Here is a 230,686-nt window from a genome sequence, read left to right on the forward strand (position 1 = left end):
TCCTGGTCCGAGCTGTTCGCCCAGCGGCTGATGCTGCGCCGCAGCCGGCTCTTGTCGGGCATCGGGTCCTCAGTCGTGGTCGTGGCCGAAGTGGGGGTGGTCGGTGGCCCGGCCGCGGTCGTCCTTGGTGCCCGGCGGCACGACCGGTCCGACGGGGCGCGCACCCTCCGGCAGGACGAGGTCGAGGGCCTCGCCGACGGGCATCGCGCCCTGACCGCGCTGGACACCGACCTGGGTCAGCGCCCCCAGCCACGGCTCCGGGACCTCGGTGCCGCGGGCGGGCGCGCCGATGAGCGTGGCGCGCAGCATCCAGCGGGGGCCGTTGATGCCGATGATGCGCGAGAGCTGCTTGCCGGTGCGACCGTCGGGCATCGTGCGGGTCAGCTCGCAGACCAGCTCGGGGCCGAAGAGCCCCTCCTGCTCGACCGCGGTGCCGCCGCGCTGGGCCATGTCGTCGGCGATCTGGGGGCGCACGTCGGCCCACAGGTCGCCGTTGCGCGGTGCCGCGAAGGCACGCAGCTCGAGGGCACCGTCGCCACCGGCCAGCATCACGGCCTGGATCTCCTGGGTGGCCTCGTCGACCTGCAGGCGCAGCTCGAGACCCTCGAGGGGCGCGACGAGCAGCGACCCGAGGTCGATGCGCTCGCCGCCGTCGGGCAGCTCGGGCAGGTCCGCGGCGTCGAAGGGTCCCTGCACACCGGTCTGGGCCTCGTCGACCGCGTCGGCCTCGACGGGCGCGGTGGCATCGGACTTGCGGCGGAACTTCACGTGCGGTGCTCCTCGTGGTTCGGACGGCTCTCGGGCGGGCGTGGCCTCAGGTCGAGGCGAACCCACCCGTAGAACCGTAGCCGCCGGAGCCTCGGACCGACGAAGGGAGAGCCTCCACCTCCACGAAGTGTGCGCGCTCCACACGCTGCAGGACCAGCTGGGCGATGCGGTCGCCGCGTCGGAGCTCGACCGGCTTGTGGGTGTCCAGGTTGACCAGCAGCACCTTCACCTCGCCGCGGTAGCCGGCGTCGACGGTGCCGGGCGCATTGACGATGGAGAGGCCGTGGCGGGCCGCGAGACCCGAGCGGGGGTGCACCAGGGCGACGTAGCCCGACGGGAGCGCGATGGAGATCCCGGTCGGGACCAGCGCCCGCTCCCCGGGCGCCAACCGGACGTCGACCGTCGTGAGCAGGTCGGCCCCGGCGTCGCCGGGGTGGGCGTAGCTCGGCAGCGGCAGGTCGGGATCGAGGCGGACCACCTGGACGGCGAGGTCGGCGGGGCCGCCGGGGCGGTCGTCGGGGTCGGTGTGGCTCACCCGCGGGACCCTAGGTCATCGGCGCTCCCGGCGGGGTGGGAGGATCCGTCGCGTGGACGCGACCTCGGACTACCGCGAGCGACTCTCGGTGCCGCTGCGCTGGTGGGTGCAGGGCACGATGCTGGTCGCCAGCCTCTGGCTGGCGGTCGTCGTGGCCGTCCCCGAGCCGCTCGCCTGGAGCGTCACCGCGGTCGCGGTCACGCTGATGACGGTGCTGCTCGTGCGCTTCGGCTCGCCGGTCATCAGCGTCTCCGGCGGCGTCCTGCGCGCCGGCCGGGCCCGCATCGACGTGGCGCACCTCGGCGCGGTCGAGGCGCTCGACGCCGACGCCGCCCGTCGGGCCGCGGGGGTCGACGCCGACGCCCGCGCCTACCTGCTGCTGCGGCCCTACCGCAAGCAGGCCGTGCGGGTGCAGATCGAGGACCCCGCCGACCCGACGCCGTACTGGCTGCTCAGCACCCGGCGCCCCACGGAGCTCGCGGCCGCGCTGAGCGCCGCCTCCCCACGGGTGTCTCCCCCGCGCCCGAGCAATGGGTAAGGTCGCGCCCATGTCATCTGGTGGGAGTTCGAAGGTCTGGTCCCTCATGTCGCTGGGCTCCTCGGTGGGCGCAGCGATCGCGGCCCGCAAGGCGCTCGAGGCGTCCTGGAAGACGGCGGCACGGCGCAAGCCGCCCGCCAACCCGGCCGACCCCGACATCGACGTCTGGGAGGCCGTGACCTGGGCGATCGCGACCGGCGCCATCGCCTCGGTGGCCCGGATGCTCGCCCAGCGCCGCGCAGCGGAGTACTACACCCGCTCGACCGGGCACCTGCCCCCGCCGTTGCAGAAGGACGGCCAGTAGCCGCCCCGGACCCGGACGACGAAGGCCCGGTCCCCCTCGGGGGGCCGGGCCTTCGCGTGCGTCTGCGGGTCGAGCGGTGCTGGCTCAGTCGCAGTCGCGGCAGATCATCTTCTTCTCGTTCGCCAGCTGTGAACGGTGGTGCACCAAGAAGCAGCTCATGCAGGTGAACTCGTCCTCCTGCTTGGGCTTGACCTCGACGGACAGCTCCTCGTGCGACAGGTCCGCACCGGGGAGCTCGAAGGATTCGGCCGCCTCGGTCTCGTCCTCGTCGACCTTGCCGGAGTTCTTGTCGTGGCGGCGAGCCTTGAGCTCCTCGATGCTCTCCTCGGACTGGTCTTCCTCGTTCTTGCGCGGTGCGTCGTAGTCGGTGGCCATCGTCGCCTCACTCCCCTCGTCGTCTCGTCTGCTCGAATGCTCGTGAGTGTCGTCGGCGCCAGATTGTGCACCATGGCGGTCAACGACGACACACCGGCTGGTGTACCGCCGCGTGAACGCCGGACCAGAGCCCGGTTATTCCCCGGTCGGTCCGCCGGCCGCGTAGCCGGCCGCCCGCACCAGGGCACGGAACTCCTCGAAGACGTGCGCGGGGGCGCACAGCAGCAGGTCGCGTCCGCTCGCGCCGGGTAGCACCTCGGTGCGGGCGCCCGCTGCACGGGCCACGAGGGCGCCGGCGGCGTGGTCCCACAGGTGCACGCCCTCCTCGACGTAGGCGTCGACGGTGCCCTCCGCGACCGCGCACAGGTCGAGCGCGCACGAGCCGAGCCGGCGCACGTCGCGCACCTGCGGCAGCAGCCGCACCAGCGAGCGGGCCTGCTGCTCGCGCACCTCGCTGTCGTAGGAGAACCCGGTGGCCACGAGCATCTGCGCCAACGGCGCCGGGCCGCGTACGCCGACGGGGCGGCCGTCGCGGGTCCCGACCGGGCCGTGGGGGCCCAGGTGCGCGGCGTACTCGGTGCCGGTGGCGACGTTGAGCACGACCCCGGCGACCGTGCGGCCCTCGACCTCGGCGGCGATCGACACGGCGTACTGCGGCAGCCCGTAGAGGAAGTTCACGGTGCCGTCGATGGGGTCGACGACCCACCGGACGCCCGAGGTGCCCGCGACGTCGTCGCCCTCCTCGCCGAGGACCGCGTCGTCGGGGCGGGCCTCGAGCAGCAGCCGCCGGATGAGCACCTCGCTGGCCCGGTCGGCCTCGGTGACGACGTCGACGTCGCTGGACTTGGTCGCGGCCACGGCGACGCCCCGCTCGCGGTGCTCGCGCACCAGGGCGGCAGCGGCGCGGGCGACCTCGAGCGCCAGGTCGCCCAGCTGCGCGGGCAGCTCCGGTGGCCGGCTCACGTGTCGCGGCCGCACAGCGCGGGCCGCTCGGCGCGAGGGTTGGCGCAGCAGCCGACCGGGCACACGTCCCACATCGGGCCGGTGTCGCCGACGCTGGCGCGCACCACGTCCTCGCCGCGCTCGACGGTGGCGCGCTCCACGAGCAGGTCGCGCACGGTGGCCACGAACCGGGCGTCGGTGCCGGCGGTCGCGGCCCGGCGCACCGGCAGCCCGATCCGCTCGGCGGTCTCCACCGCCTCGGTGTCGAGGTCGTAGATGACCTCCATGTGGTCGGACACGAACCCGACGGGCACCATCACCACCGCCGGCACGCCGCGGTCGCGCAGAGCCTCGAGGTGGTCGTTGATGTCGGGCTCGAGCCACGGGGTGTGCGGCGAGCCGCTGCGCGAGCAGAAGACGAGGTCGTGCTCGTGGAGGGTGCCGGTCTCGGCCGCGACCTTCTCGGTGATGACCCGCGCGACGTCGCGGTGCTGCGCGACGTAGGCGCCTGCGCCCTCGTACCTGGCGGTGGGGTCGCCGCTGGTCTCGTTCATCGAGTCCGGGATCGAGTGCGTGACGAAGACGAGGCGGGCGCCCGCGCGGACCCCGTGCGGCAGGTCGGCCAGCGCGGCGAGGGTCGCGTCGACGTTGGGCTCCACGAAGCCGGGGTGGTTGAAGTAGTGGCGCAGCTTGTCCAGGCGCACCGGCGATCCCTCGACGCCGCCGGGCAGCGCGTCGACGGCGTCCCACAGGTTCTCGCGGTACTGCCGGCACGACGACCACGACGAGTAGGCGCTGGTGACGAAGCAGGCCGCCCGGCTGATGCCGTCCTCGGCCATCTGCGCGAGCGTCTCGGTGAGGTAGGGGTCCCAGTTGCGGTTGCCCCAGTAGACCGGGAGGTCGATGCCGGCTCCGGCCAGGTCGGCCTCGATGGCGCTCTTGAGCGCCCGGCACTGGTCGTTGATCGGCGAGCGCCCGCCGAAGAGGTGGTAGTGCTTGCCGACCTCCTCGAGGCGCTCACGCGGGATCCCGCGGCCGCGGGTCACGTTCTCGAGGAAGGGCACCACGTCGTCGGGACCCTCGGGCCCGCCGAAGGAGACCAGCAGGAGCGCGTCGTAGGGCTGGACGTCGGGGCCGGTCACGGGAGTAGCCATGCCGCCATCGTAGGGAGCCCCCCCTTCACCCTCGAAGAAGGGATTCGCGGCCGCGCCCGGCGCAGGCATACGCTCCGACCGGATGCTGACGTCGTACAGCCGCGTCCTGGGTCGGCCCGGTGCCCTGCGGTTCAGCCTCACCGGGATGTTCGCGCGCCTGCCCATCAGCATGGTCGGGCTCGGCATCGTCCTGCTGGTCCAGTCCTCGACCGGGTCCTACGGCCTGGCCGGGGCGGTGTCCGCGGCGTACATGCTGGCCAACGCGCTGCTGGCGATCGCCCAGGGCCGCCTCGTCGACCGGCTCGGCCAGGGCCCGGTGCTGAGCACCGTCAGCGTGGTGTTCGGCGTGGCGCTGGTGCTGCTGATCTGGTCGGTGCGCGCCGACTGGCCCGTGGCTGCGACGTACGCCGCCGCCGCACTGGCCGGGGCGAGCCTGCCCCAGATCGGCTCCTGCGTGCGCGCCCGCTGGTCGCACGTGCTCGAGGCGCCGGCCGAGGTGCAGACCGCCTACGCGCTCGAGGCCGTGGTCGACGAGGTCTGCTTCATCCTCGGCCCCATCCTGGTCACCGTCCTGGCCACCAGCGTGCACCCCGTCGCCGGTCTCGGGTCGGCCCTGGTCTTCGGCGTGGTCGGCGGCCTGGCCTTCGCCGCCCAGCGCGGCACCGAGCCGCCGCCGCAGCGCCACGACCGCGCCACCGGGCGACGCCCGGGGCTCCCGTGGCGCACCGTGGTCCCCCTGGTGGCCGTCTCGTTCCTGCTCGGGGTGCTGTTCGGGGCCGCCGAGGTCACCACCATCGCGTTCGCCGACGAGCGGGGCAACCGCGCCTGGGCGGGCGCGCTGCTGGCCCTGTGGGCGTTGGGCAGCCTCGTCTCGGGCGTCATCACCGGCGCCGTCATCTGGCGCGCGGGCCCGGCCACCCGGCTCAAGTGGGGTGCGCTGGCGATGGCCGCCGCGATGGCCCCGCTCCCCTTCATCGGCTCGCTGCCGCTGATGGGCGTGGTGCTGCTCATCGGGGGCGCGGCGATCGCGCCGACCATGGTGGCGACCATGTCGCTCACCGAGGCGACGGTGCCGCGCAGCCGCCTGACCGAGGGCATGTCGGTGATGCAGACCGGCCTGATCGCCGGCGTCGCCCCCGGGGCCACCCTGTCCGGCATCGTCGTGGACGCCTCCGGGGCCTCCGCCGCCTACCTGGTCTCGGCCGCCGCCGGGCTGCTGGCCGTGCTCGCCGCCCAGACCCTGCCCCGCCGGCTGCCGGTGCCGGCGGACCCGGTCACTTCCGGTGCGGGTCCCGCAGCACCCTGATCCCCGCCCAGGCGGCGAGCGGGACGAGCACGAGCACGGCGATCACGGTCCACAGCATCCGCCCATCGTGCCAGGTCCGCGACCGCTACGGTGCTCGCCATGTGGGTGAACTGGTCGGGGACGGAGTCGGCGCGCCCGGTGCGTGTCGAGCAGCCCCAGGGCGTCGAGGACGTCGTGGCGGCGGTGCAGCGGGCGCGCGAGGAGCGCACGACGGTGAAGATGGTCGGCACCGGCCACAGCTTCACCGCCGTCGCCGCGCCCGAGCACACGATGCTCACCCCGGGCGGGATGAGCGGCGTCGTCGCCGTGGACCGCGAGGCGATGACGGTGACGGCCCTGGCCGGCACTCCCCTGCACTTGCTCAACAGCACCCTCGAGCGGTTGGGCCTGTCCCTGCACAACATGGGCGACATCGCCGAGCAGACCCTGGCCGGCGCGGTCTCCACCGGCACCCACGGCACCGGCGGCGTCACCTCCGGGCTCGCCGCCCAGGTGGTCGGGCTCGAGATGGTCACCGGCGCGGGCGAGGTGCTGCGCGCCGACGCCGCCCACCATCCCGACGTGCTCGCCGTGGCTCGGCTGGGGCTCGGCGCCCTGGGGGTGCTCACCACCCTGACCTTCGCCGTGGAGCCGCTGTTCGTCCTCGAGGCCCACGAGCAGCCGCTGGGCTGGGACGAGGCGCTCGACGGCTTCGACGACCTGGTCGCCGCGCACCACCACGTCGACCTCTACTGGTTCCCGCACACCGACCGGGTGCAGGCCAAGTGCAACGACCGCCTCGACGTGCCGCTCGCCGAGGCCCGTCCGCTGCCGCGCTGGCGCCACGTGCTCGACGACGACCTGCTGCAGAACACCGTCTTCGGCGCCCTGACCGCCGCTGCGGCCCGGGTGCCGGCCCTCGTCCCCCCGCTGAACCGGGCATGCTCGGCGCTGCTCTCCGAGCGCACCTACAGCGACGTGTCGCACCGCGTCTTCACCGCCCGGCGCTCGGTCGTCTTCCGCGAGATGGAGTACGCCGTCCCGCGTGCGGCCGGCGTCGAGGTGCTGCGCGAGGCGCGGGCCGCGATCGAGGCCTCGGGGCTGCGGATCAGCTTCCCCGTCGAGGTGCGCGTGGCGCCGGCCGACGACGTGGCGCTGTCGACCGCGCAGGGCCGCGACACGACGTACCTGGCCTTCCACACGCACCGCTCGACCCCGCACGCGGAGTACTTCGCGCTGCTGGAGCCGATCCTGCGCGCCCATGACGGACGGCCGCACTGGGGCAAGATGCACACCCGCTCCGCGACCGACCTGGCGCCGACCTACCCCCGCTTCGAGGAGTTCCTGGCGATGCGGGACCGGCTCGACCCCGACCGGGTGCTGACCAACGCGTACCTGCGTCGGGTGCTGGGCGACTGACCCCGACGTCTCAGACGCTGGCCGAGCCCCGTGGCAGGGGTGCCTGCCACCCGCGCCAGACGGCGAGCAGCCGCCAGACCAGGCAGACCGACGCTCCCGTGAGAGCCGCCACCACGACCGGCAGCCCGCCGCGCTCCATCAGCACCGCGACCATCGCCCCCGCGATGGCGGGCGTGGCGTAGAGCTCGCCGCGGAACACGATCGGCACCCGGCCGGCGAGGACGTCGCGCACCATCCCGCCACCGATGCCGGTGACCATGCCCAGCAGCGCCGCCGGCAGCGGACCGAGCCCGTAGTCGACGGCCTTGAGCGCTCCCGCGACGCAGAACAGGGCCAGGCCGAACGCGTCGAAGACCGTCACGAGCCGCTCCATCCGGCCCAGCGCCGGGTGGTAGACGAAAGCCAGCAGCCCCGCGGCGATCGGGACGAGCAGGTAGCGCCAGTCGGCCAGGGCGGCCGGTGGGGTGGCGTCGATCAGCACGTCGCGCAGGAACCCTCCGCCCAGGCCGGTCGTGCCGGCGAGCACCAGGACGGCGAAGAGGTCGAGGTCCTTGCGCACCGCGACCAGCGCACCGGAGATCGCGAACACGAAGATGCCGATGAGGTCGAGGACGATGAGGGTCGGGGCGGGCTCGACTGGTGGCACCCGTGGAGGCTACCCAGGATCCGGTCCGAGCAGGGCCCGGCGTCCACGTACTGCGGGTCCCGCTGGCGTAGGCTCAGCGCACCGGAGTGTCGAAGGCGCAGAGACCTGCGTGGCGGCGTTGGCAAGGAGGTGGCCCGGACATGGTGCACCTGACCCTCGCGGGGGTGAGCGAGGACGGGAAGCGCTTGCTCCTGGTCAGCGACGACGGGGTCGGGTTCAGCCTCGACAACGACGCCAGGCTCCGGGCCGCGCTGCGCGGCGAGACCTCACGACTCGGCCAGTTGGAGATACAGATGGACAGCGTCCTGCGCCCCCGCGACATCCAGGCCCGGATCCGGGCGGGCGAGAGCCCCGAGTCGGTGGCTGCCGCGGCCCAGACCAGCGTCGACCGCATCCTGACCTACGCCGGCCCCGTGCTCGCCGAGCGCGAGCACGTGGCCCAGCGCGCCCAGAAGAGCTCGGTACGCCGCACCGCCGGCGCCGACGGCGTGCGCACCCTGGGCGAGGCCGTCGAGGCGCACCTGCGCGTCGAGCAGGTCGGCGCCGACGTGGTCACCTGGGACGCCTGGCGGCGCGAGGACGGCCGCTGGTGCCTCACCGGCGAGTTCGACACCCGCTCGCGCAGCGGTCTCGCACACTTCACCTACGACATGCCCGGCAACTTCGTGCTGCTCGACGACGAGGACGCGCGCTGGCTGGTCGGTGAGGTGATCGCCACCGCGACCCTGCCCAGTCCCCTCGACGACCTGCAGCAGGCGCGGGCGCGCCGCCGCGTCGCCCTCGACGACGAGGAGCTGCCGCTCGGCGAGGACGCCATCGGGATGGTCTCCCCCGAGCCCGAGCCCGAGCCCGAGTCGCCCGAGTCGCCCGGGGAGCCGGTCGACGAGCCCGACGCGCCGGTCGCCCGGGCCGAGCCGGAGGTCCAGCCCGAGCCGGAGCCCGAGCCTGCGCCGGAGGCGCCGCCGAGGCGACCGGTGCGCAAGAGCCGTGGTCGCGCGTCCGTGCCGAGCTGGGACGAGATCATGTTCGGCGGCGGCAAGCAGGAGTAAAACCCGCCCGACTGCGGGGCCCGACTGCTCGACCCTCCCGCGCAGGGGTGACCTGGCACTAGTCTCCCGACATGTCCTACTTCGTCACCGGCGCCACCGGGTTCATCGGCCGCTTCCTCGTCGAGGAGCTGCTCGACCACCGTGACGGCGAGGTGTTCGTGCTCGTGCGCGCGGGCTCGCTGGCGCGCATGGAGGCGCTGATCCGCCGCTGGGGGTCCACCCGGGTCACGCCGGTCGTAGGTGACCTGTCGGCCGACGGCCTCGGGGTCGACCCGTCCTGGGTCGCCGAGCACCGGGGCGAGATCGAGCACTTCTTCCACCTCGCGGCGATCTACGACATGACCGCCGACGACGCCACGAACGAGACGATGAACGTCGGGGGCACGCGCCAGGCGCTCGCCCTGGCCGGGGCGCTGGAGGTCGGCTGCTTCCACCAGGTCAGCTCCGTGGCGGCGGCCGGGGAGTTCCAGGGGGCCTTCGACGAGACGATGTTCGACGAGGGCCAGCACCTGCCCTCGCCGTACCACCGCACGAAGTACGAGTCGGAGCGGATCGTGCGCGAGGAGGCGAGCGTCCCGTGGCGGATCTACCGGCCCTCGATCGTGGTCGGCGACTCGCAGACCGGTGCGATGGACAAGATCGACGGTCCCTACTACTTCTTCTCGCTGATGAAGACGATGCGCGACGCGCTGCCCGCCTGGCTGCCCCTGGGCTCCGTCGACATGGGCGACACCAACGTGGTGCCGGTCGACTACGTGGTCAAGGCGATGGACCACCTGGCCCACCTCCCCGGCCACGACGGCGAGGCCTTCCACCTGGTCAACCCCGAGCCGCAGCCGGTCGTCGACATGATCAACGCCTTCTGCGCCGCGGCCGGAGCGCCGACCTTCGCGCTGGGGCTCGACCGCGGGCTGGTCCGCCGGCTGCCGCGAGCGATCCAGCCCGCCGGTCTGCTCTCGGCCGTCGGCCGGCTCGGGCCGCTGCAGTCGGCGCTCGACCTCATCACCAGCCGGTTCGGCGTGCCGGCCGAGGTGCTGGCGCACACCAGCTTCAGCGCTGTCTTCGACTCCCGGCGCACCGAGCGGGCGCTGGCCGGCTCCGGCATCGCCGTGCCCGACCTGGAGTCCTACGCACGCACGCTCTACTGCTACTGGGAGGAGCACCTCGACGAGACCACGGCCCGCGACCCCCGGATCCGTGCGGCGCTCCAGGGCAAGTACGTCGTCATCACCGGCGCCTCGTCGGGCATCGGGCAGGTCACCGCGCACAAGGTCGCCCAGGCCGGCGGCATCCCGGTGCTGGTGGCGCGCGGCAAGGACAAGCTCGAGGACGTGCGGGCGATGATCGAGGTGCGCGGCGGGCAGGCCCTGGTCTACCCCTGCGACCTCTCCGACCTCGACGCGATCGACGCCCTGTGCGTGCAGCTGTGCGCCGAGCTGCCCTCGGTCGACTTCGTGATCAACAACGCCGGCCGCTCGATCCGCCGCTCGCTGCGGCTCTCCCACGACCGGTTCCACGACTTCGAGCGCACCATGGCGCTCAACTACTTCGGCGCGATCCGGTTGGTGATGGGCCTGCTGCAGACGATGCAGGAGCAGAAGCGCGGCCACGTGGTCAACGTCAGCTCGATCGGCGTGCAGACCAACCCGCCGCGGTTCTCCGCCTACGTCGCCTCGAAGTCGGCGCTGGACTCGTGGAGCAACGTGGTGGCCTCCGAGCTCGTGGGCGACGGCGTCACCTTCACCGGCATCCACATGCCGCTGGTGCGCACGCCGATGATCGCGCCGACCAAGATCTACGACAAGTTCCCCACGATCTCACCGGCGCAGGCCGCCGACCTGGTCATCGAGGCGATGGTCGAGCGTCCGCACGAGATCAACACGCTGCTCGGCAACGCCGGCGCGATCGCGCACACCGTGGCGCCCAAGCTGACCTTCCGGCTGCTCAACATGGCCTACCACGTCTTCCCCGACTCCGCCGCCGCCAAGGGCGAGGGCTCCTCCGGCACGCGGGAGACCGAGCAGATCATGCTCGCCAAGATCTTCAAGGGCATCCACTGGTAGGTCAGCCGCGCTCCACGGGGCGGTCGGGGTCGGCGCTCCACTCGCTCCAGGACCCGACGTACAACGCCGCCCGCACACCGGCGACCTCCATCGCCAGCACGTCGTGGCAAGCGGTGACGCCGGAGCCGCAGTACGCCGCCACGTCGGCGCCGGGGACCGCGCCCACGCTCGCGTAGGTCTCGCGCAGGGCGTCGGCGTCGCGGAACGTGCCGTCGTCGGACAGGTTGGCGCCGGTGGGCACGTTGACCGCGCCGGGCACGTGGCCCGCGACCGGGTCCATCGGCTCGACCTCGCCGCGGTAGCGCTCCGGGGCGCGGGCATCGACGAGCACGTCGACGTCGAGGACGCTCCCGAGCGGCACGACCGGCATCTCGCCGGGACTGGCGGTGAAGCCACCGGGCGTCGGCTCGACCGGCGCGGTGTCGACGGTGTCGGTGGTCTCGACGGGGCCGCCGGCGCGCAGCCACGCGGCCCAGCCGCCGTCAAGCACGCGCACGTCGCGGTGGCCGTGGTGGCGCAGCAGCCACCAGGCGCGCCCGGCCGCCAGCCCCGACCAGTCGTCGTACACGACCACGGGGCGGTCGTCGTCGACCCCGAGGCGGCGCATCGCCGCCTCGAAGTCGGCGGCCTCGGGCAGCGGGTGCCGTCCACCGCCGTCGGGGCTGGTCGCCGGCGGGGCCGCGAGGTCGCGGTCGAGGTCGACGTACGCCGCCCCCGGGACGTGCCCGGCCGCGTGCTCGTCGGGGCCCGCAGGGCCGCCGAGCCGGTAGCGCACGTCGAGCACCGTGACCCGCGGACCGGTCTGCTGGTCGAGGAGGTCGCGCAGCGCCGCAGCACTGATGAGGGGGCTGTTCCGGGGGTTGTCCTGGGGGCTGCTCATGACCGCCATCGTGCCGCACGGGCGTGGACGTGACAGGATCGCGCCCCGTGGCTGAACTGCACTTCTTCACCGGGACCATGGACTCGGGCAAGAGCACCCTGGCGCTCCAGACGAACCACAACCACGCCGCTCGCGGTCGGCAGGGACACATCTTCGTGACCCGCGACCGCGCCGGGCAGGGCCAGATCACCAGCCGGCTCGGGCTGACGCACGAGGCGCGCGAGATCGACGCCGACTTCGACTTCTGGCGCCACGTCGTCGACAGCCTGACCCGGGGCAGCCGCATCGACTACGTCATCTGCGACGAGGTGCAGTTCTACACCCGCCTGCAGGTCGACCAGCTCGCGAAGGTCGTCGACGAGCTGCAGATCGACGTCTTCGCCTTCGGCATCCTCACCGACTTCCGCACCGAGCTCTTCCCGGGGTCCGCGCGGATGGTCGAGCTCGCCGACCGGATGCACGTGCTCCAGGTCGAGGCGCTGTGCTGGTGCGGCAAGCGCGCCACGCACAACGCACGCACCGAGGACGGCGTCATGGTCACCGACGGCGAGGTCATCGTGGTCGGCGACGTCGACAGCCCTGCGCCCACCCCGGACGCCGACGCCGACGTCGCCTACGAGGTCCTCTGCCGCCAGCACCACCGCCGCCGCCTCACCGCCGCCCGCGCCAAGGCGGTCTCGCTGGCGCCGGAGCCGTTGCCGTTCGGCTGATCGTCATCGCTGCTCGAGCGTTGTCGAGACCCGGCGACCCCCATCGTTGGTCGAGCAGCGAGGGCCGAAGGCTCGAGCGTTGTCGAGACCCGGTGACCCCCAGACCACCCGCCGCGCGACCGACCGATGCTCACAGCTCGCGCAGGCGCTCCTCCATGCTGGCGGCGACCTTGTCGGCGAGCACCTTCAGCGCGGCCGGCATCAGCGGCGTCGCGAGCTTGGCGGCACCCTGCGGCGTGAACTCGGCGTGGTACGTCACCGAGGTGCCCCCGGTCCCGGTGTCGCTGAAGGTGATGGTGTCGAGCAGCTGGATCGAGCCTGCGTCCCCCTCCAGCTGGAAGGTCCGGTGCTCGTCGAACCGGGTCACCGTGTAGTCGACCTCCTGCTCGGAGCCGAGGAGCTTCGAGACGTTGTGGTAGGTCGTCCCGACTCCCCCGTCACCCCCGGTGCGCACGGTGCTGACCGTCGGCGGGTCCCACTCCTCGCTGTTGCGGAAGTCGGTCAGGTAGTCCCAGACCTTGCTGATCGGCTGGTCGACGGTGACGGTGCGCTCGACTGACGGCACGTGGCTCTCCTTGATCGGTGGATGGTTCCTCCCCCCACTACCCATCTCCCGCTCGCACCAGCCCCACCCCGCGGGTGACCCATGCACCGCCGGTCGAGCAGCGAGGGCCGAAGGCTCGAGCGACCGTCGAGACCCCGCAAGACAACCACCCACAGATCCCCCAGAACCCCTTGACCCGAACACCAGTTCGAGTAAAGTAGGGACATGGCCACCCAGGAGCTGGAGCACTGCGACACTGCCGACGCGGTCCTCGCCTACGCCCGCTCCTCACGCGCAGCCCGCGACCGGGCCGAGGTCGACCTGTACGAGGCCACCGTCGCCTGGGCCGTCATGCACTCCACCTACGACGACCGCCAGGCGGCCGTGCTGCCGGGCACCGACATGATGATCGAGCTCGCCGGCCTCGGGGCGCCGGAGGTCAGTGAGTTCGCGATCATCGAGTACGGCACCGCGCTCGGGATGTCGAGCGACGCCGCGGTGCGCTACATCGCCCACGTCGTCGAGATCCGCTACCGCCTCCCCCGCCTGCACGCCCAGGTCGTGGCCGGCCGGGTGCCGGTGTGGCGGGCCAGCCGTGTCGCCGAAGCCACCCTCGGACTCCCGCCGGAGGGTGCCGCGTTCGTCGACCAGCACCTCGCCCCCGTCGCCGCCACCCTCTCCTACGCCGGGATCGACCGCCTCGTCGAAGAAGCCCGCGCCCGGTTCGACCCCGAGGAAGCCGAGGAACGGCGCCTGATCGCGGCCGAGACCCGCAACCTCGCCATCCACCTCGCCTCCGCCACCGCCGGCGGCCAGCAGGTCGACGGCACCGTCGACATCACCGGCTGCCTCGACCTCGCCGACGCCCTCGACCTCGAGAACGCCCTCGCCCGCGAGGCCCGCAACCTCGCCCTCGCCGGCTCCGACCAGCCCCTCGACGTACGCCGCTCCCAAGCCGTCGGCGTCCTCGCCCGCGCCCAGACCACCCTCGACCTCACCGGCGACGACACCGCAGCCCGGGTGCCCGCACGGCAGGTGATCCTCAACGTCCACCTCACCGACCAAGCCCTGCGCGGCGTCGACCCCACCACCACCGGCGCCGGCATCCACCTCGCCCGCATCGAGCAGACCCGCAGCCTCACCACCCTCGACCAGGTCACCGAGTGGCTGCGCACCCCCGGCACCCAGGTCGCCTGGCGCACCATCACCGACCAGCCCAGCAATGTCCGTGGCGGCATCGACGCCGAGGCGTTCGAGCACCCCTTCCGCACCCAGCCGACCCCGACCGGACCGCGCAGACAGCCGGCGCCGATCATCAGCCAAGACATCCGCTGGTTCGCCGACCACCCCGGACTCCAGGCCTTCCAACGCCGCCCCGTCGACCTCACCACCACCGAGACCGTCGACACCTACGAGATCCCCGAACGCCTCGCCGAACAGACCCGCCAACGCCACCCCAGGTGCACCTTCCCGCACTGCACCCGACGGGCGCGACGCCGCAAGCCAGGTGAGACCCACCTCGACGTCGACCACATCAACGCCTACGACCCCGACGGCCCACCCGGCCAGACGAACACCCAGAACCTCGCGACCCTGTGCCGGCGCCACCACCGCGCCAAGACCCACACCGCCTGGCACTACCGAGCGACACCGACCGGGTTCCTGTGGACCAGCCCCCAGGGCTACCAGTACCTCGTCGAACCCCTCACCACCACCGACCTCGGCCGACAGCCACCAGACCCACCACCGACCCGGCCCGCATAGATCCAGCCGAGTTGCGACACCCCCGCCGCAGCAGCACCGCGACGGGGGCACCGGCACGCCCGGCAGCCAGGTCAGGCGACAAGAGTGTGGCGCTCCCGATCAACAGGGCTCACCCAGGACTCCACGCTCCAGCTGCCCGCCGACCTGACCTGCGAGTCCGGGGTCAGCGGGCCGGGTCTGGCCGCAGCATCCGCGCGTAGTACTCCAGGACCAGGGCGCTCACCAGCGCGAGGATCGACGGCACGGCCGGCAGGAACCGGTACGCCTGCACGTTGCTGGACCTGACCAGCCAGGCGAGCACGAGGATGGCGACCGCCCACCAGGCGACCGTCGCCAGCGGACGGACGACCGCCCACGCCACGCGGCGCTCACTCGCGCTCAGCATCGCCACGGGCGTGGGCACCGCTCGGTAGTCAGGTCCGCTTCCCGTCGGGACGTCACCGCTCACAGGTCCACCTCTCGAGTCGTGGAAGATCCCGGCCTCCACCTGAGGCCGCAGTCGCAGTCATCCTCCATCACCGACCGGACCTGCCCGGCCGGGCACGCAGGTAGGCGTCCATTTGGCTCAGGGTCGAGGCGAAGGCCGCGCGGTGCACCTCGCCGTCGATCCCCTCGGGGACGTCCGTGGCCGTGATCGTGACCAGCGTCCCGCTCGGCACGGCCTCGAGCGTCCAGGTCATCGTCATCGTCCCGGCGAACCTGGGGTCGTCCGAGACGAAGTCGACCTCCTCCACGACGCGCGTGGGCGCCTCGACCACGACGAACCTGGCCTCCACCACGTCCGTGTTGCCACCTGACTTGCCCGGGCCCGCCGGGTCGTCGTACGCGAGCACCATCCGGTAGCCGCCGCCCGCGCGGGCGTCGAACCAGTCGATGCGCCCCGTCATGCCCGCAGGCGGGAGCCAGGACGCGCGCGAGGCAGGATCGACCAGCGCAGCGAAGACCTCGGCGACCGCGGCGTGGACCGTCGCCGCACCGCTGTCCGTGCGCGTCACGTCCCCTCGATCCTGAGCCCGCACAGGGGCCACACGTCCGCCAGCACGAGCCCGAGCCTGCCAGGTCGACCGCCGCCCGGCCACGGGGTTTCAGTCGACGAGGACCGGGATCAGCATCTCGTCGGGCGTCAGCGAGCCGTGCATGCCCACGAGGCGGGCCTCGTAGGCCCAGTCGACGCTGGAGATCACCGCGGCGTCGCCCTGGCAGGCCACCACGACGTCTCCGATGCGGGGACGCACGGTCGGGTCGACCGCGCCGAACCAGCCGTGGGCGGTGGCCTCCTCGCGGGTGAGCACCTCGGCCTTGTCGCCGAGCACCGAGCGCCAGGTGGCGACCACGTCGTCCACAGCACCGCGCTGGCAGTAGAGCTGGCGGAAGCGGGCCTCCCCGCCGAAGAGCACGAGACCGTCGCGCAGCTCGTGCACGGTGTCGACGTCGACGCGCGACTCCAGCGGGGAGTCGACCATGCCGTGGTCGGCGACGACGACCAGACGGGTGGCGGGCGGCAGCGCCTCGCGCAGCTGCTCGGCCTCGTGGTCGATCATCGCCAGCTGCTGGAGCCACTCGCTCGACGCGACGCCGTACCGGTGACCGGTCCAGTCGAGGTCGCCGTCGTAGAGGTAGGTCAGCGACGGCTGGTGCGCCCCGGCGGCGACCGTCGCGGCGAGGCGCTCCCCCACCTTGTCCGCGCCGACGAAGTCGGCGCCGCGGTGCGCGACCATGGTCAGCCCGCTGCCCTCGAACTCGCGCTTGTTCACCACGCTCACCGCGACCCCGCGCTCGCGCAGCCGGGTGAAGGTGGTGGGGTGCGGCTGCCACTCGACGGGGTCGATGTCCTTCGGCCACATCAGCGCGTTGAGCAGCCTCTCGGTGCCCGGCACCCGCGAGGTGAACCCCACGACGCCGTGCGCACCCGGGGGCAGCCCGGTGCCCAGCGACGTCAGGCTGGTCGCGGTCGTCGAGGGCACGCCCGCGGTGGCCTCCGGCGCCGCGCTGCGCAAGGAGGACAGGTACGGCGCCACGTGGGCGTAGCGCTCCAGCAGCCGGGACCCGAGCCCGTCGACGAGGAACAGCACGTACGACGGTGCCTCGGGCAGCACCAGCCCGGCGTGCTCAGCGCCGTCGAGGCGCACCCCGAGGGCCGCACCGATCGCGGGCACCACGTCTGCCAGCGACCGGTCGCCGTAGCGGGGCGCCAGGAACGTCACGTCGCGGTCGGCGCCTGGTGGGTGCGCGCCGAGAGGGACTCGGCGAAGGACAGCAGCCCGGAGACGGCGTCCTTGCCGTCGGCGGCGGCCGAGACCCGCAGCGAGAAGTCGTCGGGCGCGAGGACGCCGGTGTAGCCGTGGTCGGCGTCGCAGGCCGGGTCGTTGCAGCCGGCCGGCTCGAGGTCCAGGCGGCTCACGCCGCCCCAGCCGATCGTCATCACGGCCTCGGCCGGGTGGCCGGGCCCGGAGGTCGGGTTGGCGACCATCCGGGTCACCACCACCGAGCGCACCGCGCTCAGGCGCACCGACTCGGTGGACGTGGAGGTGTAGGGCTCGGGCAGCAGGTCGTCGCCGGTGTGCTCGTCGGTGTGCGCCAGGACCAGCCGGCTCGGGGTCAGCACCACGACCGAGAGGTGGCGGCGCACCTCGTCGTGCTCGAAGGTCGGCTCGTGGTGGACGAAGAACGAGACCACCTGCTCCCCGGAGATGGCGGATTCGACCCCCTCGCCGACGACCTCGGGGTAGTAGCCGGTGCGGTCGATCGCGGCGCGCAGCTCGCGCAGCCGGTCGCCCTCGGTGCGGGAACGCATGCTCAGAACTCGTATCCGAAGGCGGTGACGTCGCGGGCGAACGCGGCCTCGACGCGACGCGCCATCTCGTCGGTGTACTCGCTGCGGTAGCGCGTGTCGCGCCCACCCAGCGTCGGACCCTCCTTGTAGTCAGGACGGGTCCGGTCGATGTTGACGCTCTGCAGCGGCTCCCACGGCAGCTCGAAGCGCGCCTGCACCGCGCGCAGGTCGGCCTCGAGGCTCTCCTGGCGACCGATCAGGTCGGCGCGACGGGTCTTGGTGGCCAGGTAGCGCCACTGCGGGGTCTGCAGCCGCGAGAACTCGTCGAGGCCCTTCATGATGAAGGACTCGAAGTCGGGGCAGGTCTCGGCCACCGAGCGGATGAACTGGTTCTTGCGGTCCAGCCGGCGCTCGCCGTCCTGGTCGGAGTCGCGGAAGCGCTCGACCATCCGGAACCACGAGAGCATCCGGGCCCACGGGTTGCGCACGATGCCGAACGTCCAGTACGACGTCAGGTCCGGCTCGGCGCGCAGGATCTGGCCCAGCGTGGCGTGCCGGTCGACGCCCTTGACCTGCCGCGCGTCGGGCAGGACCTCGGTCAGCCGGTTGTGGATGGTCGACCCACCGGTCTTCTGCACATGCACGAACAGCAGGCGCGCGCTGTCGGAGATCACCATGGTCACGGAGCATACGGGTAGCAGCGGCTCAGCCCGGCAGGGTGTCTCCCGGCTGCGAGGGCATCCGGCGCACGAACCAGTCCGAGCGCGAGTCGGCGGCCGGCTCGACCCGGGCCGCGGCCGTCAGCACCGTCGACCCGTCGGGTCCGGCGAGGACCAGCCCGAGCTCGAGCGCGGACAGCTGCGGCATGTCGTTCTGCAGCTGCGAGACCCGCCCGATCAGGCGCTCGACCTCCCCCACGTCGACCACGTCGCTGCCGCGGTAGCCGAAGAGCATCGGGCTCGCCTTGACCTCGCGCACCATGGCCGCGGCGTCGCGGGCACCCAGCGGCGGGATCCGGTAGGCCCGGTCCCCCAGCAGCTCGGTGAGCGGCCCGGAGATCCCGAAGGACACCACCGGACCGAACAGCGGGTCCTCGATGCTCGAGATCATCACCGGCACGCCGGGCGGCGCGGTGCGCTGGATGGAGAACCCGTCGACCAGGTCGTCCTCGCCGACCAGCGCCGAGAGGGAGGCCCAGGCATCGCGCATCTGGTGGTCCCCGTCGATGTTGCGCCACACGTGCGCCAGGTCGGGACGCTCGCGCAGGTGCTCGGCGGTGGCCTTGAGCACCACGTCCCAGCCCAGCTCGACCGCCGCGGCGTTGGCCTCGGCGAGGCTGCCGACCGTCCGGGCCGGCCACAGCTCGATGTCGTAGGCGCGCAGCAGGGCCGTCAGGTCGTCGCGCTCGAGGGCGGCGCCCGAGGGGTTCTCTGCGAGCACCCGGTTCACGATCCCCCGGGCGGTGTCCTCGTCGACGGAGTCGGAGTCCAGCGGCGCACCGTCCGGGGTGCGCAGCCACACGGCGTAGTCGACGACACGGGCCAGGGCGCGCACCGCGGCCTCGACCGCGGGGTACGACGGCACGGAGCCGCGCCCGGCCGTGGACCCGGCCACGTCGGGCACCCGCAGCAGCTCGGGGACGCCCTCGACGCCGAGGAAGGTGGAGACCAGGGGCTTGTCGGACTGCTCGCCGATGGCGGCCAGCACGTTGGCGACCTCCTCACCGCTCACGTTGAGCGGCGGGGTGTAGACCGCCACGACCGAGTCGACGTCGGGGTCGTCGATGGCGGCGTCGAGGGCGTCCTCGAAGTCCTCGGCGGTCGCGTCGGCGCCCAGCGGCACCGACTTGTTCACCACCAGGCCCACCGCGGCCGCCGGGTCGGCGGCCAGCAGGCCCAGGGCGTCGGAGTTGCCGACGATCGCGACGCTGCGCCCGCGGGGCAGCGGTTGGTGGGCCACGAGCTGGGCGACGTCGAACATCTCGTCGAGGGTGTCGACCTGGATGATCCCGGCCTGGCGGAACATCGCGTCGACGGCGGCCGGCGGGGCGGCGATCTTGCGCACCGCGTGCCCCATCGGGACACCCTGGGTGGTGCGTCCCGAGCGGACCGCGATGATCGGCTTGCGCAGCGAGACCCGCCGCGCGATCCGCGAGAACTTGCGCGGGTTGCCGATGGACTCCAGGTAGAGCAGCACGACCTCGGTCGTGTCGTCCTCCTCCCAGTACTGCAGCAGGTCGTTGCCCGACACGTCCGCACGGTTGCCGGCGCTGACGAAGGTCGACAGGCCCAGACCGCGGTTCTGCACCTTCTCCAGGATCGCCGAGCCGAGCGCTCCGGACTGGCAGAAGAACCCGGCGCGACCACGGGGCGGCATCACCGAGGACAGCGAGGCGTTGATCGAGACCGCGGGGTCGGTGTTGATGACGCCCAGGCAGTTCGGGCCGATCAGGCGCAGGCCGTAGGAGCGCGAGAGCCCCACGAGCCGGCGCTGGCGCTGGCGGCCCTCCTCACCGGTCTCCGCGAAGCCGCTCGAGATGACCACCAGGCCGTGCACGCCCTTGGCGGCGCAGTCGAGCACGACGTCCTGCACGGCGTCGGCCGGGACCGCCACGATCGCCACGTCGACGTCGTCGGGGATGTCGCCGACGCTCTTGTACGCCGGCAGCCCGGACACCGCGCCCGCCGTCGGGTTGACGGCGTACACCCGGCCGGTGAAGTCGCCCATCACCAGGTTGCGCACCAACGTCTGGCCGATCGTGTCCTGGCGGCGCGAGGCTCCGATGATCGCGACCGAGCGCGGGTTGAAGAACTTCTCGATGGAGGCGGACTCGGCGCGGTGCTCGCGGTCCTGCATCACCCCGATCGCGGTGTCGGTGGCGTCGATGGGGAAGTCGAGCTGGATGACCCCGTCCTCGAACTCGCTGGCCACGCGGTAGCCGGCGTCGCGGAAGGTCTGGATCATCCGGGCGTTGTCGGGCAGCACCTCGGCGGTGAACTTCTTCAGACCGCGCTCGCGCCCGGCCTGGGCGAGGTGCTCCAGGAGCAGCTGCGCGATGCCGCGGCCCTGGTGCTGGTCCTCGACGAGGAAGGCCACCTCCGCCTCCCCGGTGCGGACCCGGTCGTAGCGGCCCACCGCGATCATCCGGTCGGCCAGCACCAGCACCAGCGCCACCCGGTCGTGGTGGTCCACGCGGGTGAAGCGCTGGACGTCACGGTCGGACAGGCGCGGCATCGGCGAGAAGAACCGGTAGTACTTCGACCGGTCCGAGACCCGGCTGTAGAAGTCGACGAGCAGCTCGGCGTCGTCGGGGGTGATCGGCCGGATGTGCGCCGTGCGGCCGTCGCGCAGCAGCACATCGGCCTGCCAGTGCCGCGGCGCGCCCGGAGCCACGTCGGCCGTCGCCTCGGAGGTCACCCCGGACGCTGCCGGGGGCTCGCTGGGGTTCGGGGTCTGGTCCTGCGGGGGGCCTGCGCTCACGGTGCTGAACCTACCGAACTGTGCCCACCGGCGTGCCCGGGCGCGAGGACGCGGCACCGACCGGGAGAATGGTGGCCATGGCCAAAGGTTCCACCAAGCAACCGCTGCCCGACGACTTCGAGGAGCACATCCTCGACATCGACGTCGGTGACGAGATGCGCAGCTCGTTCCTCGAGTACGCCTACTCCGTCATCTACTCCCGCGCGCTGCCCGACGCCCGGGACGGGTTGAAGCCGGTCCAGCGGCGGATCCTCTACACGATGAACGAGATGCGCCTGCTGCCCGACCGCGGGCACGTCAAGAGCGCCCGCGTCGTCGGTGAGGTGATGGGTCGGCTGCACCCGCACGGCGACAGCGCGATCTACGACGCCCTGGTGCGCACCGCCCAGTCGTGGTCGATGCGGCTGCCGCTGGTCGACGGGCACGGCAACTTCGGCTCGCCGGACGACTCCCCCGCCGCCATGCGCTACACCGAGTGCCGGATGGCGCCGCCGGCCGTGGCGATGACCGCCTCGATCGACGAGGACACCGTCGACTTCAAGCCCAACTACGACTCGCGGGAGATGGAGCCGACGGTGCTGCCGGCGGCGATCCCCAACCTCGTCGTCAACGGCACCACCGGCATCGCGGTCGGCATGGCCACCAACTGCGCGCCCCACAACCTCGTCGAGGTGGTCCAGGCGCTGCGGCACATGGTCATCCACCCAGGCGCCACCATCGACGACCTGATGCGCTTCATCCCCGGCCCCGACCTGCCCACCGGCGGCAAGATCGTGGGCCTCGACGGCATCCGCGACGCCTACGAGACCGGCCGGGGCACCTTCAAGATGCGGGCGACCACCCGGATCGAGACGATCGGGCGACGCAAGGCCATCGTCGTCAACGAGCTGCCCTACGGGGTGGGCACCGAGCGGATCGTCGAGCGGATCAAGACCCTCGTCCAGGGCAAGAAGATCTCCGGCATCGCCGACATCAAGGACCTCACCGACCGCGAGCACGGCCTGCGGCTGGTGATCGAGGTCAAGAACGGCTTCGTCCCCGAGGCCCTGCTCGAGCAGCTCTACCGCCAGACCCCGCTCGAGGACTCCTTCGGCATCAACAACGTCGCCCTCGTCGACGGCCAGCCCCGCACCCTGGGCCTCAAGGAGATGCTCGAGGTCTTCCTGGGGCACCGCTACGACGTCGTGCGCCGACGCTCGCAGTTCCGGCGCACCAAGCGTGCCGACCGGCTGCACCTCGTCGACGGCCTGCTCATCGCGCTGCTCGACATCGACGAGATCATCCAGGTGATCCGCACCAGCGACGACGCGGGCGCGGCCCGGGAGCGGCTGACGACGGTCTTCGACCTCTCGGTGCTCCAGGCCGACTACATCCTCGAGATGCAGCTGCGCCGCCTGACCCGCTTCAGCCGCATCGAGCTGGAGAAGGAGCAGGAGCAGCTGCGGGCCGAGATCGAGGCGCTCGACGCCATCCTCGCCGACGACCAGCTGCTGCGCGAGGTCGTCTCCGACGAGCTCGCGGAGGTCGCCAAGACCTACGGCACCCCGCGCCGCACGGTGCTGCTGGAGTCGGCGGGCACGCCCGCCGCGGCCGCGGCGACGCCGCTCGAGGTCGCCGACGACCCCTGCTTCGCCTACCTGTCCTCCACCGGCCTGCTGGCCCGCTCCTCGAGCGCCGAGGCGCCGGGGGTCGGCGGCGGTCGCACGAACCACGACGTCGTGGTCTCCGCGGTCGCCACCACCGCCCGCGCCGAGGTCGGGGTGCTGACCAGCCAGGGCCGGGTGCTGCGCCTGGCCGTGCTCGACCTGCCCACGATCCCGGCCTCGGCCAACGACCCCAACCTGCAGGGCGGCGTACCGCTGAGCGAGCTGGTGTCCCTGGGCACCGGGGAGCGCGCCCTCGGGCTGTGCACGCTCGCCAGCGAGGGCCCGGGGCTCGCGCTCGGCACCAAGCAGGGCGTCGTCAAGAGGGTCAACCCCGAGGTGCTCAACCGCGACGACTGGGAGGTCATCGGGCTCAAGGACGGCGACGAGGTGGTCGGTGCCGTCGAGCTGGTCACCGGCCGCGAGTCGCTGTGCTTCGTGACCACCGACGCCCAGCTGCTGCACTTCGCCGCCGACCAGGTGCGGCCGCAGGGCCGCTCCGGCGGCGGCATCGCCGGCGTCCGGGTCACCGAGGGCCAGTCGGTGCTGTGGTTCGGGATGCTCGACCCCGACGCCCCCGAGGGGTCGGTGCTCGTCACGGCGTCGGGCTCCTCGACCGCGCTGCCCGGCACCGAGTCGGGTGCGGTCAAGGTCACCGCGTTCTCGGAGTACCCCGCCAAGGGGCGCGCCACCGGTGGTGTGCGCTGCCACCGGTTCCTCAAGAGCGAGGACGCCCTGGTGCTGGCCTGGGCCGGCACCGCACCGGCCCGGGCCGCCGCGGCCAGCGGGGCGCCGGTGGACCTGCCCGAGGCCACGGGTCGCCGCGACGGCTCCGGCGTCGTGGGCTCCCAGGCGATCGCCGCGTGCGCCGGACCGGTCGCGCTGCGGGTCCCGGCGACCGCCGCCCACGTGGCCGCTGCGGTGCCGGACGATGTGCAAGGCTGAGTGACATGCGTGCTCCCACTCTCGCGGCCCTGGCCGCAGCCGGTCTGCTGACCCTCGGCACCCTCTCCGCCTGCAGCGGCGACGACTCCTCGAGCGGCGAGGACGCCCCGACTGCCCAGGAGGTGCTCGCCGAGGCCAAGACGACCCTCGACGAGACCAGTGGCGTGCAGGTCACGCTCTCGACGAACGACCTCCCCGAGGGCGTCGAGGGCCTGCTGAGCGCCGACGGGGTCGGTGTGCCCGACCCGGCCGCCTTCGACGGCGTCATCCGGGTGCGCTTCGCGGGCTTCGAGCCCGAGGTGCCGGTGATCGCCGTCGACGGGGTCGTGCACGCCCAGGTCCCGCTGACCACCGGCTGGTCCCAGATCGATCCCGCCGAGTACGGCGCCCCCGACCCCGCTGCCCTGATGGCGGCCGACGGCGGCTTCTCCTCGCTGCTGACCAGCACCGAGGAGCTCGAGCAGGGCGAGCAGGTGCGCGGCGGCACCGACAACCGGGACGTGCTGACCACCTACACCGGCACCGTCGCCGAGGAGGTCGCGGCCACCATCATCCCCAGCGCCGAAGGTGACTTCGCGGCGTCGTACGCCGTCAGCGACGACGGCGAGGTGCGCTCCATCGAGCTCACCGGCAACTTCTACGGCGACGCCGGGTCGATGACGTACACGGTCGACTTCGACGGGTACGGCACCGCGCCCGACATCTCCGCGCCCGAGTGAGCGCTCGGAGCACCACCGACCGCGGCGCCCGGCTGCTGCTGGGCCTCGCCTCCGTGGCGGTCGCCTTCGCGGCCGCCGACACCTACGTGGTGGTCCTCGCCCTGGTCGACATGATGGCCGGCGTCGGGCTCTCCCCCGACCAGCTGCAGCGCGCCGCGCCGATCATCTCGGGCTTCCTGCTCGGCTACGTCGCCATGCTGCCCCTCATCGGCCGGATCGCCGACCTGCGCGGCCGGGTCCCTGTGCTGACGGCCTCCCTGGTGATCTTCGCGGTCGGCTCGATCGTCACCGCGGCCGCCTACGACATGCCCTCGATGGTCACCGGTCGCTTCCTCCAGGGTGTCGGGGGCGGCGGGCTGGTGCCGGCGACCCTGGCGCTGGTGGCCGACCTCTACCCACGCGAGCGGCGCGGGGTCCCGCTGGGGCTCGTCTCGGCGGTCCAGGAGATCGGCAGCGTCGTGGGACCGCTGTACGGCGCCGCGGTGCTGGCCTTCGCCGACTGGCGCGCGATCTTCCTGATCAACCTGGCCGTCGGGCTGGTGCTGGCCGCCGCCATCGCCACCCTCTCCGCGCGGGGCGGCGCGTCGAGCCGGCCACCCCGTGCTCGACGCGGCTGGCCCGACCTCGTCGGGATCCTCCTGCTCGTGCTGCTCCTGGTGGCCGGCGGGCTGGTCTTCCAGCCGCCGAACTCGCTGCGGGCCGACCTCGACTACGGCCGTCTCTTCATCCCCTTCGTCGACGGGGGCGGGCGTTGGCTGACCCCGGTCGGCGCGGCCACGGTGGTGCTGGCGCTGCTGCTCGTGGCCCGCACCCTCACCGCGCGACGACCGCTGGTCGACCTGCGCGCCTGGGGCCGGTCGCTGCGCGAGGCGGACGTGACCGGAGCGGCGTACCTGGCGGTGGCGCTGGGCGGGGTGATCCTCGCCTTCGCGACCGCCGACCCCAAGGTGCAGGTCTTCTCCGACCAGGGGCTCTGGTACCTCCTGGGCGCCGGGGTCGCGAGCATCGCCTTCGTCGTGCACCTGCGCCGGGCCAGCGACCCGCTGCTCCCCCGCGGTGCGCTGGCGGCACGGCCCGCCTGGGGCTCGGTCGTGGTCAGCTTCTTCATCGGGGCCGCCCTGATCGCCGCGCTCATCGACGTGCCGCTCTTCGCGCGCACCACGACGTACCAGGACTCCCAGCTGCTCGCGGCGCTGGTGCTCGTGCGCTTCCTGGTGGCCCTGCCCGTGGGCGCGGTCGTCGGTGGCTACCTGACCCGCACGGTGCCGGCCGGCGTCGTCACCGCGGTGGGGATGGCGATGGCCGCGGTGGCCTTCGTGATGATGTCGCGCTGGGACGTCACCGCGCTCGAGAGCTGGACGGCCACGGTGCCGCTGGTCGTGGGCGGGCTCGGCTTCGGCCTCGCGCTGGCCCCGGTCAACGCCGCGGTGCTGGCCAGCACCGCCGACGCCGTGCACGGGCTCGCGTCGGCCATGGTCGTGGTCGCCCGGATGGTCGGGATGCTCATCGGCATCTCGGCACTCACCACGATCGGCCTGCGCCGCTACTACGCCGAGCAGGCCGACATCCCCCCGATCCAGGACGTGTGCGCCGCCGGCACCACCCGCTGCGCGGAGTACTCCGACCTGTTGCGCACCGCGGGCATCGCCCAGGAGCAGACCGTCTTCCTCGGCGCCGCCGCCTGCGCGCTCGTGGCCGCGGTGCTCGCCCTGGTCCTCCTGCGGGGCGCCGACACACGTGCTGCAGGTCACGGCCGAGACGTGGGGTCCGGGGTGCCCGCGGTCGGCTAGGTTGCGGTTCATGGCAGCCAACGACCTGACCCCCGGCTTCGACGACCTCCTCGAGGCCAACCGCTCCTTCGCCGACACCTTCGACCTCGCCGGGTTCGACGGCGTCGCCAAGGCCGGTGTCGCGATCGTGACCTGCATGGACTCGCGCATCGACCCGCTGGGGATGATCGGGCTCAAGCCCGGCGACGCCAAGATCTTCCGCAACCCCGGTGGCCGCGTCACCCCGCAGGCGCTCGAGGCCCTGGTGCTCGGTGCGCACCTGCTCAACGTCCAGCGCATCCTCGTCATCCCGCACACCCGCTGCGCGATGGCCAGCGCCACCGAGGCCGAGCTGCACGAGCGGGTGACCGCCTCCGCCGGCTCCGACTCGACCTGGCAGAGCTTCAGCGTCGTCACCGACCAGGAGGCCACCCTCGCCGAGGACGTCGCCAAGGTCCGCTCGCACCCGCTCATCCCCGACACCCTCCAGGTCGGCGGCTTCATCTACGACGTCGACTCGGGCCTGCTGACCCAGCTCTGCTGAGACCCGCCTGCTGCGGTTTCCCCGGGTACCCGGGGAAACCGTAGGCGTTGGGGTGTTGCATCACCCGAACGCCTACGGGATCACCCCAACGCCTGCGGCCGGGAGCCCGGTACGCCGCTCAGCAGCCCTGCCGCGGCACCCCGGGCACGTCCACCGGCAGCCGGCCGGGGGCGCGCTCGCGCCCGAGGAGCACCTCGACCAGCGCCGCCATCGCGCCCGGGGTCTCGCCGTACGTCGCGATCCGCACCGGCGCGTCCGAGGCGCCCAGCAGGTAGGGCCGGTCGGTGGCGACCACGACCCCGCTGTCGGGTGCCGTGCCGCTGCTGAGCAGGTGCACCGGCGTCCCGCGGACCACGCGGGTCGCCTCGGTGCGCCGCCAGCGCTGCAGGGCCGCACGGTCCTTCTTGCGGCGACCGGTCAGCTCGGGGCGCGGCGGCTTCACGTAGCGCACGCTGCCCATCGCCAGACCCGCGGAGCGGGCGGCGGACCGGAACGCCGAGACCGCGGCCGAGCCGCCCAGCGGGACCACCGCCCCGGGGACGAGCGGGCCGCGGCAGGGACCCGCGACGACGGTGAGCGCCGCGGCCGAGAGCCGACGGGAGGCGGCGCGCCCGCTGCCCGGCGCCGCGGGGTCGCCCCGGCGCTGCTGCTCGAGCAGCGCGATCGTGCGCGCGGCGGCCTGGCGCAGGCGGGTCCGGCTCAGGCGCCCGTCCCGCACCGCGCGGACGATGGCGGCGCGGCTCGCGGCCGGGTCGGGAGGCATCAGCACGACGTCCCCACCGGCGCGCAGCACCTGCACCGCCGGCGTACGCCGCCCGCTCACCGCCGCCATGTCGAGCGCGTCGCTCATCACGACGCCGTCGAAGCCGAGCCGCTCGCGCAGCAGACCGGTCACCACGGGCCGGGACAGGCTGGCCGGGACGCCGGGGTCGAGCGCGGCGAGCGCGATGTGGCCGGTCATCACCGCCGGCAGCCCGGCGTCGACCGCGGCCCGGAAGGGTCGCAGGTCGGTGCGCGCCAGGGCCGCCATGCCGCGGCGCTGCACGGGCAGCGCGACGTGGCTGTCGGTGACCAGGGACCCGTGTCCCGGGAAGTGCTTGACCACCGGCACCACCCCGGCGTCGCGGAAGCCGCGCGCGGCGGCGACGGCCTGGCGGGCGACCGCCGCGGGCTCGGCTCCGGCGGAGCGGCTGCCGATGACCGGGTCGGCCGGGCCGGTGGTGACGTCGGCATCGGGGGCGAGGTCGACGTTGATCCCCAGGCCGCGCAGCTCGCGGCCGCTGGCGGCGTACGTGCGCCGGGTCAGGGCCGGGTCACCCGCCGCACCGGCGGACATGAAGGCCGGGAACGCGGTGGCCGCGCCCCGGATCCGCGCCACGGTGCCGCCCTCCTGGTCGACGGCCACCAGCAGCGGCCAGGGCCGGTCCACGTCGCGCTGCAGGGACCGGGTGGCGCTGCGCAGCTGGTCGGTGGAGGCGACGTTCTCGGCGAAGACGACCACCCCGCCCAGGTGCAGCCGACGCACCAGCGCGGTGGGTGCCCCGGAGCCGCTCCAGCGCGCGACGATGACCTGGCCGGCGAGCTCGGGCAGGCTCAGCCGTGCCGTACGCCGCGCCGCTGCGTCGAGCTCGGCGCGGTCCGGGCCCCACCCCGGGCGCAGTCCCAGGCGTTGTGAGGCGCTGCGGGACTCGGCGGCAGCCACACCCCCGTCGGGGGCGTCCTCGGGCCGCTGGGGGGCGGGATCGTCGGTGCAGCCGGCTCCCAGCAGCAGCGTGGCCGTCGCGAGCGCCACCAGGCGGGACGGTCGGCGGGAACGGGGCACCCGCCCATCGTCCCAGCCGCCCGGTGAGCGGGCGCCGTCAGGCGTCCAGCGCCTCCATGTCGACCTCGTAGGCGCCCTGGACGATGAACTCCTTGCGCGGCGCGACGTCGGAGCCCATCAGCAGCTCGAAGACCTGGCTGGCCACGTCGGCGTCGTCGACGGTGATCCGGCGCAGGGTGCGGCGGCGCGGGTCCATGGTGGTCTCGGCCAGCTGGTCGGCATCCATCTCGCCCAGCCCCTTGTAGCGCTGGATCGGGTCCTTCCACCGCACGTTCTTCTTCTTCAGCTCGGCGAGCCTGCGCTGCAGCTCGTCGTCGGAATAGGTGTAGATGTACTTCTCCATCCCCTTCTTGGGGTTGGACAGCTCGATGCGGTGCAGCGGCGGCACGGCGGAGTAGATGCGCCCCTCGGTGAGCAGCTCGGGCATGTACTTGAAGAAGAGCGTCGCGAGCAGGCAGCGGATGTGGGCGCCGTCGGAGTCCGCGTCGGCCATGAAGATGATCCGGCCGTAGCGTCGCGCGTCGAGCTCGAAGGTGCGCCCGGAGCCGGCGCCGACCACCTGGATGATCGAGGCGCACTCGGTGTTCTTGAGCATGTCGCCCACCGAGGCCTTCTGGACGTTGAGGATCTTGCCGCGGATCGGCAGCAGCGCCTGGAAGGAGGAGTCGCGGGCCAGCTTGGCGGTGCCCAGCGCCGAGTCACCCTCGACGATGAAGAGCTCGGTGCGCTCGTTGTCGTTGTCGCGGCAGTCGGCGAGCTTGGAGGGCAGCGCCGAGGACTCCAGGGCGTTCTTGCGGCGCTGGGTCTCCTTGTGCTGGCGTGCGGCCAGGCGGGTCCTGGCGGCACCGACGACCTTCTCCATCACGAGCTTGGCCTCGGCCTTCTGCTCCCGCTTGGCGGACGTCAGCCACTCCTTCAGCTCGCGCGCCACGACCTTGCGCACGACGGTGCGCGCGGCCGGCGTACCCAGGATCTCCTTGGTCTGGCCCTCGAACTGCGGCTCGGCCAGGCGCACCGTCACCACACCGGTCATGCCCTCGAGCACGTCGTCCTTGATCACGTCGGCGTCGTTGACCTTGAGCGCCTTGGTCTGGCGCATCACGTCGTTGAAGGTCTTGGTCAGCGCCTGCTCGAAGCCGCTCAGGTGGGTGCCGCCCTTGGGCGTGGCGATGACGTTGACGAAGGAGCGCAGCTCGGTGTCGTAGCCGGTCCCCCACCGCACCGCGACGTCGACGACGAGCTCGCGCTCGATCTCCTGCGGGGTCATGTGCCCCTTGTCGTCGAGCAGCGGGACGGTCTCGGTGAACGTGTCGCTGCCCTGCAGGCGCAGCACCGAGGTGACCGCCTCGTCGGGGGCCAGGAACTCGGTGAACTCGCTGATGCCGCCCTGGTGGAGGAAGTTCTCCTCCACCGGCTCGGCGCCGCGCAGGTCGCGCAGCACGAGCTCGAGCCCGGGGACGATGAAGGAGGTCTGGCGCGCCCGGGTGACCAGCTCGTCGTAGACGAAGGTGGCGTCCTTGGTGAAGATCTGCCGATCGGGCCAGAACCGGATCCGGGTGCCGGAGCGGCCCTTGGCCACGCGGCCGCCCTTGCGGGTCAGCCCCGAGCGGGCCTCGAAGCCGCCGGTGAGGGCCTCGGAGTCGAAGACGCCGGGCACGCCGCGCTGGAAGGACAGGCCCTGCGCCGCGGGAGAGCGCTCGACGTCGATGTCCATGCGCGAGGACAGCGCGTTGACCACCGAGAGGCCCACGCCGTGCAGACCGCCGGTGGCGACGTACGAGCCGCCGCCGAACTTGCCGCCGGCGTGCAGCTTGGTGGCCACCACCTCGACACCCGGGAGCCCGGTCTTGGGCTCCTTGTCGGTCGGGATGCCCCGGCCGTCGTCGTGGACCTCCGCGGAGCCGTCCGGGTGCAGCACGACCTCCACGCGGTGCGCGGCGCCGGCCAGGGCCTCGTCGACCCCGTTGTCGATGATCTCCCACAGGCAGTGCATGAGGCCGCGGGTGTCGGTGGAGCCGATGTACATGCCCGGGCGCTTGCGCACGGCCTCCAACCCCTCGAGGACGAGGAGGTGGGCGGCGTTGTAGGTGTTGTCAGCGATCGTGGGGCTCCTGCTCGAGACGTGCGTACGACGGTGGGCGGCAATCCGATCCGGTGCTCGGCACCGAATCTACCGACGACACGCCGGATGACCGAAGAGGCTCGCCCTCGAGGCCACCGGCTAGCGTGACGGGCAGCACGTCACGAAGTGGACACGATCAAGGCGAGAGCCGCGAGATCGGCCCCGGAACCTCCGCACCGGCAGTCACACTGGGAGGTACACCGGGACCCGGCCTCTCACCCGAAAGGTCGGGTTGAGATGGTCGCGACACGGGAACCAGCAAGACATGGGAATCTTGGGTCCCCTCGCTACGTTGAGCACAGCACCGAGTGATCGAAGAAATGAGGCCGATGTGACCACCACGATTGCCCCCAGCGCCCCGCTGACCGCGGCGGACCGCTGCGACCGTTGCGGAGCCCAGGCCTACCTCCGCGTGGAGCTGATGAGCGGCGGCGAGCTGCTCTTCTGCGCCCACCACGCGCGCGAGCACGGCGACAAGCTGAAGGAGATCGCCTCGAACGTCGTGGACGAGACCCACAAGCTGAACTCCGACGCACCCATGGCCGCCAAGGCCCCTGAGACCGAGTGATCCAGCACGACTGACGAACACCAGAACGGCCCCCGGACCTGGTCCGGGGGTCGTTCTGCGTCTCAGCCCGGGCCGGCGCCCGTGGCGCCCTGGGATGCCGAGAGCCGCCTGCGCGGGTGCGCAGGCGGCTCTCGGGGTGTGGTTCGGCTCAGTCCAGGTAGTCGCGCAGGACCTGCGAGCGCGACGGGTGGCGCAGCTTCGACATCGTCTTCGACTCGATCTGGCGGATCCGCTCACGGGTCACGCCGTAGACCTTGCCGATCTCGTCGAGGGTCTTCGGCTGGCCGTCGGTCAGGCCGAAGCGCATGCTCACGACACCGGCCTCGCGCTCGGAGAGCGTGTCGAGGACCGCGTGCAGCTGCTCCTGCAGGAGCGTGAACGAGACCGCGTCGGCAGGCACGATCGCCTCGGAGTCCTCGATGAGGTCGCCGAACTCCGAGTCGCCGTCCTCGCCGAGCGGGGTGTGCAGCGAGATGGGCTCGCGGCCGTACTTCTGGACCTCGATGACCTTCTCGGGGGTCATGTCGAGCTCCTTGGCGAGCTCCTCGGGAGTCGGCTCACGGCCGAGGTCCTGCAGCATCTGGCGCTGGACGCGGGCGAGCTTGTTGATGACCTCGACCATGTGCACCGGGATCCGGATCGTGCGGGCCTGGTCGGCCATCGCGCGGGTGATCGCCTGACGGATCCACCAGGTGGCGTACGTCGAGAACTTGTAGCCCTTGGTGTAGTCGAACTTCTCGACCGCGCGGATCAGGCCGAGGTTGCCCTCCTGGATCAGGTCCAGGAAGAGCATGCCGCGACCGGTGTAGCGCTTGGCCAGCGAGACGACCAGTCGGAGGTTGGCCTCGAGGAGGTGGTTCTTGGCCCGACGACCGTCCTCGGAGATCCATTCGAGCTCCTCGAGGAGCTTGGGGCCGATGCGGCCACCCTTGCCCATCTTCTCCTCCGAGAAGAGGCCGGCCTCGATGCGCTTGGCGAGCTCGACCTCCATCTCGGCGTTGAGGAGAGGGACCTTGCCGATCTGCTTGAGGTAGTCCTTGACCGGGTCGGCCGTCGCGCCGGCGACCATGACCTGCTGCTCCGGCTCACCGCTGTCATCGGCGTCCGAGACGACGAAGGAGGCGGACTTCTCGTCCTCCTTGATCGTCGGGTCGGCCTTGACGTCCTTCTCGAACTGCTCGTCCGGGACGTCCGGGAGGACCTTCTTGCCGTCGGCGTCCACCACGACGGCGGCGGCGACGATCGGCGAGACCGGCTCGGCGACGGCCTTCTTGGCGGCCGTCTTCTTCACCGTCGCCTTCTTCGCGGGGGCCTTCTTCGCCGGCTCCGCCGCGGCGTCCTTGGCGGGGGCGGCCTTCGCGGTGGTCGTCTTGCGCGTCGAGGTCGCTGCCACGGCCCGGGCGCTGGTCGCGGCGCCGATGTGCACCGAGATGCCCAGCCCACTCAGGTGGGCGAGCAGAGCCTTCAGGTGCTTGGGCTCGATCGCCGCGTCGTCGCTGGCCTGCCTCACTTCCTCAGGCGTCAGGCTCCCCGTCGGGGTGCCGTGCTCGATGAGGGCCGCCACGGCGGGATGGGCGAGCACCTCGGCTGGGATCTTGCGTGCGTTCGAGGACACGAACACCTCTCGTGTGCTGACGTGTGGGCGCGGCAAGGCCCGGAGTCGTCAAGAGCCGCAGTGCCCATTCTGCCACGGGGGTGGTGGGCTTCGCGCATCAGGGCGAGCCGATCGGCTCGCCCGAGGCTCAGCAGGGGCTCAGGTCCCGCTCAGGCGCACCTCAGGTAGCAGCCTGCTCCTTGGCGGCCGCCTTCTTCTGCTTCTTGAAGTCCCGCACCTTCTGCAGGGACGCCCCGTCGACGACGTCCGCGACCGAGCGGTGGCCCTCGAGGGAGTAGTCGCCGACCACCGCGTCCCAGCCGTCGGGACGTACGTCGAGCTGCTTGGCCAGCAGCGCCACGAAGATCTGCGCCTTCTGCTTGCCGAAGCCCGGCAGCGCCATCATCCGCTTGAGCAGGTCCTTGCCGTCCGCGGCCTCGAGCCACACCCGCTCCGCGTGCCCGTCGTACTCGTCGGTGACGATCCGGGCGAGCTCCTGCAGGCGCGCGGCCATCGATCCCGGGAAGCGGTGGATCGCCGGCGGGGTGGCGCACATCCCCGCGAACTCCTCGGGATCGGCGGCCGCGATGGTGGCCGGCTCCAGGGTGCCGAACCGCTCCAGGACCTTCGCCGGCCCACGGAACGCGTGCTCCATCGGGTACTGCTGGTCGAGCATCATGCCCACGAGCAGCGCGAACGGGGAGTCGGTCAGGACCTGGTCGGCGGTCTCGTCGCCGGTGATGTGGATGGCCATGACGTCATCCTCCCCCACCGGCACCGACCGCCTCGGCAGCAGCCATGAAGACGTTCCACTGGGCCAGCAGGTCTCGGTGCAGCGCGTGACCCGACTCGGTCAGCTGGTAGACCTTCCGGGCAGGACCGGACTCGCTCTGCTCCCACTGCGCCACGATGGCTCCTTCGTCCTCGAGACGCACCAGGGCCGGGTAGAGCTGGGCGCCCTTGATGGGCTGCAACCCCGCCGACACCAGAGCCTGCGAGATGCCGTAGCCGTGCCGCGGAGCGACCGCGAGCACACTGAGGACCAGCATGGGCAGCGAGGCCCGCTGCCACGCGGCGAGGCTCACCGAGTCCCCCACGGGCGACGACCCCACCCGACGACGGCCGCACTGACGCCCGCCAGCAGGAAGACCACGGCCACCGGCACCGTCAGCCTCCCCCAGCCCTGGTTGACGAGGACGAGCGCCGCGATGGTGAGCGGTGCCCCGACCGCTGCGACGGTGGACACCGCCCAGAGCCGCGTGCGTGCCGTGGCGTCGGCCGCGGCCAGCTCGTGCGCGAGGACCAGCGGGTGCCCGAACTCCGAGTACGCCGACATGCCCCCGACCGACAGCGCCTGCTCGATCTCGGCCACGTGACCGCGGGCGGTGGTCGCGGGCACGAGGCGACCACGCAGTCCGCCGCGGAAGCGGCGCAGCCACGTCGCGTCGTCCCACTCCGCTCCGAGCTCGCGACCAGACATCCGGTGGGCGACGACCAGCGCGGTGACACCCGGGGTCAGCAGGGCGAGCACCAGCAGCGGCACCGGCACCCCACGGACGGCGACCTCGCCGGCACCGAGGTCACCCGCATAGGCGAGGTCAGCGCCAGCGAGCGCCACGGCGCCGAGCCCTGCCCCCACCGCGGCAGCGGTGCGCCCGGACGCGAAGAGCGCCCGGACCACGACCCATCCGAGGAACACGACGAGCACGCTCGCCCCGACGGCAGCCAGCGCCAGGTCGATGTCGACGGCCCATCCGCTGCGGACGACGAGGACCAGCGACGTCACGAGGCCGACCCCCATCAGCACGTTGCCTGCCTCGTGGAGCGCCGGCTGCAGTCCCCCGCCCACGGACCTCCGGACGGCTTCGTCCACGGTGGCGAGCTCGGCCGCGTCCTCGGACGCCAGCTCGTCCGGGTCCCCGAGGAGTCGCGCCGCGGGCACGTCCGCCTCGCGGACCGCGCCGAGCAGCTCCCGCTCGCGCTCCTCGAGCGCAGCCGCGGGGACGTTCCTGCCCGCCATCGACCTCTGGTACCGCGCCGCCCACTCGCGGTCCCGGATCGGCCACTGGTTGCTGACCATCACGAGCTCCTACCTAGATACGATTACTACCTAGATACAACCAGTGTCGTTGCGTCCGGTCAACCCTCTGGCCTCGATCAGGACCTCATGGCGACGCCGCGGCGCCAGTAGCCCATGAACGCCACCTGACGACGACCCAGGCCGAGCTCCTTGACGAGGTGTCGCCGCAGTGCCGTCACCGTCGCGGCCTCACCCGCGATCCAGGCGTACAGCGCGCCGAGGTCCGGACGGACGGCACGGGGACCGCTCCCTGCGGGCACGGCCGCACCGGACGACGACCAGGTGGGGGTCTCCCACAGGTCGGGGTCGATCTCCTCCGGTTCGTCGAGGACGACGGTGGGGGCACCGAGGTGCTCGAGCACCGCTGTGTGCAGCGCCGCGCCGTGCGATCCGCCGGCCCTCGGCAGCCAGGTGACGGCGACGCCGGCCGGCGCGGAGACCGCCTGGACGTCGTCGTCGCACGGCACCTCGAGGAAGGCGGCACCGGCGGCGTCCTCCGGCAGGCCCTCCAGGATCGCGCAGACCGCCGGGACCGCGGTCTCGTCGCCGACCAGCAGCAGGTCGGACCCGGGCGGCGGCGCCCACTCGATGCCACCGAACTCGAAGCCGCGGCGCGGCATCAGGACCACCGCGCGGCTGCCGGGGGACGCCGTCGCGGCCCAGTCGGCACCGGGCCCGGGCTCGCCGCCCGCGTGCACGACGACGTCGACGACGACCCTCGTGCCCGGGCCCGTCCCCTCGATCGCCCGGATCGTGTACGTGCGCATGTGCCCGCCCACCCCGGCGGGCCGGTCGAGCCACGTCCTCAGCCAGGTCTCGTCCGCGCCCGCGACGGACGGGAGCCGGCCATGCACGTCGGGGACGATGAGCTTGAACCTCTGGTCGTGGAGCGGGCCGGCGACCCCCACCTCCCCGAGCACGCCGCCGCCGAGGACGAGCCTGACGAACGAGGGTGAGAGGCGTCGGGCCGAGAGGACCTCCACCTCGGTGAGGACCAGGGGCAGGTCGGTGCTGGTGGAGGTGGTCATGCAGGGGCTCCGATCGGGTCGGGGTGGTGGACGGAACGGCGGCCTCGACCGACGGGCACCACGAGCGGGGTGCCGGCGACCGGGTCGGTGACGACCCGGCACTCGAGACCGAACACCTCGTGGACCCGCTCGACGGTCACGACGTCGCGCGGGGCACCCGCGGCGACCACGCGGCCCCCGCGCATGGCGACCAGGTGGTCGGCGTACCGCGCCGCGAGGTTGAGGTCGTGGAGCACCATCGCCACGGTGGTGCCGCGGGAGGCGTTCAGGTGGTCGACCAGGTCGAGCATCTCGACCTGGTGGGCCAGGTCGAGGTAGGTCGTGGGCTCGTCCAGGAGCAGCAGGTCGGTCTCCTGGGCGAGGGCCATCGCGATCCAGACCCGTTGCCGCTGACCGCCCGAGAGCTGGTCGACCGGGCGGTCGGCCAGCTCGAGCACCCCGGTCTCCGTCATCGCCTCGGCGACCGCGCGCCGGTCGTCGGCGCCCCAGCGGCGGAGGAACGTCTGGTGGGGGTGCCTCCCCCGCGCGACCAGGTCGGCCACGCTGATCCCCTCGGGGGCCGTCGGGTGCTGGGGCAGCAGGCCCAGCACCCGGGCGACGTCACGGGTGGGCATCGAGTGGATCCGCTGCCCGTCGAGCAGCACGGCGCCACTGGTGGGGCGCATCAGCCGGGCCAGCCCTCGCAGCAGCGTCGACTTGCCGCAGGCGTTGGGGCCCACGACGACGGTGACCCGGCCGTCCGGCAGGTCCAGGTCGAGGCCGTCGACGACCACGCGGTCGTCGTAGGCCAGCACGAGGTGGTCGGTGCTGAGTCGAGCGGTCATGCCGCCCTCCTTCCGGTGCGGTCGCGGGCCAGGAGCCACAGCAGGAACGGGGCTCCCACCGCTCCCGTGACGACCCCGACGGGCAGGTTGACGTCGCCGACCAGGTAGTCGGCCGCGTAGTCGGCGCCGATGGTGAGGCAGGCGCCGACCAGGGCTGCGGCGACCAGGCTCGTGCGCCCGCCGTCGAGCGCCCGGGAGACGGGGCCGGAGACGAACGCGACGAAGGCGATCGGGCCGGCCGCGGCGACACCGACGGCGACGAGCACGACACCCAGGCCGAGGACGAGGTCGGTACGCCGCGGCGCGACGCCGAGCGCCGCGGCGGTGTCGGGTCCCAGCTCGGCCGCGCCCATGTCGCGCGAGACCCAGGCGACGGCGGGGAGGACGACCAGCAGCGCCGCGCCCAGCAGCCGCAGGGTGGCCCAGTCGGCCTGGGCGACGCTGCCGGTGAGCCAGCGCAGCACGAGGTGGGCGTCCCACTCGTCGGCACGGGTGAAGAAGTACTGGATCACCGACCCCAGCACGGTCGCGACCCCGACGCCCACCAGCACGAGCGACTGGCCGGTGCCGGTGCCCGCGACCCAGCGCGTGAGGGCTGCGACCGCGAGCGCACCGACGATCGCCGCCCCGGCGAGCGGGACGCCCTCGGCATCGAGCACCACGATGGCGAAGACCGCGCTGGCGCTGGCGCCCATGCTCACCCCGATGACGTCCGGGCTGGCCAGCGGGTTGCGCAGCGTGGACTGGAAGAGGGCTCCCGCCAGGCCGAAGGAGCCGCCGACGAGCAGCGCCAGCAGGGCTCGCGGGAGCTTGCTCTCCATCAGGATGAACGTGGCGCCCGGGATCTGTTCCCCGGACAGGATCCGGATGAAGTCGGGGACCGTGATGGTGAAGTCGCCCAGCAGCACCCGGGCCGAGAACGTGAGGACCAGCAGCACGGCCAGGCCGGCGACGACGGTCCGCCGTCGCCGTCGCGGCAGCCTCCGGGCCGCGTCGACGACCAGGCCCGCGTCCGGCCTCCGGCCGAGGTCGACGCCGGGCAGGTGCTCCGTCACCGCGCCGCCCCCCGGGGACCGCGCAGCAGCCAGACGAAGACCGGCAGGCCGACCAGGGAGGTCATGATGCCCACCTGGACCTCGGAGGGCGGCAGGACCACCCGGCCGAGGGTGTCGGCGACCAGGAGCAGCACCGCGCCCAGGGCGGCCGACAGGGGCAGCACCTTGGCGTGTGCCGGTCCGACCACGAGCCGAGCGGTGTGCGGGACGAGCAGGCCGACGAACCCGATCGGCCCGGCGAGAGCGGTGGCCCCTCCCGCCAGGAGCGTGGCGGCCAGTCCGATGGCCAGCCGCGAGCGCCGTACGGAGGCTCCGAGTCCTGCGGCCACGTCGTCGCCGAGGGCCAGGGCGTCGAGGCGGCGGCTGGCGGCGATCGCGAGAACCATGCCGAGCACCAGCACGGGCAGCGCGTCCAGCACGACCTGGAGCTGTCGTCCCCCGAGGGTCCCGACCTGCCAGTAGCGGAACGACTCCATGGTCCGGCGGTCGAGGAGGAGCACCGCGCTGACCAGGCTCGTGAGGACGGCTGTCACGGCGGCGCCCGCGATGGTGAGCCGGCCCGGTGTGGCGCCGTCGCGCCCGCAGGCAGCGATGCCGTGCACGACGACCATGGCCCCGGCGGCGCCGAGGAAGGCGACCCACACGAACGCGGTCACCGAGCCGAGGCCGAGGAGGGCCATGGCGACGACCATGGCCATGGCCGCCCCGGCGTTGATGCCGAGGATGCCGGGATCGGCGAGCGGGTTGCGGGTCAGGCCCTGCAAGCAGGCACCGGCGGCGCCCAGCGCGGCTCCGACGACGATCCCCAGGATCGTCCGGTCGAGCCGGGCCATGGCGATCGCGTGCTGGGCGTGGTCGCCGTCCAGCACCGCCGCGGGCGGGACGGGCAGCGAGCCGATCAGCACGGACCCGCACGCGGCCACGAGCAGCGCCACCACCACGCCGAGCGGGACCATCCGGGAGGGCGGCCGCCCCGGTACGGCCTCGCGGACCGGCTCGGTCGTGGCGATCTCGGCGACGGTGGTCACGAGGCGGGGACCACCTCGGCCACACCGGGCAGGTAGTGCTCGACGATGTAGGGCATCGACAGCGGCGAGGGGTTGGTGATCGAGACGCCCAGGTGCTTGTCGACCTCCGCGTAGACGTGGCCGCTGCGCAGCGCGGGGATGCGCCCGATCAGTGGGTCGTCCGCGAGGTCGGCCACGTCGTCCTCGGTCTCCGCGTACGAGAGGACCACGTCGGCGTCGACGTCCTCGGCCCGCTCGGCGGACATGGTGCCGTAGAACTGCCCTTCGTCGACGACCTCGTCGACGATCGAGGCGTTGACCATGCCGAAGTCGTTCATGGTGCGCACCCGGTTGTCCGCGGCGGCGTACAGCCCGATGGTCGAGAGGTCGGTGGGGGTGAGGTGGACGAAGGCCAGCGAGGTGCCCTCGAGGCCCGGGTACTCGTCCTTCCCGTCCTCGATGACCTGCTCCGTCTCGGCCCTGACCTCGACGGCCCGGTCGCTGAGCCCCAGGGCGTCGCCGATCATGTCGAGCGAGGTGCGCCACTCGGTGACCCACGGGAAGTCCGGGTAGGCGACGACCGGCGCGATCTTGGAGAGCTTGGCGTACTCCTTCTCGGTGATCCCGGAGTTGGTCGCCAGGATCACGTCCGGGGCGAGCTCCGCGATCGCGTCGACGGGAGCGCCGTCGGTGTCGTCGTAGCGCACCGGCTGCTCGGCGCCCTGCTCCTCGAGGGCGGCGTCGAACCAGTCGGTCGACCGGTTCTCGTTGCCGCCCCACGACTTCGCGACCGCACCGACCGGCGCGACTCCGAGTGAGAGGGCGATGTCGTCATCGACCCAGCCCAGCGTGGCCACCCGCTGCGGGGCCTCCTCGATGGTGGTCTCGCCGAGCGCGTGCTCGATCGTGACGGGGAAGGCGTCCGCGGCGGCCGGCGGGCGAGCGGCGGCGTCCGCCGCAGTGTCGGTCGATGCGGGGTCGGTCGCTCCGGTGGAGCAGGCCGACAGGATGAGGGCTGCGGCGGAGGTGAGGCCCGCGAGCGTGCGCGTGGTTCGGGTCATGGGTCGACTCTCTGACGTGGAAGTTAGGTAAGCCTAACCATACTCACGTCGGTCTTGTCGCGCGTCAGACCCCCCGGTCCGACCCCCCGTGGCGTTGCCGCACGTCGAGCCGCAGGAGTCGTGCGGCCAGGCCCGCGGCCGGGCCGAGGAGGAGGATCACCGCGATCGTGCCGGCGCCGACCGTGGCGCCGAGGAGCCAACCCACGAGGGCGCCACCGCCCTGCACGAGGCTGTAGCTCCACCGGAAGGGCAACGGCGGGTCCCAGGCCAGGGCCGCGGCTTCGGTCGGCCCGGCGCCCAGCTGGCTGCCGAGGTAGGCCGCGATCCCGACGGCGAGGACCGGGATGGCTGCCACCAGCAGCGCCAGCTGCCCCAGCAGCGAGCCGGGAGTGGTCAGGACGTCGAGCATCGCCGAGACGGTGGCCCCGACGACGACCACCTGGATGAGGGTTCCCGGTCCCGGGTAGACCCGCCGCCAGGCCGCGAGGAGGAGGAAGAGCACGCCGATCGCCAGGTTGGCGCTCCAGAACGACACCCCCAGGCGCTGGGCAACACCGTTGACCAGCGTGGAGTACCCGTCCGAACCGAGATCCGCGGACAGGAGCATCGCGACGCCGGCACCCAGGACGACGCACCCGCCCACGACCAGGGCGGTGCGACCAGGGTGCAGGACCATGCCTCGGGTCCTCATCTCGGGGCCGGCCGGATCTGCAGCAGGTCGGCGATCCACGCGTCGAGCCTGGTCCGCAGGGTCGGGGCGTCGAGCTGCGGGCGGCCGACCTGGTGGTAGTTGGGCGCCCACGTCTCGACTGCACTGTCCGCCTGCGCAGCCGCCTGCACGTCCCAGGCGTGGATGTCCGGGACCGCCACACCGGCGCAGCTCTCGTAGCGGCAAAGGAAGGCGTCCGCCGCCGTGGGTGACCCCAGCAGGACCAGGTCCTGTCGGCACCAGGCGACATCGACCCCGCGTGGCCCGCTGCGCGCGCCGGACCAGTCGACGATGCCGGTGAGGCGGTCCTCGACCCACAGTGCGTTGCCGCACCAGTAGTCGTAGTGGGTCAGCACCCGCTCGGAGCACTCCAGCGCGGGCCAGCCCGCCCTCGCCATGTCGCTCATGGGGCCCCGCCCGTCGGGAGGTCGCACCGGGACCTCGCGCAGTCCGTCACCTGACTCACGATGGATCCTCGCGAGTGCTGCCGCCATCTGCGCCGCGATGCTCATCAGCGACAGCGTCGGCGCGGGAGGGGCTCCACGGACCCTGCTCGTGACCATGATCGAACCCAGCATCGATCCCGGCATCGATCCCGGCGGTGGACGGTCCGTGTGCGCGACCACGCGAGGTGTCAGGTCTGCCAGCGGGGCCAGCCGGGCCAGGACCTCGACCTCGTGCTCGACCGCTGGGTCGCCCGGCGCGAAGCGGCGGAGCACGTACTCCCCCGATCGGCCGTCGGCGAGGATCGTCCGCGCGTGCTGCCCACCGCCCAGCAGCTCCACGAACCGCAGCTGCTCGCCCACCAGTGCGCTCGAAGCCTCGATGATCGCCCGGTCGATGGCTGTGCCCACGGCGCTGACCCTAGACGGGCCCCGGGGCGACCCGTCCGCTACAGCCGGTTCAGGACGAGACGTTGTCCCATCCCGCTCGGGGGCGGTGCGTGCCGAGCTCGGAGTCGCGGCTGCGGTAGACGATGTAGGGCCGGGTCAGGTAGCCGAGCGGGGCACTGAAGACGTGCACCAGACGCGTGAACGGCCACAGTGCGAACAGCCCGAAGGCCACCAGCGCGTGCAGCTGGAACCCGATGGGTGCATCGGCCATCAGGGCCGCGTCCGGCTGGAAGGCCAGGAACGAGCGGAACCACACCGAGACGCCCTCGCGGTAGTTGTACTCACCGCCGATCGTCAGGATCGAGCCGGCGATCGTGTTCCACATGCCCAGGAAGATCGCAGCGGCGAGGAAGGCGTACATCACCTTGTCCATGACGGTGGTGGCCGAGAAGACTGGCCCGACGGTGCGGCGTCGGTAGATCAGGATGGCCATCCCGACGACCGCCGCGATCCCGGCTGCGAGTCCGCCGGCCACCGCCACGACGTGGTACGTCTGGTGGCTGACGCCCAGCGCGTCGGTCCAGGCCTGCGGGATCAGGAGTCCGAGCACGTGCCCGCCGATCACACCGAGCATCCCGAAGTGGAACAGCGGTGAGCCGAGCCGCAGCAGCTTGTCCTCGTAGAGCTGCGAGGAGCGCGTGGTCCAGCCGAACTTGTCGTAGCGGTACCGCCAGAAGTGGCCCACGACGAAGGTCGCCAGGCAGAGGTAGGGAACGATCACCCACAGGAAGACGTCCATGTCAGCGTGCTCCTGGGAAGGTCGGCATCGGCAGGGCGGTGGGCCCGGCCTCGGGCGGTGGGACGGCGGTGGCCGGGTCGAAGGCCGGGGTGGCGTACGGGGTCAGCCCGACCTCCTCCTCCGGTGGCCCCTCGGCCGCCAGCCGGGCGATGGCGCCGCGCTCGTCGTCGCCGAGGGGAGGCAGGGTGGCCGTGACCGCAGCGACCGCGCCTGCCCAGGGCGAGCCCTTCTCGCCCAATGCCAAGCGCAGCAGCTCGAGCCCGGCCCGGTGGTCCAGGATCAGCGTCCGTCCCTCGTCGCGGTCGATGGTGGCCGCGAACTCCAGCACCACGCACAGGTGGTCGGGCAGCTCGTCGTCGCGCAGGTCGAAACCGGCACGCATGTAGGTCTGCTTGAAGCGCAGCAGCGCCACCCCGCGCTTGCGGGTGTCGCCGTGGGCGAAGTAGGTCAGGAACAGGTTGTGCCGCCGCCGGGTGTCGAAGGTCTCGACGTACTCCTCCTGGAGCAGCGTGAGCGGGGTGGCTGTGAGGTGCTCGAGCGTCCGGTTCAACGGCTCCCCCAGCGTCGACGGCAACGCCGCACACACCTGGCGCAGCAGGTCGACGCGCCCCAGGAGCTCCTCGTCGGGGTAGCCCAGCAGCAGGGAGGCCGTCTGCCAGGTCCAGGAGAGCTCCTCGTCGGTGATCTCGCGTCGACGTCGCAGCGTGGGCACTCTCATCGCGGGTCCTCGCTGTCCCGGTCGGCCCGCTGCGGGAACAGCCCTGCCGGCGAGCCCTTGCCGTCCCAGTTGAGCAGGTTCACCCGACGTCCCTTGTCCTCCGGACCGGCGAGGCTGTCAGCGCCCTGCCGCTGCTGGAGCATCTGGAAGTTCTCGACGGCGATCGGGGTCGGCACGCCCGACCCCTCGCCGAAGAGGTCCTGCCGCCCGCCGTCGTAGTCAGCGACCGCGCACTCGGTGGCGAGCTCCTCGAGGGAGTGGCCCTGCTCGGCGTGCGCCGGCGGGATGACGTAGCGCTCGTCGTACTTGGCGATGGCCAGGAGGCGGTACATGTCGTACATCTCCTCCTCGCTCATGTCGACGGCCGCCGGGATCGAGGCGTCCGGCTCGCGGCCCATGTTGATGTCGCGCATGTAGCAGCGCATGGCGGCGAGCTTCTTGAGCACCTTGTCGACGACGGCGACGTCACCGGCGGTGAAGAGCTCGGCGAGGTACTCGATCGGGATCCGGAGTGCGTCGATGGCCGCGAACAGGTTGGTCCGGTCCTCGGCGTCGTACCCGGTGTCCTTGACCACGTCGACCACCGGCGACAGCGGCGGGATGTACCAGACCATCGGCATGGTCCGGTACTCCGGGTGCAGTGGCAGGGCGACCTTGAAGACGTTGATCAGCGCGTGGATCGGCGAGCGCTGAGCGGCCTCGATCCAGTCGTGCGGGATGCCGTCGCGCTCGGCGGCACGCACGACCTCCGAGTCGTTGGGGTCCAGCAGGAGCGCACGCTGGGCCTCGTACAGGTCGTGGTCATCGGGCACCGACGCCGCCTCGAGCACCGCGTCGGCGTCGTACAGGATCAGCCCGATGTAGCGCAGCCGCCCGACGCAGGTCTCCGCACAGACCGTCGGCAGGCCCACCTCGATGCGCGGGAAGCAGAACGTGCACTTCTCGGCCTTGCCGGTCTTGTGGTTGAAGTAGACCTTCTTGTACGGGCAGCCCGACACGCACATCCGCCACCCGCGGCAGCGGTCCTGGTCGACCAGGACGATGCCGTCCTCGGAGCGCTTGTAGATCGCACCGCTGGGGCAGGAGGCCGCGCACGACGGGTTGAGGCAGTGCTCGCAGATGCGCGGGAGGTAGAACATGAAGGTCTCCTCGAACTCCATGCGCACCTTGTCGGCGATCTTGGCCAGCATCGGGTCGTGCTTGGCGGTGGCTGCCGAGCCGCCCAGGTTGTCGTCCCAGTTCGAGGACCACTCGACCTTCATGTTCTTGCCCGTGAGCAGCGACTGGGGCCGCGCCACCGGCGTGTGCTCCTGGGCGGGCGCGTCGGTCAGGGTCGAGTAGTCGTAGGTCCAGGGCTCGTAGTAGTCCTGGATCGAGGGCATCTTGGGGTTGGAGAAGATGGTGGCGAGCTTCTTGAACCGGCCGCCGGCCCTGAGCTTGAGCCGACCCCGCTTGTTCAGCTCCCAGCCGCCCTTCCACTGCTCCTGGTCCTCGTAGGTGCGCGGGTAGCCCTGCCCCGGCCGGGTCTCGACGTTGTTGAACCACACGTACTCCGTACCGGTGCGGTTGGTCCACGCCTGCTTGCAGGTCACCGAGCAGGTGTGGCAGCCGATGCACTTGTCGAGGTTCATGACCATCGCCATCTGGGCCATCACGCGCATGTCAGTACTCCACGTCCTGCGAGCGGCGACGGATGACCGTCACCTCGTCGCGCTGGTTGCCGGTGGGACCGATGTAGTTGAACGCCCAGGTCAGCTGGGCGTAGCCCCCGATCAGGTGGGTGGGCTTGACCAGCAGCCGGGTCAGCGAGTTGTGGATGCCGCCCCGCTTGCCCGAGGTTTCCGCCAGCGGTACGTCGATGAGCCGGTCCTGGGCGTGGTGCATGTAGACCGTGCCCTCGGGCATCCGGTGCGAGACGATCGCCCGGGCCACGACCACACCGTTGCGGTTCACCGCCTCGATCCAGTCGTTGTCCTGCACGCCCACCTTCGCGGCGTCGCGGTCGCTCATCCAGATGTTCTGCCCGCCGCGCGACAGCGACAGCATGAACAGGTTGTCCTGGTACTCGGAGTGGATCGACCACTTGTTGTGCGGGGTCAGGTAGCGCACCGTCAGCCCCTCGACGGCGTCACCGCCGGGTCCAGCCACGTCGCCGATCGCCGGCTCCGAGAAGAGCGCCGCCATGTTCAGCGGCGGCCGGAAGACCGGCAGCCCCTCCCCCAGCTCGGTCATCCAGTCGTGGTCGAGGTAGAAGTGCTGGCGACCGGTCAGGGTGTGCCAGGGCTTGAGGCGTTCGACGTTGATCGTGAACGGCGAGTAGCGCCGCCCGCCGGACTCCGAGCCCGACCACTCCGGCGAGGTGATCACCGAGACCGGCGCGGCCTGGGTGTCGGCGAAGGTCACCTGCTTGCCCTCGTGCTCGGCGGCGAGGTCGTGCATCAGGTGGCCGGTGCGCTTCTCCAGCTGCTTGAAGCCCTGGACCGCCAGGTGGCCGTTGGTGGTGCCCGACAGAGCGAGGATCGCCTCGCAGACGTGCACGTCGCGCACCAGGGAGGGGCGCCCGTCGGCCACCCCGCCGCGCACCGGACCGTTCTTGGCGCGCAGGTAGTCGATCTCCTTGCCGACCTCGAAGGTGACGCCCTTGGTGGTCGCGCCCAGCGTGTCGAGGAGCGGACCGAGCGCGTTCATCTTCTGGCTGACCGCTCCGTAGTCGCGCTCGACCTCCACCAGCTTGGGCATCGTCAGCCCGGGCACCGGCTCGCACTGCGGCTCCTGCCCGGGGCCGGGCTTCCAGTCCTTGACCGCTCCGTGGGGGGTGGCCATCGCGTCCGGGGTGTCGTGCATCAGCGGTACGGCGACCACGTCGCGGCGGGTGCCCAGGCGGGGGCCGGCGAGCTCGCTGAACTTCTCCGCGATCGCCCGCCAGGTGTCCCAGTCGGTGCGGGTCTGCCACGGCGGGGCGATCGCCGGGTTGAAGGAGTGCACGAACGGGTGCATGTCGGTGGTGTTCAGGTCGTGCTTCTCGTACCAGGTGGCGGCGGGGAACACGACGTCCGAGAAGATCGTGGTCGACGTCTGGCGGAAGTCCAGCGTCATCAGCAGGTCGAGCTTGCCCTCGGGCGCCTTCTCGTGCCAGGTGATGTCGCGTGGGCGCAGGCTCTCGGGGGTCTCCGTGGCCCGTACCGAGGAGTCGGTCCCGAGCAGGTGCTTGAGGAAGTACTCGTTGCCCTTCGAGGACGAACCCAGCAGGTTCGCGCGCCAGATCGACAGGATCCGGGGGAAGTTCTCGGGGGCGTCGGGGTCCTCGCAGGCGAAGCTCAACGAGCCGTCCTTGAGCCCCGACACGATGTGGTCGGAGACGCTTCGCCCGGCCGCTGCGGCGTCCTCGGTGATCTCGAGGGGGTTCTTGTCGAACGTCGGGTACGACGGCGACCAGCCCAGCCGGGCGCTCTGGGCGATCACGTCGGCGGTGCTCTTGCCGGCCAGCTGGCCCTCTCCGGTGCGCGCCGAGAGCGTGTCGGCACCGAACTGGTCGTAGCGGAACTGGTCGGTGTGCAGGTACCAGTAGGCCGTCTGGATCATGTTGCGCGGCGGCCGGCTCCAGTCCAGCGCGTTCGCGACCTGGTTGTAGCCGGTGATCGGGCGGACCTTCTCCTGCCCCACGTAGTGCGCCCAGCCGCCACCGTTGACGCCCTGGCAGCCGGTCAGCGTGGTCAGGGCGAGGAAGGTCCGGTAGATCGTGTCGGAGTGGAACCAGTGGTTGGTGCCGGCGCCCATGATGATCATCGAGCGCCCGCGCGACTCCTCGGCGTTCTGCGCGAACTCACGCCCGATCCGCGCCGCGGCCTCCCACGGGACGCCGGTGAAGCGCTGCTGCCAGGCAGGCGTGCCCGGGGACTCCGCGTCCTCGTAGCCGGTCGGCCACTGGCCCGGCAGGCCCGGGCGCCGCACGCCGTACTGCGCCAGCATCAGGTCCAGCACGGTGGTGACCAGGTGGCCCTCCACCCGGCGCACGGGGACGCCGCGGCGCAGGCTGCCGGCCGAGCCGTCGGGGTTGTCGAAGCGCGGGAGCTCCAGCTCCACCGTCTCCGCCCCGTCCCGGGCCAGGCTCAGCAGCGGGTCGACGTCGCCGAGGTCGAGGTTCCAAAGACCCTCGCCGCTGGCCCCGAAGCGGTGCCCGAGGGCACCGTTGGGCACGACCGGCGCGTCGGTGGTCGCGTCGACCAGCACCGTCTTGAAGGCGGCGTTCTCCTCGTCGCGGTGCGCCGCGAGGTCCTCGGCGGTCAGGAACTTGCCGGGCCGGTGCACCCCGTCGCCGTCGACGTCGACCTTCACCAGGAACGGCAGGTCGGTGTAGCGCTTGGTGTAGTCGGTGAAGTACGGCGTCTCGCGCTCCACGTAGAACTCGCGCAGGATCACGTGGCCCATCGCCATCGCCAGCGCCCCGTCGGTGCCGGGGTGCGCTGGCAGCCACTCGTCGGCGAACTTCACGTTGTCGGCGTAGTCGGGCGCCACGGCGACGACCTTCTGGCCCCGGTAGCGCGCCTCCGTCATCCAGTGCGCGTCGGGGGTGCGGGTCACCGGGACGTTGGAGCCCCACATGATGAGGTAGCCGGCGTCCCACCAGTCCCCGGACTCCGGGACGTCGGTCTGGTCGCCGAAGACCTGCGGCGAGGCGACCGGGAGGTCGGCGTACCAGTCGTAGAAGCTCAGCATCGAGCCGCCGATGAGGTTCATGAACCGCGCTCCGGAGGCGTGGGAGACCATCGACATCGCCGGGATCGGGGAGAAGCCGGCCACCCGGTCAGGGCCCCACTTCGCGATCGTGTGCACGTGGGCGGCGGAGACCATCTCGACCGTCTCGTCCCACGAGGCGCGCACCAGCCCGCCCTTGCCGCGCGCCGACTTGTACGCCTTGGCCCGCTGGGGGTTGTCCACGACGTGCGCCCAGGCCTTGACCGGGTCGCCGTCGTGCTGCCTCTTGGCCTCGCGGTACATCTCCAGGAGCACCCCGCGGACGTAGGGGTAGCGGACCCGGGTCGGGCTGTAGGTGTACCAGGAGAACGCGGCCCCACGCGGGCACCCGCGCGGCTCGTACTCAGGCGAGTCCGGACCGACCGACGGGTAGTCGGTCTGCTGGGTCTCCCAGGTGATGATCCCGTCCTTGACGTAGACCTTCCACGAGCACGACCCCGTGCAGTTCACCCCGTGCGTCGACCGGACGACCTTGTCGTGGCTCCACCGGTCGCGATAGAAGTCGTCGGCCTGGCGGCCCCCCTTCCTCGTCAGGGTGCGCAGGTCGTCGGAGACCACCGCCTTGGTGAAGTAGCGGCGGCTGGAGACCAGCGCGTCGGTGAACGAGCCGTCCATGCCAGGGCGCTTCCCGGACCTCGCCGACCGGTCGGCTCCGGACTCCACGTCGTTGCTCATCGCACGGTTCCTCTCGATCGGCTGGTCGTCGGCTCGTCCATCACCTGTGTCGTCAGCTGTGTCATCAGCTGGGCTTCGGGGCTCCGGGGCGCGCGTAGCGCTGCCACGTGATGGCGATGCACATCAGCGCCCAGGCGATGCCGATGGCGAAGAAGGCGGTCGGGCCCAAGGTGGTCACGCCGACGCCGAAGAAGAAGGGACCGAAGGCTGCGATCGCCGCGGTCCAGCCGATCACGCCACCGGCCTGGCGACGCTCGAAGATCATCGGCATCTGCTTGAAGGTGGAGGCGTTGCCGATGCCGCTGAACAGGAAGATCGCCAGCATCCCCCACAGGAACTGCCGGAAGTCCCCCTGCAGCGCCTCCGCCGAGCTGAGGTCGGGGGTCAACGCGGGCAGCGTGAATGCGATCGCGACCACCACGCCGATGCCGGAGACCAACGTCCAGACGGCGCCGCCCATCCGGTCGGTGAGCGGGGAGAACGCGACCCGGGCGGCGGCTCCGATCAGCGGGCCCAGGAACACGAACTTGACCGGGTCGGGCACGGAGTAGCCGTCGATCAGGAGGCGGGCCGACGCCCCCGCACCCGCGACGATCTCGTCGTTGCCGCCGCCGTACAGGTTGCTCATCAGCAGACCGAACTGCGCCGCGAGACCGGAGAAGGTGCCGAACGTCATGATGTAGAGCAGCGTCATCAGCCACGTGTCCCTGTTGGCGAAGATGTCGAACTGCTGACGGATGCCGGCCTGCACCGGCACCGACTTGAGCATCGTCCAGGCCAGGACCGCCCCGATGACCATCAACGGGATCCAGACGAAGGCGGCGTTCTGGTACCAGACCTCGGTGGGCTCGCCCCCGGCCACCTCGAGCTGCTGGCTGCCGCCGAAGACGGCGAGCGCCGAGAACCCGATCAGGAACGGGGTGAGCAGCTGGACCAGGGACACCCCGAAGTTGCCCAGCCCGGCCTGCAGCCCCAGGGCCGTGCCCTGCTTGGCCTTGGGGAAGAAGTAGGAGGTGCTGGGCATGAAGCCGGAGAACGCGCCCCCACCGATGCCGGCCAGGAGCGCCAGGACCATGAGCTCCCAGTACGGCGCGTCGGGTGTCTGCACCCGCACGCCCCAGCCGAGCGTCGAGGCGATCAGGAGCAGCGACGTCAGGGAGACCAGCTTGCGGGTGCCCACGATCGGCGGCAGCACCATCCAGACCAGCCGGAACAGACCGGCCGAGAGACCCGGCATCGCGGCCATCCAGTACAGCTGGTTCTGGGAGAAGGTGTAGCCCAGGGCGTTGAGCTTCGGGATGATCGCGCTCGGCAGGAACCACGCCACGAAGGCGAGGGTCAGGCAGAAGGTGGTGACCCACAGGGTGCGCCACGCCAGGTGGCTGTCCCAGGTCTCGGCGTTCTCGGGGTCCCAGTCCTCCAGCCACTCGCCGCCGCGTGCCGTGGATGCCTGGTTCGGCCTCGTGCTCATCGTGTCTCCCCTGCCAGGGTCGGGTGCTCGAAGTGGTCGGCCAGCTCCGGGGACTGCTGGTGCAGCATCTGCACGACGGTGAGGTGCATCCACACGGCGCAGACCAGGGTCAGGACGAAGAGGACGAAGAAGGTCGCCGAGGGGAGCCCGGTCCACGAGGTGGTGTAGGCGAACAGCGGGGGGAGGAAGAAGCCTCCGAGACCGCCGAGCATGCCGACGAGTCCGCCGACGGAGCCCACCTCCGTGGGGAAGTACTCCGGGATGTGCTTGTAGACCGCGGCCTTGCCGACGCCCATCGAGCACCCCAGCACGAAGACGAGCAGGGCGAACGGCACCAGCCCGATGGAGTAGGGCAGCACGTCGTTGGTGCCGCTGGCGTCGAACGACTCCGACACCTCCACCACGACATAGCCGTCGGGCATCATCAGGATGAAGGTGCAGACCAGCATCGTGGCGAAGGTCCAGTACATCACCCGCCGAGCGCCCAGCTTGTCGGAGAACCAGCCGCCCACGGGGCGCAGCAGGCTCGCGGGGAAGATGAACGAGGCGGTCAGGAGGGCGGCGGTGGACAGGGAGACCCCGAAGTTGTCCACGTAGTACTTCGGCAGCCAGGCCGCCAGCGCGACGTACGCGCCGAACACGGCGACGTAGTAGAGGCTGAACCGCCAGACCCGGACCTGCCTCAGGGGCAGCAGCTGCTCCCTGAGGGGCCGGCCCGCTCCCGGCTTGCGGTCCTGGCGCGGGGTCAGCGTCCACAGCGCGACGGCCGCCACCAGCAGCAGCACGGCATAGATCACCGGGACCAGTCGCCAGCCACCCTCGACGACGCCGAAGTAGGTCGCGCCGGCGGTGCTGGTGACCAGGACGGGGCCGATGAACTTGGTGACGGAGGCACCCACGTTGCCGGCCCCGAACACCCCGAGCGCGAAGCCCTGGTGCTGGCGCGGGAACCAGGCCGAGTTCCAGGCCACGCCCGCGGTGAAGGCGTTGCCTGCGAAGCCGACGAGGAAGGCCAGGACCAGGAGCACCGCGTAGCTGCCCGCCAGGGAGACCAGGTAGCAGAAGGCCGCTGTGGTCACGAGCATCACCGTGAACACGATGCGACCGCCGAGGCGGTCGGCCGCGATGCCGGCCGGGAGCCGCCACAGTGAGCCGTTGAGGATCGCCACGGCGGAGAGCCACGACAGCTGGACGTCGCTGAGCCCGAACTCGTCGCGGATCGGCAGTCCGAGGACGCCGAACATCAGCCAGGCCGCGAACATCAGCGTGAACGCGATCGTCGACAGTGCCAGCACCCGCCGCGCGCCCGGCGGCACGGTCTCGTGGGTGCTCGGGGCGTCGCCCGGGGGCCGGCCGTCGAGGAGTCGTGTGTCCATCGAGGCCACGTTCTCCCTCGCCCGGCGGGCCCAGGCAGGGTCGAAGGTCCCGACTCGGCCGCCACTGGACCCGCTCACCCCGGTGGCACGAGCGCGAGGACATCTAGGGTGCTGCCATGGACGACGAGGCAGCTCCAGCAGCCACCCGTGAGCGCGTGATCGGCCGCGGCGTGGACTGGTTGGCCCGGTGGACGCTGCGTTGGCTGCTGGTCGGGCTGGGCGCACTCGCCCTCGGCTGGCTGGTCGGCCAGGTGTGGAGCATCGTGCTGCCGGTCCTGCTGGCGCTCATCCTCACCACCGTCCTGCAACCGCCGACGCGGTGGTTGGAGCACCGGCTCCGGCTGCCCTCCGCGGTGGCCGCCCTCATCGTGATCCTGCTCAGCCTCGGCGTGGTCGGGGCCGTCGGCGTGACTATCGCGCCCTCGGTCGGTGACCAGTCGGTCGAGCTCGCCGAAGCGGCCTCCGAGGGCCTGACCACGGTCGAGCAGTGGGTCGAGGAGAGCTCGTTCGAGATCACCCAGGCCCAGGTCGAGTCCGTGGTCACCGCGGCCCAGGACCGGCTGGAGTCGAGTGCCAGCACCATCGCGTCCGGGGTCCTCGTCGGGGTGGGTGCGGTGACCTCCGCGCTGATCACCTTCGTGGTGACCCTCGTCCTCGCGTTCTTCTTCCTCAAGGACGGAGCCCGGTTCCTGCCCTGGGTCACGGACCTCGCCGGCGACCGGGCCGGCCCGCACCTCGCCGAGGTCGGCGTCCGTGCCTGGACCACCCTGGGCGGGTTCGTGCGCACCCAGGCCCTGGTGGGGCTCATCGACGCCGTGCTGATCGGCACCGGGCTGCTGCTGGTGGGCGTGCCGCTCGCCCTGCCGCTGGCAGTGCTCACCTTCGTGGCCGCCTTCGCCCCCATCGTGGGCGCGGTCAGCGTGGGTGCCCTCGCGGTGCTGGTCACGCTCGTCGCCAACGGCTGGGTCTCGGCGCTCATCGTGCTGGGCATCGTGCTGGGCGTGCAGCAGCTGGAGGGCAACGTGCTGCTGCCCTGGCTCCAGGGGCGCAGCCTGCGACTGCACGCCGGGGTGGTGCTGCTGACGATCATCCTGGGCTCGACGCTCTTCGGGGTCGCCGGCGCCTTCCTCGGCGTCCCGCTGGTCGCGGTCCTGGCCGTGGTGCTGCGCTACCTCGACGAGCTGGTGCGCGAACGCACCGCTCCCCCGGGGCCCGCACCGTCACCCGACGGGGACACAGGAGAGGTCGAGGACCAATCCTCCGATTCCCCTCCCGGGCGCACCGGCGCGCTCTAGGTTGTGGCTGGTCGCGCTGCGGGAGGCAGCCGACCACGCTCTTGGGAGGGAGCACTCACATGACCTCACGCACCATTGCCGCGCGCACCGCCGTCGTCGGCACCATCACCGCCCTGGCCTCGGCCGGGCTCGTCGCCGGCACCGCCGGCACCGCCGCCGCGGTCCCCGTCACCACGACGTACACCTGCACCGTGCCGCTCGTCGGCGACGTCCAGGTGCCTGTGTCGCTGGAGAAGCCCGAGCTGCCCACCGTGCCCGCCGGCTTCCCCGTCCCGGCCGGCATGGTGCCGCTCGAGGCCGCCGCCAGCGTTCCTGCCGCCGTCGCGGGCCTGCTGGGTCTCATCAGCGCCGACGGTGGCGCGCTGACCGGCTTCAGCGTGCTCGCCGGCGACACCGCGATCCCGGTCGAGGGGCTCGCCGGCAACGGCGTGGCACAGCCGGACGGTTCGCTGCTCATGAAGGCGTCGGGTCACAACGGAGCATTCACCTCGCCGCTGCCCGGCACGCACGAGCTGACCATGCCGGCCACCTTCGCGCTGGTGCCGACCTCGGGCGGTGTCCTGACGACGTACTCGATCCCGTGCGTGTCCGATGCACCCGCGTCCCTCGGGCAGCTGACCACGGTCAAGCAGGGTTCGGAGATGAGCGCCAAAAAGGTCACGAAGGTGAAGAAGGGCAAGAAGGCGAAGCTGCCCGTCTCGGTCACCAACATGGTGGGCGGGGCCAGCGGCGACGTCGTGGCCCAGGTCGGCGCCAAGAAGGTCACGAAGGCCCTCACCGACGGCAAGGCCAGGATCGCGCTGCCGAAGCTGAAGAAGCCCGGCACCTACAAGGTCACGCTCAGCTACCTCGGCGACGCGATCACCGAGGCGGCCACGAAGACGGTGAAGGTCAAGGTCACCAGGTGACCCCGGCACCCACCCGCTGACCCGTACGACGACGCCGCCCGCCCCGCGATCTGCGGGGCGGGCGTCGTGGTGCGTCGGGGCCGGGGTGGCTCAGGCGAGCGCGGCGGCCACCGCGTCGTAGTCGGGCTCCTGGGCGATCTCGGGAACCAGCTCGGTGTGCAGCACGGTGCCGTCGGTGTCGAGGACGACCACGGCGCGCGCGAGCAGACCCTCGAACTTGCCGTCGACCAGCGTGACCCCGAAGTCCTGGCCGAAGGAGGACCGGAAGGCCGAGGCCATCACGACGTTGTCGATGCCCTCGGCGCCGCAGAAGCGGGCCTGGGCGAACGGGAGGTCCTCGGAGACGCAGACGACGGTGGTGTTGTCGAGCGCGGCGGTCAGCTCGTTGAAGCGGCGCACGCTCGCGGCGCAGACGCCGGTGTCGACGCTGGGGAAGATGTTCAGCACGGTCCGCGTGTCGCGCGGGCGGGTGACCTCGGTGGTCAGGTCGGTGCCGGACAGGTGGAAGTCGGGAGCGGCGCTGCCGACGGCGGGGAGGTCACTGACGAGCGTGACGGGAGTGCCTCCGAGTGCGGTGGTGGTCATGCCGAGGTTCTACCACCCTCCACCACACCGCCGGACGAGGTGTCCGCGTCAGGCCTTGACGGCCAGCACCGGGCAGGGCGCGTCGAGCAGGATGCGCTGGGCGTTGCTGCCCAGGATCAGCTTCCCCACCGGGGAGCGTCGCCGCAGCCCGATGACCAGGAGCTCGGCGTCGTTGTCAGCGGTGATGCCGATGAGGTCCTCGGCCGGCTCGAAGCCTCGGACGAGCTGGCGCAGCTCGAACTCGACCTCGGCACCCTCGAGCTGCGAGCGGACGTCGTCGAGCTCGGTCTGGGCCTTGCCGGCCGCCTCGGTGTCGTACTCGGCGCCACCGCGGTGCGACGACACGACGACGAGGCGCAGCCCGCGCAACCTCGCCTCCTCGATCCCCCGCGCCAGCGCGGCGCGCCCCTCGGGCTTGTTGACGTACCCGACCACTACAGCGCCCATCGGTCCTCCTCGGCTCGACCACCGGTGTGCAGGACGCGGTGCGGCCCTGCCCCTGGCACGCTAACCGATCCCGGCTCACCCCACTGCCTGTGGAGGAGCCAGGTGCGTCTCCTCCGCGGCAGGCAGGCTGGGCCCATGACCACGGCCCCGTCCCCCGCGCCGCGCTCGCGGGACGCCGGGGAGGGCCTGCAGGAGCCGCTCCCCCGTGGCCTCGAGCTGCGGCTGCGCGGGCTCGTGCTGGCCCACGTGTCGTCGCGACCCGCCCGTCGCCACCCCACCGTGGTGCACGTCGGCGGCGACGACGGAGATGAGCTGGTCTTCGCCTGCTCCCCGGGCGACCCGGACGACCAAGGGGTGCGCACCGACGTCCTGCTCGCGCTGCTGGCCCGGGCGACCGGGTCCGACCCGTGGGTCTGGATCACCCGTCCCGGCGGCCTGGCGACCCAGGACGACGACGCACGGTGGCTGGCCGCCGCCCGCGCGGCGGCCGGTGAGCTGGGCCGGCCACTCGTGCTGGTGCTGGTGGACCGGCACGGCTGGCGCGACCCGCGCTCCGGGGTCGGGCGCGCCTGGCGGCGGCTGCGCCCGCGCCCCTGAGGTCCGCCGGTGCTGCTCAGTCCCAGGTGTGGACGGGCTCGTTGGTGTGCATCCGCTCGCGGTACTCCAGCGTGGTGGCGCGCAGCGCGTCGTAGCGGTCCTCCCCGGAGCGCTGGCGCATCCGCTTCACGAACCACTCGGCGCCGTTGACCCCGGTCAGGCAGCGCTGCTCGATGATGCCCAGCAGCCGGTCCCGCACGTCGGACTCGACGCCCCAGGACTCCAGACCCTCGTGGGCCAGGGGCAGCAGGCGTCGCAGCACCAGCTCGGTCGCCGGCACCTGGCCCACGCCGGGCCAGTAGACCTGTGCGTCGATGCCCTGCTGGGCCGCGACGTGGAAGTTCTCCTCCGCGGCGCTGAAGGACATCTGCGACCACAGCGGGCGCGGGGAGTCGACCAGCGCCCGCACCAGGCCGTAGTAGAAGGCGGCGTTGGCGACCGTGTCGACCACGGTCGGCCCCGCGGCCAGCAGCCGGTTCTCGACCCGCAGGTGCGGCACGTCGTCGACGACGTCGTACACGGGTCGGTTCCAGCGGTAGACGGTGCCGTTGTGCAGGCGCAGCTCCGAGAGCGCCGGGGTGCCGCCGGCGTCGAGGACCTCGAGGGGGTCCTCCTCGTCCGTCACCGGCAGCAGGGCCGGGAAGTAGCGCACGTTCTCCTCGAAGAGGTCGAAGACCGAGGTGATCCAGCGCTCGCCGAACCACACGCGCGGCCGCACGCCCTGGGCCTTGAGCTCCTCGCTGCGCGTCTCGGTGGCCTGCTCGAAGAGGGGGATCCGGGTCTCGCGCCACAGCTCGCGGCCCAGCAGGTACGGCGAGTTGGCGGCCACCGCCACCTGGGCGGCGGCGATGGCCTGCGAGGCGTTCCAGTACGCCGCGAACTGGTCGGGCGAGGTCTGCACGTGGAACTGGGTGCTGGTGCAGGCCGCCTCGGGGACGATGGAGTCGGCGGTGGTCTCCAGCGTCTCCGCGCCCGAGATCGAGATGGCGATGTCCTCACCGCGGGCATCGAGGATCTGGTCGCTGAGCAGCGCGTAGCGCGGGTTCGCGCTCAACGTCTGGCGGGTCATGTGCCCGTCGGCCAGGGTCGGCAGGATGCCGATCATCAGGAGGTGGGCGCCGACCTCCGAGGCCTTGGCCTCGGCGTCGTCGAGGTCGCGTCGCAGCTCCTCCTCGAAGGTCGTCAACCCACCTTCGCGCAGCCGTGCGGGAGGCACGTTGATCTCGATGTTGTACTGCCCCAGCTCGGTCTGGAAGTCGGGGTCGGCGATCCGCTCGAGCACGTCGGCGTTCTTCAGCGCCGGGTCGCCCCGCTCGTCGATCAGGTTCAGCTCGACCTCGAGGCCGGTCATCGGGTCGTCGGTGTCGAAGGCGGCCTCGCGCAGCATCCTCGCGAACACGTCCAGGCAGCGACGGACCTTCGCCCGGTGCCGCGTGCGGTCCGCACGGCTGAACTCCTGCGCCTCGACCTCTTCGCCCATGCCTCGACCCTAGGCCCCGTCGGGCTCGGCAGACACCCCCCGGACGCGGGGGTCGCCCGACCCGGTCCACTCGTGCGGCGGCACCGCCAGGTCGAGCAGCTGGGCCACGTAGCCGCCCAGCACGTGGTCGGGATCGAGGCCCAGGCACCGGTCGACGGCGCACCAGGCCAGGGCCCCACTGCCCGAGAGCCAGGCCGCGAAGCCGAGCACGGCCGCTGCCCCCGGCACCCAGGCGTCGGGGGTGCGTCGCACGACGTCGGACCAGAAGGCGACGTGGGCAGGTGCCTGCTCGCGGGTCATCATCAACCACGCCACGTCACGCACCGCCGGGTCGGCCACCGCCTGGACCAGCGCGGCGACGTCCTCGGCACCGGCGACCAGGCCGGCCGGGACGCAGCGCGCCAGCAGCGCGGCGACCTGGTCGGCGCTGAGCGCGGGCTCGTGGTCGAGCGCCTGCGCCACGTCGTCGCGACCGGCACGCTCAGGGTCCAGGGTGGCCGCCAGGTCGTCGCGGGAGCGGTGGGTGACCCGCCCGTCGAGGACCGCCTGCGCCCGGACCGGGTGCGCCGCGACGTCGTAGGCCGTCCCCGCGCCGGGGCCGAGTGCCGGCCAGTGCCGTCGCCCGTCGGTGCGGACGGTGTCGAGGACCGTGACGCCCGCGCCCGCGAAGGCGTCGACCAGGCTGCGCGCACAGCGGCGGCCGCGCTCGGCGTCGTCGGTGTAGACGACGAGCAGCACGCGGGGCACCCCGTGGCGCACGACGGGCGCGACGAGCAGCTGGGTGGCGGCCGCGACCTCGGCGTCGGAGGCGTCGACGGCCGGCAGGTCCAGCCGGGCGTGGAACTGGCGCGGGGAGCCGAACGTCAGCATCACCACCGACTGGTGCGGCTCGAAGCCGAGCACGACCGGCACCACGGCGAGGACGTCCACCGGGTCACGGGCCACGAAGGTGTGCGGAGCAGCGGGCAGCGCCGAGGGCAGCGGGGTGGCGGGCAGTGGCTCTGGTGTCGTCATGGCCCGAGGCTGTCCGGCTGGCCGGCCCGGCGGCTTCCGGGAGGGCGACCTTGGGGACGAGCAGCGCCACGGACGGCGGCTGTGCACCTCAGGTGGCCGGCCGGTGCCGGTGCGCAGGTAACGTGCCCAGGTGCGCGCCCAGGCCTCGGTCCTCCACCTGGACCTCGACGCCTTCTTCGCGGCCGTCGAGCAGCGCGACAAGCCCTCCCTGCGCGGCAAGCCCGTGGTGGTCGGTGGCGTCGGTGGCCGTGGCGTGGTCGCGACCGCGTCGTACGAGGCCCGGGTGCACGGGGTGCGCTCCGCGATGTCGACCCGGGAGGCGCGTGCCCGCTGTCCGCAGGCGGCCTTCCTCTCGGGGCGCTTCCACGCCTACCGCGAGGCGAGCCGGGTGGTGATGGGGCTGCTGCGCGAGGCCTCGCCCCTGGTCGAACCGCTGTCGCTCGACGAGGCCTTCGTCGACCTCGAGCAGGCCGGGCTCCCCGACCTGGAGGTCGCAACGGTCACCGAGTTCGCCCAGGAGCTGCGCCGTCGGGTGCACGAGGCCACCGACGGGCTCACCGCGTCGGTCGGCCTCGGCACCAGCAAGCTCGTCGCGAAGATCGCCAGCGACCTCGACAAGCCCGACGGGCTGGTCGTGGTCGCGCCCGGGACCGAGCAGGAGCTCCTGCGCCCGATGAAGGCAAGCATCATCCCCGGCGTCGGGCCGGCGAGCGCCGAGCGGCTGCGCAGGGCCGGCATCGTGACGGTCGCCGACCTCGAGCAGGCCGGCCTCGACGAGCTGGTCCGGCTCCTCGGGCGCGCCCACGGCGGCGGGCTGCACCTGCTCTCCCGGGCCCGTGACGACCGGCCTGTGGTGGCCGACCGCGAGGCCAAGTCGGTCAGCGTGGAGGGCACCTACGACACCGACCTGTCCGACCTGCGCCTCATCGAGGGGCTGCTGACCCGCCAGGCCGGCGAGGTCGCCGCCCGGCTGCGCGCCTCCGGGCTCTCGGGACGCACCGTGAGCATCAAGGTGCGCTTCCACGACTTCACCACCGTGAGCCGCTCCACCACCCTCGCCTCCCCCACCGACCACGCCCCCACCGTCGCCCGCAGCGCCCGGTCCCTGCTCGCCGACCTGCTCGCGGGCACCGACACCGGCCCCCAGGTGCGCGCCGGCGTCCGCCTGCTCGGGGTGGGGGTCTCCGGGCTGGCCGACTGGGTGCAGGAGGACCTCTTCGCCGATCCCGACGCCGAGGAGGAGCCGGTCGAGGAGCTGCCCGAGCCGCCGCGGGCCCGTCACCTCGGCGTCTGGGCGCCCGGGATGGACGTCGAGCACACCGACCTGGGCCGCGGATGGGTCTGGGGGGCCGGACGCGGGGTGGTGACGGTCCGCTTCGAGACCCGGGAGTCCCCCGCCGGGCCGGTGCGCTCGTTCCGCGACGACGACCCGGCGCTGCGGCCCTGGACCACACCGGAACCTGAGGAGCCCGACCCGCCCGGGGTCGCGCTCAGCGGGCCGGGGTGAAGCGCACCGGGTCGCCGGGACGCAGCTGGGCGCACTGCCACAGGTCGGCCGCGTCCACGACCGCCACGACCGGGTAGCCGCCGGTGGGCGGGTGGTCGGCCAGGAACACGACCGGCAGCCCGCTGGGCGGCACCTGCACCGCACCCAGCACCATCCCCTCGCTGGCCAGCTCGCCGGTCTCGGCGCGCGCCATCGGTGGCCCGACGAGCCGCAGCCCGACGCGGTTCGACTCCCCCGCCACGACGTACGCCGCCGCGCACAGCCGGGCGAGCGTGCGAGGGCCGAGTCGCTCGGCCCGGGGGCCGGGGTGCACGCGCAGCGTCCCGGTCGGGGTGCCCGCGGGCGAGGGGCCGAGCGCCTCGACGGTCGCCGGCGGGCCGCTGGGACGACCGAGCGGCAGCACCTGGCCGGGGGCCAGGGCCGGTGGACCGACCCCGGCGAGCGTGTCGGTCGCCCGGGAGCCGAGGACCGGCTCGACGTCGATGCCGCCGGCGAGCGCGACGTAGGTGCGCACGCCGCTGCGCGGGCTGCCCACGCGCAGCACCCCACCGGCCGGGACGAGCACGGCCCGCGCCAGCGCGCAGGGCCGGTCGTCGATGCTCACCGGTGCCGCGGCCCCCGTGACCGCGACCCAGGTCGCCGCGTCCAGGCGCAGTGCCAGTCCCCCGAGCGTCACCTCCAGGAGCGCCGCGGTCGGCGGGTTCCCGACCAGGCGGTGGGCCAGCGCCGCGGCCGGCCGGTCGAGCGGACCTGCCCGCGGGACGCCGAGGTGCGCGAACCCGGGGCGGCCGAGGTCCTGCACGGTGCTGAGCGGTCCGCCCGACAGCACCTCCGCGGTCCGGGCGTGCCTGCTCACCGGTGTGCCCCGGCCTCGACGAAGCGCACCCGGGTGCCCGGGGCGAGCAGCGCCGGCGGGTCGCGGTGCACGTCCCAGAGGGTGACGTCGGTGCGGCCCAGCAGCCGCCACCCGCCCGGGGAGGCCGTGGGGTAGACCCCGCACCAGGTGTCGGCGAGCGCGACGGACCCCGCGGGCACCCGCGGACGTGGAGCATCGAGGCGCGGCACGGCCCACTCCCGGGGCAGGCCGGAGAGGTAGGCGAAGCCGGGTGCGAAGCCGCAGAAGACGCTGACCAGCTCGAGCCGGGTGTGCCGGGCGACGACCTCGGCCGGCTCGACCCCCCACAGCGCGGCGACGGCCTCGAGGTCGGGTCCGTCGTAGACCACCGGCACCTCGACGACCGGCCCGGGACGCGTCGCGGCGTCTGCCGCGGTCGGCTCCCAGGCGTGCAGCAGTGCGGTGGCGCGAGCGACGGCAGCGCGGTCGGTGAGGCCGTCGAGCAGCACGGTGCACGCGGCCGGCACCACCTCGGCCGCCGGCACCCCCTGGTCCCGGACCCAGGTGGCCAGCGCCAGGGCGGTGGCGGCGTCGGCCACCTCGACCAGGAGCGCGGTCGGCCCGAACGCTCGCACGCTCACCGCCCGGGCGGCCCCGTCCGCGTCACCGTCCCCCACCACGGTCACAGGCCCCGCAGCGTCCACCCGGCGGACTCCAGCGCCGCCCGGACCGCCCGGGCGTGGGCGACCGCCCCCGGGCTGTCACCGTGCACGCACAGCGAGTCGTGGCGCTGGCCCCGCTCGAGCAGCGCGAGCGCGTGCCGGGCGATCGCGTCGGGGTCGTCGAGCAGCGCGCCCGGCTGGTCGCGCGGCACCAGGCGCCCCTGGGGCGTGTAGCCGCGGTCCGGGAACCCCTCGTGGCGCACGGTCCGTCCGCGCGCGGTCGCCAGGTCCAGCAGCTGCCCGGCCATCCCGAGCACCGGCAGGTCGCCGGACCCGGACAGCACCGCCGCGGCCTGCTCCGGGTCGTCCATCGTGCGGTGGTAGAGCGCCCCGTGCGGCTTCACGTAGCGCACCGAGGTGCCGGCCCGCTCCGCGATCTGCGTCAGGGTCCCGACCTGGTCGGCGACCTGCTCGCGCAGCACGTCGGGGTCGACGTCGAGGGCCCGTCTGCCGAAGTGCTCCCGGTCGGCGTAGGAGACCTGCGCGCCGATGGAGACGCCGCGGCGGACGGCCTCGTCGCAGACCGCGCGCATGATCGCGGGCGACCCGGCGTGGTAGCCGCACGCCAGGTTGGCCGAGCTCACCACGCGCAGCAGGGCCGCGTCGTCGGTGACCTCCTCGCCGAGGTCGGCGTTCAGGTCGACGTACCGCATGTGCGGCACGCTATCGGCCACGCCATAGGTTGGCGCCATGTCCTCCGCACCTCAGCACCCGTCCGTGACCCCTCCTGTCGCCGAGCGGCGCCCCACCGAGCGCGAGTTCCACGGCCGCACCCGGCACGACGACTACGAGTGGCTGCGCGAGAAGGACTCCCCCGAGGTCCGGGCCCACCTCGAGGCGGAGAACGCGTGGACCGAGGCCCGCACCGCGCACCTCTCCGACCTGCGCACGAGGATCTTCGAGGAGATCAAGGCCCGTACCCGCGAGACCGACCTGTCGGTGCCGGTGCGCAACCGGGACCACTGGTACTACGGGCGCTCCTTCGAGGGCCGCGAGTACGGCGCCACCTGCCGGGTGCCGGTCGCCGGCCCCGACGACTGGACGCCGCCGACCCCCGCCGAGGACTGCGCGCCCGACCAGCCCGCCCTGCCCGGCGAGGAGGTGCTGCTCGACCTCGACGCGCTCGCCGAGGGCCACGAGTTCTTCTCCCTCGGCGGCGCGAGCATCAGCCCCGACGCCACCCGGCTGGCCTACAGCGTCGACGTGGTCGGCGACGAGCGCTACACCGCGCGCGTCAAGGACCTCGCCACCGGCGACCTGCTGCCCGACGTGCTCGAGGGCGTCATCCACGGCACCACCTGGGACCGTGACGGCGAGAACCTCTACTACGCCACCGTCGACGAGGCCTGGCGCGCCGACAAGATCTGGCGGCACCGCCTCGGCACGGCGCAGTCGGAGGACGAGCTGGTCCACCACGAGACGGACGGCCGCTTCTTCGTCGGGATCGGCCGGTCGCGCTCCGACCGGTTCCTGGTGCTGGTCGCGGGCAGCAAGACCACCACGGAGTACCGCTTCCTCGACGCCGACGACCCCGCGGCGGGCTGGCAGGTCTTCGCGGAGCGGGTCGAGGGCGTCGAGTATTCCCTCGACCACGCCGTCATCGCCGGCGAGGACCGCTTCCTGGTGCTGCACAACGCCACCGGCCCCGACTTCGAGCTGGCCACCGCCCCGCTGGCCCCGACCCCGGCAGCGGGCTGGGAGGCGATGATCGCGCACGACCCCGCCGTACGGCTCGAGGACGTCGACGCCTTCGCCGGGCACCTCGTGGTGCACCAGCGCAGCGAGGGCCTGACCCAGCTGCGCATCATCGAGCTCGGTCCCGACGGCGTCGGCGACGACTACCTGGTCCCCTTCGACGCCGAGGTGTACACCGTCGGCGCCGGGGGCAACCCGACCTTCGACCAGCCGGTGGTGCGCCTGGGCTTCACCTCGATGGCCGTCCCGTCGTCGGTCTACGACTACGACGTGCGCAGCCGGGGGCTCACCCTGCTGCGTCGCACGCCGGTGCTCGGCGGCTACGACCCGGCCGACTACGAGGAGCACCGGCTGTGGGCCACCGCGGATGACGGCGCGCAGGTGCCGATCTCCGTCGTGTGCCGTCGCGGCTCGCGCGAGGACGACGGCGGCGGCACCCGCCCGGTGCCGACGCTGCTCTACGGGTACGGCTCCTACGAGGCCTCCATCGACCCCTACTTCTCGGTCGCCCGGCTCTCGCTGCTCGACCGGGGCGCCGCCTTCGCGATCGCCCACGTGCGCGGCGGCGGCGAGATGGGCCGCCGGTGGTACGACGAGGGCAAGATGACCACGAAGCAGAACACCTTCTCCGACTTCATCGCCTGCGCCCGCCACCTGGTCGACACCGGCTGGTCGAGTCCGCGCACCCTGGTCGCCGAGGGCGGCAGCGCCGGCGGGATGCTGATGGGCGCGGTGGCCAACCAGGCCCCGGAGCTGTTCACCGGCATCGTCGCGGCGGTCCCGTTCGTCGACGCCCTCACCACCATGCTCGACGCCACCCTGCCGCTGACGGTCACCGAGTACGACGAGTGGGGCAACCCCGAGGCGGACCCCGAGGTCTACGACTACATGGCCTCGTACGCGCCGTACGACAACGTCACGGAGCAGGACTACCCGGCGATCCTGGCCGAGACCTCCCTCAACGACACGCGGGTGCTCTACGTCGAGCCCGCCAAGTGGGTCGCCAAGCTGCGCGCCACCGCCCCCGACCACCGTCCCGACGTGCTGCTGCGCACGGAGATGTCGGCCGGGCACGGCGGTGTCTCGGGCCGCTACAAGGCCTGGCACGACCGGGCCTTCGCGCTGGCCTGGATGCTGGACCGGATGGGGCTGGCCGACGCCTGACCCCTGATCCCTCGCCCTCTTCTCCCCCTGCGGGGTGAGAGCCATCCGATCGCTGCGGGGCACCGAACAAGCAGTGAGAGGTGTGGCCCTGAGAAGTCGCTGAGAGTTGGCTCGTCATGCAACTCCGGGGGCGGGCCACACGTCCTTGATGGTGAAGGCTCCGCGGTGGAACGGGAATCTCCGGCCACCCCAGGAGCGTTGGACACGACGTGGGAGCACGAGAGCGACCACGTGCCGAAGGAGGGGTTTCATGGCCACCAGCACCGCCACCCGCACGGCTGCTCGCACCGTCACGGCCAGCACCGGTCGTGAGATCGAGGGCCGCGACAGCGTCGGGCTCTACCTGGACGAGATCGCCCGCAACCCGCTGCTCGACGCGGCCGCGGAGGTGGACCTGTCCCAGACCATCGAGGCGGGCCTCTACGCCGAGGCCCTGCTGAAGGAGGGTCGCGTGGGGCGCCGCAAGGGCGGAGCCCCCGGCCGCGCCAGCGAGGAGGAGCTCGAGTGGCTCGCCGAGCAGGGGCGCCAGGCCGTCGACACCTTCATCACCGCCAACCTGCGCCTCGTCGTGTCCATCGCGCGCAAGTACGGCCGCGCCCAGATGCCGATGCTGGACCTGATCCAGGAGGGCAACACCGGCCTGATCCGGGCGGTCGAGAAGTTCGACTACACCAAGGGCTACAAGTTCTCCACCTACGCGACCTGGTGGGTGCGCCAGGCGATCACCCGTGGCATCGCCCAGCAGGCCCGCGTCGTGCGGCTGCCGGTGCACGTGGTCGAGGAGCTCAACCAGGTCGGCGGCGCCCGTCGGACCCTGGAGCGCCAGCTGGGTCGCGACCCGGAGCCCGGCGAGATCGCGCTGGAGCTCGGCATGGACGTCGACCGCGTCCTCGACCTGCTGGCGTGGGGTCGCGAGCACGTCTCGCTCGACACCCCCGTCGACGAGGACGGCGACACCTCGCTGGGCGACCTGATGGCGCAGGAGACCTCGCCGGGTCCCGACCTGAGCGTCATCGACGTCGAGTCGCGCGACCGGCTGAACGCCCTGGTCTGCCACCTGGACGACCGGGCCGCCGACATCATCCGTTCGCGCTACGGCCTCAGCGACGGACGCCAGCACAAGCTGGCCGACATCGGCGCCAAGCACGGCATCTCCGCCGAGCGGGTGCGCCAGCTCGAGCGGGAGGCGCTGCAGAAGCTGCGTCGCTTCGCCGACCCGGACCTGGCTGCCTGAGCGGGCAACCTCCGGGCAGGACCCTCAGGGGGCGGCGTACGCCGCGACCTCCAGCGCCTGGGCGGCCTCGGCCGCCCGGGCGCTGATGTCGTCCGGGACCTGCAGCCCGCCCGCCACCCGGGCCTGCCACATCTGCAGCGCCACGACCCGCGCGGCGGCCTCCTCGATCCGCTCGGGGCTGACCTCGCCGGAGGCGATCGCCTTCGTGACGTGCGCGTGGGTGCGCCGGGTGTCCGCGGGCATCAGCAGCAGGTCGGCGCCGGCGACGAGCGCCTTCACGGCCAGGCCGGGGATGCCGGCGACCGCACCCATGCCCAGGGAGTCGGTGATGGCTACGCCCTCGAAGCCGACCTCGTCGCGCAGGTGGTCGTAGACCTCGGGGGCGATGCTGGACGGCGTGCCCGGGGCGAGGGCCTCGACGTCGAGGTGCCCGATCATCACCGAGGGCGCGCCCGCCTTGGTGGCGGCGCGGAACGGCATCAGGTCGCGCTTCTCCAGCTCCTCGATCGGGGCGTCGAGACCAGGAAGCGTCAGGTGGCTGTCGGCGGTGGCGCCGCCGTGGCCGGGGTAGTGCTTCGTGGTCGACACCGTCCCGGAGCGGTCGAAGCCGTCGACGGCCGCAGCGGTCGCCTTGGCGGCCAGGCGCGGATCGGTCGAGGGCGACCGGCTGCCGATGGTCGGGTCGGCAGCGCCGATGGTGACGTCGGCGACCGGGGCGTAGACCCAGGTGAAGCCGAGGTCGCGCAGCTCCAGACCGGTCGTGTACGCCGCGTCCCGCACGGCCACCTTGCCGGAGCGGCCGCCGCCGTCGACGGCCCGGCCGGCTGTCTGGAACGCGGGGAACTCGGTGGCGATGCCCCGCAGGTGGGAGACGGTGCCGCCCTCCTGGTCGACGCCGATCACGGCCGGGAAGTCGCGTCCGCTGTCGGCCACTGCGGCGGAGACGGCTGCGGTGGTGGCCCGCACCTGGGCCTCGTCGACCACGTTGTCGCCGGTCACGCAGACGCCGGAGAGGTGCAGGTCGGAGACGAGCTGCGCGGGCACTGCGGGGTCGGTGCCTGCGTAGCGGCCGACGATGACCTGGCCGGCGAGCTCCTCGGGGCTCATCTCGGCGACGAGCTCGCGGGCCTCGGCGAGCTCACCCTCGGTCGGGCCCCAGGAGGTGGGCTCGTCGGGGTCGACCGGTTCCGCGGGCGCGACCGGCTCGGCGGGCGCGTCCTCCTGGTCGGGGGTCGCGCTGGCGGCGGGGCTCGCGGGACCGGTGTCGTCGTCGTCGCCGGCGGCGGTGCAGCCGCTGAGCGCCAGGCCGAGCGTCACGGCTGCCACGGCGAGGCGTGCGGGGCGCCTCATGCGCTCGCACCCAGCTCGTCGTGGACGGCCTGGACGCGCTCGCGGAGCTCGTCGAGCGTGCCGGTGTTCTCGATGACGTGGGTGGCGATCGCGAGGCGCTGCTCGCGCGTGGCCTGGGCGGCGATGCGGGAGTCGGCGTCCTCCCGGGTCCAGCCGCGCTGCTGCAGCATCCGCTCGACCTGGGTCTCGGCGGGCACGTCGACGACCAGCACGGCGTCGAAGCCGTCGGCCCGGCCGGACTCGGCCAGCAGCGGGATGTCGTGCACGACCAGCGCCCCCGCGGGCGCCGACGCCTCCAGTGCGGCGTACCGCTCGAAGACCAGCGGGTGCACGATCGCCTCGAGGCGCTTGCGGGCCGCGTCGTCGCCGAAGACCAGGCGACCCATCGCGGGCCGGTCGAGGTCACCCTCGGGTGTCAGCAGCTGGTCACCGAACTCCTCGACGACCGCGGCCAGTCCCGGGGTGCCCTGCTCGACCACCTCGCGGGCCAGGGCGTCCGCGTCGATGACGACGGCCCCCAGCTCGGCCAGCATCGCGGCCACCGTGCTCTTGCCCGAGGCCACGCCCCCCGTGAGTCCCACTCGCATGGGCGTCACGGTAGTCGGGAGCCCACCCTCGGCCGCATCGGCATCGGCCTCGCCGTGGGACGATGACGCCAGGACGACACCCACCAGGTCAGGACGCGACATGACGACGACCGCCAGCACCACGACCACGATCAGCGCCCCTCCCGAGCACGTCTGGGCGCTGCTGACCGACGCCGACTGGTGGAACAGGGCGGACAACGGCGTCGTCGACGTCAGCGGCACGATCCGCGAGGGCCAGAAGATCAAGCTGGTCTCGGAGCTCGACCCCAAGCGCGGCTTCGCGCTGAGGGTGGCCGAGGTGCAGGCGCCCCGGCACATGGTGTGGACGGGCGGCATGCCGCTGGGGCTCTTCACCGGACGGCGTACCTTCACCCTCGAGCCCGCGGGTGACGCCGCCTGCACCTTCACCATGGCCGAGGCCTTCAGCGGCCTGCTCGCGCCGCTGATCCTCCGGTCGATGCCGGACTTCCAGGCCTCGTTCGACCAGTTCGCGTCCGCGCTGAAGACAGACAGCGAGGCCTGACCCCCGACCCGGCGCAGATGTCTCCGCGACCCGGCCCGGATGTTCACGTGAGTCGGCGCAGATGTCCCGGTCGCGCAGCGGTCTCGACCTGAGGGGCCATCTGCGCCGGGTCGGCGAGACATCTAGGCCGGGTCGGCGAGACATCTGGGCCGGGTCGGCGAGACATCTGGGCCGGGTCGCGGTCACCTACGATCGGGCCATGCATCCCACGCTGCCCGAGGGCTCCCGGGTCGCCCTGCTGGTGCCCGGCTCGCTGCTGCTGCTCGAGGCCGTGATGGCGCTGCTGGCGCACGGGGTCTTCCCGGTGCCGCTGGACCCGCGACTCACGGCCTACGAGCGTGAGCGCATCCTGGCTGATGTCGAGCCCACCCTCGTGGTCGAGGGCGAGCGGGAGCTGGCCGCCCTCCTCGACCGGACGCGACCCGACGGGCCGATGAGCGGCTGGACGCCCCGGGCACGACCGATGCACGTCACCAGCGGGACCACCGGCACGCCGAAGGGTGTCTGCAGCGGGCTCCTCTCCCCCGCCGCGTCCGCCACGCTCGTCGACGAGGAGCGCGATCTGTGGGGCTTCGCCGCCACCGACGTCAACCTCGTCCTCAGCCCGCTCCACCACTCGGCGCCGCTGCGGTTCGCGATGGGCACCGTGCTGGCCGGCGGTCGCGTGGTGGTCCCCGGCCCCTTCGACCCCGACCGGATCACGCGCGCCATCGAGACCGAGTGCCCGACCACCATGTTCTGCGTCCCGACCCACCTGCAGCGCCTCTTCGCGCACTGGGACGAGGTCGGCACCCCCGACCTCAGCCGCTTCCGCCTCGTGGCGCACGCGGGCGCGCCCTGCCCGGTCGCCACGAAGCAGCGTCTGGTCGAGACGTTCCCACCAGGCAGCACCTGGGAGTTCTACGGCTCCACCGAGGGCCAGTTCACCGCCTGCCGGAGCGAGGAGTGGCTCGAGCACCCCGGCACCGTCGGCCGGGCCCGCCCCGGGCGCACGCTGCACCTCGACGACGACGGCACCATCTGGTGCACCGTGCCGCCGCACGCCCGCTTCGAGTACCACGGCGCGCCGGACAAGACCGCCGCCGCCTGGCGCGAGTCCCCCGACGGACCGGCGTTCAGCGTCGGTGACGTGGGCCGGCTCGACCCCGAGGGCTACCTCTACCTCGACGGCCGGCGCACCGATCTGATCATCAGCGGCGGCGTCAACGTCTACCCCCTCGAGGTCGAGCACGCGCTGCGTGAGCTCGAGGGCGTCGACGACGTCGCCGTCTACGCCGTTCCCGACCCCGACTGGGGCCAGCGCGTCTGTGCCGCCGTCGTCGGCACCGCCACCGCCGGGCAGCTCGACGCCTGGGCGCGCGAGCGGCTCGCTCCCCCCAAGCGACCCAAGACCTGGACCACCGTGTCCGACCTGCCTCGCACGGCGACGGGCAAGGTGCTGCGCGCCGCGCTGGCGCCTCACCACCAGGGGTGAGGCTGCTGCACCCCCCTCGGGTGTGAGGTGGTCGGACCAGTCTCGGGAGGCTTCATGACCAGCACGGACCAGGACATCCCCCAGCGCGGCACGGACGCCGCCGACGGCCCGGGCCGCTCGGCGCGGCACACCTGGGGCGTGCGGGCGCTCGGGGTGGTGCTGGCCGCCGCCGTGTACGTCGCGCTCGGTGGCGCCGAGCTCTCCCAGGACGGCCGGGTGGTCGCCGCCGTGGGCGCCCTGATGGCCGCGTGGTGGATGACCGAGGCGCTCCCCCTGGCCGCGACCGCACTGCTGCCGATCGCGCTGCTCCCTGCACTCACCGACGCCCTGGGCATCGCCGACGCCACGGCGCCGTACGCCGATCCCATCGTGTTCCTCTTCCTCGGCGGCTTCCTCATCGCGATCGCCATGCAGAAGTGGAACCTGCACCGCCGGATCGCGCTCCTGACCCTGCGCCGCGTCGGGACCCACCCGCGTCGGATCATCCTGGGGATGATGATCGCCACGGCGTTCTTGTCGATGTGGGTCTCGAACACCGCCACCACCTTGATGATGCTCCCGATCGCGCTCTCGGTCCTCGCGCTCGTCGTGGAGAACAGCGCGGGCAGCAACCAGAGCACCGACGCGGCCGAGCTCACCGAGCGGCTCGGGGGCCGGGAGACGATGAGCGACGTGATCGACGACGTCGACGTCCGGCTCTTCGGTGTCGCCCTGCTGCTGTCGGTCGCCTGGTCGGCCTCCATCGGCGGGCTCGGGACCCTGCTCGGCTCTCCGCCGAACGCCATCGTGGCCGGCTACCTGGCCAGCGAGCTCGACCGCGACATCGGCTTCGCCGAGTGGATGATGCTCGGCCTGCCCCTGGTCGTGGTGTTCCTGGCTCTCGCCTGGCTGCTCATCACCCGGGTGATCTTCCGCTTCCGACTCGAGTCCATCCCCGGTGGCGCCGAGCTCATCGACACCCAGATCGCCGAGCTGGGTGCGCCGAGCCGGGGCGAGAAGGTGGTCCTGGCGGTCTTCGCCACCGCCGCGTTCTTCTGGGTGGTGCCCGGCGTGCTGGCCAGCATCGGGGACCTGGGTGACCGGGCGCCCTGGCTGGGCGGCTTCGACGACACCGTCATCGCCATCACCGCCGGCCTGGTCATGTTCCTGATCCCCGGCGACGAGCGGGGGCGGATGACCCTGGAGTGGCACGACGCCGAGAAGGGCCTGCCCTGGGGCGTGCTGCTGCTCTTCGGCGGCGGCCTGAGCCTGGCCTCCGCGGTCGCCGGCACCGGACTGGACGCGTGGTTCGGCGAGCAGGTCGGCGCCCTGGGAGCGCTGCCGATCGTCCTGCTGCTGGCCGCCGTGGTCGCGCTGGTGCTGATGCTGACCGAGGTCACCAGCAACACCGCCACCGCCGCCACCTTCATCCCGGTGCTCGGCGGGGTCGCCGGCGGACTGGGCGTCGACCCCGTCACCCTGCTGATCCCGGCCGCCCTGGCCGCGACCTGCGCGTTCATGCTCCCGGTGGGGACCCCGCCCAACGCGATCGTCTTCGGCACCGGCGCCGTGCGCATCGCCGACATGGCGCGCGGAGGTGCGGTCCTCAACGTGGTCGGCGTCGTGCTGATCACGATGTTCACGGTCCTGATCGGGCCGTTCGCGCTCGACCTGGTGCTCTAGCCGAGGCTCAGCAGGCGAACTGCCGCCGGTAGCGCTGCGGGCTGACGCCCCGCACCCGGGTGAAGTGCTGGCGCAGGGTCGCGGCGTTGCCGAAGCCCACCCGGACCGCGACCTGCTCGACCGACAGGCTGCTGCGCTCCAGCAGCTCCTCCGCTGCCGCGACCCGGTGGTGCGTCACCCAGCTGTGCGGGGTCGTGCCGGTCTCCTCCCGGAAGCGCCGGGCGAAGGTGCGCGGCGAGAGCATGCTGCGTCGGGCCAGCGCCTCGACGCCCAGGTCCTCCTCGAGGTGGGAGACGATCCAGGTGAGCAGCGGCCCGAGGGTCGCGGCGTCACAGTCGGGCACGGCCCGGGCGATGAACTGCGCCTGTCCACCGTCCCGCTGCGGGGGGACGACGATGCGCCGGGCGGTCGTCGCCGCGACCCTGGCCCCGAACTGCTGGCGCATGAGGTGCAGGGACGCGTCGATGCCGGCCGCGGCCCCCGCGCCGGTGAGCACGTTCCCGGCCTGGACGTACAGGACGTCGGGGCGCACCCGCACCCGCGGGTACAGCCGCGCCAGCTGGTCGGTGTGGCGCCAGTGGGTGGTGGCCTCGTGACCGTCCAGGACGCCGGCGGCCGCCAGCTCGAAGGCTCCGGTGCAGTGCGCGTAGATCAGCGCCCCCCGGTCGTGGGCGGCCCGGGCCACCTCGAGCACCGCGTCCTCGTGGGTCGCGAAGTCCTGCTTCGGCGCGAAGCACACGAGGTCGGCGTCCGCGGCGGCCTCGAGACCGTGGTCGACGTGCAGGTCGAACCCCGACCGCCCTCGTACGCGGCCGGGGCGCGGGGTGCAGACCCGGAAGTCGAAGACCGGGGCGTCGTCCTCGGGGTGGTACGGCTCGCCCCACACCTCGACGAGGGTGCCCAGCCCGAAGGGCTCGACCCCGTCCTGCACCACCACTGCCACGCTCTGCACCCTCCGAGGATGCCACGAGCTTGGCAGGAAATCGATGCACCCTGGCAAACCCGCCACTGGTGGCAGCATCACGTCAAGCGCAGGATTGCTGCCATGAGCCCACTACTCTTCTTCCTCCTCCTGGTCCTGCTGGTCACGGGCGTCGCCCTGGCGCTCCTCGAGGTCATCGATGCCGACGACCCCTTCTTCCACACCGACTACCGGCCACCGAGCAGCCACCCGGACGACCCCTTCTCACGTCCGGGGGCGTGGTACCACTGACACCGGACGGCGCACCCGCGGACGCAACGAGGGCCCGGTCACCTGTCGGTGACCGGGCCCTCGGTTGTCAGGTCAGCGTGACGCCGACCGGCGATGCGTCAGCGGATCAGCTGGCGCCGCCGGTGAGCTTCTCGCGCAGCGCCTGCAGGGCCTCGTCGGAGGCCAGCGAACCGCCCTCAGCGGACTCGGTGGGCTCGCCGGACTCGTCCTCGACGCTGCTGCTGCCGCTGCCGCTGGAGTACGAGGTGGCCTCGCCGGCCTCGTTCTCAGCGACCTTGGCCTCGGCCTGCTGCTTGACGTGGGCCTCCCAGCGAGCGTGCGCCTTGGCGTACTGCTCCTCCCAGACGGCGCGCTGGTCGTCGAAGCCCTCGAGCCACTCGCCGGTCTCGGAGTCGAAGCCCTCCGGGTAGACGTAGTTGCCCTGGTCGTCGTACGTGGCGGTCATGCCGTACAGGGTCGGGTCGAACTCCTCGACGTCCGAGGCGGCCGCGGTCTCGTTCGCCTGCTTGAGCGAGAGCGAGATCCGGCGACGCTCGAGGTCGATGTCGATGATCTTGACCATGACGTCGTCGTTGACCTGGACGACCTGCTCGGGGATCTCGACGTGGCGCTCGGCCAGCTCGGAGATGTGCACCAGGCCCTCGATGCCCTCCTCGACACGGACGAACGAGCCGAAGGGCACCAGCTTGGTCACCTTGCCGGGCACGATCTGACCGATCTGGTGGGTCCGGGCGAAGTGCTGCCAGGGGTCCTCCTGCGTCGCCTTGAGCGACAGCGAGACACGCTCGCGGTCCATGTCGACGTCGAGCACCTCGACGGTGACCTCGTCGCCCACGGCCACGACCTCGGACGGGTGGTCGATGTGCTTCCAGGACAGCTCCGACACGTGCACGAGCCCGTCGACGCCACCGAGGTCCACGAAGGCACCGAAGTTGACGATCGAGGACACGACACCCTTGCGGATCTGGCCCTTCTGCAGCTGGGTGAGGAAGCCGTGGCGGACCTCGGACTGGGTCTGCTCGAGCCAGGCGCGACGCGACAGGACCACGTTGTTGCGGTTCTTGTCGAGCTCGATGATCTTCGCCTCGAGCGTCTGACCGACGTAGGGCTGCAGGTCGCGGACACGACGCATCTCCACCAGCGAGGCGGGCAGGAAGCCGCGCAGGCCGATGTCGAGGATGAGGCCGCCCTTGACGACCTCGATGACGGTGCCCTCGACGACGCCGTCCTCCTCCTTGACCTGCTCGATGGTGCCCCAGGCGCGCTCGTACTGGGCGCGCTTCTTGGACAGGATCAGTCGGCCTTCCTTGTCCTCCTTCTGGAGGACGAGGGCCTCGACCTTGTCGCCGACGGCGACGACCTCGTTGGGGTCGACGTCGTGCTTGATCGACAGCTCGCGCGAGGGGATGACGCCCTCGGTCTTGTAGCCGATGTCCAGCAGGACCTCGTCGCGGTCGACCTTGACGATCGTGCCCTCGACGATGTCACCGTCGTTGAAGTACTTGATGGTCGCGTCGATCGCGGCCAGGAAGTCCTCCTCCGACCCGATGTCGTTGATGGCGATCTGAGGCGCGTCGTAGTCAGGAAGAAAGGAGATGGTGCTCGTCATAAGGGAAGTGGAACCTTCACGTGGTCAGGAATCGGGCGGAGCACCAGGAGTCCTCTTCCCCCTGAGGACCCGAGCCGGCACCGGCATCCGGTGCGGTCGTGTCGACCCCGACCGTGCAGGTCGGGGCGAGGGTCGAGCCAGGTCCGCTCCGTTGGGACGCAGGCAGACTCCAGGCGCTGTACCAGCGTACGACGCCCCTCCTGCACCCGTCCAACTCGCAGGCGCGCCCCAGTGGTCTGGACCAGCGCCCGAGTGGCGCATACCGGAAGTATCCTCGGGTACGGATCCATCTCGAGCGGACTCCGCCAGCGCCCCACCCAGGTGCCCGACGGGCCGTCGAAGCCGCAGGTCCGACCCCGTCTTGCTCCCTCCACCCCGGGTCAGGTCCTCGTCAGGTGCTGCGGCATGCCCCGCCATCCCCCCGAAGGAACCACCATGACGTCATCGCACCGGGCGCGCCTGCGCCCCCTCACGTTCGGGGTCGCACTGTCGACCGCGGCCCTCTACTCCCTGACCACCCTCCCCGCGGCCTCCGCGGCCCCCACCGGTCCCCTGCCCGTCCCCACCACGGCCACGTCCTCGGCGAGCGGCGAGGTGGCCCACGTCACCGCGCTCAAGGTGCCGCTGGCCGGCATCTCCGCTCTCGACGCCGGCGTCGCCCAGGTCACCGGCACGGTCAACGCGTCCGCCCCGCGCGCCGTCGCGGACGCCCGCAACATCGACGGCTCGCTGCTCACCGCCCTCCCCCTCGGTGGGCTGGACGCGGTGCTCGCCGACGCCCACCAGGAGGCGCCGCCCACCCACCTCGACCCGACGACCGACGGGCTCATCCCGGCCGATACCCTGGGCCCGTTGGGCATCGGCGTCTCCAACGCCTCCGCCCACGCACGCTTCCTGGCCTCCGGCACCTGCCTGCCCGCGACCGTCCCCCTGACCACGTCCACCGTCTCCACCGCCGACGTCGACCTGCTCGGCATCGTGCAGCTGCCCGGTGTCGCCAGCACCAGCCAGTCGACCCGCCTGGTGGACAACGGCCGGGCCCAGGGCGGCCGCACCGTCCGCAGCCGCGTCGTCGGCAGCACCGTCGACCTCTCCATCGGCGGCCAGGAGGTCGTCAAGGTGCTCACCGCCCCCGAGCTCGTCGTGGAGAGCGACGGCACCGCGGCCGGCACCAAGGCGGCGTACACCGCACCGCTCATCTCGATCGGCGGGCAGGTCGTCGACCTCGCCAGCAACTCCCAGAGGCTCCCGGCGGAGGCGGGCATGCTCATCGAGCTCTCCGCCGGCGAGCTCACCGTCACCGAGCAGAGCCCCACGAAGATCGCCGCCGAGGTCGCCGCCCTGCACCTGAAGGTGACCCTCGGTGGCCTCATCGACGTGGCCGAGATCGACCTCTTCCCCATGGCGGCCACCGCCACCGCGCCCAGCGGTGGCGTCACGTGCGGCACCTCCCCGGACACCGACGGCGACGGGCTGACCGACGACGTCGAGGCGGTCATCGGCACCGACCCCACCAAGCCCGACACCGACGGCGACGGGGTCCGCGACGGCCAGGAGGACGCCGACGAGGACGGCATCACGAACCTGGAGGAGGTCACCGGCTCGGAGAACGACGCCTACGGCAACGAGCCCACCGACCCCACCGACGCCGACTCCGACGACGACGGCCTGACCGACGGCCAGGAGATCGACCAGACCGGCACGAACCCCAACAAGGCCGACACCGACGGTGACGGCACCAGCGACTTCGACGAGGACGCCGACTCCGACGGGCTCACCAACGGCCAGGAGGTCACCGGCTCCGAGAACGACGCCCACGGCAACGAGCCCACCGACCCCACCGACGCCGACTCCGACGACGACGGCCTGACCGACGGCCAGGAGACCAGCGGCTCGACGAACGGCGCCTACGGCAACGAGCCCACGGACCCCAACGACGCCGACACCGACGACGGCGGGTCCACGGACGGCGAGGAGACCGGTGCCACCCCGGCCACCGACCCCAACGACGCCTCGGACGACACCGTCGACCCCGCGGGCGACGCGGACGGCGACGGCATCACCAACGGCGAGGAGATCTCCGGCTCGGAGAACGACGCCTACGGCAACGAGCCCACCGACCCCACCGACGCCGACTCCGACGACGACGGCCTGACCGACGGCCAGGAGATCGACCAGACCGGCACGAACCCCAACAAGGCCGACACCGACGGTGACGGCACCAGCGACTTCGACGAGGACGCCGACTCCGACGGGCTCACCAACGGCCAGGAGGTCACCGGCTCCGAGAACGACGCTCACGGCAACGAGCCCACCGACCCCGCTGACGCGGACTCCGACGACGGTGGTGTCGACGACGGCACCGAGGTCGAGGCCGGCACCGACCCCAACGACGCCGGCGACGACCGGGGCGACTCCACCCTCGACACCGACAAGGACGGCCTCACCGACGTCGAGGAGGCGCTGATCGGCACCGACCCGCGCAACCCCGACACGGACGGCGACAAGCTCCTCGACGGCGCCGAGGTCAACACCCACGACACGGACCCGCTGGACCCCGACACCGACGACGACGGGCTCGACGACGGTGACGAGGTGCGCGTCCACTACACCGACCCGCTGGACCCCGACACCGACAACGACGGGCTCAAGGACGGCCGCGAGGTGCACGAGACCAAGGCCGACCCGTTGAAGAAGGACACCGACGGCGACGGCCTCAGCGACGGGCGCGAGGTCAAGAAGTTCAAGACCAAGCCGCACAAGAAGGACACCGACAAGGACGGGCTCAACGACCGCGTGGAGGTCAAGGGCAGCGCCAACAAGCGCTACGACAAGTGCCCGACGAACCCGCGGAAGAAGGACACCGACAAGGACGGCCTGACCGACAAGCAGGAGATCAAGAAGTACAAGACGAACCCCTGCGACAAGGACACCGACAACGGCGGCGCCAACGACGGCAAGGAGGTCGCTGCCGGCAGTGACCCCCTCGACCCGAGCAGCACGCCGAACTACCCGCGCGGCACCGCCGCGCGAGGGGTGACCGGCTAGCACCGGTCCCCTCCACCAGACCGCACCATGGCGGGGCGGGACGGGCACGTGGCGCACAGCGCCACGTGCCCGTTTGGCGTTCTCGGGCCGGCCTCAGGCCTCGGTCGCGTGCAGGTCCCCGGTGGCCAGCACCGCCCGCAGCCGCCCCAGGGCCCGGTCGGCGGGCGGGCTCGAGCCGGCCCGCGACGCCAGCTCGACCAGGGCGAGCAGGTCCGCGGCGCGCGCCAGGTCCAGCGCGTGGGCCACGTCCAGCCCGCGCCGCTCGGCGTACGTCGCGGCGACGGCGTCGTGGAAGGCGGGGCGGCGCTCGAAGCGCAGCAGGTTGCCCAGGTCGGCCGCGGGGTGCCCGGCGTGGGCGAACTCCCAGTCGAGGACCCCGCTGACCGCGGGGCCGCCCTCGCCCCGCTGGAGCAGCAGGTTCTTGGGATTGAGGTCGCCGTGGACCAGGCAGTGCTGCGGCACCTCGTCGAGCAGGTCCTGGGCCTCGCGGGCCAGGGTGCGCAGCGTCGCCTGCTCGTCGGCACGGAGGTCGCGCAGCCGCGAGCCGGTCGCGGCCAGCAGCACCTCCACCAGCTCGAGCATCCCGTCGGCGTCGTACGGCGCCGGGTGCGCGCCGATGCTCAGCGAGGCGTCGACGAACGCACCGCCGCGGGGCAGTGCGGTGCCGGCCAGGGCGACCAGGACCAGCCCGAGCGCCTCCCCCGCCCGGGCAGCCTCGGCCGCGTCGAGGCCGGGCAGCACCAGGTCGCCGCGCTCGCCCGGGAGGAAGCCGGTGACCAGCAGCCCCGGCACGCCCCGACCGGGGTCGGCGCGGCGGACCTCGAGCACCGGCGGGACCCCGGGCACCACGCCGGCTGCGTAGGCCAGCACCGCGGCGTCGACCGCCGGCGCCTCGGGGCCGCGACGACCGGAGTAGATGCGCACCACCGTGCGCTCACCGCCGGCCTCCGCCACGAACGTCTCGCCCGACCAGCCGCCCTCGAGCGGCTCCAGGGAGACGAATCCGGCACCGGCGGTCTGGTCGGGGACGTCCACGTCGTGGATGCTGCCACGTCGCGCCGCCAACGACGGCGCGGGACCGTACCGTTGCCCCATGCCGCTCTCCCCGCCTCCAGCGTCGTCAGGGGCGCAGCCGCCCGTCACGCCGGACTCGCGCGACCACCCTCCGCAGCCGCCGGTGCGCGCCGAACGACGTGCGGTCGGCGAGATCGAGTCCCGTCGGGCCAACGGACCCGACTGGGACCGCTACGCCGACGACTACCAGGCCACGCACGGCGAGTTCCTCGGTGACGTCGGCTTCGTGTGGGGCCCCGAGGGCCTGACCGAGTCCGAGGCGCGGGTGCTGGGCGACCTCGCCGGCCGCGACGTGCTCGAGGTCGGCTCCGGCGCCGGGCAGTGCTCGCGGTGGGTGCGGGCGGCCGGGGGCCGCTCCTACGGCCTCGACCTGTCCCACCGCCAGCTGCAGCACTCCCAGCGCATCGACCACGCCACGGGGGTCACCGTGCCCTCGATGGTCGGGACCGCCACGGCGCTGCCGTTCCGCGACGCCTCCTTCGACGTCGTCTTCAGCTCCTTCGGCGCCCTGCAGTTCGTCGCCGACATCGAGCTGGCCGTCGCCGAGACCGCGCGGGTGCTGCGCCGCGGTGGTCGCTTCGCGTTCTCCATCACCCACCCGACGCGGTGGATGTTCCCCGACGACCCGGACGAGGCGGGGCTGGTGGCCTCGCAGTCCTACTGGGACCGCACGCCGTACGTGGAGGTCGACGAGGCCTCCGGCCAGGTCTCGTACGTCGAGCACCACCGCACGCTCGGTGACTGGGTGGCGCTGCTGGCCGGAGCGGGGTTCACCATCACCCGGCTGCTGGAGCCCGAGTGGCCCGACCACCACGATCGGGTGTGGGGCGGCTGGTCAGGCGTGCGGGGACGGGTGACCCCGGGCACCGCGATCTTCGCGGCCGACCTCCCGTAGGGAGCAACGACGCAGCAGCCCCGCGACCGGTCCGGTCGCGGGGCTGCTGCGTGTGGTGCAGGTGCGGGACGCTCAGCGGCCAGCAGGGACGGGCTTGCGCTGACGCGCGTGCCCGTTGCCGCTGCGCTTGCCGCCGCGCATCAGCAGGAAGCCGGCCACCAGCGCGAGCGCGCCGCCGACGAACCCGACGATCGGCAGCCACACGGTCAGCGCGTCGAGGAGCAGGCGGTCACCGGCGTTGTCGTCGAGGCTCTGGGTGATCTGGTCCTCGGTGAAGGCCAGCTGCAGGTCGAGCACGGGGGTGCCGTTCTCGAGGTAGCGCTGCTGGTCCTCGGTCTGGTTGAGGATCGCCCCGGTCTGCGGCTCGACGTAGATCTCCTTGGCGGTGGTGTACGTGCCGGGGGTGCCCTCAGCGATGTCGATCGGCGCCTCGTCGACGTTGACCGTGAAGACGTAGGTCTCGGTGCCCTGCAGGTCCTCGGTGCGGTCGTAGACCGCCTCGACGGCCTGGCCGGTGGTGCCGTCCCAGTAGGGGTAGGTCTTCTTCTCGGTGTCGAACGGGAACTTGTTGATCAGGCCCTCGTGCGGCACGGCGTCGGCCGGGAGGTCGAGGCTCTCGTTGTCGGCCAGCGCGGTCACCCGGTCGCTGGCGAAGACGTCCACCGAGGCGGTGATCATGTCCTCGGAGCCGTCGACGCACTCGGGCTCCTCGCCGCGGTCGATCATCACGCAGGAGGACGAGACCCAGGCGACGGTGTCGTCGGTGGAGAGCTCGGTGTCGGTGCGGGTGTCGCTGATGGCGTAGATCGGGTTCTCGACCAGGTCACCGGTCGAGGTGTCGATCTTGCCGGCCTCGCCGTCGAGGTAGGTGACGGTCTCGACCTGGAGCGGCGTCTTCTTCACGACGCCGGGCGCCCAGACGAGTCCCAGCAGACCGGCGATCAACAGAAAGCCGCCGAGCCCCAACAGGACCGGTCCTAGAATTTTGCGCACGGGTTTCCCTCCCCAGAGAACGATGTGATGCCCCGCACAATACTGCTGAGTAGCCGAATTGGCGGCATCACTCACAAATGGCCGTCCCGGTGGCACACTCGGCGCCGTGCCGGTCGATCCGAAGAACGTGCTCCAGGCCCGGACGAACCGGAGCGGCGTGCTCGCCGCCGCCGTGCTCGTCCTGCTCCTCGGCACGGCTGGGCGGGCCTGGGCACTGGCCGGCTCGTGGTTCTACACCGACGACCACCGGCTGGTGCGTGACGCGCAGGCCACGAGCGCCCTCCGCGACCTCCTCGAGCCATTCGACAGCCAGTTCATGCCGCTGGGACGCGCCCTGGCCTGGGTCGTCTCCACCGCCTCGCCCGACCGGTGGCCGCTCGCGGCCACCACGACGGTGCTGATGCACCTGCTCGCCTCGGTCGCCTGCCTGGCCATGCTGCTGGTGCTGGTCGGGGCGCGGTGGCGCGTCGTCGTGCTGCTGGCGGTCTACGAGACGTCAGCGGTCACGCTGCCGGCCACCATGTGGTGGGCCGCAGCGCTGAACCAGCTGCCGCTCCAGGCCGTGCTGATGGGGTCGGTGGCCACGTGGGTGCTGCACCTGCGCACCGGTCGGCTCCGGTGGCTGGCGGCCACCGTGGCGCTGGTCGCCCTCGGGCTCACGGCCTACGTCAAGGCCGTCCTGGTCCCCCTGGTCCTCGCGGCGGTGCTGCTGGGCTGGTTCACCGAGGGCGGCCCGTGGCGCCGGGTCCGCTCGGCGCTGCGCGAGCGCTGGCAGGCCGCCGTCGTGTTCGGCACGCTCGGCACGGCCTTCTCCGCCTACTACGTCACCCAGGTGCCGCAGGTCTTCGTCGAGACCGGCCGGACCGTCGCCGACGACCTGGCCCGCTCGATGCTGCTCACGACGCTGCCGACCGGTCTGCTCGGCGGGCCCTGGCGCTGGAACACCGACAACCCGCCCACGTCGTACGCCGACCCGCCGATCGCAGCGGTGGTCGCGACCTGGGTCGTCCTGGCAGCACTGGCGCTGCTGCTGGCGCTGCGCCGGAGGGGGACCGGGCGGGCCTGGGCGCTGCTCGGCGGCTACGCCGCGATCGCCTTCGTGCTGGTGCTGGGCAGCCGGGCCCAGGTGGCCGGAGGCGTGATCGGGCTCGAGTACCGCTACCTGACCGACGTGCTGCCGGTCGCCCTGCTGGCCCTGGTCCTGGCCACCACCCGGGTCGAGGGGGCCGTCGGCTCGAGCGAGGCGAGGCGCACCCGCCGACACCTGCCACCGCGCACCTGGTCGGGCGCGACCGCGGTGCTCGTCGTCGCCGTGGTGGCCGGCGGTGTCCTCAGCTCGGTGACCTACGTGCGCACCTGGCACGAGGACAACCCGGGCGAGGACTACCTGCGCACGGCCCGGGACTCGCTCGCCGGGCGCGGCAGCCTGGACCTGGCCGACCAGGTCGTGCCGGCAGAGGTGGTCCCCGGCTACCAGTTCCCGGCCAACACCACCCTCCTCCTCCTGCCGCTCCAGGTGGAGGGACTGCGCTTCCCCGAGGTCACCGAGGACCTCGTCGTGCTCGACGACGACGGCCGCGCCCGCCGCGCGGACATCGACGTGGCCGTGGACGCCCCCCCGGGCCCGGAGGCCGACTGCGGTTGGCGGATCGGCTCGTCGCCCGTCACCATCGACCTGGACGGCACGGCCTTCGACAGCACCTGGTGGGTGCACCTGGGCTTCGCGGCGGCGAGCGACGACACGCTGGAGGTGACGGTGGACGGGACCACGACCCGCATCGGCGTGCGTCAGGGACCCGGAGAGGTCTTCTGGCGCACCGAGGCGGAGATCGGCCAGGTCACCCTGGGCGGCCTCCGCGGGGGCAACAGCCTGTGCGTGGACCTCGTCGAGGTCGGCGAGGCCGTGCCGGGTGACCTGCTGTGAGCACCCCTCCCCCGGAGCGGGCCGTCGAGCAGTTCCCGCACCTCGACAGCCTCCGCGCCGTCGGGGCGCTCGCCGTGCTGACGACCCATGCGGCGTTCTGGGGCGGTGAGTACACGGACAACGGCACCGCCGGCCGGTTGCTGGCCCGGCTCGACGTGGGGGTCGCCCTGTTCTTCGTGCTGTCGGGCTTCCTGCTCTCGAGGGCGTGGCTGCAGGCCGCCGCGGACGCGACGCCGCGACCGGCCACGGGGCACTACTTCTGGAAGCGCTCCTTGCGCATCGTCCCGGTCTACCTGGTGGCGGCGGTGGCGGCGCTGACGTTGATCGACGCCAACGCCGTGCTCACGCTCGGCGACCGCGTGGCGACGCTGCTGCTCGCCTCGACGCTGGTCGGCCCTGGATTCCCCGCGGGGCTGACGCACATGTGGAGCCTGGCGGTGGAGGTGCACTTCTACCTCGTGCTCCCGCTGCTGATGCTGCTGGCGACCGGGCGCCGCCCGGGACTGGACGTACGTCGGGTCGGCACGCTGCTGGTGGCGATGACCGCGACCAGCGTGTGGTGGCACCTCGACGGCGCGGCCCGCGTCGGCCGGGGCCACGACATGGACACCGCGCAGTGGCTGCCGGCCTACCTCGACTGGTTCGCGATCGGTGTCGGGCTGGCGCTCGCCCAGGTGCTGCTCGCCCGCGGACGCGACGGTCGTGGCATCGGCCTCCTGGTGCGTCTGGCGGGTCAGCCGGGGGTCTGCTGGAGCGTCGCCGGTGGCCTGCTGCTCATCGCCTCGACCCCGGTCGCCGGACCGGTGCTGCTGGCTGCGCCCACCCCCGGCCAGTCGCTGACGAAGAACCTCCTCTACGCCGCGGTCGGCGCCCTCGTGGTGCTCCCGGCGGTGCTGCGGGCGCCGCACCCGGGCACGACCACCACGTTCGACCGGCTCCTGACCAATCGGGCCGCCCGGCACCTGGGGCTGGTCTCCTACGGCATCTTCTGCCTGCACCTGCCGCTGCTGCACCTGGTGATGTGGGCGACCGGGTGGGAGCTCTTCGCCGGCCGCGGCCTGCAGATCTGGGCGCTGACGCTGATCATCAGCCTGGTCGCCGCGGAGGCCGTCTACCGGCTGGTCGAGCGACCGACGCTGCGCCTGAAGGCGGTCCAGCCACTGCGTCGGCGCGGTCGGGCCCCGGCCGAGAGCAGCACCGCTGCGACCGGCACCAGCGCCAGGTAGACCGGCCAGGCCAGCGTGCCCGCCCAGCCGTCCGGGTCACCCCACGGCCGAGCGGCGTACGCCGCTGTCGCGGCCAGGACGGGCGCGGCGAACAGCCACGGCTCCCCACCCGGTGCCCGGCGTCGCAGGAGCGCGACGAGGCCCACCGTCGCGCCGGCGACGAGGGCTCCCCACCAGCCCGCCAGGAGTCCCGCTCCGAGCACCGCGGTCACCGCGGCGGTGGCGGGTCGGACCTCGCGGGCCGCGAGGGGCGGGAGCGCGGCGCCGGTCGCCCGCCCGCGCGGCGACAGCGAGACGCCCACCACGACCAAGAGGCCCAGCAGGGTCAGGGCTCCGGCCAGGAGCCCGAGACGGTAGACGCGGTCGGGCCCGAAGCGCAGCGCGAGCGGCCCCTGGGCGTCGGCGGGCAGCAGCCAGCCCTGCTGCCACCCGTCGACGACGACCGGCTCGGCTGGCTGGCCGTCCTGCTCGCCCTGCCAGCCGGGGTTGGCGTTCTCCCTCGAGACGACGAGGACGGCGTCCGTGGACGGTGCCGCCACGACCCGGGCAGCCGGCTCGCGTGTCAGGGCCAGGGGCGCGTCGGAGGCGGCCCCGGGGGCCGGCGTCGGCATCGCACCGAGCACCACCGACTCGATCTCCACGGCGGCGGTGTCCTGGACCCGCACCTCGGTCTCCCCGGCCGGCAGCCTCAGCCTGCGCAGGGACGGACCGGCCCCGGCTCCGCACGGCACCGCCTCGGTGCTGGCTCCCGCGGCGAGCTGCGCCGGCGAGGCCATCAGCCGGGTGCGCCAGGTGGTGCGGCCGATCCGCAGGGTCGGCCCGGTCCCGCAGGCGTAGCGACGCTGGTCGGAGGAGAGCCGCAGGGGCTCGTAGGGGACGCCGCCCAGGCGCAACTCACCGATGCCGACCCCGACCGGGTGGGCGACGCCGTCGAAGCCCAGGTCCGTCACGTTCTCGCTCTCCAGCACCTCGAGGCGCAGGGCATCGGTCCGGATGCCGGGCAACCGGGCCCGCCCGTCGTCGAGGTCGACGTCGAGGCTGCCCTCGTCCCAGGTCAGGCGCAGCCGGGTGGGGGCGGCGGCAGCGGCGTCGGCGTCGGTGCGCAGTCGGAGCGAGGTGACCCGCTCGCGGCCGAGCCAGGACACCTGCAACGACGGCGACGGGTCGTCCGGGTCGGCGACCCAGGTGGTGCCGAGATCTCCGTCGAGGGCCGCCAGGGCGGAGGCCCGAGGGTCCGGCACCGCGGTGCTGCTCGCCTGCACGCCGACGGCCCGCCCCTCCAGGACGAGGGCCTCGAGCGCGTTCGAGGCCCTGGGGCGCACCCGCACGCTGAGCTCGCTGAAGTCGGCGGGCCCGGCCAGGCGCACCACCCGGTCCAGCCCGGTCGGCTCCTCGGCCTGCACGACCCGACGAGCGACGCAACGCACCTCGGTCCGCTCGGCCGCGAGGTCCTCGACCTCGACGCACCCGGTGCGCCGGTCCTTGTCGGCTCGCAGCACCACGGCGTCCGGGGGCCCCCAGGCCTCGGGCAGCAGCGGCAGCACGAGCGGTCGCCGGACCTGGACACCCGGGATCCGGACCTCGGCGATGCTGATGTCGCGGTCGGCGTCCAGGGAGCGCACCTCCACGAAGGAGGTGCCGGCGACGTCGAGCGGGACGGTGCGGCTCTCCCCCGGTCCCACGGCGACCGGCTGCGAGGTGCCGGCGTCGGTGCGGACGACCAGACGCTGGTCGGCAGCGGCGGTCGGGCCCCCGACCAGGCGCACGGTGCTGGGCGCCACGGGCGTGTCCAGGTCCAGGCGCCACCAGGCGGTGCCGGTGAAGCCGGGCCGCGAGACCCAGGCCGAGTCGTTGGCGCCGTCCAGCGCCGCCCAGGGTGAGGCGCCACGCTCGAGGAAGCCCAGCGAGTCGGCGTCGGAGGCCGACGACGACGCGGACAGCGACCGGGCACCCACGAGCCTCGCGGTGGTCGACCAGCGGTCCTCGGTGTCGATGAGGTAGTCCCGCACCGGGTTGCCGGTGCGGCGCACGTCGCCCTCCACGAGGACCGCCGAGCTCCCGTCGTGGATCCGGGCGAAGGAGCGCTCCCGCGCACGCAGTCCGTCGGTGAGCACGACCGGGGCGCTGGCCAGCTGGGCGGGCAGCTCGACGGGAGCGTCCGCGGCCAGCACCACCGGGCGGTCGTCGAGGGCGCTGGTGTCAGCCAGGTCGGCGAGGTCCTCGGGGCCGGCGGCCACCACCGCGGTGACGTCCGCCTCGACCACGGGCGCTGCTGCGGCGACCTCCCAGACCTCGATCGCCCGGTAGGTCGTCTGCCAGCCCCCGGCGACCGACACGCGGCCGCCGGTGTCCGGCTCGAGATGGGCGACCCCGCCGAGCAGCGGGCCGAAGCCGGCGACCGGGCTCACCCCGGGACTGTCGCGCAGCGCCTGGCGCACCAGGACCGGGTCAGGTGCGCCGTCGGTCCGCTCGAGATCACCGCGCACCACGAGGTAGCGCAGCCCGGCCCGCCGCAGCGCCGCGGCCAGGCCCGGTGAGCCGTGGCCCTGGGAGAGGCGGGCCTCGATGCCGTCGAGGGACCTGATGCTGCCCGGCGGCACCAGCGGCACGACGTTGCGCACGGCCCACCGCGAGTCGGCCAGCCACTGCATCGGCTCGTCGTCGGGGGCGCCCCACAGGTAGCGCGCGAAGTTCGAGCCCGGCACCAGCAGCGCGGTCGCGTCACCGGACGCCTCCTCCTGCTCGTCCAGCCAGTCGGCGGCCTCGCTCCAGTAGGGCGGCACCTCCAGCACCGCTCCGGCCGGCGCGATCCGGCCCGCGAGGGCCGGGGCTGCTGCTCCGGCGACCACCGCGACGGTGACCGCGAGCGCGGTGGCGGTGTTGAGCCGGACCAGGCGTCGGGTGCGCGGGTCCGGTGCCCGGTCGGCCTCCCGGCGCCCGGCACGCACCAGCGCGTCGAGGCTCAGCGCCAGGCCGATGACCAGGGGCAGCCGCAGCACGGGGTCGAACTTGTGCACGTTGCGCAGCGGGGAGAGCACCCCGTCGAGCTGGACCTGCAACGTCGGGGCGAACCAGCCCTGGACCGCGCCCAGGTGCCCGGCGGTGACCATCAGCAGGCCGACGAGCAGCCCGAGCCCCAGGAACCTCCGGTGCGGGTTGCTGCGCAGCATCAGGCCCGCGAGGCCCAGGGCCAGGACCACGGCCGAGTTGAGGGCCAGGTACGACGTGGTGAGCAGGTCGCGGCCGGCGCGGGCGCCGGGCTCGACGTAGGGCACCCAGTTCGACGTGCCCCGCAGCGCGTCGACCAGGGTCGTGGGGAAGGTGGTGACCGACGCCGACTCGATGTAGTCGAGGAAGGGCGGGCTGTAGGAGCCCATCAGCGCCAGCGGCACGAGCCACCAGAGCGTGCCCAGCAACGTGAAGGTCGGCCACCACAGCATCAGCGACCTACGTCGGGGGCCGGGCGTGCGGGTCAGCAGCCACAGAGCGCCGAGGGGGATGACGGCGAAGGAGGCCGCGGCGTTGACACCACCGACGAGGCTGACCGCCAACGCCGACAGGGCCGCCGCCCGGCGCGGTGAGCCGCGCTCGGAGCCGGTGACCAACCGCAGGAGGACCCAGGGCGCCAGGGCGACCGGCCAGGTCTCGCTGGAGATCGGGCCCATCGTGCTGAGCACCCGTGGGGACAGGGCGAAGGCCATGCCGGCGACCAGGCACGCCAGGTCGCTGCGCACCCCCAGCGCTCGCGTCAGGCGGGCGGTCCCGGAGAAGGCCACCGCGAGCACGAGGCCCCACCACAGCCGCTGCACGACCCAGCCCGGCACGCTGGCCACCGCACCCAGCCAGAAGAAGCCGCCCATCGGCCACAGGTAGCCGTAGGCCTGGTTCTGCAGCTGCCCCAGCGCTCCCTCGCCGTCCCACAGGTGCAGGGCGCGGGCCAGGAAGTCCCCGGGAGCGGCGACGAGGTCGAACTTCGTGTCGGCCACCAGGAGCCCTGGGTCCTGGATGAAGGCCAGTCCCACGAGGAGCGCGCACCCGGCCAGCACCCGCAGGCCGAAGCCGCTCGGCGCGGTCGCCACGCCGGCGGCGCTCATCTCTTGCGCAGCACGATGACGAGGTTCCAGGTGACGACCTCGCGCAGCACCGGCACCCGCAGCATCCACCGCGACCACCAGGGGTTGTAGCGCGGACCCAGGTCGACCAGCTCGACGCCGTCGCCGGCGGCCTGCTCGCGCGCCCAGCGCAGACCCGCACCGACGGTGACGGCGAACAACGACTCGCCGTACCTGTTCTTGGGCTCGTGGCCGTGCGTGCGCGCGTACCGCCGGCGCGCACGGGCCCCGCCGAGGAAGTGCCACGGCGCGGTCTCGTGACCGCCCCAGGGGCCGAACCACACGGTGTAGCTGATGAACACCAGGCCGCCGGGCCTGGTCACCCGCACCATCTCGCGCGCCATGGTCCAGGGCTCGGGCACGTGCTCGAGCACGTTGGAGGAGTAGCAGACGTCGACGGCGTCGTCACGGAACGGCAGCCGCATCCCGCTGCCGACGACCGTGCCGTTCGCGATGGTGCCGAGCCCGGCGAGCTCGCCGACGTCGGAGTCCAGCGCGAGGTACGTCGCGCCCGCGGAGGTGAAGGCGTCGCGGAAGTAGCCCGGGCCGCCGCCGACGTCGAGGAGGACCGCGTCCTCGAGGTCGGTGTAGGAACCGAGCTGGGCGGCGGAGTCCTGCGCCAGCGCGGTGTAGAAGCGGGCGGGATCGTCCTGCTCGTGACCGAACTCGCGCAGCAGTCGCACCGAGCGACGCAGCGTCGCCCGGAACGGAGTCGTCTTCGGGCTCAGCACGCGCAGACCTTACCCACTGGTACCTTCCCCCGATGCAGGAACCGGACACCGCCACCATGGACGAGCGTCTCGCGGGGCGCCACGTCGCCCTGCTCAGCTGGCGCGACACCGCCAACCCCGAGGGCGGCGGCGCCGAGCGCTACCTGGAGAAGATGGCGGCGGGACTGGTCGCGCGCGGCTGCACGGTGACCGTGTTCTGTGCCGCGCATGCGGCCGCCCCACCCACCGAGACCGTCGACGGGGTCCGCTTCGTGCGACGCGGCACCAAGCTCAGCGTCTACCCGCAGGGGATGCGCGCGCTGCGCCGCGGCGATCTCGACGGTCCCCACGGCCCGCCCGACGTGGTCGTCGACGTGCAGAACGGCCTGCCGTTCTTCTCGCGCCTGGTCACCCGGCGCCCGGTGGTCGTGCTGGTCCACCACGTGCACCGCGAGCAGTGGCCGGTCGTCTACCCGGGCCGTCCCGGCCGGGTGGGCTGGTGGATCGAGCGGCGCCTGGCCCCGTGGCTGTACCGCCGCGACCAGTACGTCGCGGTCTCGAGCGCCACCCGCGCCGAGCTCGCCGAGCTCGGCGTCCACCGGGACCGCACCGCGGTGGTGCACAACGGCACCGACCCCTACGTGGCGGTCACGCCGGGCAAGAGCCCGACGCCGATGGTGGCGGTCGTGGGCCGCCTCGTCCCGCACAAGCAGGTCGAGCACGCCATCGACGCGGTGCTGGCGCTGCGCGCCGGGCACCCCGACCTTCGTCTGCACGTGGTGGGTTCGGGCTGGTGGGACGCCGAGCTGCACGAGTACGCCGCGGCGCGTGGCGCCGGGGACAGCGTGGTCTTCGAGGGGCACGTGGACGAGGAGCACAAGCACGAGATCTACGAGCGGGCCTGGGTCCTGGCCCTGCCCTCGTTGAAGGAGGGCTGGGGACTGGTCATCGGCGAGGCCGGCATGCACACGACGCCCGCCCTGGCCTACCGCGCTGCGGGCGGGACGCAGGAGTCGATCGTCGACGGCGTCTCGGGAGTCCTCGTCGACGACCAGGCGGACTTCACCGCGACCCTGGGCCGCCTCCTCGGCGACGGCGGGCTGCGCGAGCGTCTCGGTCAGGGGGCCCTGGAGCAGAGCCACCGGTTCACCTGGACGCGCGCGCAGCAGTCGTTCGCCGACGTGCTGGTGGCGGTGCTGTCCGGTCGCCGGGTGGCCGGCTCGGACTGAGAGCCCGGGGACCCGGGCTGCTCGATCAGCCGTTGGTGCCGTACTGGACGACCGGCTGGTTGACGCTCGCCGGGGACTCGCCCTGGGTGCCCGTCTGCGAGCTGACGAGACCGACCACGGTGACGGCGGCGACGACGCCACCCACGGCGGTGGTGGCGATGGTTGCTGCGATGGCGGAGATACCGCCACTGAGAATTGCTGACACGTTATGGACCCTCCCTCAAAGGTGAGTCGGAGGTTACCAGTGAGTTCGGCCCTTCTGACGAATCTTTGACTCTTTGCTCACATACTTCGCCCGCGACGCTGCCGCCGGACCCGCGCAGCGGCGACCAGCCCCGCACTGCCGAGCAGCGCCACCCAGGCGCCCCAGGCGGCGGCCATCGCCGCGACCCAGCCGGGCGGCGACGTGCGCGGGCTCGCGCCCAGCACCTCGGTCACCACGAGGTCGCCGGTCTCCAGGAGGCGCCGACCGGCCACCTCGACCGCGAGGTCGTCGTCGCCGCCCGGGGCGGTACGGTCCCGCACCACCACCCCGATCCCGATCCGCGCGAGGGCCCGGGCGCGATCCTGGGGGCCGGAGCGGGCGAGCGCCTCGCGGGCGGCCCGGACCCGCGGGTCCTCCCCCGCCAGCACCACCCGCGAGACCACCAGCTCGTCGCTCGCGACGTGGTTGCGTCCCAGGTAGCGGCCCAGCGGGTCGAGCACCGTGTGCCCGTTGTTCCACTGCGGCGCACGGAAGCTGCTCAGCGGCAGCACCAGCACGTCCCCGGGCGCTGCCGCCCCCACCGCGCGGTGCGCCTGCTCGAAGGACGTCGGATAGTCCACCGCCTGCAGGCGTGGGCCGTCGGGGCCGTCGAGGCCCCACGCGATGTCCGGGAGCACCGTGACCGGCCAGAGCACCAGGACCGCCGCCAGCAGGACCCGTGGAACGAGCGGCGCCGCGCCCGGCCAGGCCCGGCGCACCCGGTCGTGCAGCACGACCGCACCCTGGGCGACGAGCGAGACCAGCAGCGGCGCGCAGAGCACCAGCAGCCGCGCCCCGTCGCGGACCACGCCCGCGCCCGGGACGGCACCGGCCAGCGTCCCCACCGCGTTCGGGGCGGCCCAGGTCAGGACGGCGAGACCCCAGCCCACGCCCCACAGCGCCAGCAGGCCGCCGCCCTCACGAGCGCCCACGCGCTGCCACCACGTGCGCCACCCCGTCGCAGCGAGGGCGAGGAGGACCGCGGTCGCGACCCAGGCCGCGACCCCGGTACGCGAGCCGGGCAGCACCTCGGCGTTCCAGGCACCGCCCAGGCCGAGCGCCGCCAGCGGTCCGGGCAGCGTCCCCTCGTCGGCCAGCGCGAACACCGCGGCGCCGGCCGGGTCGCTGAGGGCCGCACCGGCGTGCAGCAGGCCCGCGACCAGCCACGGGGCGTTCGCCAGGGCCACCACCGCCACCACGCGCGCCAGATGCGCGACCTCCTGGCGGGTCGCGAGCACCAGCAGCACCGCGGCGCTGGCCAGTCCGGCGCTCGCGCTCAGGCTGGCGCACACCACCAGCAGCGGCAGCACCGCGGGCATCCGCTGCTCGGTGCGCCAGCGCCGGGCCGCGACGACCAGCCACGGGAGCGCGGCGTACCCCAGCAGCACCGGCCAGTGCCCCAGGCCGAGACGCTCGGCCACGAAGGGGTTCCACTGCCACAGGGTCACCGCAGCCAGCGCGCCGAGGAGCCGGCCCGGAGGCGCGAGCCGGGCCGCTCCCACGCCGCCGACCACCAGGGCCGCGAGCAGCACGAGCTTCTGCAGCACCATGCCGGGCACGACCTCGTCGAGGATCGCTACCACCGCGTCGGAGGGCACGGCGCGGGGCAGCCCGCTGCCGGTGCCGAGCGCATCGGCGCGCAGCGCCAGGTCGGGGACCCAGACCATGTCGTAGCTGAGCACGTACCCGGGGGCCAGCGCCGGTCCCAGCAGCAGGAGTGCCAGCACGATCGACCACACCGGCACGACGAGCGACGGGGCATGCCCCCGGGGCAGCCCCCGCACCCTCGCCCACCAGTCGCCCACGGCCGAAGACAACCACACCGGCACCGATCCGACCTGCGCGAAGTTGTCCCCGGTGACACGCGCTGACCTACTCTCGTCCCGTGACCAGCACCGCCGAGCACCCCACGGGCGGCCCCGCCGACCCGGGTGCCGGGGCGACGGGCAGGTCGGGCCTGCGCGCGCTGCTGCGCGGCAGCGCCGGCATCGCGGTCGCGATGGGCGTCATGAACGTCGCGACGTACGCCTTCCAGATGATCTCGGCGCGGCTGCTGGGTCCTGCGGACTACGGCGCGCTGGCCCCGTTGATGGCGCTGCTGATGGTCGTCGCGGTGCTGCAGCTGGGCCTGCAGGCCACCGGTGCCCGCCGGATCTCGGCCGACCCCACGCACGTCGCCCAGATCGAGCGGGTCGTCCTCGGGGTCACCTACCGCGCCGCGCTCGGGCTGGGCGCCCTGCTGCTGGTGCTGTCCCCGATCGTGATGGTGGTGCTGCGGCTCGACAGCGTGCTGCCCGCGATCCTGCTCGCCCTCAGTGCCGTGCCGCTGACCGTGATGGGCGGTCAGGCCGGGATCCTGCAGGGCGAGCGCCGCTGGTTCCCGCTGGGCATGGTCTACCTCGGCATGGGGGTGTCGCGGGTGGCCGTGGGCACCGCCTGCCTCCTCGTCTCCCCCACCGAGACCTCCGCGATGCTCGGCGTCGCGGTCGCGATGGTCGTGCCGGCCCTCATCGGCTACGTCGCGCTGCGACGCCCCCGCGACGAGGGTCGTCACAGCGAGGACCACACCCGCCGCCCGGTCGCCCGGGAGGCGGTGACCGCCTCGCTGGCCCTGCTCGCCTTCTTCGTGCTCTCCAACGCCGACATCGTGGTCGCCCGCAACGTCCTCGACGACCACGACGCCGGTCTCTACGCCGCCGGGCTGATCCTCACCAAGGCCGTGCTCTTCCTGCCGCAGTTCGTGGTCGTGGTCGCGTTCCCGTCGATGTCCACGGTCGACGAGCGTCGCCTGGCACTGCTGCGCAGCCTGACCCTGGTCGCCGCGCTCGGTGTCGTGGCGACCCTGGGAGCGTGGCTGCTCAGCTCCCTGGCGATGGTCTTCGTCGGCGGCCAGGAGTACGCCGAGGTCGAGTCGCGCCTGTGGCTCTTCGCCGTCATCGGCACCCTGCTGGCGATGCTGCAGCTGCTGGTCTACTCGGTCCTGGCCCGCCAGGGCACCCGCTCGGCGTACCTGGTGTGGGTGGCCGTGCTGGTCCTGGTCGCGGCCGCGGCGACCACCGCCAGCCTGGGCGCGCTGGCCCTCGTCGTGGTCGGGGTCGACGCCGCCCTGTTCGTGGCCCTGCTCGCGCTGAGCCTGCACCGGCTGCGCGACCCCGCCCCCCTCAGCTAGCGACCCGGCCCGGATATCGCGCCGACCCGGCGCAGATGTCGCGCCGCGTCGGCGCAAATCTCTCGCTCAGTCGGCGCAGATCTCCCGCGCGAGGTCAGTGCGCGGCGTCGTGCCAGCTGTGCCCGGTGCCGACGGAGACGTCGAGCGGGACCGCGAGCGCTGCCGCCGCCCCCATCTGCTCGCGCACCAGGGCCTCGAGGACCTCCCGTTCGCCGGGCGCCACCTCGAGCACGAGCTCGTCATGGACCTGCAGCAGCATCCGCGAGGCCAGGCCGGCCTCCTCGATGCGTTGCTGCACCCGCAGCATCGCGATCTTGATCAGGTCGGCGGCCGAGCCCTGGATGGGTGCGTTGAGCGCCATCCGCTCGGCCATCTCGCGACGCTGCCGGTTGTCGCTGGTCAGGTCGGGCAGGTAGCGGCGCCGACCCTCGATGGTCTCGGTGTAGCCGGTGCGCCGAGCCTCCTCGACGATCCCGCCGAGGTAGTCGCGGATGCCGCCGAAGGTCTCGAAGTACTCATCCATCAACCCGCGGGCCTCGGCCGGCTCGATGCCCAGCTGCTGGCCCAGCCCGAAGGCGGACAGCCCGTAGGCCAGGCCGTAGTTCATCGCCTTGATCTTCGCGCGCTCCTCCGTCCCGACCTGCTCGGCGGGCATGTCGAAGACCCGGGCCGCGGTGATCGAGTGGAAGTCGCTGCCGGAGCGGAACGCCTCGATGAGCAACGCGTCCTCGGAGAGGTGCGCCATGATCCGCATCTCGATCTGGCTGTAGTCGGCCGTCATCAGCGACTCGTGGCCCGCACCCACCACGAAGGCCTCGCGGATGCGTCGGCCCTCCTCGGTGCGCACCGGGATGTTCTGCAGGTTCGGGTCGGTGCTGGAGAGCCGACCGGTGGCGGCGATGGTCTGGTTGAACGTGGTGTGGATCCGCCCGTCGGAGGCCACGGTCTTGAGCAGGCCCTCGATGGTCTGGCGCAGCCGGATGACGTCGCGGTGCCGCAGCAGGTGCAGCAGGAACGGGTGCTCGGTCTTGACGTAGAGCGCCTGCAGCGCATCGGCGTCGGTGGTGTACCCGGTCTTGGTGCGCTTGGTCTTCGGCATCGCCAGCTCGTCGAACAGGACCGCCTGGAGCTGCTTCGGCGAGCCGAGGTTGATCTCCTTGCCGATCACGGCGTACGCCGCATCCGCGGCGCCGCGGACCTCGCCCGCGAAGTGGGACTCGAGCGACTCGAGGTGGTCGGTGTCGACGGCGATGCCGGTCGTCTCCATGCGCGCCAGCAGGTGCACCAGCGGCAGCTCGACCTTCGCGAGCAGCTCGGTGCCGCCGTGCTCGGCCACGGCCTCGTCGAGGGCCTCGGCCAGGTCGAGCACGGCGCGGGCGTGGAGCATCGCGGTCTGCGCGGCGTCGTCACCCACCCCGTCGAGACCCGCGTCGAGCCCGGCGTCGAGGCTGTCGAGGCTGAGCTGTCCGTCGTCGGCGCTGCCCTGCTTGAGCTCCCGCTTGAGGTAGCGCAGGGTCAGGTCGCCCAGCTCGTAGGAGCGCTGGTCGGGGCGCACCAGGTAGGCCGCCAGCGCCGTGTCGGACTGCAGCCCCGCCAGCGGCCAGCCGCGGGCGGCCAACGCCAGCATCGGGCCCTTCGCGTCGTGCAGGACCTTGGGCCGCTGCTCGTCGGCCAGCCAGGCCGCCACGGCGCCGTCGTCGTCGGGGCTGACCTCGGCGGCGTCGAACCACGCCGCGGTGCCGTCGTCGGCGGCCAGGGCCAACGAGTGCACCTCGCCGCTGCCGGCGCGCCACGTGCCCTGCACGACGAGACCGACCCGGTCCGCGGCGTGCTCGGCCAACCAGCCGGCCACCTGGCCGGGCGCCAGCCGGACCCCGGTGACCTCGAACCCGGTGCCGTCGACGACCTCCTCAGAGGTCAGCGTCTCGAAGAGCCGGTCGCGCAGCACCCGGAACTCGAGCCCGTCGAAGAGGGTGTGCACCTCCTGGCGGTCCCAGGGACGCAGCGCGAGCTCGGCGGGCCGGAGCTCGAGGTCGAGGTCGCAGACCAGGGCGTTGAGCCGGCGGTTGCGCATCACGTCACCGAGGTGGGCACGCAGGGCCTCTCCCTTCTTGCCGGTGATCTTGTCGGCATGGGTGATGACGTTGTCGAGGCCGTCGTAGGTGTTGATCCACTTCGCCGCGAACCCCTGACCCACGCCCGGGACGCCGGGCAGGTTGTCGGAGGTCTCCCCCACGATCGCGGCCAGCTCGGGGTAGCGGGCGGGCGGGACGCCGTACTTCGTCTCGACGGCCTCGGGGGTCATCCGGGCGAGGTCGGAGACGCCGCGCATCGGGTAGAGCACGGTGGAGCGCTCGGTGACCAGCTGCAGCGCGTCGCGGTCCCCGGTGAGGATGAGGACCTCCATCTCGGGGTCGTCGGCCAGGGCCTGGGTGACCAGGGTCGCGATGATGTCGTCGGCCTCGTAGCCGTCCTTCTTCAGGAAGGGGATCCGCAGGGCGTCGAGGACCTCCTCGATCAGCGGCAGTTGGCTCCCGAACTCGCTCGGGGTCTTGTTGCGCTTGGCCTTGTACTCGGAGTACTCCGCCAACCGGAAGGTCTGGCGCGAGACGTCGAAGGCGACACCGACGTGGGTGGGCTGCTCGTCGCGCAGCACGTTGATCAACATCGAGGTGAAGCCGTAGACGGCGTTGGTGTGCTGGCCCGTCGTGGTCGAGAAGTTCTCCACCGGCAGCGCGAAGAAGGCCCGGTAGGCCAGGGAGTGACCGTCCAGGAGGAGCAGTCGCGGTCGGGCGGGGGAGGTCGTCTCGGGCACGGCCCGACCCTAGCCGCTGGTGCCGACGTCGCCTCGCTAGGTTGGCCTCATGAGCGACGACCAGCGCGGGACCACCCCCATCGACGTCCAGGAGTACATCGCGAGCATGCCCCAGGGCATGGGCGGGTTGAACGAGAAGATGGGTGTCGAGCTCGTCGAGGTCTCCGCGGAACGGGTCGTCGCCACGATGCCGGTCGAGGGCAACACCCAGCCGTACGGCCTGCTGCACGGCGGGGCCTCGGTGGTCCTCGCGGAGACCCTCGGTTCCATCGGCTCGGCCCTGCACGCCCACCCCGACCGGGTCGCCGTCGGGGTCGACATCAACGCCACGCACCACCGCGCGGCCACGGGCGGCACGGTGACCGGCGTCGCCACGCCCGCCCACCTGGGCCGCACCAGCGCCACCTGGGAGGTCGTCATCACCGACGAGCGCGGCAAGCGCGTGTGCACCTCGCGGATCACCTGCTCCCTGGTGCCGCGCGAGCGTCTGGGCTTCTAGCCCGCCTGCTGCCGGCGCAGCGAGCGCCGTGCAGCGAGCATCTGGCCGCGGGCGCTGCGACCTCGCTCCGTGGCGGGCCGTTGTGCCTCGACCTTGGTCCGGATCGCGTGGGTGGTGGCTGCGCGCAGCACGGCCTGGGGTCGCAGCGCCAGCCGCGCCATGAAGCGGTTGGCGTCGCGCGACGTCGCCGAGGCCTCGGTCGCGACGTGCGGGATGCCCAGGTCCTCGGCCCAGGCCACGGCGGCCTCGACCAGCGTGCGACCGACACCGTGCCGGCGCATGTCGGGTACGACGGTGGGGCTGTGGAACTGCACCACGGGCTCGAGGTTGATCGGGCTCAGCGTGGCCACGCACAGCAGCACCGCGCCGGCCGGCCGGCCGTCGTGATCGGCGATCAGCAGGCGCTGCTCCGGCGACGCCGCAGACTCCTTGATCACCCGCTCGAGGTCGGCGACCTGGTCCTCCCGGTCACCGCGACGCAGGTAGGGCTCCCACAGCTCGACGAGGAAGAGCGCGTCCTCCTCGCTCGCGGTCCTGAGCGTCACCGGGCTACGACTCATCGGGCATCGCCTTTCCCGGGGTCCACGTGCCACTGGGGCGCGACCGATCGGCCACGTCCGAGCCAGCGAGACTACGCTGCTGCGCACTGTCGTGTCGCATGCTCAGCGCACTCTTGACCTTCGCCCGCCACCGGGCCAGACCACCCAGGATCCCCGTGCTCCTCGCGTCCCCGTCCCCGCTGCTCAGCACGCTGCTGGTGCCCGGCGTCGGCACCGCCGTGAACGTCGCCACCGTGCTGCTGGGCTGCGTGCTCGGCGTGCTGCTGGGCCACCGGCTGCCCGAGCGCACCCGAGAGCTGGTCACCGACGGGCTCGGTCTCGTCACGCTGCTGATCGCGGCCACGGCCGCCGTCGCCGTCCTCTCCCCCGCACTGTCGGCGGCGGTCGGCGGCAGCGCGCCCATGCTGATCGTGCTCGGCTCCGTGCTGCTGGGCGGGATCGCCGGCTCGCTGCTGCGTCTGGAGCAGCGCGTGGAGGGGCTGGGCCGGTGGCTGCAGCGACGGATGGCCGGTGGTGCCGACTCGGCGCAGCGCCAGCGGTTCGTGGAGGGCTTCGTGGTGGCCTCCCTGGTCTTCTGCACCGGACCGCTGACGATCCTCGGCTCGCTCAACGACGGGTTGGGCAACGGAGCCGACCAGCTGTTCCTCAAGGCCACCCTCGACGGCTTCGCAGCCATCGCCTTCGCGGCGTCGTTCGGCTGGGGCGTGGCGGCCTCGGTGCTGACCATCGTGGTGGTGCAGGGCGGGCTGACCCTGGTCGGGCTCGGCCTGGGAGACCTGCTGCCCGATGCCCACCTCGCGGCCGTCACCGCGGTGGGCGGTCTGGTGCTGGTCGGGGTGGCGCTACGGCTGCTGCGCATCCGCGAGGTCGCTGTCTCCGACCTGCTCCCGGCCCTCCTGGTGGCGCCGCTGCTCGTGCAGGTGGCCGTCGCGGTCCACTGAAGGTGACGGTTCTCCCGTCGTTCACGTCACGATTCGGCAACGCTCGCCGAGTGTGCGGCGGATCACACCTCCGCGGGTCTACCGTGACCGTGCTACGTCCGACCTCCGGGGGATCGGGCACCGGTGAAGGCACCAACACCTGAGGAAAGGGTTCACCACGTGAATCGATCGACCACATCACACTGGGTCAAGCTCATGGCCGGCACTGCCGCTCTCGGCCTGGTGCTGACCGCTTGCGGCTCGGAGGACTCCGAGCCCGAGGCCACCGACAACGAGAGCTCGAGCGAGAGCACCGACTCGGCCGCACCCGCCGACGACGAGTTCACCAACGACGAGTGCCCCAACGGCTCGACGAGCGACGACTCGTTCAAGGCCGGCGGCATCCTGCCGCTGACCGGCAACCTCGCGTTCCTCGGGCCCCCCGAGGTCGCCGGCGTCGGCATGGCCGTCTCCGACATCAATGCAGCCGGCGGCGTCAACGGCGCCGACGCCTGCCACCAGATCGAGGACTCGGGTGACACCACCGACCTCTCGATCAGCACCGCCTCGGCGCGCAAGCTGATCCAGGACAAGGCCTCGGTCGTCATCGGCGCCGCCTCCTCCAGCGTCTCGCTGAACTTCGTGGACCGTCTCACTGCTGCCAAGATCACCCAGGTCTCGCCCGCCAACACCGCGGTCGACCTGAGCGGCTACTCCGACTTCTACTTCCGGACCGCTCCGCCGGACGGCATCCAGGGCAACGCCCTCGGGTCGCTGATCTCCTCCGACGGCTTCCAGAAGGTCGCCTTCATCGTGTTCTCCGACACCTACGGCACGGGTCTGCGTGACGTGGTCCAGGAGACCATCGAGGCCGGCGGCGGCGAGTGCACCTACGGCTGCAAGGGCGACGGCGACGAGTTCCCGGCCGGTCAGACGACCTTCTCCTCCGAGGTCTCTGCCGCCACCAACTCCAACCCCGACGCGATCGTGATCCTCGCCTTCGACGAGACCAAGGCCATCGTGCCCGAGCTCGCGTCGACCGGCTGGGACATGTCGGCGACCTACTTCTCCGACGGCAACACGGCGGACTTCTCCGAGGACTTCGAGGCGGGCACCCTGACCGGCGCCCAGGGCACCATCCCCGGTGCCGACGCCGCCCAGGACTTCAAGGACCGTCTGGTCGCCTGGAACGAGTACGCCTTCAACGACGGCCTCACGGACTTCGCCTACGCGGCTGAGTCCTACGACGCCACCATCCTGGCCGCCCTGGCGGCCTACAAGGGTGGGGCCACCGACTCGGTGACGGTGCAGAAGAACTTCGCTGCCGTCTCGGGTGCCACCGGAGGTGAGGAGTGCACCTCCTACGCGGACTGCACCGCGATGCTCGACGAGGGCAACGAGATCCGCTACGTCGGCCCGTCCGGCATCGGCCCGATCGACGAGGAGAACGACCCCTCGTCGGCCTTCGTGGGCATCTACACCTACAACGAGAACAACAAGAACGAGCTGACCACCACGGTCGAGGGTCAGAAGCAGTCCTGACCTCCTGACACTCGTTCGACGAGGGCCCCGCACCGATCCTGGTGCGGGGCCCTTCGTCATCCCCGGCGCGGCCGTCGTAGCCAGCCGCTGACGGATTCCCCGGGTACCCGGGGAATCCGTAGGCGTTGGGGTGTTGCACCACCCCAACGCCTACGGGACTGCCCCCACGCCTACGCCGTGCGGCGAACGTCTCCCGGACAGCGGCGGGGTCGCCGTCGAGGGTGCGGCCGGACCCGGCCGGCAAGGACTCCGCCGCGTCGAGTCGCCGCTCGAGCGCGCGTGCGTCCCGATCGTTCTTGAGGGCGCGGTAGACGTAGTTCAGCCAGCCGTCCGGTGCAGCAGGGTGCGGTGCTCCTCCGAGAGGTGCTCGGGAAGGCGCAGGACGGGGCCAGGGGCGGTCGTGGTCACCTGCGGCACTGTCCACGGACCCGACTCCATGGGCAACCGGTTCCGTCGGACGAGGTGCACGCACGACGGCCCCGGACCGAGCAGGTCCGGGGCCGTCGACGTACGTCGCGCAGGTGAGAGGGCGCTACTCCTTGCCGACCTCCTTGGCCAACGTGCCCAGGTAGAGCTCGATGACCTTGGGGTCGTTGGCCAGCTCGCGGCCGCCACCGGTGTAGGCGTCACGGCCCTGGTCGAGCACGTAGCCGCGGTCGCAGACCTGCAGGCAGCGGCGAGCGTTCTGCTCCACCATCACCACGCAGACACCGGTCTTGTTGATCTGGCGGGTGCGGATGAACGTCTCGTCCTGGCGCACCGGCGACAGACCGGCCGACGGCTCGTCGAGCAGGAGCACCGAGGGCTCCATCATCAGCGCGCGCGCCATCGCGAGCGACTGCCGCTCGCCGCCCGAGAGCGCACCGGCGCTGCGGTCCTTGCGGTCGTGCAGGTTGGGGAAGAGGTCCCACATCGCGTCGAGCCGCTCGCGCAGCTTCTTGGGGCGCAGGAAGAGCCCCATCCGCAGGTTCTCCTGGATCGACAGCGACGGGAACACGTTGTTTGACTGCGGGACGAAGCCCACGCCCATCTGCACGAGCTGGTTGGCCGCCATGTTCGTGATGTCCCGCTCCCCCAGGTGCACGGTGCCGGAGTGCACCTTCACCAGCCCGAACATGGCCTTGAGCAGGGTGGACTTGCCGGCACCGTTCGGCCCGATGATCCCGATCATCTCGCCGGGGTAGGCCGTCAGGCTGCAGCCGTTGAGGATGTTGACCCCGGGCAGGTAGCCCGCCACGAGGTCCTTGGCCTCCACGACCGGCGTCTGCCCCGCTCCGGGCACCGCCGCCGGGCTCGGGGTGGTCTCGGTGTTCATCAGTGCCCCTCCTCGCGGGCCCGGCGGGCCTCGTCCTCGTCGGCCTCGTGGTGGAGCTCTGAGATCACTTCGTCACTCAGCAGGTCGTCGTCACCCAGGTCGGTGTCGTGGTGGGCACCGAGGTAGGCGTCGATCACCGCGGGGTTGGCCATCACCGTGTCGGCGGGCCCCTCGGCCACGACCCGGCCCTCGGCCATCACCACGATCCAGTCGGAGATGTGCTGGACCACGTGCATGTCGTGCTCGACGAAGAGGACCGTCATGCCCTCGTCGCGCAGCGTCTGGATGTGCCCGAGCAGGGACTGCGTCAGCGCCGGGTTCACCCCCGCCATCGGCTCGTCGAGCATGATCATGGTCGGGTCGGTCATCAGCGCGCGCGCCATCTCGAGCAGCTTGCGCTGACCGCCGGAGAGGCTGCCCGCGTAGTCGTCCTTCTTCTCGAGCAGCTTGAAGCGGTCCAGCAGCTCCTCGGCCTTGACCAGGACAGCCGCCTCCTGGTCGCGCCACAGCGGCTTGAACATCGCCTTGGCGAGGCTCTCCCCGCTCTGGTCCTTGGCGCCGAGGAGCATGTTGTCGATGACGGTCATCCGGCTCAGCGCCTTGGTGAGCTGGAAGGTGCGGACCATCCCGGCCTTGGCCACCTTGGGCGCCGAGGTCCGGTCGAGCTTCGCGCCGTTGAAGGACCAGTGCGCACCCTTGCCGGAGGCGGGCCGGTCGAAGCCGGTGATGAGGTTGAAGAACGTCGTCTTGCCGGCACCGTTGGGACCGATCAGGGCGGTGATGAGCCCGCGCTGGACCTCGAGGTGCGAGACGTCGACGGCGGTCACACCACCGAAGTGCCGCTGGATGCGGTCCACGGTGAGGATCGGGTCGGGCTTGCTCGACCCGGGTTCCTGGACGACGTCGGCCATCAGCGCCCGACGCTGCGCGGGGTCGGCCAGGTCCTGCGACCCGGTGGCTGCCCCGTTGGGAGTGGTGGTCGTGGGCTCAGACATGGAAGCGCAGCTCTCTCTTGTTGCCGAGGATGCCTTGTGGCCGGAAGATCACGAGCAGCACCAGCGCCACGCCGACGACGACGTAGGAGAACTGCTCCGTCTGCTGGTTGCTCATGATGCTGTTGGGCACGTAGGCGCCGGACATCTCGCGGACCAGGATCCTGGCCGAGAAGAAGAGGACCGAGCCCAGCACCGGACCGAAGATGGTGGCGGCGCCACCGAGCAGCAGCGCGGTGTAGGCGAAGAACGTCAGCTGACGACCCATCGAGTCGGCCTGCACCGAACCGGTGAGCACGTAGACCATGCCGCCGAGGGCACCGAACATGCCGCCGATGATCAGGGCCTGCATCTTGATGGCGAAGACGTTCTTGCCCAGGCTGCGCATCGCCTCCTCGTCCTCACGGATGCCGCGCAGGAGGCGGCCCCAGGGGCTGCGCACCAGCAGGAAGACGATGATGCAGGAGATGCCGACGAGGCTCCAGGCCACGACCCGCACCCACCAGCCGTCCACGCTGGTGCGCGGCTCGCTCTGGGGGAAGGAGAAGAACAGCGCCAGGAACAGCACGACACCGAGGGCCGCGAGGATGAGCTTGGGGGTGGCGCTGGTGCCGATCTTGGGAGCCTCGCCATCGGCGGCCTTCATCCGCTTGCCGATGATCACGATGCCCACGATGGCCGCGATCGCGACCAGCAGGCCCAGCACACGTACGACGTCCCCGCCACCGGCGTCGCGGTAGCTGAGCGGGAGCAGCTCGAAGCTGCCGTCGCCGAAGAACGATAGGTCCATGAACGGGCCCTGGTAGTTTTTGCCGAAGATGCCCTGCGAGCCTCCGGTGAAGTCCTCGAAGGCCGCCAGGCGGCCGGTGTAGCGGATGATCTCCGCCGCCGAGATCGTCACGATGGCCAGGTAGTCGCCTCGTAGCTTCAGCGTGGGTAGACCCAGGATGAGCGAGAAGAGCACCGAGACCACCAGACCGATGAGCACGGCCAGGGCCAGCGGGATGTCGTAGGTGATCGAGATGGCCATGCCGTAGGCGCCGAGCAGCATGTAGCCCGCCTGGCCGATGTTGAGCAGGCCGGTGAAGCCGAAGTGGATGTTGAGGCCGATGACGGCGATGGCGACGGCGGCGGTGTCGGGCGAGATGGCCTCGCCGACGACCGCGTCGAGGATTCCTAGGAACTCGTTCATCTGCAGGCTCCTTCTCAGCCGACTCGGACGGCGCGTCCGAGCAGGCCCTGGGGCCTGACCATCAGCAGCAGGATGAGGATGACGAGGGCGACGGCGTACTTGAGGTCACCGGGCGCACCCAGCGGCCCGGCGAGCTCGACGACCAGGCCGATGATGATGGCGCCGACGAACGCGCCGAACGCCGTCCCCAGCCCACCCAGGGTCACCGCGGCGAAGAGCAGCAGCAGGATCTGCATGCCGGTGTCCCAGCGGATGCCGTTGCTGACCACGAGGGCGTAGAACACGCCGCCGAGGCCCGCCAGCGCGGTGGCGGCGATCCACACGAGGCGGATGATCCGGTCGACGTCGATGCCGGAGGCAGCGGCGAGCGCGGGGTTGTCGGACACCGCGCGGGTGGCCTGGCCGATCCGGGTGCGCAGCAGCACGAAGCCGACCACGCCGATGGCCACGAGCGCGACGCCCATCGCCACGAAGGACATGTCGGTCATCCGGACCGGGCCGATCTCGACGACGTCGAACGTGCGGACCAGGACCTTCTGCTGCGAGGCGCCGACGAAGAACTGGAAGGCGTACTGGGCAGCGAGGGCCAGACCGATGGTCACGATCATCATCTGGGTCAGGCCCAGGCCCCGGCGTCGCAGCGGTTGCCACATCAGCCGGTCCTGGATGTAGCCGGTGGCGCCGCAGATCACGGTGGTCAGGACGATGCCCAGCCACAGGTTGAGCCCGCCGACGTTGATCAGCCCGTAGGCGACCATGCCGCCGAGGGTGACCTGCTCCGCGTGGGAGAAGCTCGAGAGCCCTGTCGTGCCGTAGATGAGCGAGAGGCCGACCGAGGCGAGCGCGAGCAGCAGCCCGAGACGCAGGCCCTGGGCGACGCTCTGGATGATCTGCTCACCGAAGCTGGCGCCGTCGGCGTCGTAGTCGACCGAGCGGACCTCGAGGTCGGGCGCCGTGGTGCGCCCGAGCTTGACCGGGACCCGGATGCTGCCGTCCTCGGCCTGGAAGCGCGGGGCCGGCGGGATGATCTCGACGTCGTCGGGCAGCGACTCGGGGTCGATGAAGAGGAAGTAGTCCCCCGCCTCGGTGACCTGGAAGCTGTACTTCCCGTCCGCGGCGGTGGTCAGGGAGTCGACCTCGGTGCCGGCCTCGTCGCGCAGCACGACGTCGGCACCTTCGACCGGGTTGGTCCGGTTGCCGACGGTGCCGCTGACGCAGGCCGTCTGGCCGGCCTGGGCCAGGCAAAGGGTGGGGACGCTCGCGTGAGCAGCGCCGGCGCCGAGGCCCAGGGCCAGCAGCGGGGCCAGCAGCATGCCGAGCAGCACACCGACCACGGACGTTCGTCGACGTAGGCCGGGTGGCCTCGGGCTTGACTTCACGTGCGGTCTCCTCTCGCGCGCCCGGCTGGGCGCCGCCCGGCAGTCTAGGGGCACAGTGAGATCTACCTCACCACAAGCGGGAGAACTTTCGCGTGGCGCGGCACGGGCTTTACCGCGTCGTGACCTGGCTGAGACCAAAGGTGGTGCTCAGTCGTTGCGAGCCGGGTCCCCCGAGGTGCCGAGCCCGGGTCCGTGCTCGATCACGCCGTCGGCCACCTGGCGCATCGAGAGCCGCAGGTCCATCGCCGTCTTCTGGATCCAGCGGAACGCATCAGGCTCGGAGACCCCCAGCTGCTGCTGCAGCACGGACTTGGCCCGGTCGACGGCCTTGCGGGTCTCGAGCCGGTCGGAGAGGTCGGCCACCTCGGTCTCGAGCGCCTGCACCTCGGCGAAGCGGCTCAGTGCCATCTCGATCGCCGGGACCAGGTCGGTGTGGCTGAAGGGCTTGACCAGGTAGGCCATCGCCCCGGCATCACGGGCCCGCTCGACCAGCTCGCGCTGGGAGAAGGCCGTCAGCACGATGATCGGCGCGATCCGCTGGTGGGCGATCCGCTCCGCCGCGGCGATGCCGTCCAGCACCGGCATCTTGACGTCGAGGATGACCAGGTCGGGTCGGTGCTCCTCGACCATGCGGACAGCGGTCTCCCCGTCCCCGGCCTGTCCCACCACGTCGTAACCCTGCTCGACGAGCATCTCGGCGAGGTCCATCCGGATGAGCACCTCGTCCTCGGCGATGACGACGGTGCGGGCGGTCGGCGAGGAGTCAGGCACCACCACAGGTTATCGGCGCTCCGGTGTCGGCGCCCGATGAGGGCGTCGGCTAATCTGGGCCAGGCATCAGGCCGGGTTGGCGGAACGGCATACGCGGTGGTCTCAAACACCACTGTCCGCAAGGACTTGTGGGTTCGAATCCCACACTCGGCACCATTCGACGACCCGTCGTCGGCCGGTCAGCGTCGGTGCTGGCTGCCAGGCTCGGCGCATGCCCCACGTCCGGCCCTGGCTCACCGTCGAGAGTGCCCTCGCGGCCTCTGACGCCGGCGTGCCGGACCGGGACAACGCACAGGCTCACGGCGTGAGCGTCCCGACGATCCGTCGTTGGCGCCGGCACTATCAGCGAGAGGGGCTGCCTCGCGGCCAGGACCACACGACGGCGCCGTGTCCCCGGTGTGCGGATGGCCGGCTGGACGTGGGCGCCGTACCCGCGCTGGCAGTTCTCGAACACCTCCGACGACATCCGCGACCTGTGCTGCTGGGCGCTCGACCTGGTCGACGTGGCGTGGCGCCGCTCCAGCACCACGACGATCAGCGTGTCGACCCGCGCCGGCGTGGCCCGGCTCGACGAGCTCGTCGGGCTCAAGTCCTGAGCCTCAGGCCACGGGCGTCAGGCCACGAGCGTCAGGAGCGGCGGTAGGCCGGCGCGACACCGTTGACCGCGTCGCCCATCTGGTGGATGCGCAGGGCGTTCGTGGATCCGGGGATGCCCGGGGGCGCGCCGGCGATGATGACCACCAGGTCGCCCTCCTGGACGCGTCCGATCCGCAGCAGCTGCTCGTCGACCTGGCGCACCATCTCGTCGGTGTGCTCGACCTCCACCGTGCGGAACGTCTCGACGCCCCAGGTCAGCGAGAGCTGGGAGCGCACGATGTTCTCGGGGGTGAACGCCAGCAGCGGCACCCGGCCGCGCAGGCGGGCCATCCGACGGGGAGTGTCGCCGCTGGTGGTGAAGGCGACGATGTACTTCGCGCCCACGCGCTCGGCGACCTCGGCCGCGGCCTTGGCGATGATGCCCGAGCGGGTGTGCGGGTCCCAGTCGATCTCGGCGACGCCACCGACGCTGCCGGTGGCGTGGGCCGCCAGGGCGTGCTTCTCGGTGGAGGTGATGATCCGGGCCATCGTCTCGACCGCGGTGATCGGGTGCTCACCGACGCTGGTCTCGCCGGAGAGCATCACCGCGTCGGCCCCGTCGAGCACGGCGTTGGCCACGTCGGAGGCCTCCGCCCGCGTCGGCGCGGGCGCGCTGATCATCGACTCCAGCATCTGGGTGGCCACGATGACCGGCTTGGCGTTGAGCCGTGCCTGCTCGACGATCCGCTTCTGCAGGAAGGGCACGTCCTCGAGCGGGCACTCGACGCCGAGGTCGCCGCGGGCGACCATGAACCCGTCGAAGGCGTGCATGATCTCGTCGAGGTTCTCGATGGCCTGCGGCTTCTCGATCTTGGCGATGAGCGGGACCAGCACCCCCTCCTCGCGCATGATGGCGCGCACGTCCTCGGCGTCCGAGGCGTCGCGCACGAAGGAGAGAGCCACGAAGTCGACACTGAGGTGCAGCGCGAAGCGCAGGTCCTCGATGTCCTTCTCCGAGAGGGCGGGGACCGAGACCGCGACCCCAGGCAGGTTGATGCCCTTGTTGTTGCTGACCCGGCCGCCGACGACCACCTCGCACCGGACGTCGCTCTCCCCCACCTCGAGCACCCGCAGCCGGATCCGGCCGTCGTCGATGAGCAGCGGGTCGCCCTCGCTGACGTCGCCGGGCAGTCCCTTGTACGTCGTCCCGCAGATGGTGGCGTCACCGGCGACGTCGCGCGTGGTGATCGTCCACTCGGCCCCGTCCTCGAGCACGGCCGAGCCCTCGGCGAAGGTCTCCAGCCGGATCTTGGGGCCCTGGAGGTCCGCCAGGATGCCGACCCCGTGCCCGGCGTCGTCCGCGGCCTCACGCACCAACCGGTAGGTCTCGGCGTGGTCCTCGTGCTTGCCGTGGCTCATGTTCAGCCGGGCCACGTCCATCCCGGCGCCCACGAGGGCGCGGATCTGCTCACGGGAGGAGGTGGCCGGGCCGAGGGTGCAGACGATCTTGGCTCTACGCACACCCTCACCCTACCGGGACGTTGGAACGATCAAACGCCGCGGGCCCGGCCGGCCGCCGTGAGGCGGACCGACCGGGCCCGGGATGCGTCAGACCGTCAGCGGACGATCGGTCGGCTTGACGGGTGCCGGCAGCGCCGTCTCCCCCGTCAGGAAGGCGTCGACGTACGACGCGGCGGCTCGGCCCTCGGCGATCGCCCACACGATGAGCGACTGCCCGCGACCGCAGTCGCCGGCCACGAAGACGCCCGGGCGCGACGAGGCGTAGGACGCGTCCCGCTGCACGTTGCCGCGCTCGTCGAGGTCCAGCTCGAGCTGCTCGACCAGCCCCTCCTTCTCCGGTCCGGTGAAGCCCATCGCGAAGAGCACGAGGTCGGCGGGGATCTCGCGGCTGCTGCCCTCGACCTCCTGCAGACGCCCGTCCTCGAAGGTGACGTCGACCAGCTCGAGCGCGCGCACGTGGCCGTCGTCGTCGCCGACGAACCGCTTCGTGGACACGCCGTAGACCCGCTCCCCCGCCTCCTCGTGGGCCGAGGAGACCCGGAAGGTCATCGGGTACGTCGGCCAGGGCTGGCCCTCGGGCCGGGTGCCGGGCGGCTCGGGCATGATCTCGAGCTGCGTGATCGAGGCGGCCTTCTGGCGCGTCGAGGTGCCGAGGCAGTCGGCGCCGGTGTCGCCACCGCCGATGATCACCACGTGCTTGCCCTCGGCGACGACCTGGTCCTCGACGCTCTCACCGAGCGCGACCCGGTTGGCCTGGGGCAGGAAGTCCATGGCCTGGTGGATGCCGGACAGCTCCCGCCCCTCCACCTCGAGGTCACGCGCCACGGTGGAGCCGGTGGCCAGCACGACGGCGTCGTACCGGTCGGCGAGCTTGTCGCCGGTGAGGGTCCCGCCGACGTCGACGCCGGCGCGGAAGACGGTGCCCTCGCGACGCATCTGGTCCAGGCGCCGGTCCAGGTGCTTCTTCTCCATCTTGAACTCGGGGATGCCGTAGCGCAGCAGCCCGCCGATCTTGTCGGCCCGCTCGTAGACCGCGACGGTGTGGCCGGCGCGGGTCAGCTGCTGGGCCGCGGCCAGCCCGGCGGGGCCGGAGCCGACGACCGCCACCGTGCGGCCCGAGAGCCACTCCGGCGGCTGGGGCCGGACGGTGCCGGACTCCCAGGCCCGGTCGATGATCGAGACCTCGACGTTCTTGATGGTCACCGGGTCCTGGTTGATGCCGAGCACGCAGGCGGTCTCGCAGGGGGCCGGGCACAGGCGACCGGTGAACTCCGGGAAGTTGTTGGTCGCGTGCAACCGCTCGATGGCACCCTCCCAGTCGTCGCGCCAGACCAGGTCGTTCCACTCGGGGATGATGTTGCCCAGCGGGCAGCCCTGGTGGCAGAACGGGATGCCGCAGTCCATGCAGCGTCCGGCCTGCGGGGTGATGATCGGCAGCAGCGCGCGGCCGATCCCGTCGGGGTAGACCTCGTTCCAGTCCTCCACCCGCTCCTCGACCGGGCGGCGGGTGGCGACCTCGCGGCCGTCCTTCAGAAAGCCCTTGGGGTCAGCCATGGAGCGCCTCCATCATCGCGTGTGCGGTCTGGTTCTCGTCGAGCCCGTCGGCCTCGGCCTTCGCCTTGGCCTCCAGGGAGATGCGGAAGTCGCGCGGCATGACCTCGGTGAAGCGGGCCAGGGACTGCTCCCAGTCGGCCAGCAGCTCCTCGGCGACGTCCGAGCCGGTCTCCTCCAGGTGGCGTCGCACCAGGTCCTCGAGCTCGGCAGCCGCCTCGCCGACGACGGGCGCCAGCTCGACGAGCTCGCCGTTGACCCGCGACTCCTGCAGGTCGAGCACCCAGGCGATGCCGCCGGACATGCCGGCCGCGACGTTGCGACCGGTGCGGCCGAGCACGACCAGGCGGCCGCCGGTCATGTACTCCGCGGCGTGGTCGCCGACGCCCTCGGTCACCACGCGCGCGCCGGAGTTGCGCACGCAGCAGCGCTCGCCGACCCCGCCCCGCACGAAGATCTCGCCCGAGGTGGCGCCGTACGCGATCGTGTTGCCGGCGATGATCTGCTCGGCGGCCCGGAAGGTCGCCGCGCGGTCCGGACGGACCACGATGCGCCCGCCCGAGAGGCCCTTGCCGACGTAGTCGTTGGCGTCGCCCTCGAGGCGCAGGGTGAGGCCGCGCGGCACGAACGCACCGAACGACTGCCCGGCCGAGCCGAGGAAGGTGAGGTCGATGGTGCCGTCCGGCAGCCCTTCGCCGCCGTACCGCTTGGTGACCTCGTGACCCAGGATCGTGCCCACCGTGCGGTGCACGTTGCGCACCGCGACCTGGGCGCGCACCGGTTCGCCGTGCTCGAGCGCCGGCTGGGCCAGCGGCACCAGCTCGGTCACGTCGAGCGACTTCTCGAGACCGTGGTCCTGCGACTTGGTGCAGCGCGAGTCCTGGTCGGGGAAGGCCGAGCCGTCCGGCACGTGCAGGATCGGGCTCAGGTCGAGACCCGCGGCCTTCCAGTGCCCCACGGCCGACTCCACGTCGAGCGCACCGGCCTGGCCGACGGCCTCGTTGATGCTGCGGAAGCCGAGCTCGGCGAGCAGCTCGCGGACCTCCTGGGCGATGTAGGTGAAGAAGTTGACGATGTAGTCGGCCTTGCCCGAGAACCGCTCGCGCAGCACCGGGTTCTGCGTCGCGACGCCCACCGGACAGGTGTCCAGGTGGCACACGCGCATCATGATGCAGCCCGAGACCACCAGCGGCGCGGTGGCGAAGCCGTACTCCTCGGCGCCGAGGAGCGCTGCGATGACGACGTCACGGCCGGTCTTGAGCTGGCCGTCGGTCTGCACCACGATCCGGTCGCGCAGGCCGTTGAGCAGCAGGGTCTGCTGGGTCTCGGCCAGGCCGAGCTCCCAGGGGCCGCCGGCGTGCTTGAGCGAGGTCAGCGGCGAGGCGCCGGTGCCGCCGTCGTGCCCGGAGACGAGCACCACGTCGGCGTGCGCCTTGGACACCCCTGCCGCGACCGTGCCGATGCCGACCTCGGAGACCAGCTTGACGTGCACGCGGGCGCTCGGGTTGGCGTTCTTGAGGTCGTGGATCAGCTGCGCCAGGTCCTCGATCGAGTAGATGTCGTGGTGCGGCGGCGGGCTGATCAGGCCCACGCCCGGGGTGCTGTGCCGGGTCTTGGCCACCCACGGGTAGACCTTGTGCCCCGGCAGCTGGCCGCCCTCGCCGGGCTTGGCGCCCTGGGCCATCTTGATCTGGATGTCGTCGGCGTGGGTGAGGTACTCCGACGTCACGCCGAACCGGCCGCTGGCGACCTGCTTGATGGCGCTGCGGCGCTCGGGGTCGTAGAGACGCTCGGCGTCCTCGCCGCCCTCCCCGGTGTTGGACTTGGCGCCGAGCCGGTTCATGGCGATGGCCAGCGTCTCGTGCGCCTCCTGGCTGATCGAGCCGTAGGACATGGCCCCGGTCGAGAAGCGCTTGACGATCTCGGAGACCGGCTCGACCTCCTCGATCGGCACCGGACCGCGACCGCTCTCGGCGGCGTCCTTGAAGCGGAAGAGCCCGCGCAGCGTCATCAGCCGCTCGGACTGCTCGTCCACGCGCTGGGTGTACTGCTTGAAGACGTCGTAGCGCCCGCTGCGGGTGGCGTGCTGCAGGCGGAAGACGGTCTCGGGGTCGAAGAGGTGCGGCTCGCCCTCACGACGCCACTGGTACTCGCCGCCGATCTCCAGCTCGCGGTGCGCGGCCTGGACGCCACCTCGGGGGTACGCCGTGCGGTGCCGGCGCGCGACCTCCTCGGCGATGGTGTCGAGCTCGATGCCGCCGAGCTTGGAGACCGTGCCGGTGAAGTACCGGTCGACGACCGACTGCGACAGCCCGAGCGCCTCGAAGATCTGCGCCCCGGTGTAGGAGGCCACGGTGGAGACGCCCATCTTGGACATCACCTTCAGCACCCCCTTGCCCAGCGCCTTGACCAGGTTGGCCACGGCCTGCTCGGGCTCGGTGGTGACGTAGTAGCCCTGGCGGGCCAGGTCCTCGGCGGACTCCATGGCCAGGTAGGGGTTGACCGCGGCCGCGCCGTAGCCCACTAGCAGCGCCACGTGGTGGGTCTCGCGCACGTCGCCGGCCTCGACCAGCAGACCGACCTGGGTGCGGGTCTTCTCGCGCACCAGGTGGTGGTGCACCGCGGCGGTCATCAGCAGCGACGGGATCGGCGCCAGGTCGGCGGTCGAGTGCCGGTCGGAGAGCACGATGATGCGCGCACCCTCGGCGATCGCGGAGCTGACCTCCTGGCACACCTCGTCGAGGCGGGCGGCCAGCGCGGCGCCGCCGCCCGCGACGTCGTACAGGCCGCGGGAGACGTGGGTGATGAAGCCGGGCATGTCGCCGTCACGGTTGATGTGGCGGATCTTGGCCAGGTCGTCGTTGGAGATCACCGGGAACGGCAGCACCACCTGGCGGCAGGCCGCCGGCGTCGGCTCGAGCAGGTTCGACTCGGGACCGATGGTGCCGTTGAGCGAGGTGACGAGCTCCTCGCGGATCGCGTCCAGCGGCGGGTTCGTGACCTGCGCGAAGAGCTGTGCGAAGTAGTCGAAGAGCAGCCGCGGCTTCTCCGAGAGCGCGGCGATGGGGGTGTCGGTGCCCATCGAGCCGATCGGCTCGGCCCCGGTGTTGGCCATCGGCGTCACGATGACGCGCAGCTCCTCCTCGGTGTAGCCGAAGACCTGCTGGCGCCGGGTGACGCTGGCGTGGGTGTGCACGATGTGCTCACGGTCGGGGATGTCGTCGAGGTGGATCTGGCCGGCGTGCAGCCACTCCTGGTACGGGTGCTCGTCGGCGAGCCCGGCCTTGACCTCCTCGTCCTCGATGATCCGGTGCTCCTCGGTGTCGATGAGGAACATCCGGCCCGGCTGGAGCCGGCCCTTGCGCACGATCGAGGCGGGGTCGAGGTCGAGCACGCCCACCTCGGAGGCCAGCACGACGAGACCCTCGTCGGTGACCCAGTAGCGCGCCGGGCGCAGGCCGTTGCGGTCGAGGACCGCGCCGATCTGGTCGCCGTCGGTGAAGACCACGCAGGCGGGGCCGTCCCAGGGCTCCATCATGCTGGCGTGGAACTCGTAGAAGGCGCGACGGGCCGCGTCCATCTCGGTGTGGTTCTCCCACGCCTCGGGGATCATCATCAGCACCGAGTGCGGCAGCGAGCGCCCACCCATGTGCAGCAGCTCGAGGACCTCGTCGAACGACGCGGAGTCCGAGGCGCCGGAGGTCACGACCGGGAAGAGCCGCTCGAGGTCGCCGGGGATCAGGTCCGAGCCCAGCAGCGCCTCGCGGGCCCGCATCCAGTTGCGGTTGCCCATGACGGTGTTGATCTCACCGTTGTGGGCGATGTAGCGGAACGGGTGCGAGAGCGGCCAGCTCGGGAAGGTGTTGGTCGAGAACCGCGAGTGGACCACGGCCAGCGCCGAGGCGACCCGCTCGTCGACCAGGTCGGGGTAGAACTGGTCCAGCTGCTCGGTGGTGAGCATGCCCTTGTAGGCCAGCGTCCGCGCCGACAGCGACGGGAAGTAGACGTCGGACTCGCGCTCGGCGCGCTTGCGCAGGCAGAAGGCCATCCGCTCCAGCCGCATGCCGGTCACCCGCTGCGTCGCGCCGGCCACGAAGACCTGGCGGAACGTCGGCATCACGCCGAGCGCGGTGGTCCCCAGCACGCTGGGGTCGATCGGCACCTCGCGCCAGCCCAGCACGGCGAGGCCCTCCTCGGCGGCGATCTGCTCGATCCGGGCGACCGTGGCGACCACCTGCTCGTCGTCACCGGGCAGGAACGCGGTGCCGACGGCGTACGCCCGCTGCGGCGGGAGGTCGAAGCCGAGCTCGGCGGTGACCTCGCGCAGGAAGGCGTCGGGCACCTGCATCAGGATGCCGGCGCCGTCGCCGGAGTCCGGCTCGGCACCCGCGGCACCGCGGTGCTCGAGGTTGCGCAGGGCGGTGAGGGCCTGGGCCACGATGTCGTGGCTGGCGACGCCGGTCAGGGTCGCGACGAAAGCCACACCACACGCATCGTGCTCGTGGGCGGGATCGTAGAGACCTTGGGGCGGCGGGAATGCGTGCTGGTAGGGCACCGGGTTCTCCCGTCGTCGTCGCCGCCGGGGAGGAACCCTGGTCGAGCTGGTCCGGGACCGGCGACTGCGGTGGAGCGGAACTTGAGTTCAAGCAGGGGACGACATTGGCCCACGCGAGGGGTCAGGTTATCACCGGTCGAGGGGTGTCGACGCAGGACGACGCCTGCCGGTCACCGGTGAGAGGACAGCCGGCCTCCGGAGCGCTCAGGCGCCCGGCTCGGCCACCGGCTCGCGGCCCGGCTCGTAGACCTGCTCCTCGCGCTCGCGGTGCCGCCGGCGCGACCAGACCAGGAAGGCGACCGCGACGACGAAGAGCACGATCGAGGTCCAGACGTTGAAGCGCAGCCCACCCACGTCGGAGAGCTCGACGTCGTCGATGCGCAGCGTCTCGATCCAGCCGCGACCCAGTGTGTAGAGCGCGACGTACGCCGCCAGCACCTGGCCGTGCCCGAGCCGGAAGCGGCGGTCGGCCCAGATCAGCACCGCGAAGGCGCCCAGGCCCCACAGCGACTCGTACAGGAACGTGGGGTGGAAGGTGGTCCCGACCTCGAAGCTGCGCCCGGGGGGCCAGTGCGACGGGTCGATCTCCAGGCCCCACGGCAGGTCGGTCGGGCGTCCGTAGAGCTCCTGGTTGAACCAGTTGCCCCACCGGCCCAGGGCCTGTGCGACCAGCACGCCCGGGGCCATCGCGTCGAGCACCGGCAGCAGCCTGATGCCCTTGAGCCGGGCGCCGATGATCACGCCGACGGCGCCCAGGGCGATCCCGCCCCAGATGCCCAGGCCGCCCTTCCACAGGTACAGCGCCTGCCAGGGGTCGCCGTCGTCGCCGAAGTACCGGCCCGCGTCGGTGGCCACGTGGTAGGCGCGCGCGCCGACGAGCCCGAAGGGCACCGCCCAGATCGCGAGGTCCTGGATGTCGCCGGCCCGCCCGCCCCGCGCCACCCAGCGCTTCTCGCCGATCCAGATCGCGGCGATGATGCCCGCGATGATGCACAGGGCGTAGCCGCGCAGCGGCAGCGGCCCGAGGTACCAGATGCCCTGCGAGGGGCTCGGGATCGACATCGGCAGCACCGACCAGGCAGTCATGCTCATGCTCAGCTCCTCGCCAGCAGGGTGTGGATGTCGTCGGCGAACTGGGCCGACGAGGTCTCCTGGCTCCAGTACAGCGGCGCGTTGTCGCTGCTGTCGATGGCGACCACCTGGGTGCTGTGGGTGTTGGGGTCGAAGCCGCCGCTCGGCAGCTTGGTCCCGTCGGTGACCCCGATGGCGATGGAGTCCCCGACCTCGACGATGTCGTCGAGGTCGCCGGTGAGGCCGATGAAGTCGGGGTCGATGCGGTCGAGGTAGGAGCGCATCGCCTCGGCGTCGTCGCGGCGCGGGTCGCTGGTCACGAAGACCACGTCCAGCTGCTCCCGGTCGGCCTCGTCGAGGCGGGTCATCGCGCTGGCGAGGTTGGTCAGCACCGCGGGGCAGATGTCGGGGCAGCGGGTGTAGCCGAAGAAGACCAGCGTCAGCCGGGCGTCGGTGTCCTCCGTCAGGGAGAACGGCTCCCCGTCGGTGTCGGTGAGCGGCGTCGGGGCCACCTCGAAGGGCGGCTCGACGACCTGGGCGCTCAGCTCGCCGGCGGCCGCGTCGTCCCCGCCGCCGCAGGCGCTGAGGAGCATCGCGGCCGCGAGCAGCACGGGGGCCCCGAGTCGGCGGGCCCCGGGTCGGCGGGCCCCGGGTCGTCGGGCCCCGGGTCGTCGGGCCCCGGGTCGTCGGGCCCCGGGTCGATGTGTCAGGTCAGGCACGTCGGACGCCCTCCGCGAGGTCGTGGGTGAGCGCGCGCAGGGCAGCGAGCCCGGCGGCGCGGTCGTCGGGGTGGTCGAGCAGGGTGCGCACGAAGGCGGAGCCGACGATCACCGCGTCGGCGTACGACGCGACCTCGGCGGCCTGGTCGCCGTTGCTGACACCGAGCCCGACGCCGACCGGCAGGTCGAGGCCCAGCGCCGCGACCGCGGACTTGGTGCGGGCCACCAGGGGCGCCCCGAGGCTGCTGCTGGTCTCGCGAGCGCCGGTCACCCCCATCACGGCGGTGGCGTAGACGAACCCGCGGCTGGCCTGCACGGTCAGGTCGACCCGCTCGGGCGTGGAGGACGGCGCGACCAGGAAGATCTTGTCGAGGTCGTGGCGGTCGGCGGCGGCGATCCACTCCGGCGCGAAGTCCGGCGTGAGGTCAGGGGTGATCAGGCCCGCTCCCCCGGCCTCGGCCAGCGCGGCGGCGAAGCGTTCGACGCCGTAGCGCTCGACGGGGTTCCAGTAGGTCATCACGACGGTCGGCGTGCCGGTGGCGGCCACGGCCTCGACGGTGCGGAACACGTCGTCGGTGCGGATGCCGCCCTCGAGGGCCTGCTGCGCGGCGCGCTGGATGGTGGGACCGTCCATCACCGGGTCGGAGTAGGGCAGGCCGACCTCGATGATGTCGCACCCGGCCTCGACCATCGTCAGCATCGCGTCGATGCCGCCCTGCACGTCGGGGAAGCCGGCCGGGAAGTAGCCGACCAGGGCGGCACGGCCCTCGGCACGGGTCTTCTCGAACGCGGCGCGCACGGTGCTCATCCGATCGGCTCCTCGGTGACCTGGTCGGGATCGGCGAGGCCGAAGTACTCGATGGCGGTGCCCATGTCCTTGTCGCCGCGGCCCGAGAGGTTGATCAGCACGGTGGCCTCGGGGCCCTTCTCGACGGCGAGTCGCTCGGCGACCCGCATCCCGCCGGCGATGGCGTGGGCGGACTCGATGGCCGGGATGATGCCCTCGGTCCGGCTCAGCAGCGCCATGGCCTGCATCGCCTCGTCGTCGGTGACGGGCAGGTACGCCGCCCGGCCGATGGCCGCGAGGTGCGCGTGCTGCGGCCCCACCCCCGGGTAGTCCAGGCCCGCGCTGATCGAGTGCGACTCGAGGGTCTGTCCGTCGGCGTCCTGCAGCACGTAGGTGCGCGCGCCGTGCAGCACACCGCGGTCGGCGGCGTGGATGGTCGCCGCGTGGCGCGGGGTGTCGACGCCCTCACCCCCGGGCTCGAAGCCGTAGATCGCGACGTCCTCGTCGTCGAGGAAGGCGGTGAACAGCCCGATCGCGTTGGAACCGCCGCCCACGCAGGCCGCGATCGCGTCGGGCAGCACGCCGTAGCGCTCCAGGCACTGGGCCCGGGCCTCGTCGCCGATGCCGCGGGTGAAGTCGCGCACCAGGCTCGGGAAGGGGTGCGGTCCGGCCGCGGTCCCGAAGAGGTAGGCCGTGTGGTCGACGCTGGCGACCCAGTCGCGCATGGCCTCGTTGATGGCGTCCTTGAGGGTGGCGCTGCCCGACTCGACCGGCACGACCTTCGCGCCGAGCAGGTGCATCCGGGCCACGTTGAGCGCCTGGCGGCGGGTGTCGACCGCGCCCATGTAGACGGTGCAGTCCAGGCCGAAGTAGGCGGCCGCGGTCGCGCTCGCGACGCCGTGCTGGCCGGCGCCGGTCTCCGCGATGACGCGGGTCTTGCCCATCCGCTTGGTCAGCAGCGCCTGGCCGAGCACGTTGCGGATCTTGTGGGCGCCGGTGTGGTTGAGGTCTTCGCGCTTGAGCAGCACCCGGCAGCCGGCCTGCTCGCTGAGCCGGGTGGCGTGGAACAGCGGGCTGGGCAGACCGGCGTACTCGCGCAGCACCGTGTCGAACTCGTGCATGAACGCGGGGTCGGCCATCGCGCCCTGCCAGGCCACGGTGAGCTCGTCGAGGGCGGCGATCAGGGCCTCGGGCATGAAGCGCCCGCCCCAGCCCTCCTCGGCCCCGCCGAACCAGCCCTGCGCGTCGGCGTCGTAGCGACCCGACGGGGTGGGGACGGGGCTGCTGGGGGTGTTCATGCCTGGACTCCTGTCATGCTCGCGACGGCGGCCCGGGGGTCGCCGTCCTTGACCAGCGCCTCGCCGACCAGCACCGCCCGGGCGCCCTCGCCCACGTGGCGTCGCACGTCGTCGGGGCCGAAGACGCCGGACTCGGCGACCTTGACCACGTCGTCGGGCAGCTGCGGCGCGAGCCGGGCGAAGGTGGACTGGTCGATCTCGAGGGTCTTGAGGTTGCGGGCGTTGACGCCGACCAGCGGCGCGCCCAGCGCCAGGGCCCGCTCGGTCTCGGCCTCGTCGTGGACCTCGACCAGCGCGGTCAGGCCCAGCTCGCCGGCCAGGTCGTGCAGGCGGCGCAGCTCGTCGTCGTCGAGCGCGGCCACGATCAGCAGCGCCAGGTCGGCGCCGGCGGCGCGGGCCTCCCACAGCTGGTAGTCGGTGACGATGAAGTCCTTGCGCAGCAGCGGTACGTCGACGGCCGCCCGCACCGCCCGCAGGTCGGCCAGCGACCCGCCGAAGCGGCGCTGCTCGGTCAGCACGCTGATCGCGGCGGCGCCGCCGGCGGCGTACTCGCCGGCCAGGACCGCCGGGTCGGGGATGTCGGCGAGCGCGCCCTTGCTGGGGCTGCGGCGCTTGACCTCGGCGATGACGCTCGAGCCGGGGGCGCGCAGGTGGGGCATCGGATCACGCGGCGCGTCGACGTCGGCGAGGGCGGCCCGCAGGTCGTTCAACGACGTGCCGGCCTGCCGCTCAGCGAGGTCGACCCGCACGCCGGCGACGATGTCGTCGAGGACGGACACGGGTACTCCTGGGACAGGGAGAGGGACGCTGTGAGTCTGTCACGAGGCCGGTCACGCCCCGCTCCCGGAGTCCTGGGTGGACCCCCGACGCACGAGCGGTCACTTCTGCACCACCGAGCAGTCACCTGTGCACCTCCGACCAGTCACAGGCCGCCACCGCTGTGTACGTCGGTGACCTCTCGGTGGTGCGGAAGTGACTGGTGGGTGGTGCAAAAGTGACTGCTCGGCGGTGGGCTCTTTACCTTCGGGCGCGTCGCGGGCGCGCCGGGGCCGGGCGGCGGTAGGTTCCCGAGCACCGACCCGCCGGGCGAGCCGCGCCCGCGGGACCTCTCCAAGGAGTCTCATGAGCTACTCCGAGCCGCCTCCCCCGCCCCCGCAGTACGGCACGCCCGCCTACGGCGGCCAGCAGCCCGGCAACCCGCCTGCGAACAACCTGGTCTGGGCGATCCTGACCACGCTGTTCTGCTGCCTGCCCCTGGGCGTGGTCTCGATCGTGTTCGCCGCGCAGGTCAACGGCAAGTGGCAGGCCGGCGACCAGGCCGGCGCCGTCGAGTCGGCCGAGAAGGCCAAGAAGTTCGCGATCTGGTCGGCGGTGGCCGGTGTCGTCGGGGCCGTCCTCTACATCGTCTTCGTCGTCATCGCGATGGGCGCCGGTGCCGGCTCGTCCTGAGCACCTGCTCGACGAGCACGTCGAGCGCGTCCCGGCCCCCCCGCGGGCGCCGGGACGCGCCTGGCTGCCCTTCCTGGCCACCGGGCTGCTGGGGCTCGGGGCGGTCGCCGTGGTCGCCGCCGTGGATCCGCACGAGCCGGGCCACTACCCCACGTGCCCGTTCCTGGCCGTCACCGACCTCTACTGCCCCGGCTGCGGCAGCCTGCGCACCCTCAACTCGATGGCGCACGGCGACCTGCTCGGAGCGCTCTCGCGCAACCCGCTGCTGCTGCTCGCGATCCCCTTCGTGGTGCTGGCCTACGTGCAGTGGGGGCGACGGCTCGCCGGGCTGACCACGTGGTCGCCCACGTCGATCCCGGCCCGCTGGATCTGGGGCCTGCTCGTCGGCGTGCTCGCCTTCTGGGTGCTGCGCAACCTCCCCGGCTGGGACTTCCTCTCCCCCGCCTAGGTGCACCCAGGCGTGCCTCAGGGAGCCAGCCAGGGCACCAGCGCGGTGTTGCGCAGGACCATGAACACGAACGCCGCCACGGCCACCGCGACCGAGGCCGCGACCACGGGTCCCCCGCCGCTCGCCGGTACGCCGCGCCAGCGGCGTACCCACCAGCGCGCGAGCAGGACGACCGCGACGGGGATCAGCAGCACCAGCAGCAGGTTGCTGGAGGCCGCTGCCCCCACGTCGCCGTGCGTCAGGTCGTTGACGGCGCGCAGCCCGCCGCACCCCGGGCACCAGAAACCCAGCGCCGCGCTCGGGCACAGGCCCCAGCTGCCCCCCACGTGCGGGTCGCGCAGGCGCAGCGCCAGCGTGAGCAGCGCGAGCCCGGCGATGGTGACCGTCGGCGCCCGCAGCCGCTCGCTCCGCGTCTGCGGAGCGGGACGGGGCGGCGCCCAGGCGGTCACGGCCGGGGGTGGCTCAGTGCCCGGACTCCGCGTGCAGGCCCATCTTGGCCATCACGACGAAGACGACGCCGGCCGCGGCCACGATGGCCACGCCGACCCAGAAGATCGGGTAGCTGATCGGGCTGAAGAGCAGCCCGACGCTGCTGACCACGAACCCGAGAAGTCCCACGACCACCGCGGTCCAGGCTGCGGGGGTGTTGCCGTGGTTGTTCGACATGCTGCTGCTCCTCGGGGTACGCGGGCTCGTCGCCGCCATCATAGTGGGGTGCTGGGGTCGCTCCCACTCCGGTCTGCGCCCGCGTCGTCACCGCCGTCCGTGCCCGAGGTCTCCTCGGGGACGTCGGTCGGGTCGTGCCCCTCGTCCAGGGCCCGCCACAGGTCCAGGTTGCTCTGCTCGGCCACCGGCCGGACCGCCGCGGCACCGACCGTCACCCCACCCGTGGGAGCGTCGTAGCGGCTGCCCATCTCGGGCCACTGCGGCACCAGCCGCACCGACGCCAGCGCCGCGAGCAGCAGCACCAGCGCCCCGACCACACCGGCGGCGTACCAGCCGGTGCGCGAGACCGCCGTCTCCCCCGCGCCCACCTGGTCGAGGGCCGTCCGCAGGTCGTCGGGCAGGCTCAGCCCGGCCACCACCGCGGCGACCAGCGCCCCCAGCGAGGCGAGCACGCCGAGCCCGGCGACCAGGCGTCGCACGAGGCCGCGACTGACGAGCACCACGCCCCACACGGCCAGCGCGACCAGGGCCAGCGAGGTGACCAGCGGCATGTCGTAGGCGGCCTGGGGGCCGGTGAGCCCGACCGCGGCCGTGACCCCCGAGCCGGGGTCCGCGTCGACGTCGACGCCGGGTCGGGTGCCGGCGACCGCGACCAGCGTGCCGGCCGCGAGCCCGACCAGGACCACGGGCGCGAACGTGCGCCGACCGCGGGACGGCTCAGCCACGAGCGGGTCCGGTGGTGAGCTGGTCGGCGTCGAAGCACGTCCGCTCACCCGTGTGGCAGGCGGCGCCGACCTGGTCGACCTTGACGAGGATGGTGTCGCCGTCGCAGTCCAGGCGTACGTCGACGACGTGCTGGACGTGCCCGGACGTGTCGCCCTTGACCCAGTACTCCCGGCGGCTGCGCGACCAGTACGTCGCGCGGCCGGTGCTCAGGGTGCGGGCCAGGGCGGCGTCGTCCATCCAGCCGAGCATCAGCACCTCACCGGTGTCGTGCTGCTGGGCGATGGCCGGGACCAGCCCGTCGGCGGTGCGCTTGAGCCGGGCGGCGAGGGCGGGGTCGAGCTCGTCGGTCATGGGCCCATCATCCCCCGGGCACCGGACCGCCCCGCGCCGGGGAACGACGCGGGGCGGACGGTGGGGGGCGGTGGTGGCTCAGCGGATGCGGAAGCTGACCGTCTTCTTGCCGTTGCGGATCTCGTCGGAGCCGCTGGTGAACTTCACCCGGACGGTGTGGAAGCCCTTGCTCAGACCGCGCACGACCAGCTTCGTGCTGCCGTCGGTGAGCGTCCTGGCGGCCAGGGTCTTCCGGTTCTCCTTCAGGGTGACCTTGCCGGGGACCGGGCTGACCCGGTCGGCCTGGACCCGGACCTTGAGGACCAGCTTGCTGCCCTTGGTCTTCTTGGCCACCTTGACCCGCGGCTTCTCCTTGCCGGCCGGCACGGCGGCGCCCACCGGTCCCACCGCGGTGGTGGTGCGGGTCGCGTCGCCGCGGCCCTCCTGCGAGTAGGTGACCCGGGCCGAGATCCTGGCACCCTGGTCAGCGGAGGTCAGGAGGTAGCGGGTGCCGATGGCACCCGGGATCACCTGCGCATCGCGCAACCACTGCACGGCGCGGGTGGCGCCCGCGGGGTCGGTGACCCCGGTGTCGACGACCAGCTCCTGGCCGACGACGGGACGCCCGGCGACCGTCGGTCCGGTCGTGACACCGACCGGCTCGACCGCCTGGGTGTCGATGGTGCGCGACAGCGAGACAGCGGTGACGCTCTCGGCGCCCCGGGTGGCGGTGACGGCGACCGCGACGGCCTTGCCGGCCATGCTCTCGGTCACCACGATGCTCGGCGACGTGGCGCCCGCGATCGGGGCCCCGTCAGCGCGCCACTGGTAGCTGAACGTCAACCCGGTGCTCGGGTCCCAGGTGCCCGTGCTGGAGCGCAGCGTGCCGCCCGGAGCCGCGGTGCCCGAGATGACCGGCAGGGTCTTGTTGGTGATCGGACCGGTGGTCACGGCCTCCGTGGGAGCCGACGTCGCGGTCCCGGACGTCAGACCAGCCTTGCTCGCGGTGACCCGCACGGTGATCCTCTTGCCGGTCTCGGCGTCGCTCAGCTGCTGCGTCGACCGGGTGGCACCGGCGATCGCGACGCCGTCGGCCAGCCACTGGTAGGCGAACGAGGTCGGCTCGTTGGTCCAGGTGCCGTCCGTGGTCGACAGGGTCTCGCCGACCCGCGGGGTCCCGGTGATCCGGGGCGCGGTGCGGTTCGAGACGGTCGTCGGGTCCGCTGCGACCGGGGAGGTCGCCTCGGAGGTGGCGGTGCCCGGGTCGGAGCCCTGGGGGACGCTGGCGCCCACCCGGACGGCGATGACCTTGCCCTCGTCGGCAGCGGTGGGCGTGTACGTCGTTCCGGTGGCGCCGGGCAGGACCTGGCCGGCCGCGAGCCACTGGTAGGTGAACGACGGGTTGGCGGCGTTCCAGGTGCCCGGGTCCGCGGTGAGCGGCTTGCCGATGAACGGCTGCCCCTTGACGCTGGGCAGCGTGGTGGCGCGCAGCGTGCCTCGCACGACCTTCACCGTGGCGGCCGAGACGACCACGGAGTCGGGGTCGTTGGTCGTCTCGGTCACCTTGAGCGAGATCTGCTTGCCCAGCTGGGCCGCGGTGAGCACCAGGGTGCTGGCCGTGGCGCCCGCGATCGCCTGACCGTCGGCGAGCCACTGCAGCTCGAAGGTGCCGCCCTTGCTCCACTCACCGGTGGTGCCGGTCAGGGTCTCCCCCACGGCCGCCCGGCCGGTGACCTGCGGGTCCTGGCGGTTCTCGGTCTTCGGGTCGGCCGGCGCGTAGAACGGCGAGGCCTGCGACTTGCCGGTGGGCTTGCTGTTGGCCGCCTCGCTGATCTCGCCGGTGGATCGGATCGCCGTCACCTGCACCTTGTAGTGCTTCGGCGTGAAGTCGCCCATGATGGGCAGCGGCGAGCGGCTGGGGATCGTGAACGTCTCCTGCGTGGCGCCGCCGATGGGCTGGAAACCGCTGGTGGCGTTGTCGGAGTGGAACCACTGGTAGGCGTAGGTGACGTCCGCTGCCGACCAGGTGCCCGGCCTGGCCGTGAGCTTGCCGCCCTCGACGGCCTGCCCGGCGATCCACGGCGCCGCCAGGTTGACGGGTGTGCCATCGGTCAGGCCGAAGTCGATACCGGTCACGGCGCTGGTCCCCAAAGCGATGTCGTCGGCGTCCTCCACGGTGTCGGTGGAGAGCCCGTCGACGGTGTAGAAGCCCTTGCTCGTGCCCTGGTCGACACCCACTCGGTAGGTGCGCCCGCGAGCCTTGAGCTCGTAGGACCCGTCGCTGGCGGTCAGCGCGTCGGTCGGCTTCAGCCAGCCGCTCAGGACCGGCGCGCCGTCCTGGATGTCCTTGACGTAGCGGTAGTGCGCGGTGACGGTCTTGTCGCGCGCCGGTGCCCCGGTCGTGGTCGTGACCTTGCCCCGGATGGCCGAGACGCTCGGCAGCGCGTACTTCTGGACCGTCAGGCTCTGCTCAGGGGCGAGCGTGACGTCGGGGGCCTGGTCGAGACCGACCAGACCCGGCAGGAAGCCCTGGTTGGCGTTCGTGAGGGTGGCCAGCAGCCGGTAGCTGCCGCTGGGCACCGAGACGGAGAAGCCGCCGGCCGTGAGGGTCTGCTCGGCGACCGGGCGCCACTCGGTGTGGGCCGGGCCGCCCTGCTCGCCGTTCTCGGTGTAAGAGACCTTGCGCAGCAGGGTGACCTTGCCGCCCTGGGTGTACGTCGAGCCGTCGGCCTCGGTGAGCGAGCCCGCGAGGACCGCCAGCGTCGGCAGCGTCGCGTCGCGACCGCTCAGCACCTCGTGCTCGGCGACGGAGAGGTTCTGGCCCTCGTCGGCCACGGTGGCCGCCGGGAACCACCGGGGCTCGCGACCCGGCTTGCTGAACTGCAGGCGGAACGGCTTCTCGAGACCCGCGTTCTCAACGGTGACTGCGTACCGGCCCGCCTTGTCGGTGATGGCCTGGCCGGCGTACGACGGCTTGGCGACCCACTCCTTCGTGGCCCTCGCGTAGACGACCGGCGTGACGTCGACACCCTGCAACGGGTTGCCGGCGTTGTCCCGCACCGTGCCGATGACCTGGGCGACGCGCTTGAGCGTGGCGTCGACGCCGGTCTTGGGCGTCACGAACGTGGCCTGCACCTTGTCGGCGGTGGCCTGGGTGGCCTTGGCACTGAAGTACTGCGTCTCGAAGCCCGGGGCGTGGAAGCCCACGACGTACTGGGCGCTGTCCACCGGCGGCACGTTCGCGGTGTAGGAGCCGTCGGCCCGCGTCTTGGCCTGCGTCGTCTGGACCTCGGTCCACACGGGCTTGCCCGAGGCGTCGGTGGTGCCGGTCTCCACGGAGACGGTCACGCCCTGAACCGGCTGCGTGGTCGTCCCGTTCAGGGTGTCGACGGTGCCAGTGATGGTCGTGGTGCTGGCGTTGCCGAGCTTGGCGTCGAGGCGACGGACGACCCCCTCCTCGATCTTGATCTCGGCCGCCTTCGAGCCGTCCGTGGTCATCGAGCCGTTGTCGAAGTAGTAGGTGCCGAAGGCCGGCGCCCGGACCTGGACGATGTAGGAGCCGAAGACCTGGTCCACCATCCAGCGCCCGTCGGTCCCGGTGGCGTCGCTGACCGCCGTGGTCTGGTTCCCGTCGGCATCGACCTGGGTGTCCGTGATCGCTCCGGTGTCGCCGTCGGCCTTGCGCCGCGTGTAGACCCGGATGTCAGCGTTCTCGATCGGCACGCCGCTCTGCGTGGTGACGATGCCGCCCATCTGCGAGCGCTGGAGGTCGGTCACGAAGCCGTGCACGTCGGTGCGGGTCTGCTTGTCAGCGAGGACGACCGACGTGGCCGCAGCCCTGTCGGGCGTGCTCTCCGAGGCGGAGCGGAAGTAGGACGTCCGGTAGCCGCTCTTGCCGAAGGTCACGGTGTAGCTGCCCGGCAGCACGTCGTCGATCTTGTAGGCGCCCTGGGCGTCGGTGGTGGCCGACCCCTGGACCGATCCCGATCCGGTGGACGGGGTCAGCGTGACCGTGACTGCCGAGAGCTTGTCGCCCTCGAGGCTGCCCTTGCGGCTCACGATGCCGCTGATCTCGGCGCTGCCCCGGGTCAGCTTGTTGGTGAGCCCGGTCCGCCCGCCGGTGATCGCGACCCTGCTCGCCTCGTCCAGGTTGGTGGTCGCGTCCGCGCCGGCCTTGTAGTAGGCCACGTCGTACCCCGGTGCCGTGTAGCGCACGAGGTACTCGTCCTTCGCGGCGTCGTTCACCGTCGCCGACCACGCCCCGTTCACGTCAGTGGTGCTTGCGGCGTTGACGAGCGGGTCGAACGACGGGCCGGCCTTCTCGCCGAGCTGGACGGTCACACCCTGCAACGGCGCACCGTCGCGGCCGAGGACCTTCCCGGCGACGGTGACCTCGGCCGCGAAGGCCGGCACCGAGAACGTGCCCACCACCAAGGCGATGACGGTGAGGAGCAGGAAGGGCAAGGAGAGCCTTCGAGCGGGGTGGCGGGACGTGAGCGAGGGCATGGAACACCTCTCCAGGTGGGGGACGCGGCACCGCCCGAGAGGGGTCGGCACGGCGTCAACCGTGAGACCCCCTGGGGTGTTACGGCTGGGGGTAAAGAAGACCCTCAGCCACCTCCGAGGACTAGACCTGGCGGTCCAGACCACTGGCGGTACCCGCCGCGTCTGATCAGGAGCTGCCCGGATGTCCCTGCTGGGCGACCCACGAGGCGTGCAGGCCGGCGTACACCGAGCCCTCCTGCGTCACCAGCTCGGCATGCGGGCCGCGCTGGACGATGTGGCCCTGGTCGACCACCACGACCTCGTCGGCAGCCTCGGCCGTCGACATGCGGTGCGCGATGGTCACCGAGGTGCGCCCGCTCATCAGCCGTTCCAGGGCCCGGCCGATGCGCATCTCCAACGAGGGGTCCACGGCACTGGTGGCCTCGTCGAGGACCAGCAGGTCGGGGTCGGCGAGGTGCGCGCGCAGCAGGGCGACCAGCTGGCGCTCCCCGGCCGACAGGGACTCGCCCCGCTGGCCGACCCGGGTGTCCAACCCGCGCGGCAGCCCGGCCAGCCAGTCCCCGAGACCGAGCTCGTCGGCGCTGGCGAGGATGTCCTCGGCCGTGGCGTCGAGCTTGCCGTAGCGCACGTTGGCGGTGATCGTGTCGTCGAAGAGGAAACCCTCCTGAGGCACCAGCACCACGCTTCGGCGCAGCGTCGCCTGGGCGATGTCGCGCACGTCCACCCCGTCGAGCAGCACGGCGCCCTCGCTGGGGTCCATCAGCCGCGTCAACAGCTTGGCGAACGTCGACTTGCCCGACCCGGTCTCGCCGACGATGGCGACCCGGCGCCCGGCGTCGATCGACATGTCCACGTCGCGCAGCACCGGTGGGCCACCGGGGTAGGAGAAGGTGACCTCGTCGAACCGGACGTCGATCGGTCCCGGCGGCAGGTCGTGGCCGGCCGGGCCGGGGTCGACGAGGTCGGCCGGGGTGTCGAGGATGCCGATCACCCGGCGCCAGCCCGCGATCGCGAGCTGGGCGTCGGTGAGGATCTGGGTGCCCATCTGCACGGGGCCCACGAAGAGGGTGACCAGGAAGGCGAAGGCGAGCACCTCGCCCGCGCTGATGTCGCCGGCGAGGCCGAGCAGCACGCCGATCACGATCACCCCGGCGTTGGCCAGGCCCGCCGAGACGCCACCGAGCGAGAACGAGAACGCCGTGAACCCCTGCGCCCGGGTGCTGGCGGCGCGGTGCGCGTCGACGGCCCGGTCGATGCGGTCCTGGGTCCGCGACTGCACGGCGTACGACCGCACGACGGCGGCGCCGACGACCGGCTCGGAGATCGCCGAGAGCATCACGCCGACCTGGTTGCGCACGATGCCGTAGGCCAGGGACAGCTTGCGCTGGAAGTACTTCAGCGACATGAACAGCGGGGCGAAGCACAACCAGACGACGAGCGTGAGCTGCCAGGAGTAGACGAGCATCACGATGGTCGCGATCACCACCTGGCCGATGCTGACCACGAAGAGCAGGCCGCCGAAGACCAGGAACTGGCTGACCTGGTCGACGTCGCTGGTGACCCGCGCCACGAGGGCCCCGCGGCGCTCGGTGTTCTGGGTCAGCAGCGGCAGGTCGTGGACGTGGCGGAAGGCCTTCGTGCGCAGCGTGGCCAGGCCGCCCTCGGCGGTGCGGAACAGCCGGCTGGTCATCTTGTACGAGGCCCAGGAGGTCAGCACGATCGCCAACCCGGCGACCACACCCATCCAGGCCGTGAACGCCAGGTCCGGACCGGCGTCGGCACCCAGGCCGCGGTCGAGGGTCTGCTGCACCGCGACCGGGACGACGACCTGGCCCGCGGAGGCCAGCACCGCGTAGGCCAGGGTGCCCCGGATGCCGATGGTCAGCTCGGGCGAGTGGTGCAGCCCGCGCCGGATGGTCTCCAGCGCGCGCATCTCCTCGCCGGTGTCGAGCTCGGTGCCCGAGCTCGAGGCGGCGCGGACGGCGCTCATGACGGCTCCCCCGTGGTGGCGACGGCACCGACCGCGTCGGGCTCGTCCTCGTAGGCGTTGACCAGGGCGGCGTACGACGCGCTGCGGGCGAGCAGCTCCGCGTGCGTGCCGCGGTCCGCGACGCGACCGTCCTCGAGGTGCACCACCTCGTCGGCCAGCCCGATGGTGGCCTTGCGGTAGGCCACCACCAGCAGGCTGGGCCGGTCGGCGCCGGACCCGGTGCCGCGCAGCGAGGCCAGGATGCGCGCCTCGACCTCGGGGTCGACCGCGGAGGTGGCGTCGTCGAGCACGAGCAGGCGCGGGCGGCGCACGAGGGCCCGGGCCAGCGAGATCCGCTGGCGCTGCCCGCCCGAGAGGGAGGTGCCGCGCTCGCCGAGGCGGGCGTCGAGACCGTCGGGCAGGGCGGCGACGAAGCCGTCGGCCTGGGCCGCGCGCAGCACCGCCCAGATCTCCTCGTCGCTGGCCTCGAGTCCGAGGGTGATGTTGCCGCGCACCGTGTCGTCGAAGAGGAACGCGGTCTGCGGCACGAGGGCCACGGCCGCCGCCAGCTCGCCGGGCGCGAGCTCGCGCAGGTCCTGCCCGTCGAGCACGACGCGCCCCTCGTCGGGGTCGACCAGCCGGCTGACCAGCGAGGTCAGCGTGCTCTTCCCCGACGCCGTGGCGCCGACGAGCGCGACCGTGCGGCCGGGCTCGACGGTGAAGCTGAGGTCGTCCAGCAGGCGTCGCCCGGGTTCGTAGGCGTAGGTCAGCCCGTCGATCTCCAGGCGCGCGCCGGCGACGTCGGTGCCCGCGAGCGAGGAGGCGCCGTACGTCATCTCACCGGTGGCGTCCAGGACGCTGGTGACCCGACGGAAGCCCACGACGCTGCGCGGGAACTCGCCGAGCAGCCAGCCGATCGAGCGGATGGGGAAGGAGACGATCGTGAGCAGGTAGGCGACCTGCACGACGTTGCCCGGGTCGGTGGCACCGGTCTGGACGCGCGCGACGCCGACCGCCAGGACGACGAGGACGCCGAGGTTCGGCAGCGCCGCCAGGGCCGGGTCGAACATCGCCCGGATGCGTCCGGCACGCACCAGCACACCGCGCAGCTCCTGCGCCTTGGCCGAGAAGCGCTCGGTCTCCTCGCCCTCGCGGCCCAGGGTCTTGACCACCATGGCGCCGTCGAAGGACTCGTGGGCGACCTCGGAGAGCTCGGCCCGCAGCTGCTGGGCGCGCGTCATCAGCGGCGAGCTGAGCCGCTGGAAGACGATGTTCGCGGCGATCACGCAGGGGAAGACGAGCAGGCCGACCACGGCCAGCACCAGGTCGGCCACGAGCATCTGGCCGACCGCGATCACCATCATCGCGACGGTGCCCACCGCCATCGGCAGCGGCGCCACCGGTCCCCAGGCGGCCTCGACGTCCGAGTTGGCGTTGGAGAGCAGCTGGCCGGTCGGGTGGCGCTGGTGCCACTCCATGGGCAGGGCGAGGTACTGCCGGGTCACGGCGCGACGGGTGTGGGCCTGCATGCGGTACTGCATGATCCCGGCGCCCAGCCGGCGCGCGACGATGCCCACCGCCCGCAGGATGGCCACTCCGAGGAAGAGCCCGAAGACGGCCCAGAGCAGGCCGGAGCCGATCTCACCGGTCTCGAAGGCCGGCAGCAGGACGTGCTCGGTCGACCAGCCCAGCACCCACGCGTCGGCGACCGTCAGGGCGCCGAAGAGGATGCTGCCCAGGGTCGAGACCGCGAAGACCCACGGCTCGCGCTTGATCGCCACCCACAGCACCGCGAAGCCGTCGCGGGTGGTGGTGGCGCGGCTGCGCGACGGGGTCGCGGGCGGTGCGGCGGGGCGCTGTCCCGGCTCGTCGTCCACGACCTCGTCCACGACCTGGCTCACCGCTGCCTGCCCTCTCCTGCACGTCCCTCCGACCGCAGGCAAACCCTGCGGCGGCCGCGGCTATTCCCGCTCGTCACGAACCTCCCACACTCCTCCTAAGGTGGCCTCATGGACGCCACCGGCCCCGCCGCTCCCGCCGCCCGCTCGGTGCTGCGCGGAGCCCGTCTGCTCGACCCCGGCACCCCGGGCCGGGGCGAGGCAGGCCCCACCGCCCTGGCCGTCGAGGCCGGCCGCGTGGTCGCGTGGGGCAGCGAGGACGACGCCGCGGGATGGATCGGCACCGGCACGGACGCGCCCGAGGTCGTCGACCTCCGCGGCGCACTGGTCACCCCGGCCTTCGTGGACAGCCACGTGCACACCGTGCGGACCGGCTTCGCGCTGACGGGCCTCGACCTGTCCGCAGCCACGTACGCCGCCGCGTCGGGGCTCGACGACGTGCTCGCCGCGGTGGCCTCGCACGCGGCGCGCCACCCGGACGACGCGGTGCTGGTCGGGCAGGGCTGGGACGAGACCCCGTGGCGCGCCGGCCGCCCGCCGACCGGGGACGAGCTGGAGCGGGCCGCGCCCGGGCGACGTACCTATCTCACCCGGGTCGACGGGCACTCCTCGGTCGTCTCCCCGGCCCTCGCCTCGCTGGTGCCCGGGCTGGTGGACCTCCAGGGCTGGTCCCCCGACGGCCGGGTCGAGCGCGATGCCCACCACGCGGTGCGGCACACGCTGGAGAACCTCATCGGGGACACCGAGCGGCTCGGTGCCGCCCGCGCCGCGTGCCGGGCGATGGCGGCCGTGGGGATCGCCGGCTTCCACGAGAACGCCGCGCCGCACATCGGGCCCGAGTCCGAGATCGCCCTGGTGCGTCGGGCCGCGGACGAGGTCGGTCTGGCCGCCACCGTCTACTGGGGCGAGCTGATGGCCGTCGAGACCGCGGCGCGGCTCGAGGTGGCCGGCCTCGCCGGCGACCTGGTGGCCGATGGTGCCTTCGGCTCCCGCACGGCGGCCCTGGGAGCGCCGTACGCCGACAGTCCCGGCTGCGGGCACGCCTACGTCAGCGCCGAGCAGGTGCGCGAGCACGTGGTGGTCTGCACCCGCGCCGGCATCCAGGCCGGCTTCCACTGCATCGGCGATGCCGCCCTCGACGCCGTCGGCGAGGGCTTCGCCGGCGCGGCCGCCGATCTCGGCGACGAGGCCGTGCGGGCCGCGCGACACCGTCTCGAGCACGTCGAGATGCCCTCCCGCGCGACCATCGAGGTGCTGGGCCGACTCGGCGTCACCGCCAGCGTGCAGCCGCTGTTCGACGGTCTGTGGGGCGGGCCCTCCGGCATGTACGCCGCACGGCTGGGCCGACGCTGGCGCGAGACCAACCCGTGGCACGACCTCGCAGCGGCGGGAGTCCCCCTGGCGCTCGGCTCGGACTCGCCCGTCACGCCGCTCGGCCCGTGGGCGGCGGTGCGCGCGGCGGTGCACCACCACGTGTCTCATCAGGGACTGAGCCCGCGCGTGGCACTGGCCGCGCACACCCACGGCGGGTGGGCAGCGGCGCGTCAGGGCCGGCGCGGCCGGCTCGCGCCCGGCTGGGTGGCCGACCTCGCCGTCTGGGAGACCCCGGCCGGCCTGGACGCCGACGGGATCCCGGTGCTCGATCCCGGCGCCGCCCTCCCCCGGCTGCTGCGCACGGTGGTCGCGGGCCGCACCGTCCACCAGACGGCGTGAGGACCGGGCGGCACTGCTACCAGCGCCCGGGCTCCAGGGTGGCGCGGTCACCGGGCGGAAGTGCGTTGTAGAGCCGCATCGAGCCACGGGGCGCGCCGTCCGCCTGGTCCGAGGAGTAGAACGACAGGACCGTCACCGACGCCGGCGACAGCTCCATGCGGTAGACCGCGTCCAGCGGGGCGTCCAGGGCGTGGGCGACGAGGGTCTTGATGGGCGTGACGTGGCTGACCACGACCACGGTGCGACCCGCGTGCTCGCTCAGCACCCGGTCGAGCCCTGCCAGCACCCGCTTCTGCACGGTGCGGAACGACTCGCCGCCCGGAGGCGCGGTGTCCATCGACGCCAGCCACGCGTCCAGACCCGCCCGGTCGCGCTCGGCGACCTCGGTGAAGGTCAGCCCGTCCCACTCGCCGAACTCCATCTCCGCGAACCCGGCCTCGATCGCCACGGGACGCTCCAGCCGGGCCGCGACCACCTCGGCGGTCTCGCGGGTGCGGCGCACGGGCGAGGAGACGACGGCGTCGACGCGCTCACCCAGGCCGGCCAGCCAGTCGGCGGTGTCGCGGGCCTGCGCCAGCCCCTCCTCGCTGAGGGCCGGGTCGTCGCCGCCGAGCCCGCCCGAGAACCGCTTGGCGGCGGTGTGCCGGGTGACCCCGTGGCGCACGAGCACCAGCGTGGTCGGGGCGGCCGAGGGGCCGGTCCAGCCGCGGTGCCCCGCCTGGTCGCGGGGCGCGTCGCCGCGGGTGGCCCCGGGCGACTCGATCTCCTCGATCAGCGACTCCTCGTCGGGGGTCCGGTCGGTGCGCTCCTCGGGAGGCAGCGGTGCGGCGCCGGCGACGACCACGCCCTCGCGCACCCCGTCGAGCGCCTCGTTGGCGAGCCGGTCGGCGTGCGCGTTGCGGGCGCGCGGCATCCAGGTGTACGTCGTGCCCTGCGGAGCCACCTCGCCGGCCTCGGCCGCCAGGGCCTGCATGTCCGGGTGCTTGATCCGCCAGCGTCCCGACATCTGCTCGACCACGAGCTTGGAGTCCATCCGGACCTCGACCCACGCGCCGGGGGCGTGGTCGACGGCCAGGCGCAGCCCGGCCACCAGCCCGGAGTACTCCGCCACGTTGTTGCTGGCGACCCCGATGGTGCGGGCGTCCTCGGCGATCACCTCGTCGGTCGCGGCGTCCTTGAGCACGGCGCCGTACGCCGCCGGGCCGGGGTTGCCGCGCGAGCCGCCGTCGGCCTCGACGACGACGCGCCGCGTCACAGGCCCGACTCTGCGGTGCGCACGAGGATGCGGCTGCACTCCTCACAGCGGACGACGAGGTCGGCGGGCGCCACCCGGATGACCGCGAGCTCCGCGTTGTCGATGCCGAGCTGGCAGCCGGTGCAGCGCCGCTGGTGCAGCTTCGCCGCACCCACCCCGCCCTTGGCGGCGCGCAGCTTCTCGTAGAGGGCGAGCAGGTCCTCGGGCAGACCCTCGATAGCGGGCTCGCGCTGGGCCTCGACCTCGGCGAGCTCGACGTCGATCTTGGCGACCTTCTCGTCGCGCGCGGCGAGGAGCTCTCCGAGCTCGGCGTCGGTCTGCTCGATGATCTTGGCGAGGGAGTCCAAGGTCGACTGGACCTCCTCGAGGCGCTCCATGACCTCGAGCTCGTCGTCCTCGAGGCTGGTGATCCGCCGCTCGAGGGACTCCAGCTCGTGGCCGAGGCGCTCCAGGTCCTTGGGGTTGCCGACCTGGCCGGTGTCCATGCGGTGCCGGTCGCGGGCGCGGCGGGCCTTGACCTGCTCGACGTCAGCGTCGACCTTCTTCTGCTCCGCGCTCAGGTCGTCGGCGACGATGCGCGCGTCGCGGGCCTGGTCCTCGAGGTCGGTGCGGGTGGCCTGCAGCTCCTCGATCTGGGCGATCTCGGGCAGGCTGCGGCGCTGGTGGCGCAGCTGGTCGGCCCGGGAGTCGAGCTCCTGGACGTCGAGCAGGGTGACCTGGGCGGTCGCGTCGGCTTTCAGTGGTCTCTCCTGGCATCTGGGTGCGGCACGTCGCCGCCGGTTCGGAAGGTCCACGGATCGGTGCAACGGGTGCTCACGCGGGCCTCCACCGTAGCGCCCCGGTCGGTGACCAGCGCGGCCCGGAGTCGCGCTTCGAGCGCAGGCAGCCAGGTCCACTCCGCCGCCCAGTGCGCCACGTCCACCAGCGCCGGCCCTCCGTGCTCCAGGAACTCCGACGCGGGGTGGTGGCGCAGGTCGCTGGTGAGGTAGACGTCCGCGTCGCCCTGCAGCACGGTGTCGAGCAGGAAGTCGCCGGCGCCGCCGCACACCGCGACCCGGCGCACCTCCCGGTCCGGGTCGCCCGCGACCCGCACCCCGTGGGCGGTCGGGGGCAGCACCTCGGCGACCCGGGCGGCGAGGTCCGCGAGGGTCGTGACGCCTCCAGCCACGACACCGGTCCGGCCGGTCCCCGTCATGGAGATCCCCGGGTCGGCGACCTGGACGACGTCGTACGCCGGCTCCTCGTACGGGTGCACCGCCAGCATCGCGCGCACCACGTCCGCGCGCCGCGAGGCCGGGAGCACCACCTCGATCCGCGCCTCGTCGACCCGCTCGTGCTCCCCGACCGTGCCGATGGCCGGGGAGGCGCCCCGCATCGGGCGGAAGCGTCCGTGCCCCTCCACGGTGAAGGAGGCCGCCTCGTAGTCGCCGAGACGGCCGGCTCCCGCGTCGGCGAGCGCGGCGCGCACCCGGTCGGCGTCCTCGACCGGCACCAGCACCGTGAGCTTGTCCAGCGGCGGCCGCTCGGCCGGCACGATCGGGCGCAGGTCCTCCAGGCCCAGGGCCAGCGCCAGCGACTCCGACACCCCGCCCACGGCCTGGTCGGCGTTGGTGTGGGCGGCCAGCAGGGCGCACCCGGCCCGGGCCAGCGTGTGCAGGGTGCGGCCCTTGGGGGTCTCGGTGGTGAAGCCGTGCACGCCCTTGAGGAACAGCGGGTGGTGCACGATCAGCAGGTCCGCGCCCCACTCCGCGGCCTCCTGCGCCACCGACGGGGTCGGGTCGACGGCCAGGAGGATGCGGCGTACCGGCTGGGCGAGGTCGCCGTGGACGAGCCCGACGCGGTCCCAGGAGTCGGCGGTGCCGGGCGGGTACCACCCGTGCACCAGGTCGACGACGTCCTTCAGCGTGATCTCGGTGTGCGCACTGGTCCCGGTGGTCGCGTCCATGCCGGGAGGCTATCGGCGCCGCCCCCTAGGCTGGCGCCATGCCCGTCGTGAAGATCAACGCCATCTCCGTCCCGCCCCAGGCCGGCCCCGAGCTCGAGAAGCGCTTCGCCGCCCGCGCCGGCGCCGTCGAGGGCTCCCCCGGCTTCCTGGGGTTCCAGCTGCTGCGCCCCACGGCCGGCGAGGACCGCTACTTCGTGGTGACGCACTGGGAGGACGAGGAGTCCTTCGCCGCCTGGCGCGACGGCGGCGCCCAGGCCGCCCACGCCGGCGAGCGGGCCAAGCCCGTCGCCAGCGGCGCGGACCTGCTGGAGTTCGAGGTCGTCCTGGACGTCCGCCCCTCCTGACCCGGCCCGGATCTCCCGCCGACCCGGCCCAGATGTCCCACCCAGTCGGCCCGGATGTCCCGTGCCACCTCGACGGGATGTCTGCGCCGTCTCATAGCGACATTCGAGCCGGGTCGCGGTGACATCTGGGCCGGGTCGCGGGTCAGTTGACCTGGCGACCCTGGTCCTCCCAGTACGGCGCGCGCAGCTTGAACTTCTGCAGCTTGCCGGTGGCGGTGCGGGCCAGCTCGTCGCGGATCTCGATCGAGGTCGGGGCCTTGTAGCCGGCGGCACGCTCCTTGCACCAGGCGATCAGCTCGGCCTCGGTGGCCTCGGCGTCCTTCGAGAGCACCACGAGGGCCTTGATCGTCTCGCCCCACTTCTCGCTGGGCACCCCGATGACCGCGACCTCCTCGACGGCCGGGTGGGAGAAGAGGACGTCCTCGACCTCGATCGAGGAGACGTTCTCGCCGCCGGTGATGATCACGTCCTTCTTCCGGTCGCTGATCGTGAGGTAGCCGTCCTCCCCGATCCAGCCGCCGTCACCGGTGTGGAACCAGCCGTCGGCCAGGCAGCGCTCGGTCTCCCCCGGCTGCTCCCAGTAGCCCTCGAGGCACACGTTGGAGCGCGCCAGCACCTCACCCTCGTTCTCCGGGTCCTCCGAGATCGCGAGGCGGACCCCCAGCGCCGGCGCGCCGGCGCGGGTCAGCCTGGCGGCCCGCGCCTCGGCGTCGAGGTGGTCCCACTCGGCGCGGGTGCGGTTGATGGTCAGCAGCGGCGAGGTCTCGGTGAGCCCGTAGATCTGGATGAACTCCCACCCCAGCTCCTCCTCCACGCGCGCGACGGTCTTCGTCGGCGGCGGTGCGCCGGCCATGATGATCCGCACCCGGTCACGCCCGGGGATCGGGCCCTCCCAGTCCTGGGCCGCCTCGAGCACCGCGGCGGCGACCGCCGGGGCCGCGCACAGGACGGTCACACCGTGCTCCTCGACGCGACGCAGGATCTCGGCACCGTCGATCTTGCGGATCACCACGTGCTGGGCACCGGCCTGGGTGGCGATGAACGGCCAGCCCCACCCGTTGGCGTGGAACATCGGCAGCGTGTGCAGGTAGACGTCGCGGTCGCTGACGCCCGCGTGCATGCCGAAGGTGACGGCGTTGGTCCAGATGTTGCGGTGCGTGATCTGCACGCCCTTGGGTCGCGCGGTGGTCCCGGAGGTGTAGTTGATCGTGGCGGTGGCGTTCTCGTCGGGCTCCCAGGGCTCCGGGACGCTGCCCTCGGGGGCGTAGAGGAGGCTGTCGTCGCCGATGACGAAGCGGTGCTCGGCGGTGACGTCGCGCAGCTCCTCGTCGATCTCGGGGTCGACGATCAGCACCCGCGCACCCGAGTGGTCGACGATGTACTGGACCTCGTCGGGGCGCAGCCGGAAGTTCACCGGCACCAGCACCCGGCCGTAGCCGGCCACGCCGAAGAACGAGGTGAGCAGCCGGGCGCTGTTGTGGCTGACCACCGCCACCCGCTCCCCCACCCCGATGCCGAGCTCGTCGAGGCGGGCGGCCTGGCGCGCAGCCAGGTCGGCCATCTCGCGATAGGTCAGCTGCCCCTTGCTGCCCAGCGGCGTCGCCGGCTGGGCCGGCTCGTCGACCACGCCGATCCGGTCGCCGTAGACCTGCACGGCTCGGTCGATGAAGTCGGTGATGCTGAGCGGGACGAACATGGCTCCTCCAAGCGGTCGCGTGACGAGCACCACTGTAGGCACCGCCCACGGCCCGCCCGTACGTCGTGCCGTCCCGGTCGCCGAGCGGCACCGACGCGGCGACGAGCGGTCCCGGTCGGGCCCGGCTGTACCCTGGCCCCGCCCGAGCCGGAGTCCCGGGCACCCACCACGCCGGACAGCACCGGAGGCCGACATCGCGAGCGCGGAGCACCTGTCCCGCCCCACGAGCGCGTTCGTGTGGGCGCGCGCGGCGGTCCTCGGCCTCGTCGTCCTGACCTCCGGGACCGTCTCGCACGTCGCCGCTGACGGCCTGCTGCCGCCTCCCCCGGTGCTCGTGCTGCTGCTGGTGGTGTGCCTCGCCGCCGCAGCCCTGTTCCTGCGCAGTCGCGCCACCGCGGTCCGACTGGTCACCCTCGTCGTCGGCGGCCAGGCCCTGACCCACCTCGTCCTCTCCGCGACCGCCGGTCACACCGGCTCCGCGGCCGGCCCCGTGGCGTCGGCCGCCGGCGGACCGGCCCTGCAGGTCGCCTCCGAGAGCGGTGGTCGCCGGGTCGGCTCGTTGGCCGACCACTTCGAGACCGCCTCCGCCGCGGGCGGCCGGGCCGTCGACGCGGGTGTCCCCACGGACGGGCTGGGCACCACCGTGAGCCACCTGGTCGAGCACACCGTCGCGCAGGGGCCCCTGATGCTGGTGGCCCACACCCTCGGCGCGGTCGCGCTGGGCCTGTGGCTGGCCGTCGGCGAGTCCGCGCTGTGGCACCTCGTCCTGCTGGCCGGGGTGCGGGTCCGGATCGCGCTCGTCGTGGCCGGCGCCCTCGTGCGGGTCCGGGTCTCCGTCCTGGGGGCCCTCGACGCCGCCCGCCGCCTGCCGGTGCCCGTGCCCGTCCGCCTGCCGCTGCCCGACACCCTGCCCCACCGTCTCGTCGTACGTCGCGGTCCGCCGGCGCTCCTCGCCGCCTGACCCCTGCGCCCGGCCGTCCGGCCCCGGCGCCCGCGCGCTGCTGCGCGCCACCACGACGTACCCCTGAGGAGACACCCATGAGCACCCCCACCCGCATCCGTCGCGCCCGCCGTCTCGTGCCCGCTGCCGCTCTCGCCCTCGCGCTCGGCGCCGGCCTGGCCGCCTGCGGCGGGGAGGACGCCGAGAGCGCCCAGGAGACCCGGGACGACTCGTCGACCGTTGCCGCATCGGGCGCCGAGATCACGATCGGCGACGCCTGGGTGCGCGCCACCGCGGGCGCCGAGGACACCTCGATGTCCGCGGCCTTCATGACCATCGACAACCGGGGCGACGAGGACGTCAGCCTCACCGGTGCGAGCACCGACGTCGCCGGCACCGCCGAGCTGCACGAGATGAGCATGGTCGACGGCGCGATGGCGATGCAGGCCATGACCGACGGGCTGGTGGTCGAGGCCGGGCGCGGCAAGGTCCTGGAGCCCGGCGGCTACCACGTCATGCTGATGGACCTGCGCGAGGACCTGGCCCCCGGCGACGAGGTCGACCTCACCCTCGAGTTCTCCGACGGCAGCACCCAGGACCTGACCGTCCCCGTCAAGGAGTTCACCGAGGAGGAGGGGCACTACCACGCCCCCGGCACCGGTGAGCACGGCCACGACGAGGACAGCGAGGACGGCGCGCACTCGTGACCGGGACGCCTCACGTCAGCCGACGCCGCCTGCTGGGCTACGTCGGCACGACCGGTGCCGGCGCCGTCGCCGGTGCCGGCCTGGGGGCCGGGGTGGTGCTGGCCGCCGACGCCGGGAACGACCCGCCCGCGGCCTCCGCGCCGCCCGCCCCGGGGCGCACCATCGAGCCCTGGGGCGCCCACCAGGCCGGCGTGGCCACGGCGCCCACCGAGGTCACCGAGCTGGTCGCGCTCGACCTGCTGCCCGACGTCGACCGCGAGAGCCTCGGGCGACTGATGCGGTTGTGGACCGGTGACGTGGAGGCGCTCACCGCCGGCCGGGGCGCACCCGGGGACCCCGCGCCCTGGCTCTCCCAGCCGGCCGCCGACCTGACCATCACCGTCGGGGCCGGACCCGGAGCCTGCCGTCCGGGCCTCCTCGGTCCGGGTCCGACGGGCTTCGCCGCCATCCCGGTGATGCGTCGCGACCGGCTGCAGGACCGCTGGAGCGGGGGCGACCTGCTCGTCGTGGTCGCCGGACGCGACGGCACCACCGTCGCCCACGCCGTGCGCCGCATGGTCGCCGACGCCCGGCCGTTCGCGCGGCTGCGGTGGCGCCAGGTCGGGTCGTGGAGCCCGACCGACCCCGCCGGGCGCCCGCAGACGGGTCGCAACCACTTCGGGCAGGTCGACGGATCCGGCAACCCCCGCCCCGGCACACCGCTGTTCGACTCGACGGTGTGGGTCCGGGAGGGCCCCTGGGCGGGCGGCAGCACCCTGGCGGTGCGCCGGATCCGGATGGACCTCGACACCTGGGAGGAGCTGACCCGCGACGAGCAGGAACGCTCGGTCGGGCGTCGGCTCGGGGACGGTGCGCCCCTCACCGGCGGGATGGAGATCGACGACCTCGACCTCGCCGCCCGGGCGCAGGGACGTCTGGTGGTGCCGCGCGACGCGCACTCGCGGCGCGCGCACCCCAGCCTCAACGGCGGCCGGCGGATGTTCCGCAAGGGCGTGAACTACACCCGGGAGGTCGAGACCCGGGACGGGGTGCGGGTGGAGAGCGGCCTGGTGTTCCTGGCCTACCAGGCCGACCTGCTCGACCAGTTCGTGCCGGTCCAGCGCTCGCTCGACGAGGCCGACCGGCTCAACGAGTGGACCACCACCGTCGGCTCGGCCGCGTTCGCCGTGCTCCCGGGCTTCGAGCAGGGCTCGTGGCTCGGCGAGCAGCTGCTGGGCTGATCCGGACGGGTCGGCGGGCGCGGCTCAGCGCCGCCAGACCCGCACCCGGCGCCCGGTGAGCGGCTCGACCACCGGCGACTCGGTCTGCGCCCACACCCGGCGCCACGTCGCGACGTCGGGCCCCGACGGGTCCGGCGTGGCGCCCGCCGCCCGCCGCTGCTGCGCCTCCCACCAGGTCGTCTCGTCCTCGTCGAGCAGCGCCGCCACGGCCTCGCGGATGCGGGGTGCGAACTCGCGCACCGACTCGCCCTCGGCCGCGCGCAGCGGCTCGCCGAACCGCACCGTGAGGGGACGGCGGGCGCCGGCGTCCTTGCCCGGCCACCCGGCCCCCCGGGGCATCGCCGCGAAGGTGCCCCGGTGGGCGACGGGGACCACCGGCACGTCGTGGGTGTGCGACAGGTAGGCCGCGCCCATCCGGAACGTGCTCGCCCACCCGTCCTTCGAGCGGGTGCCCTCGGGGAAGATCACCAGGCTCCAGCCGTCGGCGAGCACCTCCCCCGGCGTCGCGGACATCGATCCGCCCCGCCGGTCGATCGGGAAGGTGTTGAAGAGCAGCGAGGAGCCCACCGCGCGCCACCAGGTGTCGAAGAAGTAGTCCGCCGCCGCCGCCACCGCGGTGCGCCGGCGCCACTCGTCCGGCAGCGAGAGCAGCAGCAGCGGGGTGTCGAGGTGGGAGGCGTGGTTGGCCACGAAGATCACCGGGCCCGGCGTGCGCGCCAGCACGTCGAGCCCCTCGACGCGGGTGCGGACCTGGGAGCGGAAGACCGGTGCGAGACCGACCTTCTGGGCGACCTCGCGCGCCGCCACCGCCGGCCGACGCCGGGCCCAGTCCGAGCCGAACACCTGCGCGCGGGCCGGCACCGTCGACGGCTCGGCCGAGCGCGGCACCTGCGAGCGCCTGCCCCAGCGCCAGCCGCGTGCCGTGCGGCGTACGTCGTCGACGCCCTCGCGCACGAATCCCATGGCCGGTCCCCTCTCAGACCCGCACGTCCGCCAGCAGGTGCGGCGGGTTGTGCAGGTAGGTGATCGAGGGGCTGGTGCCGACGCTGCCGGACGCCATCTCGAGCGCGTCGGCCAGCGTGCTGGCCGCCCGGAACCCGAGCCGCGCGGCCACCCGCCGGTCACCGCCGACCCAGATGACGTCGCCGACGTGGTCCATCGCGTGCGCCGCCCAGTACCACATGTAGAACGGGTGGACTCCGTGGTAGGCGTGCGAGGTGCGGTACAGGTGGCGGTACCACGGGTCCTCGGCGAACTGGCGCTCGTAGGTCGCCCCGATCACGGCCGGGTCGGTGGTCTCGGCCAGCACCTCCTCGTAGAAGTCGACGTACGACGGGTGGTGCAGCTGGTTGAACCCCTCGTCGAGCGGGTGGTAGAGGATCACCGCGCCGCCGCGACGCACGAGGGGGTGGTTGAGGTAGGAGTTGAAGTAGTAGCCCAGTCCCATGCAGGTGGCCAGGATCGGGTTCATCGAGCTGTTGACGTTGTAGGGCCCCAGGTAGGGCACCCCCAGCACCAGCACGTCGGAGGCGCCCTGCACCTCGACCTTCTGCTGGCGGTGCACCCGCTCCAGCGTCCGCTCGTGCACCGCCTCGACCTCCCCTGCCGCGATGCCCGTCAGCCCGTAGGGCGCGCGCAGGTCGTGGAAGAGCTTGTGGCGCAGCTTCTGCGGCGCCAGCGCCAGACCCCGGCGCACGGCGAGCATGGACGCCTGGTCGCGCACCGACCACTCCCACTCGCGCTTCATCAGGAACTCGTAGGGCGCGGGGAACACGTCGTTGTTGAGCGTGGTCTCGACCTGGAAGACGTTCACGGTGTCCTTGATGACACGGCCGATGCGCCAGGCCGAGTGGTGCATCGCGGACCTCTCGTGGTCCATGAACGAGCGTGACGCCACCATGGTGTGGGCGTTGTGGTGGTGGCGCAGGCTCTTGTAGGAGGCCAGGCCGATCCCGACCGACTTGTGCCCGCCGTCCATGGCCACGAGGTTGACGTTGACGTAGACCAGCAGGTCGGACTCCGCGGCCCGCTTGCTGATCTCGATGTCCTCGCCCAGCTCGGTGGTGCCGAGGTGGGCCAGTGCGTCGCGGTCCTCGGCGTCGAAGTTGTAGAGCCTGCCCTGGGGGTGGAAGGACCGGAAGACCCGCTCCCCGACGATGTGCTCCAGCTCGGCGGGCGTCATCCGCCGGTGCAGCGCGTTGGCCGCGATGATCTCGACGTCGTCGACCCCGGCCTCGGCCGCCATCGTCAGCACCTGCTCGATGACGCGTTGGCGGATGTCGGGTCGCCGCATGCTCGGCAGCGGCAGCGACACGTCGTCGAAGGCGATCGTCAGCCGCATCCCGGCGAAGAGCCGCTCGGGCAGCGGGTCGCTGTCGACGGGGTGCAGCAGCGCGTCCCGGATCGCGGCCTCGACGTCGCGGATCGCCGGCAGCGACTCGGGCGGGTAGATCACCCGGGTCCCGAGCGGGAAGTCCTCGAGGCGGAAGCCGAGGCCCTCGTGGACCACCAGCGGCGGGGTGCGGTCGTCGACCTCGAGGACGAGTCCGGGACGGGTCACGGGGACCTCCTCATTGCGTTCTCCTGGGGTCGAAGGCCACCTTCACGGTGCCGAGGCGTCCGGTCGAGTGCGCATGGTCGAGCGCCTCGCGCCAGCGGTGCAGGGGGTAGGCGGCCACGCCCGCCGCGACGGCGGCGAGGGCGGGATCGCCGACCAGGTCGAGGGCGAGGTCGAAGGCGCTGCGCCCGCCGGGCTCCGTCTGCGCCGAGGCGTAGCTGCCGACCACGTCGAGCTCGCGGAACCACGCGGCCGAGAGGTCGGCCGCGGCCGGCATCCCCGAGAGCACCACCCGGCCCCCGGCCCGGGTCGCGTGCAGCGCCGTCTCCAGCGACCGCCTGCTGCCGACGGCGTCGACGGCGACGTCGACCCCGCCGAGCAGGTACGGCGAGGACAGCTCGGGCCGCAGCTGGAAGGCACCGGTCGAGCGTCGGACCCGCCGCAGCGCCTCGCCCGGAGCCACGACGTCGCTGGCGCCCAGCGCGAGCGCCAGGTCGCGCTGGTGCTGGTGCTTGGCGACGACCACGATCTCGGCGGCCGGGGTCAGGCGGCGCAGGGCCAGGGTGGCGAACAGGCCGACGGCCCCCGCGCCGCTGACCAGCACGCGGTCACCCGCTGAGACCCCGGCACGCAGGGCGGTGTGCACCGCGCAGGCCACCGGCTCGACGAGCAGGGCCTGCTCGTCGGTGAGCCCGCCCGGGACGGGGTGCAGCTGGCTGCGGTGCGCCGTCAGCTGTTGGCCCCACCCGCCACCTGTGTCGTGGCAGAAGCCCGTCTGCAGGCCCGCGGACACGTCGCCGACCGTGATCCGTGAGCAGCGGTTGGTGGCTCCGCGCGCGCAGTCCGCGCAGGGCTCGATGCCGCGGGCGGCGCAGGTCAGCACCGGATCCACGACCACCCGGGTGCCCGCCGGAAGGTCCTCGCAGTCCTCGACGAGGTCGGCGACCACCTCGTGGCCGGGCACGAACGGCAGCGACACGACCGCGGAGAAGTAGAGGCTGGTGCGTCCCGAGAGCATCCCCAGGTCGGAGCCGCAGATGCCGGAGAGGCGGGTCCGCAGCCGCGCCCACCCGGGGCGCTGCACGACCGGCGCGTCGAGGGTGACCAAGCGCAGCGGGGCCGCGAAGCCCGAGAGCAGCCCCGGCACCCGCGCCCCCACCGCGCGGCCCGCGACGGTGCGGGGCAGCGAGCGGAACATCTCGAGGGCGAGGATCATCGGCGCATCCCGGCGGGGTCCAGCCCGCGGCTCGCCGAGGCCGCGCTGGCCCAGTCGACGATGGTCCAGTGGTTCTTGCGGGCGTGGCGGAACAGCGCCACGTCGGGACGCACCGCCACCGGGTGGCCCGCCGCGGCCAGCAGCGGCAGGTCGGAGTGGGAGTCGGCGTAGGCGTAGGAGAGCGACAGGTCGATGCCGTTGCGGGCGGCCCAGTCGCGCATGAACGCCGCCCGGGACTCCCCCACCACCGGTGAGCCGGCCAGGTGGCCGGTGCACACCCCGTCGTGGTCGGTGGCCAGGTCCGCGGCCTCGATGTGGTCGAAGAGCGGCGCCAGCGGCCGGGTGAGCGGACGCACCGCGCCGGTGATGAGCACCGTGCGGTGGCCGGCGCGCCGGTGCTCACGGATGCGTCGTACGGCGGCCGGGGCGAGGCGCGAGAGCACGTGGTCGGTCAGCAGCTCGTCGGCCACGGCGTCGAGGTCGGCGAGCCGCGCACCGGCGTACTCGCGGTAGACCGCCCTGAGGAAGGCGCCCCGGTCGCGCCGCTCCGCGCGCACCAGCGCGGGCACCCGGGCCGCCACCCGGGCCAGCTCCACGAACCGGTCGCCGCCCTCGAGCTCCTGCAGCCGCATCCACAGGTAGGTCTCGATCACGTTCGACGACAGCAGGGTGCCGTCCATGTCGAAGAACGCGGCGACCTCGCTCCCCTCGCTCGTCCCGAGGTCCCGCAGCCGCGACCCGCCCGCGGTGCGGCCGGGGCCGGCGGCCCGGCGACGGGTGCGCAGCTCGTCGAGCCGGCGCACCGGCGCAGTGACCGCCGGGCAGTGGATGTCGCGCAGGTAGACCCGCCAGTCGACCGCCGCGGTGTCGAAGGCGAAGGTGCGCTGGTCCTCGGGCGAGAGCCGGCCGCGCAGCGCCGAGGTGTGGTCGTCGGAGAACCGCAGCTCCGCCTGGGCATACTCCTGGTACAGCGTGAGGTAGCGCCGCAGGAACTCCAGGCGCCGCCCCTGACGGTCGAGCTTGCGGGCCAGCTCGCGGGTGCGGTCGCTGCGCGGGACGCGCTCGACGACGTAGTCGGCGACCTTGAAGGCACGCTCGCTGGTCACCAGCAGCCGTTCCACCGAGGCGGCCCCGGGGAAGCGCCAGTCGGGCAGCCGGGCCGCGCCGCGCTCACCCGCCTCGAAGGGGTGCTCGTCGAAGTAGCCGCGCACGTGGTCGTACAGCTCGTGGAAGCTCAGCGGGTTGCGGTCCCCCGAGCTGATGTGGAAGTACGCCGCTGCGCCGGGCTCCGGCGGGTGGGCCAGGATCGCGACGATCGCGGCCACCACGTGGTCGACCGGGACGATGTCGACGATGGTGTCGCCCGCCGCGGGGAACTCCGGCAGCTCGCCGCGGCCGTAGGCCAGGATCAGCGGCTCCGCCATCTTGAAGCCCTCGATCCAGCCCGGGTGGGGGCGGACCAGGGCGGACTCGATGATGCTCGGGCGCACGATCGAGACGCGGTGACCGGCCGCGGCGTGCGCCTCGACGACCCGCTCGCCCATGGCCTTGGTGAAGGTGTAGCAGTCGGTCCAGCCCAGGCTGCGCGCACGTTCGGTGCCCACCCGCACGAGCTCCTGCTCGACCCAGTCCTGGCGGCCCCGCTCGGTGGCAGCGGCGGCGTTGAGCAGCCCGGCCCTCGAGTGCGCCCTCTCCGCCTTGCGGCGCTCGGCCTCCAGCACGTCGGCGCTGCGGCTGCGGTGCTCGATCTCACGGCGCTGGCCCAGCCCCCAGGACAGCTCGGCCTCGAGATCGACCTGGTGGTCCACGGGCGCCTCGGGCACGTGTCCGCGGCGCCGGCCGGCGACGTAGGCCGTCGAGACGTGCAGGTAGTGGATCTCGCGCCCTCCGGCGTGACCGGCCTCCGCGACCCGGGCGAGGAGGTCACGCGTACCGACGACGTTGGTCCGGAAGGCCTCGTCGACCGGCGGGTCGAAGCTGACGTCCCCGGCGCAGTGCACCACGGCGTCGAGGTCTCCCGGCAGCGCAGGGACGTCCGTGAGGTCGCCCTCGACCACCGGCACCCGCGTCTGGAGCAGTGCCTCGACGCCGCCGGCCGCCTCGACGGCCTCGGCGAAGATCGGCTTCTCCAACAGCTTCGCGACGCGGGCGCTGCCCCTGGTCGCTCCCTTGGGGCGCACCAGGACGCTCACGACGACTCCCGGCACCTCGCTGAGCAGCAGGTGCAGCAGGGCCTCACCCACGAAGCCGGTCACCCCGGTCAGCAGGACGTGCCGGCCCTCGAGCCTGTGCACCACCGACCCGGACGGTGCCTGCGTCATGGAGCCCTCCTCGCCGCGAGGGCCCCTCGAGCGCCCGCACCAGCACCGTACCCACGACGGGGCGTCTGCGGGAGGGGCCCGGCGGGTCGGGTTCCGCCGGGCCCCGGTGCCTCAGGTGGGCCAGGTGGCCGAGGTGACCTCCCCACCGCGGACCTGGACCGTGAGGGCCACGTCCTCGGTGCCCGGGTGGTAGAGCCGGTAGCCGCCCTCGACCAGGTCGGGGAAGACGACCGAGGGCCGGGTGCCGCCCGGGGTGCGTCGCGGTACGACCGCGACGTGCGCCCGGTGCGGGTGGCCGTGCCCGTGCCCGTGCTCGTGGCTGTGCTCGTGGCTGTGCTGGTGCGGGGGGTGGTCGCGACCGTCCGCGGGGTCGATCTCGACCTCGTGGCCGACCAGTGCGATCGGCATGTCGACGACGAGGGCCCCCACGTCGCCCCCGATGTCGAGCAGCACCGATCCTTGGCCGGCCCAGGGGTTCTCGTCCAGGTTCGCCTGCAGGTGGTGCGGCAGGACGCCCCCGTCCTGGTCCACGGGGCCGCTCCCCGGCACGGTCGCGACCCCCGTCACGACGCCTGCGTCGTGCCGGGCTCGGTCTGGTACCCGCCACCGGGGAGACCGAGATAGGGGAACTCGCCGAGCAGCGGCGAGTTGGTGTACTCCGAGCCGTCCTCCACCGCGGCCGCGGCGTCGTCAGGTGTGTAGGAGGGATCGACGAGCGGGATGGTCAGGCCGGCGATGGCCCGGAGCTCGATCGTGGTGACGTTGTCCTCGAGCCGGCGACCGTTGGGGAACCCGGCCGGGTCACCGCCCACGAGGCCCAGCGGGTTGGGCTTGTCGCTGGGCGGGATGGCCACGTTGAGGCGCAGCATGTCCGAGGGCACCGGGCCGGTGTAGTTCTGGAACCCCGGGACCACGCCCTCGGGGATGCCCGTGAGCAGGATCGCGTGCAGGTCGGCGCGCTGCTTGTCGTACGCCGCCAGCTTCGGGAAGACGCCCGGGTAGAGCACCGGCAGCAGCCCGGCGAGCTCCGGCTTGTAGACGTACTTCTGGTACTTGCTGTCGCCCGAGGGCTCGCGGCTGTTCCACAGGTCCTTCTCGGCCATCGGCACGACGACCTCGTTGAACAGGGGGTTGCCCAGGCGCGAGACCTGGCGCCACTTGCCGAAGTCGCGGTAGGTGCCGGTCTTCTTGTTGAAGACCCGCGAGGTCCGACGGCTGGCCGTGGCCCACACCCCGATGGTCGACGTGGCGCCCATCGGGTCGGACGGCGTGGAGCCGTCCCGGGTCAGCTCGTCGATCGGGACCTCGATCGCGATCGTGTGCACGTTGAACGACTGCACCGAGTTGATGCCGTCCATCGCCCCCATCGGGATCAGGTGCGCCTCGTTGAAGGGGCGCAGGGCGCCGAGGTCGAAGATGCTGCCGAGGTCGACCCAGAAGGCGTCGGCGCGCTGGCCGGCGAAGACCTTGCGACCGCGCGGCAACCGGTGCACGGCCTGGGCGGACAGCGCGGCGTAGTCCGGTGTGGAGCGCTTGCCCACGTTGACCGGCGGGCACGGCAGGTTGCTGCCCAGGGTGGTCGTGTCGTTGCCCTTGACCCGCTTGACCGTGTAGCTCTGCGGCCGGTTCCAGTTCTCGTCGTCGATCTTGGAGATCGGCCCGGTGTTGTAGAGGAACGTGCGGTCGTTGCGCACCTTCGTCTTGAACTTGAACTGGTAGGTGACGTCGGCCTGCGCGGTCCCCTTGTTGGAGACGTGGATCTCGTAGAGGACGTCGTCGCCGAACTCGTAGAAGTTGGGACCGGAGTCCGGCTTCTGCAGCGGGATGAAGTTGGCGATCAGGACCACGTTGCCGGGGTTGGCGGGACTCCGGAACGCGTAGACGTCCGTGCCGTCGGCCACGGGGTCCTTGGAGATCTCAGGTGCTTCGCGGTGGGAGGACATCTCACTTGCCTCCCATGGCCGCGAGGAGCCGGGTGACGAGGTCGCGGTCGCGCACGACCACCTCGTCCTCGCCGATCATCAGGGTGACCCGGTCGGACCGGTGGTCCTCGACGTAGGCCACGAGCGGCTCCTGGGCACTGATCGAGCGGCTCCGGGCGGACGCCGAGGTGGCGCTCCCGCCCACGAGGGCTGCTGCCCCGACGGCCGCGGCTCCGACGCCTGCCGCGGCGATCATGCTTCTCCTGCTGGTCTCACTCATCAGGTTCCCTCCAAGGGGACTGCGGTTGCCGCCCTGGTGGGGCGGGTCACAGTGCCTTCGTCGCAGAGGACGTCCCGGATTGGTCCGGGAGCGGACCGGTTCCTGCGGACCCGACGGGACCGTGGCAGGGAGCAGCGGGTGGGCGCAGAGGGGATCGAACCCCCGACCACCTCGTTGTAAGCGAGGGGCTCTACCGCTGAGCTATACGCCCGGCGCCCGGACGCAGCAGAGCACGGGCGGGCCACAGACTAGACGCTCCTGCACCCGGCTCAGAAATGAGTCGAGCCGCTGGCGTCTCGGGTCACCAGCGGCTCGACGACTCGTACGTTACGGCTCGGTCCGGCGCAGGGGGAGAACTTTGCGCGAAAACGCCCCGGCATTTTGCTTTGCCGGGCCGGCCCAGGGGCGCCCCGTGGCCCGCCTGGCGGCTCAGGCCAGTGCGGTGAGCTGGGCCAGGTGCTCGTCGAGGTCCCGGCCCTCGGGGTTGTTGTTGTGCACCGCCCAGCGCACCAGCCCCTCCTTGTCGACGACGTACGAGGAGCGGCGGGGGGCGCCTCGCGACTCGTCGAAGACGTCGTAGGCGCGGGTCACCGCGCCGTGCGGCCAGAAGTCCGAGAGCAGCGGGAAGTTCAGGCCGTCGGAGTCGGCCCAGGCGCGCAGCGAGAACATCGGGTCGCACGAGATGGCGAGGACCTCGGTGTCGAAGGTCATGAACTCGGCGAGTCGGTCGCGCACCTCGGCCATCTCGCTGGTGCACACGCCGGAGAAGGCGAAGGGGTAGAAGAGGATCGCGACGGCCTTGGAGCCGATGTACGACGACAGGGTCACGTCCTGTCCGAACTGGTCGCGCAGCGTGAAGTCGGGGGCGGGGCCGCCCAGGGTCAGGCCGTGCTCGGTCATGCGTCCTCGTCCTGCTTCTGGTCGTGGCGGTCGGCGCTCGTCAGCTCGCGCTTGAGGACCTTGCCGGTGGCGTTGCGGGGCAGCTCGTCGAGGAAGACCACGTCGCGCGGCACCTTGTAGCGGGCCAGCTGCTGCTTGACCCAGGTCTGCACTCCGTCCTGGTCCAGCTCCGCGCCGGCGCGCACGACCACGAAGGCGCGCAGCCGCTTGCCGAAGTCGTCGTCGTCGACGCCGACGGCCGCGACCTCCACGACGTCGTCGTGGCGCGCGATGCAGTCCTCGACCTCCTGCGGGAAGACGTTCTCGCCCCCGGAGACGATCATGTCGTCGTCGCGACCCTCGACGTAGAGCCGGCCGTCCTCGCCCAGCCGGCCGACGTCACCGGTGCACATCAACCCGTCGACGACCTCCTTGGACCCACCGCCGGTGTAGCCCTCGAAGAGCATGCCGTTGCCGACGAAGATCCGACCCGACCGTCCCGCCGCGACCTCGTCGCCGGCCTCGTCGAGCACCTTCAGGACCGTCGCGTACGGCGCCCGCCCGGCCGTCGAGGGCGCCTCGCGCAGGTCGGCGGGTCCGGCGACCGCGGCGTAGGCGACCTCGGTGGAGCCGTAGGTGGAGTACAGGTGGTCGCCGAAGCGGTCCATCCACGTCAGGGCCAGGTCTCCGGGGAGCGCCGAGCCGGACGAGGCGACGACCTCGACGTGGGAGAGGTCGTGGGCCTCGAGGACGTCCACGGGCAGCGCGAGGATCCGCTGGAGCATCACCGGGATGACCACGACGCTCTGGCAGCCCTCGTCGGCGATCGTGCGGAGCGTGTCCTCGGGGTCGAAGCGCCGGCGCAGCACCAGGGTGGAGCCCAGCAGCATCGCCAGGGCCATGTGCGCGAAGCCCCAGGTGTGGAACAGCGGCGCCGCGACGTGGGTGCGCCACCCGTGCCGCAGCGGGATCGCGGAGAGCAGGGCGACGGCGGCGTCGATCCCAGCCTCGCTGCGCGGGGCGCCCTTGGGCGTGCCCGTGGTGCCCGAGGTCAGGATGACGGTCCGCCCGTGGCGACCCGGCGGGTCGAGGTCGGCGTCGTCGTGGCCCGCCACCAGCTGCTCGAGCGTGCGCGTGCCGACAGGCAGGTCGCGGTCGTCGTCGACCCAGGCGACGATGCGCGGCACGTCGGCGGTGTCGGCGAGCAGGGGTCCGAACTCCTGGTCGTGCACCACCACGGCCGGGCGGTCGCGCTCGAGCACCTCGACGAGCTGCGGGCCCGCGAAGGCGGTGTTGAGGTAGAGGACGTCGGCCCCGAGCTTGGCGCCGGCGCAGGTCGCGTCGAGGAAGAAGCGGTGGTTGCGGCACATCACCGCGACCGCGTCGCCCTCACCGACCCCCTGCTCGCGCAGCGCCCTGGCCAGGGCGTTGGAGCGTCGGTGCAGCTCGCGCCAGGTCAGGTCGCCGAGCTCGTCGACGACCCCGACCGCTGCCGGGGACCGCGCCGCCATGGACATGAAGCCCCCGGCGGGCCCGGTGCCCCAGTCCCGCAGGATCCGGGCCAGGCGCAGCAGGGTCGTCGGCGGGTACGGCCGCAGCACGCCGGCCTGGGCCAGCACCCGGAGACTGGTGCCGGCGGTGCCCGCGCCGGTGAGGAGCTTGGCGATCACGGGACGTCCGATCTGACGGGGCGCCGCCGCGGCGCCGAGGTTCCGGGGCGGCGGCAGGAGCCATGGGGCCGGGAGGAGGACTGCGGGCGGAGGGGCTCAGCCAGGGGTCTTGGGTGTCTCCAGCCGCGTGGCGGCCCAGTCCTTGCTCACCGTCGCGGTGGTCGTCTGGGCCAGTCCGGCGATGGGAGCAGCCTCGGCGATGTCAGCGGGGTCGACCGATCCGGGGCGCCCGATGCGCGGGGTGAGCAACCAGATGACGCCGCCGCCGACGAGGTCGGTGAGAGCGTCGACGAGCGCGTCGACCAGGTCGCCGTCGTCGTTGCGGTACCAGAGCAGCGCCGCGTCGACCACGTTCCCGTAGTCGCCGTCGACCATGTCGGCGTCGATCGCATCCTCGATGGCCACGCGCAGCGTGTCATCGGTGTCGTTGTCCCAGCCGAGCTCCTGGACCACCATCCCCTGGGCCAGGCCGAGTCGCTCGGCCGGTCCTGAGGGGGTGCCTGTCTGGGTGGACCCGCCACCCGCGGTCGAGCTCACTAAGACCTCCACGTCACCGTCGCGCCCGCGGTACCGCACCGCAGGTCGTGGGACAGTCCAGCGGAGTTGGCCCAGCGACGCAACCTCTCGCGGGCCTCCGCGGGACCACAGGCGTCTCTCCCGTCCCCGTCCGGCGGCCCCGACCGGGCCGGGGGACCCACCTGCAGGACGGCGGCGGCCGCATACAGGACATACCGGCGGGTAGATTTCGGTTCCCAGAATCGCGTGCCACGATGGAAGCGTGACCGACGACTCTTCCACCGTGACAGGTAAACCGGCGCCCACCCCCGAGGACTCCCCCGCCGGGTCCGCCGAGACCTCCCCGACGCGCGTCGGCGGCACCCGGACCGTCATCCACGAGGGACTGCCCACGCAGCTGCCGGACATCGACCCGGAGGAGACCCAGGACTGGATCGACTCCTTCGACTCGATGCTGGCCGAGCGCGGCCGCGACCGGGCGCGCTACGTGATGCTGCGGCTGCTGGAGCGCGCACGCGAGACCCAGGTCGGCGTGCCGGCGCTGCGCAGCACCGACTACATCAACACCATCCCGCCCGAGCGCGAGCCGTGGTTCCCCGGTGACGAGGAGACCGAGCGCCGCATCCGGGCGTTCATCCGCTGGAACGCGGCCGTCATGGTCTCCAGCGCGAACCGCAAGGGGCTCGAGGTCGGCGGGCACATCGCCACCTACCAGTCCTCGGCGAGCCTGTACGAGGTCGGCTTCAACCACTTCTTCCAGGGCAAGGACGCCCCCGGCGGCGGCGACCAGATCTACATCCAGGGCCACGGCTCCCCCGGGGTCTACGCCCGCGCCTACCTCGAGGGTCGGCTGGACGAGCAGCAGCTCTACCGGTTCCGCCAGGAGGTCCAGCACGGTGCCGGCGCCGGCCTGCCGTCGTACCCGCACCCGCGCCTGATGCCGGACTTCTGGGAGTTCCCCACGGTCTCGATGGGCCTGACCGGCATCAACTCCATCTACCAGGCCCGCTTCAACCGCTACCTGCACCACCGCGGGCTCAAGGACACCTCGCAGCAGCACGTGTGGGCCTTCCTCGGCGACGGCGAGATGGCCGAGCCCGAGTCGCTGGGCGCGATCGGCGTCGCCGCCCGCGAGGAGCTCGACAACCTGACCTGGGTCATCAACTGCAACCTGCAGCAGCTCGACGGCCCGGTGCGCGGCAACGGCAAGATCATCCAGGAGCTCGAGTCCCAGTTCCGTGGTGCCGGCTGGAACGTGATCAAGGTCGTATGGGGCCGCGAGTGGGACGACCTGCTCGCCCGCGACGTCGACGGCGTGCTGGTCAACCAGATGAACACCACCCCCGACGGCGCCTTCCAGACCTACTCGGTCGAGGACGGCGGCTACGTCCGCGACAGCTTCTTCGGCAGCGACCCGCGCCTGCGCCAGATGGTCGAGCACATGAGCGACCGCCAGATCCAGAAGCTGCCGCGCGGCGGTCACGACTACCGCAAGGTGTACGCCGCGTTCGACGCCGCGACCAAGCACGTCGGCCAGCCGACCGTGATCCTGGCGCACACCGTGAAGGGCTGGACGATCGACGCCCTGGAGGGCAAGAACGCCACCCACCAGATGAAGAAGCTGACCCAGGCCGACGTCAAGAAGTTCCGGGACCGGCTCTACCTGCCGATCTCCGACCGCGACCTCGAGCGCTCCTACGAGGAGACGGGCGCGGCGCCTTTCTTCCACCCCGGCGCCGACGCCCCGGAGATCCGCTACATGATGGAGCGTCGCGCCGCCCTCGGTGGCGCCGTGCCGCGCAGGATCAACCGCTCCAAGGCCCTCAAGCTGCCCGGTGACAAGGTCTACGCCGAGCTCAAGCAGGGCTCGGGCAAGAACTCCATCGCCACCACGATGGCCGTGGTGCGGTTGCTGCGGGACTGGATGAAGGACCCCGAGATCGGCCAGCGCCTCGTCCCGATCGCCCCGGACGAGTACCGCACCTTCGGCATGGACTCGATGTTCTCGTCGGCCAAGGTCTACAACCCCGCGGGCCAGCTCTACGAGTCGGTCGACCGCAGGCTGCTGCTCGCCTACAAGGAGTCCCAGCAGGGTCAGCTGCTCCACGAGGGCATCTCCGAGGCCGGCGCCATCGCCTCGGCCACGGCCGCGGGGTCGTCGTACACCACGCACGGCGAGCACATGATCCCGTTCTACATGTTCTACTCGATGTTCGGGTTCCAGCGCACCGGCGACGCGATCTGGGCGATGGCCGACCAGCTGGCCCGGGGCTTCCTCATCGGTGCCACCGCGGGTCGCACCACCCTGACCGGGGAGGGCCTCCAGCACGCCGACGGCCACTCGCCGCTGCTGGCGGCCACCAACCCGGCCGTCGTGCACTACGACCCGGCCTTCGCCTACGAGGTCTCGCACGTCATGCGCTCGGGCCTCGAGCGGATGTACGGCTCCAGCGAGCAGCACCCCGACGGCGAGAACGTGATCTTCTACGTCACCGTCTACAACGAGCCGACCCCGCAGCCGCGCGAGCCCGACGACGTCGACGTCGAGGGCATCCTCAAGGGCGTGCACAAGGTCTCCACCGCCGAGGGCGAGGGACCGCGGGTGCAGCTGATGGCCTCCGGCATCGGCTTCCCCTGGGTCGAGCGGGCGCGCGAGATGCTCGCCGAGGAGTGGGGTGTGCAGGCCGACACGTGGTCGGTGACCTCCTGGAACGAGCTGGCCCGCGAGGCCGTGGCCGCCGAGGAGCACAACCTCCTCAACCCCGGAGCCGAGCCGCGCACGCCGTGGGTCAGCACCAAGCTCGGGGGCCATGACGGGCCGTTCATCGCGGTCAGCGACTACATGACGGCCGTGCCGATGCAGATCGCGCGCTGGGTGCCCGGTGACTTCTGCGTGCTGGGCGCCGACGGCTTCGGCTTCGCCGACACCCGGCCGGCGGCTCGACGGTTCTTCAACATCGACGCCGAGTCCGTCGTGGTGCGCGCACTCCAGGCCCTCGCCGACGCCGGCGAGATCGACCCCGCCCAGGTCGTCAAGGCCTTCGAGCAGTACCGCATCGACGACCCCACCGCCGTGAGCGGGGTCGAGCAGGAGGGCGGCGACGCCTGAGGCGTGCGCCGGGCGTCACGCGCCCGGCGCAGCCTCGGCGAGCTGCAGCGCAGGCGCGGCGGGGGCCACGGCTCCGGTCGGCGCCTGCGCGAGCAGTCGACGCCAGCGGGAGCGCGAGTAGCTCGCGGGCTGGGTGCGGCGCACGAAGTCGTGCACGATCTTGGCGAAGCGCTCGGGGTGGTCCTTGTGCGGGAAGTGGCCGCTGTTGGGGATCACCTCGACACGCGCCCCCGGCGCCAGCGCGGCGGCGTTGTTGGCGTGCCGCACCGGGATGACCTGGTCGTTGCGGCCCCACACCACGCACATCGGCATGGCCTGGGTCAGGTAGGCCCGGTCGGCCATCGTGACGATCTGGCCCTTCCAGTCCACGACGGCGCTCACGACGTGCCGGATGGCCGCGCGCGCGTGCGGGTCCTTGAAGGAGTCGTAGATGTCGGCGACCTCTCCCAGGTCGCGGGTCGCGGACGTCGGCAGGGCGGCCAGCCGGCGCAGGCCGGCGACGCCGAGGTGGCGCACGCCGGGCAGCGTGAGCAACCCCATGGCCTGGTGGAAGCCCGGCGTGGTGATCGCGCGGATGGCCGGCGAGACCTCGGGGCCCAGGCCACCGGACGCGACCAGGACGAGCCGTTCGGTGCGCTCGGGGAACTGGTAGGCGAACTGCATGGCGATGCCGCCGCCGAAGCTGTGCCCCACGACGGTGACCTTGTCGACGCCCAGCACCGTGAGCAGGTCACGCATGCCGTTCGCGTAGCCGCCGACGCTGTAGTCGGCGCGCGGCTTGTCCGAGAGCCCGTGCCCGAGCAGGTCGGGAGCGAGGACGGTGTAGCGGCGGGCCAGCGCGTCGATGACCGGCGACCAGGTCGTGTGGTCGCACCCGAGACCGTGCAGGAGCAGCAGGACGGGGCCCTGGCCCACCTTGACGTAGGCACGGCGGTGCCCGTGCACGGTGGCGTACTGGACGTCATGACGGCTGGGGGGCACCGTTCCTCCTGTCGTGGCGAGCATCGTGACCGGGTCACCATGTCGCAGAATCTCGTTGCAGGTAAGGCTTCCCGCGGTTATCGGCCCCAAACTTGACCTTCGGCGACCCGCTCCGGGGCCGCCGCCGACTAACCTGGCCACGTGGCCGGTCCTGCTCCTGCGTCGCGCACCCGCGCCGCCCAGACGCTCCTGCGCTCGACGGGCGCGCTGAGCACCGCGGCCACGGGGCGCATGGAGACCACGCTGCCGTGGTTCCGTGACCTGGCGGCGGAGCACCGTTCGTGGGTCGGGCTGATCGTGCAGGCCGGCGTGCGCCACTTCGTGGGCTGGTACGCCGAGGACGGTGACAGCATCCCGTCCGGCGAGAGCGCCCTGGCCTCCTCGGTGTTCGGGGCCGCGCCTCGTGCACTGGCCGGCGTGATCAGCCTGCAGCAGACCGTCGACCTGGTCCGGCTCACGATCGAGGTCATCGAGACCAGTGTGGACTCGCTCATCGAGCCCGAGGACGCCGCCCAGGTCCACGGCGCGGTGCTGCGCTACGCCCGCGAGGTGGCCTTCGCCACCGCGCAGGTCTACGCGCGGGCCGCCGAGTCCCGCGGCGCCTGGGACGCCCGCCTGGAGGCGCTCGTCGTCGACGCCGTGCTGCGGGCCGAGGCCGACGAGACGATCGCCTCGCGCGCCAGCGCCCTGGGCTGGCGCGGTCGCGGACGGGTGGTCGTGGTGCTGGGCGGCGTACCGGCGCGGCGCACCGAGACCGACCTGTTCGAGGAGGCCCGCCGGATGGCGCACGCCGCGGGCATGGACGCCCTGGGAGCCGTGCAGGGTGACCGCCTGGTCCTGCTGCTGGGCGGCGTGGACGACCCGCGGGCCGCCGCCGAGAACGTCCTGGACGTGTTCGGCGACGGTCCGGTGGTCGTGGGACCGGTCGCCGACGGGCTGGCCGACGCGCACCTCTCCGCCCGGGCGGCCGTCTCCGCCCACCGGGTCGCGGCCGGGTGGCCCGGCGCGCCCCGCCCGGTGCGCACCGATGAGCTGCTCCCCGAGCGGGTCCTGGGCGGCGACGGCCACGCGCGTCGCCACCTCGTCGAGGAGGTCTACGTGCCGCTGCTGCGCTCGCGCGGCACCCTGACGGACACGTTGACCGGGTACTTCGAGTCCGGCACCTCGATCGAGGCCACGGCCCGCGCCCTGTACGTGCACGCCAACACGGTGCGCTACCGGTTGCGCCAGGTCAGCGATCTCGTCGGCCTGGACCCCACGGTGGGTCGTGATGCGTTCACGCTGCAGATCGCGCTGGTCCTCGGCCGCCAGTCCGGACGCTCCGCCCACGGATAGGTCGCCGGTCCGGGACATTTGTGGGAAACCCACAAAGTTCGTGAACGAATCATGGCCGTCAGCACCCCGGGGTGGAGAGACCGGCTGAGGCACAGTGGAGTCGTGCTCGTCATCGTCGCTCCCGGTCAGGGAGCCCAGTCCCCCGGTTTCCTCACCCCCTGGCTCGAGGACCCGGCCTTCGCCCGGCGCTTCGAGTGGCTCTCCACGGTCGCCGGGCTGGACCTCGTCCACTACGGCACCCGGGCCGACGCCGACGCGATCCGGGCGACCGAGGTGGCCCAGCCGCTGCTGGTCGCCACGGGTCTGGTCGCCGCACTGCAGCTCTTCCCGCACCCCGGGGACGCCTTCGAGCGGATCGGCGCAGTCGCCGGCCACAGCGTCGGGGAGATCGGCGCCGCCGCCGGCGCCCGCGTCATCACCGCCGAGCAGGCGATGGTGCTGGTGCGCGAGCGCGGCCTGGCCATGTCCCGCGCCGCCGCCATCACCCCGACCGGCATGACCGCCGTGCTGGGCGGCGACCGCGAGGAGGTCCTGGCCCGGATCGCCGAGCACGACCTCACCGCCGCCAACGACAACGGCCCCGGCCAGGTCGTGGCCGCCGGGACGCTCGAGCAGCTCGCCGCCTTCCAGGCCGACGCGCCCACCAAGGCCCGCCTGGTGCCGCTGCCGGTCGCCGGCGCCTTCCACACCCAGCACATGGAGCCGGCCGTGGCGCACCTCGGCGCCCTCGCCGGGTCGGTCTCGACCCACGACCCGCGCACCCGCGTCATCTCCAACCGCGACGGGCAGGTGGTGCACGACGGCCGCGAGGTCCTGCGGCGCATCGTGGGCCAGATCGCGCACCCGGTGCGGTGGGACCTGTGCCTCGAGGCCATGGAGGACCTCGGCGTGACCGGCATCCTCGAGATGCCGCCCGCCGGCACCCTGACCGGCATCGCGAAGCGTGCCCTCAAGGGCGTGGAGACCTTCGCCCTGAAGACCCCTGACCAGCTCGACGACGCACGCGACTTCTGCGACAAGCACGGTGAGTCCGCCGGGCTGAACCTCACCCCGACGTGGCGGATGGTGGTGTCGCCGGGCAAGGGCACCTTCCACCGCTCGGAGCAGGCCGCCGCCAGCACGGTCCTCGACGCCGGCGCGGTGGTCGGCGACGTCGCCAGCACCCGCGACCGCGTGAGCGTCACCGCCGCGCACGGAGGCCAGGTGGTCGAGTGGCTCGTCGAGGACGGCGACCTCGTCTCCCCCGGCCAGCCGCTGCTGCGCCTGCACCCCGAGGGAGCCGCCTGATGACCGCGATCCAGGCCTCCACCGGCGCACCGCACGCCCGCATCCTCGGGATCGGTGCCTACCGGCCGTCCCGCGTGGTCCCGAACTCCGAGGTCATCGAGGGCATCGACTCCACCGACGAGTGGATCCGCCAGCGCTCCGGCATCGAGGAGCGCCGCTGGGCCACCGACGAGGAGACGCTGCGGATGATGACGGTCGCCGCATGCCGACAGGCCCTGGAGCGCTCGGGCGTCGAGGCCGCGCAGGTCGACGTCGTCGTCGTCGCCACCGTCAGCCACCTCATGCAGACCCCGGCCCTGGCCACCCTCGTCGCCCACGACCTCGGCACCGACCACGCAGCGGCCTTCGACATCTCCGCCGCCTGCGCCGGCTTCTGCCACGCCATGTCGTTGGCCGCCGACATGGTGCGGGGCGGCAGCGCCCGGCACGTGCTGGTGGTCGGGGCCGAACGGCTCTCGGAGCAGACCGACCCCACCGACCGCGGCACCGCCTTCATCTTCGCCGACGGTGCCGGCGCGGCCGTGGTGGGCCCGAGCGAGGAGCCCGGCATCGGACCGGTCGTCTGGGGCTCCGACGGCGAGCAGTACGACCTGATCCGCTCCCGCGAGGACTGGCGCGACGTGCTGGCCTCCGACGAGCCCCGGATGCCGTACCTGGTGATGCAGGGCAACAGCGTCTTCCGCTGGGCGTCCTTCCAGATGGCCAAGACCGGCCTCGAGGCGCTCGACCGGGCCGGTCTGGGGGTCGAGGACCTCGACTGCTTCGTGCCGCACCAGGCCAACAACCGGATCACCGACACGATGGCGCGCGCCATGAAGCTGCCCGACACGGTGGCCATCGCCCGCGACATCGTCCACCAGGGCAACACCTCGGCAGCCTCGGTCCCGCTGGCCCTGGACCGGATGATCGCCGACGGCGAGGCCCGTTCCGGTGACACCGCGCTCCTCATCGCCTTCGGCGCCGGCCTGGCGTACGCCGCCCAGGTCGTCGTCCTGCCCTGAGCCACCCGGCTCGAGCACCACCCGCACGACCCGCACGACCCGCCGCAGCACACCCACGAGAAACAGGAGACAGCCGACACATGGCCACCACCGAAGAGATCCGCACCGACCTCGCCGAGATCGTCAACGAGGTCGCCGGCGTCGACACCAGCGACGTCCAGCTCGACAAGTCCTTCGTCGACGACCTGGACGTCGACTCGCTGTCGATGGTCGAGGTCGTCGTGGCCGCCGAGGAGAAGTTCGGGGTCTCGATCCCCGACGACGAGGTCAAGAACCTCAAGACCGTCGGCGACGCCGTCGCGTTCATCGAGCGCGCCCAGGCCTGAGCCTGATCGTCGGCGGCCGCTGCGCGGCCGCCGACGACCCACTCTCCACCCCCGCACCCGCCTCCGCCCTCCCACGTAAGGACACCCACGCATGTCGTCGAAGCGAGTCGTCGTCACCGGTCTCGGGGTCACCTCCCCGGTCGGAGGGGACGTCCCCAGCACCTGGGACGCTCTCGTCAACGGACGTTCCGGCGTCCGACCGCTGACCCAGGACTGGGCCGAGACCCTGCCGGTGCGCATCGCCGGCTCGGCAGCGGTCGACCCCGCGGGGGTCCTCGAGCGCGTCAAGGCCCGTCGGTGGGACCGCTCCACCCAGCTCGCCATGGTCGCGGCCACGGAGGCCTGGGCCGATGCCGGTCTGAGCGACGCGGAGGGCCTCGACGGCGACCGCGTCGGTGTCGCCTTCGCCTCCGGGATCGGTGGCGTCACGACGCTGCTCAGCAACTACGACCTGCTGCTCGAGAAGGGGCCGCGCCGGGTCTCCCCGCTCGCGGTCCCGATGCTGATGCCCAACGCTCCCGCGGCCAACATCAGCCTGACGTTCGGTGCTCGTGCCTTCGCGAGCACGCCCGTCTCGGCGTGCGCCTCGGGCAACGAGGCGATCTCGCTGGCCGTGGACCAGATCAGGCTCGGCCGCGCCGACGTCGTGCTCGCCGGGGGCGCCGAGGCCGCCATCCACCCCCTCAACATCGCCGCGTTCGCGAACATGATGGCGCTGTCGAAGAACGACGCCGACCCCACGACGGTCTCGCGGCCCTGGGACACCGGCCGCGACGGCTTCGTGCTCGGCGAGGGATCGGGCGCCCTGGTGCTGGAGTCCGAGGAGCACGCGCTCGCACGCGGTGCCCGGATCTACGCCATCGTCCTCGGCGCCGGCGTCACCGCCGACGCCCACGACATCGCCCAGCCCGACCCCCGCGGGCGCGGCGGCACCCGGGCCATCGCCCGGGCCCTGCACGAGGGCGGTGTCGACCCCGCGGACGTCAAGCACGTCAACGCGCACGCCACCTCCACCCCGCAGGGCGACATCGCGGAGGGCCTGATGCTCCACGCCACCCTCGGCGCCCACGTCAGCGACGTGGTGGTCACCTCCACCAAGTCCATGACCGGGCACCTGCTCGGCGGCGCCGGCGCCCTGGAGGCGGTCGCGACCGTGCTGGCCCTCCAGCACCGCGTGTCCCCGCCCACCATCAACCTCGACGACCAGGACCCGGCTGTCGACCTCGACATCGCCACCACCGCGCGCGACCTGCCCGCGGGCGACATCGTGGCGCTCAACAACTCGTTCGGCTTCGGCGGCGCCAACGTCGCGGTCGCCTTCGGCAGCGTCTGAGACCAGGAGACCACCCTCACGTGACCACCGCCCCCGCCCCGGCCAAGCCCCAGAAGCTCCCCCGCGAGCAGGACCCGCGCAACCCCCTGCACCGGCTGCGGGCGCTGCTCGACGAGGGCTCGATGGAGCTCATCACCCCCGATGACGACTCGGGCATGCTCGCGGCGGTCGGCACGGTCGAGGGCACGCCGGTCGTGACCTTCTGCTCCGACGCCACGGTCATGGGTGGGGCCATGGGCGACCACGGGTGCCGCGTCGTGGTCGACGCCTACCACCGCGCCCTCACCGACCGCGTCCCGATCATCGGGCTGTGGCACTCCGGCGGGGCCCGGCTGGCGGAGGGCGTCCTGAGCCTGCACGCCGTGGGCAGGATCTTCCAGGTGATGACCCAGGCCTCGGGCCGCATCCCCCAGGTCTCGGTGGTCCTCGGACCGGCGGCCGGGGGCGCGGCGTACGGCCCGGCGCTCACCGACGTGGTCATCCTGGGACCCGAGGGACGCATCTTCGTCACCGGGCCCGACGTCGTGCGCTCGGTGACCGGCGAGGACGTCGACATGCTGCGCCTGGGCGGCCCCGAGCCGCACGGGCGACGCTCGGGCGTGGTGCACGTGCTGACCGACTCCGAGGAGGAGGCGCTCCAGCGGGCGCGCACCATCGCCACCCTGCTCGGCGCCCAGGGCAGCCTGCGCGTCGCCGACGTGGAGGACCGCGACCTGGCCGCGGTGCTGCCCGAGTCGAAGAAGCGCGCCTACGACGTCCACCCGCTCGTCGAGCAGGTGCTCGACGAGGGCACCGGGCAGGAGCTGCACGCCCGGTGGGCCCCCAACATCGTCACCGCCCTGGGCCGCTTCGGCGGTCGCACCGTGGGCGTGGTGGCCAACAACCCCCTGCGCCTGGGCGGTTGCCTGGACTCGCTCTCGGCCGAGAAGGCCAGCCGGTTCGTGCGGATGTGCGACGCGTTCGGCATCCCGCTCATCGTGCTGGTCGACGTGCCCGGCTACCTGCCCGGCGTCGGCCAGGAGTGGGACGGCGTCGTACGACGCGGCGCGAAGCTGCTGCACGCCTTCGGGGAGTGCGTGGTGCCGCGTGTGACGCTGGTGACCCGCAAGACCTACGGCGGCGCCTACATCGCCATGAACGCACGCTCGCTCGGCGCCACCAAGGTCTTCGCCTGGCCCGGTGCCGAGGTCGCGGTGATGGGAGCGGTGGCCGCCATCCGCATCCTGCACCGCCGCAAGCTGGCCGAGGTGTCCCCCGAGATCCGCCCTCAGCTCGAGGCCGAGCTGGCCGCGGAGCACGAGCGGATCGCGGGCGGCGTGGACAAGGCGGTCGAGATCGGCGTGGTGGACGAGGTCGTCGAGCCGTCGGCGACCCGCTCGGCGATCGCACGGGCCTTCGACGACGAGGTGCAGAGCGTCGGGGTGCGCCGGGGCGCGCACGGCAACATCCCACTCTGACCGGGTAGGTACTTCTTGCGGACGCCGGATCCGTCGAGCCTCAGACGGTCGGCGCGCGCGGCCGCGCCGTAGCCGGGAGGACCGAAGGGTCCTTGACATGCATCCGCTCCGCGGAGACCTTGCGCTGTCCGACCGTTCGGTACTTCCGACTACGAACCCCGTCCTCGGCGTCGAAGAGGATGCAACGAGCTCGGCCCGCGCTGATGTGCCGGTCTGCACGCCGTCGCTGCCAAGGATGTCCCACGTACCGCTCGTAAACCGCCCCGAAGGCCTCGACACCGATCTCGAACGTCGTCCCACGCGACCCGACGGGGCCTCGAGGTCGTCGTTGGTGCCGGCCCCCGTGCGGGGCCGGCACGTCGTCTCAGGGCAGCCGTGCGGTCACACGACCTGGTGCAGCCACCGCACCGGAGCGCCGTCACCGGCGTGCCGGAAGGTCTCCAGCTCGTCGTCCCAGGGCTTGCCCAGGAGCCGGTCGATCTCGACCAGCAGCGTCGTCTCGCCGAGGGCAGCCTTGACCACCGCGGCCTTGAGCCGGTCCTCGGGGATCATGATGTCCCCGTGCAGCCCGGTCACGGCGTGGTAGACGCCCAGCTCGGGGGTGTAGGAGTAGCGCGAGCCCTCGACGCCGGGGCTCGGCTCCTCGGTCATCTCGAAGCGCAGCTGGTTCCAACCACGTAGTGCCGAGGCGACCGATGCGGCTGAGCCGACGGCACCGCTCCAGGAGAGCTCTGCCCGGTAGCTGCCGCTCTGGGCGGGCTGTGGCGTCCAGTCCAGGCTGACAGGCATGCCGAGGACCCCGCCGACGGCCCACTCGATGTGGGGGCACAGCGCGGAGGGCGCTGAGTGGACGTAGAACACGCCCCTCGTCGCGGTGCGGGTGGCAGTTGTTGCGGTCACCGTGACCTCCTTCATCTCCGGCGCGAGGTACGCCTTCCCCAGCGGCCTCATCAGGAGTGTCGAAAGATCAAGTGACACGTATGTGGTTTGGGCCCATTGTGGCCCATGAGGCGCTCGAGCACCAGTCCCCACCCCGGGGCGGTCAGGCCGGCGCCTTGACTGCCCGGCGTCGGCGCGGACCGAGCTGGACGAGCGCGGTGAGCATCTCCTCCACGTTGCCCAGCCCACCGAGGTGGCACTGGCCCTCCATCGCCGTCATCGTCGCGTCCGGCAACCGGTCCACGACGTGCTGTCCGTGGCGCAGCGGCACGATGTGGTCGTCGGACCCGTGCCACCAGTGCACCGGCACCTGCACGTCCGCGACCTCGAAGCCCCAGTCCCGACAGAAGAGCAGCAGGTCGCTCAGTGGCGCGGACGACTGGAACCTGTTGCCGTTGAGGATGTCGTCGATGAACATCGCGCGGAAGTCCGGGCGCCCGAGCAGCGTCTTGTCACCCGGTGGCTGGAAGGCGGCGTACAGGTCGACGCAGGACCCGGCCACCGGTCGCACGACCCGGATGAGCTGGTTCACCACGAGGCCCAGCGGCACCCGCCCCACCGCGATCAGGGGAGCAAGCCGCATCGCCAGCTGGATGGGGCCCCCGTCGACCGCGTCCGGACCCGTGGTGGGGGCGACGCCGCCGAGCACGGCGACGCCGTGGACCCGCTCCGGCAGGGCGGCACCTGCCGCGAGCACGTACGGTCCCCCGCCCGACATCCCGACGAGGTGGCACGTGTCGACCGCGAGCGCGTCGAGCAGCAGGGCGAGGTCCTCGGTCCAGTCGAGGAGGTGGGGGTAGAGGTGCGGTGTCGAGGACCCGATCCCCGGGCGGTCCACGCCGATCAGGCGCAGCCCCTGGTCCTGCGCCATGCGACGCGACTCCAGCGGGATCTGCCTCCGGGCCCCCGGGGTGCCGTGCATCCACACGATCGGCCGCCCCCGGGGCGACCCGTGCTCGGCGAAGCTCAGCCGGCGCCCGTCCCGCACCGCCACGCTGCCCTCCAGGGTCGGTCGCTTGACGTCCATGGCGCCATGATGGCAGAGATCAGGCCGAAACGAGAACACGTTCTACCTAGCGACGCGGCAGACCACCCATGCCCTAGGCTCCGGGCATGCCCGAGTCCAGCAGCACGTCGGGGCTCGGCGTGGTCCGCGGCCGGCTACTGACCCGCGCAGCCCTGGCGCTGCTCGTCGCCTCGACAGCCCTGCTCGCCTGGTGGTTCGTCACCAACCCGCCCCCGCTCCCGTCCGCCGAGGGTCACGTCACCGCCAGCACCACAGCCGGGCGTCCGGTCTACGTCGGGGTGTGGACCACACCTGCGGACTTCGCGCGGACGCTCGACCTGGCCGGGGTGCACCTGCGAGCCGACGCCACGGTGGACGTCACGCTCGAGCCACTGCTCTGCCGCGGCGGTTCGATCGGCGTCACCACCGATCCTGCACCGTTCTGCCGGGAGCTGGTCGACCCCGCCGGGGCGACCCTGCGCGCTGGGGACTCCCTGATCATCAAGGCCGAGGCGAGCGAGCCGGGCGCGGTCTACGTCGACCTGCCCACCGTCGCCTTCCGCGAGGGTCCCCGCTGGGGCCACAGCCGGGCAGGGACCAAGGCCGTCATCGCCGTCGTGAAGCCCTGAGCGCACCCGCGTGCGACGACGGTCAGTCGCGCTGGGTCTTCTCCAGGATCGCAGCCCGCTCCGCGGCGTCGGTCAGCTCGTCGCTGTCGACGGCGTCGGTGCGGTGGAACCAGGCCAGGGCGTCCGTCGTGCGACCGGCTGTCTCGAGGGTGTCGGCGTAGGCGTACCGCAGGCGGACGACCCACGGGGCGCGGCTCTTGGACTGCAACGGAGCCAGCTCCAGGGTCCGCAGCGCGGCATCCATCTGCCCCATGTCCCGGCGCGCACCGGCCTCCACGATCGTCATCTCAGCCCTGGCCTCGGGCTCGAAGTTCGCGACCGAGGGGCTCTTGGCGAGCTTGAGCGCCTGCTCGGGCTGGCCGAGCGCGCGGTGGCAGTCGGCCATGATCGGCAGGTAGGCCGTGGCCCCGCTCATCCGCTTGGCAGCCCGCAGGTCGGCGAGCGCCTCGGCGTAGTGGCCGGCGGCGTAGGCCGCCTCCCCCGCCGCCTCGCGCACGACGGCGAGACGTGGCGCCCGGGCGCGGGCGGCCAGCGTGTGCTGGTAGGCCGTCTCCGGGTCGTCGTCGATCAGCTCACCCGCCGCCACCAGGTGGCGGGCCACCCGGGACGCCAGCTTCTCCGGCAGGGTCTTCAGCTGGGCGAGCACGTTGTGCTCGAGCTCCTTGCCGGTGATCTCCGCGGGCAGCTCGGGGCCGTCGTAGACGGCCTGGTCGGCGGAGCGGGGCGCTTCCTTCTCGACGTAGCGGCCACCACCGGCGCCCTGGGGGCCGTAGGACTTCTTGGCACGCGGGGCGCCGCCCCGGCTCGAGGAGTCCGAACGACCCCGCGAGTCACCCCGGGAGTCGCTGCGGGGTCCGCCGCGCGAGTCGCTCCGCGAGTCCCCACGGGAATCGCCACGGGAGTCGCTGCGCGGGCCGTCCTGGCGACCGCCACGGTCGGGACGACCGCCGCGCTCGGAGGAGCGGGAGTCCCCGGACCGCGGGCTGGAGGGGCGACCGCCGCCGGTGGGACGACCGCCGGAGGGACGCTGGTTGCGACGCTGCTCGGCCACGGTGTTGCTCCTTCACTGCCCTGCACGGGATGGGGACAAATGCACGTAGGGGCCACCTTGCGGTGGCCCCTACGGAGTGTATGTCCGGCGGCGTCCTACTCTCCCACAACCTCCCGGTTGCAGTACCATCGGCGCTGAAAGGCTTAACTTCCGGGTTCGGGATGGGACCGGGTGTTTCCCTTTCGCTATGGCCGCCGTAACTCTTGCGGTACCAGCCCAGACGGGTGTGTTCACCGTCTGGTGTGGCTGGTTACCAAGCCATTATTCACATGTGATCATACACGTGTTGTCTGTGTGTGTGGATTCGTGGACGCGAGACTTTGTAGGTTCAGCTGAGTGAGTGTAAGACAAGCCCTCGGCCTATTAGTACCGGTCGGCTAGGCATTGCTGCTGTACACCTCCGGCCTATCAACCCAGTGTTCTGCTGGGGGCCTTACCCGGTTAACCCGGTGGGAAACCTCATCTTGAAACGTGCTTCCCGCTTAGATGCATTCAGCGGTTATCACTTCCGAACGTAGCCAACCAGCCGTGCCCCTGGCGGGACAACTGGCACACCAGAGGTTCGTCCATCCCGGTCCTCTCGTACTAGGGACAGCCTTTCTCAAGTTTCCTGCGCGCGCGGCGGATAGGGACCGAACTGTCTCACGACGTTCTAAACCCAGCTCGCGTGCCGCTTTAATGGGCGAACAGCCCAACCCTTGGGACCTACTCCAGCCCCAGGATGCGACGAGCCGACATCGAGGTGCCAAACCATCCCGTCGATATGGACTCTTGGGGAAGATCAGCCTGTTATCCCCGGGGTACCTTTTATCCGTTGAGCGACGCCGCTTCCACATGCCGACGCCGGATCACTAGTTCCGACTTTCGTCCCTGCTCGACATGTCTGTCTCACAGTCAAGCTCCCTTGTGCACTTACACTCGCCACCTGATTGCCAACCAGGCTGAGGGAACCTTTGAGCGCCTCCGTTACTCTTTAGGAGGCAACCGCCCCAGTTAAACTACCCATCAGGCACTGTCCCTGATCCGGATGACGGACCTAGGTTAGACATCTAGTACGACCAGAGTGGTATTTCAACGTTGACTCCACACTCACTGGCGTGAATGCTTCACAGTCTCCCACCTATCCTACACAAGCCGAACCAAACACCAATACCAAACTATAGTAAAGGTCCCGGGGTCTTTCCGTCCTGCCGCGCGTAACGAGCATCTTTACTCGTAGTGCAATTTCGCCGAGTCCACGGTTGAGACAGCGCCCAAGTCGTTACTCCATTCGTGCAGGTCGGAACTTACCCGACAAGGAATTTCGCTACCTTAGGATGGTTATAGTTACCACCGCCGTTTACTGGGGCTTAAATTCTCCGCTTCGGTGTTACCACCTAACAGGTCCTCTTAACCTTCCAGCACCGGGCAGGAGTCAGTCCGTATACATCGTCTTACAACTTCGCACGGACCTGTGTTTTTAGTAAACAGTCGCTTGGGCCTGGTCTCTGCGGCCCTTCCCGCTCCCACCGCAAGGGTGTTCACGTTCCGGGCCCCCTTCTCCCGAAGTTACGGGGGCATTTTGCCGAGTTCCTTAACCGTGGTTCGCTCGATCGCCTTAGTATTCTCTACCTGATCACCTGAGTCGGTTTGGGGTACGGGCGGCGCATAGCTCGCTAGAGGTTTTTCTCGACAGCATAGGATCATCCACTTCCCCCATACGGGGTCCCCATCACATCTCAAGCTCGACATCGAAGTCAGCCATCCGGATTTGCCTAGATGACGCCCTACATGCTTAGCCGTACACAACCATCGGTACGGTTGGACTACCTTCCTGCGTCACCCCATCGCTTGACTACTACCAGTTCGGGTCCCACGCTACGCACCCGCGTCTCGCCCCGAAGGGTCCGATCATGGATGTTTCAGATGGTTAGCATCACCAGGTTCGTCATGGGCGCTACTTTGCCGGTACGGGAATATCAACCCGTTGTCCATCGACTACGCCTGTCGGCCTCGCCTTAGGTCCCGACTTACCCAGGGCAGATTAGCTTGACCCTGGAACCCTTGATCATTCGGCGCACGTGTTTCTCACACGTGATTCGCTACTCATGCCTGCATTCTCACTCGTGTCGCGTCCACACCTGGATCACTCCGGCGCTTCACTCGCGACACGACGCTCCCCTACCCATCCACACACCTGAACACCCCTCAAGGGGATGCTGGGCTCGCATGAATGCCATAGCTTCGGCGGGTGACTTGAGCCCCGCTACATTGTCGGCGCGGAATCACTTGACCAGTGAGCTATTACGCACTCTTTCAAGGGTGGCTGCTTCCAAGCCAACCTCCTGGTTGTCACTGCGACTCCACATCCTTTTCCACTTAGTCACCGCTTAGGGGCCTTAGCTGATGGTCTGGGCTGTTTCCCTCTCGACTACGGAGCTTATCCCCCGCAGTCTCACTGCCGCGCTCTCACTTACCGGCATTCGGAGTTTGGTTAACGTCAGTAACCTTGTAGGGCCCATTAGCTATCCAGTGCTCTACCTCCGGCAAGAAACACGCGACGCTGCACCTAAATGCATTTCGGGGAGAACCAGCTATCACGGAGTTTGATTGGCCTTTCACCCCTATCCACAGGTCATCCCCTCAGTTTTCAACCTAAGTGGGTTCGGTCCTCCACGCGGTCTTACCCGCGCTTCAACCTGCCCATGGATAGATCACTCCGCTTCGGGTCTTGATCGTGCTACTAAGTAGCCCTATTCGGACTCGCTTTCGCTACGGCTTCCCCACACGGGTTAACCTCGCAACACAACGCAAACTCGCAGGCTCATTCTTCAAAAGGCACGCCGTCACCCCGTCACACAAAGTGTGAGCAAAGCTCCGACGGATTGTAGGCACATGGTTTCAGGTACTATTTCACTCCCCGCCAGGGGTACTTTTCACCTTTCCCTCACGGTACTTGTCCGCTATCGGTCATCAAGGAGTATTTAGGCTTAACGGGTGGTCCCGCCAGATTCACACGGAATTTCAGGGGTTCCGTGTTACTTGGGATACCGCATCACAGCTCACGACTTACACTTACGGGGCTATCACCCTCTACGGCGCCACTTTCCAATGGACTTCAACTTCAACGTGAGTTTCTTACTGTGTGGAAGACCGGCAGATCCTCCCATACGGTCCCACAACCCCACATACACAACCCCTGCCGGGTATCACATGTACATGGTTTGGCCTCATCCGATTTCGCTCGCCACTACTCTCGGAATCACTTTTGTTTTCTCTTCCTGTGGGTACTGAGATGTTTCACTTCCCCACGTTCCCTCCACACGCCCTATATATTCAGGCGCGGGTAACTGGACATGACTCCAGCTGGGTTTCCCCATTCGGACACCCCCGGATCACAGCTTGGTTGCCAACTCCCCAGGGCTTATCGCAGGCTCCTACGTCCTTCATCGGCTCTTGATGCCAAGGCATCCACCATGTGCCCTTCATAGCTTGTCTCACAAACACTCAACAAAAACTACAAAGACTAGACTTAATTACACATCTAGAAAGACACGACCAACACCCCCACCCCACACAAGAGGAGAGAGCCTTCATCGCGTCAGATGCTCGCGTCCACTATCCAATTCACAAACAACCAGCCCACCAACACCCCCACACCCACCAACAGACGGGACGCGGAGCAAAGGAGGCACAGAGCAAACCAAACCCCCTCGCCACCAGTCAAAGACCGGCCCGAAGGGAATCTGATCCCTCAAAGCTCAACAGTGTGCCAGTCCCCCACCTCCCAGCAGGCTCCTCCGTTCCACGCCCCCCACCCCCGAAGAGATGAACGACAGTACTAAGACAACCCCCACCAACAGGTGAAAGAAACATCATCGACGATTCCACTAGTGAACACCACCATACGTGCCAGAACATGCGTCTGACATCGGGGCGTGTGCTCCTTAGAAAGGAGGTGATCCAGCCGCACCTTCCGGTACGGCTACCTTGTTACGACTTCGTCCCAATCGCCAGCCCCACCTTCGACGGCTCCCTCCCACAAGGGGTTAGGCCACCGGCTTCGGGTGTTGCCGACTTTCGTGACGTGACGGGCGGTGTGTACAAGGCCCGGGAACGTATTCACCGCAGCGTTGCTGATCTGCGATTACTAGCGACTCCGACTTCATGGGGTCGAGTTGCAGACCCCAATCCGAACTGAGACCGGCTTTTTGGGATTCGCTCCCCCTCACGGGATCGCAGCCCTTTGTACCGGCCATTGTAGCATGCGTGAAGCCCTGGACATAAGGGGCATGATGACTTGACGTCATCCCCACCTTCCTCCGAGTTGACCCCGGCAGTCTCCCATGAGTCCCCGGCATAACCCGCTGGCAACATAGGACGAGGGTTGCGCTCGTTGCGGGACTTAACCCAACATCTCACGACACGAGCTGACGACAGCCATGCACCACCTGTACACCGACTAAAAGGGGCTACATCTCTGCAGCTTTCCGGTGTATGTCAAACCCAGGTAAGGTTCTTCGCGTTGCATCGAATTAATCCGCATGCTCCGCCGCTTGTGCGGGCCCCCGTCAATTCCTTTGAGTTTTAGCCTTGCGGCCGTACTCCCCAGGCGGGGCGCTTAATGCGTTAGCTGCGGCACGGAATCCGTGGAATGGACCCCACACCTAGCGCCCAACGTTTACGGTGTGGACTACCAGGGTATCTAATCCTGTTCGCTCCCCACACTTTCGCTCCTCAGCGTCAGGTAATTCCCAGAGAACCGCCTTCGCCACCGGTGTTCCTCCTGATATCTGCGCATTTCACCGCTACACCAGGAATTCCGTTCTCCCCTGAATACCTCTAGTCTGCCCGTATCGAAAGCCAGCACCGAGTTAAGCCCGGTGTTTTCACTCCCGACGCGACAAACCGCCTACGAGCCCTTTACGCCCAATAATTCCGGACAACGCTCGCACCCTACGTATTACCGCGGCTGCTGGCACGTAGTTGGCCGGTGCTTCTTCTGTGGGTACCGTCACTTGCGCTTCGTCCCCACTGAAAGAGGTTTACAACCCGAAGGCAGTCATCCCTCACGCGGCGTTGCTGGATCAGGCTTCCGCCCATTGTCCAATATTCCCCACTGCTGCCTCCCGTAGGAGTCTGGGCCGTGTCTCAGTCCCAGTGTGGCCGGTCACCCTCTCAGGCCGGCTACCCGTCGAAGCCTTGGTAGGCCATTACCCCACCAACAAGCTGATAGGCCGCGAGCACATCCCCCACCGAAAAACTTTCCACACAGAACCCATGCAGGTCTGTGTCGTATCCGGTATTAGACCCCGTTTCCGAGGCTTATCCCGAAGTGAGGGGCAGATTACTCACGTGTTACTCACCCGTTCGCCGCTCGTGTACCCCGAAGGGCCTTACCGCTCGACTTGCATGTGTTAAGCACGCCGCCAGCGTTCGTCCTGAGCCAGGATCAAACTCTCCGTTGAAAAACAACACCACACCTTCCCCCTTGAGGGCCGATGCAGCAAAAAGAGATGCCCCCGACAAGAGAACAAAACTGACAATTGCCAGAATCATCGTCTTACCAAAGAAACCATCAACCACACCCACCCCAAAAGGGCTTCGGTGATCGACGGGGCATAACAAACTAATTCGTCGACTATGACACACTGTTGAGTTCTCAAGAATCAGACGCACACCGTCCTCGTGCCTTTCAGCGCGAGCGGCGGGGCTCTGGGTGAAACTTAGCGACCCGGTCCTCGCGGCGCAAATCCGCGTTTCTCGGCGCTTTCCACTTCATTCGACGAATGAATCCTGGTCCGACCGGATGCCTGGAGCACCTCGATCTTCACAGCTCTTCACGAAGAGGTGATGGTCGACCTGGGGCCGGGAGCCCGACCAGACCGGTCTTGCTCCCCGCCGCTCCCTGGCGACATGGAAAACATTAGGGGAACTCTCGCCACTACGCCAAATCAGGTCGGGGTGACGCGGCGCACATCCGCGTTTGCGCAGGTCAGAGGCGGTTCAGGCCGTCGTTGGCGGGCGGGGCCAGGAGATCGCGGGTGTCGGCGACCGACCGGCACCCCGCCAGGCGCATCGCCTCGCCGGTCTCGGCGCTCATCGCGGCGTGCCACCGGGCCACCCCGGCCTCCCCCTCGACCAGTGCGTGCAGGACCGGTCGGCCGACGAAGACGGCGTCGGCACCGCTGGCCAGCGCGCTGAGCACGTCGATCCCGTCGCGCAGTCCCCCGTCGACGTACACCTCGGCCTCGGCGCCGACGGCGGCACGCACCTCGAGCAGCGCCTGTGCCGTGGTGAGCACCCGGTCGAGCTGGCGGCCACCGTGGGTGGACACCCACACGGCGGCCGCTCCGGCCTGGACACAGCGGCGGGCGTCGTCACCACGGAGGACCCCCTTGACCACCACGGGCAGGCCGGTGCGCTCGCGCAACCAGTCGATGTCGTGGGGCCCCAGGTCGAGCGCCTTCTCCGTGCCCGGCTGGCCCTCGTGCCCGGGCCCGAAGTTCACCCGCGTCCACGCGGGGTCGGCGAGGTCCCAGATGAGTCCTTCGGTGGGGTACCAGGTGGCCACGACCGGGGTGTCCACGGTGAGGACCACCGCTCCCGCCCCGGCCTCGACCGCTCGGTCGAGCAGCGGTCCGACCAAGGTCCGGTCGGAGGGCAGGTACACCTGCAGCCACCAGTCCACCCCCGTGGCGGCGATCTCGGCGAAGGTGCTGCCGGCGTTGCTCGACACCACCATCAGCCCGCCCGCGGCCGCGGTGGCCCGAGCAGTGGCGACCTCCCCGTCCGGGTGCACCGCGCGCTGGAGCGACGTCGGGGCCACCCCCCAGGGCAGGCGGCTCGGCCGTCCCAGCAGGGTGACCCCCAGGTCGACGTCGGTGACGTCGCGGAGCACGTGGGGCCGCAACCGCAACGACCGCCAGGCCCGGGTCGCCTCGCCGGTGGTGTGCCCCTCCCCGCTGCCGTGCTCCACGTACTCACGCAGGGGCGTGCTCATGGACCGGGCCGCGCGGGCCTCGAGCCCGGAGAGCCAGCTGCCCACCCGCTCCCCCACCTCAGACGACCTCGACGCCCTTGAAGCTCTTCTTGCCTTTGCGCAGCACCAGCCAACTGCCGCCCACCAGGTCTGCGCGGGACGGCACGTGCTCGGGGTCCTCGACGCGCACGTTGTTGATGTAGGCGCCGCCCTCCGCGACCGTCCGCCGGGCGTCGCCCTTGCTCTTCGCCAGCCCGGTCTCCACGAGGAGGTCGACCGCCGTCGGCAGCGACTCGGCGCCCTCGACCCGCAGCACGCCCGCCTGCCTCAGCGCCGCGCCCAGGGTCTCGGGGCTCAGCCCGTGCATGTCACCGCCACCGAAGAGCGCGGCCGAGGCGGCCTGGATGCGCGCCGTCTCGTCGGCGCCGTGCACCAGCGAGGTCACGTGCTCGGCCAGGACCTTCTGGCCGGTGCGCAGGAACGGCTTCTCCGAGTGCGAGGTCTCGATCTCCTCGATCTCGCTGCGGCTGAGGAAGGTGAAGACCCGGAGCAGCTCCCCGATCTTCTCGTCCTCGACGTTGAGCCAGAACTGGAAGAAGGAGTAGGGCGAGAGCATCTCGGGGTCCAGCCAGAGCGCTCCCCCCTCGGTCTTGCCGTACTTGGTGCCGTCGGCCTTGGTCAGCAGCGGCGTCGCGAAGGCATGCGCCTTGCCCCCGTCGGCGCGCCGGATCAGCTCGACACCGGCAGTGAGGTTGCCCCACTGGTCGGAGCCGCCGAACTGCAGGGTGACCCCGCGGTCGCGGTAGAGGCTGAGGAAGTCGAAGGACTGCAGCAGCACGTAGGAGAACTCGGTGTAGCTGATGCCGCTCTCGAGCCGCTTGCGCACCACGTCGCGCGCCAGCATCCGGTTGACCGGGAAGTGCTTGCCGACGTCGCGCAGGAAGTCGAGCGCCGAGACGCCCTGGGTCCAGTCCAGGTTGTTGACCATCCGGGCGGCGTTCGGGCCCTCGAAGCTCAGGAACGGCTCCACCTGGGCCCGGACGCGTCCCACCCACTCGGCCACGGTGTCCGCCGAGTTCATCGTGCGCTCCCCGGAGTCACGGGGGTCGCCGATCATGCCCGTGGCGCCGCCCACCAGCGCGTGCGGGGTGTGCCCTGCTTCCTGCAGGCGCCGCGCCGTCAGCACCTGGACGAGATGTCCCATGTGGAGACTGGGCGCGGTGGGGTCGAACCCGACGTAGAACCGCACGCTCTCCGAGCCGAGCGCGGCACGCAGCGCGTCGCGGTCCGTCGAGTGCGCGATGAGGCCGCGCCACTCGAGGTCGTCGAAGAGGGTCTGGTCGATGCTCACGTCGCTGCCTTCCGGGCACGCGGGGTCCGGACACGGGGTCCGACGGTCGGCGCCCAGCCTGCCTCATGGCGTCGTGGCCCAGCCAGGCGGTTCCCGCCGTCACCTGACCCCGGTGGCGCAGGAGACACCGCGTACGGCGCCTATCCTCGGGCGCATGGAGTGCGAGCAGGCGTGATCGCGGGCAGGTACACCCTCGAGCGGGAGATCGGGCGCGGCGGCATGGGGGCCGTCTGGCTCGGCCGCGACGAGATCCTCGGGCGCGCCGTGGCGATCAAGCGCCTGGGAGCGGTTCCCGGCCAGGACCCCGACGCCCGCGAGCGGGCCGAGCGGGCTGAGCGCGAGGCACGGTTGGCGGCCCGCCTGAGCCACCCCCACGTCGTGGCCGTCTACGACCTCGTCGAGGACGGCGACCAGCAGTACCTGGTGATGGAGCACGTCGACGGCACCAACCTCTCGGGCTACCTGCGTGCCGAGGGGCCGTTGTCCCCGGACCGTGCGGCCCGGATGCTCGGTCAGGCGGCCGACGCCCTGGCGGCCGCGCACCACGACGGCATCGTGCACCGGGACGTGAAGCCGTCGAACATGCTGGTCACGGCGGACGGGCAGGTGAAGCTCTCCGACTTCGGCATCGCCCGCTCCGACGCGGACCCCTCATTGACCCGGACCGGGCTGGTCACCGGGTCACCGGCCTACCTGGCTCCCGAGGTCGCGTCCGGCTCGACCGCCACCGCGCGCAGCGACGTGTGGTCGCTGGGTGCCTCCCTCTTCCACGCCTTGGCCGGCCACCCGCCGTACGAGGTGGGCGACAACGTGCTGGGTGCGCTGTACCGGATCGTGCACGAGGACCCGCCGCGCCTCGACGACCCGGGCTGGCTCGGACCGCTGCTCGAGGCCACCATGTGCCGCGACCCGGAGCAGCGCTGGGACATGGCCACGGTGCGCGACGTGCTGCTGAGCGGGCCGGCGCACGCGGCAGCGGGTGCCGACAGCACCCAGGTCCTCGAGCGCGTGCAGGACGCGCCGGCCCTCACCACCGCCGGCGTCCCGACGGTGATCCCGACGGCGGTCGGGACCGGGCGCTCCCAGCCCCCGCCCGCCGACCCGGCCGGACCGGGCAGGGACCGACGCCGGCTCCTCGTGCCGGTGCTGCTCGCTGTCTCCGCTGCGGTGGTGCTCGTCGTGATCGCCCTGGTCGTCGGGGTCGGGCGCGACGCCGGGACGGACCCCGAGGCCGGGGCGACTCCCACCGCCAGGCCCTCCGAGACGACCGAGCCCGAGCCGGATCCCGGACCGAGCGCCGAGGACATCGAGCAGTTCGCGGCCGACTACGTGCGCACCGCCGTCGCCGACCCCTCCCAGGGCTTCGCCCTGCTGACGCCCGCCTACCAGCGCGCCAGCGGTCGGCTCGAGGGGTACACCGGCTTCTGGGGCAGCGTGCAGGAGATCCGGGACTTCCAGATGGTCGAGGCGGACCCCGAGGCCGGCACGGCGACCTACACCTACACCTACCGCCGCGACGGCCGCTCGGTCACGGAGACCGTGGAGCTGACCCTGCAGCCGCAGGCCGGGGGCGGGTTCCTCATCTCGGGCGCCCGGACGGTGTGAGCCCGCACGAGCCGCGTCCTCTGCCCAGCGCCGGCCCGGTCATCGCGCGGTTCGTCCGCCTGGGACCACCGACCGTTCTATCGTGGGGCCGGGACGGGGAGGTGGGATGAAGCCGCAGGATCTGTACCGCGACATCGTCGAGCTCGCCCCGAACGGGATCTGGGTCATCGATCTCGACGGTCGCACCCTCTACGCGAACGCCGCCATGGCGCGCCTCTACGGCGTCGACCACGACGAGATGCAGCACGTGCCGATGCAGGACTCGCTCGACGAGGTGGGGCGCGGCCAGCTGGAGCAGCACCTCGCCGAGGTCCGCGCGGGGCACCTGAACACGAGTACGGTCGAGGTCCAGCTGGTACGCCGCGACGCGAGCGTCCTGTGGGTGCTGGTCCGCGAGAGCCTCCTCCACGACGCGGAGGGCAGCCTGACCGCGCTGCTGATGACGTTCGACGACTACACCGAGCGCCGCGAGACGGTGCAGGCGCTCGAGGAGAGCCAGCACCGCCTGCGCGAGGCCCAGCAGATCGCGCAGATCGGCAGCTGGACCTGGGACCTCGAGACCGACGAGATGACGGGCTCCGAGCAGCTGGACGTGCTGTTCGCGGTCAACTCGACCACCGCGCCCTGGACCTTCGAGGGGTTCCTCGGGCGGGTGCATCCCGAGGAGCGCGACCTGGTCCGGGACCTGGTGCTCCGGGGCATCGGGTCGGGAGAAGGTTTCGACCTCACCGCACGGGTGCAGGTCGAGGGCGTCCACCGCTGGGCCCGGGCCCGCGGGGTGCTGAGCCAGGAGGGCTCCCGCCGCTGCCTGACCGGGACCCTGCAGGACGTCACCGAGACCAAGACGACCGAGATCGCGCTCGCCGACCAGGCCGCCCAGAACAACCTGATGCAGACCGTGGCGAGCGCGGCCAACGACGCGTCCTCCTTCGACGAGCTCCTGCGCCAGGCCCGCCACCTCGTCCTGCTGCACGACGACTGGGAGCGGGCCCGCGCCTTCGTCGTGGCCGACGACGACGTGCAGCCCCTCTACGTCGACGAGGCGAGCGCCGCCGAGGACCGTGCCGCTCCCGGGTTGGCCTCGTCCGAGCTGGCCCTGGCCCGGACCGTGCTCGAGGAGCGGACGGCGGTCTGGGACGAGGCCCGCCTGACCATCGCCTTCCCGGTGCTGCTGAAGGACGAGGTCTGGGCGGTGCTGACCATCACCTCGGCACCGCCGTTGTTCCGCCACGACATGATCGAGCAGATGGCCGCGCACGTCGGCGACCAGATGTCGCGTGTCGCCTGGCGCCAGCGCACCCTCGCGGACCTCGCCGAGGCCCGCGACCAGGCGATGGAGGCCTCCCGGCAGAAGTCGGAGTTCCTGGCCACGATGAGCCACGAGATCCGCACCCCGCTCAACGGGGTCATCGGGCTCAACGACCTGCTGATCCGCACCGCGCTGACCACCGAGCAGCAACGCCTCGCCGCGGGCGTGCAGGTCGCCAGCCGGGCCCTGCTGGGGGTCATCAACGACATCCTGGACTTCTCCAAGATCGAGGCCGGGCGCCTCGAGCTGGAGGTGCTCGACTTCGAGGTCCGCCCCGTCCTGGACCAGGTCGTGGGCGTGCTCGCGGGATCGGCGCGTGCCAAGGGCGTCGAGCTCTCCCTGTCCTGCGCCGCCGAGGTGCCGCGGGTGGTCGCCGGCGACCCGACGAAGCTGGCGCAGGTCCTGACGAACCTCGTCTCCAACGCGGTGAAGTTCACCGAGCACGGCCGCGTCGACGTGGAGGCGAGCACCGGGGCCCCTGACCCGTCCCTTGACCCCGACGACACCGTCCTGGTGGTGTCGGTCACCGACACCGGGATCGGGATCCCTCCGGAGAAGCGCGCCGGGCTCTTCGACCCCTTCACCCAGGCCGATGCCTCGACCACCCGGGTGTACGGCGGCACCGGGCTGGGGCTGGCCATCTCGCACGAGATCGTCAAGGCCCTCGGGGGGCGGCTCGAGCACACGCCCAACCCCCGGGGCGGAGCCGTCTTCACCGTCACCGTCCCCCTGGGCGCCCCCAGCGGCGAGGTCGTCGACGCCGGGGACGAGCGGGCCCGCGAGCTGCTGGCCGGGCGCCGGCTCCTCGTCGTCGACGACAACCCCGACAACCGGCTCATCCTCGTCGAGCAGCTCGGGTGGTGGGGGCTGAACCCCGACAGCGCCGCCTCGGTGACGGAGGCGCTCGCCGCCGTCGACGCGGCGACGCGGCGGGGAGCGGCGTACGACGCGGTGCTGCTGGACATGGCGATGCCCGAGCGCGACGGGCTCGACCTGGCGCGCACCCTGCGCGCCGACCCCGCCCACGACGCCACCGCCCTGCTGATGCTGACCTCGATGACCCATCTCGAGGGGGCCGAGCTCCGCCGCGCCGGGCTCGACGACTGCCTGGTGAAGCCGGTGCTGTCCGGGGTGCTGCGCGGGGCGCTCCTCCAGCACCTCTCCGAGGCGCCCGACACCTCCACCGCCGACGTGGTGGCGCCTTCCGAGACCCGGCACCGGGTGCTGGTCGTCGAGGACAACCCCGTGAACCAGATGGTCGCCGCCGGGCTCCTGGAGCACCTCGGCTACGAGCACGGGACCGTCGACGACGGCCAGGCCGCCGTGGAGGCGGTGGCGCGCGGCGGCTGGGACGCAGTGCTGATGGACGTCCAGATGCCCGTGCTCGACGGGTACGAGGCGACCCGGCGGATCCGGACCGCGGAGGTCGACGGAGCGCGGCTGCCGATCATCGCGATGACCGCCGCCGCCATCGAGGGCGAGCGGGAGCGGTGCAGCCGGGCCGGCATGGACGACTACCTCACCAAGCCCGTCGACCCGGCAGCGCTCGCCGCGACCCTGGCCAGGTGGCTCGACGGCCCCACGACCCACCTGGCACCCGCCCGCGCGGGCACCGACCCCGAGAGGACACCCATGAGCGACCCCGGCACGGAGCAGGGCGCCACCCCGCCCACCGACGACCCCGCCACGGCGGGCCTCGACCTGGACCGGCTCGAGATGCTGCGCGAGATCGACGAGGACAACACCGACTACCTCGACCGGGCCATCGGCAACTTCATGCGCAACTCCGTGGAGGGGCTGCGCACGATGACCGAGAACATCGAGGCCGGTGACGCAGCAGCGCTGCGCCAGTCGTCGCACAAGCTCGCCGGCGGCGCGCTCAACCTCGGCGTGACCTACGCCGGCGAGGCGGTCCGGGCCATCGAGCTGGTCTCGGACTCCGGCTCCGTCGAAGGGGCCGCCGCGCTGCTCCCCGCGGCCGAGGAGGCCCTCGACCGCGGCCGGACCGCGCTGGGCGCCTACCAGGAGTGGTACCGGGGCCTGCACGGCTGAGGGGACCCTCAGCCGACCGGGTCGGCCGCGTCCCCCACGTCGGGCTCTCCGGCTTCGAGCTCGTCGAGGTCCGCACCCGTGTAGGCGCAGGAGTTCTCGGTGTTGCGGGCCCGGTCGGGGTCGGCCTTGCGCACCGAGCGCTCGGGCGGATCCAAGGCCTTGGCGACGGTGGCCCGCACGAAGTCGTAGTCGGGGTCGCCCGAGGAGAACCGCTCCGAGGGCTTGAAGACCACCGAGCGGACCTTGGCGTCCTTCATCTCCAGGCCCAGCTCGACGAACGCCGGCAGCAGGGAGCGCGGGATGTCGGTGGTCACGATGTCCATGCCTGCCTCGGCGAGGTCGGTGTAGCGGCGCAGCAGCGTCATCGGGTCGGCGGCGTCGATGATCGCGTCGACCGCGCAGCGCTGCCGCTCCATGCGCCGGTAGTCGTCCGAGCCGTAGCGCCCGCGTGCGTACCAGAGGGCGTGGAAGCCGTCGAGCTCCTGGTCCGGGCCGGGCTCGATCCAGCCGGTGGGCGGGATCCCGGCGTCGGTGTTGCCGTTGATCGCGACCGGCTCGTTGACGTTGACGGTGATCCCGCCGATGGCGTCCACGACCTGCTCGAAGCCCCGCAGGTTCACCAGCACGTAGTAGTCGACGTCGAGGCCCAGCGAGCCGCCGACGGCCTGCTTGAGCGCGTCGGCCCCCTCGTCGGAGCTGTCCCCGAGCACGCCGGGGTGCAGGGCCGGCACCTGGCCGTAGACGGCGTTCAGCATGTACGCCGCCGGGTCGCCACCGCCGGTGAAGCCGTCAGGGTAGAGCGCGTGCAGCGGGCTGTCCTCGGGGAACTGGGCGTACATCAGGTTCCGCGGCAGCGAGAACATCACGGTCTTGCCGGTGGCGGTCTCGATGCTGGCCAGGATCAGGCTGTCGGTGCGCACCCCCGTCCGGGTGTCCGACCCGTCTCCCCCGAGCAGCAGCAGGTTGACCCGGTCGCGGCCGCCCCAGGGGTCCGCCTCGGTCACGTCGCGCGGGATGGTCGCGCTGCGCGGCGCCTCCTCGAAGACCGTCTCGACGAGGTCGGCCTGCACGCTGGCGTAGCGCGCGGCCATCCCCAGCGGGGCACCGACCAGCACGACCAGGAGCACCACGAAGCCGTTGCCGGCAGCGGTGGCCCAGCGGGAGCGGCGTACGGGGCGGGCTTGGCGGTAGGTCAACCAGACCAGCACCGCCCAGACCAGCAGCCCGACGACGGCGAGGACTGCGAGCGTCTTGAGCCTGGTGGGGTCCAGCGCGAGGTCGAGGAGGGTGCGCAGGTCGGCGACGCCGCGGCTGAGGTACCCCACGACGTAGGCCAGCGCGCCGAGGGTGGGCAGCAGCACGACGAGGCCGAGGAGACGACGCCCGGTCCACACGAAGCCGGAGCCGGGCAGCACCGCACCCAGCAGCGTCACACCCAGCGTCCCGGGCAGGCCCTGGGCGCGGCGCCGCACCGGCAGCCGTCGACGTCGACGTCGACCGCGAACGCGGCGCCGACCCAGGCGCGGGGCCGGGAGGGGCGGCGCGTCGTCGGGCGGGCTCGAGTCGACCACGGGACCTCGTCGGATGGAGAAGTGCGGGCGCTGGGAAGGTACCAGCCGGCGCCGGGGGCTCGGGGACCTCGGCCCGCTCCGACCGTCGGGCCCGGCCTCACCCCGCGGGGTCCTGGGGAGGTGTCCGTGTCCTGGGTAGCGTCGTCGCCATGGAATCGAACGCACATGCGAACGACATCGACCAGGCCGAGGTGCTCGGCGCCGAGGCTCCCGACCCCAGCGGCGCGGAGAAGGACCCCCAGGACTGGGTGAGCGGCGACGAGCCCGCCACGGGTGCCCAGAAGAGCTACCTGGACACCCTCGCGCGCCGCGCGGGCGAGACGCTCTCCGCCGACCTGACCAAGGCCGAGGCCTCCCAGCACATCGACCGGCTCCAGGGTGACCAGGCGGACTGAGCGGCGCGGCGTACGCCGGCGCAGCGCGGCGCGCCGCAGGATGTGGCCATGACGCCGGAGCGCCCCGGGGACGGGAACCACGCCGACGACGCCGACCGCGCCCGCGGGAGCACCGACGGTCCGCTGGAGGACGAGCTCGAGGACGCTGTCGACCGCCAGCTCGACGAGGGCGTCCAGCGCCTGGGCCGCGGCGTCGTCGAGACCACGGTCACCGGGTTCTTCGGCGGCTCGGAGGTCGCGTTCGGCGTGCTCGCGATGGTCGCGGTCTACCACGAGACGGGCAGCCACCTGCTGGGCGGCCTCGCGTTCTCCCTCGGGTTCGTGGCGCTGCTCCTGGGGCACTCCGAGCTCTTCACCGAGGGCTTCCTGGTCCCCGTGGTCACCGTGGTGGCCAAGCGGGCCCGGATCCGGTCGCTGCTGCGCCTGTGGGGGTTGACGCTTGCGGGCAACCTCCTCGGCGGCTGGCTCATCATGTGGCTGGTCGTGCAGGCCTTCCCCGACCTGCACGGCGACCTGGTCGAGGCAGGTACGCACTTCGTGGAGGCCGGACTGTCCCTCGAGACCTTCTCGCTCGCCGTGCTGGCCGGCGCCGCGATCACGCTGCTGACGCGGATGCAGAGCGGCACCGACGAGATGACCGGCAAGATCGTCGCCGCCGTGGGCATCGGCTTCCTGCTCGCCGGGCTGCAGATGTTCCACTCGATCCTGGACTCGCTGCTGGCCTTCGGCGCGCTGCACACCGGCGACGCCGGGTTCGGGTACGTCGACTGGGCGCAGTGGTTCTCCTGGACCGTCGCCGGCAACATGGTCGGCGGCCTGGGCCTGGTCACCCTGCTGCGCCTGGTGCGCAGCCGGGAACGGTTCGCCCAGGAACGGCGGGACGCCACCGCCGAGGGGCGCTGAGGGCTATGCGGGCGTGGCCCGCACGCCGCCACCCGGCGTCACCTCGGCCTCGCCCGAGATCGCTGCTCGCAGGCTGGGGGTGGCCTGGAGGGCGATGATGTCGGCCGGCATCTCGATGCCGGCGTCGTCCAGGGCTGTCTTCACGGCCCGGATCGCAGCATCGACCGCCAGCACCACGTCGTGCTGGTCGGGGCCGCACCAGAAGCGGGCCTCGATGTCGACGGTCGAGACCCCCAGCTGGGTGACGACGGCGTCCGGCTGCGGGGTGTCCTCGAGCCGGGGCACCTGCTCGGTCAGGGCGGTGCGGATGACCCGGCACGCCTCGGCGGTGTCGTTCTCGTAGGCGATGCCCACCACGAAGGCCATCCTGCGGCTCGGGAAGTGCGTACGCACCGTGATGACGGCCTTGTAGACGTCCCGGTTGGGGATGAGCACCAGCTGGCCGTCGAAGGTCTTGAGCCGCGTCTCGCGGATCGTGATCGCCTGCACGGTGCCCGAGACCTCGCCGACGCTGATCTGGTCCCCGGAGCGGAACGGCTGGCGCAGGATCAGCAGCAGCCCGGAGAGCAGGTTCTCCAGGATGTCCTGGAAGGCGAAGCCGGCCGCCACCGAGAAGAAGCCGAGCCCGGCGAGCATGTTCACCGGCTTCACCGATGGGAAGACCACCACCAGCGCCGCCATCACGGCCAGCGAGAGCAGCAGCCAGCCGGCGAGCTTGCTCATCACGGCGGCGAAGCTGGGGGTCCGGCGCACCCGCAGGAGCCGGAACAGCACCCACCGCAGGCCCCTGGAGACCAGGTAGCCGACCACGACGACCGTGAGTGCGACCAGCACCCGCGGCCCGGCGTCGAGGAGCGCGTCGAGCAGGTCGGAGGCCTTGGTTCCCATGCGTCGCAGGGTAGCCGCGCCAGACGCCTGGAATTGCAGACTTCTTCATGTGCTGTAGAGTGCAATCCCGACGGAGAGAAGGCGTCTTGAGCAACGACATCCCCCTGTACCAGGCCAAGGCCGAGCTGTTCCGGACCCTGGGCCACCCCGCCCGCATCCGGGTGCTCGAGCTGCTCCAGGACGGCCCACGACCGGTCCACGAGCTCCTGAGCGAGATCGGGGTCGAGGCCTCGAGCCTCTCCCAGCAGCTCGCCGTCCTCCGGCGCGCCGGCCTGGTCCGCTCCTCCCGGGAGGGGTCCACCGTGCTGTACTCGCTCGCCACCGCCGACGTGGCCGGGCTGCTCCTCGCCGGACGCCGGATCCTGGCCGCCCTGTGGACCGACCAGCAGGAGATGCTGGTGGGTCTGCGCGACTCCTCCGCGTCCGGGTGAGCACCGCCTCGACCTCGCGCCTCTCCCCCGCGATCACCACCGCCGTCACGGCCGCGCGCCGCTCCTCGCAGCGGCTGCGCGCCCTGCTGCCCGGACGGGCCGACCTGGCCGCCGTCCGCCGCCACCCGCGCCAGGACCTGGTCGCCGGGCTCACGGTGGCGGTCGTGGCCCTGCCCCTGGCGCTCGCCTTCGGTGTCGCCTCGGGGCTCGGCGCCCAGGCCGGGCTGGCCACGGCCGTCGTCGCGGGCATCCTGGCCGCCGTCTTCGGAGGGTCCAACATCCAGGTCTCGGGACCCACCGGCGCGATGACGGTGGTGCTGGTCCCGGTCGTCGCCCAGCACGGCACGAGCGGCGTGCTGATGGTGGGGCTGCTCGCCGGCCTCGTGCTCGTCGCCCTGGCGCTCTCCGGGCTCGGCAGGTTCGTGCGCTACCTGCCGGTCTCCGTGGTCGAGGGGTTCACGGCCGGGATCGCGGTGGTGATCTCGCTGCAGCAGGTGCCGGCCGCGCTCGGGGTCGCCGACGCGACCGGCGACAAGGTGTGGGCGGTCGCCGCGGACGCCGTACGCCGCTTCGTCGAGCATCCCGCCCCCGCACCGCTGCTCGTCGCCCTGGGGGTCGCGGCCCTGATCCTGGCCGGTGGGCGCTGGCACCCCCGGGTGCCGTACTCGCTGGTCGCGATCACCCTCGCCACCGTGGTGGCGCGGCTGGGCGGGTGGGACCTCGTCACGCTCGGCCACCTGCCCTCCACGCTGCCAGCGCCCTCTCTCGGGTTCGTGGACCTCTCCGCCGTCGACACCCTGGCCACCGCCGCCCTGGCGATCGCGGCGCTCGCCGCGCTCGAGAGCCTGCTCTGCGCCACCGTGGCGGACGCCATGACCGTCAACGAGCGCCACGACCCCGACCGGGAGCTCTTCGGGCAGGGCGTGGCCAACATCGTGGCCCCGATGTTCGGCGGCATCCCCGCCACCGCAGCCATCGCCCGCACCGCGGTCAACGTGCGCGCGGGAGCCGGGTCGCGACTGGCCGCGGTCAGCCACGCACTGATCCTGCTGCTGCTCGTCTTCGTCGCGGCACCCCTCGTCTCCGCCATCCCGCTGGCGGCGCTGGCCGGGGTGCTCTTCGCGACCTGCGTGCGAATGGTCGAGGCGAGCTCGCTGCTGGCGCTGCTGCGCTCGACCCGCTCGGACGCCCTGATCGTGGTCCTGACCTTCACCGTGACGGTCGCCCTCGACCTGGTGACCGCGGTCGGAGTGGGTGTCGCGGTCGCTGTGGTGCTGGCGCTGCGCACCGTCGCGGCCAGTGCCCGCCTCGACGAGGTGGCGCTCGACGGGGACCTCGGCGACGACCACAGCGACGAGGAGCACGCCCTCCTGGCCGAGCACGTCGTCGTCTACCGCATCGACGGCCCGCTGTTCTTCGCCGCCGCCCACCGGCTGCTGCTCGAGCTGCCGGACCTGGTCGAGGTCGACGTCGTCATCATCCGGATGTCACGCGTGAGCAGCATGGACGCCACCGGCGCGCACGTGCTCGGCGACACCATCACCCGGCTCGAGCGTCGCGACATCGCCGTGCTGCTCTCCAGCCTGGCCCCCGAGCACGAAGAGGTCCTCACCTCGCTCGGCGTCGGCGGCCCGCTGCGCACCGCCGGGCGGATCCTGCCCGACACCCCGAGCGCCATCGCCGTCGCCCGCCGGCTCCTGGCGGCGAGCAGATGAGCCACGGGTGCTGGGTGGGGCGGGTGGGGCTCGAACCCACGACCCAAGGATTATGAGTCCTCTGCTCTGACCGACTGAGCTACCGCCCCTCGGGGAGGAGACTAACCGCGCGCGGACGCCGTACGGGCCGCGGGGCGGGCTCGCTCGCCCCCGGATCGGGGGGTGCGGGACGCGGCCGGGCGTGCCACTCTCGGCAGATGTCCTCCTCACGCCCCGAGCAGCCCGCACCCTTCGAACACCTCGACGAGACCTGGCAGCGGATGCTGTGCGTGGTCGCGCACCCCGACGACCTGGAGTTCGGCGCGGCCGCCGCGGTGGCGCGCTGGACCGGGCAGGGCAAGGAGGTGGCCTACTGCATGGTCACCAGCGGGGAGGCCGGCATCGACGCGCTGCACCCCGACGAGGCCCGTCCGCTGCGGGAGCGGGAGCAGATCGACAGCGCGCACGTCGTCGGCGTCGACGTCGTGGAGTTCCTCGGGCTGCCCGACGGGGTGCTGGAGGAGGGCGTGGCCCTGCGCCGGGTGATCGCCGAGGTCGTGCGCCGCCACCGGCCCGACGTGGTGCTGACCGGGAACTTCCGCGAGACCTGGGGTGGGCGCAACCTCAACCAGGCCGACCACATCGCCGTCGGCAGGGCCGTCGTCGACGCGGTCCGCGACGCCGGCAACCGGTGGGTCTTCCCCGAGCAGCTGACCGGGGCCCGCTCGGTGGGTGCGCTGGAGCCCTGGGGCGGGGTCCGCGAGGTCTGGGCCTTCGGCTCCCCGCAGGCCACGCACGCGGTCGACACCACCGAGACGTTCCGCGCCGGGGTCGCCTCCCTGGAGGCGCACCGTGCCTACATCGACGGGCTGGGCTGGAAGGACTTCGACGCCGCCGAGTTCCTCGAGGGCGGGGCCCGGGCGGCCGGGCAGCGCCTCGGCACCGCGATGGCGGCGCCCTTCGAGGTGTTCCCGATGGGCTGGGGCGAGTAGCGGCCCACAACGCCGGAAGGGCCCGCTCGCGACATCGTCGCGAGCGGGCCCTTCCGTTCTCTGCTCCCCCGGCTGGACTCGAACCAGCAACCCTCCGGTTAACAGCCGAATGCTCTGCCAGTTGAGCTACAGGGGATTGGTGCAGCGCGCACACATTAGCAAGGCCGCACCGGCGTGAGAAATCGAGGTCCTCAGGCGCCGTCGACCTGCTGCCGCGCCAGCGCGAGAGCCTCCCGCGCGACGTCCTGGACGACCGGGTCGTCGGGGTCGACACCCTCGTCGTACTCGTAGAACCAGCGCACCTCACCGGTGCCGGCCGGCGCCCGGCGGGCGACCACGCGCAGGCCGCGGCGCGGACCCAGCGCCACGTGGCGCTGGTAGACCACGCTGGCCGTGACCCGCTCGCGCACCAGCTCGAGGAGGCGACGGGCCTCCGCGAGGACGAGGTCGTGCTCGACGCGCTGCTCCCCCCAGGAGCCGACCTCGCTGACCCGCAGGGTGTCGGTCTCGGCGTCCCAGTCGGCCGCCTCGACCTGCTCCCAGGCGAGCCGGCGCACGGGCTCGTCGGGGCGTGCCAGGTAGAGCGCGTCGCGGGTGCCGCCGACGACGGTGTCACCGGACGACGCCCAGGCGAGCAGCCGCTCCCCCGGGGCGACGCCGAGGTCGGGGCGGCGGGGGCGACGGGGTCGTCCGCCGAGGCGGGGCGGCCTCATGCGCCGATCACCCGGTCCCGCAGCGCCCGGCGGTGCTGCTCGAGAGCCGCGAGCTCGCCGAACATCCGGTTGTAGGACTCGGGCTCCTCGACGGGGTTGGTGCGCTGCAGACGGGACTTGACCTCGGTGATCCGGCGGGCCGCCGTCAGCTCGAGCAGCCGCAGCACGTGGTGGCCGACGTACGCCGCGTCCGGCTGCTTGTCGGTCAGCAGCGGCTCGACGGCCAGCATCGACAGCGCCGCCAGCACGTCGGGGTCGGTGGCGGCGTCGCGCAGCCGGCCGGCCCAGCCGGCATCGCCCGCGCCGGCGGCCGGGCCGCCGGCTCCCGACACGACCTCCCACACCCCGCGGTAGGTCGGGTGCACGAAGTCGTCGGGGCCGATGTCGGCGGTGCTGCGCCCGATCGCCATCGGGTGCTGGACCACCAGCTTGAGCGTCTCGCGCTCCAGCTCGAAGCGGGGGTCGCGCAGGTCGGGCAGGGCCGGCCGCACGGGCGCCGCCGGCGGCTCCTCGGCCCCGGCCGGCACCGCCGAGCGGCGCACCGGGCGGGCGGTGTCCTTGGCGGGCCGGGCCGAGGCGCGCCGCACCTCGGCCAGCACCGTGTTGGTGTCGATGTCGGAGCCGACCATCTTGGAGATCTCCTGCGCGAACGCGGTGACCTTCGACTGGTCGCGCACCGACGCCACGATCGAGGCGGACTCGCGCACCGCGTCGATGCGCCCGTCGGCCCGGTCGAGGTCGTACTTCTCCACGATGTTGCCGAGCACGAAGCGGTACAGCGGCACCCGCCGGGCCACCAGCTCGCGCACCGCGGCGTCGCCCTGCTGGATGCGCAGGTCGCAGGGGTCGAGGCCGCCCGGCTCGACGGCGACGTAGGTCTGGGAGACGAAGTTCTGGTCGCCGCCGAAGGCGCGCAGCGCCGCCTTCTGGCCGGCGGCGTCGCCGTCGAAGGTGAAGATCACCTCGCCGCGGAACTCCTCGTGGTCGTTGAGGAAGCGGCGCAGCACCTTCGCGTGGTCGTCGCCGAACGCGGTGCCGCAGGTGGCCACGGCGGTGCCGACACCGGCGAGGTGGCAGGCCATCACGTCGGTGTAGCCCTCGACGATGACGGCCTGGCTGGAGCGCCCGATCTCGCGACGGGCCAGGTCGAGGCCGTAGAGCACCTGGCTCTTCTTGTAGATCGGCGTCTCGGAGGTGTTGAGGTACTTCGCGTCGATGCGGTCGTCGTCGAAGATCCGCCGCGCGCCGAAGCCGATGGTGTCGCCCGAGGCGTCCCGGATCGGCCACAGCAGCCGCCCGCGGAACCGGTCGTACGGCGACCGGCCCACCGCGACGAGCCCGCCGACGGTCAGCTCGTCGAGGGTGAACCCCTTCTGGCGCAGGTGCGTGAACAGGGCTTCGCCGTCGCGGGGCGCGAAGCCGATGCCGAAGGTCTGCGCCGCGGTCTGGTCGAAGCCGCGCTCGTCGAGGAACTGGCGGGCCACGAGGGCGTCCGGCGTGCCGAGCTGGTCGGCGTACCAGGCCTGCGCCTCCTTGTGCGCCTCCACCAGACGGCCGCGCTGCGGCCCCTTGGGGCCCTCGTAGGCGGCGTCGCTCTCGTCGCGCTGGAGCTGGACCCCGGACTTGTCGGCGAGCCGTTCGACGGCCTCGCCGAAGGACAGCCCGTCCATCTTCATCACGAAGCTGATGACGTCGCCGCCCTCCTGGCAGCCGAAGCAGTGGAAGAAGCCACGGGAGGGCGTGACGTGGAAGGAAGGGGACTTCTCGTCGTGGAAGGGGCACAACCCCTTCATGGAGCCGCCACCGGCGTTGCGCAGGGTCACGTACTGCGAGACGACCTCGTCGATCCGGGCCTTCTCGCGCACCTCGGCGATGCTCTGCTCGCGAATCCTGCCCACCACGTCGGCGATCCTACGGGCGGGGGCGCGGGCTCAGTACGCCCCGGTCATCTGGTTGTGGAGAGCCTCGCCCGCGGCGTACCTCTCGAGCTGGGCGCGCACCAGCCGGTGGGCGCGCGGCCACATCGCCGAGGTGGCCCCACCGACGTGCGGGGAGACCAGCAGCCCGGGGGCGTCCCAGAGCGGGTCGTCGGCCGGCAGCGGCTCGGTGTCGACGACGTCGACGGCCGCGAGGAGGCGGCCCGCGTGCAGCTCGGCGAGCAGGTCGGCGGCGACCACCACCGGCCCGCGGGCCATGTTGACCACCAGCGCGCCGTCCTTCATCCGGGCCAGCAGGCCGGCGTCGACCAGCCCCCGGGTCTCGTCGGTCAGCGGCACCACGAGGATCACGACGTCGGCGTCAGCGACCAGGTCGGGCAGCTCCTCGAAGCCGTGCACCGGGCCACGGTCGCCGTCGCGGGCGGTGCGGGCGGCCCGGGTCACCTCGCACTCGAAGGGCAGCAGCCGGTCCTCGATCGCCCGACCGATGGAGCCGTAGCCGACCAGGAGCACCTGCTTGTCGGCGAGCGCAGGGCGCCACCGGGTGTTCCAGCGGCGCTCGTCCTGGTCGCGCACCATGCCCGGCACGTCGCGCAGCGAGGCCAGCAGCAGCGTCAGCGTCAGCTCGGCGGTCGAGGTGTCGTGGATGCCGCGGCCGTTGCACAGCGTGACGCCCTGCGGCACCTGGGAGCGGACGTTGTCGACGCCGGCGCTGAGCACCTGCACGACCTCGAGCCCGCTCATCTGCGGCAGCACGTCGCCCACCGCGGGCCCCATGGCGTACGGCGCCACGTAGAAGGCCACGTCGGCCACCGAGTCGGGCACGTGCTCACGGGGATCCACGACCTCGTAGCGCAGCCCGGCAGGCACCTCCCCCAGCTCGGCGGGATCGAAGGGCAGCCACACCAGGGGGTCCAGCGAGTCGCTCATGGGGTGAGGCTAACCCGGGCCGGTCGCGGCGCCGGACCCGCGCAGGTGCTCCCAGCGCGCGACCGCGCTGGCGTCGGTGAGCGAGGCGACCTGGTCGACCACGACGCGCAGCCGCCCGGCGTCGTCGGCGGCCTCGTGCCAGTCGTCGGCGAAGGCCCGGTCGAGCCCGTCGGGGCCGCGCTCGACCAGCAGGGAGACCAGCTCGGCCATCAGCTCGCGCTGGCGCACCATCACCGCGATCCGGTCCTCGGCCTGCATGACGTAGTGCGCGGCGACACCCTTGAGCACCGCGATCTCCAGCCGGGTCCGCTCGGGCACGACGAGGTCGGCGCGGTAGCGCACGAAGGGCCCGTCGGCGGCCGCGAAGGTCGCCGCCTGCACGTCGCCGCAGAACCGGCCGATCAGGTCGCTGGTCAAGTTCTTCAGCGCCGCGAGGCTGCGCCGCGAGGCGTCGTACGACGTCACCGGCCAGGACCCGATCGTGCGCAGGCCCGCGAGGACCTCGTCGAGCAGGTCGTCGTCGGCCTCGGGGACGTACCACGCGCGCACCGTGGCCCACACGGCCGCGGTGTCGAGCCGGGTCAGGTCCACGCGCCCGGCCACGGTGCCGTCCTCGACGTCGTGCACCGAGTAGGCGACGTCGTCGGCGAGGTCCATCACCTGCGCCTCGAGGCAGCGACGGGTCCCGCCGCCGGGCACCCGGTCGCGCAGCCAGTCGAAGACGACGAGGTCGTCGGGGTAGACCCCGAACTTGTGCACCTCGCGCGGCGAGCCGTCGGCGTGCACCCCGCTGGGCAGCTCGGCCTCGGGGCGCGCCCAGGGGTACTTGGTGCAGGCGTCGAGGGTGGCCCGGGTCAGGTTCAGCCCGACCGAACGGCCGTCGGCGTCGACCGACTTGGCCTCCAGCCGGGTCAGCAGCCGCAGCGTCTGCGCGTTGCCCTCGAAGCCACCGCAGTCGCCGCTGAGCTCGGCCAGCACCCGCTCGCCGTTGTGCCCGAACGGCGGGTGGCCCAGGTCGTGGGCCAGCGCGGCGGTCTCGGCGATGTCGGGCAGGCTGCCCAGGGCCCGGGACAGGTCACGGGCCACCTGGGCGACCTCGAGGCTGTGCGTGAGCCGGTTGCGGACGAAGTCGTCGCTCTGCGGACCGACCACCTGGGTCTTGGCCGCCAGGCGGCGCGAGGCCGCGGCGTGCACCACGCGGGCCCGGTCGCGCTCGAACGGCGTGCGCTCCGGGGCGTCGACCCGCTTCGGGGGTTCGGGCACGAGGCGCTCGCGCGCGTGGTCGTCGTACAGGCTCGAGGGGTCCATGGCTTGACCAACCCTAGACTCGCGCCGTGCAGCAGCCCCTCGGTGGACCCGACCCCGCGACCTGGGACGCGCTGGCGCTGCGCGCCCGCAACCTCTTCGCGACCCACGCCTGGGCCAGCACCTGGTGGGCGGAGTACGCCGACGGCGCGACCCCGCACGTGCTCGCCGACGACCCCGTGGCGCCGCGGGTGCTGCTGCCGCTGCACGCGCGCGGACGACTGCTGCGCCAGGTCCGCTGGATCGGGCACGGACCCGCCGACCTGCTCGGCCCCGTGTGCGACCCCGCCGACCTGTCCCTCGCCGCTCCCCTGCTCCGCTCGGCCCTCGAGAGCGGTGACCTGCCCGCCGACGTGGTGCTGCTCCAGGACTGCCCCCTCGACCGGGCCTGGTGGGAGCCGCTGGACGCGCGCCCGATCAGCACCGAGGTCAGCCCGGTGCTGCGCTTCGAGGAGGGCCGGACCTGGTCGGACTGGCTGGCGGGCAAGTCCAAGAACTTCCGGGGGCAGGTCAACCGCAAGCCCCGCACCCTCGAGCGTGACCACGAGGTCACGGTGCGCCTGGCCACCGCCAAGACCCTGGAGCAGGACCTCGCCGACCTGTTCGCGCTGCACGCCGCGCGCTGGGAGGGCGACAGCCCGCTGCTCGACCCCCGCCAGCACCGGTTCACCGCCGCGTTCGCCGCGCTCGCGCTGGAGCGCGGCTGGTTGCGCCTGTGGTCCCTGGACGTCAACGGCCGGTGCGTGTCCTCGCTGCTGACCTTCGCCTTCGGACCCGACGTCTACTGCTACCAGTTCGGGCGCGACCCGGAGATGGATCGTGAGTCGGTGGGCTTCGTGCTGCTCGTGCACGCGGTGCGCGACGCGCTGGAGTCGGGCGCCCGCGAGTTCCGCTTCCTGCGCGGCAACGAGGACTACAAGTACCGCTTCGCCGACGCTGACGCCCCGGTCGGGACCTGGGCGGTGCCCCGCGGGGTGCGGGGAAGGGCCGCGGTCTCCCTGGCGGCCCGGCGCCGGGCGGCCGGTTCGGTCGCCGGAACTCCCTGACCGGCCCTGCTTGTTGGCCTTCTCCAGCACTTGATGGGTGTTGCAACCCCCATCAAGTGCATGAGTCCCCGGTCGACCGGGGACTCATGCAGGGCACGGAGCAGCGGCTCAGCGCGCCACGACCTCGAGCATCGCCGAGGCCGTGGCGGGCTCGAGGAGCCGCGGGCCGCCGCCGGTGAGCCGGCGCGCCAGGCGCGAGGCGAAGTAGGCCACCACCAGGGGTTCCGCGAGGCGGTCGGAGCCGGTGGCAGCGACCACGCAGCGCCGGTGCCAGTCGCGGGCCTGCTCGAGGAACGGCTCGTCGTGCCACGCGGCGGTGAAGGTCTCCACGACGTGCTGCTGGGACCAGGCGCGCAACGCGACGCCGTGCTCGACCAGCGCGACGGCGGCGTGCAGCGCGTCGTACCCGGGCAGACCGGCGACGCGGGCCTCCTCCCAGTCCACGAGCCCCGCGAAGCGGCCGTCGGCCCCCACGAGCCAGTTCTGTGCGGACAGGTCGTGGTGCTCCAGCACGGCGGTGTCGAGCCCGGCCAGGTCGCGGCGCGCCGCGTCGACCCGGCGGGCCACCGGGGAGGAGACCGCCTCGGTGGCGCGGACCAGCTGCTCGGCGAGCGCCGGCTGACCGGCCCGGTGGGCGGTGTGCCCGGCGACCTCGACCAGTGCCTCGCCCAGTCCCTCGAAGGACCGGTCGTACCCGGCCGACCACCCCGGCGCTCCGGGTGCCAGCACCCACAGCGGCATGCCCGGCAGTCCCTCCTGGACCAGCAGACCGGCCACCGCCGGCAGCTCCCGGGGCGCCACCCCGGTCCCGGCCACCTGGGCCAGCGCCGTGGACTCGGCCGTGGTCGAGGCGCTCGGCGGCTTGAGCAGGAGCAGGGGATCCGGACCGTCGCCGAAGACGAACACGAAACGACCGGCGCTGCGCCTCAGCGCGAGGAACGTCATCCGGGGTGCCCGCCGCGGCAGCCGGTCGGAGGCCACGGCCAACCGCGGCCACGCGTGCTCGAGCGCGGTCCGCAGCGTGGCCAGGTCGGCGCCGGCGCGCCGGGGGGCGAGCCGCAGCGCCCGCGCTCCCACCTCGACCGGCAGCCCGCGACGACCCAGCACGGCCCACGCGCGGCCGCCGCGGCGCCGCGCGGGCATCCCGTGGTTGAGCGTGTGCGCGTTGAGCCGGACCAGGTAGCGCGCCGGGTGCGGCGAGTCCAGCTGGACCAGCGCGCCCCTCGGCAGCCAGGGGGCCGCGTAGGTCGCGCTCACGACGCCTGCTGGCGCCGACGCTGCACCAGCCCCATCACGACCTGCAGCTGCTCGGGGGCCAACCGGCGCACGAGGACCAACCAGACGGCGAGGTAGACCACGCCGCCCAGCGCGAGCTCGACGAGCAGCGGGAGGGGCGAGAGCACGAGGGCGGCCAGCAGCACCACCGCGGCGACGCCGGCCGAGGTCAGCGGGGTCAGCAGGGCCGGGCGCTCCCCCAGCCTGCTCAGCCCGGTGAGCACCACGAGCACCTGCACCAGGTAGGCGAACGTCGTGGCTGCCGCGGCACCCACGGCACCGAACTGCGGGATCAGCACGAGGTTGAGGACCAGGTTGATCAGCAGTGCCGCGCTCGAGGCGAGCAGCATGACCCTGGTGCGCTGCAGGGCCAGCAGCACCGAGGTGGCGAAGCTGGCCATCGCCAGGAACATCGGGGCCGGGGCCAGCCAGGCGAGCACCGGCGCCGCGGCAGCGGCGTACGACGCCCCGAAGAGGAGGTCGATCACCGCCCGGCCCTCGACGAGGCTGACGACCACGAACGGCAGGTAGACGAACGCCGCGACCGCCACCGCCCGCTCGTAGCCCAGCCGACGGGTGGTGCTGCTGTCGGTGGCGCTGAGCACCGGGAGCACCGCGTAGTTGATGGCGTAGGTGACGAAGAGGACCGTCTCGAGGAGCCGGTAGGCCACGGAGTAGACCGCCACCTCGCCGGGGCCCTCGAGCACGCCCAGGATCAGCACGTCGACGCGGAAGAGGAGCATCAGCACCAGGCCGCTGAGGCCGATGAGGAACGTCCCGTGCACCGCGTCGGCCAGGTCGGCGCGGCGCAGGTCGAGCGCCGACCGACGGACGTCGAGGCGGCGCAGCGCCAGCACGTGGGCACCCCAGCCGGCGGCGCTGCCGAGCAGGAAGCCGAACGCGACGCCCTCGGCGCCGGCGCCGAGCGCCAGGGCGACGAGGACCGCGGCCGCGGTGGCGATCCGTTGCAGGACCAGCGCCGCGGAGATGCCGGCCGAGACCTGCCGCGCGGCGGCGGTCGAGCGGACCGTGTGGCTCCACAGCTCCGTGAAGCCCGCCAGCAGCATGAACGCCAGCACCGGCCAGGAGCCGATGGCCGGGCTGCCCGCGAGGAGCACGCCCGCCACCAGGAACACCGGCGCCGCGAGGGCGGTCTTCCACACCTGGGTGGCCCGGTGCAGCCCGGGCAGCGCATCGGGCTCGGCGCTGCCGCGCCGGGTCAGCCCCGAGTCGAACCCCCACGCGGCCAGCGAGCTGAGCACCAGCATGATCGTCATGGCGTACGAGATCGTGCCGAAGTCCTGGTTCGACAGCATCCGGGCCGCGGCGACGGTCCAGGCCAGGGTCGCGACCTTGCCGAGCACCTCGGCGACGGCCCGCACGACGGCGTTGCGCGCGGCGCGGTGGGTGGTCGCGCTGATCAGCTGCTCAGCCACGGGAGCGGCTGCGTTCTCGCGCGAGCAGCCCGCGCAGGCACCCCACGGCCTTCGAGACGTCCTTGAGGGCGACGACGACCGGCACCAGTGCCCAGGTCCCGGGCACGACGTCCACGTGACGTCCCCTGAGCGCCGGCAGCGCCAGGTAGCCCGCGGCCCCGGCCAGCACGGTCGCGCGGGTCCGGGGCCCGCCGCCGGCGAGCAGCGCCGGCCCGGCGGCGTACGCCGAGGCGCGCACGAGGTCGCGGCTGACCAGCTGCCACGAGCCGGCCCGTCCGCCCCACTCGCCGTACCTGGCGTACATGCGGGCCATGTCGACCAGGTCGCCGGTCTGGCCCCAGGTGACCCGGGCGTCCAGGGCCAGGGCGCTGGTGCCGCCCGAGGCGAGCACCGCGTCGCCGAACACGGCGTCCTCCGAGCTCTGCAGCCGGGCGTCGAACCCGCCGGCGCGCTCCCACGCCGGCACCGCGCAGGCCATCGAGCGCCCGTCGAGCCGGCGCGCGGAGAAGCTGCGGCCGGTGACCCTGCCGGCCAGCCGGGTCAGGACACCCGGACGCCGGGCCTCGTCGACGGAGGGGAAGAGCGCCACCCGGGCCGCGTCGCGCACCGGGTCCCCGCCGTCCACGTCGTAGACGCCCACGACCAGGTCGACCGGGGCGGGCTCGGCGAAGGCAGCGCGCAGGCCGGCCAGCCAGTCGGGGCCGGGCGCGCACCCGGCGTCGGTGCAGGCGACGTGTCCGTGGCGCGCCTCGGCGAACCCGGCGTTGCGGGCGACCGAGAGGTTGACGCCCGGGCCCCGCAGCACCCGCACGCGGCGGTCGCGCGCGGCCCAGTCCGCCAGCTCGACGCCGGTCTTGTCGGTGGAGCGGTCGTCGAGGAGGAGGTACTCGTCGTCGGCCCCGAGCTGGGCGACGACCGCGGAGACGACCTCGTCGACATGACCCTCCTCGTTGCGGAAGCAGGTGAGCACCGTCATCGGCGGCCCGGCCAGTCCGGCCCCGGGACGGCGGGCCGCGTGGGCCAGGACCTGCACGACGCGGGCGGCGCACTGGTCGGCGTCGGGGTGGCCGGCCAGGACGCCCGTCCCGGCGCGCCGACAACGCTCACGCACCTCGGGGTCGCGCAGCTCGAGCAGCGCGCGGGCGACGGCGGCGGGGTCCGCGGGCGGGACGACCCGACCTGCGACCAGCGCCATCCGCTCGACCTCCGGGTTGCCGGCGGCCCCGACCAGCGGCACTCCCGCCTCCAGCGCCTCCAGCGCGACCAGCGAGTAGCCCTCGCGGCCGAACCGGGCGCCGTCGCTGCGGGTGAGCACCGCCACCGCGTCGAACGCGGCCAGGTGCCGCCCGGCCTCGGGCACGGCGCCGGTGAGGACGACCCGGTCGCGGACCCCGAGCCGGGAGGCCAGGGCCTCGAGCCGCGCGCGCTCCTCCGGCTCGGTCGGCGCCTCCGGGCCCACGACCACCAGCCGCCACGGCAGCGCCGCCTCGTCGGCGAGCGCCTCGATCGCGGTGTCGACGCCCTTGTAGCCGACCAGGCGCCCGAGCACGGCCAGGGTCGGCCCGACGCCGGTCACCACCCCGTGCTCCGCCCAGTACGCCGCCGCCTCGGCCCGGTCGGTGGCTGCGGCCGGACGCGGGGGCGGCACCAGGACGGCGTCGTCCCGGCCGGTGGCCGCGGCGACGGCGCTCGAGGTGGCGACCACGGCGTCGACCAGTCGCCCCAGGCGCGGGGCGAGCTCGCGGTCCCACGAGAAGTCGTGCTTGGCCCACACCACCGGGACGCCGACGACCCGCGCGGCGGGCGCCACCGCGGCGGCCGCCTTCACCCCGTTGGCCAGCACCACCTCGGCGTCGCTGCGTCGCAGCCGACCGGCGAGGTCGAGGTTGCGCAGGGCCAGGTCGCGGACCCGGGGCCCGGTCGGCAGGACCGTGACCGGGACGCCGGCCCGCTCGAGCTCGGCCCGCAGCGGGCCGTCCTCGAGCAGCCACACCTCGGGGTGCACCCGGGCCCCGGCCTGGTGCAGCAGGTCGAGGAGCCAGGTCTCGGAACCACCCAGCACGCCTGCGGCGCTCACCACCAGCAGACGCAAGGGGGCGAGGCGGCGCGGCGCGGCGCTGCCGGGGGCGGGGACGCTGCCGGGGGCGGGGACAGGGCTGGTCATCGTGCGTCCTCCTGGACGGGATGGCGGCGCAGCACCACGGCGCAGGCGGCGGTGAGCAGCGACAGCAGGAACCACACGGTGGTCAGGACGATCGGGTTGCGCAGGGGGTAGTCGAGCATCCCATGGGCGAGCACGGGCACCAGGGCGGCCGCCAGCACGCTCGGCAGCCAGGTCGACGTCGGCCCCGAGCCGGGCACCGCAGCGGCACGCCGGGCCCGCAGCAGCAGCACCCCCAGGCCCGTCACCAGGCCCAGCAGCGCGGCCAGACCGATCAGGCCGTACTCCACGGCGACGTTGAGCAGCAGGTGGTGGGCGTGCTCGACCTCGAGGACGGCACCGGTGCGGAGCGCGTTGCTGCTCGCCTCGACGAAGTAGCCACCGGGACCGTGCCCGAGCACCGGGGCCTCGGCCACCAGGCGCAGACCCTCGGCCCAGATGAGCGGACGCTGGTCGTAGGGGTTCGAGGTCGCCTCGCCGAGGGTGGCCAGCCGACTCAGGACCTGGCCCAGCGGCCCGACTCCCAGGGCGCCCAGCACCAGGACCGCCCCGACGAGACCCGCACCGATCCGGAGCAGCCCACGGCGGGTCCCCGGGACCAGCAGCGCCAGCGCCAGCAGGCCCGCGACCGAGCCGAACCAGGCGCCGCGTGACAGGGAGAGCCCGAGCGCCACGAGCAGGAGCGCGGCGGAGACGAGAGCGCCCCGCCGCCAGCGCACGGGACCGACGCTCAGGGCCGTCCCGACGGCGAGCACCAGCAGCACGGCGCTGAAGAGCCCCAGCTCGTTCGGCTGGGCGAAGACCCCCACGGCCCGCCCGGTGACGACGCTGCCGCCGTAGTAGCTCTCGGTGGGACCCGACCCCAGCATCGCCCACAGCGAGCCCACGGCACCGGCGACCAGCAGCGCGCCGACGGCGAGCAGGACCTGGCGGCTGGTGCGGACCGCGGTGACCACCGCGAGCGTCGCGAGCACCAGCAGGACGAGCTGGACGTCGAGGCGGAAGGCGAGGTCGGTGTCGCGCGCGCGCCCGGTGGCCAGGACGGCGATGACGACCATCAGCGCCAGCGGCACCGCCACCGGCCACGGCGGCAGCCGCCAGTCACCCCGGGCGGCGGTGGGGACCAGCACCGCGACGACGAGCAGCGCCGTCACCAGCTGGACCAGGTCGAGCGGGCCTGCGGCGAGGTGGCCCACGGGCAGCGACAGCGCGGCGGCCGGCACCACGAAGCCGGGACCCCGCCAGGCGAGCACGACCAGCAGCGGCGCCAGCACCAGCGCGACCGGGGCGACGGGACCGGCCAGCAGCCCGGCCGTGGCCAGGACGAACCCGAGAGCGGCACCCAGCGGCACCAGCAGCAGGACCAGCCCGGCGTCCCGGCCGCGGGGGCCCACGCGCTGGGCCCACGACCGGGCCGGCGGCGTACGTCGCGGGGCACGGCGGGGCACCTCGCCCCACGCGCGCGAGCCGGTCCGGGTCACCACGGGGACGTTCACCGGATCCCCCGGCCCGAGTTGACGGCCGTGAGGGCGGCGCGCACCCCGCGCCGCACCAGAGGCGCACGGTCGAGGGCCGCCCACCACGTGCGGTAGCCCGGCAGCTGCACCTTGAGCCGGAACGAGGCCAGCGTGTCCGTGGCGTTGACGTCCACGCGGCTCACCGCGTGGGGGCCGGCGTCGTCGAAGACCGAGAAGGCCACGTCGTAGCCGGCACCCGCGACGGCGTCGCGGGCGGCGGCGTCATGAGCGCCGAAGGGATAGGCGAAGGAGCGCAGGGGCTCCCCCACCACGTCGGCGAGGACGTCGTGCGCCCGACGGACCTGGTGGTCGAGCACTGCGGTGCCCACCCCGCGCAGGTCGCGGTGGTCCGCGCCGTGCACGCCCAGCTCGACCACCGGCAGCGCGTGCACGTGCCGCAGCTCCTCGGGATCCAGCAGCGGCTCGTCGGCGGGGCGGGGCAACCAGCTGGCGGTGCTGCCTGCGAGGTCGGACGGCACGTAGAGCAGCGCCGGGACGCCCACGCGCTCGAGCACCGGCACCGCCAGGTGCAGCACGGAGGTGAACCCGTCGTCGATGGTCACCAGGAAGGAGCGTCGCGGCCGCCGTGACGGGTCGGCGAGGGCGGCCAGGTAGCCGTCGAGGTCCAGCGCGGCCCACCCCTGGCCCAGCAGCCAGCGCAGCTGCTCCTCGAAGCGGTCGACCTCGACGAAGAGGTTCTCCGGGTCGTCGTCGCGGCGCTGCTCGCAGAACCCGTGGTACATCAGGACCACGGGGGGTCGCCCCGGAGCAGACTTCTCAGTCACGTCGATCGGCGCCGCTGTCCTCGGGCCCGGCGCTCTGCAGGCCGGGGGCGTCCGCCTGCGCCCGGGTGGCGCAGTTGAGCACGACGCCACGGACCGGGACCCCGAGACGCTGGAGACGTGCCGCGGTGCCGGCCACGTGGGCCACCGGGGTGCCGGACCGGACCACGACGACGGCCGAGGACGCGTGCGCGGCGACCACCTCGCTGATCTCGCCCACACCCAGGGGCGCGCTGTCGCACAGCACGACGTCGTACCGGTCGGCGGCCTGCTTGAGGATCTCGGGGAGCCTGCGGTCGATGAGCTCGTCGACCCCGCGCATCGGCTCGGTCGTCAGGACGGAGACGTCACCCTCGCGGTGCACCGCCTCACCCAGGTCGAGCCGCTCGGCCAGGACGTCGCCGAGCAGGTGGTGGCCCGCCGCCCCGATCGTCGTGCTGAGCCCGGCCCGGTCGAGGTCGAGATCGAGGACCAGGCTCGATCCTCCGCGGTCGGACAGGGTGCGTGCCAGCAGGAAGGAGGCGGTGCTCGCGCCGTCCCCGGCCCGGCAGCCCACGACGAGCACGGGGCCCGGGGGCACCGAGCCGACCGTGGTCAGGTAGCCGGCACGCAGCGAGCGCGCCGAGGCCAGGATCTCGCTGTCCGGGGCGACGCCGCGCCGGGGCCACGAGGTGGTGAACGCAGGCAGGCTGCCGAGCACGGGGCCACCGGCGGCGCCGGCCGCGTCGCCGCCCGTGCGCACCCGGGGCCGCAGGGCCTCGAGGGCGAAGGCGACGGCCAGGCCCGCGAGCAGCGCAGCCAGCACGAGCAGCAGCTCCAGCACGCGCGGGCTGCTCAGCAGGCCCGGCTTCTCGCTGCGGACGTCGGCCAGGACGCCGGCGTCGGCGAGCGGGTCCTCCTCGCCGATCCGGACCGCCTGGGCCGTGACGGCGCGGGCCACGGCCGTCGCCTGTGCGAGCTCGGGGAGGCTGACGCGCACCGTGAGGTTCCCGGCCTCCTGCGACGCGGTCACGTCGATGGCGGCGTCGAGGGTGGTGGCGTCGATGCCGGTGTCGTCAGCGACCTCCCGCAGGACCTCCGGGGAGGTCAGCGCCACCGAGTACCGGCCGAGGCCGAGCTGGACGGCGTCGGTGCTGACCACGTCGGCCGACTCCGGAGACACCCCCACCACGGTCACCACGGTGGCCTCGTCGGCCCGGGTCTCCACCGCCAGCACGCCGACCACCGCGGCGGGCACCAGCACCGCGAGGACCACGGCCCACCGGAACCGGAGGGCCCGCTGCAGGACGGCGAGGAAGGGAGGGGCGTTCATCGGCTGACTCCGTACAGGTCGCGGAAGGTGTGCCAGACCCGGCGGGGTCGGAGGTTCTCGTCGAGCATCGCGTAGCCCTGCTGGTGCTCGTCGGAGTTCGTGACGTTGACGGCGTCCTTGTACCAGAAGGCCAGGTCGACGTACGGGAACTGGTCGCCCAGCAGGGTCAGCGCCTCGGCGGCGTACCGGGACTGGGTCTCCTCGTCGACCCCGCGGCGCCAGGGCTCGGTGTCGGACTCGTTGTCGTGGACGCTCCAGCCGAACTCGGTGATCCACACCGGCAGCCGGTCACCGTTCTCGATCATGGTGTCGCGCACCTCGTCGAGGTTGCGCAGGTTCCAGACCTCGCCCGCGTCGTTCTGGCTGGGCGGGGAGTCGGCGGGCGCCTGGTAGGAGTGCACCGACATCACGTCGAAGCACCCGCCGGCGCCGGCGTCGTAGGCCCGCTGCAGCCAGTCGTCGTCGTTGTACATCAACCCGCCGAACACGACCTCGGCGCTCGGGTCCGCACGGCGCACCACGGGGTAGGACGCGCAGAGCAGGTCGACGTACGTCTGCGGGTCGGTGCCGTGGTAGAAGTCCTCGAGGTTCGGCTCGTTCCAGATCTCGTAGGCGTCCACCACGTCACCCCAGCGCTGGGCGACCTTGCCCAGCGCCGCGGCGTAGTCGGCCGGGTCGTCGGGGCTGGTGTACTGGGCGGTGAACGCGTCCTTCTCCGAGGAGGCCCACGTCGGGGTCAGCCAGAACATGACGAGCACCTTCAGGTCGCGCTCGCGCAGCTGCTCCATCACCTCGTCGACCACGGGCAGCCCCCACCCCTGGTCCAGCGGCCCCGGGGTGGGCTGGAGCATCGCCCAGCCCACGTCGAGGCGGACCCAGGTGGCGCCGGACTCCTCGATGCGGTCCAGGACCTTGTCCCGCTGCCGGGCGTCGTAGTGGTTCCAGGTGCCGTGGAACTGCAGGCCAAGGGAGGGCAGGTCCTCGGGGTCGGGCGGATCCGTCAACGAGGTGGCACTCGCGCCCGCCGGCCGGTCGCCGGGGGCGATCGCCTCCGGGGCGCTCGCGCCGGTCTCGGCGCGCATCACGAGCGCGCCGCTCAGCGCCACCGCGGTCGAGACCGCGGCGGCAACGAGCACAGCAGCACGGCCCCCCATGCCAAGCACCCTACCCACCCGTAGGGCAGGGGAAACCGGGATCAGTAGGTCGTGACGTGCACGTGGTCCTCGTGGTTGGCCGTGGTGGAGCCCCGGTCAGACATTCCCCGCCAGCCCTCGCCACTGCGCTCGACCGACCAGATGTTGCGGGAGTAGATCGCGTAGGAGACCCCGAGGCTGCCGGCGTTGGCCCGCACGAACTCGGCGACCTCCCACCCACGTGCACCGCTGACCATGATGTCGACGGCGATGCCCTGGGCGTGCTCGCCGTCGCTGCGGAAGGTGCCGTAGGTGGTGATCTCGGGGAACGCCGCACAGACGGCCGCGTGCACCTTGACGATGTTGGGGCTCACGCCCGACGCCACGGACGAGCCGTTGCTGCAGGAGGCGTCGGCCGCCGGGGCGGCCGCGGCCTCCTCCTCCGACTCGTCGACCGGCTTCTCATCGGCGAGGTAGCCCGAGCTGATCCACCGGGACGCACCGTCGATGACGACCTCGTCGCGGTCGAACAGCGAGCGGCCGGTGACGAGCACCTTCTTCTCGGCGTCGAGCACCCCCGCCTTCTCGGCCTTCTGCGCCGGGGACGTCCAGAGGTTGAGCTCGGTGGTGGTCCAGCGCTTGGTGTCGGCGGCCGAGACCGCCTGGGCGACGGCCTGCTTGGCCATCATGAGCTCCAGATCGCTCTTCTTCTCGATGCGCATGCCCTGCTTGACGGGCGCCGTGGCGAGCGAGCGGTCGGAGGAGCGCGAGACGATCGCGTCGCGCTGGAGCAGCTCGGCGGAGATGCCGGCGCTGCGCTCGGAGATCGCGGCGGAGACGGGCACGTCCTGGGCGGTGGGCTCGGAGACGACCATCCCGAGAGTGATCGCGGAGGCGGTCGCCAGCACGGCGAGGGGTCCCGCCACGAGGGCGGCACGAGGACGGGGGCGGGCATTGGTGTCCCGCTTGTGGCGACAATCGGCCACAGCGCTGATCCTTTGCTGTCGAAGACATGGCGATCGCCGGACCGCGGTGCGGAACGGCGAAGTAGCCACTGAAACACACCACGGGACCCGTCGGAGAATGTTCAACGGCAAAATGCGGGGTGCGCTCCCTCACCCCCGGGTGACTCGCGTCACATCCTGGATCAGCCGCCGTCGGTCTCGACCGTGTCCTCCGGGTTGCCCGAACCGCGACCGTCGGAGTCGTCGAGCCACCCCTCGGGGAGCACGACCCGGCTGCGTGGCGAGCCCTGACGCCCCCGCGGAGCACCGAGCGCCGCGGACGGGAACTGCTCGTCGGGGTCGAGGTCGGCGAGGAGCGCGTCGAGGTCGGCGAGCGTGGAGACCAGGCCGAGCGAGCGCCGGGCGGTGCCGCCGGCTGCGAAGCCCTTGAGGTACCACGAGACGTGCTTGCGGAACTCCTTGCACCCACGCTCCTCCCCCATGTGGCGGCACAGCAGCTCGGCGTGCCGGCGCATCATCGAGCGCACCTCGCCGAGGGTCGGCAGCGTCGCGACCTGCTCACCGGCGAACGCTGCGGCGAGGTCACGGAAGAGCCACGGGCGTCCCAGACAGCCGCGGCCCACCACGACCCCGGCGGCACCGGTCTGCTCGACCATCCGCACGGCGTCGGCCGCCTCCCAGATGTCCCCGTTGCCCAGCACCGGGATGTCGACGTGGGCGACCAGCTCGGCGATGGCGTCCCAGTCCGCGCGCCCGGAGTAGGCCTGGGCGACCGTGCGCCCGTGCAGGGCGATCCCCGCGCAGCCGGCCTGCTCGGCGATCCGGCCCGCGTCGAGGTAGGTGAGGTGGTCGTCGTCGATGCCCTTGCGGGTCTTCATCGTCACCGGCACGCCGTAGCGCGACGCCGACGCCACCGCGTGCTCGAGGATCTCCGCGAGGAGGCCGCGCTTCCAGGGCAGCGCGCCGCCGCCGCCCTTGCGGGTCACCTTCGGCACGGGGCACCCGAAGTTGAGATCGATGTGGTCGACGCCGTGCTCGGCGCACAGGATCTCGGCCGCCTTGCCCACGTGCACCGGGTCGCTGCCGTAGAGCTGGACCGAGCGCGTGGTCTCGGCCTCGTCGAAGACGAGCATGTTGAGAGTGCGCTCGTCGCCCTCCACCAGCCCGCGGCTGGTGATCATCTCGCAGACGTAGAGCCCGGCACCCTGCTCGGCGCACAGTCGCCGGTACGCCGCGTTGGTGATGCCGGCCATCGGGGCGAGGACGACCGGCGTCGCCACCTCGAGGTTGCCCAGTCGCAGCCCGGGAGCAGCGGCGGGCGCGGTCTGGGTGGTCACGGGTCCATTCTCCGGGGCCGGTGGCGCCGACCCAAATCAGTCGGTCGACGCCGCCACTGCCGACCTGCAGGGACCTAGTCCTGCGACGTCGACTTCTTGTCCTGCGACTTCTTCTCGGCCTTCTTCTCAGCCTTCTTCTGGGCCTTCTTGGCGGCCTTCTTCTGCGCGGCGGTCTTTTCGCCGATCTTCAGGACCTCGCCGGTCCAGGTGATCGGGTTGAACTCCTGGGCCGGCCGGAAGCTGATCGCCTCGAGGCTGCCCTGGGCGGGGGCGAGGAAGACCAGGCAGGTGGTGACCTTGGCCCCGGGACCGAACTTCTTCGGCAGCGCCTGCGAGGGGCAGGGCTTGAAGGTGCTCACGAAGGTCGAGGACTCCACCAGGGTGTTGTCACCGTCGACGAGGTAGAGCGGCACCCGGCGTCCGCCCAGGTCGTCCTCCCCCACGTTCTTGACCTTGGCCCGCACGAAGTAGGGCTGCGACTTCTTGATCGCCTTGTCGAGCTTCCAGCCCTGGAAGGACTCCTGGTAGGAGGTCTTGCGGAGGTCGGTGACCGTGAGCTTGAGGACCCCGACGTCCTTCTGGTTGGGCTGGTAGGCCACCGTCGCGGTGTCCCCGACCTCGAGCGCGGTGCCCTGCGCCGTCAGCTCGACGCCGTCGGGCACCGGCAGGTACGGCGACGCCTCGGCCCCGGCGGTCGGGTCGATGGTGGTGTCCTCGCCGGCGGTGGTCTCCGACGACGCGTCGGTGGACCCCTCCGCCCCGGCCGAGTCGTCGTCGCCACCGGAGCAGGCACCCAGGGCGCCGACCGTCAGGACGAGGGCGGCGAGGGTGGTCGCCGGGCCCCGGCGCAGACGCGTGCTCAGCATCGGACCATTGTGCACACCGCGCACGTCACGCACCGAGGAACTTCTCAGCGAAGTAGGCCGAGATCCGGTCGAGGCCGATCCGCTCCTGGGCCATCGTGTCGCGCTCGCGCACGGTCACGGCGTGGTCCTCGAGGGTGTCGAAGTCGACGGTGACGCAGTACGGCGTCCCGATCTCGTCCTGGCGGCGGTAGCGCTTGCCGATCGCGCCGGCGTCGTCGAAGTCGACGTACCAGTTCCGGCGCAGCTCGGTGGCCAGGTCGCGGGCCTTGGGCGAGAGGTCGGCGTTGCGGCTCAGCGGCAGCACCGCCACCTTGACCGGAGCCAGGCGCGGGTCGAGGCGCAGCACGGTGCGCTTGTCCACGCCGCCCTTGGTGTTGGGGGCCTCGTCCTCGTGGTAGGCGTCGACCAGGAAGGTCATCAGCGAGCGGCCCAGGCCTGCGGCCGGCTCGATGACGTACGGCGTGTAGCGCTCGCCGCCGGCCTGGTCGTAGTAGGACAGGTCCTTGCCGGAGTGCTTCGCGTGCGTGGTGAGGTCGAAGTCGGTGCGGTTCGCGATGCCCTCGAGCTCGCCCCACTCCGAGCCCGCGAAGTTGAAGCGGTACTCGATGTCGACGGTGCGCTTGGAGTAGTGGGAGAGCTTCTCCTGCGCGTGCTCGTAGTGGCGCAGGTTGTCGCGGTCGATGCCGAGGCCGACGTACCAGCTGGTGCGCTCGTCGATCCAGTGCTGGTGCCACTCCTCGTCCTCGCCGGGCTTGACGAAGAACTCCATCTCCATCTGCTCGAACTCGCGGGTGCGGAAGATGAAGTTGCCGGGGGTGATCTCGTTGCGGAAGCTCTTGCCGATCTGGGCGATGCCGAAGGGCGGCTTCATCCGCTGGCTGGTCACGACGTTGGCGAAGTTCAGGAAGATGCCCTGGGCGGTCTCGGGGCGCAGGTAGTGCAGCCCGGACTCGTCGTCGTGCACGCCGAGGTAGGTCTTGAGCAGCCCGGAGAACTGGCGCGGCTCGGTCCAGGCGCCGCGGGTGCCGCAGTTGGGGCAGGCGAGGTTCTCGAACGACACGGTGTCGGGGTCGTCGATCCCCTTCTTCTCGGCGACCGCCTCCTGGAGGTGGTCGGCGCGGAAGCGCTTGTGGCACGACTGGCACTCGGTCAGCGGGTCGCTGAAGGTGTCGATGTGGCCGCTGGCCTCCCACGTGCGGGTGGGCAGGATGACGCTGGAGTCGAGGCCCACGACGTCGTCGCGCATCTGCACCATGGACTTCCACCACTGGCGCTTGATGTTGTCCTTGAGCTCCACGCCGAGCGGGCCGTAGTCCCACGCCGAGCGGGTGCCGCCGTAGATCTCACCGCAGGGGTAGACGAACCCCCGGCGCTTGGCGAGCGAGACGACGCTGTCGACGACGGAGGGAGGCGGCTTGGCCACGGAGGAGGCTCACTTTCGCGTGCTGGTGCACCGGCTGGCTGCCGGGACGGGAGGACGTGCGGAAGCGCTCAGCCTAACGACCGCGCCCGGGCGACGTTGAGGTCGGTACCGGGCTCGACGACCTCGTAGGCACTGGCCTCGTCGACCGCGCGGGAGAGCAGGCGCACGGCGCCCATCTTGACGTCGTACGACGACAGCGCGCGGCGGTAGGCACCCACGTGCTCCCACCGGGTGGTCAGCACCCACAGGGTGGGCTCGTCGACGTTGCGCCCGATCGTGCCGCCGACGTACCCGGAGCGGGCGGCGAGGACGGCGTGCGCCGCCTCGACCTCGACACGGAACTGCTCCGACTCGTCCTCGGGGACCCTGAACCTGTTGACCACCAGCATCCCGCGAGCCTAGCCGCCGCACGCGGGCCGACAGCGTCGACCTGAGTTGACAATGATTCTCAAAGGCCTGAGAATCATTCTCATGAAGCTTCGTCGTCTGCTCGTCCCCGCCGCTGCCTCCGCCGTCACCCTCGCACTGTCCGGCTGCGGCGCCCTGACCTCCGACGACGGGTCGGGGTCGGACGGCTCGCGCACCGTCGTCGCGGGCCTCTACCCGCTGCAGTACGTCGCTCAGCGCGTGGCCGGCGACGCCTTCGACGTCGAGAACCTCACCCAGCCCGGTGGCGAGCCACACGACCTCGAGCTCGGGATCGGCCAGACCGCCGCGCTGGCCGACGCCGCCCTGCTCGTCTACATCGACTCCCTGCAGCCGGCGGTGGACGAGGCGGCCGAGGAGGTGGCCGGGGTCGAGGTGCTCGACGCCGCCTCGGTCGTCGACCTGATCTCGTTCGAGGACGAGCACTCCGACGAGGAGGACGCTGAGGACGAGCACTCCGACGACCACAGCGGTCACGACCACGGCGAGCTCGACCCCCACTTCTGGCTCGACCCCGCACGGATGGCCGACCTCGGTGACGCGGTCGCCGAGCGGCTGGCCGACATCGACCCCGACGAGGCGGCGGCCTTCGAGGAGCGCGCGGCCGAGCTGCGCAGCGACCTCGAGGCCCTCGACGAGGAGTACACCGAGGGCTTGTCGGGCTGCGAGATCCGGACCGTGGTGACCAACCACGACGCCTTCGGCTACCTCGAGAAGTACGACCTCGAACTGGCCTCGATCAACGGCTTCTCCCCCGACGCCGAGCCGACCCCCGCCGCCCTGGCCGAGCTGCAGGACCTCATCGCGGAGACCGGCATCACCACCGTGTTCTCCGAGAGCCTGGTCAGCCCGCAGGCCGCCGAGGTGCTGGCCGTCGACGCCGGCGTGGACACGGCGGTCCTGGACACCATCGAGGGCCTGACCGAGGAGACCGCCGACGAGGACTACCTTTCCCTCATGCGCTCCAACCTCGCCGCCCTCGAGGGGGCGAACCGCTGTTGAGCACCGACACGGATCCGGTGGTCGAGCTGCGGGACGGCGCGGTGGTGCTCGGTGGCCGCCCCGTCGTGCGCGGGGTCGACCTGACCGTCCGCGCCGGGGAGTTCGTCACGCTGCTGGGCCCCAACGGGTCGGGCAAGTCGACGCTGGTGCGCGCGCTGACCGGCCTGCGCCCCCTGGAGAGGGGCTCGCTGCAGCTGTTCGGCACCCCGATGGGCTCCTTCCGCGACTGGCACCGCCTCGGCTACGTGCCCCAGCGCGCCGGGGCCGCGAGCGGCGTACCGGTCTCGGTGCGCGAGGTCGTGGCGTCCGGACGGCTCACCCGGCGACGCGTGCTGTCGCTGCCCAGCCGCGCCGACCGCGCGGCCGTGACCGAGGCTCTCGAGGTCGTGGGTCTCGCCGACCGCGCCAAGGACAGCGTGGCCACACTGTCGGGCGGCCAGCAGCAGCGGGTGCTCATCGCGAGGGCGCTCGCGGGCGGGCCCGACCTGTTCTTCCTCGACGAGCCGACGGCCGGCGTCGACCTGCCCAACCAGCAGGCCCTCGCCGACGCCCTCGGCACCCTCTCGCGCTCGGGCAGCACCATCGTCCTGGTGACCCACGAGCTCGGTCCGCTGGCACCCCTGGTCGACCGGACCGTGGTGCTGCGCGACGGACGCCTCGTCTACGACGGCCCGCCCCTCGACCTCACCGACGCGCACGGGCACCACCACCACGACCTCGACGCGGGTCGCCACGACCACCACCCCGACATCGTGGCCCCCTGGGACCGGGAGGACCGCCGACCGTGATCGATCTCCTCGGCTACGACTTCATGCAGCGGGCGCTGCTGGCCGCGCTGGTCACCGGGCTCGCCGCCCCCGTGATCGGCACCTACCTGGTCCAACGACGCCTGGCCCTGCTCGGCGACGGACTGGGCCACGTCGCGGTGACAGGCGTGGCGCTGGGCCTGCTCACAGGGATCGCACCCACGTGGACCGCCGTGGTCGTGGCGATCCTCGGTGCGGTGGCCATCGAGACCATCCGTGACCGCGGCCACACCAGTGGCGATCTGGCCCTGGCGCTGCTGTTCTACGGGGGTCTGGCGGGCGGGGTGATGATCACCGGGCTGGCCGGCCAGAGCGGCGCGACCCTGCAGCAGTACCTCTTCGGCTCGATCACCTCGATCTCGCGGACCGACATCTGGTTCACCATCGCCCTGGCGTTCGTGATCCTCGGCCTGGGACTGGGTCTGATGCCGCAGCTCTTCACAGTCGCGCAGGACCAGGACTTCGCCCAGGTGGCCGGGTTGAACGTGCGGGCCTACAACCTGCTGGTGGCCGTGCTGGCCGCGGTGACGGTCACCGTGGCGATGCGCACCGTCGGGCTGCTGCTGGTCTCAGCGCTGATGATCGTGCCGGTCGCGACGTCGCAGCAGCTGGCCCGGTCGTTCCGGGCCACCATCGCCGGGGCGGTCGTGGTCGGGGCCGGCGCCGGCGTCGGCGGCCTGCTGGTGTCGGCGTACCTCTCCCAGTCCTACGGCCTGACGGTGCAGCCCGGTCCGGCCATCGTCCTGCTGGCCCTGGCCTGCTTCGTCGCCACCTGGCCGTTGGGCGTGCTGCTGCGTCGGCGTCAACGCCGGCACGCACCGTTCCCCGACGTGGAGCCGGACGACCACGAGGTCTCCGGGACCCACGACCACGAGCACGGCCCCGACTGCGGGCACCTCGCGGTCCCCCACGGCGACCACGTCGACTACGTCCACGACGGCCACCGGCACGCACCCCACGGGGAGCACTATGACGAGCACTGACCGCCCCGGCCCCGCGACGTCCGGGCTGAGGCCGACCCGCCAGCGGCTCGCCGTCGCCGAGGCGATGGCCAGCTTCGACGACTTCCGCTCCGCCCAGGAGATCCACGACCTGCTCGGGCGTCGCGGCGAGACGGTCGGGCTGGCCACGGTCTACCGGACCCTGCAGCTGCTGGCCGACGCCGGAGAGATCGACCGGCTGCTGACCGAGGGCGGCGAGGCGATCTACCGGGCCTGCTCCGGGGCGCACCACCACCACCTGGTGTGCCGCTCCTGCGGACGCACCGTGGAGGTCGAGGGCCCCGCCGTCGAGCGCTGGACGCGCTCGATCGCGGAGGAGCACGGTTTCGACGAGGTCAGCCACACGCTCGAGATCTTCGGCACCTGCCCCACGTGCCGCGCGTAGGGTCCTGCCGGTGAGCGCAGCGAACTCCCCCGCCCCGTCCCGACCCGTGCGACCGGTCCAGGTCGTGGTGATGGGCGTCTCGGCCACCGGCAAGTCCAGCGTCGCCCGCCGACTCGCGGAGCTCCACGAGTGCGACTTCATCGAGGGCGACGACCTGCACCCCCGCGCCAACGTCGCCAAGATGGAGGCCGGTGACCCGCTGACCGACGAGGACCGGTGGCCCTGGTTGGCCCGGGTCGCCCAGACCATGCGCGAGCAGGCCGACGCCGGGCGCAGCAGCGTCGTGACCTGCTCGGCCCTCAAGCGCGCCTACCGCGACCGGTTGCGCGAGGACGTCGCGGACGTGTGGTTCCTGCACCTCCATGCTCCCGCCGCGGTCCTCGAGGACCGGATGAGCCGGCGCACCCGCCACTTCATGCCCGTCTCCCTGCTCGCCTCCCAGCTCGCCACCCTCGAACCCCTCGCCCCCGCCGAGCACGGTCGCGTCGTCGACGTCACCCCGCCCCTCGACGACGTCGTGGCGGCGGCGAGCCGGGCCCTCGCCGAGCTGCTGAACGAGTCCCCCGGGGCGTAGCAGCGAGGGCCGAAGGCTCGAGCGACCGTCGAGACCCCCGGCGCCACCACCGCGCCAAGACCCACACCGCCTGGCACTACCGAGCGACAAGAGTGTGGCGCTCCGGATCAACAGGGCTCACCCAGGACTCCACACTCCGCTCGTCTCCATCGCCGTCGCCGCGCCGCCGATGTCAGGACAGCTGGCCGGTCCGCAGCCAGCTGAAGGTGCGAGCGATGTCGGCCTCGAGATCCTGTGGGAGGTGGCCACCGGCCCCGTCCTCGACGACCAGGGCCGTCGGCAGGTGCCGGGCGAGCCATCGGCCGTGGTCGGGCGGGCAGGAGAAGTCCTGGAGCCCGTAGGTGAGGAGCACCGGGATGCTGATGTCCTCGAGACGGAAGCCCCAGGGCCGCGCGAAGGCCAGGGTGTCGTCGACCGAGCCGCCGACGCCGTGGGCAGCCTGCTCGGCCATGATCCGGGTGAAGGCCGCCACCACCTCGGGCCGGGCGAGGACCTCCTGGTCGGCACCCCCCATCCCCTCCCCCAGGAACGACGCCGGGTCCGAGACCAGCAGCCGTTCCATGCGGGCCTGCGCGGCCTGGATCTCCGCGGTGAGTGCGCCCTCGCCGGCGTCGACCCAGGCGAGAGCCTGCGCGGCCTCCGGCTCCATCTGCCAGAGCCACGCGTCCCTCGCCATCCCGCCCTCACCGAGCGGGGCCAGGCTCGACTGGCAGGCCACGCGTTCGACCCTGTCGTCCAGCAGCGCAGCGCACGCCAGGGCGTGCGGGCCGCCACCGGAACCACCCACGACGGAGAACCGGTCCAGGCCGAGCGCATCGGCCACGGCGCGCACGTCGGCGGCCTCGTCCGCCACCGAGCGCCCCCGATGGCGCGATGACTGCCCGTACCCGGCGCGGTCCGTCGTGATGTAGCGGACCCCAGTGCGCGCGTACACCTCGTCGTCAGGCAGCCGGTTCAGCCGGCAGCCCGGCGTGCCGTGCAGGCCGATCACCGGGTAGCCAGCCGGGTCACCGCCGTCGAGGTAGGCGATCCGGCGACCGTCCGGCAGCAGGATCGTGGGCGGCTCCATGGGTCCATCCTCACGGATGCGGACCCATCGACGGTCAGCCGGCTGCCCCGTCGGCTACGCGTTCGGCAGGGCGCCGCCGTAGCGCCGGTCCCGCGAGGCGTACGTCTCGATCGCCGACCAGAGGGTGCGGCGGTCGACGTCGGGCCACAGGACGTCGGTGAAGACCATCTCGGCGTACGCCGCCTGCCAGAGCATGAAGTTCGACAGCCGCTGCTCGCCCGAGGTCCGCCAGATCATGTCGGCGTCGGCGAGGTCGGGCAGGTAGAGGTGGCGCGCGAAGGTCTTCTCGGTGATCTTCTCGGGATCCAGGCGACCGGCGGCCACCTCGCGGCCGATGGCGCGAGCGGCATCGGTCAGCTCGGCGCGCCCGCCGTAGTTGACGCACATCGTCAGGGTCAGCACGTCGTTGTCGCGGGTCAGCTCCTCCGCGGCCTGCAGCTCCTTGACCACCGAGCGCCACAGCCGCGGTGTCCGCCCGGCCCACCGCACCCGCACTCCCAGCTCGTGCATCTCGTCGCGCCGGCGGCGGATGACGTCGCGGTTGAACCCCATCAGGAAGCGCACCTCGTCCGGCGAGCGCGACCAGTTCTCGGTGGAGAACGCGTAGGCCGAGACGGCCTTGACGCCGATCTCGATGGCCCCTTCGACCACGTCGAAGAGCGAGCTCTCGCCCATCTCGTGGCCGCGGGTGCGCGCGAGCCCGCGCTGCTTGGCCCACCGGCCGTTGCCGTCCATCACGATCGCGACGTGGCCCGGGACGAGGTCGCGCGGGACGTCAGGAGGCGTCGCGCCCGAGGGATGCGGGGTGGGCGGTCTCACGGCTCGCTTCACGTGCCGGATCCTACGGCGCCGGCTCGCGCGGCAGCAGCACCCGGGCCAGGGTGCCGCCACCCGGCGCGTCGTCGAGATGGATGCGCCCGCCGTGGGCGACCACGATGTCGCGGGTGATGGACAGGCCCAGGCCCACGCCGGGCACGACCTGGTCGCGGGAGGCGCGCGTGCGGAAGAACCGGCCGAAGACCAGCTCCCGTTCGGCTACGTCGATCCCGGGCCCGGTGTCCGCCACACGGATCTCCACGTCGACGTCGGAGGTCACGAGACCGACGGACACCCGGCCGCCGCCCGGGGTGTGCTTGAGCGCGTTCGAGAGCAGGTTGTCGACGACCTGCCGCAGCCGCTGGCCGTCGGCGTGCAGGAGCACCTCCTCGGGCGCCCCGCCCTCGACGACGATCCGCCGTGCGCTCGCAGCGGGCTGCGCGGCCTCGACCTGCTCACGCACCAGCGCCCCCAGGTCGACGAGGGCACGCTCCAGCGACGTGGGGCTGGCATCGGCCACGGCGGTGGTCAGCAGGTCGCCCACCAGCCGCTCGAGCCGATCGGCGTTGCGCTCGGCGACACCGAGCTGGTGCAACGCCTGCGCCGGCAGGTCGTCGCGCTCGAGGAGGACCTCGAGGTAGCCGGTGATGGAGGTCAGCGGGGTGCGCAGCTCGTGCGAGACCGCGGCGACGAACGCGTCCTTCACCTCGAGCGCCTCCATGAAGTCGGTGACGTCCTTGTAGGCCAGCGCCGAACCGGCGTACCGCCCCTCCTCGTCGCGGATGGACCGGGCCGAGACCGAGACCGCCCGCTGCTCGTCCCCCTCCCCGACCCAGATCCGGATGTCGTCGAACTCCTCGCCGTGCGCCGCCCGGTACGTCGGCATCTCCTCGGTGGTCATCACGGTCGTGCCGTCGGCGCAGCGGACCAGCCCGAGCTGCCCCGCGACCCCGGCGTGCCCCTCCGGGAACGCCAGGTCCATGAAGTGCTGGTGCCGCTTGTTGCATCCCACGTAGCGACCCTCGGCGTCGAGCAGCAGCAGGCCCACGTCGACGGTGTCGAGGATGGCCGCGCCCGTGCGCCGCTGGTGCTCGATCGTGGCCAGCGCCTCGGTCAGCTCGCGACCGCGACGGTCCGCCTCGTCGCGCTGCGCCGCGGCCCGACCCACCGCCTCGGCGATGCCGAGCCCAGCCAGGACGGCGACCGTGGGCGGCAGCACCGCCCGGGTCAGGCTCGTACCGTCGAGACCCGCCGCCAGCAGGCGCGGAAGCGACACCAGGAGCAGGCAGGCCAGCCCCGCACCCAGCGCACCACGCCGACCGTGGCGCTGGCCCCACCACAGCGCCGGCAGCACCACGAGGATGGTGACAGCACCCCCGTCGGGGTCCAGCTGGATGATGCCGAGAGCAGCCAGGTCGATCAGGACGACGACCAGGTCGGGTCGGAGCCACGACGAGGTCCGCGGCCGGCGCAGGGCGGCCGGCGCCCAGAACGTCGCAGCCGTGACCAGCACCAGCACCGCCAACGCCAGCACCGACCAGGACCAGAGCTCCAGGTGGTCGTCGGAGGGCAGCCTGAGGAGGAGCTCGAACCCGACCAGGAGCACGAAGCCGACCTGCAGCCAGCGCGGGTCCTCGGTCATGGCGTCGCGTCCTCCCTGGGTGGGAGGCTCACCTTCGCAGAACGCGCTGGCTGGAGTCCTCACCTGCGCGGCTTCAGCCGCAGGTGGTCCGGACCGGGTCAGCGCTCGACGTAGACCAGGGAGCGCAGGCCCCGCTCGAGGTGCCAGGCCAGGTACGCCGCCACGAGGCCGCTGGCCTCCCGCAGCGTGCGCTGGTCGGCGCGGGCCACCACGGGCCAGTCACCGGCGAGCAGCGCACCGAGCAGCTCGACGGTCGCCGCCGCGGGGCTCGCGGAGCCGGGCAGCCGGCAGGTGCTGCACAGCATCCCGCCCATGGAGGGGTTGAACCAGCGGTGCGGGCCCTGCTCGCCGCAACGCGCGCAGTGGTCGAACGAGGGTGCGTACCCGGCCACCGACAACGAGCGCAGCAGGTAGGAGTCGAGCACCTGCCCGGGGCCCTTGTCCCCCGACACCATGGCGCGCAGCCCACCCACCAGGAGCAGGAAGTGCTGGGTGGCCGGTTCCTTCTCCTCGGTGACCAGGCGCTCCGCGGTCTCGAGCATCACGGTGCCTGCGGTGTAGCGCTCGTAGTCGGCCCCGAGCCCGCTGGCGAACGGGGTGAGCGTCTCGGCCTGGGTGATGGAGTCGAGGCTGCGACCCTCGGAGAGCTGGAGGTCGACGTGCGTGAAGGGCTCGAGCCGCGAGCCGAAGCGCGACGTGGTGCGGCGTACGCCGCGGGCGACCGCGCGCACCCGCCCGTGCTGACGGGTCAGCAGGGTGATGATGCGGTCGGCCTCCCCCAGCTTGTGGGTGCGCAGCACGACCGCCTCGTCGCGGTAGAGAGGCACGGCCCCATTGTGCCCCGGGGGCAGTGACGTCCCGGTCAGGCGCGGCGGGAGCGACGCGACGCAGAGCGCCAGGCGCCCAGGCAGAAGTCGGCCGCGAGCGCGTCCAACCGCTGGGGCGAGGTGCGCCACTCCAGGATCGAGCGGGCCCGGACGAGCTCCCCCGCCGGCATCTCGTCGGCCAGCATCGCCGCATCGGCCGCCGGGTGGATCGGGTCGCGACCGTGCCCCACGACCAGCGCCGGGGCGGTGATCGCGCGCCGCTCCGCCGCGGACGGGGCGATCCGGCCGAAGAACAGCCCGTGCACGACCGCGGCCACGGCGTCGGCGCGCTGGTCGAGGGTGTCGAGCGCGATGCCGGCCCAGAAAGGCACCACGCCGCGGGGCACCGGTCGGGTCAGCCGGCGCACGGCGGTGATCGTGAAGGGTGCGAAGCGGGCGGCGAGGAGCAGCGGCGAGAACGCCAGGATCCCGGCCTCGAGCGCGTTGTCGAGCACCGGCATCTCGAGCAGCAGCCCGCGCACCCGGTCGGGTGCGGTGGCCGCGACCTCGAGCGACACGTTCGCGCCGAGCGAGGTGCCACCGATCACGGCCTGGGACGCGCCGAGGTGGTCCAGGAGGGCGACCACCTGCTGGCCGAAGGCGGGCACCGAGTAGGCCAACGGGTCGGCGGGCCGGTCGGACCGGCCGTGCCCGAGCGGGTCGAGGGTGACCACGTGGAGCCCCTGGGCGGCCAGGTGGCGCGCCAGCGGCTGGTGCATGCGGCGCGGCATCAGCTGCCCGGGCAGCAGCACCACCCACGAGTCACCGGCACCGTACTCGGTGTACTCGAGGCGGTCGCGCGACCCCTCACCGTCGAGGAAGAACTGACCGACGTGCTCGGAGACCAGCATGCGTTCAACCTAGAGGCAGGTCCGCGGACGCCCCGGACCGGCACGCCGAGCGGTCGTGGCCGGGCCACTTCCCACATCCGGGCCCCCCAGGCCCGATGATGTGCCCATGTCCTCGTCCGGTCGCGCCCACCTGACGGCGCCCGCGACCGTGGCGTTGCTGGTCGCGGTGTACGCCGCGGGCCTCGCGTCGGTCGTCCTGCGACCCGCCGACAACCCGGTCGCGGTGTGGTGGCCGGCCGCCGGGCTCTCGGTCGCGCTGGTGGCCCTGACCCGTCCCGGTCGACGCGAGCTGGCGCTGGTGGCCGTGGCGCTGGTGCTGGCCACCGGCCTGGCCAACCTCTCGGGCGGTCGTCCCCTCGACCTGTCCCTCGCCTTCGGCGTCGCCAACACCGCCGAGGCGGTGGCCGCGGCCCTGGTGCTCCGCTCCGGGCCGCTGCCGGGCCCGCCCCGGCTGGGCGAGCTGCGCGACTTCGTCCGTCTCGTGGTCGGCGCACTCCTGGGCGCGACGATCGTCGCGGGGCTGCTGGGGGCGGCCGCCGCACCGTTCGACCTCGGACCGGCACTCGACGTCGCACGCACCGTCTTCACCTCGCACTCGGCCGCCGTGCTGGTCATCGTGCCGGTCGCGCTGGTCCGTCGGGGGCGCAGCGGCGGCCTGGTCCCGGGCGCGTACGTCGCGCCCGCGGAGCTGCTCGCGCAGCTCGGCGTGCTGGGGCTGGCGACGGTCGCGGTCTTCCTGCCCGACCACGCCCTCTCCCTCACCTTCGTCCCCCTCCTCGTCCTCGTCTGGGCCGCGCTCCGGTTCGGCCCGTTCGTCACGGCGATCGAGCTGGTCGGCTTCGCCACCGCCGTGACCCTGCTGACCCAGGGCGGCGGGGGTCCGTTCACCAACGACGGCCTGGGCCCGATCCTCAGCGCCAGCGTCGCCCAGGGCTACCTGGTCTGCGCGGTGCTGCTGACCCTCCCGCTGGCCGTGCTGCTCCAGGAGCGCAACCGGCTCTTCGACACGGTGGGCGAGGAACGCCAGCTCTTCCGCGCCAACTTCACCGACTCGCTGGTCGGTCAGCTGCTGCTGCGCGAGGGCGCCGACGGGCTGCGGGTCGACGAGGTGAACCGGACCATCTCGACGCTGCTCGGCCGGGAGCCCGACGACCTGACCGGTCGTGAGATCAGCGAGATCCTCGACCTCGGCGCCCAGCGTCGGCTCGCCGACCTCCTCGACGGCTCCGCGGGCTGGCGCGGGCGGGGCGGGGTCGTCGGACGACCCGACCTGCGTCTCGACATCGCCGCCAGCCGGATCTCCCACGGTGTCGACGAGCGCGTCTGGTCGCTCCAGCTCCTCGACGTGACCGCCGAGCACCTGGCCCACCAGCGCCTGCAGGAGGCGGAACGGCTCACCAGCGCCACCCTCGACACCACGGCCTGCCTCATCCTGGTCACCGACCTCGACGCCCGGGTCGTGCGGATCAACGCCGCGACGACCGGGATGACCGGCTGGAGCGCCGCCGACCTCGTCGGGCGGCGACTGTGGGAGACGCCCCTGGCGCCCGACAGCGAGCAGGAGCTCGGGGCGCTGCTCCTGTGGCCCAACCGCTCCGGCGCACCCGTGGTGGGCGAGCACGACGCGCTCACGCGCTCGGGCGAGCGGCGCCGGGTGGTGTGGAGCAACAACCTGGTCCGCGACCACGACGGCCGGCCGGCGTACGCCGTGCTGACCGGCGTCGACGTCACCACCGAGCGCGCCAGCGCCGGCCTGGTCACCCACCTGATGCAGGCCTCGGTGGCGACCGCGATCGTCGGGCTCGACTCCGCCGGCCTCATCACCGTCTTCAGCTCCGGCGCCGAGCACCTGCTGCGCCTGCCCGCCCACCGGGTGGTCGGGCAGCCGTTCACGCAGCTGCTCGACCCCGACCAGGTGCGGGAGCGGATCGGCTCGACCGACCACGCCACCGTGTTCGCCGCGCTGACCGCCTCGATCGGCCAGGTCGAGGAGGCCAGCCGCGACTGGTGGTGGATCGACGCCGACGGCGGGCGCCGGGTGGTGTCGATGACGCTGTCGGCGACCGGCACCGTGGTGAGCACCCAGGTCGGCTTCCTGTGCGTGGGGCGCGACGTCACCGAGCAGCGCCGGGCCCAGGACGTCGTCGTCGCGGCCCTGGAGCAGCAGCGCACCGCCGTCGAGCGGCTCCGGGCGATCGACGAGGCCAAGAACGAGTTCGTCTCGACCGTCTCGCACGAGCTGCGCACCCCCGTGACGAGCATCGTGGGCTACACCGAGATGCTCCGGGACGGCACCCTGGTGGAGCCGGCGCCCGAGCAGGCCCCGGTGCTGGAGCGCATCGCCCGCAACGGGGAACGGCTCATCGTGCTCTGCAACGACCTGCTGATGCTCTCCGGGCTCGACTCGGGGGCCATCACCTGGCAGGCCCAGGACGTGGACCTCGCCGAGGTGATGCGGGCGGTCGAGAGCACCACCCCGGGCCTGCTCCGGGAGCGCGACCTGACCCTGGTCTGGGAACCGCCCGCACGCCCCGCGGTCGTGGTCGGGGACGGCGAGCAGCTCGAGCGGGTGCTGCTCAACCTGGTCTCCAACGCCATCAAGTTCACCGAGGACGGAGGCGTGGTGCGGGTGCGCCTCGACATCGGCCCGGCCGAGGCCGTCCTGGTCGTCACCGACACCGGCATCGGCATCCCCGACGACGAGCAGGACGAGGTCTTCGACCGCTTCTTCCGCTCCTCGAACGCGCAGCGCGCAGCCATCCAGGGCACCGGCCTGGGCCTGTCGATCGTGGCCTCGGTCGCCGCCGCCCACGGCGGCACGACCCAGGTCCGCTCCGCGCACCTCGAGGGCAGCACGTTCACGGTGCGGCTGCCGCTCAAGGGGTGAGCGGCAGCCGGCCCGCCGTGCTCAGGCGCGGTTGACGGCGCTGATGACCGCCTTCAGCGACGCGGTGACGATGTTGGCGTCGATCCCGACGCCCCAGAAGATCTGGTCGCGCACCGAGCACTCGACGTACGCCGCCGCGAGCGCGTCGCCGCCGGCCGACAGGGCGTGCTCGGCGTAGTCGAGCACCCGCACGTCCCAGTCCTGCGCCAGCTCGTTGATCGCGTTCACGAAGGCGGCGATCGGCCCGTTGCCGGTGCCCTCCAGGGTGCGCAGCTCGCCGTCGACGTACACGTTGACGGTGAGGGCGTCCTTCTCGCCGGCCGCGGAGCTGGTGTGCACCGAGTTGAGCCGCAGCGGCGTCTCCTGGTCGAGGTACTCCGCCCGGAAGACGTTCCAGATCGCCTCGGGCGTCATCTCGCCGCCGGCGGCGTCGGTGCGCTGCTGGACCACCCGGCTGAACTCGATCTGGGCGCGGCGCGGCAGGTCGATCTTGTGCTCGGCCTTCAGCACGTAGGCGACACCGCCCTTGCCGGACTGGCTGTTGACCCGGATCACGGCCTCGTACGAGCGGCCGACGTCCTTGGGGTCGATCGGCAGGTACGGCGCCTCCCAGGGCATCTCGCCCACGGGCACGCCCTGCTCGGCGGCGCGTCGGTCGAGGTCCTCGAGGCCCTTCTTGATCGCGTCCTGGTGGGACCCGGAGAAGGCGGTGTAGACGAGGTCGCCGGCGTAGGGGTGCCGCGGGTGCACCGGCAGGCTGGTGCAGTACTCGACCGTGCGCCGGACCTCGTCGATGTCGGAGAAGTCGATCTGGGGGTCGACGCCCTGGCTGAAGAGGTTCATCCCCAGCGTCACCAGGCACACGTTGCCGGTGCGCTCGCCGTGGCCGAAGAGGCAGCCCTCGACCCGGTCCGCGCCGGCCATCAGGCCCAGCTCGGTGGCCGCGACCGCGGTCCCGCGGTCGTTGTGCGGGTGCAGCGAGATGGCCGAGTGCTCGCGACGGGTCAGTCCGCGTGCGAAGTACTCGATCTGGTCGGCGTAGGTGTTCGGCGTGGACATCTCCACCGTGGCGGGCAGGTTGAGGATGATCTCGCGACCGGCCTCGGGCTGCCACACGTCGGAGACCGCCTCGCACACCTCGAGGGCGAAGTCGGTGTCGGACTGGGTGAAGATCTCCGGGGAGTACTGGTAGCCGAACGCGTCGCTGCCCACCAGGGCGCCCACGAGCTCCTCGGCGTACTTCATGACCAGCTCGGTGCCCCGGGTGGCGATCGAGCGGCACTCGTCGGGGGTGACGCCGAAGACGACGCGCTGGAAGAGCGGCGCGGTGGCGTTGTAGAGGTGCACGGTGGCCCGGTCGGCGCCGACCAGCGACTGCACGGTGCGCTCGATCAGGTCCTCACGGGCCTGGGTCAGCACCGAGATCTGCACGTCGTCGGGGATCCGGTCCTGCTCGATGAGCTGGCGCACGAAGTCGAAGTCGATCTGGCTGGCGCTGGGGAAGCCGACCTCGATCTCCTTGTAGCCCATCTTCACCAGCAGCTCGAACATCTCGAGCTTGCGCACCGGCGTCATCGGGTCGATGAGCGCCTGGTTGCCGTCGCGCAGGTCGGTGGAGAGCCACCGGGGCGCGGTGGTGAGCTTCTTCGTCGGCCAGGTGCGGTCGGGGACGTCGACCGGCACGAAGGGCCGGTATCGCTCGACGGGCATCGCGCTGGTGCGCTGGTTGTTCGCGGTCCTGCTCAGATCGGTCATGGGGTCCTCGCTGGTGGGAAGCGGTGCCGGGCACAGCGCACTCTCCGCAACGAGGGGGCCGGCGTGCTCAGGCCTCGTTGCGGCAGCGAAGGAGCAGCGATGCGCGCGTCATGACGTCCTCCAGGCTATCGCACGCCCGGTGGGTGCCACGTCGGGGCCGCTACCGTGGACCCATGGCGAGGCTGCTGGTGGTCCACCACTCCCCGACCCCCACCGTGCAGGCGCTCACGGACGCGGTCGTGGCCGGCACCCGCGACGACGCCGTGGAGGGCGTCGACGTGGTGGTCCGGGCCGCGCTCGAGGCCCACGCCGACGACGTGCTCGCGGCCGACGGGGTGCTGCTCGGCACCCCGGCGAACTTCGGCTACATGTCGGGGGCGCTCAAGCACTTCTTCGACACCATCTTCCTCCAGGCCGGAGGGGCCCTGGGCGACGACGGCTCGGCCGGCACCGGCGGCGCCGCCCGGGTGCCCTACGGGCTCTGGGTCCACGGGCGCTACGACACCACCGGTGCGGTGCGCTCGGTGCAGAGCATCGTGCAGGCGCTGGCCTGGACCCAGCGCGCCGAGGTGCTCGAGGTCGTCGGTGACGTCGAGCAGCGCCACCTCGACGCGGCGTACGAGCTCGGCGGCACGCTCGCCGCGCTGCTGGTGCCCGACTGACCTGCCGTGGGGCCTGCCGTGGGGCCTGTCGTTGCGGAGGCGTGATCCTCGCCCCCGGCCCGGTACGATCGCCGCGCCCGCCCCTGACGAACCCGCCACTGGAGACCACGTGCGCCACCTGAGCCGGACCACGGCGCTCGCCGGCGCCCTGGCCCTCCTGCTCTCGGCCTGCACCGGCTCGGCAGGGTCCGGCGACGCCCGGGGCCCCAGCGCGACCCAGGGCCGCAACGTCGACCCCGCGCAGGTCGACTCGACCGAGGTCCCCGAGCTCGGCCAGTGCCGCAACCTGCGCCCCGAGGACGTCGCGCTGCCCGCCAACGCCACGGCGGCGGTCGACTGCACCGAGGAGCACACCGCCCAGACCTACGCGGTCGGCACCCTGCCCGCCTCGCTGGAGGACGCGACGTACGACTCGACCGAGCTCGGGACCTGGGCCTACCAGACCTGCTCCCAGGGCTTGATGAGCTTCCTCGGCGCCGACGAGTCGTCGGTGATGCGCACGATCGTGACGTGGGCCTGGTTCCGCCCGTCGGAGGCCGCGTGGGACGACGGCGCGCGGTGGTACCGCTGCGACGTCGTCGGCGGTGGCGGCGAGGGCGTGGACTACCAGCCGCTGCCCAAGACCGCCGAGGGCCTGCTGATGGGCCTGCCGCCCGACGAGTGGATGGTCTGCGCCGACGGGCCGGCCGTGGTCGGCTCCCCCAAGGTGCCCTGCTCCGAGGAGCACACCTGGCGCGCGGTCACCACGATCAAGGTCGGCGAGCCGGACGACGAGTACCCCGGCGACCGGCTCGTCGAGGTGACCACCCGCGACTTCTGCTCCGACTCCGTCGCCGCCTGGTTGGGCTACCCCCTCGAGTACGACTTCGGCTTCACGTGGTTCAAGGAGGCCGAGTGGGAGGTCGGCAACCGGCGCTCGGTCTGCTGGGCTCGCACCTCGTCGTGACCCGACGGCTCCCGCGTGTGCTCCTGGCCACCGCGTGCCTGGTCGTGGCCGGCTGCTCCGGAGGGGCGTCCTCGTCCTCGGAACCCGGCCCCGGCACGCCGCCACCGGTCGCCACCGCATCGTCCACGCCGTCCCCGGCCCCCTCGCCCGAGGTCGCGGACGTGCCGCCGCCCCCGACCGCCACCTGCTACCGCCTGTCGTACGACGACGCACTGGCGCCCACGTCCGACTCGCGGCCGGTGGCGTGCTCGAGCCGCCACACCAGCGTGACCTTCGAGTCGGGCCGGCTCGAGGAGCTCGTCGGGCGGCGCGTGCGGGCCGTGGACTCGCGACGGGTGCAGACGGCCGTCGCGCAGCGGTGCCCCGCGGCGCTGGGCGACTTCCTCGGCGGCGGGGTCGACGCGCTGCGGCTGAGCATGCTGCGCAGCGTGTGGTTCACCCCCACCCTCGAGGAGTTCGACCGGGGCGCCTCCTGGTACCGCTGCGACGTGGTCGCCCCGGCGGGAGCCGAGGAGCTCGCCGGGCTCACCCCGCCCATGAGGGGCACGCTCGCCACCGCGGCCGGACAGGACCGCTACGGCATGTGCGGCACCGCCGAGCCCGGCACCCCTCGCTTCTCCCGGGTCCTGTGCTCGGCTCCGCACGAGTGGCGTGCGGTCGAGGTCGTCGACCTCGGCACCGGCACTTACCCCGGCGCCGACACCGCCCGCGACCGCGGCCAGGAGCCCTGCGTCGCGGCCGGTCGCTCCGCCGCCGCCGACCCCCTCGACTTCAGTTGGGGCTACGAGTGGCCCAGCCGTGACCAGTGGGACGCCGGCCAGCACCACGGCCTCTGCTGGGTCCCCCGCTGACCCGGCGCGAGGTGGGGGCTGGTGGTCAGAAGCCGAGCTTGCGGAGCTGGCGGGGGTCGCGCTGCCAGTCCTTGGCGATCTTGACCCGCAGGTCGAGGTAGACCGGGGTGCCCATGAGGGCCTCGATCTGGACGCGGGCATCGGTGCCGACCTTGCGCAGGCGCGAACCCTTGTGGCCGATCATGATGCCCTTCTGGGAATCGCGCTCGACGTAGACGTTCGCGTGGATGTCGAGCAGCGCCTTGTCCTCGCTGCGGCCCTCGCGCAGGCCCATCTCCTCGACGACCACGGCGATGGAGTGCGGCAGCTCGTCGCGCACGCCCTCGAGCGCGGCCTCGCGGATGAGCTCGGCCACGATCGCCTCCTCGGGGGCGTCGCTGAGCTCGCCGTCGGGGTAGAGCTGCGGGCCCTCCGGCAGCAGCCCGACCAGCAGGTCCTCGAGCAGCGACACCTGGCTGCCGGACTGGGCGGAGACCGGGACGATCTCGGCCCACTCGATGCCGGTCTCGGCGCCGAGCGCCTGGATGTCGAGCAGGTGCTGCCCGATCTGCTCCTGGGTGGCGAGGTCGGTCTTGGTGGCGATCGCGACCTTGATGGTGCGCTTGACCTTGGCCATCTCGGTGACGATGAACCGGTCGCCGGGCCCGACCTTCTCGTTGGCGGGGAAGCACACCGCGACCACGTCGACCTCGGCCAGCGTGGTCTTCACCAGGTCGTTGAGCCGCTCGCCGAGCAGCGTGCGCGGACGGTGCAGCCCGGGGGTGTCGACCAGGATCAGCTGGGCGTCGGGGCGGTGCACGATGCCACGCACCACGGTGCGGGTCGTCTGCGGCTTCGAGCTGGTGATGACCACCTTGCTGCCCACCAGCGCGTTGGTGAGCGTGGACTTGCCCGCGTTGGGCCGGCCCACGAACGACGCGAACCCGCTCTTGTGCCCCGGTGCTGCGTTCATGTGTCGTCCCTCGCTGCGTCGTAGTCGGCCCAGATCTCTTCGTCGGACTTGCCGGCGGCCTTGCCGGCCCGCCAGATCGGTCCCGGGTCCACGGCGCGAGGCTGCCGCTCGGCGCCGCCTCGCCAGTAGCCCATCACGTCGTACGCCGTGCTCGGCAGCCGGCGCTCCCGCATCAGGTGCTTGCGGATCGCCCGCATCTGCGAGGACTCCCCCGCCATCCAGAAGTAGCCCTCGCCCTCGGGCCAGACCAGGTCGCCCACGACCTCCGCGAGCGACGACTGGCCGTCGCCGGGCTGGGCCGACCAGGTGACGTCGGTGTCGTCGGGCAGGTAGCCGGGCATCCGGTCGGGCACCTCGGCCCAGACCCGGGTCGGCAGGTCGACGTCCTCGCGGATGCGCGCCATCGCCGGCATCGCGGTCAGGTCGCCGACCAGCATCAGCCAGCGGGCCCCGGCGGGCAGCGTGAACGACCCCTTGGGCTCGGTGACGACGACCGTCTGGCCGACCACGTCGGGGAGCTGGGTCCACTCGGTGACCAGGCCGACGTCGTGCACGACGACGTCGAGCACGAGCTCGCCGCCGGAGAAGGAGCGCACGGTGTAGTACCGGCTCTGGAACTGCCCGGGCACGACCAGGCCGACCCACTCGTCGGGCACGCCGGTGCTGCGGAAGTCCACCAGGCCGGGACCGCCGAGCACGAGCCGCACCAGGTGGTCGGTGAGCTGCTCGCGGCGCAGGACCTGCGCGTCGTACGTCGTCGCCCGGGTGCTCACCCCGCGAGGCTACTCACCACGAGGGACGCAGGGGGAATCCGTCGTCGCCGTCCGCGCCGGTGCGCACCGCCAGCACCTGGTGCAGCTGGATCTCGTTGCGCTCGAAACCCAGCCGCGACCCGGCCATGTAGAGCCCCCACACCCGTGCGGTGGCCTCGCCGACCTCCTCGACGCAGGCGTCCCAGTGCTCGACCAGGTTGGCGCACCAGTCGCGCAGGGTCAGCGCGTAGTGGCGGCGCAGGTTCTCCTCGTGCACGACCTCGAGCCCGGCGTCCTGCGCCCGCGAGATGATCGTGCCCGAGCCGGTCAGCTCGCCGTCGGGGAACACGTACCGGTCGATGAACGCGCCGGTCTCGCGGGGCACGTTGTCGGGCCGGTTGATGCAGTGGTTGAGCAGCCGGCCCCCGTCGCGCAGGTGGTCGCGCACGAATCCGAAGTAGGACGGGTAGTTCTTGACCCCGACGTGCTCGGTCAGCCCGATCGAGCTGACCGCGTCGAAGCCGGTCTCCGACACCTCCCGGTAGTCGCTGTGGCGCACCTCGACCAGGTCCGTGAGTCCGTCGGCGGCCACCGCGTCGCGCGCGTACGCCGCCTGCTCGCGGCTCAGCGTCACGCCCAACGCCCGCACGCCGTAGTGCTGCGCGGCGTGCCGCACCATCCCGCCCCAGCCGCAGCCCAGGTCGAGCAGCCGCATGCCCGGCTCGAGGCCGAGCTTGCGGCAGACCAGGTCGAACTTCTCGGTCTGCGCCTGCTCGAGCGTCGCGTCCGGCTCCGGGTAGACCGCGCAGGTGTAGGCCATCGAGGGACCCAGGACGTGGCGGTAGAAGGCGTTGGAGACGTCGTAGTGGTGGGAGATCACCCCGGCGTCGCGGGTCAGCGAGTGCCGCACGCCCTCGACCACCCGCCGCCAGCGCGGCAGGTGCTCCTGCGGCGGGGGCGGCGGCGGCTTGAGGTTGGCCAGACCCAGCCCGCGGAGCAGGCTGACGGCCTCCCCGACCGAGGGCGCGCGGAAGCGCAGGTTGTTCTGCAGCAGCGTCATGGCCTCGTAGGGGTCACCCGGGTGCACGCCGTCGAGGCGCAGGTCCCCGCTGACGTAGGCGCGGGCCATGCCCAGGTCGCCCGGAGCGGTGAGCAGGTAGGCCAGGCCGCGCTGGTCGAGCAGCCGCAGGGTGATGTCGGCGTCGGTCGGGCCGGCCGACGAGCCGTCGTACGCCTCGAAGCGCACGGGCATGCCCTCGCGCATGAGCGAGGCCACCGCATCGCCGATGGTGATCGTGGAGGTCACTGTCGCCGCACCGCCTTGTCGTAGAGCGAGGTGAGCCGGTCGTCGGGGTCGTGGGCGGCCTTGACGGCCGCCAGCTGTGCGCCGTCGTAGAGCCGGTCGAAGGTGTCGCGGTCGTAGAACGCCTCGGAGTAGAGCGACTTGTGCCCGCCGAGCGCGTGCACCTGCTGCTCGATGGCGCGGTTGGTCGGGCCGTCGGACGCGTCCGGACCCACGTGCACGGTGCCCCAGAAGCCGATGTTGACGTAGGTCTCGCCGGGGGCGAGCGGGTACGTCGGCCAGTCGCGCCGGGCGACGAGGGGGCACAGCCACACCGGGCGCATGCCGACGTGCTCGTCGAACCAGGCGAGGAACTCGGGCAGCCGGGCCAGGGGCACCTCGACGTCCTGGATCACCCGCTCGCGCTGCGGACGCCCGGCCCGACGGTCCAGCCGGTCGACCAGCCCGAGACGGGCGTCCAGCCCGACCAGGCGGCGGAAGACGTCGGAGCGGCGCCACCGCCGGGGCCACACCCGACGCACCAGCGGGTGCTGGGCGCCGAACGCCGCCGAGCACCAGAACCAGTCGGTGTCCCAGCGCCAGAGGTAGTCGGCCATGGTGAGCAGGTCCTCGGAGCGCTCCCTGATCGAGCGGTAGTAGACCTGCTGCCCGGTGTAGTCCGAGGTCGGGGCGTCGGTGGGCTCCACCCAGGTGGCCAGGGTGAGGTAGTGCTCCCCCGGCGCGAAGGCGACGCCGTCGAGGCCGTCGACGCGGGTGCCCTCCCACTCGCCCTCCGCGGTGATCCGCGCGATGGCCTCGACCAGGCGGGCCGGGTCGTCGAGGCGGACGTGGCGCAGCGCCACGCGGCCGGGCGCCCGCTCGAGCTCGATGCGCAGCCGCGTCGCGTAGCCCAGCGAGCCGTAGGAGTTCGGGAAGGCGTCGAAGAGCGGGTCGCCGGGGCGGGTCGTGACGACGTCACCGGCGCCGGTGAGCACGTCCATCTCCAGCACCGACTCGTGCGGCAGCCCGTGCCGGAAGCTCGTGGACTCGATGCCCAGCCCGGTGACCGCCCCGCCCAGGGTGATGGTGCGCAGCTGCGGCACCACCAGTGGGACCAGGTCGTGCACGAGGGTCGCCTCGACGAGGTCCTCGTAGGTGCACATGCCCTGCACCTGCGCCGTGCGCGCCACCGGGTCGACCTCGAGGACCCCGGTCAGGCCGCTGACGTCCAGCCCCGGACCGGTGCGGGCGGTGCGGGGGCGGAAGAGGTTCGAGGTCGTCTTGGCCAGCCGCACCGGCGAACCCGCCGGGATGGCGGCGTACGACGCCCGGAGCCGTTCGACGGCTCCTGCATGTGCTGACCGGGTGCTGCTCGCCACCTCGACCAATCTACGCCTGGGTGGGGCCGTGTGGTGCCCGACACGGTAGACAGGGGGCGTGATGTGGCAGCGGACCGGCGCGCTCCTGGGCGCAGCCCACCCCGGGCCGGCCCTGGCCGTGACCGTGCTCGCGGGGCTGCTGGCGCTGCCCGCCGACCTGCAGGCCGGCACCGCGGCGCTCGTGGTGGCCGCGGTGCTGACCGGCCAGCTGTCGATCGGCTGGTCCAACGACCTGATCGACGTACGCCGCGACCGCGCGGTCGGTCGCACCGACAAGCCGCTGGCCACCGGGGAGCTGCCGCTGCGGCTGGTGCAGTGGTGCTGCGGCGCGGCGCTGGCGACCACGATCGTGCTCTCCCTCGCGGTCGGTCTGCCCGCGGGGCTGGCGCACCTCCTGCTGGTCGCGGCCGGGTGGGCCTACAACCTCGGGCTGAAGTCGACCCTCCTCTCGTGGCTGCCCTACGCGGTCGCCTTCGGGGGGCTGCCGGCGTTCGTCTGGCTCGCCGGCGCCCTCGACCCGCCCCTGTGGGGCGTGGGCGCCGGAGCCCTGCTGGGCGTCGGGGCGCACCTGCTCAACGTGCTGCCCGACCTCGAGGACGATGCGCGCACCGGCGTCCGCGGGCTCCCGCACCGACTGGGCCCCCGGCTGGTGCCCGTGGTGGCGGTCGCCGTGCTGGTCACCGCGAGCGCCGTGATCGCCGCCGGCGCCCCGGACCTGCGTGGCTGGGTGCTGGCGCTGGGGGCGCTGCTGGTGGTGGGGCTCGCCGCGGTCGCGCTGGTGCGCTCGGGGCGCGACGCCTTCCGGGCCGCGGTCGGGATCGCCCTGGTGGACGTCGTGCTGCTCGTGGTGGCCGGATGACTCCCGCGAGCAGCCACGAGCACGACCTGGTGGTCGTGGGCGCCGGCCCCGCGGGAGCAGCGGCCGCCCTGGGCGCGCTGAAAGAGGACCCGTCGCTGCGCGTGCTGCTGCTGGACCGGGCGGACTTCCCGCGCGACAAGTGCTGCGGCGACGGCATCGCACCCCACGTGCTCGACGTGCTGGCCCCGCTCGGCGCCGCCGACGTGGTGGCGGGCTGGCGCTCCCTGCAGCACCTCACGCTGTCCCGCGGGGACCGCGACGTGGCCGGGCGGATGCGCCGCGACGTCCACGTCATCCCCCGCGAGGTCTTCGACGCACGCCTGGTCGAGCGGGCCGTGGAGCGTGGCGCCGAGCTGCGCCGCCACCGTGTCTCCAAGGTCACGACCGGCCGTGCGGGGGTGCAGGTCGACGACCTGGGCGCCCCGGTCGTGGTCGGCGCCGACGGGGTGCACTCCGCCGTGCGCGGCGGCATCGGGCTCGCCCCCACCGGCCGCCGCGCCCTCGCGCTGCGCGGCTACGCCCCCACCCCGCCGGGGCGCCGCGGCCTGCAGGTGATCCGCTACGGCGAGCGCCGCCAGCCCTCCTACGCCTGGTCCTTCGACCGCGGCGACGGGCTGTCCAACGTGGGCTACGGCGAGCTGGCCGACGACCCGGGCGACAAGCCGTCACGGGCCCTGCTGCTCGAGCAGCTCGAGGAGCTGCTGCCCGGCTCCACCGCAGGCGGCACCGCGTGGCGCGGCCACCACCTGCCGCTGTCCGGGCGGCGGTGGACCCACCCCGACGGCCGCGTGCTGCTGGCCGGCGACGCCGCCGGGCTGGTCAACCCGATGACCGGCGAGGGCATCTACTACGCCGTCGCCACCGGGGCGCTGGCCGGCCGGGCCGCAGCCCGGGCGCTGCGCGCCGGCGAGCCGTACGCCGCGGGCGCGGCGTACGCGCGCGACGTACGAACGCTGCTGGCCCGCCACCTCGGGCACACCTGGGCCGCCTCGCACCTGTCGCGCCACCCCGCCGTCGTCGACGCGGGCATCCGCGCCGCGAGCCGCGACCAGGCGGTCTTCGACGACCTGGTCGAGATCGGGCTCGGCGGTGGCACGATCACGCCACGGCTCGGCCGCGGCCTGGTCGCGGGCCTGGTCACCGACGTGGCCGGCCGCCGTACCGACCGACGGGCCGACCGACGGGCCGCCACCCCCACCTGACCTGCACGACACCCACCCGCACCACGACCGCCCGACGATCGGAGCCCACCATGCAGATCCTCTCGGCCCGGAGCGCCCTGCCGGAGCACCGGCACACCCAGGACGAGATCACCGACGCCTTCGCCGGGGTCATCGCCCGGGGGCGGCTCGACGAGCGGGTGCTGCGCCGGTTCCACCGCAACGCCGGCGTCAGCCAGCGCCACCTCGCGCTGCCCCTCGAGGCCTACGCGGAGCTGAGCGGCTTCACCGAGGCCAACGACCACTTCATCGAGCAGGCCGTGGTGCTGGGCTCGCGGGCCGTCGAGGAGGCGCTCAAGGCCGCCGACCTGACACCCAGCGACGTCGACCTGCTGATGGTCGCGACCGTCACCGGCCTGGCGATCCCCTCCCTCGACGCCCGGATCGCGGCGGTGACCGGGATGCGCCCCGACGTGAAGCGGGTGCCGCTGGTGGGCCTGGGCTGCGTCGCGGGCGCCGCCGGCGTCGCCCGGCTGCACGACTACCTGCTCGGCCGCCCCGACCACGTCGCGGTCCTGATCGCGGTCGAGCTGTGCTCGCTGACCGTGCAGCGCGACGACGTGTCGGTGCCCAACCTGGTCGCCAGCGGTCTCTTCGGCGACGGCGCCGGCGCGGTCGTGGCCCGCGGCAGTGCCGGCGAACCCGGTCGTGCCGAGGTGCTGGACACCCGGAGCCGTCTCTACCCCGACTCCGAGCGCACGATGGGCTTCGACGTCACCAGCGGCGGCCTGCGCATCGTCCTGGACGCCGAGGTGCCCGCGATCGTGGGTCGCTACATCCGCGACGACGTCGACGGTTTCCTCGCCACCCACGACCTCACCCGCGCCGACGTGGGGTGGTGGGTCTGCCACCCCGGCGGCCCCAAGGTGATCGAGGCCCTCCAGGAGGCGCTCGAGCTGGAGCGCGAGGACGTCCGGCTGACGTGGGAGTCGCTCGACCGGGTCGGCAACCTGTCGTCGGCCTCGGTGCTGCACGTCCTCGAGTCCACCCTGCGCGAGCGGCCGCCGCGACCCGGGTCCTACGGGATGATGCTGGCCATGGGACCCGGCTTCTGCTCCGAGCTCGTCCTGCTGCGCGCCGGCGAGGGTGCCCTGTGACCTCGCTGACCGCCTTCACCGTCGTCGTCGCGCTCGTCGCCCTCGAACGGGTGGCGGAGCTGGTCGTCTCCAAGCGCAACGCCGCCTGGTCCTTCGCCCGGGGCGGCGTCGAGACCGGCCAGGGCCACTACCCCGTCATGGTGGTGCTGCACACGGGGCTGCTGGTCGCGATGCTCGTGGAGGCCCACCTCCGCCGACCCGACGTCCCCAGCGCCCTGGCCTGGTCGATGCTGGCGCTGGTGGTCGCCTCCCAGGCGCTGCGCTGGTGGTGCATCAGCGCCCTCGGGCCGCGCTGGAACACCCGCGTGATCGTGGTGCCCGGCCTCGCGCCGGTCACCGGGGGGCCCTACCGGTTCTTCTCCCACCCCAACTACGTCGCGGTCGTGCTCGAGGGTGCGGCGCTGCCGCTGCTGCACCTGTCCTGGGTCACCGCGCTGGTCTTCACCGTCGCCAACGCCGCGCTGCTCACCGTCCGGCTGCGGGTCGAGGACACCGCACTGGCCACCCTTCCCCCGGTCGGGGTCGGTCGTGGGTGAGCCGGTGCGCGACCTCGTCGTGGCCGGCGGCGGACCCGTGGGGCTGGCTGCCGCGCTGCACGCGCGCCGCGCCGGGCTCGACGTGGTGGTCGTCGAGCCCCGCACCGGAGACGTGGACAAGGCCTGCGGCGAGGGCCTGATGCCCGGGGCGCTCGCGCGCCTGGCCGACCTCGGCGTCGAGGTGGCCGGCATCGACCTGGCGGGCATCCGCTACCGCGACCACCGGCGCAGCGTCGACGCCCGGTTCCGGCACGGTCCCGGCCGGGGGGTGCGGCGTACGACGTTGCACGCGGGGTTGTCGCGCCGCCTCGCCGAGGAGGGCATCGAGGTCCGCCACGAGGCGGTGCGCTCGGTCGTCGACCGCGGCACCCACCTGCTGGTCGACGGCCGGCCGGCCCGCTACCTGCTCGCCGCCGACGGACTGCACTCCCCCGTGCGTCGCCTGGTCGGGCTGGAGGCGCCGGTGCGCGGCCGGAGGCGCTACGGCCAGCGCTGCCACCTCCGCGTCGCGCCGTGGAGCGAGTTCGTCGAGGTGCACTGGGCGCAGGACGCGGAGGCCTACGTCACCCCGGTCGCCCCCGACCTCGTCGGGCTGGCGATCCTGAGCAGCCGTCGCGCCCCCTTCGCCACCCTCGTCGAGGGCTTCGGCGAGCTCCGCGAGCGGGTCGCTGCCGCCGAGAGCACCCGCGTGCTCGGCGCGGGACCGCTGCGCCAGTCCGCTCGGCACCGGGTCGCGGGTCGGGTGCTGCTGGTCGGCGACGCGGCCGGCTACGTCGACGCGCTGACCGGCGAGGGCATCGCCCTGGGACTGGCCGAGGCGGCGGCCGCGGTGGCCGCCGTCGCCGCCGACGCCCCCGAGGGGTACGACGCCACCTCGCGCCGCCTGCGCCGGCGCCACGAGCTGCTGACCCGCGGCCTGGTCACCGCCACCCGCCACCAGGTGGTGCGCCGGCGGCTGGTCGCCGCCGCCGACCGGGTGCCGTGGGCCTTCGACGCCGCCGTGAACCAGCTGGCGAGGCCGGCATGAGCGCCCGGACCGATCCCGACGGCCCCGTCGAGCAGGTCGTGCTCCTCGACGAGTCCGGGCAGGCCATCGGCGCCGCCGACAAGGCCCGGGTGCACCACGCCGACACCCCGCTGCACCTGGCGTTCTCCTGCTACGTCTTCGACGACGCCGGCCGGATCCTCCTGACCCAGCGAGCGCTGGGCAAGCGCACCTTCCCCGGGGTGTGGACCAACAGCTGCTGCGGCCACCCGGGCCCCGGTGAACCCCTCGAGCAGGCCGTGCGCCGCCGGCTCGACCAGGAGCTGGGTCTCGAGGTCGGTGAGCTCGACCTCGTCCTGCCCGGCTTCCGCTACCGCGCGGCGATGCAGGGCGTGGTCGAGAACGAGATGTGCCCGGTCCTGGTCACCCGCACCACCGCCCGGCCGGCCCCGAACCCCGACGAGGTCGAGGACGTCGTCTGGGTCCCCTGGGCCGAGTTCCGCACCTCGGTGCTCGACGGCACCCGCGAGATCAGTCCCTGGTGCGCCCTGCAGGTCCGCGCCCTGCCCGAGGATCCGTGGGCAGCACCCGCCCGTCCCACCAGCGAGCTGCCCCCCGCCCTCCACTGACGACCCGGCCCAGATGTCGCGTCGACCCGGCCCAGATGTCGCGTCGAGCCGGCGCAGATGTCGCGTCGAGCCGGCGCAGATGTTCTGAGTGGTCGGTGCGCTGATCACCCCCAGGGAGCCCCGTGCACGACCCGCCGCCATCGCGGGTCCGGGGCGCCCCCACGACGTACGGCGGCCAGATCGGCGTCGCGATCCTCGTGGTCGGCCAGCCGAGAAGCGCCTCGCTCAGGGCCCGCGGCGCCGGGACTCCAGCTCTCGGACCATCCACCACGACTCGTGGTCAGGACCCGACCTGGTGCCTCGAGGTGCACCAGCGCGCCGCTGACCACCTCCAACCAGGCGTCGTCCTGGGTCTCGAGGACGTCGGCGGAGCCGGAGTCACAGGCGTCGCAGTGACAGTCCAGGCCCAGCACGACCACGGGTGGCTCACCGGCGTGCAGCTCGACGTCGACCAGCAGCCCGTCATCCGACCGGGTTCCCACCACCAGCACCGACAATGCACCGGCTGCGCGCGGGACCACACGCCAGGCACCCCGGGTCGAGGCGGCGACGCCGCTGGGGCCGACCTCCTCGCGCGATGCCAGGCCGAGCCCGGTCAGGGCGAG

The 230,686-nt window shown here is 72.5% G+C and carries 193 protein-coding genes, 4 tRNA genes, 3 rRNA genes and 1 pseudogene (2 of these 201 only partly in view); 73 read left to right on the plus strand and 128 right to left on the minus strand.

What is annotated here, in order from left to right; translation table 11 throughout:
• The 3 genes in view from I601_RS17760 to dut are tightly spaced (at most 46 nt apart) and all read right to left on the minus strand, a layout consistent with a single transcriptional unit that may run on beyond the window.
• Nucleotides 1-62: the beginning of an OB-fold nucleic acid binding domain-containing protein gene (locus I601_RS17760; RefSeq protein ID WP_068112699.1), read on the minus strand. The gene continues 301 nt to the left of window position 1, outside the view; 62 of the gene's 363 nt are visible here — the first part of the coding sequence; the start codon lies at nucleotides 60-62; its stop codon lies off the left edge, out of view.
• A 7-nt stretch (nucleotides 63-69) separates the two neighbouring features.
• Complete coding sequence (locus I601_RS17765; protein ID WP_068112703.1) at nucleotides 70-768, minus strand: DUF3710 domain-containing protein; 699 nt, start codon at nucleotides 766-768, stop codon at nucleotides 70-72.
• Between the two features lie 46 nt (nucleotides 769-814).
• The gene (gene dut, locus I601_RS17770; RefSeq protein ID WP_068112706.1) at nucleotides 815-1,303 is read right to left on the minus strand and encodes a dUTP diphosphatase; all 489 of its coding nucleotides are present in this window, start codon (nucleotides 1,301-1,303) and stop codon (nucleotides 815-817) included.
• A gap of 52 nt (nucleotides 1,304-1,355) precedes the next feature.
• Between dut and I601_RS17775 the strand changes: the two genes are divergently transcribed.
• Nucleotides 1,356-1,841 (plus strand): DUF3093 domain-containing protein, encoded by a 486-nt coding sequence (locus I601_RS17775; protein WP_068112709.1) that lies wholly within the window; start codon nucleotides 1,356-1,358, stop codon nucleotides 1,839-1,841.
• Nucleotides 1,842-1,887: 46 nt separating this feature from the next.
• Nucleotides 1,888-2,145, plus strand: coding sequence for a DUF4235 domain-containing protein (locus I601_RS17780; RefSeq protein WP_237089457.1), 258 nt, complete (start codon nucleotides 1,888-1,890; stop codon nucleotides 2,143-2,145).
• A gap of 84 nt (nucleotides 2,146-2,229) precedes the next feature.
• On the opposite strand, the gene I601_RS17785 is transcribed toward I601_RS17780, so the two are convergent.
• From I601_RS17785 to I601_RS17795, 3 genes are all read right to left on the minus strand, one after another.
• A complete protein-coding gene (locus I601_RS17785) occupies nucleotides 2,230-2,520 on the minus strand; it encodes a DUF4193 domain-containing protein (protein ID WP_068112715.1) in 291 nt (96 codons plus the stop codon).
• A gap of 135 nt (nucleotides 2,521-2,655) precedes the next feature.
• Nucleotides 2,656-3,483, minus strand: a complete 828-nt coding sequence (locus I601_RS17790) for an inositol monophosphatase family protein (protein ID WP_068115224.1) — start codon at nucleotides 3,481-3,483, stop codon at nucleotides 2,656-2,658.
• Entirely contained in the window at nucleotides 3,480-4,616 is a 1,137-nt protein-coding gene (locus I601_RS17795) for a ferrochelatase (protein ID WP_068112717.1), read from the minus strand. Before I601_RS17795 ends, I601_RS17790 begins: the two co-directional genes overlap by 4 nt.
• An 82-nt stretch (nucleotides 4,617-4,698) precedes the next feature.
• Here I601_RS17795 and I601_RS17800 point away from each other — a divergent pair, with 82 nt between their 5' ends.
• Together I601_RS17800 and I601_RS17805 are read left to right on the plus strand one after the other, a co-directional pair.
• Nucleotides 4,699-5,922, plus strand: coding sequence for an MFS transporter (locus I601_RS17800; protein WP_068112720.1), 1,224 nt, complete (start codon nucleotides 4,699-4,701; stop codon nucleotides 5,920-5,922).
• 99 nt (nucleotides 5,923-6,021) lie between these two features.
• Nucleotides 6,022-7,320, plus strand: a complete 1,299-nt coding sequence (locus tag I601_RS17805) for a D-arabinono-1,4-lactone oxidase (protein ID WP_068112724.1) — start codon at nucleotides 6,022-6,024, stop codon at nucleotides 7,318-7,320.
• 10 nt (nucleotides 7,321-7,330) lie between these two features.
• On the opposite strand, the gene I601_RS17810 is transcribed toward I601_RS17805, so the two are convergent.
• Nucleotides 7,331-7,966, minus strand: coding sequence for a trimeric intracellular cation channel family protein (locus I601_RS17810; protein ID WP_068112726.1), 636 nt, complete (start codon nucleotides 7,964-7,966; stop codon nucleotides 7,331-7,333).
• A gap of 140 nt (nucleotides 7,967-8,106) precedes the next feature.
• Between I601_RS17810 and sepH the strand changes: the two genes are divergently transcribed.
• Complete coding sequence (gene sepH, locus I601_RS17815; RefSeq protein WP_068112729.1) at nucleotides 8,107-9,015, plus strand: septation protein SepH; 909 nt, start codon at nucleotides 8,107-8,109, stop codon at nucleotides 9,013-9,015.
• Between the two features lie 71 nt (nucleotides 9,016-9,086).
• Complete coding sequence (locus I601_RS17820; protein ID WP_068112732.1) at nucleotides 9,087-11,078, plus strand: SDR family oxidoreductase; 1,992 nt, start codon at nucleotides 9,087-9,089, stop codon at nucleotides 11,076-11,078.
• 1 nt (nucleotide 11,079) lies between these two features.
• Here I601_RS17820 and I601_RS17825 read toward each other — a convergent pair whose 3' ends face one another.
• On the minus strand, nucleotides 11,080-11,958 hold the full coding sequence (locus I601_RS17825; protein ID WP_068112736.1) for a sulfurtransferase: 879 nt from the start codon (nucleotides 11,956-11,958) through the stop codon (nucleotides 11,080-11,082).
• A 47-nt stretch (nucleotides 11,959-12,005) separates the two neighbouring features.
• Between I601_RS17825 and I601_RS17830 the strand changes: the two genes are divergently transcribed.
• A complete protein-coding gene (locus I601_RS17830) occupies nucleotides 12,006-12,668 on the plus strand; it encodes a thymidine kinase (RefSeq protein ID WP_068112738.1) in 663 nt (220 codons plus the stop codon).
• A 130-nt stretch (nucleotides 12,669-12,798) separates the two neighbouring features.
• Here the strand turns inward: I601_RS17830 and I601_RS17835 are convergent, their stop codons facing one another.
• A complete protein-coding gene (locus I601_RS17835; protein WP_218917691.1) occupies nucleotides 12,799-13,233 on the minus strand; it encodes an SRPBCC family protein in 435 nt (144 codons plus the stop codon).
• A gap of 204 nt (nucleotides 13,234-13,437) precedes the next feature.
• Here I601_RS17835 and I601_RS17840 point away from each other — a divergent pair, with 204 nt between their 5' ends.
• Entirely contained in the window at nucleotides 13,438-14,976 is a 1,539-nt protein-coding gene (locus tag I601_RS17840) for an HNH endonuclease signature motif containing protein (protein WP_068112745.1), read from the plus strand.
• Nucleotides 14,977-15,139: 163 nt separating this feature from the next.
• On the opposite strand, the gene I601_RS17845 is transcribed toward I601_RS17840, so the two are convergent.
• The 6 genes from I601_RS17845 to I601_RS17870 all read right to left on the minus strand — a co-directional run bounded on the left by I601_RS17845 (nucleotide 15,140) and on the right by I601_RS17870 (nucleotide 21,166).
• Nucleotides 15,140-15,379, minus strand: coding sequence for a hypothetical protein (locus tag I601_RS17845; RefSeq protein ID WP_068112748.1), 240 nt, complete (start codon nucleotides 15,377-15,379; stop codon nucleotides 15,140-15,142).
• A gap of 112 nt (nucleotides 15,380-15,491) precedes the next feature.
• On the minus strand, nucleotides 15,492-15,971 hold the full coding sequence (locus tag I601_RS17850) for an SRPBCC domain-containing protein (RefSeq protein WP_068112752.1): 480 nt from the start codon (nucleotides 15,969-15,971) through the stop codon (nucleotides 15,492-15,494).
• Nucleotides 15,972-16,061: 90 nt separating this feature from the next.
• Nucleotides 16,062-17,180: an alkaline phosphatase family protein gene (locus tag I601_RS17855; protein ID WP_068112755.1), complete on the minus strand. Its 1,119-nt coding sequence runs from the start codon at nucleotides 17,178-17,180 to the stop codon at nucleotides 16,062-16,064.
• Nucleotides 17,177-17,770, minus strand: coding sequence for a DUF5998 family protein (locus I601_RS17860; protein ID WP_068112758.1), 594 nt, complete (start codon nucleotides 17,768-17,770; stop codon nucleotides 17,177-17,179). Before I601_RS17860 ends, I601_RS17855 begins: the two co-directional genes overlap by 4 nt.
• Nucleotides 17,771-17,772: 2 nt before the next feature.
• A complete protein-coding gene (locus tag I601_RS17865; protein ID WP_157520282.1) occupies nucleotides 17,773-18,426 on the minus strand; it encodes a sulfotransferase family 2 domain-containing protein in 654 nt (217 codons plus the stop codon).
• Nucleotides 18,427-18,454: 28 nt separating this feature from the next.
• Nucleotides 18,455-21,166 carry a bifunctional acetate--CoA ligase family protein/GNAT family N-acetyltransferase gene (locus I601_RS17870; RefSeq protein WP_084528201.1) on the minus strand — a complete coding sequence of 904 codons (2,712 nt, stop codon included), beginning with the start codon at nucleotides 21,164-21,166 and terminating at the stop codon, nucleotides 18,455-18,457.
• A 140-nt stretch (nucleotides 21,167-21,306) separates the two neighbouring features.
• Between I601_RS17870 and I601_RS17875 the strand changes: the two genes are divergently transcribed.
• From I601_RS17875 to I601_RS17890, 4 genes are read left to right on the plus strand one after another with little or no spacing between them, the layout of a single operon-like run.
• Nucleotides 21,307-23,817: a DNA gyrase/topoisomerase IV subunit A gene (locus I601_RS17875; protein ID WP_068115231.1), complete on the plus strand. Its 2,511-nt coding sequence runs from the start codon at nucleotides 21,307-21,309 to the stop codon at nucleotides 23,815-23,817.
• 5 nt (nucleotides 23,818-23,822) lie between these two features.
• Nucleotides 23,823-24,536, plus strand: coding sequence for an LppX_LprAFG lipoprotein (locus tag I601_RS17880; protein ID WP_068112765.1), 714 nt, complete (start codon nucleotides 23,823-23,825; stop codon nucleotides 24,534-24,536).
• Complete coding sequence (locus I601_RS17885) at nucleotides 24,533-26,326, plus strand: MFS transporter (RefSeq protein WP_068112768.1); 1,794 nt, start codon at nucleotides 24,533-24,535, stop codon at nucleotides 26,324-26,326. Before I601_RS17880 ends, I601_RS17885 begins: the two co-directional genes overlap by 4 nt.
• A 10-nt stretch (nucleotides 26,327-26,336) precedes the next feature.
• Nucleotides 26,337-26,849: a beta-class carbonic anhydrase gene (locus tag I601_RS17890; protein ID WP_068112771.1), complete on the plus strand. Its 513-nt coding sequence runs from the start codon at nucleotides 26,337-26,339 to the stop codon at nucleotides 26,847-26,849.
• A 118-nt stretch (nucleotides 26,850-26,967) separates the two neighbouring features.
• Here I601_RS17890 and I601_RS17895 read toward each other — a convergent pair whose 3' ends face one another.
• Nucleotides 26,968-28,671: a glycoside hydrolase family 3 protein gene (locus I601_RS17895; protein ID WP_218917692.1), complete on the minus strand. Its 1,704-nt coding sequence runs from the start codon at nucleotides 28,669-28,671 to the stop codon at nucleotides 26,968-26,970.
• Between the two features lie 37 nt (nucleotides 28,672-28,708).
• A complete protein-coding gene (locus I601_RS17900; protein ID WP_068112774.1) occupies nucleotides 28,709-30,817 on the minus strand; it encodes a DNA gyrase/topoisomerase IV subunit B in 2,109 nt (702 codons plus the stop codon).
• Nucleotides 30,818-31,058: 241 nt separating this feature from the next.
• On the opposite strand from I601_RS17900, the gene I601_RS17905 reads away from it, so the two are divergent.
• On the plus strand, nucleotides 31,059-31,361 hold the full coding sequence (locus I601_RS17905) for a DUF7455 domain-containing protein (RefSeq protein ID WP_418303071.1): 303 nt from the start codon (nucleotides 31,059-31,061) through the stop codon (nucleotides 31,359-31,361).
• Between the two features lie 148 nt (nucleotides 31,362-31,509).
• Here I601_RS17905 and I601_RS17910 read toward each other — a convergent pair whose 3' ends face one another.
• From I601_RS17910 to I601_RS17990, 17 genes are all read right to left on the minus strand, one after another.
• Nucleotides 31,510-32,982 carry an RNA polymerase sigma factor gene (locus I601_RS17910; RefSeq protein WP_068112778.1) on the minus strand — a complete coding sequence of 491 codons (1,473 nt, stop codon included), beginning with the start codon at nucleotides 32,980-32,982 and terminating at the stop codon, nucleotides 31,510-31,512.
• 154 nt (nucleotides 32,983-33,136) lie between these two features.
• Nucleotides 33,137-33,709, minus strand: coding sequence for an HhH-GPD-type base excision DNA repair protein (locus tag I601_RS17915; RefSeq protein ID WP_068112780.1), 573 nt, complete (start codon nucleotides 33,707-33,709; stop codon nucleotides 33,137-33,139).
• 4 nt (nucleotides 33,710-33,713) lie between these two features.
• A complete protein-coding gene (locus tag I601_RS17920) occupies nucleotides 33,714-34,040 on the minus strand; it encodes a PadR family transcriptional regulator (RefSeq protein WP_218917693.1) in 327 nt (108 codons plus the stop codon).
• Nucleotides 34,037-35,035, minus strand: a complete 999-nt coding sequence (locus I601_RS17925) for a hypothetical protein (RefSeq protein WP_068112782.1) — start codon at nucleotides 35,033-35,035, stop codon at nucleotides 34,037-34,039. The genes I601_RS17920 and I601_RS17925 overlap by 4 nt, the downstream gene beginning before the upstream one ends.
• A gap of 77 nt (nucleotides 35,036-35,112) precedes the next feature.
• A complete protein-coding gene (locus I601_RS17930) occupies nucleotides 35,113-36,063 on the minus strand; it encodes a siderophore-interacting protein (RefSeq protein ID WP_068112785.1) in 951 nt (316 codons plus the stop codon).
• Complete coding sequence (locus I601_RS17935) at nucleotides 36,060-36,887, minus strand: ABC transporter ATP-binding protein (RefSeq protein ID WP_068112790.1); 828 nt, start codon at nucleotides 36,885-36,887, stop codon at nucleotides 36,060-36,062. The genes I601_RS17930 and I601_RS17935 overlap by 4 nt, the downstream gene beginning before the upstream one ends.
• A complete protein-coding gene (locus tag I601_RS17940; protein WP_237089459.1) occupies nucleotides 36,884-37,942 on the minus strand; it encodes a FecCD family ABC transporter permease in 1,059 nt (352 codons plus the stop codon). Before I601_RS17940 ends, I601_RS17935 begins: the two co-directional genes overlap by 4 nt.
• Nucleotides 37,939-38,970: a FecCD family ABC transporter permease gene (locus I601_RS17945; protein WP_237089460.1), complete on the minus strand. Its 1,032-nt coding sequence runs from the start codon at nucleotides 38,968-38,970 to the stop codon at nucleotides 37,939-37,941. Before I601_RS17945 ends, I601_RS17940 begins: the two co-directional genes overlap by 4 nt.
• Nucleotides 38,967-40,010 (minus strand): iron-siderophore ABC transporter substrate-binding protein, encoded by a 1,044-nt coding sequence (locus I601_RS17950; RefSeq protein ID WP_068112791.1) that lies wholly within the window; start codon nucleotides 40,008-40,010, stop codon nucleotides 38,967-38,969. Before I601_RS17950 ends, I601_RS17945 begins: the two co-directional genes overlap by 4 nt.
• Before the next feature lie 64 nt (nucleotides 40,011-40,074).
• The gene (locus I601_RS17955) at nucleotides 40,075-40,686 is read right to left on the minus strand and encodes a YczE/YyaS/YitT family protein (RefSeq protein WP_068112795.1); all 612 of its coding nucleotides are present in this window, start codon (nucleotides 40,684-40,686) and stop codon (nucleotides 40,075-40,077) included.
• A gap of 11 nt (nucleotides 40,687-40,697) precedes the next feature.
• On the minus strand, nucleotides 40,698-41,573 hold the full coding sequence (locus tag I601_RS17960; protein WP_084527786.1) for a phosphotransferase family protein: 876 nt from the start codon (nucleotides 41,571-41,573) through the stop codon (nucleotides 40,698-40,700).
• Nucleotides 41,574-41,622: 49 nt separating this feature from the next.
• Nucleotides 41,623-42,351 carry a respiratory nitrate reductase subunit gamma gene (gene narI, locus I601_RS17965; RefSeq protein ID WP_068112796.1) on the minus strand — a complete coding sequence of 243 codons (729 nt, stop codon included), beginning with the start codon at nucleotides 42,349-42,351 and terminating at the stop codon, nucleotides 41,623-41,625.
• Nucleotide 42,352: 1 nt separating this feature from the next.
• A complete protein-coding gene (gene narJ / locus I601_RS17970; protein ID WP_068112799.1) occupies nucleotides 42,353-43,069 on the minus strand; it encodes a nitrate reductase molybdenum cofactor assembly chaperone in 717 nt (238 codons plus the stop codon).
• Nucleotides 43,066-44,730 (minus strand): nitrate reductase subunit beta, encoded by a 1,665-nt coding sequence (gene narH / locus I601_RS17975; RefSeq protein WP_068112802.1) that lies wholly within the window; start codon nucleotides 44,728-44,730, stop codon nucleotides 43,066-43,068. Before narH ends, narJ begins: the two co-directional genes overlap by 4 nt.
• Before the next feature lies 1 nt (nucleotide 44,731).
• Nucleotides 44,732-48,439 (minus strand): nitrate reductase subunit alpha, encoded by a 3,708-nt coding sequence (locus tag I601_RS17980; protein WP_068115252.1) that lies wholly within the window; start codon nucleotides 48,437-48,439, stop codon nucleotides 44,732-44,734.
• A 124-nt stretch (nucleotides 48,440-48,563) separates the two neighbouring features.
• Nucleotides 48,564-49,970: an MFS transporter gene (locus tag I601_RS17985; RefSeq protein ID WP_068112803.1), complete on the minus strand. Its 1,407-nt coding sequence runs from the start codon at nucleotides 49,968-49,970 to the stop codon at nucleotides 48,564-48,566.
• Nucleotides 49,967-51,346 carry an MFS transporter gene (locus tag I601_RS17990; RefSeq protein ID WP_084527788.1) on the minus strand — a complete coding sequence of 460 codons (1,380 nt, stop codon included), beginning with the start codon at nucleotides 51,344-51,346 and terminating at the stop codon, nucleotides 49,967-49,969. The genes I601_RS17985 and I601_RS17990 overlap by 4 nt, the downstream gene beginning before the upstream one ends.
• A 116-nt stretch (nucleotides 51,347-51,462) precedes the next feature.
• On the opposite strand from I601_RS17990, the gene I601_RS17995 reads away from it, so the two are divergent.
• Together I601_RS17995 and I601_RS18000 are read left to right on the plus strand one after the other, a co-directional pair.
• On the plus strand, nucleotides 51,463-52,641 hold the full coding sequence (locus I601_RS17995) for an AI-2E family transporter (RefSeq protein ID WP_068112806.1): 1,179 nt from the start codon (nucleotides 51,463-51,465) through the stop codon (nucleotides 52,639-52,641).
• 59 nt (nucleotides 52,642-52,700) lie between these two features.
• Nucleotides 52,701-53,549, plus strand: a complete 849-nt coding sequence (locus I601_RS18000) for a DUF6801 domain-containing protein (protein WP_068112810.1) — start codon at nucleotides 52,701-52,703, stop codon at nucleotides 53,547-53,549.
• A gap of 90 nt (nucleotides 53,550-53,639) precedes the next feature.
• Here I601_RS18000 and tpx read toward each other — a convergent pair whose 3' ends face one another.
• Together tpx and I601_RS18010 are read right to left on the minus strand one after the other, a co-directional pair.
• Complete coding sequence (tpx, locus tag I601_RS18005) at nucleotides 53,640-54,134, minus strand: thiol peroxidase (RefSeq protein WP_068112813.1); 495 nt, start codon at nucleotides 54,132-54,134, stop codon at nucleotides 53,640-53,642.
• Nucleotides 54,135-54,182: 48 nt separating this feature from the next.
• The gene (locus I601_RS18010; RefSeq protein ID WP_068112815.1) at nucleotides 54,183-54,581 is read right to left on the minus strand and encodes a universal stress protein; all 399 of its coding nucleotides are present in this window, start codon (nucleotides 54,579-54,581) and stop codon (nucleotides 54,183-54,185) included.
• A gap of 135 nt (nucleotides 54,582-54,716) precedes the next feature.
• Between I601_RS18010 and I601_RS18015 the strand changes: the two genes are divergently transcribed.
• Nucleotides 54,717-55,178, plus strand: coding sequence for a hypothetical protein (locus I601_RS18015; RefSeq protein ID WP_068112818.1), 462 nt, complete (start codon nucleotides 54,717-54,719; stop codon nucleotides 55,176-55,178).
• A 16-nt stretch (nucleotides 55,179-55,194) separates the two neighbouring features.
• Here the strand turns inward: I601_RS18015 and I601_RS18020 are convergent, their stop codons facing one another.
• Together I601_RS18020 and I601_RS18025 are read right to left on the minus strand one after the other, a co-directional pair.
• Nucleotides 55,195-56,658: a glutamate-cysteine ligase family protein gene (locus I601_RS18020; RefSeq protein ID WP_068112820.1), complete on the minus strand. Its 1,464-nt coding sequence runs from the start codon at nucleotides 56,656-56,658 to the stop codon at nucleotides 55,195-55,197.
• A 9-nt stretch (nucleotides 56,659-56,667) separates the two neighbouring features.
• Nucleotides 56,668-57,672 carry a DUF4192 domain-containing protein gene (locus tag I601_RS18025; protein WP_068112824.1) on the minus strand — a complete coding sequence of 335 codons (1,005 nt, stop codon included), beginning with the start codon at nucleotides 57,670-57,672 and terminating at the stop codon, nucleotides 56,668-56,670.
• 130 nt (nucleotides 57,673-57,802) lie between these two features.
• Here I601_RS18025 and I601_RS18030 point away from each other — a divergent pair, with 130 nt between their 5' ends.
• Nucleotides 57,803-59,179 carry a DNA polymerase IV gene (locus I601_RS18030; protein WP_068112827.1) on the plus strand — a complete coding sequence of 459 codons (1,377 nt, stop codon included), beginning with the start codon at nucleotides 57,803-57,805 and terminating at the stop codon, nucleotides 59,177-59,179.
• Here the strand turns inward: I601_RS18030 and I601_RS18035 are convergent.
• From I601_RS18035 to I601_RS18045, 3 genes are read right to left on the minus strand one after another with little or no spacing between them, the layout of a single operon-like run.
• Nucleotides 59,163-60,035 (minus strand): 5-oxoprolinase subunit C family protein, encoded by an 873-nt coding sequence (locus tag I601_RS18035; RefSeq protein ID WP_084527790.1) that lies wholly within the window; start codon nucleotides 60,033-60,035, stop codon nucleotides 59,163-59,165. The genes I601_RS18030 and I601_RS18035 overlap by 17 nt on opposite strands.
• On the minus strand, nucleotides 60,032-60,700 hold the full coding sequence (locus I601_RS18040) for a 5-oxoprolinase subunit B family protein (RefSeq protein ID WP_237089462.1): 669 nt from the start codon (nucleotides 60,698-60,700) through the stop codon (nucleotides 60,032-60,034). The genes I601_RS18035 and I601_RS18040 overlap by 4 nt, the downstream gene beginning before the upstream one ends.
• The gene (locus I601_RS18045) at nucleotides 60,697-61,389 is read right to left on the minus strand and encodes a 5-oxoprolinase subunit PxpA (RefSeq protein ID WP_157520285.1); all 693 of its coding nucleotides are present in this window, start codon (nucleotides 61,387-61,389) and stop codon (nucleotides 60,697-60,699) included. The genes I601_RS18040 and I601_RS18045 overlap by 4 nt, the downstream gene beginning before the upstream one ends.
• Before the next feature lie 37 nt (nucleotides 61,390-61,426).
• Here I601_RS18045 and I601_RS18050 point away from each other — a divergent pair, with 37 nt between their 5' ends.
• Both I601_RS18050 and I601_RS18055 read left to right on the plus strand, forming a co-directional pair.
• Nucleotides 61,427-63,595 carry a S9 family peptidase gene (locus I601_RS18050; protein ID WP_068112833.1) on the plus strand — a complete coding sequence of 723 codons (2,169 nt, stop codon included), beginning with the start codon at nucleotides 61,427-61,429 and terminating at the stop codon, nucleotides 63,593-63,595.
• A gap of 250 nt (nucleotides 63,596-63,845) precedes the next feature.
• Complete coding sequence (locus tag I601_RS18055; protein ID WP_068112836.1) at nucleotides 63,846-64,829, plus strand: sigma-70 family RNA polymerase sigma factor; 984 nt, start codon at nucleotides 63,846-63,848, stop codon at nucleotides 64,827-64,829.
• 24 nt (nucleotides 64,830-64,853) lie between these two features.
• On the opposite strand, the gene I601_RS18060 is transcribed toward I601_RS18055, so the two are convergent.
• Together I601_RS18060 and coaE are read right to left on the minus strand one after the other, a co-directional pair.
• Nucleotides 64,854-66,179, minus strand: coding sequence for a glycoside hydrolase family 3 N-terminal domain-containing protein (locus I601_RS18060; protein ID WP_068112839.1), 1,326 nt, complete (start codon nucleotides 66,177-66,179; stop codon nucleotides 64,854-64,856).
• Entirely contained in the window at nucleotides 66,176-66,766 is a 591-nt protein-coding gene (gene coaE, locus I601_RS18065; RefSeq protein ID WP_068115261.1) for a dephospho-CoA kinase, read from the minus strand. Before coaE ends, I601_RS18060 begins: the two co-directional genes overlap by 4 nt.
• 100 nt (nucleotides 66,767-66,866) lie before the next feature.
• Here coaE and I601_RS18070 point away from each other — a divergent pair, with 100 nt between their 5' ends.
• The 3 genes from I601_RS18070 (at nucleotide 66,867) to I601_RS18080 (ending at nucleotide 70,425) form a co-directional block, all read left to right on the plus strand.
• Nucleotides 66,867-67,289, plus strand: coding sequence for an SRPBCC domain-containing protein (locus I601_RS18070; protein ID WP_068112841.1), 423 nt, complete (start codon nucleotides 66,867-66,869; stop codon nucleotides 67,287-67,289).
• Nucleotides 67,290-67,488: 199 nt separating this feature from the next.
• On the plus strand, nucleotides 67,489-68,763 hold the full coding sequence (locus I601_RS18075; protein WP_068112845.1) for a class I adenylate-forming enzyme family protein: 1,275 nt from the start codon (nucleotides 67,489-67,491) through the stop codon (nucleotides 68,761-68,763).
• A 54-nt stretch (nucleotides 68,764-68,817) separates the two neighbouring features.
• The gene (locus tag I601_RS18080) at nucleotides 68,818-70,425 is read left to right on the plus strand and encodes an SLC13 family permease (RefSeq protein WP_068112853.1); all 1,608 of its coding nucleotides are present in this window, start codon (nucleotides 68,818-68,820) and stop codon (nucleotides 70,423-70,425) included.
• A 7-nt stretch (nucleotides 70,426-70,432) separates the two neighbouring features.
• Here I601_RS18080 and I601_RS18085 read toward each other — a convergent pair whose 3' ends face one another.
• Complete coding sequence (locus I601_RS18085) at nucleotides 70,433-71,377, minus strand: GlxA family transcriptional regulator (RefSeq protein WP_068112855.1); 945 nt, start codon at nucleotides 71,375-71,377, stop codon at nucleotides 70,433-70,435.
• Between the two features lie 93 nt (nucleotides 71,378-71,470).
• Between I601_RS18085 and I601_RS21240 the strand changes: the two genes are divergently transcribed.
• Nucleotides 71,471-71,638: a hypothetical protein gene (locus tag I601_RS21240; RefSeq protein WP_157520288.1), complete on the plus strand. Its 168-nt coding sequence runs from the start codon at nucleotides 71,471-71,473 to the stop codon at nucleotides 71,636-71,638.
• Between the two features lie 106 nt (nucleotides 71,639-71,744).
• Here I601_RS21240 and rpsA read toward each other — a convergent pair whose 3' ends face one another.
• On the minus strand, nucleotides 71,745-73,247 hold the full coding sequence (rpsA, locus tag I601_RS18090; protein WP_068112858.1) for a 30S ribosomal protein S1: 1,503 nt from the start codon (nucleotides 73,245-73,247) through the stop codon (nucleotides 71,745-71,747).
• Nucleotides 73,248-73,682: 435 nt separating this feature from the next.
• Between rpsA and I601_RS21900 the strand changes: the two genes are divergently transcribed.
• Nucleotides 73,683-76,295 (plus strand): hypothetical protein, encoded by a 2,613-nt coding sequence (locus I601_RS21900; RefSeq protein ID WP_068112859.1) that lies wholly within the window; start codon nucleotides 73,683-73,685, stop codon nucleotides 76,293-76,295.
• Between the two features lie 93 nt (nucleotides 76,296-76,388).
• On the opposite strand, the gene I601_RS18100 is transcribed toward I601_RS21900, so the two are convergent.
• Nucleotides 76,389-77,390: a phosphotransferase family protein gene (locus I601_RS18100; protein WP_084527795.1), complete on the minus strand. Its 1,002-nt coding sequence runs from the start codon at nucleotides 77,388-77,390 to the stop codon at nucleotides 76,389-76,391.
• Between I601_RS18100 and I601_RS18105 the strand changes: the two genes are divergently transcribed.
• Complete coding sequence (locus I601_RS18105) at nucleotides 77,389-78,264, plus strand: class I SAM-dependent methyltransferase (protein WP_084527797.1); 876 nt, start codon at nucleotides 77,389-77,391, stop codon at nucleotides 78,262-78,264. The two genes, I601_RS18100 and I601_RS18105, sit on opposite strands and share 2 nt — an antisense overlap.
• Nucleotides 78,265-78,336: 72 nt before the next feature.
• Here I601_RS18105 and I601_RS18110 read toward each other — a convergent pair whose 3' ends face one another.
• The gene (locus tag I601_RS18110; protein WP_084527799.1) at nucleotides 78,337-79,452 is read right to left on the minus strand and encodes a PorA family protein; all 1,116 of its coding nucleotides are present in this window, start codon (nucleotides 79,450-79,452) and stop codon (nucleotides 78,337-78,339) included.
• Between I601_RS18110 and I601_RS18115 the strand changes: the two genes are divergently transcribed.
• Together I601_RS18115 and I601_RS20915 are read left to right on the plus strand one after the other, a co-directional pair.
• Entirely contained in the window at nucleotides 79,364-81,181 is a 1,818-nt protein-coding gene (locus I601_RS18115; RefSeq protein WP_068112869.1) for a hypothetical protein, read from the plus strand. The two genes, I601_RS18110 and I601_RS18115, sit on opposite strands and share 89 nt — an antisense overlap.
• Nucleotides 81,178-82,407, plus strand: coding sequence for an acyltransferase family protein (locus I601_RS20915; protein ID WP_084527803.1), 1,230 nt, complete (start codon nucleotides 81,178-81,180; stop codon nucleotides 82,405-82,407). Before I601_RS18115 ends, I601_RS20915 begins: the two co-directional genes overlap by 4 nt.
• On the opposite strand, the gene I601_RS18120 is transcribed toward I601_RS20915, so the two are convergent.
• Both I601_RS18120 and I601_RS18125 read right to left on the minus strand, forming a co-directional pair.
• Entirely contained in the window at nucleotides 82,293-86,501 is a 4,209-nt protein-coding gene (locus tag I601_RS18120) for an alpha-(1->3)-arabinofuranosyltransferase domain-containing protein (protein ID WP_068112872.1), read from the minus strand. The genes I601_RS20915 and I601_RS18120 overlap by 115 nt on opposite strands.
• Nucleotides 86,498-87,250 carry a class I SAM-dependent methyltransferase gene (locus I601_RS18125; RefSeq protein WP_237089463.1) on the minus strand — a complete coding sequence of 251 codons (753 nt, stop codon included), beginning with the start codon at nucleotides 87,248-87,250 and terminating at the stop codon, nucleotides 86,498-86,500. The genes I601_RS18120 and I601_RS18125 overlap by 4 nt, the downstream gene beginning before the upstream one ends.
• A 32-nt stretch (nucleotides 87,251-87,282) precedes the next feature.
• Here I601_RS18125 and I601_RS18130 point away from each other — a divergent pair, with 32 nt between their 5' ends.
• On the plus strand, nucleotides 87,283-88,458 hold the full coding sequence (locus tag I601_RS18130; RefSeq protein ID WP_237089464.1) for a glycosyltransferase family 4 protein: 1,176 nt from the start codon (nucleotides 87,283-87,285) through the stop codon (nucleotides 88,456-88,458).
• Nucleotides 88,459-88,483: 25 nt separating this feature from the next.
• On the opposite strand, the gene I601_RS21245 is transcribed toward I601_RS18130, so the two are convergent.
• Together I601_RS21245 and I601_RS18135 are read right to left on the minus strand one after the other, a co-directional pair.
• A complete protein-coding gene (locus I601_RS21245; protein ID WP_157520291.1) occupies nucleotides 88,484-88,663 on the minus strand; it encodes a hypothetical protein in 180 nt (59 codons plus the stop codon).
• Between the two features lie 77 nt (nucleotides 88,664-88,740).
• Complete coding sequence (locus tag I601_RS18135; RefSeq protein ID WP_157520294.1) at nucleotides 88,741-90,507, minus strand: MmpA family trehalose lipid delivery protein; 1,767 nt, start codon at nucleotides 90,505-90,507, stop codon at nucleotides 88,741-88,743.
• Nucleotides 90,508-90,587: 80 nt separating this feature from the next.
• Between I601_RS18135 and I601_RS18140 the strand changes: the two genes are divergently transcribed.
• Nucleotides 90,588-91,871 carry an MATE family efflux transporter gene (locus I601_RS18140; RefSeq protein ID WP_084527805.1) on the plus strand — a complete coding sequence of 428 codons (1,284 nt, stop codon included), beginning with the start codon at nucleotides 90,588-90,590 and terminating at the stop codon, nucleotides 91,869-91,871.
• Between the two features lie 94 nt (nucleotides 91,872-91,965).
• Here the strand turns inward: I601_RS18140 and polA are convergent, their stop codons facing one another.
• Nucleotides 91,966-94,686, minus strand: coding sequence for a DNA polymerase I (polA, locus tag I601_RS18145; protein WP_068112881.1), 2,721 nt, complete (start codon nucleotides 94,684-94,686; stop codon nucleotides 91,966-91,968).
• A 49-nt stretch (nucleotides 94,687-94,735) separates the two neighbouring features.
• On the opposite strand from polA, the gene I601_RS18150 reads away from it, so the two are divergent.
• Nucleotides 94,736-95,185 carry a hotdog fold thioesterase gene (locus I601_RS18150; RefSeq protein WP_084527807.1) on the plus strand — a complete coding sequence of 150 codons (450 nt, stop codon included), beginning with the start codon at nucleotides 94,736-94,738 and terminating at the stop codon, nucleotides 95,183-95,185.
• Here the strand turns inward: I601_RS18150 and I601_RS18155 are convergent.
• Entirely contained in the window at nucleotides 95,182-95,745 is a 564-nt protein-coding gene (locus tag I601_RS18155) for a GNAT family N-acetyltransferase (RefSeq protein ID WP_068112884.1), read from the minus strand. The genes I601_RS18150 and I601_RS18155 overlap by 4 nt on opposite strands.
• A 155-nt stretch (nucleotides 95,746-95,900) precedes the next feature.
• Here I601_RS18155 and I601_RS18160 point away from each other — a divergent pair, with 155 nt between their 5' ends.
• Together I601_RS18160 and I601_RS18165 are read left to right on the plus strand one after the other, a co-directional pair.
• Nucleotides 95,901-96,686 (plus strand): DUF554 domain-containing protein, encoded by a 786-nt coding sequence (locus tag I601_RS18160; RefSeq protein ID WP_237089465.1) that lies wholly within the window; start codon nucleotides 95,901-95,903, stop codon nucleotides 96,684-96,686.
• Between the two features lie 195 nt (nucleotides 96,687-96,881).
• Nucleotides 96,882-98,207 (plus strand): ABC transporter substrate-binding protein, encoded by a 1,326-nt coding sequence (locus tag I601_RS18165; protein ID WP_068112887.1) that lies wholly within the window; start codon nucleotides 96,882-96,884, stop codon nucleotides 98,205-98,207.
• 532 nt (nucleotides 98,208-98,739) lie between these two features.
• On the opposite strand, the gene I601_RS18170 is transcribed toward I601_RS18165, so the two are convergent.
• From I601_RS18170 to I601_RS18190, 5 genes are all read right to left on the minus strand, one after another.
• A complete protein-coding gene (locus I601_RS18170; RefSeq protein WP_068112890.1) occupies nucleotides 98,740-99,522 on the minus strand; it encodes an ABC transporter ATP-binding protein in 783 nt (260 codons plus the stop codon).
• Nucleotides 99,522-100,517: an ABC transporter ATP-binding protein gene (locus I601_RS18175; protein WP_084527811.1), complete on the minus strand. Its 996-nt coding sequence runs from the start codon at nucleotides 100,515-100,517 to the stop codon at nucleotides 99,522-99,524. The genes I601_RS18170 and I601_RS18175 overlap by 1 nt, the downstream gene beginning before the upstream one ends.
• Nucleotides 100,510-101,706: a branched-chain amino acid ABC transporter permease gene (locus I601_RS18180; RefSeq protein WP_068112897.1), complete on the minus strand. Its 1,197-nt coding sequence runs from the start codon at nucleotides 101,704-101,706 to the stop codon at nucleotides 100,510-100,512. Before I601_RS18180 ends, I601_RS18175 begins: the two co-directional genes overlap by 8 nt.
• Before the next feature lie 14 nt (nucleotides 101,707-101,720).
• Nucleotides 101,721-103,040 (minus strand): ABC transporter permease subunit, encoded by a 1,320-nt coding sequence (locus tag I601_RS18185; protein ID WP_218917694.1) that lies wholly within the window; start codon nucleotides 103,038-103,040, stop codon nucleotides 101,721-101,723.
• A gap of 192 nt (nucleotides 103,041-103,232) precedes the next feature.
• A complete protein-coding gene (locus I601_RS18190; protein ID WP_418303072.1) occupies nucleotides 103,233-103,856 on the minus strand; it encodes an ANTAR domain-containing response regulator in 624 nt (207 codons plus the stop codon).
• A gap of 70 nt (nucleotides 103,857-103,926) precedes the next feature.
• On the opposite strand from I601_RS18190, the gene I601_RS18195 reads away from it, so the two are divergent.
• The 3 genes and pseudogenes from I601_RS18195 to I601_RS21780 all read left to right on the plus strand — a co-directional run bounded on the left by I601_RS18195 (nucleotide 103,927) and on the right by I601_RS21780 (nucleotide 104,452).
• Nucleotides 103,927-104,012 (plus strand) — tRNA-Leu (locus I601_RS18195).
• A 55-nt stretch (nucleotides 104,013-104,067) separates the two neighbouring features.
• Nucleotides 104,068-104,163: pseudogene (locus I601_RS22000) on the plus strand (transcriptional regulator); the annotation flags it as partial.
• Between the two features lie 97 nt (nucleotides 104,164-104,260).
• On the plus strand, nucleotides 104,261-104,452 hold the full coding sequence (locus tag I601_RS21780; protein WP_068112905.1) for a hypothetical protein: 192 nt from the start codon (nucleotides 104,261-104,263) through the stop codon (nucleotides 104,450-104,452).
• Nucleotides 104,453-104,483: 31 nt separating this feature from the next.
• Here the strand turns inward: I601_RS21780 and pyk are convergent, their stop codons facing one another.
• The 8 genes from pyk to trpC form a co-directional block, all read right to left on the minus strand.
• Nucleotides 104,484-105,953, minus strand: coding sequence for a pyruvate kinase (gene pyk / locus I601_RS18205; RefSeq protein WP_068112907.1), 1,470 nt, complete (start codon nucleotides 105,951-105,953; stop codon nucleotides 104,484-104,486).
• 87 nt (nucleotides 105,954-106,040) lie between these two features.
• The gene (locus I601_RS18210) at nucleotides 106,041-107,507 is read right to left on the minus strand and encodes a glutamate synthase subunit beta (RefSeq protein ID WP_068112909.1); all 1,467 of its coding nucleotides are present in this window, start codon (nucleotides 107,505-107,507) and stop codon (nucleotides 106,041-106,043) included.
• On the minus strand, nucleotides 107,500-112,059 hold the full coding sequence (gene gltB, locus I601_RS18215) for a glutamate synthase large subunit (protein WP_068112912.1): 4,560 nt from the start codon (nucleotides 112,057-112,059) through the stop codon (nucleotides 107,500-107,502). The genes I601_RS18210 and gltB overlap by 8 nt, the downstream gene beginning before the upstream one ends.
• Before the next feature lie 204 nt (nucleotides 112,060-112,263).
• On the minus strand, nucleotides 112,264-113,151 hold the full coding sequence (gene lgt, locus I601_RS18220; RefSeq protein ID WP_068112914.1) for a prolipoprotein diacylglyceryl transferase: 888 nt from the start codon (nucleotides 113,149-113,151) through the stop codon (nucleotides 112,264-112,266).
• A 2-nt stretch (nucleotides 113,152-113,153) separates the two neighbouring features.
• On the minus strand, nucleotides 113,154-113,741 hold the full coding sequence (locus I601_RS18225) for an SCO family protein (RefSeq protein WP_237089466.1): 588 nt from the start codon (nucleotides 113,739-113,741) through the stop codon (nucleotides 113,154-113,156).
• A gap of 100 nt (nucleotides 113,742-113,841) precedes the next feature.
• Entirely contained in the window at nucleotides 113,842-114,657 is an 816-nt protein-coding gene (gene trpA, locus I601_RS18230) for a tryptophan synthase subunit alpha (protein WP_068112917.1), read from the minus strand.
• Entirely contained in the window at nucleotides 114,654-115,934 is a 1,281-nt protein-coding gene (gene trpB, locus I601_RS18235) for a tryptophan synthase subunit beta (protein ID WP_068112920.1), read from the minus strand. Before trpB ends, trpA begins: the two co-directional genes overlap by 4 nt.
• A complete protein-coding gene (trpC, locus tag I601_RS18240; protein ID WP_068112923.1) occupies nucleotides 115,931-116,713 on the minus strand; it encodes an indole-3-glycerol phosphate synthase TrpC in 783 nt (260 codons plus the stop codon). The genes trpB and trpC overlap by 4 nt, the downstream gene beginning before the upstream one ends.
• Before the next feature lie 343 nt (nucleotides 116,714-117,056).
• On the opposite strand from trpC, the gene I601_RS18245 reads away from it, so the two are divergent.
• Nucleotides 117,057-117,383, plus strand: a complete 327-nt coding sequence (locus I601_RS18245) for a CD225/dispanin family protein (protein WP_068112927.1) — start codon at nucleotides 117,057-117,059, stop codon at nucleotides 117,381-117,383.
• Nucleotides 117,367-117,831 carry a DUF2752 domain-containing protein gene (locus tag I601_RS18250; RefSeq protein WP_218917695.1) on the plus strand — a complete coding sequence of 155 codons (465 nt, stop codon included), beginning with the start codon at nucleotides 117,367-117,369 and terminating at the stop codon, nucleotides 117,829-117,831. Before I601_RS18245 ends, I601_RS18250 begins: the two co-directional genes overlap by 17 nt.
• Before the next feature lie 17 nt (nucleotides 117,832-117,848).
• On the opposite strand, the gene I601_RS18255 is transcribed toward I601_RS18250, so the two are convergent.
• The 7 genes from I601_RS18255 to I601_RS18285 form a co-directional block, all read right to left on the minus strand.
• Nucleotides 117,849-118,280: a DUF2752 domain-containing protein gene (locus tag I601_RS18255; protein WP_068112930.1), complete on the minus strand. Its 432-nt coding sequence runs from the start codon at nucleotides 118,278-118,280 to the stop codon at nucleotides 117,849-117,851.
• A 13-nt stretch (nucleotides 118,281-118,293) separates the two neighbouring features.
• Nucleotides 118,294-118,497 (minus strand): HGxxPAAW family protein, encoded by a 204-nt coding sequence (locus I601_RS18260; RefSeq protein WP_068112933.1) that lies wholly within the window; start codon nucleotides 118,495-118,497, stop codon nucleotides 118,294-118,296.
• A 38-nt stretch (nucleotides 118,498-118,535) separates the two neighbouring features.
• The gene (locus I601_RS18265) at nucleotides 118,536-119,222 is read right to left on the minus strand and encodes a Trp biosynthesis-associated membrane protein (RefSeq protein WP_068112936.1); all 687 of its coding nucleotides are present in this window, start codon (nucleotides 119,220-119,222) and stop codon (nucleotides 118,536-118,538) included.
• Nucleotides 119,215-119,574 (minus strand): phosphoribosyl-AMP cyclohydrolase, encoded by a 360-nt coding sequence (hisI, locus tag I601_RS18270; protein ID WP_068112939.1) that lies wholly within the window; start codon nucleotides 119,572-119,574, stop codon nucleotides 119,215-119,217. Before hisI ends, I601_RS18265 begins: the two co-directional genes overlap by 8 nt.
• A gap of 78 nt (nucleotides 119,575-119,652) precedes the next feature.
• On the minus strand, nucleotides 119,653-124,017 hold the full coding sequence (locus I601_RS18275) for a carboxypeptidase regulatory-like domain-containing protein (protein ID WP_068112942.1): 4,365 nt from the start codon (nucleotides 124,015-124,017) through the stop codon (nucleotides 119,653-119,655).
• Between the two features lie 208 nt (nucleotides 124,018-124,225).
• Complete coding sequence (locus tag I601_RS18280) at nucleotides 124,226-126,049, minus strand: ABC transporter ATP-binding protein (protein WP_068112946.1); 1,824 nt, start codon at nucleotides 126,047-126,049, stop codon at nucleotides 124,226-124,228.
• Nucleotides 126,046-127,929, minus strand: a complete 1,884-nt coding sequence (locus I601_RS18285; protein WP_335582174.1) for an ABC transporter ATP-binding protein — start codon at nucleotides 127,927-127,929, stop codon at nucleotides 126,046-126,048. Before I601_RS18285 ends, I601_RS18280 begins: the two co-directional genes overlap by 4 nt.
• Nucleotides 127,930-128,037: 108 nt before the next feature.
• On the opposite strand from I601_RS18285, the gene I601_RS18290 reads away from it, so the two are divergent.
• Nucleotides 128,038-129,639 (plus strand): amidohydrolase, encoded by a 1,602-nt coding sequence (locus I601_RS18290; RefSeq protein ID WP_068112948.1) that lies wholly within the window; start codon nucleotides 128,038-128,040, stop codon nucleotides 129,637-129,639.
• A 16-nt stretch (nucleotides 129,640-129,655) separates the two neighbouring features.
• Here I601_RS18290 and I601_RS18295 read toward each other — a convergent pair whose 3' ends face one another.
• From I601_RS18295 to I601_RS18305, 3 genes are read right to left on the minus strand one after another with little or no spacing between them, the layout of a single operon-like run.
• Nucleotides 129,656-130,894 (minus strand): bifunctional RNase H/acid phosphatase, encoded by a 1,239-nt coding sequence (locus tag I601_RS18295; RefSeq protein ID WP_068112951.1) that lies wholly within the window; start codon nucleotides 130,892-130,894, stop codon nucleotides 129,656-129,658.
• On the minus strand, nucleotides 130,891-131,688 hold the full coding sequence (locus I601_RS18300; RefSeq protein WP_237089467.1) for a zinc ribbon domain-containing protein: 798 nt from the start codon (nucleotides 131,686-131,688) through the stop codon (nucleotides 130,891-130,893). Before I601_RS18300 ends, I601_RS18295 begins: the two co-directional genes overlap by 4 nt.
• Nucleotides 131,631-132,839 (minus strand): Nif3-like dinuclear metal center hexameric protein, encoded by a 1,209-nt coding sequence (locus tag I601_RS18305; RefSeq protein WP_068112954.1) that lies wholly within the window; start codon nucleotides 132,837-132,839, stop codon nucleotides 131,631-131,633. Before I601_RS18305 ends, I601_RS18300 begins: the two co-directional genes overlap by 58 nt.
• 38 nt (nucleotides 132,840-132,877) lie before the next feature.
• Here I601_RS18305 and I601_RS18310 point away from each other — a divergent pair, with 38 nt between their 5' ends.
• Nucleotides 132,878-133,183: an antibiotic biosynthesis monooxygenase family protein gene (locus tag I601_RS18310; RefSeq protein ID WP_068112957.1), complete on the plus strand. Its 306-nt coding sequence runs from the start codon at nucleotides 132,878-132,880 to the stop codon at nucleotides 133,181-133,183.
• A gap of 142 nt (nucleotides 133,184-133,325) precedes the next feature.
• Here I601_RS18310 and I601_RS18315 read toward each other — a convergent pair whose 3' ends face one another.
• Nucleotides 133,326-134,879 carry an AMP-binding protein gene (locus tag I601_RS18315; RefSeq protein WP_068112961.1) on the minus strand — a complete coding sequence of 518 codons (1,554 nt, stop codon included), beginning with the start codon at nucleotides 134,877-134,879 and terminating at the stop codon, nucleotides 133,326-133,328.
• A gap of 235 nt (nucleotides 134,880-135,114) precedes the next feature.
• Between I601_RS18315 and I601_RS18320 the strand changes: the two genes are divergently transcribed.
• The 3 genes from I601_RS18320 to I601_RS18330 all read left to right on the plus strand — a co-directional run bounded on the left by I601_RS18320 (nucleotide 135,115) and on the right by I601_RS18330 (nucleotide 137,746).
• Entirely contained in the window at nucleotides 135,115-135,840 is a 726-nt protein-coding gene (locus tag I601_RS18320) for a hypothetical protein (protein ID WP_068112964.1), read from the plus strand.
• Nucleotides 135,841-135,917: 77 nt separating this feature from the next.
• A complete protein-coding gene (locus I601_RS18325) occupies nucleotides 135,918-136,526 on the plus strand; it encodes a copper chaperone PCu(A)C (protein ID WP_068112967.1) in 609 nt (202 codons plus the stop codon).
• Nucleotides 136,523-137,746 carry a Dyp-type peroxidase gene (locus I601_RS18330; RefSeq protein ID WP_068112970.1) on the plus strand — a complete coding sequence of 408 codons (1,224 nt, stop codon included), beginning with the start codon at nucleotides 136,523-136,525 and terminating at the stop codon, nucleotides 137,744-137,746. Before I601_RS18325 ends, I601_RS18330 begins: the two co-directional genes overlap by 4 nt.
• Nucleotides 137,747-137,770: 24 nt before the next feature.
• Here I601_RS18330 and I601_RS18335 read toward each other — a convergent pair whose 3' ends face one another.
• From I601_RS18335 to I601_RS18385, 11 genes are all read right to left on the minus strand, one after another.
• Nucleotides 137,771-138,709: a lysophospholipid acyltransferase family protein gene (locus I601_RS18335; RefSeq protein WP_068112973.1), complete on the minus strand. Its 939-nt coding sequence runs from the start codon at nucleotides 138,707-138,709 to the stop codon at nucleotides 137,771-137,773.
• Between the two features lie 13 nt (nucleotides 138,710-138,722).
• Entirely contained in the window at nucleotides 138,723-140,306 is a 1,584-nt protein-coding gene (gene larAH, locus I601_RS18340; RefSeq protein ID WP_068112976.1) for an NPN-dependent hydroxyacid isomerase, LarAH14/15/16 family, read from the minus strand.
• A 10-nt stretch (nucleotides 140,307-140,316) separates the two neighbouring features.
• Nucleotides 140,317-141,519, minus strand: coding sequence for a zinc-dependent alcohol dehydrogenase (locus I601_RS18345; RefSeq protein ID WP_068112978.1), 1,203 nt, complete (start codon nucleotides 141,517-141,519; stop codon nucleotides 140,317-140,319).
• Entirely contained in the window at nucleotides 141,516-143,840 is a 2,325-nt protein-coding gene (locus I601_RS18350) for an HAD-IB family hydrolase (RefSeq protein ID WP_068112983.1), read from the minus strand. Before I601_RS18350 ends, I601_RS18345 begins: the two co-directional genes overlap by 4 nt.
• 111 nt (nucleotides 143,841-143,951) lie before the next feature.
• Entirely contained in the window at nucleotides 143,952-144,371 is a 420-nt protein-coding gene (locus I601_RS18355) for a hypothetical protein (protein WP_237089468.1), read from the minus strand.
• Nucleotides 144,372-144,403: 32 nt separating this feature from the next.
• Complete coding sequence (locus I601_RS18360; protein ID WP_068112989.1) at nucleotides 144,404-145,783, minus strand: DUF4331 domain-containing protein; 1,380 nt, start codon at nucleotides 145,781-145,783, stop codon at nucleotides 144,404-144,406.
• Nucleotide 145,784: 1 nt separating this feature from the next.
• Nucleotides 145,785-146,042, minus strand: a complete 258-nt coding sequence (locus I601_RS18365) for a hypothetical protein (RefSeq protein ID WP_157520297.1) — start codon at nucleotides 146,040-146,042, stop codon at nucleotides 145,785-145,787.
• A 139-nt stretch (nucleotides 146,043-146,181) separates the two neighbouring features.
• Nucleotides 146,182-146,253: transfer RNA gene (locus I601_RS18370), tRNA-Val, on the minus strand.
• A 218-nt stretch (nucleotides 146,254-146,471) separates the two neighbouring features.
• Nucleotides 146,472-146,942 carry a peroxiredoxin gene (locus I601_RS18375; RefSeq protein WP_068112994.1) on the minus strand — a complete coding sequence of 157 codons (471 nt, stop codon included), beginning with the start codon at nucleotides 146,940-146,942 and terminating at the stop codon, nucleotides 146,472-146,474.
• Nucleotides 146,939-148,591 carry an AMP-binding protein gene (locus I601_RS18380; protein ID WP_157520300.1) on the minus strand — a complete coding sequence of 551 codons (1,653 nt, stop codon included), beginning with the start codon at nucleotides 148,589-148,591 and terminating at the stop codon, nucleotides 146,939-146,941. Before I601_RS18380 ends, I601_RS18375 begins: the two co-directional genes overlap by 4 nt.
• 96 nt (nucleotides 148,592-148,687) lie before the next feature.
• Nucleotides 148,688-149,128 (minus strand): DUF3052 domain-containing protein, encoded by a 441-nt coding sequence (locus I601_RS18385; RefSeq protein ID WP_084527820.1) that lies wholly within the window; start codon nucleotides 149,126-149,128, stop codon nucleotides 148,688-148,690.
• Between the two features lie 352 nt (nucleotides 149,129-149,480).
• On the opposite strand from I601_RS18385, the gene aceE reads away from it, so the two are divergent.
• A complete protein-coding gene (gene aceE, locus I601_RS18390; RefSeq protein ID WP_218917858.1) occupies nucleotides 149,481-152,216 on the plus strand; it encodes a pyruvate dehydrogenase (acetyl-transferring), homodimeric type in 2,736 nt (911 codons plus the stop codon).
• 15 nt (nucleotides 152,217-152,231) lie between these two features.
• Here the strand turns inward: aceE and I601_RS18395 are convergent, their stop codons facing one another.
• The gene (locus I601_RS18395; protein WP_179948546.1) at nucleotides 152,232-153,197 is read right to left on the minus strand and encodes an alpha/beta fold hydrolase; all 966 of its coding nucleotides are present in this window, start codon (nucleotides 153,195-153,197) and stop codon (nucleotides 152,232-152,234) included.
• A 141-nt stretch (nucleotides 153,198-153,338) separates the two neighbouring features.
• Here I601_RS18395 and I601_RS18400 point away from each other — a divergent pair, with 141 nt between their 5' ends.
• From I601_RS18400 to I601_RS18425, 6 genes are all read left to right on the plus strand, one after another.
• A complete protein-coding gene (locus I601_RS18400; protein ID WP_068113007.1) occupies nucleotides 153,339-154,532 on the plus strand; it encodes a PucR family transcriptional regulator in 1,194 nt (397 codons plus the stop codon).
• Between the two features lie 102 nt (nucleotides 154,533-154,634).
• Nucleotides 154,635-155,819, plus strand: a complete 1,185-nt coding sequence (locus I601_RS18405; protein WP_068113011.1) for an acyltransferase domain-containing protein — start codon at nucleotides 154,635-154,637, stop codon at nucleotides 155,817-155,819.
• On the plus strand, nucleotides 155,819-156,820 hold the full coding sequence (locus tag I601_RS18410) for a beta-ketoacyl-ACP synthase III (RefSeq protein ID WP_068113014.1): 1,002 nt from the start codon (nucleotides 155,819-155,821) through the stop codon (nucleotides 156,818-156,820). Before I601_RS18405 ends, I601_RS18410 begins: the two co-directional genes overlap by 1 nt.
• An 80-nt stretch (nucleotides 156,821-156,900) precedes the next feature.
• Nucleotides 156,901-157,146, plus strand: coding sequence for an acyl carrier protein (locus I601_RS18415; protein WP_068113016.1), 246 nt, complete (start codon nucleotides 156,901-156,903; stop codon nucleotides 157,144-157,146).
• A 91-nt stretch (nucleotides 157,147-157,237) separates the two neighbouring features.
• Complete coding sequence (locus I601_RS18420) at nucleotides 157,238-158,479, plus strand: beta-ketoacyl-[acyl-carrier-protein] synthase family protein (protein ID WP_068113018.1); 1,242 nt, start codon at nucleotides 157,238-157,240, stop codon at nucleotides 158,477-158,479.
• Nucleotides 158,480-158,499: 20 nt separating this feature from the next.
• Nucleotides 158,500-159,936: an acyl-CoA carboxylase subunit beta gene (locus I601_RS18425; RefSeq protein ID WP_068113021.1), complete on the plus strand. Its 1,437-nt coding sequence runs from the start codon at nucleotides 158,500-158,502 to the stop codon at nucleotides 159,934-159,936.
• 381 nt (nucleotides 159,937-160,317) lie between these two features.
• Here I601_RS18425 and I601_RS18430 read toward each other — a convergent pair whose 3' ends face one another.
• The gene (locus I601_RS18430) at nucleotides 160,318-160,851 is read right to left on the minus strand and encodes a DUF3145 domain-containing protein (protein ID WP_068115283.1); all 534 of its coding nucleotides are present in this window, start codon (nucleotides 160,849-160,851) and stop codon (nucleotides 160,318-160,320) included.
• 127 nt (nucleotides 160,852-160,978) lie between these two features.
• Complete coding sequence (locus I601_RS18435) at nucleotides 160,979-161,902, minus strand: alpha/beta fold hydrolase (RefSeq protein WP_068113024.1); 924 nt, start codon at nucleotides 161,900-161,902, stop codon at nucleotides 160,979-160,981.
• An 86-nt stretch (nucleotides 161,903-161,988) separates the two neighbouring features.
• Here I601_RS18435 and I601_RS18440 point away from each other — a divergent pair, with 86 nt between their 5' ends.
• A complete protein-coding gene (locus I601_RS18440; RefSeq protein WP_068113025.1) occupies nucleotides 161,989-162,510 on the plus strand; it encodes a hypothetical protein in 522 nt (173 codons plus the stop codon).
• A 22-nt stretch (nucleotides 162,511-162,532) separates the two neighbouring features.
• On the opposite strand, the gene I601_RS21785 is transcribed toward I601_RS18440, so the two are convergent.
• From I601_RS21785 to tyrS, 6 genes are all read right to left on the minus strand, one after another.
• On the minus strand, nucleotides 162,533-163,561 hold the full coding sequence (locus I601_RS21785) for a tetratricopeptide repeat protein (RefSeq protein WP_068113028.1): 1,029 nt from the start codon (nucleotides 163,559-163,561) through the stop codon (nucleotides 162,533-162,535).
• A gap of 82 nt (nucleotides 163,562-163,643) precedes the next feature.
• Nucleotides 163,644-163,760, minus strand: a 5S ribosomal RNA gene (gene rrf, locus I601_RS18450).
• A gap of 144 nt (nucleotides 163,761-163,904) precedes the next feature.
• Nucleotides 163,905-167,038 (minus strand): 23S ribosomal RNA (locus I601_RS18455).
• A 453-nt stretch (nucleotides 167,039-167,491) separates the two neighbouring features.
• Nucleotides 167,492-169,008: ribosomal RNA gene (locus I601_RS18460) — 16S ribosomal RNA — on the minus strand.
• The 16S, 23S and 5S rRNA genes sit together here, the layout of an rRNA operon.
• 527 nt (nucleotides 169,009-169,535) lie before the next feature.
• Nucleotides 169,536-170,588, minus strand: coding sequence for an alpha-hydroxy acid oxidase (locus I601_RS18465; protein WP_218917696.1), 1,053 nt, complete (start codon nucleotides 170,586-170,588; stop codon nucleotides 169,536-169,538).
• Between the two features lie 13 nt (nucleotides 170,589-170,601).
• On the minus strand, nucleotides 170,602-171,873 hold the full coding sequence (gene tyrS / locus I601_RS18470; RefSeq protein WP_084527822.1) for a tyrosine--tRNA ligase: 1,272 nt from the start codon (nucleotides 171,871-171,873) through the stop codon (nucleotides 170,602-170,604).
• Nucleotides 171,874-172,044: 171 nt separating this feature from the next.
• Between tyrS and I601_RS18475 the strand changes: the two genes are divergently transcribed.
• Both I601_RS18475 and I601_RS21905 read left to right on the plus strand, forming a co-directional pair.
• Entirely contained in the window at nucleotides 172,045-173,478 is a 1,434-nt protein-coding gene (locus tag I601_RS18475; RefSeq protein WP_068113031.1) for a serine/threonine-protein kinase, read from the plus strand.
• Between the two features lie 106 nt (nucleotides 173,479-173,584).
• Nucleotides 173,585-176,839, plus strand: coding sequence for a response regulator (locus tag I601_RS21905; RefSeq protein WP_068113034.1), 3,255 nt, complete (start codon nucleotides 173,585-173,587; stop codon nucleotides 176,837-176,839).
• 8 nt (nucleotides 176,840-176,847) lie between these two features.
• On the opposite strand, the gene I601_RS18485 is transcribed toward I601_RS21905, so the two are convergent.
• Nucleotides 176,848-178,410: an LCP family protein gene (locus I601_RS18485; protein ID WP_068113037.1), complete on the minus strand. Its 1,563-nt coding sequence runs from the start codon at nucleotides 178,408-178,410 to the stop codon at nucleotides 176,848-176,850.
• Nucleotides 178,411-178,559: 149 nt separating this feature from the next.
• On the opposite strand from I601_RS18485, the gene I601_RS18490 reads away from it, so the two are divergent.
• Together I601_RS18490 and I601_RS18495 are read left to right on the plus strand one after the other, a co-directional pair.
• Complete coding sequence (locus I601_RS18490; RefSeq protein WP_068113040.1) at nucleotides 178,560-178,805, plus strand: DUF3072 domain-containing protein; 246 nt, start codon at nucleotides 178,560-178,562, stop codon at nucleotides 178,803-178,805.
• Nucleotides 178,806-178,853: 48 nt separating this feature from the next.
• Nucleotides 178,854-179,708 carry a formate/nitrite transporter family protein gene (locus I601_RS18495; protein ID WP_068113042.1) on the plus strand — a complete coding sequence of 285 codons (855 nt, stop codon included), beginning with the start codon at nucleotides 178,854-178,856 and terminating at the stop codon, nucleotides 179,706-179,708.
• 3 nt (nucleotides 179,709-179,711) lie between these two features.
• Here I601_RS18495 and I601_RS18500 read toward each other — a convergent pair whose 3' ends face one another.
• On the minus strand, nucleotides 179,712-180,596 hold the full coding sequence (locus I601_RS18500; protein WP_068113046.1) for a mechanosensitive ion channel family protein: 885 nt from the start codon (nucleotides 180,594-180,596) through the stop codon (nucleotides 179,712-179,714).
• 86 nt (nucleotides 180,597-180,682) lie between these two features.
• Here I601_RS18500 and I601_RS18505 point away from each other — a divergent pair, with 86 nt between their 5' ends.
• Together I601_RS18505 and I601_RS18510 are read left to right on the plus strand one after the other, a co-directional pair.
• Entirely contained in the window at nucleotides 180,683-181,027 is a 345-nt protein-coding gene (locus tag I601_RS18505) for an ArsR/SmtB family transcription factor (protein ID WP_237089469.1), read from the plus strand.
• Entirely contained in the window at nucleotides 181,024-182,742 is a 1,719-nt protein-coding gene (locus tag I601_RS18510; RefSeq protein ID WP_084527824.1) for a SulP family inorganic anion transporter, read from the plus strand. The genes I601_RS18505 and I601_RS18510 overlap by 4 nt, the downstream gene beginning before the upstream one ends.
• Before the next feature lie 15 nt (nucleotides 182,743-182,757).
• Here I601_RS18510 and I601_RS18515 read toward each other — a convergent pair.
• Nucleotides 182,758-182,831, minus strand: a tRNA-Ile gene (locus tag I601_RS18515).
• Between the two features lie 108 nt (nucleotides 182,832-182,939).
• Here I601_RS18515 and I601_RS18520 point away from each other — a divergent pair.
• Complete coding sequence (locus tag I601_RS18520) at nucleotides 182,940-183,713, plus strand: PIG-L deacetylase family protein (RefSeq protein WP_068113051.1); 774 nt, start codon at nucleotides 182,940-182,942, stop codon at nucleotides 183,711-183,713.
• Between the two features lie 63 nt (nucleotides 183,714-183,776).
• Here I601_RS18520 and I601_RS18525 read toward each other — a convergent pair.
• From I601_RS18525 to I601_RS18545, 5 genes are all read right to left on the minus strand, one after another.
• Nucleotides 183,777-183,849 (minus strand) — tRNA-Asn (locus I601_RS18525).
• A 55-nt stretch (nucleotides 183,850-183,904) separates the two neighbouring features.
• Nucleotides 183,905-184,426, minus strand: coding sequence for a hypothetical protein (locus tag I601_RS18530; protein ID WP_068113055.1), 522 nt, complete (start codon nucleotides 184,424-184,426; stop codon nucleotides 183,905-183,907).
• Nucleotides 184,423-186,327 carry a DNA primase gene (gene dnaG / locus I601_RS18535; RefSeq protein ID WP_068113057.1) on the minus strand — a complete coding sequence of 635 codons (1,905 nt, stop codon included), beginning with the start codon at nucleotides 186,325-186,327 and terminating at the stop codon, nucleotides 184,423-184,425. Before dnaG ends, I601_RS18530 begins: the two co-directional genes overlap by 4 nt.
• A 30-nt stretch (nucleotides 186,328-186,357) precedes the next feature.
• Nucleotides 186,358-187,293, minus strand: a complete 936-nt coding sequence (locus tag I601_RS18540; protein WP_068113060.1) for a 2-hydroxyacid dehydrogenase — start codon at nucleotides 187,291-187,293, stop codon at nucleotides 186,358-186,360.
• 9 nt (nucleotides 187,294-187,302) lie between these two features.
• The gene (locus I601_RS18545) at nucleotides 187,303-188,601 is read right to left on the minus strand and encodes a deoxyguanosinetriphosphate triphosphohydrolase (RefSeq protein WP_068113062.1); all 1,299 of its coding nucleotides are present in this window, start codon (nucleotides 188,599-188,601) and stop codon (nucleotides 187,303-187,305) included.
• Nucleotides 188,602-188,627: 26 nt separating this feature from the next.
• On the opposite strand from I601_RS18545, the gene I601_RS18550 reads away from it, so the two are divergent.
• Complete coding sequence (locus I601_RS18550) at nucleotides 188,628-189,644, plus strand: GNAT family N-acetyltransferase (RefSeq protein ID WP_068113065.1); 1,017 nt, start codon at nucleotides 188,628-188,630, stop codon at nucleotides 189,642-189,644.
• Between the two features lie 108 nt (nucleotides 189,645-189,752).
• Here the strand turns inward: I601_RS18550 and I601_RS18555 are convergent, their stop codons facing one another.
• The 12 genes from I601_RS18555 to I601_RS18610 form a co-directional block, all read right to left on the minus strand.
• Nucleotides 189,753-190,901: a phosphotransferase gene (locus I601_RS18555; protein WP_068113066.1), complete on the minus strand. Its 1,149-nt coding sequence runs from the start codon at nucleotides 190,899-190,901 to the stop codon at nucleotides 189,753-189,755.
• On the minus strand, nucleotides 190,898-192,355 hold the full coding sequence (locus tag I601_RS18560) for an oligosaccharide flippase family protein (protein WP_068113069.1): 1,458 nt from the start codon (nucleotides 192,353-192,355) through the stop codon (nucleotides 190,898-190,900). Before I601_RS18560 ends, I601_RS18555 begins: the two co-directional genes overlap by 4 nt.
• Complete coding sequence (locus tag I601_RS18565) at nucleotides 192,348-194,519, minus strand: glycosyltransferase (protein WP_068113072.1); 2,172 nt, start codon at nucleotides 194,517-194,519, stop codon at nucleotides 192,348-192,350. Before I601_RS18565 ends, I601_RS18560 begins: the two co-directional genes overlap by 8 nt.
• Entirely contained in the window at nucleotides 194,516-196,012 is a 1,497-nt protein-coding gene (locus I601_RS18570) for an O-antigen ligase family protein (protein ID WP_068113074.1), read from the minus strand. Before I601_RS18570 ends, I601_RS18565 begins: the two co-directional genes overlap by 4 nt.
• Nucleotides 196,009-196,818, minus strand: coding sequence for a polysaccharide deacetylase family protein (locus I601_RS18575; protein WP_157520303.1), 810 nt, complete (start codon nucleotides 196,816-196,818; stop codon nucleotides 196,009-196,011). Before I601_RS18575 ends, I601_RS18570 begins: the two co-directional genes overlap by 4 nt.
• Nucleotides 196,811-198,127: a P-loop NTPase family protein gene (locus tag I601_RS18580; RefSeq protein ID WP_068113080.1), complete on the minus strand. Its 1,317-nt coding sequence runs from the start codon at nucleotides 198,125-198,127 to the stop codon at nucleotides 196,811-196,813. Before I601_RS18580 ends, I601_RS18575 begins: the two co-directional genes overlap by 8 nt.
• A complete protein-coding gene (locus tag I601_RS18585; RefSeq protein ID WP_084527826.1) occupies nucleotides 198,124-199,281 on the minus strand; it encodes a cellulase family glycosylhydrolase in 1,158 nt (385 codons plus the stop codon). Before I601_RS18585 ends, I601_RS18580 begins: the two co-directional genes overlap by 4 nt.
• 41 nt (nucleotides 199,282-199,322) lie before the next feature.
• Nucleotides 199,323-200,246, minus strand: a complete 924-nt coding sequence (locus tag I601_RS18590; RefSeq protein ID WP_157520306.1) for a VldE C-terminal domain-containing protein — start codon at nucleotides 200,244-200,246, stop codon at nucleotides 199,323-199,325.
• Between the two features lie 161 nt (nucleotides 200,247-200,407).
• Nucleotides 200,408-201,478, minus strand: coding sequence for a tRNA dihydrouridine synthase DusB (gene dusB, locus I601_RS18595; RefSeq protein WP_418303100.1), 1,071 nt, complete (start codon nucleotides 201,476-201,478; stop codon nucleotides 200,408-200,410).
• 158 nt (nucleotides 201,479-201,636) lie between these two features.
• Complete coding sequence (locus tag I601_RS21615) at nucleotides 201,637-202,428, minus strand: hypothetical protein (protein WP_218917697.1); 792 nt, start codon at nucleotides 202,426-202,428, stop codon at nucleotides 201,637-201,639.
• A 25-nt stretch (nucleotides 202,429-202,453) separates the two neighbouring features.
• Nucleotides 202,454-203,851 (minus strand): glycine--tRNA ligase, encoded by a 1,398-nt coding sequence (locus tag I601_RS18605; protein WP_068113095.1) that lies wholly within the window; start codon nucleotides 203,849-203,851, stop codon nucleotides 202,454-202,456.
• A 68-nt stretch (nucleotides 203,852-203,919) separates the two neighbouring features.
• Entirely contained in the window at nucleotides 203,920-204,240 is a 321-nt protein-coding gene (locus I601_RS18610) for an antibiotic biosynthesis monooxygenase family protein (protein ID WP_068113098.1), read from the minus strand.
• An 82-nt stretch (nucleotides 204,241-204,322) separates the two neighbouring features.
• On the opposite strand from I601_RS18610, the gene I601_RS18615 reads away from it, so the two are divergent.
• From I601_RS18615 to I601_RS18635, 5 genes are read left to right on the plus strand one after another with little or no spacing between them, the layout of a single operon-like run.
• Nucleotides 204,323-205,279 (plus strand): metal ABC transporter substrate-binding protein, encoded by a 957-nt coding sequence (locus tag I601_RS18615; RefSeq protein WP_068113101.1) that lies wholly within the window; start codon nucleotides 204,323-204,325, stop codon nucleotides 205,277-205,279.
• Nucleotides 205,276-206,067: a metal ABC transporter ATP-binding protein gene (locus tag I601_RS18620; protein ID WP_237089470.1), complete on the plus strand. Its 792-nt coding sequence runs from the start codon at nucleotides 205,276-205,278 to the stop codon at nucleotides 206,065-206,067. The genes I601_RS18615 and I601_RS18620 overlap by 4 nt, the downstream gene beginning before the upstream one ends.
• Nucleotides 206,064-207,068 (plus strand): metal ABC transporter permease, encoded by a 1,005-nt coding sequence (locus I601_RS18625; protein WP_335582175.1) that lies wholly within the window; start codon nucleotides 206,064-206,066, stop codon nucleotides 207,066-207,068. The genes I601_RS18620 and I601_RS18625 overlap by 4 nt, the downstream gene beginning before the upstream one ends.
• Nucleotides 207,055-207,471, plus strand: coding sequence for a Fur family transcriptional regulator (locus I601_RS18630; RefSeq protein WP_068113107.1), 417 nt, complete (start codon nucleotides 207,055-207,057; stop codon nucleotides 207,469-207,471). The genes I601_RS18625 and I601_RS18630 overlap by 14 nt, the downstream gene beginning before the upstream one ends.
• A 10-nt stretch (nucleotides 207,472-207,481) precedes the next feature.
• The gene (locus tag I601_RS18635; protein WP_237089471.1) at nucleotides 207,482-208,045 is read left to right on the plus strand and encodes a gluconokinase; all 564 of its coding nucleotides are present in this window, start codon (nucleotides 207,482-207,484) and stop codon (nucleotides 208,043-208,045) included.
• A 172-nt stretch (nucleotides 208,046-208,217) separates the two neighbouring features.
• Here I601_RS18635 and I601_RS18640 read toward each other — a convergent pair whose 3' ends face one another.
• The 5 genes from I601_RS18640 to I601_RS18660 form a co-directional block, all read right to left on the minus strand.
• On the minus strand, nucleotides 208,218-209,114 hold the full coding sequence (locus I601_RS18640; protein WP_068113110.1) for an alpha/beta fold hydrolase: 897 nt from the start codon (nucleotides 209,112-209,114) through the stop codon (nucleotides 208,218-208,220).
• A gap of 54 nt (nucleotides 209,115-209,168) precedes the next feature.
• Nucleotides 209,169-209,945, minus strand: coding sequence for an isoprenyl transferase (locus I601_RS18645; protein ID WP_068113114.1), 777 nt, complete (start codon nucleotides 209,943-209,945; stop codon nucleotides 209,169-209,171).
• Nucleotides 209,946-209,955: 10 nt separating this feature from the next.
• Nucleotides 209,956-211,572 (minus strand): sensor histidine kinase, encoded by a 1,617-nt coding sequence (locus I601_RS18650; protein ID WP_068113116.1) that lies wholly within the window; start codon nucleotides 211,570-211,572, stop codon nucleotides 209,956-209,958.
• Nucleotides 211,573-211,670: 98 nt separating this feature from the next.
• Complete coding sequence (recO, locus tag I601_RS18655; protein ID WP_068113119.1) at nucleotides 211,671-212,399, minus strand: DNA repair protein RecO; 729 nt, start codon at nucleotides 212,397-212,399, stop codon at nucleotides 211,671-211,673.
• Between the two features lie 35 nt (nucleotides 212,400-212,434).
• A complete protein-coding gene (locus I601_RS18660; protein ID WP_068113122.1) occupies nucleotides 212,435-213,289 on the minus strand; it encodes an alpha/beta fold hydrolase in 855 nt (284 codons plus the stop codon).
• Between the two features lie 106 nt (nucleotides 213,290-213,395).
• On the opposite strand from I601_RS18660, the gene I601_RS18665 reads away from it, so the two are divergent.
• Nucleotides 213,396-216,176, plus strand: a complete 2,781-nt coding sequence (locus tag I601_RS18665) for an ATP-binding protein (RefSeq protein WP_068113125.1) — start codon at nucleotides 213,396-213,398, stop codon at nucleotides 216,174-216,176.
• A gap of 21 nt (nucleotides 216,177-216,197) precedes the next feature.
• Here I601_RS18665 and leuA read toward each other — a convergent pair whose 3' ends face one another.
• Nucleotides 216,198-217,931 (minus strand): 2-isopropylmalate synthase, encoded by a 1,734-nt coding sequence (leuA, locus tag I601_RS18670; protein WP_068113128.1) that lies wholly within the window; start codon nucleotides 217,929-217,931, stop codon nucleotides 216,198-216,200.
• 173 nt (nucleotides 217,932-218,104) lie between these two features.
• Between leuA and I601_RS18675 the strand changes: the two genes are divergently transcribed.
• The 3 genes from I601_RS18675 to I601_RS18685 all read left to right on the plus strand — a co-directional run bounded on the left by I601_RS18675 (nucleotide 218,105) and on the right by I601_RS18685 (nucleotide 220,390).
• Nucleotides 218,105-218,593: a flavodoxin family protein gene (locus I601_RS18675; RefSeq protein WP_068113131.1), complete on the plus strand. Its 489-nt coding sequence runs from the start codon at nucleotides 218,105-218,107 to the stop codon at nucleotides 218,591-218,593.
• Nucleotides 218,594-218,702: 109 nt separating this feature from the next.
• Nucleotides 218,703-219,539 (plus strand): septum formation family protein, encoded by an 837-nt coding sequence (locus I601_RS18680; RefSeq protein WP_237089472.1) that lies wholly within the window; start codon nucleotides 218,703-218,705, stop codon nucleotides 219,537-219,539.
• Complete coding sequence (locus tag I601_RS18685) at nucleotides 219,488-220,390, plus strand: septum formation family protein (RefSeq protein WP_068113133.1); 903 nt, start codon at nucleotides 219,488-219,490, stop codon at nucleotides 220,388-220,390. Before I601_RS18680 ends, I601_RS18685 begins: the two co-directional genes overlap by 52 nt.
• A 25-nt stretch (nucleotides 220,391-220,415) precedes the next feature.
• Here I601_RS18685 and era read toward each other — a convergent pair whose 3' ends face one another.
• The 4 genes from era to I601_RS18705 are packed head-to-tail and all read right to left on the minus strand — an operon-like array spanning nucleotide 220,416 to nucleotide 224,755.
• The gene (era, locus tag I601_RS18690; RefSeq protein WP_068113136.1) at nucleotides 220,416-221,342 is read right to left on the minus strand and encodes a GTPase Era; all 927 of its coding nucleotides are present in this window, start codon (nucleotides 221,340-221,342) and stop codon (nucleotides 220,416-220,418) included.
• Nucleotides 221,339-222,115 carry a siderophore-interacting protein gene (locus I601_RS18695; RefSeq protein WP_068113138.1) on the minus strand — a complete coding sequence of 259 codons (777 nt, stop codon included), beginning with the start codon at nucleotides 222,113-222,115 and terminating at the stop codon, nucleotides 221,339-221,341. Before I601_RS18695 ends, era begins: the two co-directional genes overlap by 4 nt.
• 13 nt (nucleotides 222,116-222,128) lie before the next feature.
• Nucleotides 222,129-223,400, minus strand: a complete 1,272-nt coding sequence (locus I601_RS18700) for an SAM-dependent methyltransferase (protein ID WP_068113140.1) — start codon at nucleotides 223,398-223,400, stop codon at nucleotides 222,129-222,131.
• Nucleotides 223,397-224,755: an FAD-binding oxidoreductase gene (locus I601_RS18705; RefSeq protein WP_068115300.1), complete on the minus strand. Its 1,359-nt coding sequence runs from the start codon at nucleotides 224,753-224,755 to the stop codon at nucleotides 223,397-223,399. Before I601_RS18705 ends, I601_RS18700 begins: the two co-directional genes overlap by 4 nt.
• A gap of 61 nt (nucleotides 224,756-224,816) precedes the next feature.
• Here I601_RS18705 and I601_RS18710 point away from each other — a divergent pair, with 61 nt between their 5' ends.
• The 6 genes from I601_RS18710 to idi are packed head-to-tail and all read left to right on the plus strand — an operon-like array spanning nucleotide 224,817 to nucleotide 230,081.
• A complete protein-coding gene (locus tag I601_RS18710) occupies nucleotides 224,817-225,614 on the plus strand; it encodes a UbiA family prenyltransferase (RefSeq protein WP_068113141.1) in 798 nt (265 codons plus the stop codon).
• Nucleotides 225,611-226,816 (plus strand): NAD(P)/FAD-dependent oxidoreductase, encoded by a 1,206-nt coding sequence (locus I601_RS18715; protein ID WP_068113144.1) that lies wholly within the window; start codon nucleotides 225,611-225,613, stop codon nucleotides 226,814-226,816. Before I601_RS18710 ends, I601_RS18715 begins: the two co-directional genes overlap by 4 nt.
• Complete coding sequence (locus I601_RS18720) at nucleotides 226,813-227,931, plus strand: type III polyketide synthase (protein WP_257735296.1); 1,119 nt, start codon at nucleotides 226,813-226,815, stop codon at nucleotides 227,929-227,931. Before I601_RS18715 ends, I601_RS18720 begins: the two co-directional genes overlap by 4 nt.
• Nucleotides 227,928-228,467, plus strand: coding sequence for an isoprenylcysteine carboxyl methyltransferase family protein (locus I601_RS18725; RefSeq protein WP_068113147.1), 540 nt, complete (start codon nucleotides 227,928-227,930; stop codon nucleotides 228,465-228,467). The genes I601_RS18720 and I601_RS18725 overlap by 4 nt, the downstream gene beginning before the upstream one ends.
• Nucleotides 228,460-229,494 (plus strand): NAD(P)/FAD-dependent oxidoreductase, encoded by a 1,035-nt coding sequence (locus tag I601_RS18730; protein WP_237089473.1) that lies wholly within the window; start codon nucleotides 228,460-228,462, stop codon nucleotides 229,492-229,494. The genes I601_RS18725 and I601_RS18730 overlap by 8 nt, the downstream gene beginning before the upstream one ends.
• Nucleotides 229,491-230,081 carry an isopentenyl-diphosphate Delta-isomerase gene (idi, locus tag I601_RS18735; protein ID WP_068113150.1) on the plus strand — a complete coding sequence of 197 codons (591 nt, stop codon included), beginning with the start codon at nucleotides 229,491-229,493 and terminating at the stop codon, nucleotides 230,079-230,081. The genes I601_RS18730 and idi overlap by 4 nt, the downstream gene beginning before the upstream one ends.
• Before the next feature lie 104 nt (nucleotides 230,082-230,185).
• On the opposite strand, the gene I601_RS18740 is transcribed toward idi, so the two are convergent.
• Nucleotides 230,186-230,686, minus strand: partial view of a DUF6226 family protein gene (locus I601_RS18740; protein WP_068113151.1) — the 3' portion only. 174 nt of this gene lie beyond the right edge of the window; 501 of the gene's 675 nt are visible here — the last part of the coding sequence; its start codon lies off the right edge, out of view; the stop codon is at nucleotides 230,186-230,188.

Origin of the sequence: Nocardioides dokdonensis FR1436, assembly GCF_001653335.1 — a bacterium.
In the GTDB taxonomy this organism is placed as follows: domain Bacteria; phylum Actinomycetota; class Actinomycetes; order Propionibacteriales; family Nocardioidaceae; genus Nocardioides; species Nocardioides dokdonensis.

Bases quoted from the DNA above. Each gene is read 5' to 3' on its own strand.
- trpB (WP_068112920.1), bottom strand. From the start codon at position 115,934: ATGAACACCCCCAGCAGCCCCGTCCCCACCCCGTCGGGTCGCTACGAC.
- I601_RS18350 (WP_068112983.1), bottom strand. From the start codon at position 143,840: ATGACGCAGGCACCGTCCGGGTCGGTGGTGCACAGGCTCGAGGGCCGG.
- I601_RS17785 (WP_068112715.1), bottom strand. From the start codon at position 2,520: ATGGCCACCGACTACGACGCACCGCGCAAGAACGAGGAAGACCAGTCC.
- I601_RS17890 (WP_068112771.1), top strand. From the start codon at position 26,337: ATGGCAGCCAACGACCTGACCCCCGGCTTCGACGACCTCCTCGAGGCC.
- I601_RS17995 (WP_068112806.1), top strand. From the start codon at position 51,463: ATGGACGACGAGGCAGCTCCAGCAGCCACCCGTGAGCGCGTGATCGGC.
- I601_RS18165 (WP_068112887.1), top strand. From the start codon at position 96,882: ATGGCCGGCACTGCCGCTCTCGGCCTGGTGCTGACCGCTTGCGGCTCG.
- I601_RS17955 (WP_068112795.1), bottom strand. From the start codon at position 40,686: ATGGTCCTGCACCCTGGTCGCACCGCCCTGGTCGTGGGCGGGTGCGTC.
- I601_RS18440 (WP_068113025.1), top strand. From the start codon at position 161,989: ATGCCCGAGTCCAGCAGCACGTCGGGGCTCGGCGTGGTCCGCGGCCGG.
- I601_RS18150 (WP_084527807.1), top strand. From the start codon at position 94,736: ATGAGCGACGACCAGCGCGGGACCACCCCCATCGACGTCCAGGAGTAC.
- I601_RS18430 (WP_068115283.1), bottom strand. From the start codon at position 160,851: ATGAAGGAGGTCACGGTGACCGCAACAACTGCCACCCGCACCGCGACG.
- I601_RS18540 (WP_068113060.1), bottom strand. From the start codon at position 187,293: ATGAGCGACTCGCTGGACCCCCTGGTGTGGCTGCCCTTCGATCCCGCC.
- I601_RS18245 (WP_068112927.1), top strand. From the start codon at position 117,057: ATGAGCTACTCCGAGCCGCCTCCCCCGCCCCCGCAGTACGGCACGCCC.
- I601_RS18170 (WP_068112890.1), bottom strand. From the start codon at position 99,522: ATGAACACCGAGACCACCCCGAGCCCGGCGGCGGTGCCCGGAGCGGGG.
- I601_RS17875 (WP_068115231.1), top strand. From the start codon at position 21,307: ATGGCCAAAGGTTCCACCAAGCAACCGCTGCCCGACGACTTCGAGGAG.
- I601_RS18130 (WP_237089464.1), top strand. From the start codon at position 87,283: ATGCAGGAACCGGACACCGCCACCATGGACGAGCGTCTCGCGGGGCGC.
- I601_RS18630 (WP_068113107.1), top strand. From the start codon at position 207,055: ATGACGAGCACTGACCGCCCCGGCCCCGCGACGTCCGGGCTGAGGCCG.
- I601_RS17820 (WP_068112732.1), top strand. From the start codon at position 9,087: ATGTCCTACTTCGTCACCGGCGCCACCGGGTTCATCGGCCGCTTCCTC.
- I601_RS18310 (WP_068112957.1), top strand. From the start codon at position 132,878: ATGCCCGTCGTGAAGATCAACGCCATCTCCGTCCCGCCCCAGGCCGGC.
- I601_RS18710 (WP_068113141.1), top strand. From the start codon at position 224,817: ATGTGGCAGCGGACCGGCGCGCTCCTGGGCGCAGCCCACCCCGGGCCG.
- I601_RS18360 (WP_068112989.1), bottom strand. From the start codon at position 145,783: ATGTCCTCCCACCGCGAAGCACCTGAGATCTCCAAGGACCCCGTGGCC.
- I601_RS18045 (WP_157520285.1), bottom strand. From the start codon at position 61,389: ATGCGGTACGTCGACCTGAACGCCGACCTCGGCGAGGAGGTCACCGAC.
- hisI (WP_068112939.1), bottom strand. From the start codon at position 119,574: ATGACCGACGAGCTCGACCCCGCCCTCGCCGCCCGGCTCAAGCGCACC.
- I601_RS18530 (WP_068113055.1), bottom strand. From the start codon at position 184,426: ATGAGGCCGCCCCGCCTCGGCGGACGACCCCGTCGCCCCCGCCGCCCC.
- I601_RS18435 (WP_068113024.1), bottom strand. From the start codon at position 161,902: ATGGACGTCAAGCGACCGACCCTGGAGGGCAGCGTGGCGGTGCGGGAC.
- trpA (WP_068112917.1), bottom strand. From the start codon at position 114,657: ATGAGCACCGTGCGCGCCGCGTTCGAGAAGACCCGTGCCGAGGGCCGT.
- narJ (WP_068112799.1), bottom strand. From the start codon at position 43,069: ATGAGAGTGCCCACGCTGCGACGTCGACGCGAGATCACCGACGAGGAG.
- I601_RS18180 (WP_068112897.1), bottom strand. From the start codon at position 101,706: ATGAACGAGTTCCTAGGAATCCTCGACGCGGTCGTCGGCGAGGCCATC.
- sepH (WP_068112729.1), top strand. From the start codon at position 8,107: ATGGTGCACCTGACCCTCGCGGGGGTGAGCGAGGACGGGAAGCGCTTG.
- I601_RS21615 (WP_218917697.1), bottom strand. From the start codon at position 202,428: ATGCTGAGCACGCGTCTGCGCCGGGGCCCGGCGACCACCCTCGCCGCC.
- I601_RS17930 (WP_068112785.1), bottom strand. From the start codon at position 36,063: ATGACCACCTCCACCAGCACCGACCTGCCCCTGGTCCTCACCGAGGTG.
- I601_RS18100 (WP_084527795.1), bottom strand. From the start codon at position 77,390: ATGGGGCAACGGTACGGTCCCGCGCCGTCGTTGGCGGCGCGACGTGGC.
- I601_RS21240 (WP_157520288.1), top strand. From the start codon at position 71,471: ATGAGCCCACTACTCTTCTTCCTCCTCCTGGTCCTGCTGGTCACGGGC.
- I601_RS17905 (WP_418303071.1), top strand. From the start codon at position 31,059: ATGGGAATCTTGGGTCCCCTCGCTACGTTGAGCACAGCACCGAGTGAT.
- I601_RS18020 (WP_068112820.1), bottom strand. From the start codon at position 56,658: ATGGGCGAAGAGGTCGAGGCGCAGGAGTTCAGCCGTGCGGACCGCACG.
- I601_RS17980 (WP_068115252.1), bottom strand. From the start codon at position 48,439: ATGGACGGCTCGTTCACCGACGCGCTGGTCTCCAGCCGCCGCTACTTC.
- I601_RS18210 (WP_068112909.1), bottom strand. From the start codon at position 107,507: ATGGCTGACCCCAAGGGCTTTCTGAAGGACGGCCGCGAGGTCGCCACC.
- I601_RS17860 (WP_068112758.1), bottom strand. From the start codon at position 17,770: ATGCGTTCCCGCACCGAGGGCGACCGGCTGCGCGAGCTGCGCGCCGCG.
- I601_RS18010 (WP_068112815.1), bottom strand. From the start codon at position 54,581: ATGGGCGCTGTAGTGGTCGGGTACGTCAACAAGCCCGAGGGGCGCGCC.
- era (WP_068113136.1), bottom strand. From the start codon at position 221,342: ATGAACGCAGCACCGGGGCACAAGAGCGGGTTCGCGTCGTTCGTGGGC.
- I601_RS18260 (WP_068112933.1), bottom strand. From the start codon at position 118,497: ATGTCGAACAACCACGGCAACACCCCCGCAGCCTGGACCGCGGTGGTC.
- I601_RS18105 (WP_084527797.1), top strand. From the start codon at position 77,389: ATGCCGCTCTCCCCGCCTCCAGCGTCGTCAGGGGCGCAGCCGCCCGTC.
- I601_RS17800 (WP_068112720.1), top strand. From the start codon at position 4,699: ATGCTGACGTCGTACAGCCGCGTCCTGGGTCGGCCCGGTGCCCTGCGG.
- I601_RS17805 (WP_068112724.1), top strand. From the start codon at position 6,022: ATGTGGGTGAACTGGTCGGGGACGGAGTCGGCGCGCCCGGTGCGTGTC.
- I601_RS18375 (WP_068112994.1), bottom strand. From the start codon at position 146,942: ATGACCGAGCACGGCCTGACCCTGGGCGGCCCCGCCCCCGACTTCACG.
- I601_RS18500 (WP_068113046.1), bottom strand. From the start codon at position 180,596: ATGGGAACCAAGGCCTCCGACCTGCTCGACGCGCTCCTCGACGCCGGG.
- I601_RS18675 (WP_068113131.1), top strand. From the start codon at position 218,105: ATGGCGAGGCTGCTGGTGGTCCACCACTCCCCGACCCCCACCGTGCAG.
- I601_RS18365 (WP_157520297.1), bottom strand. From the start codon at position 146,042: ATGAGTGAGACCAGCAGGAGAAGCATGATCGCCGCGGCAGGCGTCGGA.
- I601_RS18305 (WP_068112954.1), bottom strand. From the start codon at position 132,839: ATGGACGCGACCACCGGGACCAGTGCGCACACCGAGATCACGCTGAAG.
- I601_RS18490 (WP_068113040.1), top strand. From the start codon at position 178,560: ATGGAATCGAACGCACATGCGAACGACATCGACCAGGCCGAGGTGCTC.
- I601_RS18060 (WP_068112839.1), bottom strand. From the start codon at position 66,179: ATGAGGCGCCCCGCACGCCTCGCCGTGGCAGCCGTGACGCTCGGCCTG.
- I601_RS18280 (WP_068112946.1), bottom strand. From the start codon at position 126,049: ATGAGCGCCGTCCGCGCCGCCTCGAGCTCGGGCACCGAGCTCGACACC.
- I601_RS18660 (WP_068113122.1), bottom strand. From the start codon at position 213,289: ATGCTGGTCTCCGAGCACGTCGGTCAGTTCTTCCTCGACGGTGAGGGG.
- I601_RS18565 (WP_068113072.1), bottom strand. From the start codon at position 194,519: ATGACCAGCCCTGTCCCCGCCCCCGGCAGCGTCCCCGCCCCCGGCAGC.
- I601_RS17990 (WP_084527788.1), bottom strand. From the start codon at position 51,346: ATGGACACACGACTCCTCGACGGCCGGCCCCCGGGCGACGCCCCGAGC.
- I601_RS18315 (WP_068112961.1), bottom strand. From the start codon at position 134,879: ATGTTCGTCCCGCTCAGCATCACCGACTTCATCGACCGAGCCGTGCAG.
- I601_RS17925 (WP_068112782.1), bottom strand. From the start codon at position 35,035: ATGGTCAGCAACCAGTGGCCGATCCGGGACCGCGAGTGGGCGGCGCGG.
- I601_RS21780 (WP_068112905.1), top strand. From the start codon at position 104,261: ATGGCCGGCTGGACGTGGGCGCCGTACCCGCGCTGGCAGTTCTCGAAC.
- I601_RS18055 (WP_068112836.1), top strand. From the start codon at position 63,846: ATGGCCACCAGCACCGCCACCCGCACGGCTGCTCGCACCGTCACGGCC.
- I601_RS17985 (WP_068112803.1), bottom strand. From the start codon at position 49,970: ATGAGCACGAGGCCGAACCAGGCATCCACGGCACGCGGCGGCGAGTGG.
- I601_RS18410 (WP_068113014.1), top strand. From the start codon at position 155,819: ATGACCGCGATCCAGGCCTCCACCGGCGCACCGCACGCCCGCATCCTC.
- lgt (WP_068112914.1), bottom strand. From the start codon at position 113,151: ATGAGCATGACTGCCTGGTCGGTGCTGCCGATGTCGATCCCGAGCCCC.
- I601_RS18495 (WP_068113042.1), top strand. From the start codon at position 178,854: ATGACGCCGGAGCGCCCCGGGGACGGGAACCACGCCGACGACGCCGAC.
- I601_RS18665 (WP_068113125.1), top strand. From the start codon at position 213,396: ATGTCCTCGTCCGGTCGCGCCCACCTGACGGCGCCCGCGACCGTGGCG.
- coaE (WP_068115261.1), bottom strand. From the start codon at position 66,766: ATGCGAGTGGGACTCACGGGGGGCGTGGCCTCGGGCAAGAGCACGGTG.
- I601_RS18580 (WP_068113080.1), bottom strand. From the start codon at position 198,127: ATGAACGCCCCTCCCTTCCTCGCCGTCCTGCAGCGGGCCCTCCGGTTC.
- tpx (WP_068112813.1), bottom strand. From the start codon at position 54,134: ATGACCACCACCGCACTCGGAGGCACTCCCGTCACGCTCGTCAGTGAC.
- I601_RS18000 (WP_068112810.1), top strand. From the start codon at position 52,701: ATGACCTCACGCACCATTGCCGCGCGCACCGCCGTCGTCGGCACCATC.
- I601_RS18640 (WP_068113110.1), bottom strand. From the start codon at position 209,114: ATGGAGCCGCCCACGATCCTGCTGCCGGACGGTCGCCGGATCGCCTAC.
- I601_RS18155 (WP_068112884.1), bottom strand. From the start codon at position 95,745: ATGAGTCGTAGCCCGGTGACGCTCAGGACCGCGAGCGAGGAGGACGCG.
- I601_RS18335 (WP_068112973.1), bottom strand. From the start codon at position 138,709: ATGGGATTCGTGCGCGAGGGCGTCGACGACGTACGCCGCACGGCACGC.
- I601_RS18615 (WP_068113101.1), top strand. From the start codon at position 204,323: ATGAAGCTTCGTCGTCTGCTCGTCCCCGCCGCTGCCTCCGCCGTCACC.
- I601_RS17950 (WP_068112791.1), bottom strand. From the start codon at position 40,010: ATGACCCGAACCACGCGCACGCTCGCGGGCCTCACCTCCGCCGCAGCC.
- I601_RS17795 (WP_068112717.1), bottom strand. From the start codon at position 4,616: ATGGCTACTCCCGTGACCGGCCCCGACGTCCAGCCCTACGACGCGCTC.
- I601_RS18080 (WP_068112853.1), top strand. From the start codon at position 68,818: ATGACCAGCACGGACCAGGACATCCCCCAGCGCGGCACGGACGCCGCC.
- I601_RS18075 (WP_068112845.1), top strand. From the start codon at position 67,489: ATGCATCCCACGCTGCCCGAGGGCTCCCGGGTCGCCCTGCTGGTGCCC.
- I601_RS18610 (WP_068113098.1), bottom strand. From the start codon at position 204,240: ATGCTGGTGGTCAACAGGTTCAGGGTCCCCGAGGACGAGTCGGAGCAG.
- I601_RS18345 (WP_068112978.1), bottom strand. From the start codon at position 141,519: ATGATCCTCGCCCTCGAGATGTTCCGCTCGCTGCCCCGCACCGTCGCG.
- I601_RS17935 (WP_068112790.1), bottom strand. From the start codon at position 36,887: ATGACCGCTCGACTCAGCACCGACCACCTCGTGCTGGCCTACGACGAC.
- I601_RS18325 (WP_068112967.1), top strand. From the start codon at position 135,918: ATGAGCACCCCCACCCGCATCCGTCGCGCCCGCCGTCTCGTGCCCGCT.
- I601_RS18175 (WP_084527811.1), bottom strand. From the start codon at position 100,517: ATGTCTGAGCCCACGACCACCACTCCCAACGGGGCAGCCACCGGGTCG.
- narH (WP_068112802.1), bottom strand. From the start codon at position 44,730: ATGCGCGTGATGGCCCAGATGGCGATGGTCATGAACCTCGACAAGTGC.
- narI (WP_068112796.1), bottom strand. From the start codon at position 42,351: ATGGACGTCTTCCTGTGGGTGATCGTTCCCTACCTCTGCCTGGCGACC.
- I601_RS17840 (WP_068112745.1), top strand. From the start codon at position 13,438: ATGGCCACCCAGGAGCTGGAGCACTGCGACACTGCCGACGCGGTCCTC.
- I601_RS18650 (WP_068113116.1), bottom strand. From the start codon at position 211,572: ATGACCGAGGACCCGCGCTGGCTGCAGGTCGGCTTCGTGCTCCTGGTC.
- I601_RS18015 (WP_068112818.1), top strand. From the start codon at position 54,717: ATGACCACGGCCCCGTCCCCCGCGCCGCGCTCGCGGGACGCCGGGGAG.
- I601_RS17880 (WP_068112765.1), top strand. From the start codon at position 23,823: ATGCGTGCTCCCACTCTCGCGGCCCTGGCCGCAGCCGGTCTGCTGACC.
- I601_RS18420 (WP_068113018.1), top strand. From the start codon at position 157,238: ATGTCGTCGAAGCGAGTCGTCGTCACCGGTCTCGGGGTCACCTCCCCG.
- I601_RS17780 (WP_237089457.1), top strand. From the start codon at position 1,888: ATGTCGCTGGGCTCCTCGGTGGGCGCAGCGATCGCGGCCCGCAAGGCG.
- rpsA (WP_068112858.1), bottom strand. From the start codon at position 73,247: ATGACGAGCACCATCTCCTTTCTTCCTGACTACGACGCGCCTCAGATC.
- I601_RS18415 (WP_068113016.1), top strand. From the start codon at position 156,901: ATGGCCACCACCGAAGAGATCCGCACCGACCTCGCCGAGATCGTCAAC.
- I601_RS18520 (WP_068113051.1), top strand. From the start codon at position 182,940: ATGTCCTCCTCACGCCCCGAGCAGCCCGCACCCTTCGAACACCTCGAC.
- I601_RS17825 (WP_068112736.1), bottom strand. From the start codon at position 11,958: ATGAGCAGCCCCCAGGACAACCCCCGGAACAGCCCCCTCATCAGTGCT.
- I601_RS18025 (WP_068112824.1), bottom strand. From the start codon at position 57,672: ATGACGACACCAGAGCCACTGCCCGCCACCCCGCTGCCCTCGGCGCTG.
- I601_RS18545 (WP_068113062.1), bottom strand. From the start codon at position 188,601: ATGGACCCCTCGAGCCTGTACGACGACCACGCGCGCGAGCGCCTCGTG.
- idi (WP_068113150.1), top strand. From the start codon at position 229,491: ATGAGCGCCCGGACCGATCCCGACGGCCCCGTCGAGCAGGTCGTGCTC.
- I601_RS18290 (WP_068112948.1), top strand. From the start codon at position 128,038: ATGGACGCCACCGGCCCCGCCGCTCCCGCCGCCCGCTCGGTGCTGCGC.
- I601_RS18715 (WP_068113144.1), top strand. From the start codon at position 225,611: ATGACTCCCGCGAGCAGCCACGAGCACGACCTGGTGGTCGTGGGCGCC.
- I601_RS18050 (WP_068112833.1), top strand. From the start codon at position 61,427: ATGTCCTCCGCACCTCAGCACCCGTCCGTGACCCCTCCTGTCGCCGAG.
- I601_RS17865 (WP_157520282.1), bottom strand. From the start codon at position 18,426: ATGGTGATCTCCGACAGCGCGCGCCTGCTGTTCGTGCATGTGCAGAAG.
- I601_RS18585 (WP_084527826.1), bottom strand. From the start codon at position 199,281: ATGGGGGGCCGTGCTGCTGTGCTCGTTGCCGCCGCGGTCTCGACCGCG.
- I601_RS17915 (WP_068112780.1), bottom strand. From the start codon at position 33,709: ATGGCCATCCACATCACCGGCGACGAGACCGCCGACCAGGTCCTGACC.
- leuA (WP_068113128.1), bottom strand. From the start codon at position 217,931: ATGACCGATCTGAGCAGGACCGCGAACAACCAGCGCACCAGCGCGATG.
- I601_RS21905 (WP_068113034.1), top strand. From the start codon at position 173,585: ATGAAGCCGCAGGATCTGTACCGCGACATCGTCGAGCTCGCCCCGAAC.
- I601_RS18070 (WP_068112841.1), top strand. From the start codon at position 66,867: ATGACGACGACCGCCAGCACCACGACCACGATCAGCGCCCCTCCCGAG.
- dusB (WP_418303100.1), bottom strand. From the start codon at position 201,478: ATGGCCGGCATCACCAACGCGGCGTACCGGCGACTGTGCGCCGAGCAG.
- I601_RS21900 (WP_068112859.1), top strand. From the start codon at position 73,683: ATGACGTCATCGCACCGGGCGCGCCTGCGCCCCCTCACGTTCGGGGTC.
- I601_RS18120 (WP_068112872.1), bottom strand. From the start codon at position 86,501: ATGAGCGCCGCCGGCGTGGCGACCGCGCCGAGCGGCTTCGGCCTGCGG.